Here is a 230,686-nt window from a genome sequence, read left to right as displayed (position 1 = left end):
TAGTTTAGGCTATTAAACAAGGGGGGACGCTTTATTAATAATAACGACACAAAAAATACAAGAAAGCATCAGCGCGAGTGATTTATTGGCCCACCTAGGGGCCTCACGCCTATCACTCACGACAGTGACTACTTAGAGATGGCACATCGCATCTTGCAAAAAGTTGACATCAACTACAGCGCGGACAATAAAAATGCCACCCGACTAAATATGTCATTACAACCCATGCAGATCCAATTGCAATACCCGTAAAGTGGAAATGTGTAAAGGGGCTTTACAACACGCTATTTTTGATTTTCCAAACACCCTTAGCCTATATTATTACATGCTACTTAGAGTCTCTTGGTGTTTACAACAATAAACATATGATAATCATACGCCTCGTGATGGGCATTATAAAAGTTGATTTCATCTATTAAGCATTTTAACGCATCTGAGTTTGCCATCTCTGGGAGTAAAGTATTTATTCGCTGCTGCAATGGCTGGTAATAGTTATTCCATGCAGATCCTCCGAGGCTAAAATCAGCCACTAATTCATAGCCTGCTTCACTCACCTGTAAGCGGCGAGTATCTAATGTTTGCATATCTGGGTAAGCCTGCTCCCAATACGTTGCTACCTCCTCACTAACACTTTGAGTATTAAACACTAAATCACTAAAGACGAGTACACCATTGGCGGTTAAAAGCGCCTTCCAAGATTTTAGCGCCTGCTCGACTCCCATAATATAGGCTGCACCTTCAGACCAGATCAGATCAAATGTTTTGTTATGAAAAGGTAACTGTTCCATACTCCCACAAATGGTGTATACAGTGGCCGTTTTTGACAAAGACATCACTTCATTCGACAAAAACGTCAATGCCGACTTATTTGTGTCAATCGCTGTAATGCTGGCATCCAAATTTTGCGCCAAAATACAGGTCGAAGCGCCCTTACCACAGCCAATATCTAGTACTGTTCTTGGCGTATTCGGCACCTTAGATAAGGCCTTTAAAGTGTCATTATGACTCCCCGGCCCCCAGCGTAATAACTCATCAAATATCAAATTAAAGTCATTCATATATTGATCATGATGGGTCATCGCTTTTGATAACCACTTAATTTGAATCGCTTCTTGTGCATTAAACCCTTGTGCATTTAGCCATTGCATGTAAGCACTTGGTGCATTTTTTATCGCCATTTCATGCCATGGTTTTTCATTACTAACTAAGCTTGCGAGTAAATGACGAGACTGCTGTTTACTTGCAATCTCTTCATCTAATTTCACTAAGCGATTTGCCAATAAATCTCTATCTAATTTACTGTCTAACGTCATCTTGCACTCCATCAAAGAGAGACCGCCTTGATGGAGCTGTTGGATAAGCTTAATACGCTGAACATCAGTTTCACTGTAAATACGGTATCCGTTATCAGCTCGGCGCCCTTCGATCAGGCCTAATTTTTCATAGTACAGTAAGGCAGTGCGTGACATGCTTACCTTAGTCGCGAGCTCAGAAATACGATACACAGTTCACCTCTTATTTTATGATGAAACGCTGCTAACTTTTCACAGTAAATGCTTCATGATAGGTTACTTTCCCTACTGCTAATGAGTGTGAGAATGCCAACACCGTAAAATATTCAGCGGGCACGCCGTCTAACGCCAAACGAGTATCTGATTTAAAACCAAAGCGCGCATAATAACCAGGTTCTCCAAGCACCACACACCCATTTGCTGATAACGCTTTGAGTATATCTAACCCCTCACGGATCAACTCAGAGCCAACCCCCTGCCCTTGAAATTCAGGAAGCACCGATACTGGGCCAAGTCCAAACCAGTTTTCACTGCCATCGGAAATACTGACAGGAGAAATAGCCACATGCCCAATAACATTACCCGCTTGCTCAGCCACCAGCGACACAGTTAACGCCCCCGCTTTACGTAAAGCTTCTACAATAAAATGCTCAGTACCATCACTGTGCGCTGCATTCATAAACGCATACCGTGTAACTGCTTCAATAGATTGTACGTCGGTTGTTTTTTCACGTCGAATAATGCCCATATATAATTCCCCTTATAAACACGTGTTGTTTAGTCAAAATACAGCGCATTTAACATGCCTACTGCAATGAATAAAGCTGACTCTAAACTATAAAGGTCAACAAGTATTACTTATAAGATGCGACACTCCCCGATGGATCTCATGCTGAAAATATCACAGATATGCGCTGCGCTTTTAATTGGCACATATTGACAACTTAGTGGCGCTAATCGCTAAAGCTTGGCACCTTTTACTTCGTTACAATGTACTCACACACTCAAACATAGAGACTTATTATGACTTCATCAAATACTGCACTTATCACAGGGGCATCAAGTGGCATTGGGCTTGAGCTGGCGCATGTTCATGCAAAACAAGGAGGTGACTTAGTCGTGGTTGCGCGTTCAATTGACAAATTAGTGGCGCTTAAAGAAGAGCTTGAAAATACATATGCCATAAACGTATTAGTGGTTGCCGTTGACTTATCACAGCCCGATGCAGCCAAACGCGTCTATGACCAAACTGAGCTGAATAATATTGAGATAGAGGTATTAATCAATAATGCAGGATTTGGTGGCCATGGTGAATTTCATCAACGAGATATCAATGCCGACAAAGCCATGATCCAAGTTAATATCACCACACTCACAGAACTGACCCATTATTACTTAAAAGGGATGGTCGCAAGAAACAGCGGCAAAATTCTCAATGTGTCATCTACCGCTTCATTTATGCCAGGGCCGTTACAATCAGTATATTACGCGACTAAAGCGTACGTTACCTCATTTACCCAAGCCATTGCGCAAGAGCTTGAAGCATACAACGTAACCGCAACGGCGTTATGCCCAGGTGCTGTCGCCACGGACTTTGTTAAAGCTGGTGACTTAGACGGTGTTGGGGTATGGGATAACGCAAAAACGGCGCAATCAGTGGCTCAAGTAGGCTATCGGGCTATGCAAAACGGTGAACTTGTGGCTTTTAATGAGTCTGGGTTAAAATTCTTAGTGAATTGGATCACCCCTTTGCTCCCGAGAAAACTGGTATTAAAATTATCTCGTCAAGCAATGGAAAAAACCGCAGGGTAATATAGCGATGAAATCTACAACGAAATTTTCAATATCGCCAAAATGGCAAATATTCATGACCGATATCGGTATTGACCCACTAGACGTGTTGAAATGCGCCCATTTACCCAGTGATTTGTTTGCACGTAATGATTACACCTTATCGGCTCCTGACTATTTTTCGTTGTGGCGTGGCTTAGAAATAGCTGGCAAAAATAAGCAAGTGCCGCTTCTACTGGCTGAACATATGTCTGCCGAAGCATTCGACCCGCCTATTTTTGCCAGTTTATGTAGTCCTAATTTTTTAGTCGCAATGCAACGCTTAAGTACGTATAAGCCGTTAATTGGCCCAATGCGACTGGATGTACAAACACTACCTGAGCACCTTTTACTCACCGTAGAATGTTACGGTAACACTGAACCACTGCCTAATATGCTGAGTTTATGTGAAGCAATATTTTTTGTGAGGCTTGCCCAAATTGGCACCCGAGAAGCGATCACACCGAGCCATGTAATCCTTCCAGAGCTTCCCAAAGACATCACGCCATATCGCGCATTCTTTCAGTGTGATATCACACAAGGCGCGCAAATGAGCATTCAGTTTAATCTAACAGATGCATTGCGGCCCTTTTTAACCTCCAGCGGCGCCATGTGGGACTTTTTTGAAGACAAACTCAACCGCAAACTGAACGAGTTGAGTGCCACTGCATCTACTTATCAACGCGTTAGAGCCGTGCTGTTAGAGACATTGCCCAGTGGTGAATCTCACATTGAAGCCATTGCTAAACAGCTGGCAATGAGCAAGCGGACTTTGCAGCGTAAACTGGCCAACGAACAACGTTCTTTTCAAGATGTATTGCTGAGTGTCAGAACCGAACTGGCAAAGCATTATCTGGCAAAGTCACAGATCTCTTTAGCGGAAATTTCGTTCTTACTGGGCTTTAAAGAGTCAAGTTCCTTTAACCGCGCCTTTCATGAATGGTGTGGCCTGACACCAGGCCAATTTAGGCAATCTCACACTTCTCTGGCAACACTGTAGCTGTTGTTGTCCTGGCATTATTAACCAAGGCCTTTTATTAACATTGTATGGCCGATGAGCAGCTGCCAAATATCGTCAACTTCACCATGACACTGCAGAACAAAGTGCTAAAAAAGCCAAAGTGATTAAAAAAGCCAAAAATCTACGCACAACTAACTCTGCGGTGCTAATGTAATTATTATTAACATGATAATGTCATGAGGCGTGAGTGCTAGAGAATTTAAACATTACAAAAAAGTTCCCATTTGTCATGATAAGTTTTGCTCTTTTGTCGGCTTTAGTAACGGGTATTATCGCTTATACAAATACCTCAGAAGAGCTAAAAACAGCCGCGCAAGACAAGCTTTTTTCACTCCTCGAGTCACGAAAAGCGACATTGCATTACTATTTTTCTAATGTCACCAATGATGTGGTTTTCCATGCCCAAAGCTCGACTATTCGAAATGCGCTATCAGCGTTTACTGGTGCATGGGCTGAGCTGGGTAGCTCGCCCACAGAGCAATTGCAAAGTATCTACGTAGAAAAGAACCCATACGCTGACGGCCAAAAGCGTGCCTTTTTGTCTACCAATAACCTGACCCGTTATGATCGAGTACATAAACAATATCACCCCGAATTTTTAAATTTAACCACCCTAAACCAGTACCACGATTTATTTCTTTTTGATACGCAGGGTAACCTCGTTTATACCGTCGCCAAAGAGCATGATTTCGCTACCAATGTTTTAACTGGTGAATGGGCCACTACCCATCTAGCCAGTCTTTATACCAACATAATGAGCAGTAACCAGCCAAGTAACGTCCTATTTGAAGATTTTCAATCTTACCTACCCAGTAACGGAGATCCCGCGGGGTTTATTGGTACTCTAGTCACCAACATGCATGATGTGGTCATTGGGGTACTGATTTTACAAATGCCCATAGAACCGCTCAACGCAGTAATGCAAGTAACTGCCGGTATGGGAGAATCTGGTGAAACTTATATCGTGGGCCCAGATAGGCTAATGCGCAGTGATTCACGTTTTTTTGCAGGAGAAAGCATTTTAAAAACGAAAGTCGATACGCCGTCAGTAAACATGGCATTCGATGGGAACTCAGGTGTTCATATAATTACTGACTACAGAGGTATCTCTGTGTATTCGGCCTACGCGCCATTTAACTTTGCACAACTGCGTTGGGTCATCGCAGCTGAAGTCGATGAGCATGAAATAATGCAGCCCATTTATAATATGAACTACTTTTTCTTTATTAGTACCTGCATTGTTATTAGTGTGATCTTACTCTTTGGCTATCTGCTCTCTGCCAACATCGCTCGGCCCATCGTGAATATGACTCATATAATGAATCAGTTGGCTGATAATAACTTAGCAGTAAATATTGGTGTTGCTGAACGCCAAGATGAAGTTGGCTATATGGCCAAAGCGCTTAATATTTTTAAGAAAAACGCCATAGAAAGAGACAAACTCCAACAACAATTGGTGTATCTGGCTAACCACGACCCCTTAACCGGTTTGCCATCGCGTCAACACGGTACTCGCCATTTATCAGAAATGGTTGCTCAATGTGATCTACAGCAGACGAAACTCGCCCTACTCTTTATTGATTTAGATGGTTTTAAAACCGTCAATGACACCTTAGGCCACACTGAGGGAGATGCATTACTAAAAAAAGCAGCGCACAAGCTACAAGAAAGTGTTAGAACCCATGATCTTGTAGCTCGACTGGGCGGAGATGAATTTGTTGTGGTGTTAAGCCCCATTACAACAGACAATGACTATATAGATATCAGTCATCGAATTTTGCAAAAAATAGATTTTAATTACAGTACAGATAACAAAACAGCGCATGTAACCGCGAGTATTGGTATAGCTGTTTATCCGGATGATGCCCATTCAGCACAAGACTTAATTCGGGTGGCTGATTTAGCCATGTATCAAGCGAAAGGTTCGGGGAAAAACAAAGCCAAAAGATCTGCAAACAATCTATGAGCAGGCGTAACGCCATAGACGAACCTGCTTTTATTTATACCACTGTTGCATGGTGTTATCGCGTTCTTTTAAATAAATGTACCATGCAGCCCCAGCGGTAAATAATAAGGTAAATTGGCATAAGCCAGTGGCCCATCGGGTATACGCTCAGCATCAAATACGGCCAGTCCTGTCGCGCCTTCAACAAAATTAATATAGCTGTGTATTAAATACCCCTGACCTTCACGCGTGGCATTGTCTTTGGCAACAAACAATGGCTCTTCCACCATAGTATTAAGGCCAAAGTCAAAACTCTCCAACGTATCTGTTCGCTGACTATACCGCCCTACTGCATTAAACTGTGAGCGAGCACTTTGTTTGCCCGTGGTTACGCCCGTTTGCCACTCGCTTTGCTGCTGGCTAAATCGTGCATCAAACATCGGGAACTCCATATCGCAGTTACTGCGTACTAATCGCGCTTGGCGTTTTGTTAAATCGATGACAATTTGGCTGGCGTTGGCTTTTTTGTTACTTGGCTTTTCACCAAGCAAGTCGGCCATTCCGGTATGATAGACATACGCATCATCATACCAGCAAGTATTCAGCACTAAGTTATTGCCTTGCTGCCAGCTATTGCCAAAATGAAAAATAAAGCCCGGCTCAAAAGGAATGCGATGCGCCGCTGTCAGCGTATTCTTATCAATCACCAATAACTCACCGCCGAGATGTGGCTGCCACTTAAAAGACTCAACATAAACATCCGATAACCGGTCTAAAACCAAAGGTGACAAATAAAACACCAAATATTTATCGGTAATAGCAAAGTCATGAATATAACTACTTTGCGACAATTCAATCAATTTAAACTCTCGTAGCACGCCATTCGCCTGTAAATGGTAGAGCACCATGGTGGGCTTTCCGGCATAAGAAATATTACCAAAATTCCAAATACTGCCATCACGATCATGATGTGGATGAGCAGAAAACGGCACGCCATCAAGGGCATCGTTAAATTTAACTTGCCCGAGTGTATCGAGTGACGCCCGATCAACACGGTACGGTGAGGCCGCTTCCCACATAGCCCAAAGTTCGCCTTGGATTGGTAGCAGAGCCGTATTTGCTTGGCTGACACTTTGTGCACTGGTGGGTAATGCGGCACCGTCAAATCGCGTCCCTGTACCTGAATATACAAACTTATCAGCAGCGCTTTCTTCTATAAATTTATGCGTGCGGACAAATTTGCCCTTGTGAGTCATGCCTTGTTGCGATAACGAGAAGTGGTTAACCATGCCATCGCCATCGAAAAAATGCTGATACCGCTCATTACCACGGGCGCGTTGTGCAGGGCCATTACGATATAAATCATGACCAACTAGCTGCTCTGGCAACTTGCCATGCCATGGTTGAAAATGTGCAGGTATATCCTTGTTTACCCCTTCATAACATCGTAAACGGTTATTGGTATTAAGCGCAGCCTGGAACTTTTTTGCATAAGGGCTCAAAGTGTCCTGAGTATTGTTTGATAGAACCGAAGACGCCAAACTTGACGCGCTAAACCCCATTGCTGACGACGCAACAGTTGAAGCTAGCGTTGATGAGACTGCGGTACTTAAAAATTGACGACGGTTCATGGTTTTCTCCTGTTTGGCAATAAGCAAATAAATTAACGTAGTTCAATATCAGTGCTGATACTTGTGTCGTTAACATTGACTGCTAGTTGCGTAAACTTAGGCGGCCCCATCAAACGCGGGTTATTACTAAATCCATACGGTTCGTTTGGGATCCCCATGAGGTTACGACCTAACTTCCCATCACCATTAAGGTCTTGATATACCATTACAGCGTACTGACCTGGGTCTAAATCGGCCACTGAAAAAGTGACACTCTCACTGTTTGATTTTTGCTCAAGCACTTCAAATGCTTGATATTTTTTCATTCCCTGTGCAGAATTATAGATTGCAACCTTAAGGGTTCCCTGATTTACTCTGACCTTCTGTAAATTTATATTAAGCTGCGCAGCCTGAGCTGAAAGTGCCATACTAGTTAATACAATTGCAGTGGTTGTGAAACGCGTTAAATTTTTCATATTCTTCCTGTTAGTTATTCTTTGCTGTTGATGGAATGTACTTTAACGAATTGATAAACCACGTACCTGTTGCATATGTCATAAACACACCGTGACAAATGTCATGATGTGTTTAATTGCCAAAAGTAAGCATTCATATTTGACCCTTATTTGGCTGATAGAATTTTAGATGATGCAATAATTGGCATTTGACACTGATAGCTTATACTTTGATGATCCCGAGCAGGGTAATAACTATGAAGAGAAAACCAGTGCATATTCGCTCTTTTGCATGGATGAAAAGCCACTATGTAAATATTGTTCTAACAGCGATGCTTAAGTTAACACTGGCCATTGGTGCATTTGGCTACGCCTCTGCCAGCCCCTTGGTACATTACCCCTTTAGCCAACCTGTATTTCAAAACATTGATGACGAAGAACAAATTATCAATGGGGTGATCACCTCAGGGCTTGTCAGTCAAAATGGCGTGCTGTGGCTCACCACTCAAAGTGGCTTAGTTGAATACGACGGCTATCACTTTAGTCGTTATAAACATAACAAAGATGATATTAACAGCCTGCCAGGTATGTACATTTTTAGTATTGCTGAGCAGAAAAGTGGCTTAATTTGGTTGGCAACACGCAGCAATGGACTTGCCAGTTTAAACCCCAAAAATGGAAAAATAACCCGCTTTAATACCACCACCGTACCAGCAAAACTTGTCAGTAATTCACTGCGTAGTGTATTTGTCGATTCGCAGCAATCAATCTGGGTTGGGCACGATAAAGGCGTTAATAAGCTCGATGCCACAGGGCAAACCAGCCAACAATACCCCTTGCCTCAAAACCTAAAAGGGGTTACCTACAGCATTTTTGAGCCCAGCCCTAACGTGATCTGGATTGCCGGTACTTATGGTATTGTTGAAATTAAAAATAACATAGCCCAGCCCATAGATGCCGTTGCTCATTTAAATGTCAGAGATATTATTTCAGATGATCAAGGCAATTTTTGGATAAGCACCCATCGCGGTATGTGGATCTGGGATGGTAAAACACAAGTTACAGCGCCTAAGAACATACCTCCCGCAGCTCAAAAGTCGTATTTTAGAAATGCCGTGCTGGCTGAAGATGGGCATATATGGGCCTCAAACTATGGCAAAGGCATTTGGTTATTTGACGCTAAATCACAGACGTTTTTACGCCAATTTGTACACGATCCTTCTAATATTTCTAGCCTCACATTTAACGACGTAGGTAAAATAATAAAGGGGCCTGACGACTCTTTATGGGTGGGTAGCTGGGGAGGAGGATTGCAACGCTTAGACTTAAATGGCACAGGTCATTTTGCCCATATTCGCCACTCATTGATAACCGATGTAGGACTGAGTAACGGTAATATTCGCGCAGTCGCCACCCTTGATAACGGATACTGGGTATTTGGCAGTAAAAATGGTGGGATTGACGTATTTGACCCAAGTATGGGCAAAATTGCTCATATTTCTCATACAAGCACAGGGGAAGCACTGACCAGTGTAATTTCATTAACACAGGATAGCAGCGGCAGAGTATGGGCAGGTACTCATGCTCAAGGGCTCATGCTGCTTGATATACCCAATAACGTTGCGATACCCAAAAAAATAGAGGGGCTGCAATCGGTGTCACTGTTTCGCTTACTTGCCATGAGCGATGGTCGTATTGCCGTGGGAGCCAACCGAGGCGCATGTGTAATTGACGCCAACCTCACCCGCTGTGATTTTATAAATAAACCCGACAACCAACCCTTACTTGATAGCATTACCAATTTATATGAAGACAAGTTTGGTAATTTATGGGTAGCGTGTCATCTCGGTCTCTTTAGATTCAAACCCAATGCCACATTATTTGAGCAGTTTAGCGCTCACAATAGCAATATTAGTAATAACTACGTATTGGGTATGATCACCAATAAAAAAGAGGGGCTCTATGTGGTCACCTCGACTGGCTTTGATGAAATACTCGACGCCAACGCAGATACCCCGCAGTTTTTAGACAGACAACACGATATGAAATTAGGGGGAGCCAAGCCCGGGGGCAATGCACTCATGGATGAAAGCGGCAGGCTATGGAGTGGCGCAACCATTTTAGAATTTGATAAACAACAATTACACCAATATGGTGCCGATGAAGGGTCAAATATCGGCACTGCTTGGCTTGGCTCATTTGCGCAAAGCAACCACAGCGCCATGCTTTTTGGGGGCACCCGCGGCGTACTTATTGTTGAGCCCAATGACTATATGCCCCCCGATCATAAAAGTGAAATCGTCATTCGTAAATGGCTGCAAGGCGGTAAAACGGTCACCGTTCCCACTAATACAGTGCCGATACTTGAGTCAAATGGCCGTGCTTTTAGCGCGCAAATTGCAGCCATTGACTTAGTGTACTCTAAACACATTACCTATGAATATCGGCTCGACGGATTAGACACTGATTGGCATACACTGGATGAGAATAGCCGTTGGATCAGCTATACAAATTTAACCCCCGGCCGCTACCAGCTAGAGGTGCGCGCCAAGTATAATATTGTCACCGGTCACATTGCACCATTAACACTGCCTATTCGCGTGATGCCTGCTTTTTGGCAAACACAGTGGTTCAAGCTGCTCGTTGCGCTGAGCATCATTTTATTGATCAGTGCACTATTTAAATGGCGTATCGACATAGTAAAGGCCCGAGCCAAATACCTAGAAACATTAGTCGGGCAACGCACCCAAGAATTAGCCGCAATCAATAAAATAGGTCGCCAATTTACCAGTCACCTCACTTTAGATGAGGTCTTTCACGATATATATGAACATATGGCTGGCATTGCCTGTGCCGACACCTTTGGCATAGGCTTAATTGATTCTGACCGCGAACACTTAATATTTGAATTTGCGACAGAGCAAGGCGTACGCTTTGATACCTACAAGCGTTCATTGGATAACCGTGGGCAGCTTGCCGTGCATTGCGCCATAAAAAACCAAAGTATTTTAATTAGTAACTATGATCAGCAATTTGACTTGTATCACCCAAATCCAGACTCTGCCAAGCACACCCTGAGCAATGGTGAAACAGGCGCGCAAGCGGTCTCAATGATTTATGTGCCTATGAGTATACAAAAACAAGTGATTGGCGTTATTGGCATGCAAAGTTTCAGAGAAAACAGTTATTCTAAAAACGACATCACCATACTTGAAACACTCGCCTCGTACGCGGCAATTGCGTTAGCAAACGCCAAATCTCATCAAAACTTAATAGAAGTACACGAACAATTAAAAGTCAGTGTAGATCAACTCAAAGCCACCCAAGAAAAGCTCGTTATGCAAGAGAAAATGGCCAGCCTCGGCCATCTTGTTGCTGGTGTGGCGCATCAGGTAAATACCCCTCTGGGTATTTCAATGACAGCACTTTCAACGCTAGATGAGAGCTTTAAAGCCCTCGAAGATGACTTTAACAATAATCAATTAAAGCGCCAGACATTAGAAGGGTTTATCGACCGTTATCAGCAAGCCCATGCGTTAATGACCCCTAACTTGCATAAAACCGCCGAGTTGATCCAACAATTTAAGCAAGTCGCCGCCAGTAGCAGCGACACACAGGTCTCACATATCGATTTACCTGAACTGTGTAAACAAGTCATTGCGGTGGCCGCAACGCAAGCCACATTGCAAAATGTAACACTGTGTTTAGACACACAAACACCGCTAGTAATATATGCAAATACCAACTCTTTAAATCAAGTCTTGCTGATTTTAATTAATAACGCGCTACAACACGCCTTTAAAGGCCAAACAATCAAAGAAGTGCGCTTAAGCTATTACATTAGCGACCAACGCCTTATTATTCGTTGCCAAGACAATGGCCAAGGTATTTCACCAGAACGTATCGATAAAATATTTGATCCCTTTTTCACCACATCCATAGAGAATGGGGCAATTGGCCTTGGCTTAAGCATTGCCTACAACATTGTGCATCAACACTTTAACGGCACCATAAAATGTTTTAGTGAGCTTAATAGAGGGACCTTAGTCGAAGTCACATTGCCAACCGACACCTTATTGCAAAAGCCAGCATCATGAGCTGGCGCCATCATTTGATAGAAAATAATTCATACAAAATACTGTGACGGCTGCGTACTTATATGCTATTTAAATAAGCGTTAAATGGCGTGTTCACCGTGCTTATAAAAAGCGCGGTCAATGCTCAATAAAACAGCTCATGCAAAGGGTTTGCACAATGAAAAGAATGACACAAAGACGAAGACACATTTGGTTTTTTATGTATTCTCAACAGCACCGTTGCCCTACTCACTCCAAGGTTAATGCCAGCACCGAGACCGAACACGGCACCACAACGCAAAAAGTAGCCAGTGATATAAAAAAGCATCATGCAGATCCCACTAAAGCAGCAGACCGCTCGACCTCAAAGCAAACACGGCACATATCCGCTGCAAAGTACTATTGTGATGAAATAGCGTGATGAAATAGCATGTTCAGAAACAGGGCACTCCAAACAGCGCTCTTTGCTAAAAGTAACCTTATTAAGCGCTCACATGAAAGCGACCACCACCACCACCATATTGATAGCTCTCTAAAGTATTTATCAACGTTTTTGAAAATTGTATTTGCGTGCTCGGCGCGCCATTTTGCATCTGGGTTTGCAAGCGCTCTTTTTGCAGTGCGATCACATCAACCTTGGTGTTCTCTGCCGATTGTAGCTGCGCCAAAGACACCTCCCCACTTGCCTGATTTAAGCCATTTTTTGTTGCCCCATAATTCAGAGACAACGCCGCGTGCTGACCTAAAGACAACGTTCCGTCTTCATATAAAGCGTGTGACGCAGAAGACAGCTCTTTCAGTGTCATATTAGAAAAGTCATACTGTTGCTGGCCCACCTTTTCCGCAGCTTTTGCCTCAAGCGGCGCACTCTTTCCGCTTTTTTGCGTATCAGGTGCTGCAGGTGATTTAACTTGATAGTGAGCATAATCATAAGCTTGGTTAGCGATTTTCATTTTACATATCCTTTGCAAAGCATCTGCATTAAATATAGGCAAAACGCATACCGTAACTCACTAAAACAATGGATTCTGACCTACGTCAGAAAGACGAGTTGTTTGGCACCTTACTCGTTGGCGGGGCTTTATGCCACGCTTATTTCTCAGTAGATTCTGACCTGCGTCAGAAAGACGAGTTGTTTGGAACCTTGCTCGTTGGCGGGGCTTTATGCCGCGCTTATCTCTCAGTAGATTCTGACCTGCGTCAGAAAGACGAACTGTGCTTCATGCCGCGTACATATCCGCCGCAACCACCCTTCGTCTCCCTGAACTCGTTTCAGGGTCCAAAAAGCATCCAATATAGCGTTTTAAATCCGTCCATGGAGCTGAGTTACATCGGTCGTTAACTGCATGGATGCAGGTACTTAGCCCGCAACCACCCTTCGTCTCCCTGAACTCGTTTCAGGGTCCAAAAAGCATCCAATATAGCGTGAATAATCCGCCCATGGAGCTGGATTACATCGGTCGTTGCCTGCATGGATGCAAGTACTTAGGTCCGCCGCAACCACCCTTCGTCTCCCTGAACTCGTTTCAGGGTCCAAAAAGCATCCAATATAGCGTGAATAATCCGCCCATGGAGCTGGATTACATCGGTCGTTGCCTGCATGGATGCAGGTACTTAACTCGTTGGCGGGGCTTTATGCCGCGCGCCACAATGCAACCCCCCTTCGTCTCCCTGAACTCGTTTCAGGGTCCATAAAGCATCCAATATAGCGTGAATAATCCGCCCATGGAGCTGGATTACATCGGTCGTTAACTGCATGGATGCAGGTAATTAGCTCGTTGGCGGGGCTTTATGCCGCGCTTAGTACGCATCGGTCATCCATGACCTCACTTCTTCGCGCTGCGAAACTTCGTTTCGGTCACTCATCACCTAAGCTGCCTGTGCGGCAGTGAACACAAGGTAAGAGTTTATCGAAATTTAAACAATTTTCTAAGCTGCCTGTGCGGCAGTGAACTAGAGCGGATATCGACTGTATAGCAACCCTTATTTCTAAGCTGCCTGTGCGGCAGTGAACCGATTGATAAAGGAATTGTGAGCAATTGACCTTTTCTAAGCTGCCTGTGCGGCAGTGAACGTAAAAATACAAGATACGGTCGCAGAGGCTAATTTCTAAGCTGCCTGTGCGGCAGTGGACCGAACATATATTTAGGCTGGTGTTAAATGGGCTTTCTAAGCTGCCTATGCGGCAGTGAACAAAGGCCGAATGAAGCTAGATTTTTGAAGTTATTTCTAAGCTGCCTGTGCGGCAGTGAACAAATAGTAACCATAACTGCAAGTCCTATTTTATTTCTAAGCTGCCTGTGCGGCAGTGAACGAACTTCTACCATCTCGCCATTGTCCCCAAATTTTCTAAGCTGCCTGTGCGGCAGTGAACTATTAGGTGAAGTGGCCGCAAACGACCCCATTTTTCTAAGCTGCCTGTGCGGCAGTGAACATAATCGAAGAGCTAGCAAAGCTTGCTGATACTTTCTAAGCTGCCTGTGCGGCAGTGAACCTCTGCTTCACCAACCCAATCGTAATCAGAGCTTTCTAAGCTGCCTGTGCGGCAGTGAACTTCTGTGATCTCGTTATCACCCTGCTTAATTGTTTCTAAGCTGCCTGTGCGGCAGTGAACTTTTAGCCGGGTATACCGGCGCATATTTGCGCTTTCTAAGCTGCCTGTGCGGCAGTGAACACAATGTATTATCGACATACGCAAGCCAGAAATTTCTAAGCTGCCTGTGCGGCAGTGAACGAGGGTTGATTGACGGGGCTTGGTGGTGTGTATTTCTAAGCTGCCTGTGCGGCAGTGAACCAATACTCGTATTCACCCTCAAATATTCTGCATTTCTAAGCTGCCTGTGCGGCAGTGAACAATTGAACGTAAAGCGCGTACATTGCTAAGCACTTTCTAAGCTGCCTGTGCGGCAGTGAACAGGGTTAGCATGTAGTTATGTGCGCCTAGAATTTTCTAAGCTGCCTGTGCGGCAGTGAACGCGCCAGCAAGCAGTGATAGCAATTGCGTATTTTTCTAAGCTGCCTGTGCGGCAGTGAACTGGTTGGGCTGGGTAATGTGCTGTCTGGTATGTTTCTAAGCTGCCTGTGCGGCAGTGAACTTGAGTACCACCGCGCAATTTTGTTCAAGCGTTTTCTAAGCTGCCTGTGCGGCAGTGAACCTCTGTTGTTCTGTTACCACAACCGCGCTCGCTTTCTAAGCTGCCTGTGCGGCAGTGAACCATGTAGTTATGTGCGCCTAGAGTGGCTAATTTTTCTAAGCTGCCTGTGCGGCAGTGAACTTTTATGCTGTGCAAGTAAGGCGATGCAGCAATTTCTAAGCTGCCTGTGCGGCAGTGAACCACTTCGCATTGTTTGGAATGTTGCAAGGTCATTTCTAAGCTGCCTGTGCGGCAGTGAACTCAGGTGGTGGTATAAGCCCTGATGCTGCTAATTTCTAAGCTGCCTGTGCGGCAGTGAACGTCGTATATTTTCATAGCCCATAATTGCGACTTTTCTAAGCTGCCTGTGCGGCAGTGAACGTATTTATAAAACCGTAGGTTAGTGAAGTCTTTTTCTAAGCTGCCTGTGCGGCAGTGAACAATAGATTATCATCATAAAAATAAGTTACAACAAGTCGTTACGGCTAAAATACCATTTTAACCATATAAATAACGACCAATTGTAACTTACTGTTTTATAGTTACTTTTTAAAGAGCGAAAAATAAAGGGTTTTTAAAGGGTATTATTACCCTTCAAACCAAGGCACTGCCGATTGCTCCTCTTCAGAACGTCGGCTTAAGCCATGACATGTAAATAAACCTATTTGATTAAGTGGTTGTGTGACAATTTCGCATTCAATAAACAACAAAAACTTTTTTCGATCTTCTGCACTGAGTAATTTATCAGATGAAAGACTACGTAAGTTGATATAAGGTAAAGTTGAACGCTCTTCAAGCTTTGTTATAGATACCATTAAACGTTCTTTAACTTTTGCCAAATCAAAACCATTTTTGGCGGCAATTTTTGCTGCTCGCGAATCTATTTCTTTTATTAGTTTTGCCGGTGACTTAAAGTTCTTACGCTTAAAGTAGGCATACTCTGTCACATCATTAGGTACTTCTTTTATAGCCTTGATATGGACATAATCATCTAAACGATTTAACCACTGTGCTATCTTTAGGCCATCTAATTTCTCATATGTTTGTGCGAACATTCTCAGCTTATTTCCTAATGGAAATACTTTACTATCTTTATCTGATGAGCCTAAATGGCGGTACTTTGGAAATGACAAAGCAATCTCAGAATTTTTATCACTGATTTTATGTTCAACCAACATGATATGTATTTGTTGATAAACCTTGTGCCACAAAAAACCAAGGTTAGTTTCAGCATCTGGCAATAAAGTAATATCGAGGTAATATTTCATCTTTCCTCCTTACTTATCACTTTCACCAAATACACCACCACGCACTAAAATAGCCATAACATAATGCTCTTGCTCGATTGATTGCAACTTTTCACCTCGAGCCCATGCATCAAAGAAAGTATAAAAGTCTTGTTTAGCTGCTGGTGTTCTATAGGCTCTTCCTAAATTCGTTACGGCGCCATAAGGTTCCATAGCAATGGGACCCGCGCTGCTATCTGGATCAGAAAAATCAGGGTACCAAGTATCAATGGTGCGCAACGCATTACCCAGTTTTTGGGAGTGCATTGCTGCAATGCCTTTTACATCATATAACTTCTTGCTTTTCTCACCCTTCCCCTTATCAAGGATTAACTCTTCACTTGGGTACACCTCTTGCGCTCTTCCTATTTGCGCAAAACAATCAATATCAAGCAGTAAAAAGTCTTCTTCACTACCTAGAGCCTTTGCTATATGACTTGCTAGTTCAGCTATTTTTTCATCATTGTGGTCAAAATGTTTGGTGCTAAATTGTTTTGCATCAAATGTCCATTTTTTTTCTACATACTTATTTCTTGCAGATACAACAACTTCAATATTTTCAGCACCAACTCGGTTACGCCATAAGAATCGAGCATTTGCAATATTGGTCGCATATCGATGTGCTAATTCAGTAAATTTATGCTGTTCAATATACCCTAATGCGGCATTGCGATAACTTTGTTTAAACTGTGCATTGTTGCACGCAGCAGGTTCAGTAATACCACCCAAAACTTTTATAGTAAATTTTAAATTAAGTGTATCTTGCTCAGGCAACAAAGCACACGCATCCACCTTCTGCAAGTTAGGTTTTTCAACTTCGGCATTCAGCTTCGCGGGGTCGCCTTTAATAGCTGCTTTTAAACGGTTAGAGATTGTACCTCTTACAGACTTTGGAGTTAAATTCAATGCCTGTACTTCATTACGGTTATTCCACGCAGTGCCATACATATACCCGTCACTGGTAACCAATTTTTTTTCAAACGCTAATACTGATGCTATATTTTCTTTTTTAGCCATGGTGATTATCCTTTCTGTAAATGATTAAAATTCTGATTCGATTGTTGCTTCGCTTAGATCTGGGTCTTCAGCTTCCATAAAGTGTTTTTGCTGACACAAGTAGTAATCATCTTGGGTATGGTAACGCCAGAGCATTTGTTCAACAAAATGTATCCGATGCGGCATTTTAAATTCGCCTAAAGTGACTAGGCTTTCAGCAAAGCGGTGCGGCGTGTCAGGATCCCTCTGGTTTTTAGCCTCTGCTTGCGCACTAATACCATAAAACCCTGTTGCTATAGGTACAATCCAGCCTACAGACTTTTCATCAGCTAATTTTCGGTGTTTTTTCCACGTAACGTTACCATTTCCGTCTACTTCACAGCTATGATGAATCGTTAGGTACTCAGTTAAAGCCGTTAATGCATCCTGCCCACCTCCCATCGCGGCCATCATTAATTCCCTTCGTTCAATTAACACAAAACCTGGCATTAAACTGCGTTGTACGTGTTGTAGTTCCTCATCATTACCTTCGGTAGCATTTAAACAAAATGGCGGCTGAAAGCCCTTTATATCCCCCCCCGCAATTTTCATTTTTGCATGCAGTAAGTGTGTCATCTCGGTTAATAGCTGCTCTCGTTCGTCAACACTTATATCGTCAAACTCAATCAGTAGGCTAACATCCAAATGACAACGCGCTTCTTCAATAAATGCTGAACGTGCTCCAGTCTTATCTAAGGGGTTTGCAGTGCCTATAATCGAGTGGACAAAATCGTTCTCGCCTTTATAAGTTTGCAAATCAATGTCATGACTAACAACGCCAACCGCGTTAAACTTAACAGGAATATTTTTTACATTTAACTTTCGCTGCAGTGCATGCACAGCACCCAACCACGCAGTCATTGCAGGAAAGCCAATCGTAAAAGGGCTCGATAATGCGTTCGCATTATGTATATGCAAATGAGGGATGATCAGCAATTTTTTAACTTCCCCAATCATCGTAAAATCTCCTTATTTTTTAACACTATTTCTTGCATCTTGAGGTATTCACCATCACTGAATTTAATCGCTTTTTTACCCAAAGTACGTTCATAGCCATAAAACAAAAAACTGACAATTGAGTTGCATATTGCTTCCAACCAATTATCGCTCGTCAATCGTTCCGTTACTTTGTCATGGCAAAGCCAAATTCTTTGCGCTGCTGGCAACGTCGAAGTAAGCTTATTAAACTGTTCAATAGAAACACTTCTTATCGTAAACATTTGCTCAATAACATGATCGATTACCTCTTGATACAATTCATCACGTTCTGAGCGGGTGTGCATATTGTTATGATATTCATTTGGTAAAAGGTACAGCTTATGAAGCGCTTGAAACTGCTTTATGCACTGTGAATAACGCACCGTTTGAGAGAAAAAATCGCTCGTCGGAAAATGGAGGTCTCTGCTTTTCAATTTTGGTGGCATACTCATCAATAAATGTGCTTTTCCACCATGCTGGTTATTTAACACACTGATATTTTGGGGCTTAGTTCCTCCATAACCAATAGTTGTCAAGTCGATGATTTCTTGATGTGATTGATGAACTTGATTCGCTTTACGTTGCTCTCTCGCCTGCTTAACCTCATCACCAAAGCGCATGTTATCCAAGCGCTTTCGTAATTCAAAAACAATACCTGAAGCCGTCAATAATGAAAGTTGATGGTAAGGTTGAGTATGCTTACTTTCATCTGTTATTGGAAAGTAAACTTGCTTTATTTTTGAACTAGTTACAACCTCTTCGCTCGGTGCTATCATTGCTAGCAAACCTTCTTTTAATACTTCATAATCTGAAGGTTCATTCATCGCCGTACTTCTAAACAGATTTATTGCTAAATTACTATCTTGCTCTAAGTGTTGAAGTAACGTTTGCCCATTTTCAGTGACAATCGTTAAAAACTTATATACATCTAGAGCTGCTGCATTTCCTAACGCATCCGCCTGCACAGCCACATTACCTGAGCGTAAAAAACCATCGTTACAGCGTTCACTTTTAGCAATAACTGAGCTGACGTAGCCATTTTTATTCTTCCTTGCACTTGGGTGACTAAATGTACAAGGGTGGGTAGAAATCGATATTTGCCCCGCCCTTTTTGCTGCATTGGGTAACCATACCCGTAGACTAAAAATAGTCTCACACTCCATATGCTTATCTTTTATTTCATCATCAGAGAATGACGCCTTTATATTCTTTTTAAGCCAAGCTGCTTTTCTTTCTTCAAAGAAAGTATCTATTGCTTCATCAATCATCGTTCCTTCCTATTTGCTTAAATACAAACAATTGCTTTAACGAAAATAAGTACTTTTTTATACGCTCACCAACGCCCAGTAAGCGCTCCACTTCTTGCAGTTTTGATATACCTACGTCACCATTTTTCTTGTCTCTTAATGTAACTTCCTTAGTTTTAATGGTACTCTTTGTTATCGTTTCAGTTTCTGTCTCGGTAATCACATAACGTTTATCCATACAATGAATTACTCTCAGTGGCTCGATTTTTAACCATCCTAACTAATACGAAACAAAAAATCAACACCATGCAATACAGTACATATTTAATTTAAATTATATGGCGAAATTGTATTGATTGTAATTTAGCTATATCATGCTATCACTGCCACAAAGGCAGCTTAGAAAATGCAGTACAGTACAATATGTTCACTGCCGCACAGGCAGCTTATCAAGCCAAAGCATATTTGCTTTGGCTTTCTCAATTAAACCTTCACTAAACCTAGTTGATCGTTATAAGCGTATTGGTACTTTTCATTAAACTGAAAACTCAACTCTCCATATTTTAATGAGATCAATCGCTGACTCAACGGCGAGTATGAGTCACTTGTTCGCTCAGCAAACTCAATGCAAGTTTGATCAAAATCCCTCACGAGCCACACCCTTGATGTTGCTAACTCGCTGAGTTTCACTCGCTTAATATTGAGTATATTTTCTCTATTAACGGCATATCCTTTATCATCTTTTTCACAAAATCGACTTTCCGATTGGTATTCATCAAAGACTAAGAATATTTTTAACGTAGGTTCACTTTGTCTAAATGGAGCAAGCTGCTGAGGTAGTGCAGTTAAAAACCACTCTTTATTTAACCACCCTTGCAAAGAAGCAGGATTCGTTTGTGCTCCCTTATCTTTATTAGAGGTATAATATGCCAAAGTATGCAGTGTAGATGCATGCTCTAAATCAACCAAATTATTAGCCACTGTCATTCTATATACATACCCTGCATTGATATGACTAGGCTGTTTAATTCTTGGTATGGCATCTAAGCGCTCAGCAGCCTGTGGTACATCAATTAACTGCTCAAGATCATGACTAGTTAGATTACAATAGCTTTCAAAGCCTGGTCTGTGAAACACTCGTGAGCGTTCTTTATGGCTATTTTTAATCGCCTTCCAGTTATATTGTAATAACGCAATATTAGGTTGGGTTACCTCAGTACTTCTATGTCGTCTCACCCGTCCTGATAGTTGAATAATAGAGCGATAAGACGATGGCTCTATAACGGCCCAATCAAAGTCATGATCTCTACCAACTTCTTCAACAGGCGTTGCAACCAATATAAACATGATATGTTCAACTGTTGAATTATCTTGCTTGATATTATTCAAATGATTGCGGATAACGGGGTCTGCCAGTGCTTGTGGCGGAGATTCTTTTCTTTTTAGCACCTTATCTAAATGCTGCTCTTGTATCGACCGCATCAGTAAAACCTGCTGACTATGATACGCCATAACCCGAACTTGGATATTGCTTGGCCAATTATGTTCCAACAAGTATCGAGTCAATTCAGTACATGGCTGAATATTAGCGATACGCACTACACCAAAAGAGACATTCAGCTGTGAAACTGGATCAGTAAAATGATGATTGCTATGTTTGTTAAGCGCACTTTGTGCAATGATATTAAAGTAAGCCGCTTGCTTATGCTCAATGACACTTTCTTGTTGCTGATTCTGATCTCGATATCGCTCTATAATATCGTGACAATAACTAATATCAGCTTTACGTAAAGAAGGCTGTTGAACTAATTTTCTTACCCTATTTTCTATAAATTGAGTGTGTTCTTTGCGGTATTGGCTTATCGCATCTGGCAATTCCTGTGTTTTATTACTGGTTACCTGTGTTGCAAATTCATCTATCCATGCACAACCAATCACCGCATTCGCACTGCGTGTTTTACAATAAACCTGCCAGCCATCTCTATAGGCTTTAAAATAACCTTCCGCTAATGATGGTGGGATCGTTGCAGACGATATCATCACCTTACGGCCCAACATTCCAGCCAAGTGAATTAAGCGGCCAATCGCTATTAAATCAACGCCTGTAAAGTCATCAATTTCGTCTATTACTAAATCTGACGACATTAATCTCAATGATGGTAAAATGTATCGCCCACCCCGTTTTGTTTCCGTTGCCGCTATAATGTGGTCAATTGTGCAAGCCAAAACAGGTGCATATAGAAACTGCTTATCACGAGCACAAGTTAAAACAGTCGCCAGCCCTTTTTCTGGAATATCACATTCAAAGTCAACTTCTTCTGTTAGCAAGCTATCTTGTGAGCTTGATCCCGAACTTTCAAAGACTTGCCCTTCATCACCTATCGACTTGCTGTTATGCAATTCCATAACAGCTTTAGACCCAATTAATACAGCCAGTTCAGTACTATCAAGCCCAACTCTTTGACGATATTCATCGCCTGTTTGCAAAGTTAATGTGCGTAAGCCTAGTGCCAAAATAAAGCGTAAACTCTGCCCATCACGAGAAAGCGCACGCATAACTTTGGCATTTGCAAACGTTTTACCACACCCAGTACTTGCCATATTCACAGTAAAAAAGCCATACTGCTTTTGACTTTCAGCAACCTCTTGGGCACGCCATATTATAATTTTATCAACAGCTTTATCTTGCCATTGAAACGGCTTAGGGCTTCTCTTATATAAGCTTTTTATGTCTTGTGCTAACGGAGGCTCTATCTCGAACGCTGGCAATAAATGAGCTGTATGTAATGCACTGCACATGACTCCGACAAGATGCTCATCGAGCTTCTGTTTTAATTGATTAGTTGTACGGTCTGTATTTGCAAACAGCCCCGTTGTATTTTTCCACTTTTTATCAGCCTGCTGTGATGAATAATAATGGTCACCTAGCATCACGCACAATCGAGTATGGTGAAGGATCAGACGGTAACACCCCGTCTCAATGCATTTAATTCCGTGCTTATGATTTAAAAGCAATCTAGCTGACCACTTTTTAATTTGATGTAACCAGAGCTTGGAGTTACTAATTAATCCATTGGGGAAATCGAAACACTGTACCAAACGCTTTTGATACTCTTCTTCATCAAAGCGATTTTGATAGCCCCAGTGTTGAGTTATCCTATCAAGAGCCTGATCTAAAGACTCAGCCGTTTCAGATAAATAATCTTTACAATTATCTTTACTAGGTAATGGCAGACGGTGATGGGAAACAACTAACCACGCGACCAGTTTTGCAATAGGAGGTAACCCTTCTAACGGCTTTGTTACTGGTTCACATACGCTATTTTTTAACATAGTTTCATCAATAGCTCCCTTGCTGAGCGCTTCTAGCCAATGTGTGTCGTTTTTACTACCATAAGAAAAAACTAATGCCCTTAATAGCAATAAAGATATCCACTCATGACGAATAGGATCACCCTTACATTTATATTTACTGTCGGGCTTTAATTTCTCTTGAAAAAGAGTTGTTGATTTCCCCCAGTCATGCAATAAAGACGTTACCGCAGCTAGCGCCTTTATCAAGGGTAAATAGTGCCAATCATTTTCTAGATCGCTTCTCAGTAAATTGTTACGCGTTGAATTAACAGGCACTAACCCTTCAGCATTAAACTTATTCTTATTCCCCACCACCCACAGCAACTGGTTTCTCGAACGAGACCTTAGCCAATGACAGCTCACCGCAGTGCTACGGCTGGCTGTTTTACGCAGCATTTTTTTAACCGTTAAGAGACCATCTTCTGTGATCAAAGTTTGCCATGTGTTGTCACCAATTCGGTTAGCGAATGCATCAAGTACCCGCCTAGTTTTCTTGAGAGCGTTTTTCTCACATTGAGATACAAATGTGACCATCATAATTGGTTGGCCTCAATGTGCTCTTTGGTGTATGTTTGTAGTGCAACTTGCTTTACCGTATCAAACATAAAATCTAACGATTTATGATCGGTAAAGGCTTGTAATACTTGCTGACGAAATTCTTGCTCTGTGGCGTTTTCTTTGGCACATACAAAAGCCCAAGGTAAAACTACCGCGTCTTTAATTAAATCAGCTACATCGAATACCAAAGCTCCCCTTCGGGTTTTTCCATGCATCACCGCAAAGCCATGCGGTATACCGAGCACCCATAAACAACTTGCTGCTAGGCCGTAAGCCAAATAATTTCCATGATTTAAAAAGTCATTGGCTTTGCTGGTGTTATTTTTGTCGGGTTGATGTTGACGGGTAAACCCCTGTGCATGGGTATTATTCGCTGCGTATTTATAAAGTACTTTAGTTAACTGGGCTTCTGTAAGTAATAAATCAGATTGCTTTTTGGCGGCATCGGTTCGGGTATGAAACGTATCGAGCGCGGTTTGTATTTGCGAGCTGTTAAAGTCGAACCCCTCGCCTTTCAAGTCTCGATCTTTTTGCCATACGGTTTGTAAATACACAATGCGTGCTTGTTGAAACTGCTTTGCAGCCGCCAAACGCTTATCATCATCAAACCAAAACTGCATCCAACCATGTAAGTATTCAGTGGGCCTATATTCACTTTGAGGCGTAAACCATTCAACCTCACAGGCCATATGTAGCGGTGTTCCACCGCCACCACTAAAACCGACTAATACCCCGGCTTGAGCAAGCATACGCATTGCCGCTTGAGTAATGGATGTGCCATTACCAAGCAGTACAACGGTGGTGTTAGCAATGGGAATATTAAAATACTGATTTTCATTCCCTTTACTCGAAAGCGATTCCGTTAAATACAGCACTCGGCCATCTTTTTGCATTACACGGCAATATTCGAGGTAGTACATGTTGGCTCGTTTAGAGTGCAAAATTGTTTTTAAGTCTGATGGGCTAAAATCGTTCATTGCTTTCCCTCTTCCTTAGGTGTTGCAATAATTTACTGATAAAAAGTAACGTCTACAATGCTGCTAATATGACCAGTTAATTTTTTTATAGGTTGCTTAATTCCACAGTAGCTTTTGCTTTCTCAGAGTTCGATAGCAATCTGGCTCTATCACAATTTGCTGTGCTTCTGGGTTTGGATGTTGTACGTCTAGGCGTAAAATACTTATTAAGTAATTAACAAGTGCCGCGTTGGTTTTAAGGTATTTTTTGTGGTTTTGCATATCAAAATCGTGTGCAATAACATGCTGTGCGTATTCGCTTAACCTTGGGTCAGGCATAATAGTTAACGTCACTTCTTGCTGCCAAGCGGTATCATCTTTTTTATATTGCTTCGCTTTGCTTTTAAACTCAGGCTCAGCAGACACTATTCGCGACAGAGAAAAGTCTCTAAACCCCTGCGCTTTCTCACAATATGCCCGTAAATGATAACGTAGCCCTGAGTTGATCAATGTATGTGGGCGAATTACCCGGTCAGTTTCGCCTCCCTCTTTTATTGACTGGTAGCAAATATCGAGCACGCTTTGCCGGCGGCAGGCGTTAAGAATAGGCCTCAAAATAATGGGGTTAAGTTTACGGTGAGGTAAAGCCAGAGCGCTGATCGGTGAAGCACTGAGTTGGTGCACATACTGCTCCCCTATCAAATGCGCATATTCAGAAAAGTCTTGAGAAATATAACTCGGTGTAAAGGGGGTTGCCAATATATACGCTTTTTCTGATTCATCGTACTTTGCGGCAATACCATGGCGTTCAATATAGTCTGTTAAGTACCGCCGAGCACTGGGTCTTGAAAGTTTAAACTTATCTTGAAATACACCGGTTTGAATTTCTGCTTGCCAAAACAACACGGCTTCAATATACCTAAAATACTGCTCTTCCTTAGCTTGCATAAATCACTTTTGGTGAATTTTAAGTTAATTTAATGTATCAAAATATAATCATAAGATCATTGATCCACGACAAAATACCGTATTTTCGTGACCAACCTATGGATTCTGACCTTCGTCAGAAAGACGAGTTATGTGGGCCTCACTCGTTTGCGAGGCTTTATGCCGCGAATAATTAGAGCTAATCGTTGACGACAGTGCGCTAACATAACCACCCTTCGTCTCCCTGAACTTGATTCAGGGTCTATGAGTTAAGCAAAGCAGTTTAGTCTAATACGTTCAAATCATGGATTCTGACCTTCGTCAGAAAGACGAACTGTGTGGGCCTCACTCGTTGGCGAGGCTTTATGCCGCGCATATACACAACGTCCCCCCCTTCGTCTCCCTGAACTTGTTTCAGGATCCAAAAAGTAGTCACTACAGCCAGTGCGGCAGTGAATAGATAAAACTAACTTCAGCGTTTTAAAGCCGTCCATGGAGCTGGATTACATCGGTCGTTGCCTGCATGGATGCAGGTACTTAGGTTTTGTCGGGAACAAAAAACCTGCCATGACCTCACTTCTTCGCGCTGCACCCTCTGCAAAACACGTCGTTTCGGTCACTCATCGCCTAAGCTGCCTGTGCGGCAGTGAACAGGATACAAACTTAGCGGGTTTAGACCTAGGATTTCTAAGCTGCCTGTGCGGCAGTGAACCTACAAAGCACCATTGCAGCACTTGCTGAAATTTTCTAAGCTGCCTGTGCGGCAGTGAACTTGCGCCAGGTATAAATTTTGGTGTGACGAGTTTTCTAAGCTGCCTGTGCGGCAGTGAACAAGCAAAGTAATACGGGGAAAATTGGGATGAATTTCTAAGCTGCCTGTGCGGCAGTGAACGTATGGGTTATCACATGATAGATGATGGTATGTTTCTAAGCTGCCTGTGCGGCAGTGAACTGGGATCTGTACCAGAACGGTCTGGGGTTGATTTTCTAAGCTGCCTGTGCGGCAGTGAACAAAAAATAGCGTTGTTAGTTGCAAACGATACTTTTCTAAGCTGCCTGTGCGGCAGTGAACAATAGACTATCATCATAAAAATAAGTTACAACAAGTCGTTACGGCCAAAATACTATTTTAACCATATAAAAAACGACCAATTGTAACTTGCTGTTTTATAGTGACTTTTTAAAGAGCGAAAAATAAAGGGTTTTTAAAGGGTATTTACCCTTTTAACTCATTGCACCTTACCCAAACACATCAAACTACCTTTGCGACAGTTCATAACATAACCACTCCTTCGTCTCCCTGAACTTGATTCAGGGTCCAAAAAGTAGTCACTACAGCCTTTGCTAAAACTAACCTCAGCGTTTTAAATCCGTCCATGGAGCTGGGTTACATCGGTCATCCATGACCTCACTTCTTCGCGCTGCGAAACTGCGTTTCGGTCACTCATCACCTAAGCTGCCTGTGCGGCAGTGGACTAGTACCAGGCATAAAACGCCCAGCCCCTAGGCACCTAAGCTGCCTGTGCGGCAGTGGACAATGCGATTTTTACACCAAGGTAATGTATATCAATGTGTTACGTTTAAATTAGTTTTTTTACCTTATAAAACGCGCCATTGTTTAACACTTTGATTTAGAGGTATTTTTTAAAGAGCGAAAATTAAAGGTGGTTTTTTAGCCTAACCAAACCCATCATGACATAACGTGCGCTGAAGTGCTATATCGTAATTTACGTACAGTAATCTCACTCTTGTTCACACCGAGTTGCGGCCTCGCATGCGGCGAGTAACTCCGCTTTTAAGCTTTCGTCTGTTAAGGTTTGCGCGAGTGCGACGGCGCCTATCATGGTGGCTGCTTGCGCTAATGCGGCGCTGCGCTCATTTACATGGCTATTTATATACTCTACAAACCCTGCAAACACTTTTTCATACGTTTTACGAATGGCTGGATCTCGGTGGCGAATGTCTGAAATGAGTAAGGCAATTGGGCAAAATTGTGTATCGTCAGCGCCTTTATGCTGATTCAAATAGTTATGCTTTAATAAGTTAAACGAGTTGCTGCACCCTGCTTCAAGTTGTTCTTTTGCTATAAAACCCGCGACGGGGATTGCCTCATGGTACAGCTCTGATTTAGATTTAAAGTGGCTGTAAAATGCACCTCGGGTCATATTCGCTTGCTGCATTACGTCGTCAATACCTACCCCATCAAACCCCCTCGCTACAAATAACTGAGCTGCGGCTTCTAAAATACGTTGTCGAGATTGGTGTTTATGATTTGCATCCCAAGGCATTATTTTCTCTTAAATTAAAATATGTTCTTGAACATATTGTCATGCTTTTTATGATGAGATCAATCATTAAACATACAAAAGGACATACAATGAACACCATCACACTTATCGGCCCTGACTTTTCCACCTTTGTAAAAAGCATTGAACTCGTGTGCAACTATAAAGGTATACCTTACCAATTGAGCCTTGAACATGAAGGGCACCCTTTGACCATCGGTGACGATAGTTTGTTAAAATTACATCCTTATAAAAAGGTGCCAATTTTAATTGACGGTGACTTTATTTTGCCTGAGTCGAATGCCATAGCGCGTTACTTAGAGCATTGTGGTGGAGCCACGGTATTTGATATTGACCCACAAAAACATGCTCACATAGATGCGTGGGCCAGTATGCTGTCTATTTATGCTTTTCGTGCGCTGATCACTGACTATATTATTGAGATTAAAAATCCGAGCGGCCCTAACGGAGAGCTTAATTTTGAAAAACTTAAAACCGCGCAGCCGGCTGTTTTGAACACTTTGCAAACTATCAATACTCAGCTCGCAGAGCGTGACTTTTTAATCACCGAGCAGTTTTCTTTAGCCGATGCTCTCATTTTACCCATGCTTGGTTATCATATGCAGTTACCTGGTGATCTCAACTTACTCGCTGAATTTCCAAACTTAGTAAAGTACTACCAACGCCTCAGCGCGTTGCCATTTTGTAAAGGGGTTTTACACACAAACTAACGCCTGCTGTTACAGGCATAGACTCTGCCGTATTTTTACCGCTTATCAGCAAAGTGGTAAAAATATGTCTGTGCGTAAATCGCATTCATCTACTTCGTGGATCAGGTTTAAGTATTGAAAAAAGCAGGGGTGAGCCGCGGGCTGTTCGTCGCTATCCACCAGCCAATGCTGATAAAGCATATAGATAGTGTGTTCAAGCGTATTGTGACTGCCTTGATGTGTTACCTTGGCACACCGCATGGACGGGATCTCTGCATTACTCACACCAAAGTCATTACTCGGAATGGGCTTTGCAACCGACCCTGCTATTTTAAACCTAAACTCACTGGCTGGCATCGCACTCGGATCTCCATTAGGAAGACCAAATGTAAGGCTAGAGCAAATGGGTGATAACCCGCTTGACTTTCGCCAATTTACAAACTTTCCTGCAGTTTCATATACCCGTTCAGGCGCACCTCGGTGTTCAAGCACTGCAACCTGAGTTTTAGGAAATGTCACAATGTCTACGTTGAGTGTGTTTTCTATTGGCTTATGTGCTGTCTGTTCAAATACACGGTGCCATTGAGGCCATTGTGGTTGCTTTCTAAATTCGGATGGGGTCTGGCTAAATGTGCGCTTAAATGCACGAGAAAATGCTTCTGCACTGTCAAAGCCCGCCTTAAGGGCAATGTCTATAATTTTAATATCGGTTTCAAAGGCCAGTTCAAACGACGCACGCTTCAATCTGGCGAGTAATATATATTTGCTCACAGTAACATTGGTACTAGCCACAAACAGCCGATGAAAATGGTATTTCGATAAAGCGGCGACCTCACTTAAGTGTGTTGCAGTCATCTGTTTATCAAGGTTGTGATCTATATAATCACATACTCGTCTAATACTGCGGTGAAGCGGTAAAACATGGCTCACGGTTAAATTGCTCATTCAAAAAGACTGACTACAGGCAGTATCGCAAACTGTGAATTAAAAAGCTTGATTGAAAGTGCGGTCTCTCATTTATTACTCTAAATTCATAATAAACAGGCTAATATCAGGAAGGTTACTCTCTCGCTCTATTGAAAGTTTTTATAAAAAATGGCTATTGAGAGCGACTCCAATAGCCATTGTGTTTACTTAATTGATCAAACTTGATGTTACTTATTGCCTAAATGGTGCAACATTAGCCGCCACATTTATTAAATTCTTCACTCGCTTTTTCATATACTGTACAAAAGTCATCACTGCCATTTGATGCGGTAATTTTACCACCGTCAAAAATTGCATTGATCACCTTCATTTTAGTTACCGTTAAGCGCTTATTCTTACAAGACTTAACCGCCATTGCGCCGCACTCTGCGGCTGTGCCCGCTTCTTTAAATTTAGAGCAACTTTGTTTACCTTTACACTTTTTATAACTAATTTTTTCTTTCCCGGGGCAAGACGTCCTGGTGTACTGAATTTCACAAGTACCCGCAATAGCAACTTCCATGAAAAAGTAGGCAAAAAATGCAACAAATAAACTAGCAATTTTCAATTTCATATAATGCTCCTCTCAAGCAAATTAGACGATTTAGTAAAGTAACTAATCATTTAGTCACTAGGTTTTAAACTTAGTTAATAACTCTCGCTGGGTTTCGGCCATTTGCGCAAGTTGTTGACTCGCCTGCTGGTTTTCCTTGGCTTGACTGGTAGTCATGTCGGTAATATCACGAATACTATATACACTATCTAGTTGCGTTTGTGCGGCCACTGTTTGCTGTTCAGACGCAGCAGCTATTTGTTGGCTCATATCGCGAATTGTCTTAATGCTTTCAACAATGGAATGCAGCATGTTTTTCACACTGTTAATACCATCAACGCACTCTCTTGACGCTTGTTGAGAGCTGGTCATGCTTTCAACGGCTTGCTGTGCACCATTGATCAGGTTTTCGATGGCTGATTGAATTTCTTGCGTAGACTCTTGCGTACGGCTTGCTAGTGAACGTACTTCATCAGCTACCACAGCAAAGCCTCTGCCCTGTTCTCCTGCTCGTGCTGCTTCAATTGCGGCATTCAAAGCTAATAAATTAGTTTGTTCTGCAATGCCTTTAATTTCAGCAAGTACCGAACTTATACTGACCGTGTCATTATTCAACTGCTGAATAACATTTGCAGACCCTTCAATGGTTTTACCCAACTCAGATATGCTATCCACATTTTTTAGTAAAACCAATTCACCTTGCTCGGCTTCAGTACTGGCTTTCTCCACTTCTTCTAACGTACTGTGAATACTCGATGCCACCGATGCCACTGTTTCGGTCATTTCACTAATTGAGGTGCTCATAGACTGCATTTGTGAACTTTGCTCATTGGCGCTATTGAAGCTTTGATCAGAAATTACACTGGTTTGCTCTGCCGTACTGGCAAGCAATTGGGAATTATCAGATATTTCATTCAAGGTATTACGTAAACTATTCACGAGCTGCTGCATGCTGTCAGCCATATCGCCTAGCTCATCCTCTCGGTCTTTAGCAAACTGTACTGTCATGTCCCCTGTTGCTGCGCTTTGAATTTGCTCGACTGCTTTTGCCAATGGCACCTTAATTGAATTTGTTACAAAATAAGATACGAGTAATGACAAAACAATGATAAGCCCCGCAAGCGTAGAAATAATAAATTGGCTTTGATTCACCGACTCTTCTGCACCAGCTTGCACTGTTTCGGTATAAATAATGATTTTCTCATTTAGTTCATCAATGAGCTTACGGGTATCACCGGCGTATTGCTCGGCCTTTTTAAATTCTTTTTTTACTTTCGCTAACTGCTTTAACACTCTCACCTTTGACGCAATAGCACTGTCACTACCAACCAATGCAGACTTGAAACTGGCTAGATTTTGGCTCATCGCAACCAACTCGTCGCTGTCTTGTAATTCAGCGGCCCCTTTGATTCTGTTGAAAAGCGTTGCAATTTCACTCGCCGAATCATTCAGTTCAGACTGCACACCCAGCACTTCAAACACAATTTTTGAGCGCAGTGCTGAGTTTGCGTTATCAACTGTATCTTCAATAAGGGATACAAACTCAGCTAAATCATTCATAACATCATCTTGCTCTGCCATTCCTTCTAAATCGTAGGCATAGCTCAAGCTCTCGTCACCCATATCACCAAACTCACGGGCTAGTTCGTTAGTTTTTTCAATTTGCTGTAATGTGGCCAAATAGTCTGTGACACTTGGCACAGCGACTTCATACAACGCTGCGTTTGTTTTCTCTACGTCAACAAATAATTCAGACATTTCAGGTAGGTTTTGTAACTGAGTTCCTAACGCCCTCAAACTGCTTTGATTTTCGTTATACCGAGTATCAAAATCAAGTTTGATGGTATTCGCTTGGCTCACGCGCTCAGTACCCAGCAACAATATTAAATTCAATTCAGTGGCAAGCACACTTTCTGATAAAGCCGCGCCCTCAATTAAGGTTGGTACACTTTCAGTCGAGACTTGTTGTATTCCTTTACCAATATTCATAATACCAAAAATAGAAACAACAAAAAGTATTACGGATAATAACAATACGACCGCGAAGCCACCAAAAATTCTCCACGTAACAGTTAGGTTCATATGATAAATCGTAAATGTTGGTAATGATTAACTTATAGCAAAGATGCGATACTTTGCGAATAATGTTTATAAAAACATACCATTTAATGAGTAAATAAACGGAACAGTCGAGAAGTAAAACACATTTAATTAACAATTAAATGGCGTATTTTTAAGGTAGGTGTGCATAACGCAGCGCAGTTACTGCGATATTTTAGATGGCCGCGTTATATTTATTTCTACTGGTACAAAGCTATCAGTACATACACCCTGCTGCTAGGTAACCGCCATAAAACCAGGAATTGCTTCAACCTGAGTTTGCCACTTTTGTATATTAGGAAAATCTTGCCCTATATCAGTGGCAGCTTCTGCCAACTTTATATAACTATACAACGCAACATCTGCAATAGTTGGTTTATTGCTCACCATCCACTTTTGCTTTGCTAAGCTTTGCTCCAAAAAGTGATATAGCTGTATGGTTGTTTCAAGTGCCAAGTCAAAATTGCCCGGCTTGTTAAGCACTTTAATTGCCCTTACGGTAGCAGGTCCGTTCACTAAAGGCCCTGCGGCAATCGACAACAACCGTTGAACCTGTGCTTGCTTTATTGTGCTAGAAGGGTACCAAAAATCTGATTTATCGAATGTTTTAGCTAGGTAGATTAATATAGCGTTAGAATCACAAATAATACGACTGTTATGCTTTAGAACGGGTACTTGCCCAAGCGGGTTTATACTTAAAAATGACGTTGACTTTTGTTGTTGTTTTTTTAGATCGATAATAATAAATTCATATTCTAGCTGTAAAATCGATAAAAATAGCGATACTTTATGTGTATGTCCTGACAGTGGATGTCCGTATAACTTAACTTCTTCCATAATTAAGGCCTAAAAATATAAGTTGTTTACCAAACAACCATTAAACCTTAACTAAACTGAAAAACAAACCTACAAAACTATATATGATGTAAAAATAAGCTCTAAAACTTAGCTATTTATTAACTAATTAATAAATAAAGCTTTTTAGAGGTACTTTATAACGTTGGCTGCACGCAATGGTGTAGTTCAGCCCATGTGTATCGCTCAGAATATAATGTATCTCTGGTGCGAATGCTCATGGTGGGGTTACGCAATTTTAAAATTTTACGCTTATTAAAGTGCCCTTTTTCAATTGCATCTTTCGTGATGGGGTGCCCACTAAACAAAGTGTCAAAACTACCATCAAGCATAGCGGTATGTAGGCCATGTGTTAGTCGCTTTCTTAATCGGTGGTTACTTTTTTTAACAAAGAAATACATAGCAGACGGGTAGCATAAGCCAAATTGATCATCAATGCGTAAATTAGGGTGATCAGTTACCTCAGACCATGGCTCATGTAATGCCCTAGGGAACAAATCAAAACGTTTTTGTGCCGCCATATTGAGTAAGTTTTGCGCACCCGCAGTTTCAGTTTTTAAGTTATTATAAGTATAAATTTTCGAATCAGGCCAATCGTGCCCACTGCCAAAGCGATAATTCAGTAAATCTGACGCATTAGTTTGCGCATTTAATGTCACCTGAAAATCTTTATGAATAATAAATACACGTGCGCCCATCATCCCTTTTAATAATGGAATATAAACAGTACCGAGCTTATGTTCACGGGCAATTGACGTCATGCTCCAGTGCACATCAATCAAATCGGCGCTGGCCAACAACTCCAAAGTACGCGCTTGTGGTGCATCTTCAAACGTTTTTTCAAGCAGTTGATATGCGCCGTATTCGGGCACGCTTTTATCTAATGCCAAACGCAATAAATCGATGTAATAGCGCTGCTTTGGATCACTAAACGTATGAGACACGTTATACCTTACAATATCGGTCGCATGACTTATATTGCAAATAAGCATAAAAGTTAAAGGGAACAGCCAAGCCCGCATAATTATTCAACAGTCCTTTATAAATACCTTAGTAGTGTAGCAAAGTATCTATAGTTGAAACACGATAATATTATTGGCCTTGGTCATTTTTAGATACAAGGGACTTTATTAACTGCTGATGGTATTCAATCGAGCAATTAATATACTTTGCTTTTATGACATACATGTTTTACCTACTTATAAGGCTTCCATTAAAGTGTCAAACTGCGCCTTTATGGCTACTTGGGCCAACTTTACACTCACGGGCACCGCCCCTTGATAAGGGTGAACCGTAAATACCTTCGCGGGAGAAAGCGCTTGGTCGATAAATACAGGTGTTAATTCAGGGTGGTTAGATAAAAGCACATTTGGGATCAAGCCAACACCAAACCCAGCTGCAATTAAAGATACCGTTTGAGCAATAGTATCTGTTGTATGAGTTGCAGCAAAGCTCAATGACTGAGATTCAACCCCACCCCTAAAGAAAGTATGCTTTATGTGAGTTCCTTGCCAATGATTGGCAATATACGCGACTGAGTTTATATCTACAGTACTTCCCACAGCTTGACAAAGCACGTCAGTAAACGAGCCTAATAATCGCTGCTTGTAGCGGCTATCTTTGCTGTCGCCTACACGAACAGCTAAATCAATATCATGATGCATCAAATCTAATTGTTCATCTTGGCAGATTAAAGAAAAGTGCACATCTGGGTAGCGTAAAAAAGCATGCTTTAAAGCCGGAACAACCAACGTATCCATTAAGGCATGCGGCGCCGTTATCGTCAATTTACCTGACGGCTCTGTTTGTTGTGCCATCACTTCATCCCACGCTTGCTCAGAAATTTGATGCATTTGTACGCAGTGGTCGTAAAACCGCTTACCCGATGGCGTCAGAGACTGTCGTCGTGTTGTGCGCTTTAATAATGTGGTGGCTAACTCACTTTCAAGTTGCTTTAAGTGCTGACTTAATACTGATTTTGACAACGCCATCTTTTCAGCCGCTTTGGTGATTGAACCCGCCTCCACGATGCGCATAAATATAGCCATTTGGCGTAGTTTATTCATATTGTTCCATCCAGCTAAACAGTGTTTTCTATTACCTTTGTTTTTCTTGCTAAAGCATAGCGCTAAACTTTATGGCAAGTAAACTATTGAGATATGAACACATGGCACCACAATCAGTATTTGAAGCATGTAAAGCAGGCATTTTACAATGGCAAACGGCTTTTAATAGCCAAGATGCGCAAGGGTGCGCAGCGCAATACCATGAAGACTGTACCATGGTAGCCAAACCGTTTGGTACGTTTACAGGCACAGAGCAAATACAAGCACTGTGGCAACAAATCATCGATCAAGGCTTCAATAATGTGCAATACAGTGATGTGATTTGGCAACCAGAAGGCGATGACGGCTTTTTACTAACGTCAAGCTGGGAAATGAACAAAGCCTTTGGTGTTGTGCACAAAGAGCACTGGCAAGTTCAAGCTGACGGTAAAGCTGTACTCGTTTATGATGAATTTGAAGTGCAAGGGGAGCGTTAAAGCATCATTGGCAAGCAGCGCTTATTAATTGATATGAGTACTGTGCGTAACATGGACCCTGAAATAAATTCAGGGAGACAAAGTAGAGGTCATAGCCAACAGTCTTCACACGCTTTAAAATCACGCCATTCTTAGATAAAACTTTGGCGAAGACGTAAATAAACCTCCGCCGTCTTCCTGACGTAGGTCAGGATCCATTTACTTTAATCAGGCCCCCGCCGTCTTCCTGATGGAGGTCAGGATCCATTGGTTTTAAAGTGCCGTGCTAAACAGGAGTGCATTCACCCACTTGGGCAAAGCTCTCAACATGGACCCTGAAATAAATTCAGGGAGACAAAACATAAGGGACAAAGTAGAGGTCGTCGCTAACGAGAAGTCACATCCCACCTTCGTCTTCCTGACGTAGGTCAGGATCCATTGCTTTTAAAGTACAGTTGCTAAACGAGTCCATGCACTCACTTGGGCACTGCGCGCAACATGGACCCTGAAATAAATTCAGGGAGACAAAGTAGGGGTCATAGCCAATGGCCTTTACAGACTCTTAAGGCTAGGGGAATCATCATCGTCTTCCTGACGTAGGTCAGGATCCATTTACTTTAATCAGGCCCCGCCGTCTTCCTGACGCGGGTCAGGATCCATAAATAAAACCAACATCACTAGCAAACTAAAGCACCTTCTTTTGATACATGTATCGCCTGTTTACTTTGCCAAAATGGTTCACCGCTCCAACGTTGCTCTGCATTGTAACGCTCAACCAATTCGTTCAAGTAGGTATTATAAATCGAGGTCATTTGCTCAGAGTAATCATCCAGCCCTTGGCTTTTCCCTGAAAAGTAGTGTGCTATTGCCTCGCCCGCTTTATCTGCCATATACATAGCGGTTGTCATTCCATGTGATGACAATGGGTCAAATGACATCGCAGCGTCGCCAAGCAGTAGCCAATTGCGGCCTGTTAGCTGGCTACAAATATGGCTGCTTGCATTAACTTTGTGCACAGGAACGTGCATGTTTTTATTAATAAATTGTTTAAAGTAAATCGATTTTTCACTGACTTCGTGCCAATTCTCAAATGAGTTATAACGCTCAAAATCTGGCGAAGTTTGATTGCTAAAAATAGCCAGCATGGTGCTTTTATCGCTTACCTGCGAGACCAATGACCAACAGTGCTGTTGTGCTTCTACCAGCACGGGGTGTGGCAATTGAGCAACCTTTACGCTGGGTACATTCACCACAAAAGCCATTAATTTATCGAAAAAGTGCCTTTGTATATTCAATACTCGAGGCAAGTAACCTTGACGCCCGCTGGCATCTGCAACAAAACGCGCTGACACTTGAACAGCCTCACCCATGTAATTTTTACTGCTAATCTGCCAGTGCGCGCGCTGCTGTTCAAGTCCCGAGACTTTACCAAACATCACCACGGTTTCTGGTAAATCCTCCACTAGCTGAGATATTAAATACGATTTATCGACTTTCCAACCCGGCTTTTGCTGCAATACACGCTCAACATCGGGCTGTTGTAGCGTCGCAGATCCCCATGAAGAATAAGTGCCAGAACATGGAAAGTGCGCGCTATGGTGTAAATACGGATGCAAGCCTAACCGTACTAGCAAAGGGTGGGTTGACGCAGGCAAACTTTCTGCAAAGCTGGTTTTTATTGGCTTATCATCATGGAAAACGGCCACGTGTAACCCCATGCTCGCTAATTTACGCGCCACTAATACACCACTTATCCCCCTGCCAATTACGGCACAATCAAATGTTTTTATCATACAGCCTCTTATCAAACATGGCGCTCTTGCGAGCGCCTACAAAGTTTTAGTTTTTATCTGCTTTGCTGTACGCCACATAAACCACTTCAGGAATACCCGTGCCGGCATCTTGCTCTACCGGTCTGGCCATGACCATGCCCATATTTTTCCATTGCGTAACCATTTGTACCAAGCCATTGGTATAGCCCCCTTCGGCGTGATAACCGACAAAGCCCAAGTCAGCAGTATGAAGCCAATCTAATCGCTGTGCATATTGCTCAAGCCGTAATTGATTAAACGAAGCTTCACTCATGCCTTGTGCAACAGTGTGGTCAAAGCCATTGGGGGTTGCTGTGTCAGAACTTTTACTGTCTTTAAATTTGTTATAACGCGCCAACGGCACAATATGTACGGGTAAGTTTGCCGCCCACCATGCCGGTATTGGAAAGTCCTCTGGCGTATAAACTGCTTGGCAACTTGCTGCGTCTGACTGCCAAGGAATACCCATCCACTTGGTTAAATCCCCTGGGGTATTTTCCCAGAACCAGCTTGCCTCAGTGCCTTCTAACGTCGACTTTTCCACATCTGAGACTTGAATAACATGACCAAAGTCTTGATACATGTTCGATGCGTCAGCAGCTTGTTTTAATCTAAATTCACTTAGCCCAAGTAAACTGATTGCCTCGCTTACCCCTGATTTTCTCTCGTTCGTTTTATAAATATGGTCATGACGCATCGGCCACGTTAGTTCAACGCCTGGGTGGAACCCACCGCCATACAGCGCATCCAATGCAGCACGTGCTGATAGTAAGGCAGGGTGTTCTGACTCGGCAAAGGTGTTGATGTAAAACTGAGCCAGTGAATCGATGGTTTGAGCATGAGCTTGCTCTTCTTCAGTCACCGTAAAGTCGCCTTGTGCCCAGTTAAGCAAGTGTTGATACATAAACGGCGGAATTGCAAACCACTGCATTGGGCTACCTGGGTAGTCTACCCCGTCATTTGGGTAAAACGGCAGTTTTAACTCATGGGTTGCTTTACGACCTTTAATATCTGTGGTGTCTTTACTGGGAATAATTCGACTGGTGTTGATCCATTCACTGTCGGTTTGACCTGGGTCTTGCTTATCTACCGCTTCATCAAACATTGGATTTCTAAATTGCTTAAAAATCTCTTTGCGTAATTCATTTGCTGCACTACTGCTATCAAGCAGTTGTGCAAATTCATTTTGACTACTTAACTCTCCCAAACGTGTATTAACTTGGTTGTCTGAGAAGTCGGCCTGATTAACCCACTGCATCCGATATAAACGATATAAAATAGGAAACACATCACTAAATTGCGTGGTGATTTGGTTTAACTGGGCTTCTTTAATTTGCGCACCGCACACCATGTCGTACAAAGTGACAAGCGGCTCTATTTGTGGGGCAAAATCAGGCGGGGCTGTTGCAATCCAAGCACTGTTATCTGCTTGATCAATATTAACCACATCGCCATTACTCAACGTCAAGATAGCGCTGACTTGACCATCACAAATATCATCATACCAATTAGAATTATCAGCAAAGTCGGTATTAAGCGAAGAAGGCGTCATTGCTTTTGAAATACCATCGCCGGCAAAAAACGACAACACACCCGTGTTTGAGCAACTGATCGAGCCTTGCAACACAGTATGACGTTCTGTCATATCAAATATATTCGTTAAACGATGTGCAGGATCGGCTTCGTTCGCAGGAAATTTACCACTGAGCTTAACGCTGTTTTTATTATTGCTAGATACACTGCCACTGCTGCGAATAACCAATTGTTGTCGTAACTTATTACCCAATACATTTGGGTTGCGTCGTTTCGCGGTTTGCGCTGGAGCCAGCTTTTCTAAGCTGACATTTTTGGCTAAGTTACCGGTTCCTTCAGACACCAAAGATAAATCTAAGGCATTGTTATAGTCGTACCAAAATGCTTTTTTATTCGCGACATTCACCTGCCATGTTAACGCGTCGCCCTCAGCTAAAGTCACTTGTTCAATGGGGTTGCCTTGTGCATCACATTTGTACACATAAAAGCGCTGCGCTTGCTTTTTAACCGCGCCTAAGTATTTTTCTGCAAGTACGGCAATGACAATGTCTTTCGCCAAGTCTGATAATGAAAAATCAGCCACTTGCACCGGCAGTGAAACATCATCAAGCTGACGTTCTAGCTCAATTTTAGTCAACATTTTACTCAGCTCACACTCGCTTAAAAGCGTCGTTAACTGGCTTTGATGATCATCTGATAGCTTAACAGCTGGCGACGCTGACAAATGCGCACTCACACTCCCCTCTAATTCACTAAGACGATCATGCAACTGGGTTGCAAACACTCTATCGACTAGCGCTTTTATGTCGTCTAACGTCACTAAATATTCAACACTGGTATCGTAAAGGTGCTGCCAAGGTATTTCGGGAGTAAAAATAGCCGTTTCAGGCTGAGCAGGGCCATTACCTACCCGCGCAACGCCAAGAGGCGGGTAAATTTTATACGTGTACTGTTCAGACATGGTGTTTCCTTATCTATTAATAGATGACTTGATGCCAATGTATACCCCAAAAATTAATGCCAAGTAGGGCAACTAGGTAACGAGTGTAGTCAAATACGAATAAATATCGATTACACGAGATTACAAAACGCGATATGCCCAGCCCTCATTTAGCCAAAAATTATACTGACGACAGACAAATCTCATTAATAAGAATAATCTCAATCACAGTCCCAATATTGAGACTGACTGGAGATGAAAAAATTAAACAGCAATAATTTCAACAATTTAAAGGTTGGCATATATGCTGCAATCTGAGTGACATAACTCGCAAAACTAAGATGAATATCACATGGATATAAAAGTAAACACGCAACGAGCAAGCAAACTGCCCTACTATGTTATTGCGCTCATTGTGTTACTCGGCGTTGCTGTGGCAATCAAACAAGTATGGCAGTATGGGCGCTCAGAAGTGACACTTTCAGCCTCTGAACTCGTCATGAGTAAAGTGCAAAAGGGCAACTTTACTGTATCAGTGCGTGGGAACGGCATTTTGGCACCAGATAAAGTGGAGTGGCTATCCGCCGGCGGCGATGCAAAAGTAGCCCAGCAATACCTTAAAGCGGGCAATCATGTGAAACAGGGCGAGTTAATTGTTCTACTTAGCAACCCTCGCCTCAAGCAAAGCCTTACAGAAGCGCAATGGGACCTTTCAGCCATTGAAGCACAACTGATGGCCGAAAAGGTCAGCGATAGCTCTCGTATCAAACAACTCAAGTCAACAATATTGCGTGATAAGCTCGCCTTACAAGGTGCTCAAAATGAGTACCAAGCACATCAGGAGTTGATCGCAACGGGTGCTGTCTCTAAGCTCGACTTTCAACGCGCTAAGATCACGTTAGATCAAGCTGAACAAGGTTATTTAGCATCTAAAGAATTACTCTCAGAAACAGAAAAAACCCATCAAGCCAATCAACAAGCTCGCTTTGCAAGGCTCAATCAAATTAAGAACCAAGTCGCCCAAATACAATCACAAGTCGATGACTTACAGATAAAAGCCAGCATGGATAGCATTATTTTAACAGTGCCGATTGAGGTTGGCCAACACGTTGCCACTGGCAGTAACCTTGTTAAATTAGCGGATCACAAAGCATTAATTGGTGAAATACAGGTTCCAGAAATTCAAATCCAACAAGTTAAAATTGGCCAAACAGTGCGCATTAATACGCAAAATAGTCAGTTCATGGGTAGTGTGTCTCGCATTAACCCCGCTGTGACACAAGGTAATGTGCAAGTAGATATAGCGTTTAGCGAACCTCTCCCCGCAGACGCCAGACCTGACTTGAGTGTTGAAGCAGATATTCAAGTCGCCAAACTAGAAAACACCCTGTTTGTCTCTCGACCGCTATTTTCACAAAGCCAAACCGCCACCAGCTTTTATAAATTGGATCCTGACGGTGGACTTGCACACAGAGTCAAGGTAGAAGTAGGGCAGGGTTCTACAAGTCATATACAAATAATCAATGGATTGGAAGAGGGCGACACCATCATTACCTCTGATCCAAGCCGCTTCGATAGCTACCCAACATTTAGCATTAATTAGGAACCCTTATGTCTGATTTAATAATAAAACTCGACAACATGAGTAAAGTATTTTTCGCTGATGATTTAGAAACTCACGCGTTAAACAAAATTTCATTAGAAGTCGCAAAACAAGAATATATAGCGATATCAGGTCCCTCAGGATCAGGAAAATCAACCTTGTTATCGGTGCTCGGTTTGCTTGATACCGCTACAGACGGCCACTATCACTTAGCAGACCACTTGGTAAGTAATATCAATAAAACAGAGCGCGCTCGGATCCGAAATAGAGAAATTGGGTTTATTTTTCAATCATTTAATTTAATTAGTGATTTAACCGTTGAAGAAAACGTAGAGTTACCTTTGACGTATCGTACTGACTTAAGCAAATCGCAATGTAAAGACAAGGTCTCCAATGCCCTAAAAAAAGTCAATATGCTGCACCGTGTGAGCCATTACCCCTCTCAGCTGTCGGGTGGCCAACAGCAGCGTGTGGCCATTGCAAGAGCCATTGCTGGTGACCCAAAGCTGATCCTTGCAGATGAGCCTACCGGTAACCTTGACTCAAAAAATGCCCATGATGTTTTACAGCTGCTTGATGAACTTCATCGCGATGGCGCTACCATTTGTATGGTGACACACGACCCTCGTTCAGCCCAACGTGCTCAGCGTAACATTGAAGTACTTGATGGGCGCATCGTGCTAGATCAGCCAACGACGCTAAATAATGCCGCAGTCAGCGCCTAAGGGGTATAACATGCATATTTACAGTGATATAAAATACACACTACGGGGCTTAGCTAAAAAGCCCGGTTTTAGTGCACTGGCCATACTCGTGATGGCAAGTGGCATTGGTCTCAGTGTTTATTTATTTTCTTTCATGAATGTCATGCTATTTAAACCCATGCCGTTTGAAGGCGGGGAGCGGTTTATACAAGTATTCACTTCACAAAACGGCAGTCGGATCCAAGGGATGTTGAACCTTCATGATTATCACGAAATTAAGCAGAACTTAACAGGGGTTAGTACATTAAGCGCCTATAGAAACCAAACAGTCACCGTATCTCAGCAAGGTGGTACTCGCAGGGTCGAGGCCACCGACAGCCGAGCAAATATTTTCTCTTTCACGCAGACCCAACCGATTATTGGCCGTACCTTTAGCGAAGCTGAAGACAAAGTTGGAGCACCTCGCGTGGTGGTGATAGGCTATGAACTTTGGCAAAATATGTTTGCCGGCCAAGCGAATATTCTAAATCAGTCTCTGCGCATTGATAATGAACCACATCAAATCATCGGTGTTATGCCTGAAGACTATTTTTTCCCGTACAACGCTGATTTATGGCGGCCACTACGCGACAATATAGAACAAGTATCACGCGAAGCAAACGCCCAAGTAAGGGGGTTACTACTGAGAGATGAAGACACATCTATAACAGAGCTTAATCAACAATTAAAACTTATCATGCAGCGACTAGAAGCGCGTTACCCCACTGCTAACAATGGCATCGGGGCTTATGCGCTCACGCCAAATATGATCAGTGCTGATGGTGGTATGGCAGTTGCTTATACCATGCATATTGCGGCAGTTTTAATCTTAATATTGGCCTCGGTGAATGTTGGTAACTTACTCTTGTCACGCGCGGTAGAACGCAGCCATGAAACCGCAATTCGTGTCGCACTGGGCGCACCAAAAGGGCGGTTAATTAGCCAGCTGCTTTGGGAGAGTATTATCATTTGCTCTCTCGGTGGTTTTATCGGTCTATGCATGATTGGCTGGGGCCTTGAAGTAACACAAGTTATTACCAACCAATTTTATACTGATCGCCCGCCATTTTGGTGGCAGTTTGGTATCGATGCTTACACTTTAAAGTTGTTTTTCGCTTTTTTACTTGCCACCATTTTGATCACCGGATTACTCCCTGCCTTAAAAAGCGTTAATGGCGACTTTAATGCCGTACTACGCGATGGCACACGTGGTGCGCTAGGTAAAAATGCCGGTCGACTCAACAAACTACTGGTCATAGGCGAAATATTTTTATCTATCACTATTTTACTCGTCGCTGCCGTGATCATCATTGCAAGTAAAAAGGCAACAGAAGCCAATTATGGTGCCAATATAGACAATGTCATGGTCAGTAGGGTGCAGTTGCCTGATAACCAATATGATACGGCTGAGCGTAAAGTGGCGTTCGTTAACACCCTTAAAGCCAGTTTAGCCAGTGCGCCCCAATTTAAACAATTGATCATCGCATCAGCCTTGCCCGGTATGATAAGTCACAGACCGAGTATCGCCGTTGAAGGCAAAGAATATATCCAACAGGGTAAAGCGAGTTATCCGCGGGTAAACCATATTGCGGTCAGTGCGGGATCTCTTAAACACTTAGAAATAGGGTTAATAGCAGGCAGATATTTTAATCTTGCCGACGACCAGCCGAACACACACACCGTGATTGTCACGCAATCATTTGTAACGCAATTTATGAATACTGAACAACCTATTGGCAAGCGTGTTCGGGTGATCAATGACAGCACCGACACCTTACAATGGGCAACGATTGTTGGAGTGGTTGAACACACCATACAGACACGACCTAACCGCATTGAAGCAAGTATGCCATCGATATTTCAACCCTATAGCCAAACACCAAGAGACTCAATGGTCATAGCAACGCGTATCAATGGCAAAATAACACCAACTGCCAATACATTGCGCCAAGCCGTACAGACCATCGACCCACAACTTGCCATTTATCACGTTGAACTATACAACGCAGCCCTGGCTCGATATATGGCACCACTTGCGTTCGTCAGCAACATACTGGGTTTATTTGGCTTGGCATCGTTTGTCCTCGCTGGATGCGGAATTTATGGCGTAATGAGTAATACCATTGTCCAGCGTTTGCAAGAAATGGGGGTAAAGCGTGCTCTAGGAGCCAATGAGCATCATATTATGCGTGAGTTTATGTACTCAAGTACCAAGCAGCTCTTGTGGGGACTCATACCCGGTCTTGGTATTGGCATTGCGTTAGGGTTTGCAATGTCTACGACATTGAATGTTAGTCTGTTCGAATTATTAAGCATAGCCTGCATACTCACGGTGGGGCTTGCAGGAGTCGTGCTTATCGCCACGTACATACCGACAAAACGCGCGCTGGACATGGAGCCCTCTCATGCACTTCACTATCAGTAATCACAAGTACACAGTATAGAACCAATTGGCCGCTTTTTTGACGTACTAAGTGGCCATTTTTCACAATAGGTTTGATTTATTCGTGTGGTGGATATCAATTTCGCATACAATGATATGATTATGATTTTATTAAAGTTAGGTCAGTTATGAGCGCATCAATTTTAATAGCAGATGACGATGAGGGCATACTTCATGCGCTCAGCCTGATGCTACTTGAAGCAGGTCATGTTGCAACGACGGTGCTTACCCCAGCAGACACACTCATACAACTTAGGCAATGTGAATTTGAACTCGTCATAATCGACCTTAACTTTTCACTTGATACCACTTCAGGGGCTGAAGGTTTATCGTTACTGAAAAGCATTAAACAACTTTATGAACACTTACCTGTACTGGTAATGACTGGCTGGGGTAGCGTTGAGATTGCAGTACAAGCGATGCAAAATGGCGCCAATGATTTTATTAAAAAGCCATGGGAAAATGAACGACTATTAAGCATCATAACGAATCAACTCACCCTAGCAAATACCACATTAAACGCGCGTAAACTCCGCGAATGCAATGCGCTATTGAATCAACAAATAGATGATAATGATTTGATGGTGTCTGATTCACCCGCCATACAACATGTACTCAATACACTCAACCGAGTCGCTCTCAGTGACATAGATGTATTAATCACAGGAGAAAATGGCACTGGTAAAAGTATGTTTGCGCGATATTTACATGCGCAATCAAGCAGAAAAACACTGCCCATGATAAGTGTTAATATGGGCGCAGTTGCCGACAATCTCTTTGAAAGTGAAATGTTCGGCCATGTTAAAGGGGCATTCACCGATGCCAAAAACCATCGGATAGGGCGCTTTGAACTGGCTGAAAAAAGCAGCTTATTTTTAGACGAGGTCGCTAATACACCGCTTTCTCAGCAAGGAAAACTACTGCGTGTATTAGAAGAAAGGCAATTTGAAAAAGTCGGGGCTAGCAAAACCCAACATGCCGATATAAGGCTCATATGCGCTACCAATGCTGATTTGAAACAGGCTGTATCTGATGGGGCCTTTAGGCAAGATTTACTCTATCGCATCAATACCATAGAGGTTTGTATACCCCCTTTACGCGAACGCCAACTCGATATTATTCCACTGGCTAGGAAGTTTTTACACAAAGCCATCGAAAAATATAAAGGGCCTGCGGTTGAACTAGATAACAAGGCCAAACAAGCACTGTTAGAGTATGGTTGGCCAGGTAATGTGCGGGAGCTGAGTCATGTTATGGAGCGAGCACATATTTTAGGTCTGCAGCCGACGGTAACAGTAGCTGATTTGAACTTACCCACACACAGTCGAACTATAACGCCTATACCAAATAGTGACGACACGTTACGTCCACTGGAAGAATTAGAACATGAGATTTTAAAAAGCCGACTCGCTTATTTTGATGGTGATGCGGTTGCCGCGGCCACATCATTGGGGTTAAGCAGAAGCACGTTTTACAGACGGCTCTCTAAAGCAAACAACGATTAAAGGGAGCGCAGCATGCCAAAACAACGCAGCATAGAAAGTAATATTGCACGCCTGTCACTGATTTCAAACCTGATACTCATGGGCTTACTTATTATATCGCTGCTAGTGTCTGATATATCAAAGTGGCTCATATTACTTATCGGTGTATTAAGCAGTTTGCTGGTGCTCTGGACAACGCAGCAAATCAAACAACGCTTAACCTATCAATCGAAAAGCCAAGCAAACTTACTGGAAGCACTCATTTGTGGTGATTATAGCTTGCGTGCTCGGCGCTTTCCCAACGATCATGGTGTATCGCCTCTTACTAATACAATCAATCAACTTGCTGAGCGCCTCAGCAAACAACGTTGGCAATCTGTAGAAAGTCAGCTGTTGGTACAAACCATATTAGAACACATTGATATTGCTATTTTGGCACTGGATAAGCACCATTCTATTACCCTCTATAACCCAGCCGCGGAACATCTATTTGGCCAGAGTATTTCTCATGCACAAGCATCGCTTCCAAAGTCACTGCATATTGCAAAATTACTTAAGTGTGGAGCGCGTGAAGTAATTGAACTTAAAGTCCATGATCAACTTACCAAATTTAGCTTACAGGTCGAGCAGTATAAAGACAGTGGCCAGACCAACAAGCTATTACTTATTAGTAATGTACACACGATACTTCGCACCGAACAACAGCATGCATGGCAACACCTTATCCGTGTAATAAGCCATGAGATCAATAACTCTTTATCTCCCATCAGCTCAATCAGTCAAACGTTATGCAAAGTCATTGGCAAACAGCCACCATACCCACAACAAAACCAGCTTATTAGTAGCCTACAATTAATAGAAAAACGGGCATCTGGGCTAGGTACCTTTATTGAAGGGTATCAACAAATTGCTAAACTACCAGACCCTACTTTAGCGCCTTGTGTTTTGTCATCATTACTGAAAAAGTGTACTACTTTGTTTCCAGATATACGCAGTGATATCTCACCAAGCTGCAATATCACCCTAAACATTGATGTGATTCAGTTTGAACAAGTGCTGATCAATGTATTTAAAAATGCCTGTGAAGCCACACCAACAGAGACACAAACACACATAGATATTCACTGTTATCAGACCCCGAAGAAAATACATATCACCCTTACTGACAATGGGTCAGGAGTCAATAATGCTGAAAACCTATTTGTGCCTTTTTACAGTACAAAAGCACAAGGGTCGGGGATTGGGTTGGTATTGTGCCGACAAATCATTGAAGCCCATCAGGGCCGGCTATCTTTGGAAAATAACCCCTCAAGAACAGGCTGCATTTTAACCATTGAACTACCTTTACAAAGCAGTATGTCGTAACACGGATCATTCATCACCTATTAATCACAGTAAGGGTTCAATAACCATGTAATCAATTTTGCTATATACAGTGGCCTATCAATGCTAAATTAGCGCCTAATCATCTGATGTCTTTGATAAGTTTAGTATGGCACTCACAAAAATTTTAAACCCTTTAGGTATCGTATTCGCTATGGCATTTAACCATCTCGCAGTCGCAAACACATCCGTCACCCAGCAGCTAGGTCAAAAGCTTATGCTCGACTTTCGCTACTACTGTGAAACTGGTAACAGTAAAACCTGTCGCAACCCAATGACCCAATTGCCTCAAGAACTGGCGAACGCGATCACTAAATACCATATTGGCGGCGTTATTTTATTTGCCGAAAATGTACAAGATATCGCTCAAATAGTGACATTAAACACCGCTTTACAAAATGCCGCTACGCAACCTCTGCTTATTGCCATTGATCAAGAAGGAGGGCGGGTTGCTAGAATAAATAGAGAAGTTGCCACGTCATTTACGGGTAACATGAGTATTGGTGCAACTTATCCAAAACAGGGTACTTACTATGCGGCACAAGTCGCTAAAGTGATTGGTAAAGAACTTAATAGCTTGGGAATTAACGTCAACTTTGCACCCACGGTTGATGTAAATATGAATGCCGCCAACCCCGTTATTAACGTGCGCTCTTTTTCGGAAAACCCTGAAGAAGTCGCAAAACTGGGGGCTGCTCAAGTTGTCGCATTTGAAAATGAACAGGTTATTTCTGCACTAAAACACTTTCCTGGGCATGGCGACACCCATGTTGACAGTCATACTGGCTTACCTCGGGTTAACCATAACAAAGACACTATTTGGCAAAATGATTTAGCCCCGTTTAAATACATTATTGATAAACATGCGCCAGGTATGATCATGACGGCACACATTCAATACCCCGCGCTTGATAACTCCGTACTTGAAAACAAACAAGGGGAAAAAATGCTCAAACCCGCGACTATGTCTCGGGCGATCATGCATGACTTGCTCCGCTCAGAACTGAACTACCAAGGCGTTGTTGTCACAGACGCACTTGATATGGCGGGAATAAGCGATTTTTTTGACCCTGAGACAGCCGTCATTGAAACATTTAAAGCTGGCGTTGATATTGCGCTGATGCCGATTGCGATCAGAACACCTGATGATATAAAAAAGCTTGATAAGCTGTTCAATAGACTCGTTAATGCAGTGAACGAAAATACATTAGATAAAAATGAGTTAACAGAGTCAGCACAGCGTATTGCAGCGTTAAAACAGCGCTTTCTAAGCCAGCCTTCAACGCTATCTGTCAATATTGCTCATGCAACGCTTGGTAACCCGAGTCATCGTAAGCTAGAAGCCGATTTAGCCCTTGCCGCCATCACGCAAGTAAAAAATAACCAATTACTCCCCATCAAACCAGCTGATAAGCCTCTGCCACTTAAGCATATTCACCTTATTATGCCTGACACACGTAAATGTGTTGCCTTAGAACAAGCACTGCAAAACTTAAGCAATAATGCCTTTGCAATTACATGTAGCAGTCTGCAGGGGTTTGATAGTTCAGTGAGTAAAAATATCATCAAGCAAGCCGATGTGGTAATTGCCGCACATGCGAGCCCGCAACAAAGTGCCGTAGAGATTGGCGGCATGGATGACATCGCAGACGTGTCAGCACACAGTATAGCTCGCCACGAGCAACCAAAAGCACTTCGCGCGCAGCTTGAGTATGCCAAACAATTACAAAAGCCTGTACTGTTCATTAGCTTACGTGCTCCCTATGAAATCACAGACTATGCACCACTCAGTGACGCAATTTTGGCAAGCTATGCCTATAATATTGATATCGACAATAAAAATCAGGTAGCTGGTCCTGCATTTACCGCGCTTGCTCGGGTCATATTGGGCCTTGACGTTGCGCACGGTAAATTACCTGTCACGGTGCCACTGCCTAAATAACACTTTTGGGGGCCTTAATTATGGATCCATCGGCGTCATTAACCGCACCACATGCGATACGAAAAATGATCCGAGAAGGTGATTATTCTGGCCCCACTATTGGCTTTGTCCCTGGTTTTACGCAGTGCAATCTTATTATTCTACCGAAAGAGTATGCCTATGATTTTTTGCAGTTCTGTCATTTAAACTCAGATGCATGCTCGCTGATGGCCTATAGTTCAGCACCCGGTGCTTATACCCTAGATACCCTAGGTAAAGACATCGACATTCGTACTGACATCCCGCGTTATCGCGTGTTCAAACAAGGTCAATTGATAGAGGATGTCCATGATATTTCGCCTATCTGGCAATCTGATTTGGTCACATTTGCCTTAGCCAGTTACCTGAGCTACGACTATGCACTCGATTGTGTCGGGTTAAAAAGTACGGCGATTAACCCACTACACGGCTTACCTTTATATATCTCATCTTTACCGTGTCAATCAGCAGGTATTTTTTCCGGGTTTAACGTGGTCAGTATGCGTGCCTTTACACCTAATGAAATTGTAAAAGCAGTACAAGTAGGGGCAATAAACCGCTCACCTCATGGCATTCCCGTGCACTTTGGTACGCCTGCCGACATTGGAATTACAGACTTAGCAAAACCTGCATTTGGTGAGCCTATAGAGATCACCGACAACAATATCCCCGTGTTTTGGACATCTAACATGACCGCCCAACTCGCCATTACCAAAATCGCCCCAAAATTGTGTATTATTAACAGCCCTGAACACTTGTTGGTAACCGATCAACAAGATGTGAGCTTAGCAATAAAATAAGGTAAGAGCATGCTGTTAAATTGTGACTTAGGTGAAAGCTTTGGTGCGTGGACTATGGGGCTTGACCATAAAGCGATGGCCGAAATTGATTGTGCCAATATTGCCTGTGGTTTTCACGGAGGAGACCCAGATGTCATCGCAGCAACGCTGCAATTAGCAAAAAAACATAATGTCATGATTGGCGCACATCCTAGTTACCCCGATAAACAAGGCTTTGGACGACGCTCAATGCAAATGCAGCCATTAGAGCTTATCAACTGTTTACATTATCAAATTGCAGCGCTCGAAGGCATGGCAAAAGTACAACAGCTAACACTCAAGTATGTAAAGCCCCATGGCGCGCTTTACAACGATATGATGCGTGATAACGCGATTTTAAAGTTGGTTTTAGAGGCTGTTGCTACTTACCCAAGCAATTTAAAATTAATGATGCTCGCAACCGCGAAACAAAATGAACATCGAAAGCTCGCAGAGGAATATGGTGTTACCTTGTTATTTGAAGCCTTTGCAGACCGTTTGTATACCGATGAAGGACTATTAAGCCCTCGCAGTGAAGCCAATGCAGTTCATGATACTCCTGCACTACTGGCGCAAGTAACGCAACTTATTAATCAGCACAGCGTACAAACTAGCTCAGGCAATGAGCTGTCTTTAATGGCAGATACTTTATGTGTGCACGGTGATAATGAAGCCAGCATCTCGCTAGTCAAAGAGATCCGAGGTTTACTGAATAAAGCCACTTCTTCAAGTTCAATGGCGTAAAGCCCCTTTACACTCTAGTGCGACAATGAAAGTAATAAAAGCCGTAAATGGCAAAAGAGCATCTTTGCAAACGTGGTTTTTACCGTTTGCAAACTCACCCTAATGCCATAAAAAAACCGAACTGTTCAAGCTCGGTTTTTCGTATCTGACTAACTGCAATTATGCACTTACAATCGCATTGTGATAAACGTTTTGTACGTCGTCACAATCTTCAAGCATACCCATGAACTTTTCGAAATTTGCGATATCATCTTCATTCGTTATTTCAACTTGGGTCTGCGGAACAAAAGTGATCTCGTCTACTTCAAAGTTGATTTCAGGGAATGCGTCAGTAAGGGCTGTTTTCGCTTTGAAATATTCTGTATGAGGTGCAAACACTGAGACTTTACCGTCTTCAACTTCTACATCAGTTACATCAACATCTGCCATCATTAGCGCTTCTAAAACCGCTTCATCGTCATCACCAGCAAAACCAAGTATAGAAAAATGGTCAAACATATGTGCGACGCACCCTGGGCTGCCGATCTTTGAATCTGTTTTTGTAAACGGTAAACGCACGTCTTTTATCGTACGGTTAGGGTTGTCAGTTAAACAATCCACAATCACCATACAATTGCCAGGGCCATAACCTTCATAACGGGCTGGTGAATAGTCTTCACCCGCACCACCAGCTGCTTTTTCTAGCGCCTTGTCAATAACATGTGCTGGTACTTGGTCTTTTTTTGCTTTTTCAATTAAACGGCGTAAAGACTGATTTGTATCTGGATCAGAGCCACCATTTTTCGCGACAACGTAAATTTCTTTACCGTATTTTGAGTTTACTTTGGTTTTTGCCGCCGCCGTTTTTGCCATGGCGTTCTTGCGGACTTCAAATGCTCTGCCCATCTTAATTCTCGTTTTATAAATTAAATTGCCGAGATTTTAACAAGACTGAGACAAATGAGCTAGCGTAGATGTAACTTTGTCCTGTGATAAAGTTAACTATGCGCCAAAATAAGTTCTGGTAATTCACGGAAATGTCGCAAAATGTATTGTGCTTCTGCCGCATAACTTGGCACATCATCAGGTGCATAAAAACAAGCTCTCATGCTCGCGTTATGTGCAGCTTGTATGTCATAGAGATAATCACCAACATAAATACAATGTTCGGCATTGAATCCCCATTGGTTGGCGATTTGTAGCAATGCCGTTGGATCCGGCTTTGCCGGGGCATCATCTCGTGTAACTAAATGTGAAATTGATATTTCGCACTGTTTCAACTTAAGTTCCGCCGCTTTTCCATAATTTCGCGTGACAATGGCCATGGGTATTCCCATTTGACTTAATTGTTTTAGGCTGTGCTGAACGCCGGGCAATATTCGTGCATGCTGCGCGTCCATTAATTCATGCTGATGAACAATATGCATGGCTTCTTCGCGCATGTACGGTGATGGTAAATTGTCGATATAAGTCAGCAGATCTTGATCGTGCGAACATCCAATTTGCGCTTTGATGATAGAAAAATCGAGTGCTGAACTAACTAAAGTACCATCGAGGTCGAAGATAACGCCTTTGATCTTTGGCTGTGTTTTTGCCTTAGTGTTACGCTGCATTAGCGGTACTTGTGTCATGGTTTCCTTGCCCGAAAAAGCCTCTGAGGGTATAACCTTAGTTTACGATATCGTGGGTTGCAAAGATCACCTGAGAATGAAATTTTCTCACCGTACATAGGTTTCATGTGACCAAGAAAAAGTCATCTTTTAAGCACTATATTTAGCTTGGAGTTTCACGCTTAATCTAGCAGCAGAAAAATGTCTTCAAAAAATCGATCGGGCCAAGTCTATGGCTTAACGTTCACTGATAACCAATCATCATTACCATCAAAATGTAATGTTCGTGTCACATTTTGTATTTTAAAGTTCACCATATTTATTTGCGTACACCAAACGTCTCGCAGCACAGTATTTTGCATACTTAGCTGAGCAATATTATCAGGCAGTACTGACTGTTGATACACAAAGAAAAATGGCTTTTTTATACGCGCGCCTATGTTACGTAAAGGTAATATCTGGCCATTCGGCTGCTTTAATCGAATATGCGCATGAACATACTTCACAAACTTATGTTGATCTGCTGAGAATATATCGACTTCATCACCAAATAAATGTGCCACCGCGTGCTCTACATCATGCAGATAGTACCGATGTGTCAACTCTAACTCGCCACTGGCCTCATTCACAACTACCGTGCTTAAGGCCGCTTTTAGTTGATGAGCATGACTATTCAGTGGCAACCACAATAAAAACGCCCCAATGAGCACTGTGCAACTTTCACTCTTTATTGTTGGTTTTTTACTTACTGTAGTGTAGAGCCATGGGTATCGCAAAATAGCTTCCTTAAAGAGGCTCATTAGAGCATCGAAGACAAACTTACAAAGAATCGCTAACGCCCACGTGCTAATTACACCTCAATAAGCGGCCGATTTTGCTAATCTAGCAAATAAAATGCTTTGCAAATAGTCTAATTTTATTACAGTTAATGAGATAATGTAACAATAATAGAAACGTACAAAAAAATAAGCTATTCAGCTGTGATTAATTACTTCAGACTAAAGTACAAGTGATAACGATTAAAAACTGGACTTTACTGAGCTAATTCAAGCATTCAAAGGCATGCCATTTTGATATTTCTGAAAGTTATTATGCCCATTTTCAAAATAAATAAAGAAAGGGCAAAAAAAGTATTGATATTTGGACCAATTTGTCTTTAAAATCGCGCTCTTTTTTATTTCAGAGAAAATAAAGCCTATAAAGTTGGCGTTAGTTTTGCTCTGTTAATTATACCCGTTTAGTCATAGACAAGTGGTGAGCAGTATGGATTTTTACATCCTAAAAAAACAAGAAAAATTAGTTGCCATCCCAGCAGATGAGCAAAACTGCAAGCAATATTTAGATGAAGGTTACTTTTATGTAGATAAAATCGCTGCTTGTAATGAAAAGTCTGCCCTAAAAAGGCAACAAGCAAAACAAAATCGATTTTTCAAAACACCTACATTATTGTTTTTGCTTGTTTTGCCAATCATTATTTTTGCTTCGTTACAGATAACACGTTAAACAAATCTGCTTTGCAATGCTATATTAGCGTCTCGATGAGTATAGGGACGCTTGATGAAAGTACTGCACACCTCCGACTGGCACCTTGGCCAACAATTTTATGAACATAGTCGTACACAAGAGCACGATGCCTTTCTAACATGGCTATGTGACACGCTCACTGAGCAAGCAATTGATGTCTTGGTGATTGCTGGGGACATATATCATACCGCTACCCCTCCAGCCAGTGCAGAGCAACAACTATATTCTTTTATTAAGCGTGCCAAAGAGAGTCGTCCGAATTTGCAGGTAGTGATCATTGCCGGCAATCATGACTCTGCAAATCGTATCGAAACAGCCAAACCCTTATTGCATGCGTTTGATACACATGTAGTCGGTAGATATAACAAACATGCACCAGAAGAGGTTGTGTTATCGCTAAAGAGCGAGAAAGGGCCTCTAACGGTTGTTGCCATGCCATTTTTACGCGCCGGCGACTTAATGTTAGATAGCCAGCAGCCTGATGCTTACCAACACGGTGTCAATGCCGCTTACCTCAGTAGTATTTCCCACGCGGTGTCGATAAAGCAAGGCCCTTTGCTTGTTATGGGCCACCTGCACGCCAAAGGTGGGGATATTTCCAGTGATTCCGAGCGCAATATCACTATCGGTGGGTTTGATTCTATTAATGCTTCAATATTCACCGAGCATGCCGATTACGTCGCATTAGGTCATTTGCACAAATCACAGCGCGTCGCAAAAAGCGAATTCATCCGCTATAGCGGCACGCCAATGCCGATGTCATTTTCAGAGCGGCACTATCAACATCAAGTGCTCATTGCGCAATTTGACAGCCAAACCTGTACTTCAGTGACATCATTACTGGTACCGCGCTATCAGGATGTGTGCTTGCTACCCGAAAAGGGCAGTGCCACCCTTGATGAATTATGCGAATTGATCAACCAACTGCCAAGCAAGCTAGAGACCCCGCCTCAATATGTACGCCTAAGGCTCAACGCCACTGAGACAGACAGTCAATTTCGAGCCAAAATAGACGAAGCGTTAGCCGATAAACACGTTCGCTTTTGTGGTATTGAACGTGTACACAGTAATAATGATGACGGTCAGCAAACACGATTTGACGACTTGGGCAGTGTTGAACAGCTCGATCCTGTTCAGTTGTTAGATTTGGCATTTCAACAGCATATGGGGAACACGGAGCGAGCCCCAGAGGCAATAAAGCAATGTTTAGCGCATGTGATGACAACATTGGATGAGGTAGAACAATCATGAAGCTAATTAGCGTGACACTGACCAATCTCGCATCCATCACCCGGGCAACAATTGATTTTGAGCAAACACCACTGCAAGAAAGTGGTTTATTTGCCATTACCGGTGACACTGGCGCAGGCAAAAGCACCTTGCTCGATGCTATTTGCTTAGCGTTATATGCAAAGACCGCTCGCCTTAAAAACGATTTAAAGAATACGGTTGCCTTTAATGGTGACGAAATAAAGCTGAATGACCCTCGTAATTTATTACGCCGAGGATGCGCACAAGGCAGCGCCGAAGTTGTATTTATTGGGCAAGACAATCAACGCTACAAAGCCTGTTGGAAAGTCGCACGAGCACGCAACAAAGTAGATGGCCGGCTTAAAGTAGCCGAACACGAAATATATTCCCTCGAAGATGATACTTTGATGGCTCAAAAGTCTGCGGCCGTAAAGTCTGTTGAGCAACTTATTGGCTTAAACTTCGAGCAATTCACGCGCGCCGTACTACTGGCCCAGCATGAGTTTTCAGCCTTTTTAAAAGCCAGCAGTGATGAAAGGGCGCAACTGTTAGAGTGTTTAACGGGGACTGATAAATTTAGCCGCATCGGACAGACAATATTCGAGCTACATAAAAATAAAAAAGTCGAATTAGAGCAATTGCGTTTGAGCTTAGAAGCCTATTCTTTGCTAAGTGATGAAGAGCTTGATGAAGTTACGATACAAAATAAGCAACATCACGCAGCATTAGAAGAGTATAAACAACAGCAAAAGCACATAGAACAACAAAAAAACTGGCTGCAAACTGGCCAAGCTATACAAAGCAAAGTACATGACCATACCACGCAGTTAAATCATGTTGCAGAGCAGCTTTCAACACAATCAGCAGAATTTGAGTTGGCACAATTGGCAACCGTTGTAGCGCAAATCTCAGATAATAGGGCTCAAGCCAAGCAGCTCATAGTACAACACAAAGAATGTATTTTAGAGCACGCGCAGCTTAATAAGGTGGATCTCACTGAAGAGATCAGAAAAAAAGAAGCCCAGCACCGCGACTTCATTGCTATAGAATCACAGACTAAAGCAACCTTTAAACAACAACAGCCAAATATTATTCAAGTGAGAACACTTGATACAAACCGCACCGCAAACAAAACCCAATTAGACAATGCACAGCACGAGGTTGAGGCAATACAACGTACGCTCGATAAAACAGCATCAGAGCAGCAAGCCCTGCAGAAAAATTTGTCAGACGATAATGCCAAAGCCACACAATTGCGTGACACATTAAATAGCGATCCTCAGGGTATTGCTGCATTACCACATTGGCAACACCTCAGTGCATTGCTATTGAAGTTAGAACAATTAGCGACTCAGCGAACTACGCTCAACAATGAACACCAAGCAGCGACTCAACAAGTCACTCAGCTCGCTGAGCTTTGTGCACCGCTCACACTGCAAGTCGACAAACAACAGCAACACAGTTTACAGATTGAGACACAATTAAGCGCCCTAAAGCAAGAGATTGCTCAGCTTGACTATGAAGCCATTCAACAGCGCCGTTTTGCGTTACAGAGCGGGTTAGCGTGCAAAGAAACACTGCGTAATGTCGATACTGAGTTAACTCAATTACAGGTAGAATTAGATAAAACTCGCCACCAGCAGCACAGTTTAACGCTACAACTAAAAGACACTGAGCAACAAACCGAGTTAGCAAAACAGCGTGTTGCACTCACTCAAGATAATTATAGCCAGATACAACTAAGAGCCAGTGAAAATATTAGTGCCTTACGCAGTTCGCTTCAGCCAGGAAAAGAGTGTGTCGTCTGTGGCGCAACAGAGCATCCCTACGGCGTTGAGCATATCGATGAACATTGGCAAAATTTGCTCGATGATTTTCAAGTGCAAAAAGCGCAAGCAGAGCAAGCATTACAACAAGCTCAAACGCGGTATACTGAGCACCTGAGTACACTCGAAGCCGTTAATGTACAACTACAAGTCACGTTGCAGCAGCAAGCGCAACTAGGGCTAAAATCGCAGCAATTAACCACACAGTTAAATGAATTAGGTGAAGTTGCTACTTTATCTGATGAGCAGTGCCATAACCAAATAACATCATTGCAAGCGCAGCTAACACAATATAGTGCGCTATCAGCCCAACAACAGGATGCGTGGCAACAGTTTCAACAGGCGCAAACCGCATTGCAAGCAGTCCAAACTGAGCTGAAAAATACCGAACAAGCTTTACAACAGCACCAGCACACAACACAGCACTGTGACCACCAGTTAACACAGTTAAACCAAGATATCTGCGACATTGAGCAACAGGCCCAGCAGCTTTTTAATGATGAGGATTGGTGGTCACTTTTTTCAGAACAAAATCACCAAGCGCGGCTATCTCTCACTGCTCGAATTGAACAGCTACAACATGTTGAGCACTCTCTAGACCTCCTAGCCACATCACAACAAAATGCGCGTAATACTTTAGATATAATTTTAGCGCAGCATGCAGAGCAAAAGCAGCAATGTGTAAATGCACAGCATCGCGTTGATACCTTAGCTGCCAGTACACTGCAGCTTGATCAAGCACGCGCATTACTGCTGCCCCTTGAGCAAACCCCTGAACAGTGGCAACAGGCTTTACAATTGGCGGTAGATAATGCGCAGCAACAAGTGGTTGAAGTAAAAAGTGCGCTTGCAACGCTTGCCCATGCTCTGCAAGAAAAAACCTTGAAACAAGCCAATTTGCAACAGCAACTGAGCCAAATCGACCAGCAAACTCAAACCGTGGATCAGCGGTTTGCACAGTGGTTGTCACAGCAACAGCCGGTCTTCCCGCAGTTAGACGCTGAGTTAATCGACTCAATTTTATCCCAAGACCAAACGCACTTTTTGGCATTACATGCAAAGCACAAGCAACTAACAACACAGCATGATCAAATACAAGCGACTTTGGCGCACCTGCAAGCTGAATATACTCAGCATCAAGCACATGCTATGACTGATAAGTCTGTTAATGAGCTTAACGCAAGCCTTGATAGACTAAATCAACAGCAGCAAGCGACTCAAACACTGTGGCTTGAATGCAATACCTTGCTGACCCAGCACGAAAAGAATGTGGCACAATTACAAGAAAAACAAACCCAGCTGTCCGCTCTGCAGGCAGATTACGAACACTGGCATTTACTCGATAAACTACTAGGCGATGCGACTGGCAAAAAGTTGCGTAACATTGCCCAAACACAAACCTTAAAAATACTATTACAATACGCAAATCAGCACCTTCATAGTTTGTCAAAACGTTACAAATTAACGGTGATCGGACACTCACTTGATATTGCCATTATTGATAAAGATATGGCTGACGAGCAGCGTTCTGTGAATACCTTATCTGGCGGAGAGTCATTCTTAGTTTCACTGGCATTGGCATTAGGGCTTGCGTCTTTATCTTCCAATAAAGTACACATTGGCTCGCTCTTCATTGACGAAGGGTTTGGTACTTTAGACCCTGAAACATTGAGTGTGGCGCTAGATGCGCTAGACTCACTGCAAGCGCAAGGGCGCAAAGTAGGGGTTATTTCACACGTAAGTGAAATGACAGAACGCGTAGCGACACAAATACAAGTGAAAAAGCAGCCCGGAGGCTATTCGAGTCTTACGGTGAAAGGATAATATATGCCGCACTTTCAAGGTGATGAAGCAGTAAATTATGATTCAAGGATCACAAAACTAGTGCCCGGATACGAGCTGTTGCACCAGCTAACTGCCGCACAATTGCTCACTTTACTACCCGATGAGTCAACCATTTTAATTGTTGGAGCCGGAACGGGTAGAGATATTATAGAGCTGGCTAATGCCAATGAAAGTTGGCACTTTATCGCGCAAGATGTGTCAGCGGATATGCTCGATATAGCAAAGGCGCAATTTACCGAGCATGGACTGCTATCTCGCGTTACTTTTCACTATGGTGAACTCACCACGTTAGATGCGCCCGTCGATGCAGCCCTGTGTTTATTGGTGATGCACTTTTTACCCGACAACGGCGATAAAAACACATTACTGCAAGCTATTCGGCGCAACATACTTTCATCTGGTGTGGTGTTTATTGCCGACCTTGTTGTGCCTGAAACACAGTTTGAACGAGAAGCGCAGTTGGCGATGTGTCGTACGCTAGGACTTACGGAAATAGGTGAACAACGTATGCGTCATAACTTAAGCCATGAATTTTACCCGCTTAATCGCATCCGTTTAGCTGAATTACTTGAAACCTCAGAACTCTCAGAGCCTCACACTTATTTTAAAGCACTTGGCTTTTCTGGGATTGTTTGCCACGCTTTGTAGCAATACACTGGAGCTGTTTTTCTAATGTTTTTAAGCAAAACGGCTTTACAATGATCCCATCGACTCTGGCGGAAATAAGCTTTAGCAACGTACGGCGATTGTCCTCACACGTCACCACCAAAATTGCCATTTTATGACATGCCAGTTCATGTTTTACTTTATCAATCAACATGGTGCCATCCATTTTTGGCATGTTCAAATCAGTCACTAACAGGTCAAACTTTTGTTTTTTTAAATAAGAGACAGCCTGTATACCATCAGTCGCTTCTGTGATGTCTGTGTATTCCAATTTGCGTAACATATTGATTAAAACATGCCGCATCAGTGGCATATCATCTACAACTAAAACCTTCATCCTTTCCTTTACTCTTCTACCAACCTTGTTAGTGTGAGGTTAGTCAAGGCTATGTAAAATGCCACATAATTTACTAATTTTAATATTACTTAGCTGTCGGTAGTCAAAGTACGGACACACCACTAGGTTTAACGTGTGGTCTACTGCAAACTCATCATCTAGCCATTCAAGAGTGTTAGTAAAAATGTGATCTCTCAATAATTTTTTGGCATACGTTCGCCCTGCAATAATGTGATATTTGTAGAGTTTCTCACCAATATTAGGAGGGCTAAACAACAAAGCCTCCTGACTATGCTGCTGCAATAAGCAATTATCACGATACTCTTGCCAAGTATCATACTTAGTAAAATGATGATCTCTATGACTTAGCTGTGCAATGAACTTCGCATAAACATTGAATACTTTGCGCCACCCATTGCCCGATGCCATATTAATCGCATCAATCTCACCACTGATAAGTGGCTGTATTTTAGTTAAATTACGATATTCAGACATGGGAGGTGGGCGCTCAACATAAACCGCAACTAACCCGCTATTATTCCCAAAACCGTGAGTTAGTATTTTCATGATTTGGCGCGTTGTAAAATACGGTCTAGCGCATTACCAAACGCTTGTTTGTCCGTTGCAGAAAGCTTAGATGGCCCCCCATTCATTTCAACACCGCTGCTGCGCATCGTATCCATAAAATCACGCATATTGAGAATCGATTTAATATTGTGCTCCGTATATTCTTCACCTCGAGGGTTAATCGCATGTACGTTTAGCTCAACCACTTCAGCTGCTAGGGGAATGTCAGAGGTGATCACAATGTCGCCTGCTTGTACCCGCTTTACGATTTCATTGTCGGCAATATCAAACCCTTGATTAACCCGTAGTAAGGTCACAAATTGAGTCGCAGGTACTCGCATTGCGTGATTTGCCACAAGTGTTGTTTGTGTTTGCGTGCGCTGTGCTGCACGAAAAATAATTTCTTTTATTGGCGTAGGACAAGCATCTGCATCAACCCAAATTTGCATAGTAAAACCTCTGGTAGAATTGGTAGGTAAAATAATGATCTTGGTGACCATTGTAATCGTAACGCTCTATAATTTAAATTAATTAAACATTTCGGCTATAGGCATTACACCATGCACAAAATTATGACGCTCATATGTATTTTATTTATCACTGGGTGCACTGGCGTTGCACAAGGCATAAAGCCAGTATCTGAGTTAGATATGGCTCAATACCAAGGGAAGTGGTACGAGATCGCACGGTTAGACCATCGTTTTGAACGGGGAATGAGCAGTGTAACCGCAAACTATACATTGAAACCTGATGGCTATGTAGAAGTCATAAACAAAGGTTATGTCGATGAAGAACAAACCTGGAAACAAGCCATTGGTAAAGCCAAGTTTGTGGGGGATAAAAAAAACGGTCATTTAAAAGTGTCTTTCTTTGGCCCTTTTTATGGGTCATATGTCGTTTTTGAGCTTGATAAAAAGAATTATCAATATGCATATGTTACCAGTTATAACAAAGATTACTTGTGGCTACTATCAAGAACGCCGACCGTATCAAAAGAGCGGCTAACACACTTTATCAACACAACCAAAAGCTATGGGTTTGACACTGAGGCGCTGATATACATGAAACATAATAGGTAATACGACACTGTAAAGCCCCTTTACATTTTATGCATAACACTCAACGATAAATGAGCAGTCTTATAACTGTCTGAAAAAATTCACATTAATGTCAGGTACTTGTAACCGGTCCAAGTAACACTGTTGTCTGTTTTAAAAACAACAATGATAGCAACCTGGAGTAACTGATGAATCGTGTAGCATATTCTCTACTAGCAAGTGCCGTCGCACTTGCTTTAACTGCCTGTAATGGTGACGATGGTGCAACTGGCGCTGCTGGTCCAGCCGGCGAGCAAGGCGATGCCGGTATCAATGGCACCAATGGAAGTGATGGCCAAAATGGCGTTAATGGCCAAAACGGTGTTGATGGTACGACAGGAAAGAGCGGCACAAATGGCGGTTCTGGTTTGATCCGTATAGCCACCGTACCAGCAGGGGCTGAGGTAACGGGGTTACATTTGACACGAGAAGGTGACCTATTTTTCAATATCCAACACCCCAATGATGCAAATACTGAAGTAGATAGTTTTAATCAGAAAACATATCACACCGGGACCGTTGGCGTATTAAGCGGGGTGAACTTCAATGAATTACCGAGAAATATTGTCAGTTCTGCGGTACCACATAGCGATTCAGCCTTAGAACAACAAACCGTGGTATCTGCTGTTGGCCAATATCAAATTCTAGGTCAAACAGGTGATACTTTTGCAGGATTAAATGAGAAAAGCTTGCCTGGAGGCTTAGGTGTCATCTATGGGATCAGTTCAAAACAAGAAATTATAAAAAATAACATGCCTGATTTTAATGGCTTTGTTCCCGCAGGTGAAAATACAGGTTATTTATTTACTAACTGGGAAGACTACCCAGGAGGCATGAGCCGCTTAAAAATGAGTAAAGCAACCAATGGCACTTGGTCTGTGGAAGAAGCCATGATGGTCGATTTTGATTCAGTAAAGGGCACTGCCGCAAATTGCTTTGGGTCTGTATCTCCTTGGGGTACTCCGCTAACATCTGAAGAGTGGATCGTAGACTCTAAAGTCGACACTACAACAAACCCAGCTTGGAATAAGCCTACAGATATTAGCTCTCGTTTAGAGAACTTCAGACAATTCCTTGCACCTGAGTTCCCAAACCCTTATCGCTACGGGTACATTGCTGAGGTGCAAAACCCAGCAACAGATACACCAGATGTTGTTAAACATTTTACTATTGGTCGATATGAGCACGAAAATTCAGTAGTTATGCCTGACCGTCGTACCGTTTATTCGTCGCAAGATGATACTGGTGGCGTATTATTTAAATTCATTGCAGACCAACCTGAAGACTTAAGCTCAGGCACATTATATGGCGCTAAGTTAACTCAAGATGCAGGTCTTAGCGACCCAGCAGTCACTGGATTTGATATCGAATGGGTTGAATTAGCATCAAATACCAACTCGCAAATAGAAACTTGGATAGCACAGTATGATGATGTTACCAGTGCAGATTACGTAGAAGGACAAACAAGCTATTTGTCCGTCGCTGATGTGCAAGCATGGGTTGATGGTAAAGCAACTTATCCAACGGTTGCAGAAGGCGGCGGCCCTATTACAGCTGGTAAGCCAATGGATGACCGTGTTGCATTCTTAGAGTCTCGCCAAGCAGCCCGCTTAAAAGGCGCAACTGCAGAGTGGCGTAAACTTGAAGGGATCAGCATAAACCATGATCGTGTGCTTGAAGCAATTACAGGCCAAGACGTAATCGCTAATGAAATCGTAGAAAAAGCGTATATGTATATTGGCATTGCTGATTTAGATAGCACCATGACAGATGGTGAAGGCGATATGCAACTATCCGCGCGCGTAAAAGACTGTGGCGGTGTTTATCGTGCAAGCATAGACAGTAACTACAATCTTACACGTATTGAACCTGTTGTAATGGGCGGAACATATCGCTCGAGCTTAACCGGTGCGGAACGTTGTGATGTCAATCAGCTCTCTCAACCTGACAACGTTATTGTTATGCGCGATGGACGTATACTTATTGGTGAAGATGGTTTTCAAGAGAATAACACTTTGTGGATGTATGACCCGCAATCAAAGTAATCAATTAACGTTTTAATAGCCTGAGCGGCAATCATCGCATTGCCGCTTTTTTTAGCAACAAAAATAGAAGTCATAAAAATGAAACAGCTTCTCTTAGTATTATTATTATCGGTATCTATCACTTGGTTACTTGGCTGCTCAGAAAAAAACATCATCACCGGTCCTGAACTTAACGCAAACACCAATACTACACCACCCAGTGCCCCGCCATACCAAGTAGGGGATGATATTCCCGCATTGGCTTATATTGAACATAACGAAACCTACAATGCAGAATCGGTGATCCCACCGCAGTGCTATACTAAAACAAACGGTGTAAATAATCCGTGTTATGCATGCCACCAAACTGACCGTACGGATCTAAATAGGCCAAATCAAATGGCTGACGGTAATTTACAGGGTGACTATGAGTTTTCAGATCTGGGAGTAAAAAATCACTGGAAAAACCTGTTTGTTGACCGAACTGACTTAATCAAAGGCATTTCAGATAAAAAAATACTCGATTGGATAAACCAAGATAATTACAGTGAGTTTATCAAAAAACAGCAGGCCAACTCACAATGGCTAGGTGAGATCACCCCCATTAAAAACTTAGCGTACCCAGAAAAAGCATTTAACTCCCAGGGTTTTGCGAAAGATGGTAGCGGCTGGGTGGCATTTAATTATAAGCCATTCCCTAGTACATTTTGGCCTACTAATGGCTCAACGGGAGATGTCATGATCAGGCTGCCAAGTGCATTTAGGGAAGTGAAAGGCGTGTATAACCAAGACGCTTATCTTGCCAACCTCAGCCTGGTTGAGCTTGCTTTGAAAGGATTAGAAACAATCTCGACACCACCAATCAATGAGCAACGAGTAGGAACTGACTTAAACTCAGATGGCAAACTTACGACGATTAACCATATAACTAAGCAGTCCAACTATGTTGGCGATGCAACGGCTGAATTGGCATATCAACTGTACCCAGAAGGCACCGAGTTTTTGCATACCGTTCGCTACATAGGCGTAGACAGTAACGGAGCTATATTTAACGCGCCGCGTATGAAAGAAGTGCGCTATATGAAAAAGCATAACTTCAAGTCTAAGCAAGAACTTGGTACATCATATTATCGAGAAGCGAAAGAAAAATCATTTGAAAACCTCCCGCAAACACTCTATCTCGGAGATCAAGGTATCAATAATAGTTTTGGCTGGACCATCAATGGCTATATAGAAGATGCACAAGGTAAGCTGAGACCACAACATAAACAAGAACTTGCGTTTTGTAACGGCTGTCACAAAACGGTTGGCTCAACATACGACCAAACATTTTCATTTGCTCGTAAAGTTACCGGTAAAAAAGGCTGGGGTTATATCGATTTAAAATCAATGACGGATGTACCAAATAAAGGTGAAACAGACGGGGAATTCTTAACCTATATGACACGTGTTGGCGGGGGGGATGAATTTAGACAAAATCAAGAAATGCTGATGCGCTGGTTCAATGCTGATGGCAAGCTTAATACTGAAAAAGTAAAAGCCACACGTAACCTCTATGAACTTATTACACCGTCTCCTGAACGAGCACTGGCTTTAAACAAGGCTTATCTATCAATTGTCAAAGAGCAAAGTTACTTATTTGGTCGAGATGCCACTTTAGTTAAAGCTCATAATGTATTGGAGCAGGTAAATGATAGCCAACAACCACTTAAGCCAGAACATCGTTATGTTTGGGACATGCAGTTAGCGTGGACTGAATAATAACAAGAGTATAACGAGTAAGTTAGTAAAATGGTGATCTCCGAGAACTCACCATTTTACTAACTGAAGGGGAAACCATACGCCATACAATATAATTTACTATGAGAGATCAGTATTTTACCAAGCAAGGCTACGTAAGATCATATTTTTACTAACTAGGTACAGCGCAGATCAATATTTTACTAACCCTTCTCAAACAGATCAGTTTTTTACTAACTAAATATGGGAATAACCAAGGTTTATTACGCACAAGCGTCGATCATTATCGTTAGAACCTGGCCTGATATCTATCTAGATCATAATTTTACTAACATTGACTACTTCGAACTCGGCTTCAGATCAGTTTCTTACTAACAAAAACCTTGTAATAAACCTGTTAGATCAGATTTTTATTAACTTATGGAAAAAATACTAAGGAGAGATCACGATTTTACTAAGTTATGTTAGTAATATCGTGATCTCTGATGTGATGATAGCGATTTAATTATTAAAACTGAGCTAAAAGGTTAAAAACAAGCCATTATAACAATGCCAAAACAGCTGTTATGACTAGCAGTCCGGGGAGTAAGTAAATAAGTGATCTCAACTTGGCCGGCATATAACTTAGCAGTAGAGCCAAACACATCACTGAGACAGCCATATAGCCACATAATAAAATGCTGCCATAGCCAAATTGATGCCACATGCTCATCAAAGCACTTGCCAACAAGCAAACCCACGAAACGATACGTATATGACGACTTAGCTTTGCGTCTACTCGTACTCCAAACACTGACTTATAATGGCTACTTTTTGCCAAAGCAAACCCTGTGAAACTGGTAAAGCAAAATAAAAAAGCAAGTAACTGTATCATACAGCTTGCCCCTTTAATGCTTTATTAACAGCTGGTTTAGCTGCTTGCTTGCTCGCCAACTTTCGACTCTGAATATAAAATACAGCAGCCGTTAATAAGCACAGTATATCAAACCCAGCTAGCACCCATTGCTCCTTAAATATATAACTAACTAAGTTACCTTCAGTTGTAAGAGCATTACAAATTGGGAGTGCCAACCATAAAACGGCGTTCAATTGAGCTAACTGACGCCATTGGGCAGTGCCCGCTTTATATAAAGCCATGAGCGCTACACCCAGCCATCCTAGAAAGAATAGGTGGATTTCAGCCTCAGCACGGCCTGTATAACTATCCGGTAATAAGCGATTAGCAAAGAAAAATGCCGCTGTCGCGACTGGCAAACCCATAATAGTAGCCAAATTAAGGCCTTCAACCAGTCTGAGTCCAAAGCTTGCCGTTTGATCCGCTTTCATACGTTCACGAATACGCTTCGCCCACATAACAGCGCCACTGCCGATCATGACACATCCGGCAATACCACACACAAAGAATAACCACCTTAGTCCTGGGAGCGATAAGCGCCCAGTGTGTAATGCTATCATACTGTCATATAGCGTTTCACTGGCACTAAAATCTGTATTCTCGGTCATAATGAGCTCACCGTTTACCGTGTTATATACCCACACAGGCATTTCATCTTGTATCTTTGTTCCTGTGTTAGCATAGAACTTTAGACGTGCAGTCTCATCAGATGGGTGGTCCACGATAACCCGCTTAATATCTACATGTGGCCAGTCAGTATAAAATTGATCTACCAGTTGCTTCATAGGTAACATTTCAACCGTTCGGCCAGTGATATCTGCATGTTGTCTTGATGGGCTTAAGTCAGCAAAAAAAGCTTTTTTACCTTCGTCGTATTGCGTCATTGCCGGATACGGAAACAACATAAAAATCAAAGTGACTAACCCGGTATAGGTGATCATTATATGAAAAGGCAATGCGAGTACCGATGACAAGTTATGCGCATCCAACCAGGTTCGTACGCCTTTTCCTTTTCTAAACTGGAACATATCTTTAAAAATACGTTTGTGGATCACGACTCCAGAAATCAGGCCTATCAACATGAATAAACTAGCAAAAGACACTAACCAACGTGCAACAGTACGATCCATATAGTGGAGGTCAAAGTGAAGTCGATAAAAAAATAGCCCGCCATGGCTATCTCGATATTCGCCCAACGTCTCTTCTGTATTTGGATCCATATACTGGTCATGCCATTGACCGCGCTCCCCCTCTTTCCCTTTATCTTTATAGGATACTTCAATTACATGATTACGTTCAGAAGGTAAACCAACCCACCAAGTATCCGCTTCAACGGCATTAGCCTCTAAATGCTGTAACGCAGCACTAATTTGACCTTGCTGCGCTAGCACTCGATTGTCTTGCGGTGCCACATCATGCACAGCTGGTTGTGACCAAAACGTAATTTCATGGCGAAAAAAGCTCAGAGTACCAGCAAAGAAAATAAGAAATAGTAACCAACATACTAAAAGACCTGTCCAAGTATGCAGCCATGTCATTGAACGAAAAAAGCTATCTTTCATAACCAACCTTTAATAAATGCAAGCAATAGAGCCTGACATGTACCTAATAATATTAAGATCCCATACACTTTGCGTAACGCTCGCACACTAAATACCCAAATGAATACACATGCATAAACTAAAATACTTAAACTAACGGCAAGCAATACCGAGTCCGTTTTTGGCAATGGAACCACCGCAGCGAGTAAAGACACTGCAATAGCAGAAAAAACATAACCGCCGACAATGGCAGCAAAAAAACGCGAGCACACCAAAAATGGAGCACTTTTAAACCAAGTACCGATATGAGATATAACCACGATAAAACCCTAGGGGATAAAATACAGAAAAATAAATTATGCTAAATTAGACACAAAAAAGATAGTCATTCTCATTTGTATTTGTATATAAATGAGACAAAAGCCAGTGAATCGCCGATATGTACCTATTAACGCAGTAAATATCGTTCAGATACGATAAAAGGGGTATACTTTGAAAAGTGTGATTTGAATACCGCAGGCTGTTAACGTGAACGTTTTAGATGAAATTAGGCAATGTAGAATATGCCATGACAGTTTACCGTTAGGTGCTAATCCAACCATTCAAGGAAATAACAATGCCCGTATTCTCATTGCTGGCCAAGCACCGAGTAAAAATGTGCACCTCACAAATAAGCCTTTTAATGATGCCAGCGGTGTTCGACTTAGATCATGGCTAAATGTTGATGAAGAAAGTTTTTATAACCCAAATATATTCGCGATTGTGCCTATGGCGTTTTGTTATCCAGGTAAAGGAAAAAGTGGCGATCTAGCGCCACCTTCTATCTGTGCACAAACATGGCGAGAAGAGTTATTGAATTATTTCAATCAAATAGAGTTAACTATTGTTATTGGTCAATATGCGCAACACTATCACTTTACTAATTTTATAAGCGTTACGGAGCAAACCAAGCAGTGGGAAATACTCTTGCCCAAAATGATAGCTTTACCGCATCCGAGTCCTAGAAACCGGCATTGGTTACAGAAGAACACTTGGTTTGAGCGGGACGTTATACCAACTTTGCAAACTACAACACACAAAATTATAACAAAAATTAAATAATTAAGTGAATCTCATTGCGTATTTTGGATTTGTTACGCATAATTCACTCTAACTTAGGAACTAGAACATTAACATTTTCAAGGGACTTGAATATGCTATATAAAATTACAGGCTGGGCAGCCATTGCTCTTAGTTTAGTCGCATTATTTCCTAGCCATCAAACAGGTGCACTATCTGTTATCGGTTTCTACATTTGTTTATTCTCTTTGTTAATCGGTGCGTTCGCAAGCCATTTAGGACACTACTTTTATTATAGAACCGTCTTTTTCGTTGCTCTTATGAATGTTTTCATCATTAATGATGGAACTCATTTTATGCTATTGATAGAGCAAAGTGATTGGGTTTATATTGGTTCTATGTACGGTATCTTTGTGGTCGTTGGCAGTATATGTAGCTTTTTGATCCGACGAGAAGATACTGCACAATTAAATCAAAAGCGATATGAGACATCTCAAAACAAACTAAGCCCATGATAGTTGCTCATACCGCTCACAGCCTTACTCTGAAGCAAAAGCAAGCAGCTCATCACCTGATAAGCGGTTTATGATCCATTCATTTTGTTGTTTTGCACCAATACTATGATAAAAATCAATTGCAGGTTGGTTCCAATCAAGTACCACCCACTCAAACCGCCCACAATCTTTCTCTATCGCTAACCGAGCTAAATATTTCATAATCGCTTTACCAGCACCATGGCCCCTTTTATTTTGAGAAATATAAAGATCTTCTAAGTACAAACCGTACTTCCCAAGCCATGTGGAATAATTAAAAAAGTAAACTGCAAAGCCAATTGCTTCGCCTTGTTCTTCACAAATTAATGCATGAGCGTGAACATCATCGCCAAACAGTTTATTCTCTATGTCGAAAACCGTATTTAAAACCGCATCTGGTTCTTTTTCATAAACAGCTAACTCATTTATAAAGTGCAGAATATCTGCGGCATCAGATTTAACAGCAGCACGTATTTCAATTGTCATTATCGATTTCCCTTAGTGAATTATCTACGCCCAGTGTATGCTAAAAAAACAGATGTATTAAGTGCATATATTGCACTGAGTGAATGAATTTTATGCATAGCATGTTTAATATCGACTTAAACTTACTCAAGCTTTTTACTGTGCTTTATCAAAATGGTTCCGTAAGTGAAACTGCTGATACCCTCAGTATGAGTCAATCGGCTTGCAGCCACGCACTGACCCGATTGAGACAAAAGTTGAACAATGATCTGTTCATTCGTATCGACAATAAAATGGTGCCGACACAATTTTCAGAGAGTTTGGCAGCAAAAATTATGCCTGCTATGGAAATACTACAATTGGGTTTACAACCAATAGAACAGTTCGATCCCAATACAGACACAACCTATATCATTGCCGTAACCGACTATACAGCTTGGTGCCTAAAGCCGCTGATCGAATATATACACCAACATTACCCTAGAATTTCTATACGCTTGATATCACTGGAACAACGCATACCAGAAGAGCAGTTAAAAACAGGTCAAATTGATTTTGCCTGTGGCTTTGCACATCAAGCCGAACACTCTCAAAGTATTTCAGGCCTTACTTGGTTAACGGATAGCTACGTTAGCCTCCTATCTAGCCAGCATCCTTTGGCCGCCAAAAAAACAATATCGATTCAAGATTTTATCGATTACCAACATATATTGATCGCACCTTGGAATGAGGGGAGGGGGGTGGTAGATAAAGCTTTGGTAAAACATAATGTCTTGAGAGATATTGCGCTCACAACACCCTATGGGTTAACCGCACCTTTTATGCTAGTTGACACTCTTTGGATCCTCACATTACCACAAAAGTATGCCCATTACGCTGCAACAAAACTCGCCTTAAAAATACATCAACCACCTATCACGATCCCTAACTACCAGCTTAAGTTGTATTCACACAAAACACGACAGCAAGATCCCAAAGTAATTTGGTTCAGCGATATATTAAAAAAGATATTTAATAATAGTTCTGGTGTATAAGTGAACTAACAGGGTAACTCCATACGTATGTTGGTATATGTAAAAACAACATAAGGAAAAACCATCATGAAGGTTATGGCGTTTATCATCTTACTGGCAAGTCACCTAGGCACAGCGCAAGCAGCCGAACTTGATAGTTTACTCACTAACCCCTTACAAGTTGGCCAAACAAGCCGCATGACTTATCTTTTTTGGGATGTCTATGATGCAACCTTGTATGCTCCTAACGGGAAATACAGCACCAGTAGACCATTTATACTGAAACTGGAGTATTTACGAGATTTAGAGGGAGAAGACATAGCGCAGCGCTCGATTGAAGAGATGCAGAAGCAGGGATATGCAGATAAGCAAAAGTTAGCCCTATGGCTTGATAGCATGAAAACTATATTCCCCAATGTGCGCAATGGGACGCAATTATTAGGCGTAAGAAACGCAGCTGGAGAAAGCGTTTTTTATAGCGAGAATAAATTGCTAGGAAAAATAAAAGACCCAGATTTCACCACACACTTTTTCAATATTTGGTTAAGTGAAAAAACATCTGAACCAGAAATGCGCAAAGAGTTACTCGCCATACAGGATAAATCATGAAAAATACGTTATTTGCACTTGTCATATGTACCACCATAAGCGGGTGTGGCATCACTATAAAAGGGGATGCCTATAAAAACATCACACCGGCATTTGACCCTTATGCGTTCTTTGATGGGAATGTGAAAGCATGGGGGATTGTACAAAATCGCTCAGGTGAACTTGTACAGAGGTTCACAGTAGATATTGATGGTTCTATTGACGCTGGCAACGTACTCACATTAGACGAAACCTTTAGCTATGGTTTAGGCGAAGGCGTCACATCGCGGATATGGACAATAACAGAAACCGACAAAAACCAATATCAAGGCACTGCCTCAGATATACTTAATAAAGCCAAAGGCACAGTGTATGGAAATGCAATGCAATGGAGCTATGATATGCAGTTACCTGTTGACGACACCACGTACAAAGTACACTTCGACGATTGGATGTGGGCATTTGATGAAAATACCATTGTAAACCGCTCTTATATTCGTAAGTTTGGTGTCACAATGGCTGAAGTTACTATATTTATGCAAAAGCAAAATAAACGTTAGCGATCCAAGTAACGGGTGTCAAAGTGAAAAATGAGTATGTAATTCATGCTCACTCTGATCACCCGCGCAGAAATGCGCAGTTCCTGAAATGGTTTTCAACTGTTCTGTGCCGCTGCCAGCAATAACCGACAGTGTTCCTTTAGCTTCACCGTTTTGGAACCTACCTTCATGCAACAGTGACATGTGCCCTTCACAAGTTTGATACTGACCACTAAAAACCTCTATCCCTGTAAAAGTTGCACATCCATTAGGTAAATAGCATAAGCTATAATGTGTTACGGAAGTGCCGTTTAACACGCCAACATAATGCTTTTTAATCACAGCACTTCGAATTGAAGCTTCGGTATCTTTTCCCTTTATGACATCGCTTTCTTGCCAACTCTCTATCGTAAACTTAGACATCGCCTTTCCTTTCTTTGAATCAATATGACAAAATTACCCTACTATTTGCACGGAAAATTGTATAAATGCGACAAATTCATACTCATCTTGCCAACGCTTCTGGTGTATTTCACGCATCAAAAAATGCACAATATTACAACGTCAATATTTACCAACCAGCAGAACACCTCAAAACAATTATAGACTGCTATTGGTTTGCTGATTGGAATATAAAACACGCTGCCACGCATATACAAAGAAACTTACCGAGCCCAAACATGCATTTAGTATTTGACCGTCTCAGCACCTACTACACAGGCGTAATGACTCAAGCATATGAAACACCTTTGGCAGGATCACATGCCATTGTTGGCGTTAAATTTAAAATTGGCGCACTCAATAAGTATTTACCATGCGACCACAACGCGCTGAAAAACCTTCATTTCAATAGTAACGGTGTGCTATTACCTATAAATACAAGAAGTAATTTGGTGCCTCATGATCATGGGGCCTGTATTTACATATTAAATCAGCGCTTTCATGATATTCCACCGGCTAGCTTACAAGTCAAAAAAGTTAATCATGCATGGCAAACACTATTAAATAACCCTGATATTGATACCGTACAAAATTGGGCAAACTTAGCCCAAGTATCTGTCAGGACACTGCAAAGGCTGTGTTTAGAGTATATTGGTTTAACACCAAAATGGTTATTGCGAAAACAAAGGTGTGTATACGCTCTGAAACTACTTGATAACTCAGATAATGATATTTATGACGTGATCTTACACTTAAAATTGAGTGACCAAGCACACCTTATCAGAGAGTTTAAAACCGTGCTGGGACTAACACCCAAACAATATCAAAAATTGTAAAGGGCCTTGACACTTAGTCAAGCAAATGTAGCCTGGTCAGTTGCTTCTCTAATGTATTCATATTAAACGGTTTAATAACAAACCCACTTACCTTTGCAAGCAATGCTTGTTGTACTTTTTCTTTTTCATTCTCGCCTGTTACCATAAGCAGAGGCGTTTTCGCCAGTATGCGATCTTGACGGATTGCTTGGAGCAACTGTAAACCATCGATTTTTGGCATATTTAAATCGGAAATAACTAAATCGTAAGGCCTGCTTTTTAATAGCACCATCGCTTGATAGCCATCAACCGCTTCATCAATATCATCAAACCCAACATGTCGCAGCATATTTATCATCACATGCCTCATAGAGGCCATATCGTCAACAACGAGGATACGCATTGGGTCTCCTTACCTGAATAAATAAAAACTTGCCGCAAGTGCTCGTAAATAGTGAGTGTAGCTTATATCTAGCATCATGAAAGGTGTTAATGTAATTGAAATAAAATATGCGTTATAAAGGTCTTAATAAAGCACAGCAAAGGAGTATTAATTCTCTAGAATGGCAAAGCACATGGAGACTCATAAATATGAATTGTAACGAACATGACTATATTGAAATCGCCTGTTTATATCACTATACCCTAAAGGTGTTGACGGCCAATAGAGTCGAGCACGATGGGATCGCAATTAACACTGTGTATAATGAGCAAAAAAAACACTGTTTATACCTAAAAAGCCACGAGCACCAACAGCTTATTGAACTCAATGAAATTGTTGAGGTCAGTGTACTTACACCAAACCCATACTTTAGTCACTTACGAGTTAAGGGGTAGCTCCATAAATACACTTAATGGATTTTCTCGATACAGACCAAAACGTTCACATCGGGCAAATCCAAGGCTTTCATATAAATTAATTGCTTCTGATTGTTTACTACCCGTTTCTAAGCGCATTAATGGAATTTGCGCTTCACCTGCATAATGTAACAAAGTTTGCATAATGCGCCGTGATAAGCCTTTACCACGATACGTCGGCTTTACGTATAACCGCTTAAGTTCACCGTAAAGTGTATTATCAAATTGTTTAACAATCGCACCACAGGCAACGATACCATCTTCATTCATAAGGCCAATTGCATGCACATTTGGTTGCTTTAACTCTGTAAGCTCTAACGATTGAGCGCTCGCAACAGGGTAAAGAGAATGCATCAATCGATCTATTTCTGAGAATAATTCAATAACATGGCTATCGTCAGGGTTTAAATCAACTAATTGCATATATTCACTCAACTCAGTGTTTCTAGGAACATTCTAAATGTGGAGTCAAACTATACCGACATACACATGAGTAACAAGTAAAATACGTTTAAATTTGTAACCTTTTAATACGGTGACGCAAAGCTTGGTATATTAATCTTTTAAAACATACACTTACCTAAAGAAAGTAATTCTCCAGCGCCTGTTTAAGGTATTTTTGCATAGCATCTCGGTGATACTTACGGACATTATAGCTTTGCTCTAAATGAATAAATCGTTTAGATGAAGCACTAGAGCTTGTAGAACATATATTTGATGAACCATTCGTATAGCGCGCTTGAACATTCCAAGTCCCGCCCAGACTTTTGGTATCATTTCCATAGACACAAGCCGCAATTTTCCCCTCGTCTTCAACAACTCTGCGTAATGAATGCAAAATGCTATGTTCTCCATCTGCAGTGTTATAACGTACACTTTCACTCAAATTAAGCATTAGATCGTTATCCACGTCACACTGCGCTTGAAGTTTGGCGAGCGTTGTTTTGCCGAAGCCATGATATTGAATAAAGACTGATGCATCATCAAAATCACTCATATATTTATGTGCGACATTAAAAAATGATTCTGTTTGATGTGCGACATCACTCGCCTCATAGTGTCCATTGGTGCAAGTGCTGAGCGCATGGCTATTATCTCGACGAGTACCCGCTAACATCAGTAATTTTGTTTGCGTGTATAAGAAAGCATCAATTGCTTGCGTGCCCGTAAACGTATCTCGCTTAGGATGGGGCGCCTGTAATATGGCATTCAATCCAGTGGGATTATACACATAGGTACCACCGCCTTTAAATTCGGCACTGTGAAGTGTTGCACGTTCTTGTAATAAGTAATACGTTGATTGTGTATTGGTATCAAAAAATTGCGCAACATTATAACCAATAGAAGTTGCCAGCTCTTGCGCCAGTGGAAAGTCTTGCGCAATAAATGCGTCAAATACCACTTCAAATTGATGCTGCTCTGCCGAGCTGGGAGCAACCCAAGTATTGTCTGCTTTTTTGCCATAATCAATCGCTTTGAGGTGCTTAGCCAGTTCCCCCGACATAACCGTGGTCGCATAACTGGGAAAACTCAATAAAGTGACTAACAGTAAAGCAAGCGTAACTAATACTGTCGCTGATAATGTACTTCTTCCATAAGGCATAAAAGAACAAGGCGAATACAAACTCATAGCATCTCCGAACGGTTAAATTAGCAATCAAAAAACGACATGTCGCAATTTTCCTGATCCGTGCGGCTTGCAAAACAATCCTTTGTATTAGTTTATTCTTATTTAATATGTCAAAAGTTGTATTATTAGTATCAAAATAAACCCTATTGTTCTACACAAAAACATAAAAATGACTTTTTAGTATTAGTTTTAATTTACCTTTATTGGTTCCAGAAATAGTGATTATTACGTGGTTTCATAAAGTTAGTAACTGAGCTGACCAGTAAAGCTGTTAAACCATTATTTGCCTGTTCTGATAGAAGGGAGGCAAGTATCACTTCACATTATTGGTATTCAACAGATTCAAAAGTAGGGTTCAAGCCGGCTTTAAAAAGAATGCCAGTGTTACTAGACTTGGTCGGCAAAGAAATATCCTGCACGCTGTGGTGACGAAGTTTAAATGTTCGACTATCTTTTTGATTAAACAAATCGTTTATCAACTAGGTAACTTATGATTTTTACATCAAGGACTGACCGTCTAGCTCAAGCATCTATGCAATCCAAACTTAACCTATTTGAACAATACCTTTCGACACTTGAACTATCTAACAGTGGAACAATATTACATGCTAGCCAGCATTTTTTAGCCGAAGTTGGTTATCAGTTGACAGAGTTAGTTGGGCAACCGCTCAATCATATATTTAAGGGCTTAGGTAACGCTGCGCTTGAAACAAATACTGAATATAAAATCGCCACTAAAAACAAACGTACCCTATGGGTTAAAGTCAACGTCGTTGATCAAGCTAAAGGGCTAATAGAAGGCGCAAATACACTCCTAACACTATTTGATGTGAGTGAATATAAAGCAAAAACAATGGATTATGCAGGACAAGTTGAAGCGATTGGTAAATCGCAAGCAATAATTGAATTTGATTTAAATGGGGTTATTCAATCAGCAAATGATAACTTTCTTACCGCCATGGAGTATGAACGTCATGAGGTAATTGGTCAACATCACAGTATGTTCGCCGATGCAGAGTATACAGCCAGCAAAGAATACAAAGACTTTTGGCAAGCGCTAAAAAGCGGAGAGTTTAAGTCTGGTGAATATAAACGGTTAGGAAAAAATGCCAAAGAAGTCTGGATCCAAGCCACTTACAATCCTATTTTTGATACCAATAACCAACCCTTTAAAGTCGTCAAATACGCCTTCGATATTACCCAATCAAAAATACAAGCTGCCGACTATGAAGGCCAACTCGATGCAATAAGTAAATCTTTAGCAGTCATAGAATTTAATCTGGACGGCACCATACTGACTGCGAATGAAAACTTCTTGAAAGTAATGGGTTACACGCTTGATGAAATAAAAGGACAGCATCATAGCTTATTTGCTGAACCTCACTATGCAGCCAGCGCAGAATACCAAACGTTTTGGGCTAAATTAAATACTGGTGAATTCAGCTCTGGTGAATATAAGCGTTTAGCAAAAGGTCAGCGAGAAGTATGGATACACGCGTCATATAATCCAATATTTGATGTTAACGGCAATCCATTCAAAGTGGTTAAATATGCTTCAGACATAACCGAGCAAAAACAGCAATCCACTAACTATGAGGGTCAATTACAAGCCATTAGTAAATCACAAGCTATTATAGAATTTAATATGGACGGCACCATACTGACTGCGAATGAAAACTTCTTGAAAGTAATGGGTTACACGCTTGATGAAATAAAAGGACAGCATCACCAGCTATTCGCCGACGCACATTATGCAAATAGCCATGCATACAAAGAGTTTTGGCAAAAATTACAGCAAGGCAAGTTTCATTCAGGTGAATACCAACGTTTAGGCAAGGGTGATAAAGACGTTTGGATCCAAGCAACTTATAACCCGATACTAGATCCAAGTGGTAAACCCGTTAAAGTTGTGAAATTTGCGACAGACATAACCGAGCAAAAACGACAAAGCGCGAACTTCGAAGGCCAGCTGAGTGCCATTAACAAATCTCAAGCCGTTATTGAGTTCGATATGGACGGCACAATCTTAAAAGCTAATGATAACTTTTTAAACACCATGGGTTATCGTCTCGATGAAATCCAAGGGAAGCATCATAGCTTATTTGCGGAGCCAAACTATGCAGCCAGTAATGAATACAGTATGTTTTGGCAAAAGCTTAAATTAGGTCAATTTGATAGTGGTGAATACAAACGAGTCGGTAAGGGAGGCAAAGAAGTTTGGATCCAAGCAACATATAACCCAATTCTAGACACTAATGGCCAACCTTTTAAAGTCGTCAAATATGCCACCGATATCACCCAACGGAAGTTGGCTATTCGTTGCATCAAGGAAGCGATTATATCACTTTCAGAAGGGCATTTATCTCATAACATTGATGACGATCTCGGCATTGAATTTAATATTTTAAAAGAGGCGATGAACGGACTGACTCGTAGCTTAAATAGTATGGTACACGAAATAACTAACACCTCTAATAATGTTTATCAAGGCTCACAGAGCATAGCAACAGATAGCGAGGAGCTTAGTAAGCGGATAGAGCGCCAAGCGGCGAGCCTTGAAGAAACAGCCTCAACCATGGAGGAACTAACTGCCACAGTAAAACAAAATGCCAAAAGTGCTGAAGACGTATCTGTCCACGCAGATCAAGCTATGAGCAAGGCCGCGCAAGGGCAAGAAACCGTCTCTAATGCCGTGGATGCGATGTCGGATATTGAAGGGTGCAGTAATCGTATTTCAGATATTATTGGCGTTATCAATGAAATCGCTTTTCAAACAAACCTACTTGCTTTAAATGCTTCAGTGGAAGCTGCTAGAGCAGGAGAGGCGGGGAGAGGTTTTGCCGTTGTTGCAAGTGAAGTACGCAACCTTGCGCAGCGCAGCGCATCCGCAGCAAAAGAAATTAAACACTTAATCGAAGACAGTAGTTCTGCAGTTGCAAAAGGCAGTGAGCTCGTTGCGACCTCAGGGAAAAGATTTGCAGAACTCACTCAAGTTGTTCAAGAAGTAAATAGCATGATTATGGATATAACCCGAGCGGGGCAAGAACAATCGGAAGGCGTTGCCGCAGTATCATCTACAGTTGCTCAGTTAGACAATTTAACGCAAAAGAACATGCAACTGGTAGAGCAATCAACTCAAGCAGGTCAATTAATGCGACAACAAGCACAACACTTACTACAACAAGTCTCAACCTTTAAAGTGAGTGACACGCAAGAGTTACTGCTTGCACCAGAGCCACAAAAAATGTTCCAGCTAGTCTCAACTCGATAACTCATCTCCAGCGCTTTTTATTTAAAAAAGCGCTGATTTTATACACGTAATTAGCACCAATAAAAATTAACACTTAGTTTACAACTGCATTTGATCCTGTATGCTGATTTTAAACCTAAATTAGCAACTTTACTCTTTTCTACAAGGATCAGATCATGAAAACGATAAAAGTAATCGCCTTACTGTATGCATTTCTAAACTTTACCTATAGTCAAGCGCAAACAATTGAAACACGTGAAAACCTCTGTGGTAGTTATATCCAAGGTGTAACTGCTAGCCCTGAACATAGTGACGAAAATACGAATGAGCCACTACCAGCTAACAAGCATACTCGCTTTTTAGGGTTCGATATACTGGAAATAAATGATGTACCTTACTTGCAGGTGAGTGCTGCAAGTATGAATTCAGAAATACTTTTTATTGATGTACTAATCTCTGAAGACTACGCAATATGTGGCTCAGGTGAATTTTCAATATATAATCAGCCGAGTGAGCGCACAACACTACAAGTTGTGATCCCAGTAAAAGATATCATCGGACTCGATAATTCTGACCCAACTTTACAAATTGAAGTGTTTTCTCTTAATGCAAATAATGAATTTACATCCAATATGTATAACTACGATCGTCAAGCATTTAAGTCCCTCATCACTCATAGCCTAACGGATACACCGCATACACCCTATGCCTTAGAAGTCATACATCCTTCGGACCAGGTCGGTAATTATCACCATGATCCTCAAAAAAATAATAAAGTGATTTATTGTGCATTAGAGAGATATTATGACTGCGATTACTCCTTGTTAGATTTTTTAGACATAAATAACCAGTATTCTGGCCGTTTTGCATTTCCCATTAAAGGACAGTTTACTGTTGATGCGCATATCGTAAACTTGCTATTTCGGGAAGATCTAGATACTCATAACACTATCATTCCAACTGATTTCGGCGTTTGGTATCCCTATAACTCTTTCTACGAACTGGGTGCTTCACACCAAAGTGCCAAAGCATTTCTTGCGCCATATTTTGCTTTAACTCACTTTTCACACCCACAAACAGGTAAATATCAGACCACGATAAGCTGGGACATTCCGCTACAACATGGCGAGTTTCAGGGAAATAACCATTTTCAAAGAAGCCATGAGATCTATTGGATGATGAACTTTGCTTTTACTACCAACGATATGGGACCAAAAAAACGAGCATTAACACAAGGCATATCTCAACATCAGTACACGCAAGCAAACAAAACAAGCTTTTTATCTTTTACTGGTATCAAATATAATAAAGCCAGCCAACTCGCGCTGCTCCCTCTGATTGTCAATTAACTCATAGCGAATGAAGTTGCACTTACTTGCAACTTCATTCTGTAATTACCTGCAACCGTAATGATGAAACAACTGGGCACTTCGTACTTTAATGTTGTACAAACTAGCTAATCGTATATTATCCGAACACTCAGCGTGATTTTTTGATTGTTTTAGTTTACATTTACGTCATGTGCAAAAAGCACAGCAAAGGTGTTAAAAGGATTATGTTTCAAGGCTTAGAAAAAATGGACGACTGTTGGGTATTGGTTGTCGATGATTCGTCATTAATGAGACAATTGCTGCTCAGTAGTTTAAAACAACTATGTAAGGTCACAGCGGTTGAGTCCGCCGAGCAAGCCATTGATGTTTGTCGAGATGCTCAACCTGATTTAGTATTAATGGACTGGGTGCTAGAGGGGATGTCTGGAATAGAAGCATGCAAAAAAATGCAAAGTATTCCTGAGCTTTCTGAAATCCCCGTTATTTTCGTCACCTCAAACACCAGTGAAGCAAACCAAGAGCTGTGTTGGGAAGCCGGTGCCGTTGACTTTGTACCCAAGCCAATCGTTCCTAAAACGTTGCAAAATAGAGTTAAAACCCACCTCAAATATAAACGCCAAACCGACTTATTAAAACAATACTCTTTTGTTGATGGTCTGACCGGCATCTATAATCGTCGCTTTTTTGACTTAGAAATTGTGCGGTTACTTAAACAAGCAAATCGACTTCAACAGCCTTTTGCCACGATGATGTTAGATATCGACTTTTTCAAAAAATATAACGATGAATATGGTCACTTAAAAGGCGATGATGTACTAAGGCAAGTCGCTATGGCTCTCAAACAACAAGTGAAACGCCCCATTGATACCGTATTTCGTTATGGTGGTGAAGAATTCGTCGTTTTATTGCCTAATACAGCCAAAGAAGGGGCTAAAATCATTGCAGAACAACTTGTTGCAGCAGTGAAGAACCTTTGTATTGAAAACCGCGGCTCTCCCCTTGAAGTCGTCACTGTAAGTGTCGGGCTTGCGTTTCTAGCAGAAGGGGAATACTGCAACACAACCCAGTTGCTCCATCGTGCTGACAGTGCATTATATAATGCAAAAGACACTGGGCGAAATAAATACACGGTGTTTGCTTAAACGCTGATATTTAAACTCCTGTAGTAAAGCTCTTATGTAATCTCAAACAAGCGACGTCATAACAGGCATACTAAGCGTCTTGCTCTGCAGTAGCTTGCTTATAGTCAGGGGCAGCTTTAGTGATCACGGTGACGTGTTTGTATTTACAGCGCAAGGGTTGGGTTGAAACCCGTCTGTTAGTGGCAATAACTTCTTAGCAAACCCACAAAAAATCGTAAAATAAACTCACTCTTTATCGAGTGAGTTTATTTCAGTGACTACATTACTTCGTTACAGGGAAGCCTCTATCACGCATTAATGCACTTACATCAGCATCTCTGCCACGGAATAAGCGATAGGCCTCAGCAGGATCCATCGCATTTCTAACAGAAAATAAGTGTTCAACTAATTTAGCAGCAAGTGCTTTGTCATAAAAACCACCGGGTGCATCAGCAAATGCTTCTGCGGCGTCAGACGTCAGTACTTCCGCCCATAAATAACCATAATATGCCGCGGCATAACCCTCACCGGAAAAGATATGACCAAAGTGCGTGCTACGATGACGCATAACTAACTCCGTCGGCATACCTAATTTAGTTAATTGCTCTTTTTCAAACTTAGCAGGGTCGATTTTTGCAGGGTCGGTAGTGTGGTACAACAAGTCCATCATTGCAGATGCCATGTATTCCGTGGTCGAAAAGCCCTGGTTAAACGTTGAAGACTCTTTGATCTTATCAACCAATGCTTTTGGAATAGCCTCACCCGTTTCATGATGAACTAAGAATTGATTGATCACTTCGTCAGTAGTTAACCAACGCTCTAATAACTGAGACTGAAACTCCGTATAATCACGCACACCTGAGTGTGATTGAGGGTACACCACATCAGCTGATAAAAAGTGTAATGCATGACCAAATTCATGGAAGTAAGTTTCCGCATCCGACCAAGAGATCAACGTCGCTTTACCTTCAGGGCCTTTTACAAAGTTTGAGTTATTGGTGCTTAGTACATTTGTTTCACCATCCATTGTTGTATAGCTTCTAAATGTATTTGCCCATGCACCAGAACGTTTACCTTTTCTTGCAAACGGGTCTAAATACCACAACCCCACGTGTTTACCTGTTACAGAGTCTTTCACTTCCCATACGCGGACATCATCATGATAAACAGGTACTGAACCATCAGTTATCTCTGAAAATTCAAAATTAAATAAACGCTTAGCAACATAGAACATCGCTTCACGTAATTTATCTAGCTGTAGATATTGCTTGATCTCATTAGAGTCTAAGTCGTATTTATCTTTACGAACTTTTTCTGAATAAAAACGATAGTCCCATGGTGCAATAGTAATATTTGCACCTTCTTTATCTGCTATCGCCTGCATATCCGCAACTTCTTCTTCTACACGCGCAATGGCAGCAGGCCATACTTTATCCATCAGTGCCTTTGCGTTCGCGGGAGATTTTGCCATTCGATCTTCAAGACGCCACTGAGCATAGTTTTCATAACCTAAAAGCTGCACGCGTTCATGACGCAGCGTCAAGATCTGTTTAATCGTCGCATTATTGTCATATTGGTCACCGTTACCACCACGGTTATAATAGTTTTTCCAAACCTGCTCACGTAGCGAACGTTCAGTCGAGTAAGTTAAAAATGGATCCATTGACGAACGAGAGTTAGTAATTGCGAATTGGCCCGCTTTACCTCGTTCAGCTGCTGCCGATGCTGCACCCGCTATAAATGATTCAGGTAAACCTGACAATTGTGATTTATCTAAAAATACCACATAGCCTTCTTCATCAGCCAATACATTACTTGAAAATTTAGTGTGTAGTGTCGCTAACTGCTGATTGATTTCTGCATAGCGGGCCTTAGCTTCACCTGTTAACGTAGCCCCATTGCGCGCAAAACTGTTATACGTAAGCCAAGTTACTCGTTGTTGTTCTGGTGTTAGCGTTTTATACTCATCACTTTGATAAACCGCTTTAACACGATCAAATAGTTTACTATTTTGTGTCACCTTAGATGAAAAAACTGAAAGCTTCGGTGCAAGCTCTTTCGCTAATGCTCGAGACTCTTCTGATGATTTATTATTTCGCCAAATACCATAATACGTAAATACACGATCTAAACTTTTACCTGCCCGCTCTAATTCAACAATGGTATTTTCAAATGTCGCAGCCTCTGGGTTGTTGGCTACTTTTTCCACATCAGCCAAGTGTTCAGCGATCCCCGCTTCAAATGCAGGTGTTAAGTCGGCTAAATCCATTTTATCGAACTGCGGCACACCTTGAAATGGGCCTGTAAAAGGTTGCAACAGCACATTGCCTTGCGACGTTTGAACATTAGATGCTTGTACCACATCAGCATTAGAGCTGCAGCCACTTAGCGCAACCACAACGGCAAACCCGAGCGCAGTCATTGTTGTTTTAATCATTATTTTCTCTTTAATTTTTGGAATTATTTATTTATATACAGCCCATTTTAATCGGGACACTAAAACATGCAATTGATTCGCGGCAAAAGCCGGAATATTGCGTTTAATTAAAAAAGCACAGTTGCAATTAAGAAAGGATTGATGCAAGTTAGTAAAAAACCACTCTGGCCAGTGCAATGGAAATTGGTATTTTTATTTATAATAACGTCGAAGTACTGGATTTTTGCGGTCCTTTCGATGTTTTTTGCACAGCAAATCGTTTTACCGACCAACATATAAATGTCAGCCTTGTTGCCCCAACTCATTCCCCTGTAAAAACACGAGGCGGATTGAGTGTAAACCCCAATTACAGTATTCATGGGCACCCTAAGTTTGATTTACTTATAGTGGCTGGCGGGCAATACACCGAGGTGATAAATAACCCTACAGTTCTGCGCTGGCTTGCAGAAACAGCAAGGCATACTCCCAAATGCGCTTCGGTATGTACTGGTGTATTTATTTTTGCCCAAGCAGGTATTATCGACGGTAAACAAGTCACTACTCACTGGGCTAGTATTCAAGACTTACAAGATCAGTTTCCACAATTACATGTCATTAAAGAGCAAAGATTTACAATCGACAATAACTTTATTAGCTCTGCAGGTATAACCTCGGGTATAGATATGAGTTTATCAATTATCCAATCTCAGTTTGGCAAAGCCATCGCGACAAGAGTCGCACAATATATGGACTACAATACGGAGTTTTAAGGGGACGTTTCAATACACAAGACAGCAAACGCGTTAAACCTAACTTGCTTGTACATGCTGCATACTTTTAATGCCTTGATTAACAAAAATAAGTTCTTTTTCCATTTTTTTATAAAGAGGGGTATATCGTGCTGAACCTTGTTGCGCTGCAGCACACTCCTCCAATTCAGTCGCTAATAAATACAGATTATCAGCTCCAATATCACCAGCTTGGCCACGAATAGCATGGGCAACTTGTTTTACTCTATCATGGGCGCATGCTTCAATAGACGCACTTAAATCATTAAACTTACTCGGTGCGTCAGCGACAAATAACTCACAAATCATCGCATATAAGGCTCGGTCTCCTTGCATACGATCTAGCGCATCATCTACGTTAAATGAGCTTTTTTCTTCAAGCACATCTGAAATGGAAACATAGTCTGACTTTGAAGAGTCAAGTTCAGCACCTTGACTGTAGTTTACTAATATCTCAAACAAGCGGTCTGGGTTTACAGGTTTGGTAATATAATCATTCATACCAATTGCAAAACAGCGCTCTCTTTCTCCCGACATGGTCCCTGCCGTCATCGCTATAATCGGAATTTCAGCGTATTGGTCAGTCCCTTTCCCTGAGCGAACAGACTCAGTCGCTTCATAACCGTCCATCAAAGGCATATTACAATCCATTAAAATTGCCATAATATCTAAAGATTGCTCAGCAGCAATATTAAGCTTCTCTAGTAAATCTATCCCCGACTTTGCAGTGAGTACATCTACACCCTGAGCGCTAAGCATTCCCTTCGCAACCTCAAGGTTTATTTGATTGTCATCAACCACCATTACGATACTTCCAGCCAAAGATTTATATAGCTCAGACGCTTGTCCAAACGGTGGACTATATTCTATGAAGTCAAACATAATATGGGTTTGTTCTTGGTTGATAAGGGCAAGTACATCAAGGTAGCGTATTGGTTTAGCAATACTACATAGAATATTCTCAGGCAATTGACAATGTAAAGCATCATAAAAAACGCAGCACCTTAATTTTGCTTCATCATGCTGCAAATGCAGGTTTAAATGGCTGCTCTGAGAATCGATTAACCAATATTTAGCCTCTTCTTTGGTTGTTAGCTCACCTGAAAAGCGTACAATCAATTTTTCAAGAAACTGAAAAAACTCACTCGATGGACTTTCAATATATAGTTTTGAACCCGATAATACAGGCATTACATGAAGCGGCTTAGCACTGCTCACAGGGTAAGGTAACCGTAAGGTAAATTCACTTCCTCGACTTTTAACAGATGAAAATGAAATATCTCCCCCCATAAGTTTACATAGTTGCTTGCAAATAGATAAACCAAGTCCAGTCCCGCCATATTGACTCGTCACAGAGGCTGATTCTTGTGAAAATGCTTGAAATAACTTGTCATAATTATTTTTTGAAATACCCACACCGGTATCACGGACACTGACTTCTAACCAAATGCGATCATTATCTGTCACGGTTTTTGCGACTACATACACACCACCTTTATCAGTGAACTTAATCGCATTACTGAGTAAATTGTATAAAACCTGCTTGAGTCGACTTGAGTCACCAAACAGTCCCAAATAGTCAACTTCCAATGCATCAAGCTGATAATCCAAGTGCTTTTCATGGGCTTTAACGCCTATAGATGAGGTCACATGTTCCAATAACGTGATCGGATCAAACAACTCACAATCTAACTCCAATTTTCCGGCTTCAATTTTTGATAAATCTAGAATATCATTAATTAAACTCGTTAATGTTTGTGCACTGGTTTTCATCATTTCCAAGTAGTTTTGTTGCTGTTTTGTCACAGTCTCTCTACTCACAAGATTCAACGTACCTAATATTCCGTTTAATGGTGTGCGCATCTCATGACTAATACTAGAAATAAAAGAACTCTTAATATTCGACGCTTCCTCTGCTCGCTTTTTAGCACTTTCCAATTCGGCAGTACGTTCGGCAACTTGTTGCTCTAAGTGTGCATTGTTATGTTTGATTTTTTCTTTTGCTGTATTTTGTGCAGTAATATCTGTGACAAATAAAGCAAACCCTTGTGAGCCGGTATCCGTTCCACGTATTGGCGATACGGTTAGCTCCAAAGCAATGGCGCGTTCATCACCTTGCTGCAGACTAATTTCAAGAGGCTTAACGGTCTGGTTTTGACTTACCAACTCTAAAGTGTCCGTAAAATAGTTGTCCGACATATAGTGCTCTAGCGCATGGTAACCCAAACCAATATTACGTTTTAACTCAGGAAAAAAATTTTGAGCAGCACGATTAAAACTTGTTATTTGTAACTTTGTATTAAAACCAATTATCCCACCTGCAGCACCATCAATAATGTCAGCAAACTCAGACTGAGTGGCAATAAGTTTTTGGGAGTTTTTGAAATAAAACCAGATTATTACCAGAACAGTAATAAATATAATGCTAAAAACAAACAGTAAGCCATAAGTACTCACACGCTTCTCGAACAAAATCTCGGTATATTGAGCCACCGGTATTGCTGTCGCTATTTTTATTAACCCATACTGTGCACTTGATGAAGTTCTTAAAAAATCTTCTTTTACAATAAACTGCTGCTGAACATCTTTAGTCAAAGTCATCAAGCTTAACCCTCTTACAAACCAAGGAGCTTGCGAATACAGCGCTTGCCAGGTCATATCGGGGTTGAGATCTTTACTAAAACGCATTGTGGCATTTGAATGGTAAATAAAGTGCCCACTTTGATTCAAAAGCAGCAAATGCAATGCGGGATCTATATCACTATACAAATTCGTTAACAGTACTTCCGCATTAATATTCAACACTAAAACTGAAAATAAAACATTATTGTCATTATATACTGGCAGAGCAAAGCGCAGAGTCGGCTCAATAGGGTATACAATTGCACCTCTTTCTTTATTTAAGTCAATTTGAGATACATATAAACCCCTCTCTGTTAGCTTCAGAGTCTCTAAAAAGTATTCCTTACTTGCTTTGTTTTGTAATTTAGCTGCGGGCTGCACTTTTACAACGCCACCAAAACGATCAACTCGCACTAATTCATCGCCACTGACACCGTCAATAAGTCGAAGCTGGCGGATATCAGTATAAGTATGCATCATTGATTGAAATGTTGTACTCAGTCGCGTTTTCCATAATGCTAGCGAGGAGTCATCAATTGGCTCTATTTTGCTATTAAGTTGCGCACTAGAAACCCCCTGTATCGGCGGTGTTTCTAGTAAAAAATATAGAAAATCACTGTGACTCTTAATATATTCTGATAAATACTGTTTTTTACTCACTAGCAATTCAGATAAAGCGTCATTAACGCTCTCTTGCGCTTCACGTTGAATTTTTTGTTCAAAGAAAAACAGCGATGAGATCAACGCAACCGCAAGTACAACCAAGATAAAAGGAACTGATAACTGTCTAGCAAGCAGCGTTAAGGTCTTATGCATAATGCTCCTTCAATACGCCTGAGCGTCCTTGTTAACATTGAATAAGCCATGCAAACTACGTACTAACATGGTTGTTATTACACTTTAGAAGAAATCGATCAATTTACAACCTAACAAGCTGAACATTTCCAATACAAAGTCATTAACTTTTTAACTTGAACTCATCATGGCCTCTAATCATTGCCCTGTCACGACTTGATAAGGCGATACATCGACTAAAAAGGCATGATTGGTGTGCTGCAAAGTACAAGAACTAATTCAAAGTTGTATAAGGGTTGGGGTAGTCGTTAGGGTAGAGGAAGCGTATGTAACCGACAATTACAAAGAACCTTTTTATATTACTTCAATGTCAAAGTGCATCAGTTAAAGTGAACTGCAAATTAGTTAAGGGGCTGCTCATAAACCCCTTAATCATATTCTTTAACTCGTGATGCTACCATCACCTTGTGAATAAGAAAATAACAAGCTTTTTAGCCCCCCCTCAGGATTTATATCTACGAATGCAGAAGGATTTTTCAAACGCTCAATAAATTGCACATCTGGTGCTTGCGCTTGCATTTCATCAATTAAAAACTTTGACTCCAAGCTGGGGTCATTTACACAGGCGAGTACGTGTGCGTCATCGTTGAGTAATTCAGGTAGCCGGCGTAATATTTTCTTATAATCTTTCGTTAAAGCAAAACTGCCTTTTTGAAAGGTTGGCGGGTCAATAATGACTAAGTCATAGGGTCCAAATTTACGTAACTTACCCCATGATTTAAACAAGTCATGACCCAAAAACTTAACCTTGTTGGTATCATGCTCATTAAGGCGGTGGTTCTCTCTGCCTTTACTTAAAGCCGCTTTTGCCATATCTAAATTAACAACTTGAGATGCGCCACCCGCAATGGCCGCTACCGAAAAGCCACAAGTATACGCAAATAAGTTCAACACATTTTTTTGCTGCGCATGTTCCATAACCCATTTTCGACCATTTTTCATATCGAGAAACAAGCCATTATTTTGCTTTTGGCCTAAATCCAATAGAAACTTTAAGCCATTTTCAGTCACAACTTGAGTATGCGCAAGCGTACCAAATAACACATCCATTGGTGCGCCCGCTCTACTTCGGTGATGCAGTAACACACTATGCACATTATTTTGCCATATTTCTAATTGAAGCCACTGCTCAACGTGTAAAGTTAATGCTGATAGAAAATCTTCGGAATGTTCTTTGAACAAAGAAATTAAAATCTGCCCATTTAACCAATCAATGGTGATCTGCTCCAACCCTTCAAAGCATTGCCCTCGACCATGAAATAAACGAAAAACTTCATCTCCAAAACTATCGATTTGGCGAACATGTTGGTCAAGCGTAACTAAAGCAGAGGGAGTCATATTGTTATACACATCATCTTAAATGCCGACATTGTACTGTGCTGATGAAAAAGTAAAAGCCAGATTGAGCAGAAATCACGGGGAAAAACGCTCATGATTAAAAAAGAGACTATTCGGCTGAATAAGTGTGATTACCAAGGGAAACTGTCGGTCTAATTACCGAGCGACTTTGTCGTAAGTAGCATATCAGCCAGTTGCTAAACTGGCTATTGTTTATGCTGACTTTTGCAGAGCTTGTGATTTTTCAACTCTCAACGCAGTGGTATTCATATTGTTTCTTAACCATACACTGCGTACCCCATTTGGGCTAATATCAATGGCAAGCGCTTCTGTCAGCTTCATGGCGACTTTTTGCTGACCAAGGTGAGGATGTTCGATTGAGAACTGAACAACCGCTTCTTCGATTGCCATATCAACACAGTTTTTATGCCGTATATTCGGCGTTTCTTGCCGTTTTAATGCATCAGCACCTCCTTGTTTAAGCAGCTTTAGGTGACGATAAATAGTGTCTCGGGATATGCCACTTTGGCGTGATGCTTCGCTGACATTCCCAAGCTTCTCAACCAAGGCCATTACCTCTAACTTCTTCTGCACTGCTAAGTCTTCTGCGGCAAGCTTACTCGGCTCATTGACCTCTGAGATCTTGAGCTTGCGTCCAGCGAAGTGAGCAGTAAAGCCTTTCTTGTTGGAATTTCTGATTTCAATTTTTTGGTTGGCAATTGAATGCTTTAGCGGTGAATCGATCAAGTATAACTTGCTACCATAACTAAATGTGTGGTCGTTTCTGATTTTGCGGTGATCTTTAATCACGCAAATATCATCAAGGTTGATGTGTTTTGTTAGTGGTGTGAATTCTGATGCTTGATGTTTTGATTTTACTTGAATTCGAGGTTGCCAGAATTGCGGGATAAATACATGCTTAAGGTAAGCGTTGGCACTTGTTATATCTTTGATATTATTTAGCCTTAGTTCAGGCACCAAACGGTCTTGGAAGGTATCGAAGGCACGTTCAATACGGCCTTTTCCTTGCGGTGAATTAGCGAAGATAATCTCAATACCTAGTTCCTCACAGGCCCGCTGCATTTGTGAGAAATTACAGCGCTTAGGGCCGCCGAAGATACCCGCTCTATCCACGTAAAGTGTTTTAAATAGCCCCTTAGTTTCAATGCAATCTCGCATGACCTTCAAGCAACCAACGGTGGTTTCAGACGGAAAGAACTCTGCATGTACTTCACTAGTGGCATCATCAATCATGGCAATTAAGCAGTGTTTTTTATCACCAAACCAACGATGCGGGCTACCATCCATCTGCATCATTAAGCCTGCTGCTTCCATACGCTCTCTGCGTTTTCGAGCTTTACCGCGCCTACGTTTAGCCCGCTTTACATGGTGTATATCATGCGCCCAACCACGTAGCGTTTCGCGCTTCACAACAATGCGTTCGTTAACCTCTAGCTGTTCGGCAAGATGTAGCAAGTTCAAATCAAAATACTTGCCTTTGATTAAGGCTTGCACCGTTTCTTTAATCGAGGTGGGCGTTTTATTTGATGGCGACCTGCCACGATTAGCATGAATAGCAAACTGAATACCGACTTGTTTATATCGTTTAATATAACGTTCAATGGTTCGCCGAGACTTACTGAGCAGTTTGGCAGCATTAGCAATTGTTATTCGACCTTCAATAACTTTAGCAATAATATCAACGGTGAGTTGAGCTTTAGAATCCATCACAATCATCCTCAACATGCCTCTAGTGCTTAAAAATAAAACACTAACAAACACGTAAAAAAGTGACCGTCAATTTCCCTTGGTAATTAGCGACTACGACAGAATCGCCTGGTAATTAAGATGCGACAAAGTCGCTTGGTGTTAACACCTATTCGGCTGAATAAGTCTTAATTTGAACTGTCAGATTCGATTAACAGGATTCAATCAAATCTGACAGTTGTGTATGTGCCAAAAGCGAACGTTAATGCGTAACTCGTTTCTGCCCCAAAACGTGTTTAGTCGAATGCCTCAAAAAATAGCGGGCATTAGAAAGTTATTTTTAAAACACTGATCTTATGCCCAGTTGCTTTGTGTTTCTTCTATAGTCAATAAAACGACCCATTGGGTCGTTTTTATCCTTTCCATAATATCTACAATGATTAAAAATATATCTTTAGCAACAAGTTAGTTAGTGTGGTAGAACTGGTACAATGATAAAAATGACCCGTGGCTCGGTAGAAAAACGACCCAATGGGTCGATATTAAATTGTTGAACTAAGCCGCTACGCGGAGATCCTATTCTCAGCATTTGAGCCACACTTTCTCTGAGTTATTTCACAACTTAGAGGTCAAAAATGCATACACTCATTGAACAGGTCAAGGCAGAAATAACCTATCGAGGTTATTCACAAAGAACAAGTAAAAGCTATTGCGCGCACTTACTTAAACTCAGAAATTACTTTAATAAATCGTTGGATTTAATTACAGATGAAGAGTTGAATTCATTCTTTCAAGATCCGGCGATCCGCAAGCTTTCTCGGGCAAGCCAAAAGTTACAGATAAACAGTATTTGGTTCTTGTTTAAGCACATTTTACATCGGCCATTGAACTTAGATATTACCTTACCAAAAGCGAAGTCTCGAGCACCCATTTATTTATCTCGTAGCGACATACAACGGCTGATAGCAAGCTGCACAGATATGCGATTAAAGACGCTAATTATCGTGTGTTATGGCTGTGGTTTACGTATTGGTGAGCTATTACGCATTAAAGTTACAGACATAGACGGTAAACGAAAAACCATTTTAATTGAGCAGGGTAAAGGAGATAAATCACGTTACGTTGTTGTGTCAGAGAGTGTATTGAAGCAGTTACGTTGCTACTGGAGAGTGTACCGTCCATCAGGCTGGATGTTCTATTCTCGATGGCTTATGGACAAACCGATGTCGCCATCGAGCTTTAGAAAGTCATTAAGGAAGCAGTCACACAGTATTGGTTTGCAGCAGTAAGAGATTAAGATGACACCCAACCAAAAATTAATACCAAGAAATAAGCCGCGTTCAATCTGAAATATCGTTTGGTTAGCAGCAGTAAGAGATTAAGATGACACCCAACCAAAAATTAATACCAAGAAATAAGCCGCGTTCAATCTGAAATATCGTTTGGTTAGCAGCAGTAAGAGATTAAGATGACACCCAACCAAAAATTAATACCAAGAAATAAGCCGCGTTCAATCTGAAATATCGTTTGGTTAGCAGCAGTAAGAGATTAAGATGACACCCAACCAAAAATTAATACCAAGAAATAAGCCGCGTTCAATCTGAAATATCGTTTGGTTAGCAGCAGTAAGAGATTAAGATGACACCCAACCAAAAATTAATACCAAGAAATAAGCCGCGTTCAATCTGAAATATCGTTTGGTTAGCAGCAGTAAGAGATTAAGATGACACCCAACCAAAAATTAATACCAAGAAATAAGCCGCGTTCAATCTGAAATATCGTTTGGTTAGCAGCAGTAAGAGATTAAGATGACACCCAACCAAAAATTAATACCAAGAAATAAGCCGCGTTCAATCTGAAATATCGTTTGGTTAGTAAAATAAAATCAAGTAAATGCGCTATAAGCTCAAAAATAGAGAAAACTGAGCTCATACGTATCAATAAGGCACAGCTCTCCCGCCAAGCCATGGTGTGTTGTTTTTCTGAAGATTATCTTGATGGTCTAAAAATTAAGCAAGCAATTTTTCGCATTGTCGATAGTTAGCCCGCCGTTTTATTTCTAGGCTCGCACAATAATTATCAAGCTTTTGAGGCCGCCCTACTGCGCCGTGGAATACTTTGGTAAATTGCGTAGTGAGTTTTAACCAGTTTTCTGGGGCTATGTTGAGTCTGTCTAAAATTGGATAATTGATAGGGTTGATAGCGCCACGTTTGTCTGTTCGCATACATCGACCTGTTAACTCGACCAGTTCTAAGTATGACTTTAATTCAAACGGCAAACCTTTGGGCATATGTTTTCTGGGGCTACCTGCAAAACGCGCCAATTGTTTAGGTTGCTTGCCTTCTTTGGCATGTTCACAACGAGTTTTTACACTGGTGTAGTCTGAGGTTTCGGGTGTGTCAGCCATCTTTGCTCTGATTGGATTTAAATCGACATACGCCATACAAGCTGCCAGTGCCGCTTCATCGAGTAAGGCTTGTGATTTAAAGCGCCCTTCCCAAAATCTGCCTGTACAGTTATCTTCTTTATTCGCTTTTCGGGCAATACTTTCATTCAGTACCCGCATAAACCAACTGATACTCGCTAAACGTTCTCTAAATTGTTCAATATCTTTATTTAAAAAGTATTGCTGCGCTGAGTCTAGCCGCTCACCTTGAAGGTACTTGTGAGACAGTATGGTACCTTTAAATAGCTTATGCCATCTGATAATAATCGCTTTATCACTCAGTCTTTTAGCTTTTATATCATCGATATAAAGTACAGTGTGAGTATGGTTACTCATCACTGCATACGCACACACATCTATACAAAACACTTTGGCAAGTTCCAGCAGTTTGTCTTCTATCCACCCTCTTCTGTGTTCATACGATTGCCCTGTTACCTTATCTTCACCACACAAATAAGCACGGCGAACACACCGTGAAATACAATGGTAGTATTTGGTATCAGTTAAACTCACTTGTCTTTTACGTGCTGTAGCCATGAGAGAGCTGCCTATATTTTGAGCTGAATCTAAAAGATAGGCAATGAATGAAAAACAATCAACTTTGGATGGGTGTCAGTTAAAATTTCCTAATTCGGCTGAATAAGTGTGATTAACAAGGGATACTGACGGTCTAATTACCGAGCAACTTTGTCGTAATCACATTATCAATGTTGCCGAGTTTCAGCTAGTTTTGCTAATCGTAACACAGTAGTATTCATATTTTCCCTTAGCCAGATATTGCGAACGAGCTAGCAGCAGAGCTTGCTTAATTAAATCAACGGGTTAACCTGCTTAAGTGTTCGGGCTAGAAAAGTACGTGTGTGGTGAAAATATCATTGATAAATCAGCGAAAATTAGCTCTAATGGCACGATAAAACGTACTGAGTAATGCAGGGATGGCTTAATCACGAAAGACAAGCCGATAAAATAGGCTCGAGACAAGTTACGCCACCAAAAGCAAATTCCCACAGCATAAATAACACCAACTCTGACACACCGAGCAGGTAGCGGCTCAGTCCAACAAGCGATTATGCAGCAAAAACAACGTGCCGCATAAATACTAAATAGTTATGTGCTAAGGCACGAATATACAATCAGGAATTTTTATAATAACCAAGGAGTAGTTAGATGGTTCGATTATTAGCAGCCGCATCAGTTTTAGTATTAGCAGGCTGTGCAAGTCAGCGCCCAGACCTTTCTCAGGAAGAGTGGAAATTAAGGGAGTATAAAAATCATAATAAGCAAGAGGTTATAGCAGCAGCTCGTGAAGTTATTCGTCTCTCAGACCCTAGTGATGTTAATTTTGAAAACACGTCAGATGGGTTTAATGCAACTAGAACATCTATCGGTTTTTATGTTGTTGCAAATGAAATTGATGGATACTCATTTAATTTTGTAGCTCAGGAAAAAAATGGTGTAACGAGATCTCGATTAGAAATCGAAGAAACAGAGATAAACCAAAGCCTTTTAACTTTGGGCTTACCTGTTGGTAAAAATGGTAAACCAGATCATCCATATGTATATGAGCTATTTTATGCTCGTATGGCATATTTACTTGGCGATAAGGCTGAGTGGTACAGATGTGACGATGCTGTAAGTCGAGTTTCTGCTAGATATGGGTTGCCTAATGATGCAAGAAAGCTTGGAATGGCATCAATATGCGGGAAGTTTTCTGACGATAACATCCCTAATTCAACATCTAAAAAAGTAGATCTTTTCTAAGTTTACCAAAGCACATAACAAACTGTTTAATAAGGACAAAATTTGGCCCATTAACAATTTTAACTAACACCAATTCAATTTTAACTGACATATATGGACACTCCCGGTATGTCAAACAAAATAACTCTGGCGGTGTAGAATAAACTACCTCGTTTTTTCATTTCGTCGCTGCCACTGTTTGACGTTTGACCCATTTGCAATAAAGCGTTGCTCTGACATATATCCGGGCTTAACTGTTATTTCAGTGCCCCTAATGAGCTTCGAGCCTATACACCCTAATTTGAATACACCCAAGCGGTTTATATACCGTGCCTTTGCCGGGTTTTGTATAGGCAGGCTAGGCCTTTTTTCATCTAACTGTAGCGAACAATGATAGGCGATTGGCAAGTACTCTCAACACCCACTCGGGTTAAGTCACCCTTGTCTTTTACGAGCTGCTTGCCAATCTAACTTTGTATTTAAACATTACCTTGAACCTGGTTGCATGAACGTATGGGGCGGTAATATTCATTTTTTTGAAGTAATATCCACATTAATCTTGCCAGACGATGCGCCATTGCAACCGCAGCTTTATTCACACCACGCCTTTGCTTGATGGCAGTGACCCATAGGTTCAGGTCATCGTCTTTTTTATGCGCGTGGTTCACAACCGTTCGAGCACCATGAATAAGTTGTTTTCTGAGGTACCCATCTCCACGTTTAGTAATTGTGCCCAAACGATTTGTTTCACCAGACGCATATTGCCTAGGCGTAAGGCCAAGCCAGACGCTAAAGTCTTTCGCACTTTTAAATGCTTGCCCTTTATCGATACTAGCGCTAAACGCGGAGGCAATGATAGGGCCAATCCCGGGAATTGATTGCATAATTTCTGCACTGGTGTTGTGGGTATTAGTTTGTTGGAACAAGGTATCCATGAGTTTAATTTTTTTATCATAGTTTTCTAACTCTTGTTGTACTTCTAACAACATGAGGCGAATAACAGGTTGAACATCTTGTGATAAAAGTTCATGGATATGCTTTTTGAATACAGAGTATGCTTTGGGAATGTGAAACCCAAATTCGAGGAGTAAACTTCGAGTTTGATTTATACAGGCAGTACGAGTACTGAGTAGCCTTTCTCGTATTCTATGTAGACAAAGCACAGCTTGTTGCTGTTCACTTTTAATGGGAACAAAGCGAATGTTAGGCCTTCTACTTGCTTCATATATTGCCAAACAATCATTTTTATCATTTTTGTTACCACGTACAAATGGGGTAACATGTTGTGCAGGAATTAAATTAACTTGATGACCAGAATTTAAGCATGCTCTGCCCCAGTAGTGAGAGGATGAACAAGCTTCCATAACGACTTTACAAGGCGGTAAATTAAGGATTATTTCATGGAGTTTTACTCTAGAAACCCGCTTTGAGAAACAAGGTTTTCCGTGTTCATCAATTCCAAGAAGTTGAAAGACATTTTTTGCTAAATCGATGCTTAATATACTAACGTTATTCATGATGGATGCTCCTACTAACTATCGTTAAAAACACACCTTTAGTTTGGCGCATTGACGCCGATTTGGGAGTGTCCATCTCATCACCCAACGTAAATCTTATATATGTATTCAGTTTTGGGTTCAAAACGGCAATCACAGAGTAAGCAATTACTCTGTGATTCTTTAAAAATTTTGACTGACACCCACCCAAAATTGACGTGCAAAATAGGGTTTTTACGATTTAACGAAATAGTTAATTCAAGTGAAGAGACTATGAAATTAGCACGAACGAGCTATCAGCAGAGCTTGCTGCATTAAATCAACGGGTTAACCTGCTTAAGTGTTCGGGCTAGAAAAGTGCGTGCGCGGTGAAAATATCATTGATAAATCAGCGAAAATTAGCTCTAATGGCACGATAAAACGTACTGAGTAATGCAGGGATGACTTAAGCACGAAAGACAAGCCGATAAAATAGGCTCGAGACAAGTTACGCCACTAAAAGCAAATTCCCATAGCATAAATAACACCAACTCTGACACACCGAGCAGGTAGCGGCTCAGTCCAACAAGCGATTATGCAGCACAAACAACGTGCCGCATAAATACTAAATAGTTAGGTAACTATGACACCATCAACTCTTCGATTTTTTTCAGGGCTGGCATTGTTTTGCTTTTTGTCAGTTGTAATAATAAATATTTGCAGCCACTTTGGCATTGTGATTTTCAAGTCAATCACATTTTTTTTTCAAGCCTTTGTCATATTAATGGCAATCCCATTGGTAAATATGTGTAATAAAACAATGCCTAATGGTAGTAATGGTAATCTGGTTCATATTTTTTCAGCTACAAATGGTAAATATTTATTTGTATTGGCATTAATAACTATCTATGGATTTATAAACTTTTTTTACTTTATTCATAAAACGAAGCCATTTCCGAGAGGGGAAGCTCCTACAGATATAGTTAGCGGTATTTTTTCTTCACTCCAGATGGTTTTTGCGTTCTTAGAATATATTATTGCATCAGCTTTACTAAAAATCACTTATAAACAGAAGGTTACCTGATAAGTACCTAAACAAAAAGGGACGCAAAATAGCAGACGGAGCTCCTTCGTCGCTAATTTTAGCCTGCTATTTTGCGCCGGTTAGGCAAGCGTTATTTAATAAATACTCTAACTCGTTTGTGTCCAAAAATGAGTTAGAGAGACAGTCTGTTTTTCGCTTATAACTGCCTGTCCGGTGAAATATGAACCGATTCATCAATACTGTAAGATAAGATTTGAGCTACTACCACCCAGCCTCTTTTCACGTCTGCACCCTTAACGCTGATAGACAATCTCTCCATCGAGGAGCGTCATTTCAACCTGCGTATTTTTGATTTCCAGTGCGCTGCGTTCGAATAAATTCCTATCTAACACCACCAAATCTGCTAATTTCCCTAGTTCAATACTGCCGACTTGTTGGTCTTGACGCATCGCATAGGCACTGTTGATAGTATATGCTTCAATTGCCTGTGCTAGGGTAATATTCTGCGGCGCACGTGATATTGCATTACTCAAGCCCACGAAAGGATTAAATGTGCTTACATTCCAATCACTGCTGAGTGTCAAGGTTGCACCCGCATTAACCAAATTTTTAATCGGCACTAAATCTTGAGCGCGTTCACTGCCAATCAAAGGAATGGTTTCATGCCAGTGGCCTGGATCTGTAAAATCACCAGCTACTTGCGCATCGGCAATCACATTTAATTTATCAAAGCGCGTATAATCTTCAGGGTCAACGACTTCTAAGTGTGTAATGCGATGGCGCGCAGTGCCATTTGATGCATTTTCAATGGCGTTTAGTGCTTCGTGAATACCGCGGTCACCAATACCATGAATATTAAAGTCAAAACCAGCTGGCTCCAACGCTTTGATGTACTTTTCTAAACGGCTTTGCGTAAAATAGTTCAACCCTTTATTTTGATATAAGCCTAGCCAATTCGTGTGATATGGTTCATTCATAGCGGCGGTCGTATTCACTAAAATGCCATCCATGTAAAACTTCACTTGGTTTACTTTCAGTAAGCTATCAGAGCTACTTTTATATAGTGATTTTATCGTTGAGATTTGACGTTCATCATTCATATCAGGATAAGCCCATAACCCTAGACTCACACGTAATGTTAAGTTATCTTCTTTGGCAACACGCTGCCACGTTTCTAAATGACCTCGCTGCCAATAGGTACGCGCATCGCTAATTGACGTGATCCCCGCTTTATTTAGCTCTGGCATAGTGTATTCAATCAAACCATCATAATCTTGCTGCTTCGCATTTGTGAGCGACTGCATAGCTAATTCCATCACTTGGTTGCCCGCATTATCATACAAAATACCGTCGAGATTACCCGCCTCATCTCTGCCAAAAACCCCACCAACTGGGTCTTGGCTATTGTGGTTAATACTGGCCAGCTGTAATGCTTTATCGTTTACCCACATAGAATGTGATGTTTGCTCCATAATGATCACAGGCCGGTCTTTCACTGCCTCATTAATTACCGCGAGCGGTGAACTTTCCATTTCTAGCAACGTTGCTATTTCATGCCCATAGCCAATAAGCCATTGTGCATTGGGGTTTTGCACCGATGCATTATAAATCGCATCAATATACTCCCCCTCACTCGCAGATGAAGGCACGGTGAACTGCGTTGCTTGTGACGCTGACTCCAAGGGATGCATATGCACATCATGAAAGCCGGGCATCATCATCTTACCTTTAAGGTCAATAACGTGTGTTTTATCCCCTAAATACGCTTTAGCCCCTTCGCTACTACCAACGAAAATGATTTTATTCCCTTTCAATGCCACCGCTTCTGCCCAAGGTTGCGCTGGGTTTACCGTGTATACTTCACCATTGGTGAACACTTTTGTGGCAATAACTTGGCTAGATACTTCACTGCTATTTTTCACGGTGGGTGTGGTCACTGATTTTGAATCGCTACCACAACCAGCAATGGCACATGAAATAGCTAATACGGCTGAACTTAACATCATAGTGGATTTACTCATAGTTGACTCCTAAGGTGTAGCGATACAATATCAAGTCAGTGGTAACCAGAAGGTAACAGTATAGGCTAACTATGATCATATTATTGGTAGAAGATGACACCCTACTAGCAGCTCAAACTATTGACTTTTTAAATGCGGAAAACATTGAAGTAGACTATGCAAGCTCATTAACCCAAGCCAAGGGGATTGCTAATGGATCACATTATGATGCGATAATATTAGATATTAACTTACCTGATGGCACAGGGTTAGAACTTGCCAGTACACTACAAGAATATAGCCAAGCCCCTATACTCTTTTTAACGGCCCGCACCGAGCTTGAAGATAAACTCAAGGCATTTTCACTGGGCGCATTAGACTATATAACCAAACCGTTTGCCTTAGAGGAACTGGCTGTTCGCATAAAATTACTGGCACAAAAACATAATACAAAACCTAATAAAACATTTGAACTTGGCTCGTTATTTGTCGATTTAGATGCAAAATTCGTAAAACGTGCAGACAGAACGCTGATTTTATCACCTCAGCAATGGTGCCTACTCACACTTTTAATCCAACACAGCCCTAACCCCGTAACGAAAGATACGATTATTGCTACTGTGTGGCCAGAACAAGACGTTAATAACAATATGTACAAATCACTTATCACCCGTCTACGTAGTAATATTAGTCACAATAATGATAGTGAGTTATTACATACATTAAAAAAACATGGTCTTGCACTTAAAGAGCAGCCTTATGAATAACAAGCAATCACTCTTTAAATACCTAAGTGTGAGGCTTGGGTTTTGCGCATGCTTGGTCATGTTATTGTGGGGCGGTATCGCAAAAATTGGCTACGATTTTGCGCTGGATGGAACGGCCGCGCATTACCTTTTTTATGATGCCGAGCAAGCATCTGCATCGCTCGTATCACTTCCATATGCTGATGACTTTAAGCTCATAACAACTTCAGTGAATGAGTTACCGAGCTGGACAATATCGTTATGGGAAACAGATCAGCTGCCCATTAATACCGTGTATTTTGGTCATCACGCAACTGACGCAGTTTATGTACTGCCTTACCAAGCTGAGCATTCCAAAGATATTATTTTCGTCATGCATTATTTCTCTGAAGAGGAATCCCCGTCTATTTTACCGTTAGTAATCTTGATGATGGCGACCTTGACGGTATTATTTTTCTATATTATTGGAAAAGCCGCTTATCAAATCCGACAACAAACGCAGCAGCTAAACCAGCTAATAGCAAAGAATAAACCACATATAACGTTTAAGTTTATTGAACTACAAAATGTGGCTGAAGCACTCATCCTCGCTCGAGAATCTGAGCAACACACTCAGCACAAAGAGCGTATTTTTTCAGCCTATTTAAGTCATGAGGTTAGAACGCCATTGACACAAATCACCCACAGCTTATCTCGATTACAACAACTGGATGACTTACCTTTACAATCTCTCGATGTACTTGCACAACTCGAACAAGCTCACTCTACGCTCAGTGAAGTCAGTACCGCAATATTGGCACTATGGCATATCAATATACGAGATCTAACGCCTGTAAATGTCAGTGCAGTTTTGTATAATATGGCAAAAGTATATACCCCCCAAGGGCTGCAAGTGCATGACTCAATAACACATGAGATTTACATTGACGCGCACTTGCCCTTACTTAATTTATTGCTCGCACAAATCTATAGAAATGCATTACAACATGGTAGTGGCGTCCTCAAAGTAAAGGCATCGAGCACTCAACTTCGCTTTAAAAACTCTTATTCAGCAGACTCAAACAGCACAAAAGGTACTGGTTTAGGTTTGTTGCTCTTGAAACAAGTATGCGAAGCCTTACATTGGCAATATACAATCAATAAAGAGGGCACTTCTTACGAGTTGCTCATTACATTCTAGATACGTCAATCCTAACAGAGATAAGCGTCAGGGCTGATAATGAAGTATCTATTTATATTTCAATAGTCACCATCTGCACAATCGAACAGCACACATTATGATGTGACATCTAGCAAATAGGTTTGATTTCAACTTGAGTGAGAACCGAATTAGCTATAAAGCACAAATCATGCGCTTGGTGGTGTAATTGCATCTCTAATTGTTTAGACACAATGGTGTTGTCACCCCAAGCAATACTTGGTGCCAATAGTACATATGTCATCGCTTTTTTCCCGCGTGTGTCTAGAGCTAACGTGCCACACGCGTTATCAACATAAGAGTTAACTACAAGTTTTTGTTGAGCAGCTAAATCAAGAAAAAATAGCATGTGACAACTCGATAGCGCTGCAACAAATGCCTCTTCTGGATCTATATTATCCGCTTGTGAGTAAGGAAGGGGTACAATCGTTGGTGAAGATGACGCCTCTATACAGGTGCCTGTTGAGAATTGCCATTGATGGACTCTGCTATATTGCCTATCAATGAAAGTTTCTGTTGGTTTTTTATTCCACTGAATTAATGCTTTATATTGTGACATACGTTACTCCTTAAATGTGCACCTATCTTGCATTGGCTATCACATAATATAAAGCGATAATACGTCATTTAAAGATGAGCTTAACTCACACCTAAGCTCTCCACATGTAACAAAAGCAACACTAAAGCCTTGTATAAATTAGGCTTAAAAATATAGACTAAGTAATACATGATAAAAACTCACGCAACTATACAATGAGCAATCAATTTTCTTACTCGGCTATCCATACATTTACGGTCGTCACGCAAACATTGAGTTTTAGCCGAGCCGCGGCCACATTGCACATCACACCTAGCGCTGTGAGTCATCAAATGAAATTACTAGAAGCACATATCGGTGTGCCTTTATTCAAAAGGCAAGCAAAAGGGGTAGGGCTTACTGACGCTGGACACGCCTTAATGCACAGTGCAAACAAAGGGATTTCACTTATTCAAGCAGGCGTAGCAAGTAGCATTGCAGCTGCTTCACAACGATCATTACATATTGCAGCTATCCCCTCATTAGCACAAAACTGGCTGATCCCCAGACTATCACATTTTTATAAAGCCCACCCAGATATCAACGTCATAGTGCATGCCCAAGATCAATTAGTCGATTTTTCCACTGCACCTATCGATGCCCATCTACATTTTGGCGACGGATATGCACAACAAGCACATGCACAATTTTTAGCAAATGAATATATTTACCCGGTGTGTCACCCTCAACTCTTGTTGCAAAAAAGCAATGCTGATATTCAACACCTGATTGCGTCACACCCGCTATTACAGTATGACGCAGCTGTCGAAGATGCACCCAGTAATGTCTCTTGGCAAATGTGGTTAAAAAAGCTAAACATAACCACCAACCAACCCATGCAGCACCGTCACTTTAGTCATGTGACTTTGGCATTAGAAGCCGCAAAACACCAACAAGGCCTGGCACTTGCGTGGCATCATATCGTTGATAATGACATCAAACGTGAAACACTTGTGCGGTGTCATACACAATCCTTAAAGCTTGATTACAGCTACTATTTAGTAAGCCCTGAACAACCCGAGCCTCATTCTGATCTAGCTATTTTTGCAACTTGGGTGCGCGAACAATTTCAGCATATAACAGCTAATTATGAGGCAAGCACTTAACAGTGCTGAGCATGCCTCACAAACTCAGAATAAATAGAATCTTTTATCAGTCTGTCTGGCGTAAAGGCATAATAATGTTGATATACGTTGTCTATGGCGCCAATAGACCTCACATCGTAATGCCTTTCAATCTCATCTTTTACTAACAAAGGCGCTGCGAACAACCCAAAGCCTTGCTGGCCTAACGCTTTCATTAAGGCGCTATCATCTACATGCCCAGCAATAGAGATCTCAATTCCTTGCTCTTCTAACCAGTATTTTATTGCACTCGTCATAGGGCTCGATTTTGCTGGCAATATAACAGGCACATCAGCCAGTGATTGCGGATAACTTTCTTTCAATGTATCCAATGACGCTTTATTACCAAAAAAACCCAGCTGACTTTTACCAATTTCGTGGCAAAAAGCCTTAAATGGCAGCGAGCTGTCTAATGGTTTATCAGCTAACACCAAATCTAATTTATGTGTCGCCATTTGAGCTAAAAGCTCCGCTTGTTGTCCATCTACACAATGTAAGTTGGTGATCCGGTCATTCTCAATAAACGGGGAAAGCCACTTTGATACCAATGATTTGGGCAAGGCGTCTGAAATACCGACTCTCAACGTTCTCGATATGTGCTCTAAGTCACCTTGGGTCGTCTCTAGCCACTCTTCGGCAATTGCAAACATATCATCAGCGTACTGCTGCGTTATTTGTCCAAACTCAGTTAACCTAAGGCCACGTCCTTCTCTTAAAAACAACGCTTTACCCAAACGTTGCTCCAAGCTGGTTATTTGCGCACTAACAGTTTGTGGCGTTAAATGCAGCACTTTACTGGCATTAGCAATGCTGCCATGTTTACTCACCTGCCAAAAGTAATACAGGTGGTTATAGTTTATGTTTGTTATCATTCGCTTTTACCGATGATTAAATAAGAAATAATCAGCTTTTATCTTTCCATATACCTTAGTAGATTAAATGCATGCCTGCAATAGAGGCGCGACTAAATACACTTAATTTATATTTGGATATAGCTATGAAGCTAAAACTGACAATCAAAAATAAAGTAATGAATGCCGCGACAAGAATTAAACTGTCAAAGTTGGTATCAACTTACTTAACAAAGTATGAGACGAATATTCGAAAAGTTGACGTACAAGTCAGTGATATCACTCATGCTCAGCATACCGGTTTAAAGCTATGCCATATAAATTTGAGCTTACCTGGTTTGCCAGATGTATCAGTAAAAGCCAAAGGAAAAGATTTGCTTCAAGCGTTAAAGCGCGCATTAAATAACAGCCAACTGGTGCTAGACCAAAAATACAAGTTGTCTTAACTACTAAGGCATATCGCTTAGACAGACGTAATCAATAAAGCATCGCTTTACTCTAGTTCATGAAACCATACTGTTGTAAAAACAAAACAGTTATTCCCAAGCACTTGCAGCGGCATGGATGCCGCTTATTTCAATAAATACACACTAAAGTAAATCACCTTTTTGTCGATATATGATGTGTATTATCATATAAGGAGATTAAGGATGAAAATTCACCAACCTGTAACACCTTTACTAACCCAACCACCTTTGCCTTCACAAACGCAATCACCTCCAACTGCGAAAAATGATTCAACTGAGAATAGTCCCGTTGAAGCCGAGAGTAGCAAAAAAGAAGCTGGTTCATACCAACTTTCAGCGAGCGACAAAAAGCGCTTGAATAACGATGGCGAAGAAGAAAAAGTTGAGTCTAAAAAAGATAGTCTGCCACAGCATATTCAAAAAATGATAGAACAGATAGAAAGAATTAAAGAGCAAATAGAAGAGGAGGAAACACGCCTTTTGGAACTCAAAGCGCGTACTGACATAGATAAACAAGTTAAACAAGATATGGAATTACAGCAAGCCAGCTATATTGGGCAACTGCACACAAACTTGATGAGTATGGTCGAGAATGTGCGAGAAGCCATGAAAGAAGCAGGCATAACAGATCCTGGAGTATTAATCAGTGCACTGGCTTAATAACTAAGTTTTAAAAGCCGACTAGTAAAACTTTCCCCAACGCCATGCCTTCACGTTGGCAACTAAAATCAATGCGGCTGTCAGCTTGAGTTTGATACAAAAGCTCAAGCTTACGAAAAGGCGACGCAACAAATTTAACCGTTTTTATTCGTAAACTCATTTTGGTTTTTTTATCTAAAAATGCAAAAGCTGTCGCACTTAGCGCCTCTTTACTCGCATCGAGTATATCACTACTTACTAAGTTTTGGTGGATAGCTTGCTGTGCCTCTTCCGCAGAAATAACTCGAATTCCACTGGCCATAACGCAAGCTGCATAAACATCCAGTATGCCCACAGCTCTTATTTTTTGGCTTTCTCTATCTTCATAAACAGCCATCAAACAGGGAACTTTTGTTTCATCAAATGTTTGCGCATGAATCGGCTTAATACATAGCGAATCGTCCACCTGTTTATGGATCAACCTTTCAAGCTGGCTGAGTTTAGGTAATGCCAATTCACCATTGACTTCGATATCATCCAGTATGACTTCGTTTTCTTCTGCGCCTTGCACAAGCGGCAGTAATTGTTCATGAAGTTCATCATCAGTGAATGGCTTTGACAATACAAAGCATGCACCCGCCGCCAACGCTTGATCTATTTGTGCCTGCTCGTCCACCGTGGTGATCATCGCCACTGTAATATTAAGCTGACGTTGTTTGATTGCTTGTAATAGCACTAATCCTGACATATCAGGCATATGCCAATCAGTTAACACTATATCAGGCTTCCAAGTACCAATATATTGCAGCGCTGATTTAGCACTATTTGCTTTTTGAATTAATAACTTACGATAGCCGAACTTCTCTAGGGCACGCTTTACTATTTCTAAGGTTGCTTGGCTATCATCAACAATTAATATTTTCACTCGGCACAACTTTTATAAAAACTTGTTTTTTATTATAGGCATATTTTTCATCCATCACTAAACTGAATAGATATGATTGACAAAATTAACAATAAACCATCATTATGCCAAGCTTACAATTACCGATCACTGTATACCAATATTTAGCCATTAACTTCGGCCTGTTAATTCTGGCGATTTGGTTTTATATCTTATTATTAATTCTTCGCGAGTTTAGAAAGTTTGCGTCATCGGTTAGCACTGGCACTCACAACCCCTCATCACAGCAAAATGACGAAACGCTCGCTATGTGCCGAGAGTCAGTTGATAACGCACTTGGCTACATTAATGATCATAGCAATACCATTGCAGAGCTGGCTAAAATACAAATTGCTTTAGAGCAACAGTTATCTGACATTCGTAACTCGACGCAAGATCATATTACAGAACAAGAAGACCAATCTATTAAAGATCTAAACAAAAAACTCTCAAAATCTCACGCACTCATTCGAAAATTAAAAGGGGATTTGGATAAAAGCATGGATAAACTCAAAGTAACGCGAAAGAAATTATATGATCAATATGACACAGTAGAGTCATTACAAAAAGAAAAAGAAAAACTAGAAGAGAGATGCTTAGCACTTGAAAACGAAAATGGCCAAGCTAATTCATCTCCACAACAAATGCAAAAAATGGTACTTACGTTTGAACGTGAAAAAGCCGACATGATGGATACACTTAACAACTATAAACGTCAAATATCTGAGCAAAGCCAAGCTTTAGAACAACTTTCATTACAAGCGAGTAACACGGAAGATGGGCCTGAACTATCTGAGCTACAAGGGGAGTTAGAGCAAACAAAATCAGCCTTAAAGCACCTAACAAAGGAAAAAAAATTCATAGAAAGTCGATATTTGGAAATTGTTAAAACCCAGCAAGATAAATCCTCTTAACCCACCAACAGTTTTAAATTACACAACAGTAAAAACACACAAATAAAACAAATTGTTAACCTTGGTGACTTTTTATATAATAAAGTGTATTTTGTTCCCATGACTTTTAGACTGAATAATAACTAACGAGCCACGTACCTATTTTGAATAAACTAGTGAAAACATAGAAAGGATTCGGGTAAACAACGTATGAGCTATATCGCAGATACCAGTGCGCAAGATACACAAATAGAAAAGCCTCGCTCACTGAATAAAATTATCATTTTTTCATTTTCAATCATTGTAGCAGTCATTGTCAGCTACTTTTTTATATTACCCTCAGTGGTCAATTGGAGCAAAGGGAGCAGTGCAGTTCACAAGGATAAACTTAACATAGCAGCTGTAAAGCAAGGACTGTTTATACGAGATCTCTCTGTTCAAGGCAAGGTCATAGCAGCTCGTCGACCTATATTATATAGCCCAGCACAGGGTACTGTGACGTACTTAGTCGAAGCAGGGGATAGCGTGGTAACACAACAAACTATTGCCATAATCGATAGCCCCGAATTAAAAAGTGAATATAACCAACAAATTGCTAACTTAACTCGATTAAAGAATCAGTTAGAACGTGAAAAAATCCAAGTCAAAAAGTCAAATTTAGAGCAAGAAAACCAAATAGGCCAAGCACAAGTTGCACTCAATGCAGCCCAAAGAGAAATGAGACGCTCTGACGAAGCAATGAAAAATAAAATTATCAGTGACATTGATTACCAAAAAGCCAAAGATGATTTACAAAATGCCAAGCGTGAATACGAACACGCAGTAAAAGAAGTTGCACTAATTAAAGAAAGCCAAAAGTTTGAAATTAAAACCCGTGAATTAGAACTACAATCTCAGCAGGTTAAAGTAACCGAATTGAAGCGACAAGTTGATGGTTTAAAAATTACGTCGCCTGTAACAGGCTTGGTTGGTAATTTAAGTACACAGCAAAAAAACTCGGTTGCGAAAAACCAATCTCTTTTGAGCATTGTTGACTTATCTGAATATGAACTTGAAGTCCAAATCCCAGAAAGTTATGCCGATGATTTAGCTTTGGGAATGGAAGCTGAAATAACACTCAACCAAAGTATATATCAAGGCGAACTAGTTGCGATATCACCCGAAATAGCTCAGGGTCGCGTTCAAGGAAAAATACGCTTTAAAGATAAGAGTTTAACAGGGCTTAGACAAAACCAACGCCTGACAACTCGGGTTATTTTAGAACGTAAAAATAATATTCAGTATTTGCCTCGAGGCCAGTTTTTAAAAACCTATAATGGGCAATTTGCTTATGTCGTCAGCGATAACTCCGCAGTGAAAACCCCAATAAAAATAGGCTCGCGTAGCCTAGGTAAAGTAGAAGTGATATCAGGTTTAAAAACCGGCGATACCGTGGTGATATCTGACTCAGACATTTTTAAAGATGCACCCAGTGTACGCATCCTACAATAAGAGATAATCATAATGTTAAAAATGAAAAATTTGTCAAAAGCGTTTCTTACGGATGCAATTAAAACGCAAGCACTTCATCCCTTTGACCTTACTATTGAGCAAGGCGAGTTCGTCAGCGTTATTGGACCTTCTGGTTCAGGGAAAACCACATTTTTAAATATTGCAGGGTTACTCGAAGAGCACTCGGATGGGTTATATGAATTAGACGGACAAGATGTTGCGCAGTTTACAGATAAGAAAAAATCGGCCTATAGAAATGAGAAAATAGGATTTGTATTTCAGAGCTTTAATCTCATTCCAGAACTCAATCTTTATGACAATGTCGATATGCCATTGCGCTATAGGAAATTTAGCAGCAATGAACGACACAAACGCATTATGCAAGCGCTTGAACAAGTCGGCCTAGCGGGGCGAAAAGACCATTACCCAACCCAGCTTTCTGGTGGTCAACAGCAACGCGTTGCTATCGCCCGAGCCATTGCGGGCACCCCTTCAGTTATTTTAGCCGATGAGCCAACGGGGAACCTCGACTCAAAAATGGCAGAAGGCATTATGTCATTACTCAAAGACATCAATGCCGCAGGCACAAGTATTATCATGGTGACTCACGATAATGAACAAGCCGCCCAGGCACAGCGTATTGTACAAATTAAAGATGGGCACTTATCTGACAGCCCAAATATCCAAAAAGAAATCGCTTAAAGGCTTCAATATGTATTCATACTATTTCAAATTGGCACTACTGAGCTTACGGAAAACGCCCCTGTTAAGTCTATTAATGGTGACAATGATTGCGATTGGAATTGGTGCAACCATGACGACTTACACTGTCAGTTATATGATGTCCAAGGATCCAATCCCTAATAAAAGCGCGCAACTGTTCCAAGTTCAGCTTGATAGTATGGATGAAATTTATGGTGACGGAAAAGATTTGCCTTACACGATCACCTATCAGGACACTCAGGCATTGCTCGAGTCAGATATACCCAAATACCAGGTTGCACTTAGCGCTATTCAGAAAAAAATTAGTCATGAAAATAATGCTCATATCATCCCTAAAAGTTTAAAAGTTCGCACAACCACCAGTGATTTTTTCAGCATGTTTGAAACCCCTTTTTTATATGGTTCTGGCTGGAGTAAACAAGATGGTAAAGATGCAGCACAGGTTGCGGTATTATCCAAAGAAACCAATAACTGGCTGTTCGATGGTGAAAACTCTGTTGGTAAAACATTCCGGTTTGGCGCCGATACTTATCAAGTGATTGGCGTTTTAAACTCATGGGAGCCTCTACCAAGATTCTATGGTCTTCCTCATGAAGCTTACACAAAACCACATGACCTATTTATTCCTTTTAATACACAAATAAAAAATGAGTTTTTTACTGACAAGTTAGTCAGTAGTACCTGTTGGCAAGAGTCTGCTGATGATTCTTTTGCCTCTTTTTTAACATCAGAATGCATGTGGGTTATTTTTTGGGTCGAGCTACCCGACAAGCAAGCCCATGATCAATACCAAGCATTTATTGATAATCATGCCAAAGAGCAACAATCTTTAGGCCGCTTCACAAACCGTATTTACAATAAACTAGTGCCGCTAAAGCAATATTTAATCGATGAAAAAGTTGTCAGTGATGACAGTAAAATGGCAGTGTGGTTGGCTGTACTTTTTCTTATCGTATGCTTACTCAATTGTATGAGCTTAATGATAGCTAAATTTCACGCTAAAGCAGGCGAAGTCGGGCTACGTCGGGCGGTCGGTGCGAGTAAACAAGATATCATCAAACAATTCGCTATTGAGTTATCAGTGGTCGGTGTTGTAGGTGGTTTATTAGGACTATTATTTGCACAGCTTGGTCTTCTAGCAGCTAAACAAACATACAGCTATTTGCATTCAGGCTTAATGCAAATGAATCTCCAATTACTTATTGGCACAGTCTTATTAGCTTTAATATCTAGTTTAGTGTTTGGCTTATACCCCATCATCAGAGCCAGTCAAATGCAGCCATCAAGCCAGCTAAAAAGTTTATAGGACGAAAAGACATGCGCGATCTTATACCCATACTGAAAACATTAAAAAAACAAAAAGTAGCCCCCGCATTGCTTGCATTTCAAATTGCAGTAACATTTATGGTACTCGTCAATGCCATTTACATGATCTCTGAACGTAGTGACTTAATTGCTCGCCCAGTAGGCGCAAATATGGAAAACACACTAATAGTAATTGCTAACTTACCAAATGAACAAGGTGATTTAACAATACAGCTAGAGAATGATTTAACCATATTGAAAAGTATTTATGGTGTTGTAAATGCAGCTCCGATCACCGGGCTGCCACTAGAAGGGTGGGGGCTTTATATGGACTTCAAATTAGATCCAAATGAAGAAGATGTCGCATATGGTGGCTATTTTGGTTCGAACGAAAACCTCATTGACGCTTTTGGTTTAACCCTTGTTGCAGGGGAGAATTTTTTACCCTCAGATATTCAAACAGTGGAAAATGATGGCATATTCAAATCATCTAAAGTGATCATAACCAAGGCATTGGCTGAGAAAATATTCCCAGATAATTGGCGTGAAATGCTTGGGAAAAGCCTGTATTACCACAAAGAACCCCATGAAGTTATTGGTATTGTCGATAAACTACAAAATGCATGGAACTTCTGGAGCGCAGTAGAATATACCGTTATTTCCGCAGTACAAGAAGCCAATGATACCCAGCGTTATGTTGTTCAGGTAGAGCCAAGCCAAATGGCTAGCGTTATAGAGGCAATCCCTGAAAAGCTCTTAACACACCCATATAAGCAAATAGACAGTATTGAAGCGCTTAGTGAAGTGAAAACGCGAAGTTATCAAGAAGATTTAGCGACCAATAAATTACTCACCGTTGTGTGTATCGGCCTAACCATTATTACAATCTTCGGTATACTGGGCCAAGCCAAATTCAATATAAGCCGCCGTACAAAGCAAATAGGGACACGCAGAGCACTTGGCGCAAGCAAACTCCAAGTCATCCGTTACTTTATGCTCGAAAATGCCATTATAACAACAATAGGCGTTTTTATAGGAATACTGGCAGCCATCATACTTAACAACCAGTTTGTCGAATTGCTATCACTGTCGCCTGTACCGGCAAATTTCCTATTTTTAGGTGCGATTGCAATTATTTTGCTCGGGCAAATCGCCGTTGCTTACCCAGTTAGCCAAGCTGCAAAGATCTCTCCCGCTATTACTACTCGCGGAGCGTGAATTATAGAGCCCTGCGCCCACACTCGGGCACAGGGCTAACGCCATTCAAAGTGAATGTGGTAAACTACTCACTCTATATACTTTGAGATCATAAATTTTGCTAAAGATATCAAATGCCGTTGAACTCGCTGCATGGGAAATTGAAATGACCGCCATTAGAGCGCAAGGTGCCGGCGGGCAAAATGTAAACAAAGTATCCAGTGCCATCCACTTAAAATTTGATATTAAGCGCTCGTCTCTCCCTGAATTCTATAAAGCTCGGCTATTAGCTTTAAAGGATAGTCGTCTTACCAAAGACGGTGTAATCGTTATTAAAGCACAAAGCCATAGAACCCAAGAGATGAACAAAGAAGAAGCGTTAACACGGTTAAAGGCGCTCATTTTAGATGCAACTAAAATGGAAAAAACTCGAAGAGCGACTAAGCCAACGAGAAACTCACAAAGGAAAAGAGTAGATAGTAAAGTAAAGCATGGCCAAACTAAAAACTTACGTAAGAAACTAAAATATTAAGCCCGCTTTACTTTTGAGCCTTGTACCAACCTTTATGATATCGCTCTACCCTCTAACGACAGAGGGTTCTTACTACTAGGAAGGTACATCACAAATTGTGCACCACCTAATTCAGAGGTATTAATCTCACACCGTCCATTATGCCAAGTTAATATCTTTTGCACGATTGCTAACCCGAGGCCAAAGCCTCCTGAGGCTTTATTTCTGCTACGATCAACACGTACAAAAGGTGCAAACACCTTGTTCCTATCTTCAGGGTTAATGCCTGCGCCATCATCTTCAACATGAAGCTCAACTTCATCATGATTCACAAGTAATGTGATGTGTACTTTTGACTTTCCATACTTACACGCGTTCTGTAATAAATTTTGTACTACCCGAGCAATATAATGCTGATCAGCATAAAGCTGAATATTTGGGCTCAAAGCTACATGTAAATCTTTTGAGTTAGTTCTTTGCAACTTATCAATTTGGCACTGAACCAATGCCGAAAAATCAAAAAAGTGATACTCCAAAGACTCGGCGGCAATTTCAAGGCGCGCATAGCCCAGCATTTCGTCTATCAATAATTCCATTTCCTGCACATCTTGAGACATCGCTTGCACTTCTTTAGGGTCTTTCGCAGCCAACATCGCCAATGCAAACTTCAGCCTCGCCAGCGGAGTTCTAAGCTCATGAGAAACCGCATTCACAAGCTGCTTTTGGTCGCTCATTAAGCTTGCAACTTTAGTTGCCATAGCATGAAACTGGCTGGTTAAATTCGAAATTGCAGAAAACTTAGAAGGCTGGATCGATATATCAAGTTGCCCTTGTGCCAACTGTGCAGTAACGCGTTTCAATTGCATCAAGTCGAGCCACAAGGGTCTCAGCCACAATACTAAAAGTAAACCAAGGACAGCAAACGAAAGTAATTTAAATAAGTACTTTTTCGCAAGTGCATTGCTTGCAGGTAAAAAGGGACCAAGCTGCGCGAGTTCATCTCCGCCGTTAATCCGAAACGTCAGCAAAGCATTACCTTGCTCAGTGAAGGTCGTGATCACGTCACCTTGTTGTAAAGCCGCCATTTGCTCTGGTAGCCAAGCAACATCGTCTGAGGATAAAGTCTCGACGGTAGCAGGCAATTGGCTTATATCAGATACACTTCCCTGCAATACTTTGGCTACTTGCTGTGCGTGACGCAATTCGTCAGGCGCCTGATGAACCCAACTTTTCCAGATCAGCTCACTACTTTGATTGATCAGTACAATACTAACAAACACCACCAAATATAAGCTGATCAATAATCGGATCATAAATTCAATTTATTCCCAAGCTGACTTTGAACATAAATACCCTTTACCCCACACAGTGATGAGCCTAAAAGGTTGTTCTGGATTATCACCCAGCTTTTTCCGAAGCCTCGATATGCGCACATCGACACTGCGATCCAAGCCATCATACTCACGGCCAACAACATGTTTATAAATATATTCTCTGCTTTGAGTCTCACCTGCATTGCTAGCAAGTGCCCACAGTAGGTCGAACTCATAACTGGTTAACTCAACCTCATCACCTGCTAACTGAACGGTTCTGTCAGCCTTATCAATTCTTAACTGACCTAATTCCAAATTGTCACCGCTTTGCGCAGCACCAAAGTTGCGTCGTAATAATGCATTAACTCGAGCAAGTAATACGTAAGGCTCAACCGGTTTTATGACATAATCATCAGCACCAATCTCTAGCCCTTTAACCTGATCAAAGTCACTGTCTTTGGCCGTTAGAAATAATACAGGCCCATTATAATGGGGTCGAACAGCACGACAAATGCTAAATCCATCTTGATTAGGCAACATAATATCTAACACAACAATATCTGGCTGTTTGCTAACGATAGCTTCTACAGCATCGGCCCCATCATTGACAATTGTGACTGTAAATTCGTTACTTTGCAGAAACTGTGAGGTTAGGGTTGCAAGACGCTCATCGTCTTCTACCAACATAATATGGGCCATTAAAAGAAACTCCAATCTGTTTTTAATTTTCTACGATAACGCTTGCTCACAGCAGCATTAACTTTAACTGTCTGTGTAGCAAGTAACGAGCCTTGCAAATCTAACAAGCTAAAACGCATACTTTGTGCAAGCGTTATCTGTAACTGCTCTTTTACTTTATCTGTTTGCTGCCAACACCGCAGCTTATTTTTTTCTTGATATAAACAAGCGTCTATTTGATTCTGATTTTTCCACTGAATATTTACGGTCATTTGACATGGCTCCCCTAATTGGCGCACAACACAGGTTAAGGGCTTGATTTGCAGGGAAGCTTGTTGAGTTTTATGTGATTGGGCAAATACACTGTGCGGTAATAAAATACTTAGGCTAAAGAGGTAAATGGGATTAAAATGCATACACCCCCCCTACAAATAAATACGTCACATGACTTTTCTCAATCAAGGGGCTGTTTTTAATTCCGGACCCCAAAAACTGACGTTTCATACTCAGTTTTACAACCCAATCATCTGAAAGTTTATAATTAATTGTTGCGCCAACAACAGGCGTTAAAACACTTTCCCCAGAATAGAATAGAGACTCATCAACCCCATCTCGTTCATGTAATCCGTAATAATAATTCACTAAACTACCATCTTTCCAATGTACGCCCGCCATCAAATGTAACTTGATGGGTACATTTTCCAGCGGCTTCATTTGATAATGATAAGCAGCCTTTACATGACTCCCTTGATATGTACCAGAAATATCATGTAACCACTGTAATGATACTTTGCTGTTTTCACTTAAGTACCAGTGCCCTAACAGCCCCGAATCTAATGCCCACCTTCGTTTCGCAATATCATCAATCGATACAACGCGCTCTGGCGTCACAGGAACAGTAACATCGCTTTCGCTAACAATATTGCCCTCTGTTGTACCATACGTTCCAGGAGCAATCAGGTTACGGATATGGAACCGCTCAAAAAAAGCTTGCTCAGTGTTAGGCTCCGTAATAACACTCAAATCAAAATCTGTCGACTCTGCGAATGTATAACCCATCGTGGTATTTTCTAAAAAAAACTTATCGCGGTAATAACTCACATACGGTACCACTAACAAGGGTAAGTTATCTCCGCCAGATAATGGGTTTGTTAATACCCCAGCCCCCACGGCGACTGATACTTGCCACTGACCGACACCAATACAATTGTCATTATTATGTTGGCATAGCGGTTCTTCAGCAATACAAAATAGGGAGAAGAACAATGCTGCCATTGCAAAAAGATATTTCAATTTACAGCTCCTTATAATACAGCAGCTAATTTAACATTGTGTGTGGGATTTACCAGAAAGAGTTACATTAAATAACAATTCGCACGGCAAAGGTAACAGTTATTTTGGGAGCATTTTGTAAAGTATATTTCCAGCTATTCACTCAAGGAACCGTATTATGTATCATAAACATCTACTCGGAATTGCAGCACTCACTATATTAAGTGGGTGTGGTGGAAATAATGAACAGGCAAATACAGCTGACACACAGAAAGCTGCAACATTACCCAACTTTACAGGGATCAGCGTTTCAACAGCGCCATTAGAAAAAGTAACAAACAGTCAATTTACTACCCATTTAAAAAATGGTATTTTTATGCGCTACCATCAGCCTATTGATACCAGATTAGAGCATAACAACCAAAGTGACTCAGTCAATGCATCAACCTCGTTTTCAACCACAAATCAACAAGAGCAAGACGTCCACGAAGCGGATAGAGTCAAATATGACGGTAACTACCTATATATCGCAGCGAATAGCAATAACGATCTAGTACCACAAATAGACAACCCGCAACCGCATTACATTCGTATACTCAAGCGAACAGAGAGTGGTATGCTAGAGTCAGTAAAAGACTTACCAACATCGCATACTGAGTACTCAGAACAAAATTTGTACCTTGAGCAAAATACATTAGTTTCAATCAACTCACAGCCTGGTTGGTTTTCTATTGGTGGTGCTCTAACTATAGAACCGTTAAGAACACAAACCACATCTAATGAGTCGTTCATCGCGCAAGATATCCCCCAGTTTGAAATAAGCTTTGCTGATATAACCACCCCAGAACAAGCAAATATTTCGCAGCAATATACAATTGATGGTGCGTTAATTGATAGCCGCATCATAGATGGCACGCTTTATATCGTCAGTAATTTTAGACCAACTTATTCTAACTTTGATCTGAGTAATTCAGATACCCAGACACAGCTTAAAAACTACCAAGCTTTAGCCGAAACAGATATTAGGCATTTGATCCCCTCAATTACGCGAACAGATACCAACCAAACACAGGCCCTATTTGATACTAATGATTGCTACATCTCACAAAGTGCATCACAGGTGACTGGCTATGATGCAATTATGTCTATTACACGCATTTCATTAAGCAACCCAACACAACACAACACGGTATGTGTGAATACTGAGATAGAAGGTATTTATGCTTCAAAAAATGCGCTCTATACTTACAGCACGCATTACGAAGAAAAAAACATCAATTCGGTCATTCATAAATTTAAATTTGATACGCAAACATTCAACTATGTCGCCAGCGGAACAATTTCAGGGCACTTTGGTCAGAACTTGAAAAACCTCAGGTTTAGTGAATACAATGATCACTTACGTGTTGTTACATCTAGTGGCGACTTCCTTGAAGGATTCCAACATAAACTTCACGTTCTTGCTCAAGAAGGCACTGAACTGACCAGTATTGCTGAGTTGCCTAACCAAACGAATACCACGCCAATCGGTAAAATCAATAGTGTATCAGGGGTTGTTGATGAAGATATTTACGCTGTCCGGTTTTTCAATGACCTCGCCTATGTTGTCACATTTCAACAAACCGACCCGCTTTATGTCATTAACCTGACAACACCAGCTGCCCCTTATATCGCAGGAGCACTGGAAGTGCCAGGTTACTCTGCTTACCTTCATCCAATCAGTGAGAGCTTATTGCTAGGTATTGGCCAAGAAGTTGAGGACATAAATAGCACAGAGCCTGCAAACTTAACACAAGGCGCTAAAGTTAGCTTATTTGATGTTAGCGATATAACCGCGCCCACTCAGCTAAGTAGTAAAGTATTTCCTGATGCCTATACACCTGCTGAGTATAATTATCGCGCTCTGAGTTTTTTGCAAACTCAACCTCAGCTCCACAAATTTAGTATGCCTCTTGAAAAGTGGGAACAAACAGGCATTGATCCGAAAAGTTACCAGTGGACCAAGCGCAACCAACTTGCTTTGTTTGAAATAAATACAGAGACAAAAGCACTCAGTCATATTGGTGATAGTGGTATTAAATATGATGCGCCCAATATATATAATTTACCGCTTATACATGGCAACGATGACCGTGCCGTGTTGCAAGATGATCACATTTATTATGTTCATGGTAATTACACATGGTATAGCCTTTGGCAAACCCCTTCGCAGAACACTGGGCCACTTTAATTAATACTGAGCAGTGAATATTATCGCGGTAACGTAATATTCACTGCCACGCCACCGAGATGGCTATGAAATGCTTCAATAACGCCGCCATGTCGATTAACCAGATCTTCACTAATTGCTAAACCAAGACCTGTTCCTCCTTTGAACAGCGATTTGTTACGCTCACTTTGATACAAACGTGAAAATATCAAGGCTAACTCTTCTTCAGAAACACCAGGCGCACTATCACTCAAAGAAATCATATAGTGCGTTTCAGAGTAGGTGACTTTACATTCAATCACAATCGGTGGGGCGCTATAGCGCAAACTATTAGACAAAACATTATTAAGTACCTGTGTTAACCGCTCCTTATCAGCATCAACCATTAAGCTCGAAGGTAAATCGAGTATATAATCAAATTGACCATCTGCTGTTTGATTCACTCGGTTTTGTGCGTCTAATACCCAACTATTTAACCATATTACAGCATCCATTGGCATAATATTTAAACTTAGCTCTGACAATTCAGTCATCGCGAGCTGATCAATATCCGCTATCATATGATTGATGTCACTTATCCGGCGATGCAGCAGTTCATATGTTTTTTCTGTGTTTTCTATTAAGTTGTATTCTAACCCTTCAATTTGCATCTTTAATACACTCAACGGCGTTCTTATCTCATGTGACACCTCAGCCAGAAGTTGCTTCTTTCGCTGTAACAATGCTTCGGAAAATTCCGCACGATCACGAATTCTCTGTTGCTTTTGTAAAAACTCAAATCGCCACTTTAAAACACTATAAATTGCCGTAATTAGCACAAATAAAGCTAAGGTATAAGCCCACCATGTTTGCCACCAAGGGGGCAAGATAATAAAAGAGAAAGAGGTATAGTCATCGGCTCCGTAAGGTGCGGATGCTCGCACCTGAAATTCATACTCGCCAGCGGCTAATTGTGTATAAGTAATTTCACTTTGATTTGATGGTTCACTCCAATAGTCACTCACACCAACTAAACGAGTTTGGTACATTACCCGCTCAGGATTCCCTGATTCTTGAGCGCTATATTGAAAACGTAGTTGAAAAGTTGTCGCAGGCAATGTCGCCATTTGCTTATAAAGTGAAACGAACTGCGGGTGAGGCGTATTTCCTTGACTAACACTTACATTTAATAAGCTCACGGTAGTGTTTACAGGCAACATCAAGTTATCAGCATTAAAATAGGCGACACCATAACTCGATCCCCAATAAATAGTGTCGTTTATTTTATCAGCGGTATTTAAAGTACTATCAATGGCAATATAGCCATTTTCATGGGTATATTTTACAGGCTCTATGGGATCTGAAGAAGAAAATAACGCTGAAAGTGCCAGTGAATTTATGCCACGTTCAGTGCCTATCCAAAGTTGTTTATCATCGATAAACAACGACAACACAATGTTATTACTGAGGCCATCTTTGACATTAAAGTGTACTGTACTCCATTCGTTTACTCCTTTTTTCATAGCAAACACGCCTTGACGGGTCCCCACTAATACAGTGTTTCCAGATGCTTCAGTAATACTATATGCCCAGTTACTCGGTAGACCTTCATTTTCAGAAATCTTAAATAACATACCATCTTCAATATAATAGAGACCTTGACCATTTGTGACAAACCAAAGCCGCCCAGCACTGTCTTCAAAAATACTGATCACATACGTTTCTTGAGCCAATAGTAGCTTTTCAAACCGCCCCTCACAGGCACGCATAGCACCCGTTTGCGTTGCCAAATACATGCACTCATCTTTGCCTAGCGCAAACTGATGTACGATATTCGCATCAAACCCTTGCTTATAATGTAAATGCTTACTTTCATCATTGCCCAGAATTAGTAAGCCTGCACGGGTTCCAACCCAAACACGCCCATGTCTATCCCGCTCCAAAGCATGGATATACTCATTCGCTAATGTAGTATGCGGTGTATACCATTGGCCATTTTTTAATACTTGGATCCCTGCACCATATTGGCCTAGCCATAATTGTTTATCAAACTCAGCAAGCGCGCTTACTCGCTCGTTTAAAAGCCCATTGCGCTGAGTTATTAATTCAAAGCCCCCCTGCCTAATACGGTTAACACCGCCTCCATAGGTCGCGACCCAAATAATATTGTCATTGCCTAACGTAATATCTCTAATGTGATGATCGCTAAGACCATTGCTTTTATCTAGCACATACGCCGCACCACCAGAAATACCAATAACCCCTTTGCTATCATCTCCAACCCACAGTACATCATTGCCTTGTTCATAAGCGAGAGTCTGAATATTCGGCATTCTAATACCCGATATCGAGATCTCGTTGTAATTATTTAAGTCAAGATTACATACACCACGACCTGTTACTCCAAGCCATAAACGCTCACTGGTAGGCACTAATGCAGCAACAGGGCCTTGACACGCAGACGAGGAAAAATGAATGTGCTGTAAAATCGAATCTTTAAGCGTGTATAGACCAGAGTCAGTGGCCAACCAAATATTGGACTCTCCATTTAGTGCCAGTTGATTCACTTTAAGCGTTATATCGCTTTCTAATTTAGAGAGCACCCCACTGGAGATCACATATAGCCCATTGTCCGTTGCAATGAAAGCACTGTCTTTAACATGTAGTATATCGTTCACTTTAGTATCAAACAGAGTATCACCTCGATACACTTGGTACATTGATTGACCTTTGAGAACGCTTATCCCTTGGTCTGTCGCGAACCAAAAGTGACCATTGTCGCTGCGAGCAATATCCCATACCCGATTATTATTTAAGCCATGTTGACTCGTGAAACAACGCAAATAGTTTCCAGCATATTGGCAAGCACCTTCTCCATTAGTACCTAACCAGAGCATATTGTCGGCATCTTCAAAAACACTATATACCGAGCCTGTCGGCAAGCCTTGACGTATCGAAAAGTGTCGCACATCTGATTGAACATTCAGCTCATATTGCGCCGGTTTAACCGCTTTCCAAGGAGTGTTTACAATACTCCCTGACACAACTAGCTCGGATGCAAAAGACTGCCAGTCCGTTGGCTTTGCCATTATTTGAACACGGCCACTCGAGGTGAAATCTAACGGTTGAAAATCGCCTAAATTCGCGGAAGTTGATTTTTTTAGAGTAGGAGTGCCATTCGGTAGAGTGGTACTCAACAAAGGCTGCCACAGCGCTTTGCCTATATAAACAGGAGAAACTGTATTTGATGTCGAGGGGAGTTGGTGTTGAGATAAACAACTAAATGAGGCAAGGAAACAACAGTAAAACAAACTCAGACAGCGGTGCAAATACATTTCCAAAAAATAATAAGTATCATTGAGGTGTTATAGCGTAATGTCTTCGGTACTTCAAATATTTATGTGAATATATACGAGTGAGTTTACTGTCTTTGCTTGATTAACTCAGCCAATATGGCTTCATAACGCAACATTTTCTCTTCATTAAAGCCAGCAAATTGCGCCACTTTATTACCCTGTTTGTCATAAATAATACTACTTGGCATACCTTTGAGTTTATGAGCCCTACCAATACTCATAGAGGGGTTATAAATAACGGGAAAGTCGGCAGGGTTCGCGTTTAAAAAAGCCAGTGCATCCGTTTTATCCGCATCCATATTTACAGCCACGACTTGCACTTTACCATCAAACTTTTTATCAAGTGTGTTCATCCATATAAACGCATGCTTACAAGGCGCACACCACGATGCCCAGAAGTCGACATAGACAATTTGCCCTCTATGCTGTTGTAGTAGCAACTGTAATTGTACTTCTGGCACTTTAGCATGGGCTGAAACACATAAACTCATTAAGAAAAAAAGACCATACCCTATAACGTTTCGCATATTTCCCTCATATTTAAACTAGTCTGAACGGCAAAAGTATTCTCAATTTTACTCGCTGTTATTTTTTAATGTATCTATATATTGCCGAGTAATATCGTGCTCTTCTTCTGGCAAATACAGTAAGTGCGCGTCAATAAACTGTTCTTGCTTATATAACTTCACCATTATGTCATTCACTTTAGCAATAAACGCACGACTCACCTTAGTGTCGTTACACATCATATGACCTAAAATATACTCAGGTGAATTGGCCATTCTGTAAGACTGATATTCCGCTTTATCAATTTTTACATGTCGATATATTTCAGCAGGGTAGGCTAACAAAAAGTCTACGCGTCTCAAGTTAAACATACGATACACGGTATCATAATGATTGCTGCCTTCTCTGATCACCTTATTTTCACTGCTTACTTGTGCTAATTGCTTATCCAAAAATGGCCCATATGAAAAGGTACCAGCGATAACAATCAACTTCTTTTTATACGTCTCAAAAAGCAAAGATAATGACTTAACGTGTCCAAACTTATCAAGTAATGCTTCATCCAAAGGGTCCGCATGACTATGTATGTATAAACGGCGACTTAAATACAGGTTAATTGGTCGGCTAAATAAAAAGTTAGCTTCGCGTTCAGGTGTTTTTACCTTATTAAACAAACAGGTGGGATGAGGCTGCTGAGACATGATCCGTAAGGCACGTTTATAGCTCGATGGCACAAATTCAATCGGATGCTCGCCAATCGCATTCAACAACATATTATTAGTTGCCCCTGCGATATTGACTGGCGCAACTTTACCCGTAAATACTAATAAATCTTTTTCATCATCAATATAAATACGTAGTGACTGAGCCATAGCCACATTGCAGAGCAAGCAGATCAATAACACAACCATATTATAAGAGCTAACCTTATCAACTAACTTCATAGCGCTCCAAAAATAAACGTAATACGTTCATCTTATACCTCATAAAATGCTCTCAGCTTCCTTTATTGTATACTAAAACATGCAATAAAGTGATTCACGCGCACTTCAACCCCATACAAGCGGTATGTATACAATAAAAAAGCCCGCTCATTACAGCAGGCTTTTATAACGCTAAGCTGGTTGTCTATTTTTCGGAGTGTTTATCAAACCACCATTGAATATAAGCAACTTTATTCATAAGATTTGAAGGTCTAGCAGTGATCCCATGTGAGGCATCTGGAATACGCACCATCGCAGTATCAACGCCTTGTAACTTTAAAGCTTGATAATATTGCTCTGTTTCTGAAATAGGCGTACGATAATCAGCGTCCCCAGTAAGCAACATCGTCGGTGTCGTCACATTACCCACATAGCTGATAGGAGAGCGCTTCATATAATGCTCCATATGCTCCCATGGCTTCCCTGGGAACCAATAGTCAGCAAAAAATGGATAGTAATCCGCGGTTAGCACAAAGCTATACCAATTAATTACAGGCTTTGCCACAACAGCGGCGGCAAAACGATCTGTATGACCAACAATCCATGCAGTCAATACACCCCCACCTGAACCACCTGTCACATACAAGCGTTTCTCATCGATAAAACCTTTTTCCACTAAAGCGTCGACGCCTGTCATTAGGTCATCAAAGTCATTACTTGGGTAATTATGATGGATCGTTTGCGCAAACGCCTTGCCATATGAGTCACTACCTCGTGGGTTCATATATAAAACCACATTACCTTTTGCGGCAAATAGCTGCGCTTCAGCACTAAAATGAGGCCCATAATTAGCGACTGGCCCTCCATGAATCTCTAACACAAGTGGGTACTTCTTAGACTTATCAAACCCTGGCGGATAAACAACCCAACCTTGAATATCTAATTGATCATGCTTTGATTTAACCCATATTTCTTCAACTTTACCCAATGATTTATTACTTAATGCATCATTATTTAAGTCAGTAAGCTTGATCGGCTTGCCCCGTTTCACAAGCGCAATATCAGCTGGTTTTTGAGTGTCAGCGAGCGTAAAAGCAACCTCACCTCGAGGACTAATATCATAACTACCGCCGGAATAAGGTCTGCCAAAAGCGACGCTGCCTACTGCGTCAGTCAAGACTTTACTTTTTCCTTTCAAAGGTTGATGCGCGACGGTTGTTTTTCCCTGCGAGTCATAGCTAAAATAGACACCTCGGCTTTTTTTATCCCACTGGATACTCTCAACACTTCGATCCAAGGAGCCTGTGATCACCTTAGTTTCACCACTTTCGAGGTTGCGAACATAAATATCCGCATTTTCGTAGTTCATGCGTTTATCATCAAAGCCAATGTAAGCCAGCATGCGGCCGTTCGGAGAAATCTTAGGTGACCAATCAGGACCATTTCTATCCGTTACTGCTGCGATACTATGGCTTTTCATATCCAAAGTATAAACTTCTGTATTACTGGGCTTTAACGCATGGTTTTTATGTCTGTTAGCACTGAAATAAAGTACTTTTCCTTCTTTATCAAAACTGACATTACCGCGATGATCAAAATCCCCCGAGGTCAACTGCTGTGCATTACCACCGTTAGCATCAATTTTAAATAAATGAGAAAACCCCGGGTTTAAATAACCTGCACCATCAGAACGATAATACACATCATCTATAAATACTGGTGACTTTGCCCACTCAGCGCCTTTTGGCTTACCAGGTAAACTCACGGGAGCTTTAGGTTTAGCAGGTACAAATTGAGAAAAAACAAGCTGCTTGCCGTCAGGTGTCCATGTAAGACTTGATGGTGACTGAGTTAAGTTACTAATCTTTGCAACAGCTCCTGATGTCAGCCATTTCATGTAGATTTGACTGCTGCCATCACGGGTAGAGATAAACGCCAACCGCTTACCATCAGGTGATATAACCGGGGCATAATCCATGTGCAAACCAGAGGTAACCGGCTCCAGATCATTTGACTCCACATTAACCGACCAAATATTACTGACTTTTCGATCTGTTTTTATATCCATTCTGTTTCTAACAAAGTAAATAACTTTACCGTCTTCACTAAACTCAACTTGATTCGCGTACTCTAAGTCAAACACATCGTTAAGTGTTAACGAAGAGGGCGCAGATAAAGCCGAACTTGCAAACAAGCTAAGCCCTAATGCAACCAAAGATAACTTCATAAAAATTCCTTTAATATAATACAGAGAATGTAAAGCATAAGAGCCTATATAAACCTCCGGGTCAACTGTTTGCGTTTAGTGAGTCGTTATGCATTTTTGACCATAATATAAGAAGTCAGACAGGGAGCGCGACAACACGTGAAAACGTTCCATCTATTAAATAAAATGCGAATGTAATGGGGGTTTACATTCGCATTGATGAGTTACGTTATTTAGCTATTGGCATCGTTGCTTAAACTTCAAACGAAAATCATGTAATAAAGGCTCAGTATAACCATTTGGCTGTTCGGCCCCTTCAAATACCAGTGCAAGCGCGGCTTGAAAAGCTAAATTCGCAGGTAACCCATTCTCACCTCCAATCATTGGCTTGTAATTTGGATCATCTTGATTTTGCCCATCAACTACCTCAGCCATTTTTAAGAATGTACTATGCACTTGCTCTGGTGAACAGATCCCATGCACCAACCAATTGGTAATGTGTTGGCTAGATATTCTTAAAGTTGCTCTGTCCTCCATCAACCCCACATGGTTAATATCAGGTACCTTTGAACAACCAACGCCTTGATCGACCCAACGTACCACATAACCTAATATGCCTTGAGCATTGTTATCAAGTTCGGCTTGAATATCCTCCTTACTCAATTGTAGATCATGTAATAAAGGAGGCGTCAATAAATCAGATAGAGCAGCTTCTTCTCGTCGCTTCACTTGCTGTTGTAAGTCAAACACATTGACCTTGTGGTAATGCATAGCATGTAAAGTCGCAGCGGTAGGGGAGGGCACCCAAGCCGTATTGGCGCCGGACTCAGGGTGCGCTAATTTTTGTTCCATCATCAGCGCCATGTTGTCTGGCATTGGCCACATACCTTTACCTATTTGCGCTTTACCTGAAAAGCCGCAAGCCAAACCTATATCGACATTGCGATTCTCATAAGCCGATATCCATGGCTGTGACTTAATACGTGACTTTGGCAACACAGCACCAGCAAGCATAGACGTATGAATTTCATCGCCGGTACGATCTAAAAACCCAGTATTAATGAACACGACTCTAGATTTCGCTTTCTCAATACAAGCGGCAAGATTGACGGAAGTGCGCCGCTCTTCGTCCATGATCCCCATTTTTATTGTATTATGAGGTAACAATAATAACTCCTCTACCCTTGAAAATAATCGAGCCGTAAACGCAACTTCTTCAGGACCATGCATTTTAGGTTTTACAATATTAATACTGTTGGAAACCGAGTTTTTATACTTACCTAAGTCGTGTAAGTCATGCAAACTACAAAGTGATGTGATCACCGCATCTAAGATCCCCTCAAATATGGCTTGTCCATGACGGTCGACAATTGCAGGGGTTGTCATTAAATGACCTACATTTCGCACAAACATCATGCTTCGACCTTTCAACGTGATCTGCTGGTCTGATACGGCGGTAAAGTGTTTATCCTCGTTTAATCTACGTGTAAAAACGCGCCCTTGCTTTGTTACTTCCTCTGTGAGCGTCCCTTTCATTAAACCAAGCCAATTACTGTATACAGCGACTTTGTCATCAGCATCTACGGCTGCGACCGAATCTTCACAATCCATAATAGTGGTCAGTGCCGATTCCAACACAACATCTTTTATGCCCGCTTTGTCAGATTGACCAATAGGATCATGGCAGTCTATTTGTACTTCAATATGCAAATCATGATGTTTAAACAACAGCGAGGATGGGTTTTGCGCTTGACCTTGGTAACCAATGAACTGCTCAGGTTCGCATAATGTTACATGCTGGCTATCGTTCAATGTCACCATTAATTGACCATTTAGCACTGCATAATTTGTACTCTCAATATGTGAACCATTGATTAAAGGCAAAGCACTATCAAGAAACTGACGCGCAAACGCCATCACTTTAAACCCACGCACGGGGTTATACCCTAAGGTTTTTTCTGCGCCTTCACCCTGTGAGAGAACATCAGTCCCATATAAAGCATCATACAAAGATCCCCATCGTGCATTCGCCGCATTCAACGCAAAGCGCGCATTATTAACCGGTACGACCAATTGAGGGCCAGCCATCAGCGCAATTTCAGGGTCAACATTGTCTGTATCGATACGAAATGCTTTCGGCGGCGTGACCAGATAGCCAATCTCCTGCAAAAATGTCCGATACTCACTACTATTCCATGTCGGATTATCTCGATGATATTCATCAATCTTTTTTTGCAGATCCAGTCGCTTATTCAAAAGATCTCGGTTGATAGGAGACAAATCGTGGATAAGATCCGCGAATCCTTCCCAAAATGACAATTGTTGAATACCGGTACCGGGAAGTACTTGCTGATTCACAAATTTGAAGAGCGCTGTATCTATCGACAAGCCTGATTGTTGGACCATGGTACTCATATTTATATCCTAGTTATCTTGAACGGGTTTAAGTAACCATAACGTAAATTCCCCCCACTAGAACAGCGAATTAACATTCACTAAATATATAGTGACAATAACAACTATAAATTTAAAAAATCACGAGAACAGGCCTAATGTTTAATTAAGCACCGGGGTCAGACCACTGAGTGCACTCTCACATAACGTAACGTATAAATTAACCGTTCGAAGGATAACTCGTCATGAAAAACTACCAAACCAAAATAGATCACTATACAACCCTTTGCCAGAGCAACAACTCAACATGGCAGTCTATCAATCCAGAGTTTGCGAGTAGAATGAGTCTGCAAAACAGGTTTAAGACGGGTCTTGATATAGCGAAATACACAGCAAATATAATGCGTCAAGATATGGCCGCGTATGATGCTGATAAGAGTCAATATACTCAATCACTCGGTTGCTGGCATGGTTTTACAGCACAACAAATGATGATGGCGGTAAAAAGGCATCAAAAAACAACCAAACGCTCCTATGTGTATTTAAGTGGCTGGATGGTCGCTGCACTGCGATCTGAATTTGGCCCACTACCAGATCAAAGTATGCATGAAAAGACATCTGTCGCGTCATTAATCGAAGAGATCTATACTTTTTTAAAACAAGCAGACGCGCGAGAGTTAGACCACTTATATCGCGAGCTAGATGATGCGAAATCCCAAGGCCAAGACACCCAAGAGATTATTGCTCGAATTGATAATTTTGAAACCCACGTGGTGCCTATCATAGCTGATATCGATGCCGGGTTTGGTAATGAAGAAGCAACTTACTTATTAGCTAAAAAAATGATTGAAGCGGGCGCATGTGCCATTCAAATAGAGAATCAAGTGTCGGATGCTAAGCAATGCGGACATCAAGCGGGAAAAGTCACCGTACCGCACGAAGATTTTCTAGCAAAAATAAATGCCGTTCGTTATGCATTTTTAGAGCTCGGTGTAGAAGAAGGAATAATTGTCGCAAGAACTGACTCTCTAGGCGCAAGCTTAACGCAAAAAATTCCGGTCTCAAAAACACCTGGAGATATCGCAAGCCAATATACGGCATTTTTAGAAACGACAGCGATCGATAACATAGATGAACTAAACGATGGAGAAATGGCAATAAAGCTTGATGGGCAGCTCTGTAAGCCGACTCGCTTAGATAATGGCCTTTATCAATTTAAAGAAGGAACCGAAAAGGCACGCGTCATATTAGATTGTGTTACTAGTTTGCAATCTGGTGCGGACTTGCTTTGGATTGAAACTGAAAAGCCGAATGTAAGCCAAATAGCTGAGCTGGTAAATAGCATTAAAGAGCAGGTACCGAATGCTAAACTGGTTTATAACAACTCACCATCATTTAACTGGACACTTAAATTCCGAGAGCAAGTGTATGCACAGTGGCAAGCACAACAAAAAGATTTAAGTCACTACCCAGACCCAAGTAACGATCCTAAAGCATTAATGAGCCCAGAATTAGATAACACAGAACTTGCTCGTGAAGCGGATTTGTTAGTCCAAAACTTTCAAAAAGATGGAGCTCGAGAAGCGGGAATTTTCCATCACTTGATCACATTACCCACCTATCATACAGCAGCACTCAGTACTGACATTCTTTCTGAGGGCTATTTTGGTGAGCTAGGAATGCTCGCATACGTAAGAGATGTGCAACGCCAAGAGATCCGTAGAGAACAAGCATCGGTCAAACATCAAGACCTTGCAGGGTCTAACATAGGGGATACCCACAAAGAGTATTTCTCAGGTGAGAATGCTTTAAAAGCTGGAGGAACAGCTAACACTATGAATCAATTTTAAAAAGCCAGTTTAGTGAAGAGCCTAATAGGCTCTTCCTTCACCTCAATACACGTTGGATCATATTTTTACTATCTTTTAGCAAATTAAGCGCCGCACTAAAAAAGCAACGCTGGGTACTAATTTACAGCCCTAATTTCATCAATAAATAGTCAAAAATGGCTCACAGAGCACATTTTTACTAACTTTGACACCGCTATAAATCAAATTTTTACTAACGCTTCGCACTGATAAAACAAGATTTTACTAACCGACTCCCCAATACCCACAAAATAATTGCACAAAATGCAATATGTAAAGGCCCTTTACAGGCTTCATAATTCAACCACATTAATCATCAAGAATGTGCGCGGTTTTCAATACAAATAAGCATTATGAAACACTATTTAGCTAAAATTACTCTCTCTTTGTCTTTCGTTTTTTCAAGCACCACTCTCGCGCTAGTCACTATGGCTGATGTAGATGAGTTAATTGTTCAAGGTCAATTAGACAAAGCACATATTGCGTTAAAAACCATTGAGCTCAGTAATAAAGCGAATGAAAGTGAAAATGCTATCAAGCTCAAGTTTGCTAAAATTTTAAGAAAACAAAACAGGTACAACGATGCAATCATAAAGCTGAATGAGATCAACTTAACACATAACCAAACAAAGGCCTTTATGTATGATGTGACTAAGGAGCTGGGGATCAATTATAGAAGAAGTCATAAGCTAGATATTGCAGAGAAACATTACTTCAAAGCGTTAAAGCTCGCAAAAGCGATAAACGATAAGACACTCATTGGACAAGCCTATAATAACTTAGGCACGCTCTACGATACGAAAAATAATGTTGCTCTTTCAATGGAGTATCACTTAAAAGCGCAAAGCATGCTAAAAACAACGACGAATTGGGAAATCAAAGCATCAAACTTTTTTAATTTAGGAGACCTTTCATCACGTATCCATAACCTGGAACAAGCCGAATACTTTTTTAATAAAGCACTGCTTAATGATAAAAAAAGTAAAGAAATACGAAATATTGCAGGAACTGCAATTAGACTTGCTGAGATCACCTTCAAGAATAAAAAATATGCTCAAGCCCTCCCTCGATTTATTGAAGCCATAGAAATACTACAGCCACTTAATGCCAACGTCAGTCTATCAAGAGCTTATAACACTCTGCATTTAATCTACCTTAAACTGAACAACCCTCACATGGCGTTAAGTTCAATCCAAAAAAGCTTAAATCATGCATTAAAAACCCAATCACCAATACAAAAAGCATACGCCTACTTATATCTCATAAATCTTCACATAGAATTGAAAAACACCGAATTATTGGCGCTATATATTCCTAAAGCACGCCAACTGATAAACACGATAAGAAATAAAATACTGGAGGAAAAACTATATTTCGCAAACGCGAAATATATGATGCTAAAGGGCCAGTATGAGGCCGCCTACAATGAACTATCTATCGCTTTTGAAATCCATAAGCTGGCAGATCAGGAAGTAAACCAAGGTGCAACAGAACAATACAAACAGCAAGTCAATGCACTTGTTCAATATCAAAAGTTAGCGCAAACAGAAAAAAAGTCTGCGGTCATGAAAGTAGAACTTGAAAAGCAGATATTACAAAAACAGACATGGTTACTGGCATGTATCATGATCTTATTATTTAGTGTGGTCATCGTATATTTATACATCATAAAACATCGTAATGCTCAGTATAAGGCAAGTCTATATCAAACCAACCTGAAACAAAAAGATGAAATGCTAGCTGATATCTCCCATGAACTCAGGACACCTCTAAGTGTATTGCAACTGCATATTGAAGCACTCGAGCATAATTTACTTGATGATAAAGCACTGGCTTATACCAAAATAAATAATAAAATTTCACAACTAAACAATCTCATCTCTGACGTGTATCAATTATCTCAAGTGCAAAACCAATCGATTCATTTAATATGGCAAGAGTCTCAACTGAGTACACTTACCGCGCACTATATATCAGATATCAAAACACTCACAGAACAATCTAATTTGCGGTTTATCGCTGACATCGATATTCCCGCAGCAACAACACTCACGACCGATAGACAAAAGCTAGATCAAATTATTACTAACTTAGCTAAAAATGCCTGCTTATATACAGACAGCCCAGGACATGTCAGATTAAAAGTTAGAGTGAATAACGAATACGTATTCATCCAAGTAGACGATACATCACCTGGTGTATCAGATACCGAACTGGCAAAGCTGTTTGAACGATTATATAGAATTGATAAATCTCGTAGTCGAGCGCTTGGCGGTTCAGGCCTTGGTCTATCTATATGTGAAAGTTTAACCCATGCGCTACAAGGTGAAATAACTTTACATCATGGTAAGGCAGGGGGGGTATGTGCACGGATAAAATTACCTATAACACCAACAAACTAGGCATAAACTGATAGCACTCATCCAACCAGTTTCGGGCTATAAAGCCCGAGAATAAACACTTTACTTCATTTTTCTTCCACATTGTATTGCTGTAATAGATAAATAGAATCTTGGAGGGTAATTATGACACAGCGAACAATTAAGCATGGTGATTGGGTTAAAATTGTAGAATCACGCACAGAGCAAAAAAAGCAATCATTACGTAAAAGTTCACGTAAAAACACACCTAAAAGTAAAAAGCTGAGCATACCATTTATATCAATGCTATTAGGCGCTTTTATCATTCTTGCGAGTGCATGGATGTATTTTTCTGATAGTACAAAATCACAAGGTGCAACGCTGGATTTAAACGCCCAAAATAAAGTATCTCGTTATTTCTCAAAACAATTTATGATGGGTAGCTGGCAATTTAAAAGAGCTAAATTCGATGATGGCGAAGTGAATATTTTTATTAGTATTCCACAAAAGCTATCAATGAGCGAAAAAGAACTTGAAGGTTATATTAAGCACTCTTTGTGCCCACCGATGAACAGTCGGGTATGGCTAGATATCAACCAAAGCGAACTATACATTAACTTATATGTGGACTCACCTAGAAAAGGAAACTTTGCACAGTGTCAAAACCCAAATAGTCACGCCTAACTATTGAGCTTTACCTTCCTCTATGTCTTCACCCCCTTTTGTAAAGGGGGTTGACGATTCTTCAAATCACAAAGCTTATTCAAGCTCTAATTTAGACTTTTCTACGATCTCTTTCGGCATTTCCTTACTCACAGACACACCTAACTCTTTAAATTCTGACGCCTGCTTTATCAAATTAGCCTTCCCATGATAAAGCTGAGAGAAGGCTGTATCGTAACTTTCTTTGGCTTTATCTAGTTGACGACCAACACCTTCCATACTGTGCAAAAAGCTATTAAGTTTGTTGTAAAACTTCTCTGCTCGCAATGCCAACTCTCGACTATGTTTGCTTTGCTCCTCAAAACGCCATAACTGCTTAACAATATTCATACTGGTTAGCAGGGTGGTTGGTGTGGCTACCAACACATTTTGCTCTAAAGCTTGTTGATACATATTAGGCATATGCTTTATTGCTTCCACAAAAGCAGATTCAATCGGAATAAACATAATCACCACATCAGGCGAATTTAAGCCAGGCAGCCTTTCATAGGATTTACTCCCAAGCTCTTTTATTCGCGCAATAACCGCTTGAGAGTGAGCTACCAGCGCTTCGTTTGCTTCAAGCTCAGAGTCTGAGTTTACATATCTAGTGTAGGCGTTGAGAGAAGTTTTAGCATCTATCACAAGGTGTCGCTCTTGAGGAAGGTATACGACCACATCAGGCCTATATTTTCCTTCGTCAGTGGTAAATGAAACTTCTCGCTTATAATCATAGCCGGCTCGAAGGCCAGCGCTATCGAGTACATTCTCAAGCATCAGCTCCCCCCAATTACCTTGTGTTTTCTTCTGCCCTTGCAGAGCGCTGGTTAATTGGTGTGCTTGCTCTGTGATATTTCTATTGTTTTCTTGTAAATGCAGTAATTCTGACTTAAGCGCAGCTCGCTGTTTAAGCTCCTCACTATGAATCGCTTCCATTTTTTCTCGAAAACCTTTTAGCTCACCTTGTACCGGTGTCAGTAACTGATTTATTTTTTCTTGGCTTTGATGATTAAATCGCGTGGTTTTTTCTTCAAATATTTGATTTGCAATGTTTTCAAACTCTTGTTTTAAAATATTTTTAGAGTTTTCTAATTGTGCTAGTTGAGAGTTAAAATTGAGTTCTTTTTGCTCTAGTGTGACTTTCAAATCATTCAACTCAAGTTCGGATAGATGAGCATTGGAACGAACCTCTGACAAGCTTTGTTCACTACGCTGCCACAACTCCTGAAATTGCGTTATTTGAGACTGCTTCTCTGCAAGTCTAGCTTGGTATTGCTGGCAATGACCGTGCAACTGTACCTTTTCAGCCTGCAATTGCTGCAGTTCTGTTTGCAATGACTGTTGCTGAGATTCAAGTTGCTCATTAGTATTTAAACTATGAAGGTGTTGCTGTTCAAGCATCGCAAACTGCGTTTTAAGCTTCTGACGGCTGAGAAAATAAAAAGGAAGAGGGCAGGCAACAGCCGAAAAAAACACTGCGACATGTGACCAAGATAGTTGAGAAAAAAGCGCGTCTAACATAATGTTCTCAGGTAATATTTTTAGTTAATAATACCTGAGAGCAAACTGGTTATCACTTAATTACTGTTATTGATTTGCTGCTCATCATAACGATAACCAGCCCCATAAACCGACCCAACTAACTTAGGTGAAATATTTAAGGATTTAATTTTTTTACGAATGTTTTTGATATGACTATCGATAACCCGATCTGAAATATCAAAGTTATCAGGTTGAATATAATCTAAAATCTGTTGACGTGAGAAAACTCGACTAGGCGCGTTATAGAGTAAAGCAAACACATCAAACTCCACTTTCGTTAACGCCAACAACTGCCCTTTTAACGTCACTGTCAATTGGGCTTCATCAACACTGACAAGCTTTTCAGACTCTGCTTTGGCTAAAGGTGCACAGCGACGTAAAATAGCTTTCATGCGCATCACTAGCTCAGCAGCACTAAATGGTTTGCACACATAGTCATCAGCACCAAACTCTAGCCCCTTAAGCCTATCTGACTCAGCTACTTTTGCTGTCATCATGATAATAGGCACCATTGAAAAGACTCTGATCTGCTTCATACATTCAACGCCATCTTGATTTGGCAGCATGATATCCATCAAAATTGCATCTGGCGTGTGTTCTTCAACCCAAGGAACAACCTCTGCACCGTCAGCTATATGTGACGTTTTAAAGCCCGATGCTTTAAAAAACAACATTACTTGTTCTGCTATGTCGAAGTCATCTTCAACGATAAGGATATGCTGCATAATGTCTCTTTCAGGTTGGTAATTACTTTAATTGGTTTGCTTTCAATTGATTCTTTACGTCATTTTTTAACGAGTCAGACAACGTCTCATCAAATAATAGCATAGTTAGAATGCTATTGAGGTCATCGCTGGTCGCAACTTCTGCAAGTAGATCATAATCACATTGTGAAAGTGGTTCAATAAAGTTCAGATGCGATGGTGTTTCTTCATAACACAACATTTGTATTCGCCTTCTAGATCTAATTAAGTGACACCAGACCGACTAACTTGGTGCGTCGTTGTAATATGTCTATTAAAGCGAAACAATGTGGATAGAATGTGGAATTATTTCTATATAAATAAATTGCCACTGTAAAAACAAAAAAGCCAGCAAACTCTGCTGGCTTCATTACAAATAAGTAATCAAGGGGGAAATCAATGTTAAACTCGTTGCTGCCAACAAGTACAATAATAGACCCGGTGATTTTGAGTTAGTTCAAACAATTTTCAATTATTTTTATGATTGCAGCATAGATAACATTTGTTTTTCATCAAACTTACCTAAATTCAAGCTCTTATCAGCAAATAAAACGTCAACTAATGCTTGTTTTTGTTGCTGCATCCTAAATACTTTTTGCTCGATTGAATTCGCCATTATCAACTTATATACAAACACTGGTTTATCCTGACCTATCCGGTATGCTCGGTCGGTCGCCTGATTTTCAACCGCGGGGTTCCACCAAGGATCAAAGTGGATAACAGTGTCTGCTTGCGTTAGATTAAGCCCTGTCCCACCGGCTTTTAAGCTTATCAAGAACACATCGCAATGTCCGTCAGTAAAGTTACTGATCGCACGTTCTCTATTTCGTGTTTGCCCTGTTAAGGTCGTAAATACAATATCATTGGCTTTTAGTTGTTGTGAGATCAACTCAAGTACAGAAGTGAACTGGCTGAAAATAATCACTTTACGGCCTTGAGACAGCATATTCGGCAAATGCTCAGCTAACCACTGGAATTTAGCACTTTCACACTCCAAACCTTTATCTACCAGGTTAGGGTGGCAGCATATTTGCCGCAACTTTAATAAAGCATCTAAGAAAGCCAGTTTGCTTTTTTGTGCACCTTGCTCTTTAAACAAAGACACTAATTTATCTTCTATCTGAAGCTGAACGCTATGGTATAAACTTGCTTGTTCAGAACTAAACTCAAGCTCTTTTATTAACTCTGTTTTGTCGGGTAATTCTGTAACTACATCAACTTTAGTGCGACGTAAGATAAAAGGGGCAATAAGTGCTTTAAGCTCTGACGCACGCGCGGCATCTTGTTCTTTTTCAATGGGTATTTGAAAGTAGTGTTTAAATTGCTGCTTAGTACCAAGTACATCTGGCATAACAAAATCAAGTAATGACTTTAACTCAAGTAAATTATTTTCAACCGGCGTTCCACTTAAACACAACTTAAATTGTGCACTCAACTGCTTGACACACTTTGAGACCTGCGCCGTTTCATTTTTTATGTATTGAGCTTCATCAAGTACAATAGAATCAAACTCTAGTTCTTTGTAATAGGCCAGATCACGTTTTAATAGCGGGTAAGTGGTCAATATAAAACGTGCGCAGTGCACATGCTCCAACGTCTTTTCTCTGTCTGAACCATGGACCGTTGTTAAAGTTAAGTGCGGAGCGAAACGCTTAAATTCATTTTGCCAATTACCGACCAAACTGGTTGGGCAAACAATCAAACTGGGTTTTGTTACCAAAGTATTATGTTGACCAACAAAGTATGCTATTACCTGTAACGTTTTCCCAAGCCCCATATCATCCGCTAAAATCCCCCCTAACTGATGACGATTCAAAAACTTTAACCAGCTCACGCCTTGTTCTTGATAATCTCTTAAAACAAAATTCTGTTGAGTATTGTGGGTCACGAAAGCGCTGTTCTCAATGGGCGAGTCGAGCTCTTTTAAATAATCTAACAGCCTCACATCATTACTTACTGAATGTATGTTTGGCAACTCGAATACTTTTTTTGCATAAGACAGCGGAAACTTAAATTGTTGACCCGAGGTATAATAACTAAAACGTTTTTTTAAGCTGAGTAACTCGTTAAATGTTTCTGTCGGGACAGCATAAGATTGTTCTGCAATTTTGACGTACTGATGGTGATCAGCCAAATTATTAATATCGAGAGGGTGAGAAGTATCCCAATCAAGCATAACTGGCTTACCATTAAACATCACTTTACCCAAAATATGATGCTGTTTATCTCGTTTTAATGACAGTGTAATTTCCGGTAAGTTGACTACTTGTTCGTGAACAAACTCTTCTACTTCCCAGCCTTGCTTTAACAAATAAGGCTTTACCTCATGATTAAACCAATGAACGCCATTGGCATCATTGACTGGCAACCTAAACAGCCCATCGGTAAAGTCCAACCCTAACCCTAAAAGTACTTGTTCACTGCGCTTAACATGCTTGGCATGCTCTGCGTTGGAAAGTTTACCTGTATTCTCTATTGTAAGTGCTAATACTTGTTCCAAATTGTTATTTATTATGTTGAGCTTAGTATATAGCTTTGACGGCTTAATACGGCTTTCATACCCTTCGGGTGGAAGGATAACATCGTTGGCGAATAAATCACTAAAGCGCGTCATTACTTGATTTAACTGTTCGACAGTAACAGAAGGCATATTTTGCAGGTGAGCTATTTCTTGAGCGTTTAGTTCAGAGTTGATCCGACCTATGGTCAGATCATCTGTATTGAGATACATAGGAGGATCTGTTCTTAACAATAGCCAATTGTCGACATCTGACAAATACCCATTTAATTGCGCATTTTCTTCACTAAAACACCACTCAAAGCGTAAACGTTTTTGGTGTCCTAACTTAAGCGGTTGTCTGTTGTTTTGATAATAAAACCGTTTAGTTTTGACTAATTGCTGAAGTGCTATAAACCCCCAACTACCATATATTTCAAAGTGCCCAGGCATATTTTGAGAGCGTACCCAATTAAATAACCGAAAATCTGTCTCTAACACATTTTTTGGTACAGAGTGACTATTGAGCTGCTGTTCTGATAACGGTCGTCCTAACGGATATACTCCGTCAGGTTTAAATGGTGAAAGCTTAGGGCTTAGCAATAACTCTTTGTCATGCGATTCGAGTACAAATAGTAAAACATTATTAGTATCTTGAAAGCCACTTTGCTGCAATTGCGTTAGCTCGTTGAACCAATCGTTAATTAAATATGCTTCACCAAACCCACCTGAGTGCTCAATTTTTAGTTTCAAAAGTACCGCAGCGATGTGTCTACATTTTACGTTGTTAGAGCAAGTGCATTGGGCTTCAACACGAAATGTGTTATTGACCGTTGTAATTTTGATATGTTGTGAAAAAGTATTACCAAAGTTACCTAATACTTGAGAATCAATTCGCGAAAAATCTTCGCTATGATCCAAATAGCTAATTTGAGAATTACTCAGATACTCTTTCGCTTTGGCAAGTAGTGCACTATTAAAGTACTGCTTTAAAAAGCGCTCAGAGAGGGGGAACTGTGTGGCTTGTTCTTGTTTTATTTCCTCAAACAAAGCAAACAATTGCTCTTTAGATAACTGCGTTGACATCAGCTCAGCATGACAAATGAAATATCTCGTCAGTATATGTAATTATAGGAACGAGCTAAAGGGGAAAGTCATAATAAAGTTGCGAATTATAACTGGTTGGAGTTCAGTTTTTTAAACCAAAGACTGAATTTCAACCAGTTACGTTACATATGATCGTTAATTATAGGCTGCTAACAGTTTCTGAAGTTGTTCTAAACGTTTGTCTGTTAGTACCTTATTGTCAATTTTAATGGTTACATCACCACTTTTAATGTTGCGCTGTAATTTAACGTATTTGTTTTCTAACAAAGCCTCTGAGCGGTTAGCTTTATCACCGAAAGTGGTTAAAAACTGGGTAATAAGTATCGCTCGTTTTTCATCACTTTGTTCATCATTAACGAATAGCTGCTCATTGAAAGTCGCTATTTGTTTATCAAACGCTGTTTGATTTTCTTTAATTGCACTAATTAGCTTTTTTGCAGCCTCTCTGCCCAAATGATTCGGGGTAGGGTATAGACTAAGAACATGCTTTGGAATTATCTCATATGCTTTAATTGCATCTGCGACTGCGGTATGAGAGATACCTTCGATATTTGCAATCTCACGGTAAGATCCTTTTAAGCCTTGTGTAATTAAACTGCGTTTCGTAGCGTTATAGGCTTGCCCTAACTCCCATAAACTGGGCGCAATATATTGATCTGATGAAATTGCTAACGCTTTTGCATCCGCATCATTAAAATCTGCTGATGATAACACCACATAGTCAGCCTCAGCGAGCATACAAGCCTTTCTTCTTCTTGACCCTGACAAGACCCATTGCTGACCTTCTTTTTGCCAACACAAGGCTGGATGGAGGTTTCTTTTGTCATGCTTGATAGCAGGTAAGATATCAGCCACAGATTTTTCGTTTAATAACGTCTGCTCTCGTCTATTTTGGCCATATACTTGTGTGATCTTTTCGATATCCGCTGGTTTAATCACTTGGCATGTTAATGTGATAGTGCGTAATGGATCGCTAGGCGCAGGCATAGTGATCACATCGCCGATTTTAGCTTGATCTAACAGATCATCTAAACTACTTCCCTCAACAGGAGTAGCAAAAGGATCTAACCGCGTATCATTTTTACGTTTTTTAGCCATTTTTTATACGAACCTTTTAAGATTGTGCCAGTGATGATTGAGTCGATACCCAGTTTGATCGGATCAACATTTCTAATTCATCTACAACGTCTTTTATATTTTCTTGTGATTTAACAAGAGACTCTCGACTTGCTAAACTGTCAGACGTTTTTTGATCGAAAATTGTATTGAATGATGATGAACTTGCTGTAATCGCTGAGCTATGATTTATCGGATAACTCATAACCTGTCTGCCAAAAGCACTTCTCACATCTTTTACTATATCCCTTTGGGAATGATTGCCTTTTACATAGTTTGTAACTAAAAATTGCATAAAGTCCCAGCCTTCATGACCCAATGCCGCTACTGTATGATAAATTTCACCGAGTCTTTTTAAGTATTTATTATTTGCGTCAAAATCTACCGCCTCAGGATGTACTGGGATCAGCATTGCAGTGGACGCCATTAATGCATTGTAAAACATAAAATTTAATGATGGTGCTGTATCAATTAAAATTAAGTCAAATTGTGACTCAACGGGTGATATAACTTTTTCCAATAACTTGTGATAGTGTCGAGTCTGATCATACCCAGAACTTTCCTTAAGCTCAGTTGCAGTTTCATGTTCGAAATAAAAATCATCCATCCCAGAAGGTAAAACACGGATATTTGGAATATGTGTTTCCTGAAATGCATTAGATACAACATGATCCCACGTTTCATTGTCATCTAATTCAATACAATCTCTCATAAGATCACCGACGGTTATTGGTTCTGGATCGCTTGATGGGAAAAAGCTCGATGATGACCCTTGAGGGTCTAAATCAATAATGCCAATCCTATAACGCTTAATATTTGTAGTGGCTAATGCCGCAGCAATATTGACTAATGAAGTTGTTTTACCACAACCCCCTTTAAGTGAATTAATAACGATAACTTGGAGTTTATCTGTGGACTGTCTCTGATCTGCTTCTACGCCTAAGATTTCAGCCATGGCGAAGATATTTGATAAAGTATACGCGTAGTGTCCATTTGCTCCTTTTTGTATACTAAGGTGATCGAAGTCGCCTTGATCATGTCGTCTTTTTAATGTTCTGTTATTACAACCAAGTAAATCAGCGGCTGCCTTTTGAGTGTAAGTTCTTAGCTCTTTCTCTTCAGTTTTTAAATGAGCTCTATAGTGCTGGATTCGGCCCTCTAGTGATTGTTCAGCAACTTCTGCTGTTGCTTTTAATAAACGATATGTGGAAAGTGCTTTATTATTAATTGACATACGCGATATCCTTGACTTGATACCTAACATTATAATGTCCATTACTTTAGTAGTAAACACAAAAAATATAAGACATCATATAAAAAATACTACTTATAAGTATAAATAAGAAGATTAGATATGGTTAAGTATAAAGGTAATAAAGGTTAGTGATCTAAAAAATACACTTAAGCCATTGAATATATAGAATAATTTTTGAAATAATAGATCTAATTTATACGAAGTAAAGATCTGATCTTTATGTACTCATAGATCTACTTTTTACTAAGTGATATATTGAAAATGCCACTGTGAACAGGTTATCCACAACGTTGCTCACAAACGCGGGGCGGAAGATCACAATTATACTAAGTAAATTCAGGAGGTTATCAACAATTCCATTTTAATAGTTATGATCTAGTTGATTAAGATCGGATCCATCCTAAGTACAGATCTGATCTATACCAACATTATGATTAGTTATCCACAATCAGAACTAGATCACCCTGTTATAGCTTAAATTAAGGGTTATTTTGACCTAGAAAGGGCTGCAAATTTACTTTGCTTGGTAAAAATATGATCTGAATAATGGCTCAGTTAGTAAAAATTCGATCTCAACAAAAAAAACTTCAACAGATCACTTTTATACTAACTTAAGTCATTAACTTTTGTTCATGAATATGTTGTTATTAGCTGTCATAAATTTTGGAAGTAAAATAATGAGCCGAAAGGTGAACATCTCTGTTGATAATTTGCCCGATTCGCTAAGAGGTCAAATACATGGTGTGGAAAGCGCTATTGATAATGAAAGTCTAGCGTTGTTTACGGATAATAAAGATGTTCGTATTTCATTAGAAAATGCAGCGCATGGACTAAGAGCCTATTCAAATACCTTCAATCACTATGACCTTTGGGGTCGATTCGTTCGTTCTGGGCATAAAAAACTTCCCTTAGAAGAAGCGCCGAAAAAGACTATCATAACTCGTCGTATTTCAGAAAAAGTGGATGGGATTTTGTATGAAGGTGAAATCAAAATAACCCCCGCTGTCGTTAGTAGTAAGAAAGATGGAGAAGACCTTGAGTATTTGGTCTGGCCATCAGATCGGGAAGAAAAAGTAGAGCGAGCGCTTATTCGTTTGGCTTCGAAAGGAAAAATCGTAAAAATAAATTTTAAGTCCGGTATTCAATATGCTGTGATATTTTCAATGAATGAACTAGCCCAAGAGTTGAAAGCAGTTGGACAATCAATGCCTTATCCGCAAATTAAGGAGTCTTTGGAAGCACTCCAAGGTTCAAAGCTTTCATTTAAATATTCTGCGACGGATACGAAAAATACAGACATTGATGACTCGTTCTATGAATCAAATATGAACTTTTTGTCTTCGCTTCACTTTAGTGGCAAAAAAGGACAGGGCGGTAATATTAAATGTGTCGCATGCTTAAATGCATTTGTTCACAACATGATCGATAATTTAGAATATAAAGGCTATTACTTTAATAGTGCACAGGAATTAAAACGTGGTTTGTCCCGATGGATGATGCTACGACTTTATCATTTATGGCGATATGCTGCGCCAGGAAAAACATATCATTTTCGCCTTTTATCCATTATGGAAAAATATGGTTCGATATATTCAACAGATGAAATTGTTGAAAATAAGTTGAAGGCGTTGCGCCGTGATATGACGACTACAATGAAAGATCTGATTGAAAAAGGTGCTATTTCTGATTACAGCATAAGCAATGTAAAAGACGATAACACAGGGAAAATTATTGATTATGTTTATGAAATGCATCCTTCCTCACAGTTTTGCGATGAAATTCTTACACTAAATAAACATAATAAACGGATAGAAATTCAAGGTGGTAAACGAATTGTTGAAGACCTTGAAGTAATCGATGAAGAAATCCTTGAACAAATTGTTAAAAAGTAAGCTAATCGCTTACTTTTTCTAAATATATTCGATCTACTAGGAAGTTGTATTCTTTTTTTCTTGGGTGGTTTTCTACTTTTTCATAGTTTTTTAGTCGACCAAGCTTCGTATTTTTGTCTGGGTTAAAAAGAATAAATGGTAAAGCTGCACTAACATGATATCTATTTTCAGCAGTAAACCTAACATTTACCTCTGGTGATACTCTTGTCGGCCGCCTTATCCTAAGTTTACTTTTATCAGGTAAGTTGGTAACTCGTAACTTTTCATTTTGTACTATTGATGACCAAGATTCTTGATCAATCATACGAGGATTATTGTAATTTGCTGATTTATTAAGCATTTCTAATGCTATTTCTTTACTTAATGTTCTTGTTGCATGTTTTGTCATCCATGTAAACCTAACCGAATAAGGTTCGGCTAATTCACTGTGTATTTTTCGATAAGCAGCCAAGGTTATTAGATTTGGAACTGCACTATGCACCGCTTCAAAACGTGCATCGTTATTCTCAATTGATAGAATAGCTTGCTTAAAATCATTTTTGGCTTTATTCACTTCTTTTAATCTGCGTTGTAATGATAACTGTTCGTCATTTATACAGATTAGCCCAGGGTGACGTTGTATTACTTTTCCGCTTTCTTTTTCATCTAGAAATAGGTCTTTATATGCATAAATGATTTTATCAATCGCATTTCTACCTGTTATTTCTTCTACATTTATATATTCAGGTGCGTGTTCTTCTAATTCTTTTTGAATTATAGGCAACTGATAATAGGTGGCTGATAAAATATTAGAGTCTTTCAATTCATCACAAAATAGAAAAAGCTGTTCTTGTAAATAGTTAAAATGAGCGCGAATGCTAAATTGCGTATCACTTGATGACATGTTTTTTAACTTACGTCGTTGATTAGATATATTATTATAGCACTTAAAAGTATGATGTGTTCTGTATTATTTACTCGCTTTAGTATGATGTGTTCTCCTCGCGATCATATCACTCTGTTGTTTGTTTCGTCTATGGCTGTATTGTTTAATAATATGGGCAAGGTAATTCGAAAAACAATATATTTCGTTAGCATGATAAAATTGGTTTAGAGTTCGGTAATGTCGAGTGTATAGATTTTATCTTTAAGTATGATGTGTTCTTTGTTTTTGCCCAGATTTTACCACTCTTTATTTATCTTCGTCGAGTGTTTCTTTGGTTAAACTTCATAAGTGACTATAGATTAATATTGGAATTGCCTGATTAGTAACTGCAAAAATTACTATATTTTTTGTTAGGATTTTCATTGAGAATTTAAAGAATAGCAAACTGGAAAGTAACGTTTTAAAAAGGCTAGCAAGCTTACTTCTGCGATTTGACGTATGTATTCTTTATTTAACAAGGTACATTGAACAATAGATAGCAATCTTATGCGCTTAAGCAAAACTTGGCTTAATAGATATTTAGCACTTGGCAAATTTCCAAGATACGTCAAATTTTACTGTTTCTGCTGCCATAAAATTATTTTTTAGTTTGTATGATCACGAGTATTGCAACTAAAGTGCCCAATAAGCTCTAATAGGGCTACTCACTTGTCTGCCTTTTGTCATTAACTAATAAAAATATGACCTATAGCTTATTTTATATAAATTGGTGCCATTCGGGCTAAGTCGATTGGGGAGTATTTCAGTAGTTGTAATCAAAATTACTAAGGTAACGCAGTACAAAAATAAAAAATAGATTTGAATCTAAAGCTACTAATATCTTAAAACCAATTTATAACGTCATACACATTACTCGCGCATAACGAAATTTACTTTGTTACTCATGATAGCGTGTATTTCTATTTTTTAACGATAAAATTAAATTATGGCACTCACTGATCAAGTAAAGGCTCGAATTTAACCTAACAGAGTAGTTAAATTTGAACACTTAACAAGTAAGCTTTAAACAAGAGGAAATTATTTAGCAATAAAGCATTTCCAACCTGGATTTCTTAAATCCTACGAGAAATATTTATAAATGGTATTTTTCAAAAAACTAGGAGAGATAGAGAGAGCGGGAATATAACTAATAGTGTTTAGTTTTTCCAATAAAAAAATGGTAATAATTCTTAGATGCTGGGTTTAAACAGTAAACCAAAAATTTTAGATCTATCATTATATGAAATCTAGATGATAGATTTTTAACCAAACAATCGAAAACCCGTATGTAGTTTTTATGGACATAGGTTATGCTTTAAAGCAGTTGATGGCAAGCTAATTTAACATAATTATAATTAGTCAATTTTAGTCATAAATGCGATTTTAATAAGATATAAAAGCAAAACTTATTTCTCGAACTTTCAAATTTTCTTCAGCGAAGCATTAAAGCGAACTATATAAACTCTTCTTACATCGAAGTTGAAGCTCCTTTCCTGAGAAAGGTAGGCCATTGGACGAAAAATTATAAAAAATTTCGTTGTTTTGGTGGCTGAATTTTATAAATAGTCAAATGCTAAGAAATGTAGTGGGTTATAAAGTATGATGTGTTCTAGTTATTTTACCAAACTTAAAGTCCTTTTATCAACTTGTTCTAGAAATGACGCGGATCAGAGCTTTAGAATACTCTATATGTAAGTTTGTAATCACAAACCTGTTATTTGCTATATAAATTAGCGTACATAGATATTACCTTTTCTAGATATTTGATTTATCTAAAAAACTAAGGCTGATAAGGCTAAAACAAACCTAATTTTTAAACCGTAGAACGCTCTTCATCTAAAATACTTAATAGAGCATTTAATACTTTTGCCTGCACTAACACAGTGCGGCAAAAGTAAAACAAGACTACATATAAGAAACATGGACTTGGTGGTAGATTTGAGTTTCAGTTATGTAAATTGCTAAGATCATATTAAACAAATTAATGTATGATGTGTTCTTATGGTTTGCCTTGTTCTTCCACAGAACTTATTACCGGGGAGAAAACGCACTCAGAATATCCCACCAATTACATCACCTCTAATCCTGATGAATACTCAATTACCTTATGGTTTAAATAATGGATTACAAAACGTAAAACGAAATAATTGAATTTCTTTAGTTTGGTGTGTTCAGATCATTAAATGCCTTAACCCATGTCTTGAAATTAAGAAGAAAATTAGGAATTTGTCACAGTACAATCGTGCTTTAGTTCAGCTCGGTAACATCGTTGTTTGGCTAAGTGATAGTGCCGCAAAATACCGAAAAACACGGTCACCGTGGTCGTTCAAATCACTATTCTGATTTAGCAGTTGAAACCTGTTTAACCTTAAAGACTATATTCAATTTACCACTAAGAGCCTTAGAAGGGTTTGTAAATTCCTTGCTAACTAGGATGGATTCCTCGTTACAGTCACCCGGTTATGGCTGTTTGTGCAATATAGAAAGCGCAAGTAAAGGATTTATAGATATCGTAGTCGATAGCACCGGCCTTAAAGTGTACGAAAATGGAGAGTAGCATGCGAGAAAACACCGTGCGACTAAGCGTAAAACTTGGCGAAAATTACACTTAGCCGTTTATGCGACAAGTGACGATATTGTGGGTGCTGAGCTGTCGATGGCATATGTGTAAGGTGGTGAAGCCCTTGATGATTTAATCAGGCCACTGCGCAGGAATAGTGACAGGTGATGGAGCACATGACACACACAGTTGCAATGAAGAGGTCGCAGCAAAAAGCGCGATTATGCGATGCGGGCGCGGTCAAGAGACAATGCCCAATACTGGGGAAAAGAACCGCCCAGTATTTATGATGCACCAAATAGGGTTAACGCAGTGGAAAGTGAAGGCAATAAATAAAATGACTGGGCTAGGTATGCCCAAATATCAGCATCAGAGTTAAAACTGAGAGATTGATTGGTAGTTAGCTATGTGATCAATAAGGCTGATGTTAACTATGATCACCAGACTTTTTAAGTGTAATTATATTGTCGAGAGTTCGTTTTTTACGCTTTCGTAAGTATGATGTGTTCTTATCCAAAATAAATACTAAATTTATCTTGAAGCCGCTACGTCTATACGTTACTTTCGTGGTGAGGTAACACTACATTGAATGAGGAAAATTAATGAAACCTTGGAATCCAGACAGTTGGAGAGAACATCCGATTGTTCAGCAACCAGAATACCCAGATCAAACAGCACTTCTAGATATAGAAGCGCAACTAAATAAAGCGCCACCATTAGTGTTTGCAGAAGAAACAAGAAGTCTATATAAAAACCTAGCAGACGTATGTGAAGGGAAAGCTTTTTTACTGCAAGGTGGTGATTGTGCTGAGTCCTTTTCAGACTTTAACGCAGCAAACATTCGCGATACGTTCAAAACGTTATTGCAAATGGCCGTTGTTTTAACCTACGGCGGTAAATGTCCTGTTGTGAAAATTGGTAGAATGGCGGGCCAGTACGCTAAACCACGTTCTTCAAACTTTGAAACAATAGATGGTGTGTCGTTGCCATCTTACCGTGGCGACATCATTAATAATTTTGAGTTCACTGAAGAGTCTCGAGTACCTGATCCAAACCGGTTAATGACGGCTTACCATCACAGTGCAGCGACATTAAACCTTTTAAGAGCATTTGCCCAAGGTGGTCTAGCAGACTTACATCAAGTAAACCGTTGGAATATGAGCTTTGTCGCGGCGAACCCGCTAAAAGAAAAGTATCAACAAATGGCTGATAAAATTCAAGATGCACTTGAGTTTATGGAAGTCTGTGGTATTGACTCAAGCGTCGCGCCAAGCTTAAAAGAAACGTCGCTCTATACATCTCATGAGGCACTTTTACTTGGGTATGAGCAAGCACTTACTCGCCGTGATCACCTTACTGGTGATTGGTATGATTGTTCAGCACACTTCGTATGGATAGGTGAGCGAACTCGTCAATTAGACCACGCACATATTGAATTTTTCCGTGGCATTAAAAACCCAATAGGGGTTAAAGTTGGTCCAGGTATGACACCTGACGAACTTATAGCGCTAATTGACGCGTTGAACCCAGAGAATATCCCAGGGCGATTAACCCTTATTACCCGAATGGGTGCCGATGTACTACCAGAAAAACTACCAGCTCTCGTTCGTAGAGTTCAAGACGAAGGCCGAAAAGTTGTTTGGACATCAGATCCAATGCACGGTAATACTGAAAAGGCGAGCACAGGCTATAAAACACGTAGTTTCAATAACATCTTACGTGAAATTAGTCAGTTCTTTGCAGTTCATAAAGCAGAAGGGTCTTACCCAGGTGGTGTTCACCTAGAGATGACAGGTCAACATGTGACTGAATGTGTAGGTGGTGCGTATGGATTGTCTGATGAAGACTTAGCACAGCGTTACCGTACACAATGTGATCCCCGTCTTAATGCAGATCAGGTACTAGAACTTGGATTCTTAGTTGCCGATTTACTAAAAGACGCACGTAATAAAGTCTAAATAATTCGACTATAAAGGCTGCATATGCAGCCTTTTATTAATACTTTCTTCTTGTTAGCCCTGTTTCAGAAATGATTTTTGCTGATATCTCTTCAACAGAATGACTCGTTGAATTCAAATACGGTGTTCTGTGTTTTTTAAACAACATCTCAACTTCTCTGACTTCTATTCTACACTGACGAATAGACGCATACTTTGAGTTCGCCATTCTCCCTTCACGAATAGCTGATAATCGTTCTGGATTAATTGTTAATCCAAACAATTTATTCTTATGTGCTAGCAAGCATTTGGGGAAGTTCCCTTTTTCCAAATCATCTTCTGTGATCGGGTAATTAGCGGCTTTGATACCATACTGTAATGCGAGATATAAACTCGTTGGGGTTTTACCTGAGCGACTCACCCCAACTAAAATGATATCAGCTTGCTCATAATCTTTTATATTTGCACCATCATCATTGGCCAACGCGTAATTCACAGCATCAATTCTAAAATCATAACTTGCTTCATGAATTGAATGAGTGCGATGCACTTTTGGAACGGGCTCAACATTTAATTCTTTTTTAACAACCTTACTCGCCAGTGCTAAAAAGTCATAACACACACCTTGTGATGAAAGAATGATGTCGGATAGCTCCGGGTTCACGAATGTAAAAAACACCAATGGCCGTTCACCGGTATTCTTTGCATTTAAATCAATCAGTACTTTGATTTCTTCTGCTTTTCTCACCGTTTCAACGAAAGGAATTGTTTGATGATTGAATTCCACAGGAAACATAGAGAGTGTGGCATGGCCAAACACCTCTGATGTGATAGCCGTTCCATCTGATATATAAAATGCTGTTCTCATTTTAACCTTGTTCTTACAAATTAGCTGAATTTTAGCTTCCGCGGTTTACGTAAGCGTACTTGCCAGTGTAGAATGCCTGTGACCGATATAAAAGGTCAAACAATCTCTCACATTAAATACAATTTGTTTTGGAGACAGTTCCGTGCAAGACTACGTTCTCTGGTATCAAGAGTTAGGTATGCAAGATGTACCTCGAGTTGGTGGTAAAAACGCTTCACTTGGGGAAATGATATCAAACCTTTCTAACGCTGGTGTACAAGTACCTGGTGGATTCGCTACTACCGCCGATGCTTTTAATGAGTTTTTAGAGCAATCTGGACTCAACGAAAAAATTCACACAATTTTAGACACACTAGACGTCGATGACGTTAATACGCTCGCCAAGGTTGGTGCAGAAATAAGACAATGGATCATCGATACTCCATTCCAACCAGAACTAAATAAAGCAATTCACGACGCTTACAATACCCTTCACGGTGATACTAATTCTGATGTTTCTTTCGCTGTTCGCTCTTCAGCAACGGCAGAAGATATGCCAGACGCATCATTTGCCGGTCAGCAAGAAACATTTCTTAACGTACGTGGCATTGACGCTGTAATGGTGGCAATAAAACATGTATTTGCTTCACTATTTAACGACCGCGCAATCTCTTATCGTGTACACCAAGGTTATGACCACCGTGGTGTTGCTTTATCAGCTGGTATTCAGCGTATGGTTCGTTCAGACAAAGCATCTTCTGGTGTTATGTTCAGTATCGATACTGAATCTGGCTTCGAAGATGTCGTCTTTATTACTTCTAGTTATGGACTAGGAGAAATGGTTGTTCAAGGCGCTGTTAACCCAGATGAATTCTATGTTCATAAGCCAACGCTTGCAAAAGGCCTGCCTTCTGTTGTTAGACGCAACATCGGTTCTAAAGCAATTCAAATGGTTTATTCATCTGATGAATCACATGGTAAGCAAGTTGAAATTATTGATATTGCAGCAGAGCAATCAGCGCAATTCTCAATAACAGATGACGAAGTTCAGGAACTTGCAAAACAAGCCGTTATCATTGAAAAACATTACGGTCGTCCAATGGACATCGAATGGGCAAAAGATGGTAACGACGGCAAGCTTTATATTGTACAAGCTCGGCCTGAAACCGTTCGTTCGAATGAAGACTCAAACGTAATGGAACGTTTTCAGCTAAAATCACAGTCCACTGTAATTGCTGAAGGTCGTGCGATTGGCCATAAAATAGGTAAAGGCGTTGTTCGCGTCCTAAACTCTATTGACGAAATGGACAAAGTTCAAGTAGGTGACGTACTTGTTACGGATATGACAGACCCAGATTGGGAACCTATCATGAAACGTGCAGCGGCAATTGTTACAAACCGTGGTGGTCGTACATGCCACGCAGCAATCATTGCCCGTGAGCTTGGTATTCCTGCAGTTGTTGGCTGTGGTAACGCGACTGATTTAATTGAGAATAATCAAGAAGTAACCGTTTCTTGTGCAGAAGGTGATACAGGCTTTATTTACGAAGGGCAACTTGAGTTTGATATTATTTCATCTCGTGTTGACACAATGCCAGATCTACCAATGAAAATAATGATGAATGTGGGCAACCCAGACCGCGCATTCGACTTTGCTAAATTGCCTCATGCGGGTATTGGTCTAGCTCGTGTTGAGTTCATTATTAATAGAATGATTGGTGTTCACCCAAAAGCCCTCATTAATTTTGATGATCAGCCAGCAGAGCTACAAGCTGAAATTAAAGAAATCATTGCAGGTTATGAATCACCAGTAGAGTTCTATATTTCTAAGCTTGTAGAAGGTATTTCTACTTTAGGCTGTGCGTTTGCTCCAGAGCGTGTTATTGTTCGCATGTCTGATTTTAAATCAAACGAATATGCAAACTTAGTGGGTGGGCAACAATACGAGCCAGAAGAAGAAAACCCAATGATTGGTTTTCGAGGTGCAGCACGTTATATTTCTGAAGATTTCAGAGAGTGTTTTGCATTAGAGTGTGAAGCTATCAAACGTGTTCGTAACTCCATGGGCTTAACAAATGTTGAAGTAATGATCCCATTTGTTAGAACATTAGAAGAGGCAGCTCGCGTTATAGAGTTACTTGAAGAGCATGGCCTTAAACGTGGCGAAAATGGTCTAAAAGTTATTATGATGTGCGAACTTCCTTCAAATGCGCTTTTAGCAGAAGAGTTTTTAGAGTATTTTGATGGATTCTCAATCGGCTCAAATGATTTAACTCAGCTTACACTTGGCTTAGATAGAGACTCAGGGCTAATCGCACATTTATTTGATGAGCGTAACCCAGCTATTAAAAAGTTATTGTCTATGGCAATTAAAACAGCAAAAGCAAAAGGCAAATACGTGGGTATTTGTGGTCAAGGTCCTTCGGATCATGAAGATTTTGCAGCGTGGTTAGTAGAGCAGGGTATTGATTCGGTGTCACTCAACCCTGACACTGTATTAGAAACATGGTTATACTTAGCTGACAAGCTAAAAGACTAGCTTCTATACCGATTAAAAAAGCCGGCTTAAACGCCGGCTTTTCTATTTAATGCCATCCAGTTTATGACACGCTTTGGTAAATATATTTTGTAATTTTTTTAAGTATTTTCTGGCAGTTGGATAATACATAGAAAAACAGACCAGTGCCGCCATGGCAAATATTATTGAAGGTCCGGGCACCACAAAAAATATAATCGCAAGTAATACAAACAAAACACCTAACCCAAGTATCATTACTTTCTTCATACTGTATTAATCCTACACAATGACTATAGTTAGAGTATACAAATTAAAGTATGTATAAGTTTGCATAATATGTAACAAAGATTAAATTTCTCAACTTTTTGCCTATCACTCCGTGGTACAATTAGGTCAAAGCAATAAATTATTACCGTCATGATTGCCAATATAAACCAACAAGATTCAGCAAGTACCTTACTAAATGATTACCTTAACCTCATAAAAAGTAAAGGGTTTTCAGGTGAAACTGACTGTAGCTATGCAACAAGACTCGTTACAGCTACTGATAACAGTATTTATCAAAATGTACCTCAAGCCGTTATATATCCTAAAAATAATAAAGATATTCAGACAGCATTACATAGTGCGCAACAAGATCCCTTTTTATCATTAACATTTGGGCCTCGAGGTGGGGGCACAGGAACTAATGGTCAATCACTTACGCCTGGTATCGTGATCGATTTGTCACGACATATGCGTGAAATCATTGAAATAAATGTTGAAGAAAACTGGGTTAAAGTTCAAGCTGGGGTAATAAAAGATCAACTTAATGATTACCTGAGACCGTTCGGCTTTTTCTTTGCGCCAGACTTATCTACCAGTAACCGTGCCACTATCGGTGGAATGGTAAATACTGACGCTTCAGGCCAAGGCTCATTAGTATACGGAAAGACCAGTGATCATGTTTTAGGGTTAAAAACATATTTAGTTGATGGAACAGAGCTAAATACGCGTAAAATTTCTATTGATAAAGCGCAATTATTAGCTCAACAAGAGGGCAATACATCCGCAGTTTATCAGCAAGTGATTGATAGCTGTCATTCAAATAGATCATTAATCTTAGAAAAATTTCCTAGGCTAAATCGTTTCCTCACTGGATACGATCTTGAAAATGTATTTGATGATTCGCTAGAACACTTTGACTTATCAAGAATAATTACAGGTTCAGAAGGGTCCTTGGGTGTTGTTACTGAAGCAAAACTAAATATAACACCAATCGCGCCATACAAAACTTTAATTAATATCAAATACGACAGTTTTGACTCTGCCCTTAGAAACTCACCTTTTCTTGTTTCAGCGAAAGCTACATCTGTGGAAACCGTTGACAGTAAAGTATTGAACTTGGCCAAAGAAGATATTGTTTGGCATTCAGTATCGGACTTAATAACCAGTGTTCCCGGCATCGAAATGCAAGGGCTCAACATGGTTGAGTTTAATGGTGAAACAGAAAATGAAATGGACGATAAAATTTCGTCACTGTGCCGTAAGTTAGACCAACTTATAGAAAACAAGCAAGCAGGGGTGATCGGTTATCAACTTATCAATGATAAAGCCGATATCTTAAAAATATATGCCATGCGTAAAAAGGCGGTTGGCCTTTTAGGTAATACAAAAGGGAAACAAAAGCCGCTCGCATTCGCGGAAGACACCGCTGTCCCACCAGAAAACTTAGCAGATTTTATTGTTGAGTTTAGAGCTTTGCTCGACTCACACGATTTAAACTATGGTATGTTTGGGCATGTTGATGCTGGTGTTTTACATGTTCGCCCAGCATTAGATATGAGTGATCCACTACAAGAAAAATTATTGCGAAAAATTTCGGATCAAGTTGTTGCGTTGACAGCAAAGTACCGAGGTCTAATGTGGGGAGAACATGGTAAAGGTTACCGAAGCGAGTATGGCCCAGAGTTTTTTGGCGAAACGCTTTTTACTGAATTAAGAAAAATAAAAGCTGTATTTGATAAAAATAATAGATTGAATCCAGGTAAGATTTGCACACCAATTGAAAGTACTGACGAGTTAGTAAGTGTTGACTCACAAAAGCGATCTTGGTTCGACAAAACGATTGACATAAAAGTTCGTGACAGTTTTGAGAATGCGATGAATTGTAACGGAAATGGACTTTGTTTTAACTACGATGAATCTTCTCCAATGTGCCCGTCTTATAAAGTGACGAAAGATCGTCGCCACTCACCAAAAGGCCGAGCAAGTTTAATTCGTGAGTGGCTCAGACTACAAGAAAAAGCAGACGTAAATATTCTTGATGTTGAAAAGCAATTGATCAACAAAGAAAATGATATTACATGGTGGGAAAGATTTTTAAACACTCGAGCAAAAAATAAAGGAGAGTATGATTTTTCACATGAAGTTAAAGAGTCAATGGATGAATGTTTAGCGTGTAAAGCATGTACTACCGCTTGCCCGATAAAAGTTGATGTTCCAACTTTTCGTTCTCGATTTTTAAACCTTTATCACAGTAAATATAACCGACCTTTCAAAGACTATTTGGTTGGTAGTATTGAAGTAACCGCACCTTACCTTTCTAAGTGTGCTGGTATTATTAATCCCATAGTCAATACCAAGCCAGTGGCTTATATGATCAAAAAAATATTTGGTTATGTGGATACACCTACTTTAAGTGTGCCATCTGTCGTTAATAGTATTAATCATAAATATCGCTTTGATGAAGATACCTTATCATCATTAACTGAAAAGGAAAAAGAGAACAGCGTTTTCATTGTTCAAGACCCATTTACCAGTTTCTATGAAGCAGAATTAGTAACATCATTTATTGATCTCGTCGTTGCACTCGGTAAAAATCCAATACTTTTACCATTTAAGCCAAATGGCAAAGCGCAACACGTGAAAGGTTTTTTGAAAGAGTTTAAAGGCGCAGCTAAAAACACAAGTCAATTTTTAAATTCGCTTACTAAACATAATATTCCAATGATCGGGCTAGATGCCTCACTTGTTATGGTCTATCGCGATGAATATAAAACGGTATTAGGAGAGCAAAGAGGAGATTTTGAAGTTAGTTTGGCGCACGAGTGGTTGAATAAACAAGACTGGGGAATAATATCATTATCAGAGACTAAGGAAGATAAAGAGTTTACATTACTCTCTCACTGCACAGAGACAACAGCACTATCAAATGCAAGTAAAGTTTGGCAGGATATATTTTCAAAACTTGGGTTATCTCTTACAACTCCGACTACTGGATGCTGTGGTATGGCAGGGACTTACGGTCATGAAGTTCAAAACCAAGAAAATTCAAGGGCACTTTATGAAATGTCATGGAAAGGACAAGTAGAGAAATCAAAAGATGCGATTTTACTTTCCACAGGATTTTCTTGTCGTAGCCAAGTTAAGCGCTACGAAGGCAAAAAGCCTAAACACCCTATTGAATACATAGCACAAAATATAGTGTGAAAACTATAGTGTGAAAACAAGGCCGTACACTTTCAGCCAGCGTACGGCCTTATAACTACCCATATTTTATAAACTTACATTTCATTTCCTATATTTAGAATGCAAAACTGGCACTATCATATAGACAATAGAGGATTAAACCTCAATTTAACATAATAAAACAGCGTGGATATTGAACGATTCTTGGCGTTTCAGCCTATCCTAATTGGTATTGCCGTACGAGATACGCCAAATTTATCAAAAAAGGCAGCAACCTAGGTGAATATCTCTTAAAAAGGGAGGTATGTTCAATGTTCAATGTTCAATGTTCAATGTTCAATGTTCAATGTTCAATGTTCAATGTTCAATGTTCAATGTTCAATGTTCAATAATATCGATTTTTTTAAAAACAAAAAATCAGTATACTTTCGAATAACTCTCAATATAAAAATAATTAAAATAATTAAAATAATTAAAATAATTAAAATAATTAAAATAATTAAAATAATTAAATAAATAATACTTTCCGAGTCATAAAAAAATCTATAACCACATAATTTAAAATTAAGATTTATTTTTTATAATTTAAAATAGCATTATAAACACTATTAAAAAATAGAATTAAAGCTTTCTTTTTGAGCCAGATTTAGCTCTATCCTTTATATTAGTCTGAATATAAATTTGATCTGTGGTCGCGATTTTTGCATGCCCTAGGTCTTCTGATAAATGCTTCAAGGGGCGATGTTGTGCATCATGAGTCGCGCCTGTGTGCCTAAGCCAATGTGCCGTTGCTGCTTTTAATTGCTCAGACTCATCAGAAAAGCCATCTGCAGCTAAAGAGTCAACTGCCAAATCAAAGCTTTGCTGCACAATACGCCTTATCTGACGAACATTCATACCACCTTGACCTCGCAGTTTATGAATTATAGGGTGGGGTTCATCAACTCTAGGCAATGCGGGTAGGGCGCGATACTGTCGATAGCGGCGTAAATATATAATAAAATCTTCACTTAATGTTACATCGCGCAATTTATTCCCTTTACCCATGATCCTTAAATACCAAAATCCGTCAGGATCTTGCCAAAAATGAGACATAACTGGGGACCATTGTGGCCGTTCTGATAACTCAGATATACGTAAATATAATCCTTTTAAACATGCCAAAGTGAATAAATTTCTTTCTAAGCTGGGGTTTTCTTCGCATTTATCTCGAGTAACACCAAAGACATATTCCCACTGTAAATTACTCAATGTATCTGGCAATTTAATTTGAGACTGGACGATTAAATAAGGGCTGTTTTTTTTAACCACAGGTATAAAATTAGTAAATGTTTTTTCTTCAAGAATAGCGAATTTATAAAACACGTTGAGCGCTGTAAACATAGCCGAAAAGGTTTGCTGACTAACGCCATTTTCCTTAAACGCAAATGGACGCCAAAGCTTATTAACAACACGCAAACCTTCATGATCTTTAAAGCGCCATTGAACAGAGTCTGATATCCATCTATTATCGGGCTCTACAACAAATTCAACATAGGCTTCAATATCTTCTCGCTTAAGTTCAAATACAGAGAGTGCGCGCCATTCCCAAGCCCATAAATAAAACCGTTCTAATTCATTTCTAAAACGATTGAACGTCGCTTCTGACTTTCGGCCATAAACATATAAAAATTGATACAAAAATTCAATATCATCCCGTGCATTGGGCACTGAACGTACCACGTGAGATAAAAATGATTCAAGCTCAGGGTATTCGTTGGTTAAAGTGCCATCTTCAATGTGTGCAATTTGATAACGAAGCTGCTTAAGTGTATCTACTAAGGGGGAAAGCATATGGTTTATGTCCGATACTGTCTAGTATTGGACATTATATATAAGCTACTGCTAAATGGACAGCGCTTAACAACACAACATTACCTCCTATAATTTACGTTATGTTAAATGATATAAATTACCACACATTGATGTAAAAGGTCTGACAAACGGACTCTAAATTGAGATTTGGGACTTGCTGGAGATTGAGTTCCTTTGGGACTCGTAATTAGAGATTATTTTTCTGACTAAATAATCTATGAATTGGGACTCCAAATTAGAGTCCCTTTCTGTTCTTTGAATTGCTACTTTATGAAATGGCTTAGACTTCCATGGCATGAGACAGTCAAACTTCTCATTGCTCGCGTCATTGCAACATGCAGCAAGGCTCTTTCTGACATTTCATGCTCTCTTAATTCAACAGGATCATCCGACTTGAAATTTTTGAGTGGAACATTTTGCTGATTACAAGCAACGATAAATACGTTTTGAAACTCCAAACCTTTTACTCGATGCATTGTTGCTAGTCTAACTCCATCCTGCTGTCGATTATCAGTTCCATTAGCCATAACTTCATACGTCGTTATTCCTGCTTTTTTCAACTGTTGACCAAACGAGTCTCTCAAAGACTTTGTTCTAGCAACTATACAAATATCTTTTAGTTTGGCTCCCGCAGCTTCTAATTGTTCAATTCTCTCTACAACTGCATCTGCTTCATCAATGAAACTATCTGCGGTTATAACTTCAGGCTGTTCACCGTGCATCAACGAGACATAACCATTACTTGTATCTGCGCCGTCATCCAAATCATCTACAGGTATATTATTTAATACTGAAACAGCAAGCTTTTTAGTTTCCTCTGTAGTTCGATAATTAACTCTCAGTTTGCGGCTACGCCCTACAATATTAATTCCGCATCGGCCTAAAACAACTTTATTACGATAAATTCTTTGGTGCCCATCACCGACAATAAAAATATCGTTCTTACCTTCTGGAACAATTCTTCGAATCAATTCGTAAGCCTGAGTTCCCATATCTTGGCCTTCATCGATAATAACTGAGTCGTATATAGGTTTAATATTTTTGCTATCTATAATCGAAATACAATCTCTCATTGCATCTGGCATTTCTTTGATTTTGTTATGATTAAGTTGTAACAAATACTCCTCAAATACAGACCACGCTAACAATCGCTCTTTTCTGTTTAGCCTTGTCCCTCGTCCGTTTCGTTTCGCCCTAATATACTCAGCTTTGTCAGTAATACTTTGCTCTTGAATAACTAACTTCCACTCTTCCTCGTAAAAATGATCGGATAGATCTAGCTCTGGAGACTTGTTATCAAGTGCCCTATTCCAACTATTTACTCTCTTTGGATGTGAATCTCCGGGATAAACAATGTCATAGTTATAGTTGTTTCGTTTTAGGAATTTATGAACCCAAGAATCAATATTAATTGTTTCGATTGAGGATAACTCAGCATGACTACAGACTTGCTCTAAATGTGCGGAAATATCTGATGCCAAGTTTTTTGTAAACGTAGTAAAAAGTACTTTCTTATTTGGTACTCCAACAAGATTACTTGCTAACCACTTTGCTCTATGGATTGCTGCAACTGTTTTACCAGTTCCTGCTCCTCCTAATACACGGACAGGACCATTCCAATCCCTTTCAACCAATTTTAGTTGTGATGGATGTAGAAATACACGCCACTTTTCAAGGGGAGCATCTAGCATTTGTTCTAGAGCTTCATCATCAACCACTACGAAACGGCGCTTTGAGCCTTCTCTTATGAGAGCGGCGGCAAAGTCCTCTGTATCGACATCTTCTGTACCAGACGAACGATAATCTTCTAGCACCTCATCATAAGGAATGCCATCGGCAAGGAAATATAGCGCTTCAAATGCATCATTAGGCAATGCTTCTCGATATGCTTCTAATTGTTGAATATTAGATAATTGTGATATTTTTTCTGAAAATTCTTCAGGTAAACCAACATCTATTAATTGTTCGGTAGAATAATCATCAAATAATAATGAACTGTCTTGTTCTATAACTGAAGTTGGATTCTCTACCACTTCATTTACAGACTCATCCACTTCAGTTGCATATAACTGAATAGCGCCGGTTTTTGGATGAATTTTACATTGATGCCTTCTGGCCCATGCATAGGCTTCATCGTGATGATCTACCCACAATAAAATATAAACATTACCTTGCTGAGGCTTTAAAATAATTCCTCTATAGGCTTGATCAATTCTTACAGAGCGCATATCGCTGTTAGCTGCATCGATTATTTTTTCGTAGTTAATTCCACTACTTAATGGATCACTCCTAAACTTACTAACAAATTGATTAACCTTTTTTTGCTGTGCTCTTGGTAATTTCAGTATTGCTGTTAAGAAATCTTGTGATATTGCAACTTGAATATCCATATTATGCTCCCAAAATCATTTTTATTTTTTCTACTAGGCCGATATCAACAGGGTCTTCAAAACACTGCCAACCATCTTTCTCAAATACAGCCATGTCTTCACTTTCATCGTTACAGAATAAGGCTACCTTATTACTAGGCCATGCAAGCTCGCACAACCCAATAACTTCATCACTCGATACAAGTTCAAATCCTACTACAGGTAAATCTATCTCAAGTTCACCAAACAACTCTAGATTTGAATCAATCACTGATTGTTCAATAACATCTTTCCATTGGTCGGATAAGGAAGAAGTGACTTCTTTTCTTGGCAGTTCTATCTGCTCCGTTTCAAGTTCAATCATGCTCATTGACGTAAATGAAACGTCATCCATGAATTGTAATAAATTGAATAACTTCCAGTACCCTATTAATGATTGTTTGAAGTTAACATTTTCAATATCTGTATCATCAAAACAAATATGGACCTTTAACAATTTCGTTAAGAAATTGCAGTCTTCTATACTTTGTCCAAATTTGGCTTGTTGAAACTTCTGTAAAGATAAAGCAGTTGTCAACTCAACGAGCTTTTCTGAACTTTCGAGACAATCCATCAATCCACCAAACCAATAGTTTTCATCATCTAAAAACTCATTTACTCGGAATAAAGGTGCATTCTCTTTAAGTTCAAACTCTAATCGCTGAGCTATTTCAGGGTTTCTTTGGCTCAAACCTTTACTTGGATTTAACCAACAAAACGAATGAACCAATGCTACGTTTTTAAACTGGATGGCATTTTCAATTGGGTTAACTAATAACTCTGACAATAAACTGAAACTATTTCGTTTATTTAATACTGAGTTCCATTGGTTGTAGTTTTTACCTGTCAATTGTTTGGGAGATGAACCAAACATCTCTCTCAACTTACTATTCTGGAATAAATCAAAATATTCTTTTAAATGGCCCGAATCATTTTTCTCCAGATCGTCCCAGTAAAGAGTCCAAACGATAAATTTCCCGCTCTGTCGAATAGCATTTCGTTTGCGAGTATCGTCTCCAACTTTATCAAAATGGAATTCATATCCGTCTAAAAAAACAGCTATAGGTAACACTGTTTGAGTATTTTTAACTGGCCAAAGGACAAAGTCAGGTCGTGAAGGTATATCTACACCTTTATCTTTGTCTAAATCAACTTGAGGTTCAATTTTCCATGCATGAGATATTTCATCTTGACGACCAATCGTTAAAACGTAACCATTTTTGCCATTTACGATAGAGTTACTGACTTTCCATGGTTGTCCGGCTGCTTTTAACGTATCTATAAACCTATGTTCTAGTTCACTATCTAACAACGTATTTGGATTAACAGACTTTAGTGTGTCCACCTCAACAATATTATTTCTGTTTTCAAGTATTTTTTGAAACAGTGATTTAGCGAGATCTCGCGATATTTTGGGCATGCGTTGGCGGTCACGATATGCGTATATGCATTTATAGCAGCCATCTTTGCTAGGATCGTGATTACATGAACAGGAATCTAATTTATTAAACGACTTTTCAACTAAGTTTAATAAATTAGCTGGGGAATCCATAAGTGATTTTAAATAACCAGTTCCGCCCGGTACTGTATCGTAAATTACAAGGTAATATCGTCTGCCTTCGCCCGCGTTAACAGGTTCGCTATATACAGTACTTTTTATATGGTCAATACTACCTTTAAAGTACAACTTAATACCTAGTTGGATTGCAGCTGCAAACGTCGCTTCATTAGCAGAGTTTATTGAATAACTTGATACTGGTAATAGAATTCTTACTGCCTCAGAAGTTAATTCTCTATAGAGATATAAGCAATCTATAAAATTATCGTCATCTAGTGCGGTTTCCGGGTTCTTGTTATAACTACAAGTTAGATCATGTTTAAAGTGCCTTGTCTTATTGGTTTTAACCATTCCGCACTTGTTACATACCTTAAAGCCAGTTCGTTGATCTTCATCACCAGCAATTATTGACTGTTCTGATTGATTGTCAGGGACACCGAAATTAATATCTTTGATTTTTATTTTTTTTACAAAATCAAAGCCAAAAACGACTTCATCACTATCAATCTTATAAGCAGAAAGAACATCCGTATCGTCATAGCTTACTAACATTTGTCTTTTATAAAATTTAGGCTCTCTGTTATCAGAATCATCGCTTATCTTTGCATCTCTTTCGTTCGTTCTTGCATAGACTTGTCGAAGCTTTAACATTTGCGTTAGTTGGCCGTTATCGCTCCAATTAACACTTTCACATTTTGGGCAAGTCTTAAACTGGTCTTTACTAATATTAATATCTTCACTGTAGTTACAGTTGTTGCATACCCGCCATGATTCAACAGTTGACACACTTAAGTCGACTTGTTCAATTTCTACTTTATTGCCACCTGCATAAAAATGATTATCTGGCGCTAGTTCAGATAACGCTGAAGCAGCTGGACGTTCATAATCATAAGTATTTCTTTGAAATTTTGTCCCGTCTTCTTGTGATTCTGCTTGTTCTTTTCTTCTCCACAAAATTGAGCGGATAGTCACCCCCTCTTCAGGGAATGCATAATTGGGTAACAAACCTTCATCCGTGAAGAAATTGAGTGTTTGCTTTCCATTCATTTGTCGGATCAAAGAACGAATGGCTGCTCGCTCATTATTTAGAAGCTCAACTTTCTCTTTGTGATCTGACTCATGTACTTCAAGTTTATCCAGTTTGCGAAGCTCAGTATCAATGGTAGACACTCTCTTCTTTAACCCTTTTCTATCATTAACTAACTGCGTAATGCGGTTAATGATCCTGCCACTTAAAGACATATGGTCATCATCATCGCCTCGTAAAAAGATCGAGAGTGACTTTTGAATATCGCTGTCCATTTCGTCAAACAATGATGAAAACTGCTCTAATAAATAGCCTTGGTGTTTTGTTATGTAATCGAAAAAGATATAGGGAAACTGATGCGTGTGGCCACCTTCAACGGTATTCAACAGATCCCTTACGCTTTTTGGCACATCACTATCAGTTACACCACCTTTTACCCACGAATCAAAACAAAATGCTGTAAGTTGACGTTCTAAAACGGCGTTAGCTTTTAGAAAAACCCCCGGTGGTTGAACAGAACCCGCCATCATATCCATAGGGTCATTGTAATAATAAAGATCGTGCGCATTCCCTTCAGAAAAAGTGACATTAAAAGCATTCCCGTCTCTTCGGCCTGCACGTCCTATTCTCTGCAAATAATTAGACTGAGCTGGAGGAACTGAACAAAGTGCAACACTCGAAAGATCTCCAATATCTATCCCCATTTCTAGAGTTGGTGTAGCGGATAATAAATTGATATCCCATTTCTCTTTACCCTTTATAAATGAATTTTCTACACTTTCCCTGACATCTCTATCCAACAAACCTGTATGTTCAAAACCATTTACTCTTACTAAATCAAAATTATCCCAAGATAGCTTTTTTTCTTGGTGAATTGATGTCTTAAATTTACCATTACAGGTAGGAACCAAGCATGGTGAATTAAGCCAGTAACTCTCTATATTCTTATCTATATTAAGAGGAGAGCCACAGTCGCAACATTCGACCTTTACAAGCTCATTAGATACCAACAACGCCTCTGTATTAACCCCAAATACTGGTTCTCCTTTTACTTCTCTTTCTACCAATATTCCCGAAGTTCGAAACTGACCTAAAATACGAGTAAAAATTAATTCAGATTGAGAAGTAGCAAAGACTAAGTCTTCATTCAGTAAATTCTTTAACAAACTAATTAAATAAGGAGAGTTTCCGGCGTCTTTTTTAGACACATAATCAAACTGGTTAGATACTTTTTTTATACTTAAAAATCTAGGTTTACGTGACCGTCTGCCCCAGTTAGGCATGTAATATTGAGTCTGACCAACTTTATTGTGTACGTAAGTATCACCTGCGTTAGCAACATAATTACTTAAGCTGTCGTGATAAATACCACCATTATTTATCAATAGATGTAAAAACGTTACTACAAAGTGCTCAACTTGAGTCACGCTCAAATCACTTAATTCCGCCACCTCTTCAACCAAGATTAAATGTATTTTATTGGTCACTTCATCCAATAGCTCTCGATCGAAGCTTATTGCTGCAAATTTAGATTTTGTTAGAGATCGTCCTAAGAAACTTTTAATACCAAATTCACTAACGACTTCCCACTCAAGTCGTGATTGAATATTTTTCGGTAAGTTTGTTGGTGATGGTAGCTTCCCTTTTTCTTGAAGCTCTTTAAAATGCGATTGCCACTCCATATCCGGAGCTATGAAAGTGCCAACAAACGATTCATCATTGTCAAAATAATCTCGCGCAAAATTTGCAACACCAGAGCATAGCTCAGACAAATTCTTTGGTTTTATCGTTTCAATAACTTTGGCTATTAAACTACGTATGAGCAATGGATACGTTCTAGCAGTGAAAAACCCTGCACGATGTGCTGCATCTTGAACAGAATCACTAAAAGTAATAAGTTGCTTGTCTTGGTTATAATGGGACCCAAATAATTGATGTGTCATCACACTAATCAAACTGGCTGCCCGGCTACCTAGAACACTAACTCCCGTCTCACTTTTGCAAAAAGGACAGTCGTGGCTTGCTTTTAAAACCGATCCTCCATCGGTTAAGTTACGCCTTTTAGTATCGTCAGGAATATAAACCAGCAATAATTCGTCTTGTCCGCAACTAGCGCATTCCTTAGTAGAGCTATCGAAATTATTTAATTTGAGACAATGTGAACAGAGTTTCTGAAATCGGCCCAGCTTGGCCAACTTATCATCGAAGCTCTGTACAGGGAAAATTAACTTAGCTTCTGGTCTATTATCAAAATAAAGCTGATAAAACTGAGCTAAGTCATCATTTATATGGGTGTCGGTATTACCTAGTACTCCGCCCCAGCCTGTGTTGTGGCAATCTCTACAATGTAAAACCGGCAAATACTTGGTATCAGCAATGGTTTGAGTTAGATCGTCACTAAAGGTTAATTGTGGTAGCGCATTAACACTAGCCACCATTCTTCTTAACTCTCGGAGCCAGAGCTGATGCCTCACTTGAAGTAAAGGCAAAGATGGTTTTATTTTTCCAGCTGCCAACCTCTTGCTTATGGCATCTGCGTTTTCTTCTACTTCTTCTTTAGCTACCGAAATAAGTACACAAAAGCTTTCTATCAACTTTGTTCTTTCATTTTCAGCTATGCCTGCCGAGCCAAACAAGTCTTGGCTCAAAGACTCTATCGATGTTATTTCTCCATTTAGTTTATCGAGTAATCGGTGGAAAAAACGGTGAGACTTTATCTTTTCACCTAGACTGATTCTTTGCTGAATTCCTTCATTAGTGTTGGCAGGTTCCGTGATTAGAAATGCATCTGTTTTAAACCAAGCTTGTATAACTTTATTAACGTACTCTTCTGGCGTATCTATGTCTTCAAAGTTTGGTAATTCAAAGCTCTCTGGTGAAGAAAAGTACTCTAATGGCGACTCTTCTAAGAATTCTTTAGCCGACAATCTATCTTCATTAACTACTGAAGCAATATCAAACTGAGCATCAAAGATATCTTCTGCATACCTAGTTAATTCCTCATAGTTATCGCCAATCGTTGCCGATGTACCTACGCAGGTTAAGTGCTGTTTTGGAATTTCCAGACGGTGTTTCAATCTTCTGATTAAGCATGATAAATCGGTGCCTTGTGCACCATCAAAAGTGTGTAATTCGTCGACGATTAAAAACTGTAAGCTCTCTGGCGTATTGTGTTTCCAGATCACCTGATCTTTAGGACGTAATAACAAAAAGTCCAACATTTTATAGTTGGTCATAAGCACGTCGGGTGGATTGTCACGCAACGTATCCTTACAAGTGATGACTTTATCTGACCCCATCACCTTGCTCTTTTCGCTATCTTCCTGACCGACAAAAAGCCCAACTGTAACTTTGTTTTTTAGACCTTCGTTGGAATATATTGTCTCTGCAAAACGTTTTGCTTGGTCCGTCGCTAACGCATTCATCGGGTAAATAATAATTGCTTTAATGCCTTTCTCTTTTGAAGAGGCGCAATAATTTAAAACTGGGTTCATAAAACATTCAGTTTTACCTGAACCCGTCCCTGTTGCTACCAGAGTAGATAAAGGTTTTGCCGCAGTTAATCGTTCATAAGCCTTGGCTTGGTGTTGATACGGTATAAAAGGCAAATAGAGATTTGGAAAAAAATCACGACTCAAGCTACTTTGTCTAAATGGCAAATTTAGTGAAATATAAGGCCCTTTAGAGAGATTTTCCTTAGTGCTAAGAAAATCCTCCATGGCGCTTGAATAAACACCATTTACATCAGTTCGAGAAAATAAATGAGAACTCATTTCAAACGAATGCAACAAAAATGAACGAATTGCTTGTTCTGTTTGTTGACTAATAATACTAGGTAACATCTATTTTTTCCTTAACCCTTATTAACCAGTTCATATATGGCACTGGTGTCCTTTTCTACATCTTCTATGCTAAACAAATTCCAGCCATCTATATCGTTTTCAGGTTCATCAAAATAGATACCGATTTTAAGTTCTGGCCAAGCAAATTCCAATTCTGCTATTACTTCAAAATTTTCATTTGAAATTTCATATCCAACGGTTGGTAATACAATACCTTCACTTTGAAAGCTAATATAAATATTTTTCGATGTCTCATCAATGAAGAGGTCATCAATGTCAATTTCTTTAGGTTCTGGAGTTTTAAGAAGTTCTGCGACTTTCGACCAATTTGAGTCAAAATAGTATCTATCTATTAGTTTGGCAGGATTCACAAATTTATGAATTGTTGGGGTCGTCAATAAGTTTTCAACTACTATCAGCCAATAGTTATCACCTTCCGTTAAACACTTTTCCATTTGCGATTTTGACATTGCAATACCGGTGCGATTCCACGCGCCTCTTTGCCCTTTCACTTCAACAAATATAATTTCGCCTGACTCGGGATCTACTGCCTGAATATCAAAGCCTTTATTAACACCACCTAATAACTCAACATCAACATAACTTTGTTCTTCAAGCCATTTCTTAACGTAAGACTCAGCCTTACTGCCAAAAAGTTGGTCATCCCTTTGCTCTCGCTCACTTCGTTCATGTGTTTTATCACTTTCTACGTAGCTGAATAAACGATAGCCGGGCGATTGTCGGTTAGCTCGTTCACTATTGTTTTGTTGAGTACTCTCTTTGTCAGGAGAGAAATATTCACCATTAGACTTTGGCGCTTTTGAAGAACCGTTATTTTTCTTTAACGATAATGAGCTTTTGATAGAAGTATTGCTAACACCACTTTTTGAAGAAGAACCACTCGAACCTTCATGCAAATTTTCTTTGTTATTATATTCTTCTGTTACATTTTCTGGGCGTTGAGCATTAGAGCTTTCAAAAGAGTTACTTGCTTCATGTTTTTGGCCGGTGCTCCCATTAGAGCGAAAATAGTCATCTCCGCTTGAAACAGGCTCTCTGTATAAGTCATTTTCAGCTTCTTCTTTTTCTTGAATTGCAGAAGATGTTTTATCATGCGATTCAACTGCACTAGGCTCACTGTAATCTTCTGTAGTACTTAATTGTTCATAAACAGCTGATGCAGCCTCTTCATCACCTTCTTTATCAAGAGGTGATTCGTCAATGATATCTTCAGAATGTGCATCACTTTGGGTTATTTCATTGTCATTACCTTGGTCATTTTGAAGCTCCGATGTGTCAGAGTCTTCTGAGTCATGATGCAGCTCGCCTTCAATTGCTTGCTCAACGTCATAGCCTTCATTAAACAACCGCTCAATAATTTCTGTCTTACTATCATCAAGCTCAAGATTTTCTTTTTGAACGATTTTTCCTAAACGAGATTCAGAATGAATGTCGATAAAAACACGAATAGATTTTTCAAAAGTGTTAGCTCGTTTACCAAAGAAGTATCGCGCTATGCTTTGGGCAAGTTCATCTTTGATATCTTCAATGTCATTATCATTAACTAAGATCAATGCAGGCTCAGCGGGATCATAAACGCCGAGTTCAGTTTTGACTTCAACATGGCTTGTATCTCCAAGTGAATACCTAACTGTTAACTGCTCACAGCCATATTCTTTCGATTGATAAAAATTAGCAAGCTGCTGAATAATTTCATCATCCAGACTCAGGTTATCTGCTATAAACAAGCAAATAGCCTTTTTTGCAAAACCAGTTATTTGTACCTTCGTTTCTTTGTTTAATCCCGATACACCACTAACCGTTACGGTAATATTCTCAGAAGCCTTTTTAACTCCCAAGCCCTCAAAGAAAGTAAAAAACTCAGTAGCACTTGACCAAGTGAAATTTACACTTCTATGATCTTCAAATAACCTTTTTATCTTGCCATCGTCCGCAACATAAAGTTGCTTATCATGCGAAAGCCAAGTGCCTATGTCTGTATACACTTTCGCACTCTTTGCAAAGTTACTCCACTGGACATCTTGTACAAACTCTTCTGAGCGAATGTTTGTATTAATATGTCTAACAACTCTGTTTAATCGATCTTTTTCTTCTTTTGAAAGTGGTTTGTTACTTTTTGCAAGCACTTGATATGCAGAATAATAAGACTCAATACCATGTCTTTCCTTCACACCTAAGGTATCTATTGTATAAAACCTTAGCTTTTCAGGTAAGTAGCTCGATAACCCTACAAAACTAGCTCCAAGAGAAGATATGTTTTCCCACACAGAATTTTCAGGAGCAACCCATTCGTCTCTAGGCTCGTTTAAGTAAATTAATTTCTCTAAAGATAACCTTTTTTGAATACGAGCAGCTTCTCCCGGATCTTTCCAATTAGACAGCGCATCGTAAGCTAAAATTAAAAAGTCTACGTCTACTTTATCTTTGCTCTTCTGTGCTTTTATCTGATCCATGAATCCTTTAGGTGTAGGCTCGGTTATTAAGCCAAGTTTTTTAGCGAATACTTTAGATACGTTGTCTTTCAAGTAGTTTAATGAGCTACCAAAATAACCTCTTTCCGATTCAGAGAAACAATGTAGTGTAGGAGAGGGTTTAACAAAGCCTTGACTAGTGCTCAGTAACCATGGCTCTTCCAAGAGAAAATAACTCAGACAGAAATTGCTTTTATATTCTGATTTAATAATTTCATCGTCAGAATATACCCTATAAAGCCATTCATAGGCTCGTTTACGATTATCCTCATCTGTCCAAAATTCAGTATCCAAAAATGCTCTGGGAGTTGCTTTAAACTTTGGGCTTTCGTTTACCGATATAACGAATGGTGTTACATGATCACTGATTTCTAATGCGCTAAAAAAGTCTGAAGCTAAGTCTTCGTCTACCCAATTAACATAGTCTTCGCATAAAACAATTATGTGTTTTAACTCATCAGCGTTCGTATAAATCTTTTGCCATAAAGGATGTTCATTTTCAGATAAGGGAACAACATACCGAGTATGTTCCAACGGAGTAACCCACTTACCATCAGCAGATTTAAATGGTAAAACGCTTTTTAAAGCTCTTAACGTTTCAACAGGCAAATCATCAATATTTTCAACTAAATACTTACTAAGAGCTTCCAGCGACTCCTCTGTACAACTATTTTTATTGTGCTTTAAAAAACCTACAACTGAACTTTCTAAATAGCTCACCGCATGGACCTCATCCACATTAAACATCAATTTTACTGATGTTTTAATATGTGGTGGCATTATATTGAAAAAGGTTTTATCAATATAATTCGGTTGAGTGTTTTCACCTTCACCATTAACTAAAACTGGTACTTCATGTTTGTCTTCACTAGGTAGAAATAAATTTTTATACTTTGAGTTTTGCAGTCCAGATTCACATTTAAATAAATGACACGAACGCAACTGACTCAAATAGCTATCATATTTCTTTGCGCTGCCCCATTGCCCCTTTTGTTGCGTAACTTCAACAATGGCGGGCATTAAGTCGTCATTAGATAAATCATCGTCTGATTTAATAAGCCCTAAGAAGCTAACAAAATCTTTCTGACCAAAGCTTTTTAAGCCTATGGCTGAGCTTACTCTAGAAATTAGCGATGAATCGTCCCAGAATAAATCAAACGGAAAACGCTCAATAACACTTAATGGCCAAGAGTGCAAAAAGCCATAAGTATTGCCAAGAGATAGTACTTTTGACGGAAGTTCATACTGACCAGATAACGTCGGTATGCACTTTGATACTTTTAACGCTTCCTCGACCCTTTCTCGAACGTTATTCCAATATATAACTCTATTACTGCCAAAAACTGGCACCCAAGCCCATCGGCTTATATCCCCTTTTTGCGAAAGTATTTTCGAGATAGTTTTAGCAGCAAAGTTCGCTACTTCGCCACGCATCCAGTTATTCCATGTTAAGTCCTGTCGTATAGATTCTCGACTGGCGCTTAAAATAAAATCTGCGTTAACTAAAAATGGAAGCCCTGTCTCACTTTCAGTAGGTAAGTAACAATATAGCGGGCTTTCTTCTAGTTCGAAATTAACGGGGAAAGCGATAGAAATATCTCGCTTAGTAACGTTTTCCCTAAGCTCATTTACGGCATCTGCTGGAACACTGATTGTTTGGCTTTTTAATAGATATTTAACGCTAGTGTTTTGGCTAGAAGATTGAGTGTTTAGCTCAACGTAATCACCGTCTTTGGTTAAATGATAATCAGCGTAGTAGTTAGGTGTTTTGATAGAAAGTTTTTTTAATTTTCTTAAAAACAAAACCAATTCGGGTGAAAGCTTTGATAGCTCATGTTGAACTTTATCAAACATCCTAGATTCACTGCCTTGCTTATTCTGCAACGGCAGTAACAAGGTGGTTCCATTGCCATTATAAAATTTAGAAAGATCATCTTCTAACCAATATGGCACTATATAACCAAGCCCTGTTTTTGGGTCATCTTTCAAAAATTTAATTTGAAATCCGTTAGACAAAATATGAGGCGCTGGAGAGACAACAAACACGGATTTAAACCCGATCCCTTTTTCACCAATATATCCAGCGTCCTTTTGATTCGCTTTAGTTGATTTTCCGATGGATGAAATGGCTTTAATGTTGTTTATATCAAAGCCGTTTTCATTATTTTTAATCACCAAACAGCCAGTACAACCCGGCGTATTAGTGGGATCGTATTCAAGTAATTCAAAACTCAATTCAGGAGTTGCAATTTTTCCATAGTGATTGTCTTCAGCATTCTGAATAAGTTCAAAAATGAAATGTATATCTTTAGAGTAAAGTTGCTCTGATAAAATCTTTAACGCATTGTCATAATCTGACTTAGCATCTTCAGGTAAATTACATTCTCCAGTTTCAGTATCAAAATGATACTTTTGTCGTTTGAATTCATCAATTTGGCTTTTTGCCGTTTTTACTGCTTGGTCCATCTACAACTCTACTCCTTATTAGTACCAAAACGGCGTTCGAATTCTGCCCATACGGTTTTGTAGTCTTCTTCTCGGTCACAGCGGTCAAATGGTGCATGATATTCGATAGTGCGCTCGACTGGACCATCAGGCACAGTATCGTCCATATAGATTTTGGTGACGATGCCTGATTTAAGGTCTTTAATATCTTCCCAGCCTATTTGACCGTTTTCTTCATTCCATGGGGTTTCTTCAGTGCCTGCTTTTAGTTTTGTGATTTGTTCACAACCTTCAACAAAGACTCCGTTTTTCACACTTATTTTGAAATCGTTTTTCTTATTATATTTACGGTCTAAACCAACTCCCAATAACCCCTTACTAGAAGTGAAAGTAATTCGCCCTTTTTGATCAAACCATGTATCAGCTTCGTATTGTCGTAAAACAGGAAATTGAATTTTATAAATTGATATTAATTCATCTCTGCTAAGGTTTAGAGCCATTGCAACCAGCACATCTATTTCAACTAACAATTGCCTTCGAGTTAAATCTGATAGTTCAATCAATTTACGTCCACATAATTCTAACTCCGAAACCATGCAAAACTTTTTCTTAGAAGTTAATAAAGGATCTGTTTCATCTGTATCTGGAATCAGCTTCCATAAACTAATAAGCTCTGCACTTCTAGCCCCTAATTGTAAGGCTCTGCGATAGATAGAAAGTTTATATAGGCTATTTAATTCTATTAAAGGCAAAGAGCTTAAGTGCTTAACGTTGACATGTCCTGTACCTGAACTCTTGATCAAATAATCATGTGTAAGTGAGCTACATAGAGAATAAAAGAGTAACGAATATTCATCATTTGGGAGTTTAGTAGATAGACAAGTATTTATATGACTTACTTTAGGTGGAACAATTACTGCCGACAAAGTTCTTTCGGACCAACTACCAACCATTTCTCGATTAACAACTCTAATTGAGTTTATTTGTGCATATTCGTTCGAAGACTTTAAAAATTTCTTACCATCTGACGTAAGCTTGTAATTTGAACGAGGTAAATATTCGCTTTCAACGAATGAACCATCGATTACGTCAAAAGCATTTTGTGAATTACATATTCGTCTTGGAGTCTTGTATAAACTATTACCAACAAAAAAGTGTGGTCCTGATAGAACCATATCTTCGGTAGTCGTTGGAAAATGAGTCTCTCTTCGTAGTAGTCCATTTTTTTGAGATGTTGTTTCATTAAACATCTCACTAAACCAAAGTCCTTCGATATCTCCTAGCTTGCTTTTAGCCTTACTGAGCTTTTGTGATACGACTAAAGATTGTTGAGAATGAATTACTGGGAGCTTAATCTGATCAAAAGACTCCTCCTCACTCAAAGACTTCAATTCTTTAAGCGTCTCATCAGTAATTTCAAGTAACCTATACTTATTTCCTTTTGAATTCCATTTTCCATCCTCTGTTTTTATTCCATCAGGAAGTTCATCTGATAAATCATCGAAACTTTCATCAATAACCTTAGGATGAAATACATTAGCAATATTTGAAAACTTAATAGGAAGCTCTTCGCTCCGATAAATATTAATACTAAAGGTCCTAGTATGGTCAATTTCTTTAAAAAGCATTAAATGATTTTGAAACTGAAAATGTGCACTAAGCTTGCGATAAATTTTGGCTCTAAATCGCCCACCATTCGAATCATCATATACCCCCTCAGGATGCAACAATGAAGCGATCCCTTGTTTTGCCGTAATATCCCATGAAAGAGGTATAAAACATTTATATAAATTATTTGGAATCCCTTTTAAATCAGCATAATTATGGCTTGCCCCTAAAAAGTTTTGTACTGATTGAGAACTTTCATATTCTTCAAAATACTGTTTTACTATCAGTGGGGATTGACCAAGTATCGCTGTTCTAATTTCGTTAGATTCAGATGCTGAAGTTTTCTTAAATAAATATTTAGGATAAAAATCTGCTAATACATCTCCTTCTTCCCATGTAATCTTTAACCATGGCGGGTTCCCCAAAATCAAATCAAAACCAGTGTTTATTTCAAAAATATCAGTAAACTCGAGTTCCCAATGAAAATACTTGTATCTTGCAGCCAAAGTATCGGCGATTTTTACCCTAGGCATGACATCAAAAATGACTTTCTTATTAAGTGTACCTTTGGAGGTTATTAGCGATTGATAATGGGCTGACTGTTCAGCCACTATGGGTTCTGCAAATAAATCATCCATAAAGCCCGCATCAACAGCTTCATCCATTACTGTTTCTTCTAATTCTTGTGGTGTTGTTTGTATATATCCGTCTAGCAAAGTTTCAATATCGGCTAAATACTCCCAACGTTCTGGTAACTCCTCTGCCAAATCAATTGGCCAAAACCATAAGGCACACCAGTAGTCCATGACCATTTTTAATCGCTGATAACTGCTCGCGCCATCGGTCATGGCTTTTTCTAGCATTTTATCTTTGGTGGCCATATTGGTGATAGACATGGCATCGGCTTTATTTGGCCAAAGTGGTAAGTCATCAGTAGTTAATTGGCGCTGTGTGGCTCTGCTTTTGGTATGCTCGGCCCACAAATCATCAATTTTATTGCTTATACGTTGTAGGGCTGATTTATCTTCGTCACTCCAAGGTTTGTTGAAGTCTTTGCGCCACTCGTTGATGGTTTTGATTTCATCCGGTTTTAATCCTTTTATCACCTTGTCGGTATAGTTAGCCATACCGAGATCACCCAACAAGAAATGATATACTTGATGATCTTCCCGTTTGTTACCGGGTTCAATTCTTATTGGCGCTTGGTTTAACCAACTTGGATTTTTTTGGGATTTATAGGTTAGCTGGTGCGCTGGGAACACTTGCTTTCGAGCACCAATTAATGAGTTACCATTAAATAACTGATATCCAAACCATGGAACAAAGGCTTCCGAGCTTATCGCATTAAGCCATAAAGACACTTCTGCGAGTTCTACAGCAACTGGGTTTAGATCGACACCGAATACGTTATTATCGGCGATATACATTTTCACCCGTTGTAATTCACGGGTGTATTCGTCTTGCGGGATACGTTTGTTTTCGGCTTGCTGTTTAAAATATAAATAGTGCTCTGAAAGCTGATTGATTGCTTCATTTAAGAAGGCCGCACTGCCCATTGCCGGTTCACAAACCGTCAACTTGATAATGGCATCTGCTTTTTCTTGTGAGGTTTTAAGCGGCTCTATTTTTTCTTTGAACAACTCTTTAAGTGCATATTTCACCAACGATTTAGTGAGCACTTCTGGCGTATAATATGAGGCCGACTTTTCACGGTCACGCCCCGCCATTCTGTATATAAAGCTGCCTTTATCAAACTTTTTATACCTTGTTTTTTTCTCACCACCTTCATATACGGTATGCGTGACTTTTTCATCTTCGTCGTACTCATTAAACTGCTCGGCGGTAACAAAATAGCCTGTTTCTAGCTCGCTGTATTTGTCACCTTTTTTCTTTACTTCGTACAAAGTTTCTTGGGCGAAAAAGCCTCTATATGACAATAATGCTTCGTATACGGCACCGAGTTGGTTGATGCCTAATTGGGAATATGAAATGCGACCACGACGTGATTTACCCGACTTTTGTTTACTTAACGACATTAAGTTCAGAATACACTGCATGGTTTGGTTATTGAACACCACTTTATTTAACGTAGGAGTACGTTTTGGATCGAATAGGTGGCTGTCTAACTGAGTTACTGTGAAAGTATCTAACTTTTCAGTGGTTAGGTCGGCTTCTGACTTGTAACCTTTATGAATGAGCTTAAACAGTAAATTTAGACTGTCGTGAATATAACGACCTTGTTTATCAGCCTCACTGTAAAGCGGCACAAGCTCTAAGTCTCTTAGCGTTTCTAGACTATAGCCCTTCAAGTATGTCATAGAATCAAGCGGAGCATATTCAAGCTCTGGCCTTGCTTCTATATAAAACAAGAACAAAAGGCGGTACATATAACGCAAGCACTCTCGGCTGAGATCTTCTGGCTGAATGGCATTACTACCCGTGTAGTTAGCTTTGCCATGCTTTATTAAATATTGGGTTGCTTCGTTCCCTAATAATTCGATTGATTCGCGTAAGGCATATTTAAGATCTTCAGACACTGCAAAAGCATGTTTGTGGCTATTTTCATCTAGGTTGTCGAGCAATGGCTGGCCAGATTCAGGCATCACGGAATCTTTATGAAGTAACGCAGCACAAGCTTTTAAGGTATCAGTTTCTTTTCTTCCCAGAATTTCTTCAAAGTCAAAGCGCAATAAACGGTTTTGTGCCCATTTGGTACGGTCTATTAATAGCGCTTGACGGTTACCTAGCAACAATACCCATCTTGGCGGGTTATCTTCAGTTAGAATGTGCTTTGAAATAACGTCTTGCCAGCTGAGATTTAATAAAGCGCTTTTGTGCTTTTTTAATAGCTCAGGCTCTTGGGTAACCGACTTATCTAACTGTTGTTGAAGAAGGTTAAGTGCTAATGGATCTTGATTGTCATCATCAAACTTATCATGAGCTTCAACAACCCATAAGAATGGCGTGTCGTTTTGTTGATAATTAGCCAATAGTGGCAGTTTTAACCCTGAATCAAGCTCTACAAAGCTTTGCTTTAATTGGTAACCTAACGGCGATAGTATATTGGTCCAGCGTCTTCTTTGCTGCTGAAGCCTTTTCTCTAGTTCTTTTTCACGGCTATGTTCGTTGAGTTGTTTAAAATAACTGCCCGCATAGGATGACAATTTTGAATAAGGTGAGCGAAAGCCTTGTTCGACTTCCCGACCTAATGCTCGTTCTTTTTTTTCAAATTCGCGAGCTTCGGTTTCTTTATTCGCCCATTGCTCCATTACACCACGAATATCAGACTCAAAAACAGACGTTAAATAATGATGTGAGTAAAAGTCGTTTTCGTTGTAAATACCTAATAAATTTGCCATGACTTATTACTCCTCACTGCCTGTGAATACGGCGATTAACTGAATATAAGGTGTGTCTTCTGTTGTCATGGTGTCTTCAATCCATTGAATATAATCATCAAATAATTGCTCAATACGCTTTTGTTCTTTTTGCTTTTTATCTTCAACAATTTGTTGAATTCCGCCCGTTTGCTCAAAACTGAATGCTAATTGCTTTACGCGCTTATCTCGAAGGGCTTCAAGTGCATCTATTTGTTTTTGTAGCTTATGATCAATTTTTGACTCTTTCTCTTTACGTATCGTTTGGAAATATTCAGATGCCTTAGCAATAGCTGTTTTCAGCAAAGCTTGCTGCATTTCGGTATTGTCGGTTTTAGCAGGATTAGATAACTTGTCTTTCTTAAGGTTTAATTGCTCAGCGAATTGCTCGAAGCTTTCAAAACTATCAAACTGATCGTTGGTAAAATTAACCACCACCCAGTCATTAATGATTGGATGGCTCTTTCTATTCGGATAAATAGCATTGAGAATAAATGCTGTATTATTACTGGCCATTTTATGCGGTACACGAATGAGTGGTGCGTGATGACGCCCAAAGGCGGAAAGGACCTTATCGTTTAACCATTCCATTACCGGATGAAGTTGCCACAAGTAGTTTTTCCTAGGCCATGCATGTTGCTGACCACGCGATTCGGCTATTTCAATCGCCATTTGCTCGATGTCGTTGGTCAAGACAAATTGATCGTCTTGTGGATACACTTCCGGCGGTAGTTGTTTTAACCTTTGCTCAAGCTCTTTATTCACGGTTAGTGACAATGTTGACGAGTTGGTTTTATGAAACTCTAGTCGCTGGCCTTTACGCTTTATATACTCCAGACTTTGCTCTGCAAAGCTAATGTCCGACTCATAAAGTGAAGGAAGCTCTCTAGTTTCAATTGTGGTGTCAGACACATGTATTTCTGCTGGTAAAAATGCATCCATCGGGCCTTGTGACTTCTCTTCTGGCTCATCAAAATCACCAAAAATATCAGACAAAATATCTGCACCTGAGGTGAAACTTTCAGCAATCACCTCTGCCACGGCCTCTTCTTCTGACTCCTGATCATATTTGCCGGTAAATTCAGACGGATCGCCAATATTTTTTTGTGCTTGCTCATCCTTTTCAATGAGTACTTCACTGGTACGACTGTCACCACGTACATCATCATTTGAACTAGTTGTCACTAGATAACGAATGAGAGGTTGTTTTGTTTGACCATAACGGTCAATACGACCATTACGTTGCTGGAATACCATTAACGACCATGGAATATCGAAATGGATCATTTTATGGCTGAGGTAATGTAAGTTGATACCTTCGGAAGCCACATCAGAGCAAACTAACAACCTTAGTTTCGATTGTTCTTTGCCAAAGTCTTCAACTGTTTGCATTAACTCTGTGTCTGACATTTCTTGGCCTTTTAAAAAGCCAATTTGCTCTTCTTTTAGCCCTAAATCTTTTTGGAGGTTGTCATACAGAAAATTAAGCGTCGGTATACTTTCTGTAAAAATAACTATGCGATCATCTTTTTTGTTTGGCTTCCAGCCAAAGCCATCTTTCTTATCGGAGATTAGCTTTAATAAACGTTGGTACTTACTGAAATTCTCCGGTGTTACACGTTCTAATGCATAAGCAAATGATTTTAGGGAATCAAGATCATCAGCAAAGTCTAGGTCGTTTTTTGCTTCTAAGCGCTTTATTCGATTATTCACTGTTGATAAACACGCCATAGGACTAGAGAAAAGTGTTTTTTCTAACGTGACCCTTAACAACTGACTGGCCTGTTTACCTTTATCGAGTGTACTCAGTTTTAAAGCCGTTAATTCTCTATAAACGTCTTCTTCAACGGCGCTAGCTTGGGATTTGACTGTTTGAATATCGCGTTCGGGAAAGTCTTTTGCTATTTGATCTTTTACATCTTTCTTGAAACGACGAACCACTAATCCTTTATCACTGAAATCGTCGTGCTCGTATTCCTTTTCATTAGAAATAGCGGTGGCATCCAGCATATTCATTAGACTGGCAAAACTTTCTGGTTTTCCGTCATGTGGTGTTGCGGATAACATAATTAAAGAGTCTGATCGCTGAGATAGTAATGATGCCAAACGACTACGCTGCGAGTTTGAACCGCGTCTTGCGACATTGTGAGCTTCATCGATAACAATAATGTCCCAATAAGCTTGTTCTAAATAATGACGATATTCGACATCTTGCTTTAGAGTGTCTATCGATATGATGGACTTGTCGTAGAAATGAAACGGATTATGATTTGTTGGGATACGATTACGCACTTTCTGTAGACCAGCAGAGTCAAGGCGTGTTAACGGTATTGAAAATCGGCTCCACATCTCTTTCTGGAACTGAGTCAACATCGATTTAACCGCGAGCACTAGTATACGCTTTCCTTTACCTCGTCGGATAAGTTCTGACATCAATATGCCTGCTTCAAGCGTTTTACCTAGGCCAACAGCATCTGCAATTAATATACGTTGTCTAGGCTGCTTAAGTGCAGTTATTGTGGGGTCAAGCTGGAATGGCAAAGTATCCATAGCCGCTTTGTGGCCAAAGTATATATGCTCGTCTGTTGGTACTTTTTGGCGGAGCATTGCTTCCATATAGAGCATACTGTCTTTGTAATTGGGAGATTTATCTTCAACTAATTTGGTTGTCGCCGGATCTAATATTTCAATCGAAGAATTGGAGAACTCTTTATTATTCTCGATAGATGTTAAAAAGCGCCCTTCTTTACCGCGAACAAGTTCAGAGATCCCCTCACATTCAATAAGGTAACCACCGTCAACTGTAGGATCTGATTTTCGTACTACCCATTCAGCATCGCGAACTACAATTCTCATACCGGGTGTGTAGTTTGTTGGTTTTGTATTTTTTGTTTGTATATTCATTTATTATCTCAAACTACTTGCTAGTTGATCTATCTGACTCAGCGCGTGACGCATGCTGTATACTTTCCATCCGAGCTTAGTTGCTTCTATTGCTTCTGGTTTATCAATGGCAATCCCGACCTTTTTTAGTGGCCATGCCAATTCCATTTCGGCAACAACTTCTTTCTTTTCATTTTGAATTTCTTCGCCAACTTCAGGTAAAGAAACATGATATTTTTCTAATAAATCAATAACACCGTGTATGCCCGGATCGGCTAAGTCGTATACGTCTTGCCAATTTTCTTTAACATTTAATCCTTGAGCATTACGTAAGTGCGAAATTAACTTGGTTTCTTCATGTTTAATAAACATGTGTTGGTGATCAGGCTGTTTACGATGACAATCACAACATAGAGGGGTTAAGTTGCTATCACTATTATCAGACTTAACGCCATTGATATGGTGGACATGCAATAAACGCTTATGTTGGGCTAAATCCAATCCACATTGCTGACATTGATAATTAAACTTTTCACGAATTCTCTTGGAAACCGTTTCCCAGTCTTTTGTGTAGTGACTTGTTTGATTACTAGCTACGCCAGTAGGCATAAACTTAAAAAATGAACTGTATGTGTCGAAGAAGTCTGCCAACTTAAAGTTTTGAACAAAATCTCGCCTTGGCGCACCTCTTTTTAAAGACGCAAATTTTTGGAAGTTAGTCGCTTCTAGACAGTATTGACATACGCTTAAATCGGTTTCGCCTTCCACTAATTCATTCGTTCTATTATCAGTTCCAGATACAGGAAACATTCCATCTAACTTATTTGTAACAACATAACGGTCAAATCGACCTTTTTGTCTCATTCGCTCGAGCATTTCACAGTCTGCAACATGAAACCTGTTGCCTTTGCTACCATCTTCTAGAACTGTATATATCTTGTTGTTGTAACTATGATCTTTGATATATAGAAGAACCTGTCTGCCTTGGTAACTAGCAAGACCAGTGTCAAATTCAATATCCTCAAAGTTAACTTCGAAGCCTTCATTAAGCTTCCTGTCAATCGGCTCAATCGGAATGACTTTACTTTCCAAATCAAACTCAATAAGTTCAGCACCCATTTGGCTTACGGCTTGATCTAGCGATGAAAAATCGACGGTTAGTTTGAATGCCATTTATAGGCCTTCAACAATTTTACGAATTTGTATATCCGCGTTAGTTATTACTCTGAATGAAACTCGACGTGACTTTTCTTTATTCTCTGAACCATCTTGGTTGAGCTTCAACCGTGAGGAGGCTAGCCCAACCGCTGCAAAAGATGACTTTACCCATGCACGCTGTTCGTCTGACAAATTGGACAGAAAATATGCGTAATTCAAAACAGAGCGAGTTCTATTTTGAGAAAGCGTCATATTAAAAAAATAAGCGTCATTAGGGTGCGTATCATTACCCCATTCGGAAGAAGTATGGCCCTCAATTCTTACTTCATCGATGCTATCTCTGTATTCGTCTAGGACTTTAAGGTATCGAGGAATAAATGTTTCTAATATTTCCTTAAACTCTGCTTTTAATGTACTTTCACCGGTATCGAAAAGGACATCTGGAGAGTCAAACTGAAATGATAACGTCTCTTTATCAATTGATGCTACCCACCTTGAGAGATCTTTTTCAAACTCTTGATTAAGAGCATCATATATCGCTACCTGATTTTGCTGGTAAGCTACAGCGACATCCTTTATTTTGTCTCTTTCTATCGAAACGTGTCGCATAAACGCTATTGCAATGAATAAGAAAACCATCATTAGTCCCGCCATTAGATCTGAAACGGTTAACCAATGTTCTCCATCTTCTATATTTCGAGATGTCCCAAAAATCGAGTTCATATCTGCCATGATTTAGCTAGCCTTCCTTACCACAGCGTTCATTTGCTCAGTTAAACGCGAGTAGTCTTTAACGAATTGGTTTGCAATTTGGCCTAGCTTAGTGCCCATTACACTCATGACTTTATTCAATTCTTGCTGCATAGCTTGGTCAAGCATATCGAGTTGACCTTCCACCTTATCACCAGTTTTACTGACCTGTTCGCGTAAGCTTGCATCAATATTAGAAAACACTTTCGTCATATGCTGAGTTTGAGATTCAAATACATCTTCGAGAGAGCTTTCCAAGCGCTTCTGCATTGATTCAATACTTTGAGTGACATTATCTCTTACGGATGTGGTATCTGTTACAAGAGCCTTATTAGCGTCAGTCAATGTGCTTGCCAATGCTTTTGAGTCATCAACCAATGCGTGGATCATTTGACGTACGTGATCGTTTAAGTCTTCAACGGTGTCTTTTAAGTGATTTTTGATAACTTCAGTTTGACTTGTTACGTGATCGGCTGTTGTTTGAAGACCTGCATTGGTTTGGTGTACTTTGTCAGTAAATTCATTAGCTCCTTCTGATATTACTTTTTCAACCTTCGACGCGCTATCTGCTAGCTTTTCACCTATAGTCTCTACTCCGTCTTTGGTGTTATTAACAAACTTTTCAAGTAACTCATTTGACGAAGTTATATGCGTTTGAATGTATTTATCAGACTCTGTAAGTAACTCTTTATAATGAGAACTTGCAGATTCTACAGAATCAGCAATAGTTTTAACGGTTTCGTCAATTTGTTTTCTAATTTCAGGGACGGCCTCAACGGCTCTATCGCGAATATCCTTAAATGCTTCAAGGTGTCGCTCTAATTCATTTAATTGATGTTGATTAACGTCCATAATTTCTTTTAAGTTATTCATCGTTTCAGGTATAGCTTTCGATTCTGTACTTATTTTTGATACAGACTCTTCTGTGGCAGAAATAGATGCAACACCAAGTTTATATTGCTCGGTCATTTCTGAAATTTGAACTTTGTAATTTTCTTGCCAAGTTACTAACTCTTTCACAGCCTCATTAAGCTGTTTGAAGTTCTCACCAAATTGTTCCGTTAGGTTATTATTAAAATCGGTAATTACCTGTTTTAATGCTTCAATGACGGTTTCAGTAGCAGACTTAGAAAGCATATCTGCAAAGTCTTGCATTTTTATCCAAAGCTTATCTGAGAATTTGGTGAAGGCTTCTTTTTGATTCGTTAATTGCTCATTTATTGTTTTTAATGTTTCAGCTGTTTCTTGGCTGGATTTAATCGTTAGCTTTTGATTGTCATTGATATCACCTCTAAGAAGTTTCAACTGACTTAGAATTGAGCCATCACTATCGCCACCGATGGCAGTTACTAATGTATCGATTGATTGTCTTTGGTTGTTAATGGCGCTTAATATATCTTCTGGTGTTGCCCCAGTAATAGATTCAGCACTATCAGGTTTTGAAATAACTCCAGAGGTTTGTAACACCTTAAATATTATTGAAAGTAATATACCGACTAAGCTTGTTAAAAACGCTGTTTTTAAACCGTTAAGTAACCCCTCAATACTTCCATCAATATTCGTTGCATCGAATGCCATGAGGCCTATTACTATGCCAGCAAAAGTACCAAAGATTCCTAATGACGTTAATAAAGCAGGCGTATAGGACACAAATTCATTTGATTTACCGGCTTTGGAATTTCGCACTGCAATAAAAAATGCAATAACAATAAACGAGCAAACTATTATTGTGAGTGAACTTGCATAACGTAATGCTTCATCGTTTTGTAAATTTATAATATCCATTTTAAGTCCTTCTTTACTTCCTAAGGTAAAAAGTCGCTCCCTTAGTTTGTTGTTATTTAGTTCAATTTGTATCCCGGCGCGATTGTCAGGTTTTCAGCACCGTATAAAGTTTGATTTTTATCTAAGTAGAGTTGATACTCTGCGCCAATTAATGAAGCATCTTTTGTACAGTCCACATTCCATCGCCTTAATAAATAACCAGTAAGAGCGGCTCTTGCTTTAATTGTCATACTGCCGTCAACCATTCCGTAGTCTAAAGCAATCGCTGTGGGGTACTCAATGTTTCGAGGATGAGGAACCAGTTCTAGTGAAATGAACGTATTCCACTCTTTATCGTGTTCTTTGCTTTCGTGCTCTTTTGATAAACCAGACATCACTGTTGCTTTTGTAATTCGAGTTAATACAAAGTCGCGAAATTCTTTTGATTTTCTGCAATAAGCACGAACATGCCAACGAAGGCCGTTATCAACTATTGAGTGCGGCACGATGTCTCTTGATGCAGAGCCACTACTTAATGAGGTATAGATAATGTTTACCGCTTTGTTTTGAAAAATGGCTTGGCTTATCCGGGCGACAATCATCAAATCAGGGACATTTAAAGCGCTTGGTGCTTCAACAGGAAATTTTGTATCACTAATAGCATCAAAACCATCTGAAATTTCATTAGCTAATTTAACAAGGGTTTTACGAGCATCATGATTGAAGAGTGGTTTAAAGTTAGACTCTACGATGTACTGTTTTTCTGTTGTGTTATACGACAGGTTTTTAGGTGCAAACTCTTTATAAAGAGCTAAATCTCTGGAAGCAGCGGCAGTACCGCATTCGAAGCGTTGTATAATTTCGTTACGCGTTACCGAGCTTGTGAACATTAATTTAAAATCAATGAAAGCGAGACGTTGTTTTTGTGCGTAATTGACGTTTTCGAGGTCCATCTAACTTATTATTCTTATTAAGTAATAAAGTTAGTGTGTATCATTTTGATAATATCGTCAATGTCCAGATAAAAGAAAAGGAACAATTAAGTCCTTTCCGATTATCTTTTGACTAAGAGAGATATTTCATAATTAAAATATCTCGTGGATTCATCAATGTTTGCCTCATTTTAAGCCAATCTTGCCCATTTAACGTGACGTACTCTACCTCATCACAACTCACATATTGAGAGCCAGATTTTGTAATAAATTGAGTATTATGATCCGACGAAATTTGTATCGGTGACGAAATCACAACATCATCATGTGAAAACCTTAGTGTTTCATCGAGTTCAACAAAGCCGTGTAGCACTTGAGCAATTTCTATTAACTCTCCATCCACTTTATCAACCACTGAAACAACGGTTACTTCCCGTAAATATGTTTTTAAGGAATCTATCTGAAAATCACTATATTCAGAATTAGTTTGGTTACTGTCTATTTGCTGCATTTTACTCACCTCTTTTATTTAAACATCTAAATCTATAGAAGAGGCTTCTAAACTTGTCATTATACAAATATGTATAAAAACAACAGCTTAGGTGTCAAGGTATTGATATTCAATGACAATTATTTTCAAATTTTTTTCATTAATTTATTGAATAACTGGTTTGAGTTTTCTTGGATTAAGCTTAGCTCGTCTATTAACTCATTAATTAAAGTGGGATCTACGAACTGTTTACTTCTACTAATGTAACTCGCTACGTTTAAAGAGAAGTTTGATTCATTGGTGGCCTCATCAACCCGGCTTAACTCTTCAACCTGCCCATTAGTCACCACTTGGCAAATGTCAGTAATGTTTTTCCGCTCAGCTAGAATAGTTGCAATCTCATCTTCACGAACTAATTTGTTGCGCTTGATATCACGATCAAAATACGTAGATGCATCAATGAACACAATGTCATCGGTTTGTTTATTTTTACGAAGAATTACTGCAAACAAATCAACTGTTCTTGCACTTATTAAGCTCGTTGGTAGCTGAATAACTGCATCAACATAATTGTTTTGTACTAGATAGTGTCGAGACTTAGCCTCTTCTATTCGCTGTAACGCACCTCGTCCGACAAATGCTATTGCAATTCCCGTTTCGTTAATTGACCAGATGAGGTGTTGAATCAATGCATGGTCATTGTATTGAGTGGAAATTATATTCAGATCTATCCTTTTTGGGTCATAGTGACCACTTAATGAGCCGCCTTCTTTAGACTTTTTGACTTTTGGACTTGCTGATTTTCTAACGGCTGTTGGCTCATACAGCGCAAACGCTAAGTCAAAAGTTGAAGCTTTTACAAATGGAGTACTATTGAGTGAATAACTCTGGCTTACTACACAATCGTCATTCCCGGCTAGCACAAACTTGTGTACAAGATAGTAAGGGTTTTGAAGCAAGCTCTCGGTGGTAAAATGCCAGTGTGGGTTTAATTGCGCGAGGTAATTGCTGACCTCACCAGTTGATGCCATTGCATCATAGACTTTCAATTTTTCATTGCTTTTAACGATACTTGCTATCAATCGAGAAAAGTCATCTGGCCTGAGCTGAAAATCAAAACCTTTCGCATCACTTTGGATCAATTCAAAAACTTTTGGCTCTTGTAATAATTTGAGAGTTTGCTCATATATTACAATTGAGTCGATACGCGTCAATTCACTTAAATCAAATGCTTCTCGTATCTCATTGAATCTATTCAAGAGCTTATTGAACTTTTCATCACTCAAATTTGTTAATGCTTGTTTTACAACTAACTCTTCTGAGTCAGTGAAATCAAATTTTTCCACGTCAATCGATTTAATATCGTCAGAAACCAGAAGTGATTCTAAGAAATTTTGATATTTCCCATCCTCTATATTGGCGAGCAAATCGATAGTTAGAAGCGCAAGAAAAGAAAGTCTTTCATCTAAATTAGCTGGCAACAAATCGCTGCCTTTATAAGCTTCTACATATTTTATTGTTAGTTCATTGGTTATCATTGCTTCACCATCTCACTTATTAACCCGGCTACTTGGTTTTTTCTTGCTTCTATTAATTGATGATATTTTTCTAATTCAGCATTGACGTTTAATACGTACTCGATGAAATCACTACCACTTTCGTCAGTCAAATCTGGGAGCGGCATCTTCTCTAAGATCCCTTTACCAATAGTACTTTGATAGTTACCACCTGAATTTGCTTCTATCCAATCCTTTGAAAAATTGGTTTCTAAATAAGATTTTAAAAATAAGCTAGTTACCGTTGAAAATTCCGACTTCGGTTTAACAATTAGAAAATGTTGAGTACATATTAGTTTATCAGGCACATCATTAAGCAATACAAGATGCTTTTCTCGTCCTTTAGTGACCATGATTAGATCACCGTTGTTTAAACATTCAACTTTCCTTGAAGTATTTATTTCAGTTTCTGTTAACTTGTCAAAATCTAAGGTTGCTTCGCCTTTATCAAAAACAATATCTCCTATTTGGATCACCTTAAAGCCCATGTCGGCAGCCTTTTTAATGGCTCCACGAAAAGACCTCCCAGTAGAAATATCCGCGTATTTTGAAAGCTGTTCAATTCTCATTTTTTTACCGACCCTAAATTACATACTGAGAAATGTAGCAAAACAGCTTGACAAATTCAAAACATTTGATCAAAACTATTAATACACCCTGAGGAATGTAGCATATAATTAAGGAGGTGCAACATGGTGTTTCCAAAACAAATTCGATTTTACGGAAAGAAAAAAGCGACTTACTTTAACTCTATCCAAATGAGAAAAACGTTCAGACCTGAAAGCAGCTTCGAGACTAGTTTCATGCTGCAACAAGAGTTTGATGATGATGTGTTTGCATGGGCTGGTCAGGCTCAAAGCTTTGTTTTTAATATCAAAGGAAAAAATACTCGCTATACCCCGGATGTTGTTAGAAAACGAAGAACGCCTGAAGGTGACGTGATCGAATTCATTGAGTTAAAACCCAATATCTTTGCCAATAACGAATCGGTCTATACCAAACACCAACTATTGAGTGAACAATTTCTAGATCTGTATAACCGTCCTCTTTCAGTTCATACTGAAGATGATTTTTATAAACCTATCAAAGCTGAGAACCTTGCGCGTTTCTACCAATACAGAGCTTATGACTTTTCACGCTATGATTTAGATTTAGCTTTTACACATTTAACAGATGTTAAATGCGTTGGTGACTTGTATGAGATGTGTTCACGTTTTAATGCATCACCAGCTTTCGCTCCGGCACTAATCGCTCAAAAAAAAGTTCATATTGACTTCGAAAAACCATTTTCTTTGGATCTGCCATTGGAGGTGAAGTATGGCTAGAGGTATCACACTTAGTTCTCTTCAAGATAAAAAATTGGAATACATGGGAAAAAAAGCTGTTGTCAGAGCTGTAAATGAAGCTACTCAAGAATTATTCATTGAGCGCGAAGGTCATCACATGTTCATGCGACCTTTTGTAGATTTATTGGAAGAGATCAAGAAAGGGAAAATCACAATTATTCAGGAGCTTGCTAAGGCTCCGTCTATGCAAGGAGCAACTAGTGAACAACTGCTAGAAATCAATCGTAGAGAAAAGTATTTCTATGCCATGTTGGCTAAGAAATATCCGACCAAAGATGTAGAAAGATTAGTTGAAGATATCCAACGAGAAGCTAACGATACCATAGGTTACGCCCGTTCAACCTTGTGTAAGGATTTTAAAAAATTTAAAAGGGATGGTTATAGCGCAGCTCCACAGGTTTTAAATAACAAACGAAATCGTGACGCTGGATTGACGCAAGATGTGGATGATTTGGTGTGGGAATATTTATACAAACACCACTTAAAAGAAAATGGTAAGTCAGTTGCAGCTACACAACGTTTATTAGCTATGAACTATGAAGAACTGGGCTATGAGGGTAATGCTCCATGCGCTAAAACTCTTATGCGCAGAGCACGGTCATTAGGTCCCTATGAGTATGATCGCCTTCGCTATGGCGAATCATACGCAAAAAACAAATATAAACAAAAATTAGAGAAGTACGACATCACGATTCCACTAGATCGCGTAGAACTCGATATGGCTCACTTTAACGTTGGCATTGTTAAGTTTGTTAACGGTAAAAAGTACTATCGAGGAACTGTTTCGATGGCGCTTGTATTTGATGTTGGTACGGCCAGTTTATTAGGTTATGCCATTCAAGTAGGCAAGAATAAAGAAGCCTCTAGCTACGTTGTTGCCTCAATTCATCATGCTATTAATAGAAAACCAGACCCTACTTATATTCAACACGGGTGTATGCGTTTAGCGGTCATGGATGCTGGTACAGCCTACCGCTCAGCAATGACCAAAAGTTTATTACAAAAGATTCAAGGAGTATTTGAAACAACCGAAGTAAGAAAGCCATGCTCAAAAGGGTTTGTCGAGAATTTTGTGAATCGCTTGAGGTTAGAATTTTTCCAAGGATTAGAAGGATATTGTGGCCCTTTCGATCCAAGCCGATATTCCGAAGCAAATATCAAGAAAGACGCAAAATACACGTTTGAACAATTCCATCAAAAATTTACCAACTATGTTCGTGATTACCATAACTCGCAATTAAAAAGGTTGCACGGAATAACGCCTAACCAAGCATGGATAAAAGGAACCGAAGTTTACCCTGTATTAGAGCCTTCTGACATTCCTGAGCTACGCAAATATAAGGGGTTGGAAGTGGATGTTACTTACCACATCAAATACGGCACTACCTATGATTATCAGTATTTCAATTCACCAGAGTTGAAAGCGATGTATGAAGCGTATTGCGTTGCAACTAGAAAAGACTACATGCCACTAACATTACTGGTCGATTTAAATGATGCTTCATCTGTAAGCGTTGTAGTACCAAGCGTGGTTAGTCCAAATCCTGATGAAATCGTTTTACTTAGTATTCCCAATACAAATCGATCTGCTTTTGGTAAGTCATTTAATGAATTGAGCATTATTGAAGGCCGTTGCGAAGTGCTAGACGGGGCTACAACATTTCTTGAAGACCATAACTTATCTGGGTATCGAAGTACGCCAAAGCATGGCGATATCATTGATATCACTCATAGCCAAGATTCTGATTTGTCAGAAGACGAAGTTAACACTGAAATTGATGAAATCATTAACTCTGCTGGCGTTGATTTTAAAGCCGAAGAGCAGCTAGATGATGAAGAACTAAAGTCGAGTGATGAACATACTAACGAGCATTTTAACGATGCTGAAAACAAAAACCTAGGAGTATCTGTAGATGATTAAAAAACAAAAATTTAAGTTAAAAGAAGCGGCTTTAGAATTCAAAAAAATGCGATTTGATATGATTTTGCATAAAAACGCGGAACAAAAAGTTATCGACCTCATTAAGATCAGTAATGATGAAGCTAAAGTTCGAGCTTTGTACGGTAGTTCTCATACTGGCAAATCAAACTTTCTTAAAAATTTCATTAAAAAGCACGCAGACATAATTGATCAGCATAGCGGAATAAGAGATATTGTTCTTGTACGACTATCCTCTGGTGTCACGCCAAAAGATTTTTGTGAAGCAATTTTACTGCAACTTGGAATAAAACCAAAAGCAGGAACGAAACAGTCGCAGCTTGAGAATCAAGTTATTGAAGTATTGAAAAATATTGGTATTGAATTACTTATTATTGACGAAACTCAACATGCACTGCCAAATAAAACAAACTCGAAAACTACTCAAAAATTGGCAGATACCATCAAAAATATCGTGGATGAGAGCCATGTTCCAATTTTGTTATGTGGGATCTCTTCTATATCAAAATTAATTGAAAACAACTTTTCCAGAGCTTCAGAAATACAGCTAGAAGAAGAACAACTATTTAACAGAACATTGCCCCCGATTGAATTCAACACAATTGAATTGTCCGATAAAGATACAATGGCTGCTGTAATGCAAGGTTACACAATGATATTCGATAAGTTACACCGCCAATATGGTATATCGATCATCAAAATGACCTCAGCAAAATTTCAAGCCGCGATGTGGGCAACTAGCGAAGGTGTTATTGGCAGAATGGCGTTAGTTTTACAATGGGCCATTGAACTAGCCGATGAGGGGCAACAAATTGATTTTTCAGTGCTTGGTAAAGCCCATGATGCGATAGCTACTGGGGGATGGGATAAAAGCGGCATAAACCCATTTACATGTAGTGAAGTTGATTTAAATAAACGAATTACCACGATTAATAAGTTTTCTAAACGCGCTCGTCTAAATGCCTTAAACAAAGCTAAATCTAAAATGAAGGAGACTGCGTAATGCTGCCACTTAGAATAGATTTTAGTCTGACAATACACCCTGCATATTATCTTCTTAAGGTGGCTAGTATGCATGGATACGCTGATTTAAAGGATATGATAAATGCGCATGGATTTAGATTTCCTTCTAAATTGGATGGCAACCTTGAAAGTTATAACCAAATTATTAAGGCAACTACTGGTATTGAAAGCGATTTAAAAGAATTACAAGGTTTTGAGTATGATAAAAGTCGTTACTTAACATCCTTAATTTATAAAGGTGTGAACATTTGCCCGACCTGCCTTGATGAAGGACATGTAGATTTTGACACTCGTTATCTAACAACTACATATTGTGATGTCCACCAGTGTAAAACAGTGCAAACCTGCAACCATTGCAGTGAAGAGCTTCAATGGGACAATGAGCTACTGAAGGGATTGTGCAGTCATTGCGGCAATAAACTTCAAACGCAATATTCTGAAACTCCAGCGTACATAACGTTTATGGAAAATCTCGATAAAGAGATGATTCCACTCCTTTTAGATGACCTTTCACTTGCTGTTGGTTTCGTTCTAAGACCCTTTGATATCGTCCCAGAACGCGTTAACCGAAATAGCCTAAAGAAGTGGGAGCATATTTTGGAGGTAGCTTTATCTTTACTCACTAATGCTAGAAAAATTGAGAACTGGCTAGCAAATATACGAGCAAATACCCGATTTACTGATTATCGTTCAATCTATGCAGGACCAAGGTTTATGATCAGAAATGCAAAGATGGAATGGCCCATCTTTAAACAAGTGCTGGCGGAAACTAACATAAACGAATGCATTTCTGTAGCAGAGGAATTATCTTCTATCAGCCCTAAGGACTTCGGCATAAAGCCTAGTTGGAAAACTAAGGGATTAAACGAGACTGAACAAGATGAACTTGCACAAAGCAAAACCCCTGTTGATACGTTAGCTGATGTTTTGTCTTGTAACGTAAATGAGGCTAATTTGATTATTAAAAATGGGTTTCTGAAAACTCTACGTTCAGCAAAAACAGGTGTAACAGCTCAAGTTGACATAAGAGAGTTAAACGCAATTGTTTTAAAGGTTGATTTTCAAGAAAATGAAACCTTTGCTAATAACCTCTTAAGTAACGATTTTTTGAAGTTGTTTTACTGTGATTTGGCAGACGTATTCGAGATGGTACGCAATACACCTAAAATATTTACTCAGTCGAAATCTACAGATGGTTTTTTCAAAAGGCTCAAAGTTAACGATACAAGACAGTTTTTAAAAACAATCCTTTCTATATATGAAGGAAGACTTGACGAAAAGGTAACTGAAGCAGAAGCTGTCACTTTGTTTGGTTTTACTCAAAAAGACCTCAAGGCACTTTGGCAGCAAGAGTTGGCCTATTCCCTACCTTGGCAACAAGGAGCAACTTATTTTAGAATCCGCGATATAGAAAATATTGAAAACAAGGTATTCAATCTAAAGCGATACTGCTTAGTTAGAAATATTGACTTTGGTAACCTTAAAGCCGAAATGTCAAAAAGTAATATTGATCCAATTGTTGGTGATTCTTTCTATCAATGTAAGACTCAAGCGATTACCTATATAAAGGAAGGGAAAAGTATCCAGCCAATTAGAACCTTTAAAACTAAAAGGTTGAACAACTGGCCATTTCAACAAATCCAGCCAGCCTAAAACTCTCTATTTAAGTGGGCTAAAAATAATAATAATCGCCCCGACTCCAAACCAGTATCACAATTTATTCCTTTTTATGTTGCAATTCTAATATTCTTGCCGTAGATTATTATTAGATAAATTAAATAAAAACAGTGGGTTGAGAAATAAATCTCACTTTATGAGTCGCAAGACCCCAAGAGATTCAGCTTAAGAGTCCCAAATGGGATTTTAGGATCTCGCCTTAACTGTCCCAGCTCTTTAATCTCAAGGCTGTCTGATCTCAAGTTATGAGTCTTTTGTCAGTCGTTCATTTCTAGATGTAAGTAGAATTTCAATACAATTTAGGTAACGGATGGCGAGATGCAACCCAAGGATATGTTGACCTACTCATCACTAAGCCAGATCAATACACATTAAGTGTCAGAGTTCGTGAACTTGGGAGCACTTGGTCCACTCCCGCTTCATTTGAATTGAACATAAAAGGTATGTGGTACCAGAGCAATCTATTTTATTACTTCGTACTCACATTGGCTGTTTCAGTAGCTCTTTACTTACCAACCCTATATTTAAAAGCTAATTTTACCGTGCATGAAAAACAAGCGTCAGCTTGTCATTTAACTTGAAAGTAGTCCCAGATAAGAGTTCTAAGATCGAGAAAGTGAGTGTGTGAATTTAAGCATAGGTGAGTCACTCTATGCTTAATTGATCTAAAGTAGTATTATCTATTGACTATGATCAGGCTCATAGGCGTTGTGTTGATTCTGCTAATTTAACGACATTTATTAACTCATGCTTTCTAGGTAATTCTTTATCAGTGTAACCATTTTTACCATAGAATCTGATTGTAACGGATTCGTAGTTGGCCTGAGCTATCTTTTTAGCTGCTTCAATACCTATTACACCTGATATAACTTCGACTTTTTGATGTTCTTTAGCTATATCATTATAGCTACCAACCACCCTATCTACTTGCCCAGAAACTTTAGCTACCATTTCTTTACCAATATAGATTTCAGCCGAATCAACAAAAGACCAGCTACCATATAAAGCCTTGAAATAAAGATCGATTGATATTTGGTTATTTACACTTACCCAAGTATATTGAATTGTTCTAGTTTCACTGCCCCCCATAGCTAAAAGGACATTCATATCATTCGCAGATGCTTGTACGCGATCTTTTAATTTATCGTAAGAGCATGATATTGGCTTACAGTTTTGGGTTAAAGCAGCTTCAGGGATCCCACTACCCTGGCTCATTTTTGCATAATCATGGCCTTGTTTCCTAAATAATTGAACTTCTTTGGTTTGGTGTGATCAGATCATAAAATGCCTTAACCCATGCCTTGAAATGAAGAAGAAAATTAGGAATTGGTCACAGTACAATCGTGCTTTAGTTCAACGCGGTAACATCAACATTTGGCTAAGTGATAGTGCCATCTCAAAGTGGCAGAATACTGAAAAGCACGGTGGCCGTGGTCGTTCAAATTACTATTCTGATTTAGCAATTGAAACGTGTTTAACCTTAAGGGCCGTATTCCATTTGCCACTCAGGGCCTTAGAAGGGTTTGTAAATTCCTTACTTACTACGATGGATACCTCGCTGCAATCACCGGGTTATAGCTGTTTATGCAAACGCAGTAAAACACTTGATGTGCAATATAGAAAAAGCGCAGGCAAAGGCTTTATAGATATTGTGGTCGATAGCACGGGCCTTAAAGTGTATGGAAATGGTGAATGGCATACAAGAAAACATCGTGCGACTAAGCGCCGAACTTGGCGAAAATTGCACTTGGCCGTTGATGCGACAAGTCACGATATTGTGGGTGCTGAGCTGTCGATGGTAAATGTGTCAGATGGTGAAGCCCTTGCCGATTTAATCAGGCCACTGCGTAGGAATATAGACAGAGTCACAGGTGATGGAGCATATGACACACGCAGTTGCTATGAGGAGGTCGCAGCAAAAGGTGCGATTATGCGGGTACCGCCAAGAGAGAATGCCCAATACTGGGAAGAAGGACACCCCAGAAACAATGCCATATTTATGATGCACCAAATAGGGTTAACGCAGTGGAAAATGAATTCAGGGTACCATCTTCGTTCACTTGCCGAGACGGCGATGTATCGTTTTAAACAATTAATGGGTGATAAGCTGAAAAGTCGTCAATTCAATAGTCAGCATACTGAAACGATGATTAAAGTGAAGGCAATAAATAAAATGAATGGGCTAGGTATGCCCAAATATCAGCAACAAAGTTAAAACTGAGAAATTGATTGGTAGTTAGCTATTTGATCAACAAGGCCCATAATCATTTGCAACACAACCCATTAGTGAACCCATTAATACAACTGTTAAAATATTATTCTTCATACTCGCTCCTATCTCCATGTTTGAATTTTTCGATTATCGCATAACTATTTAGTATATATGCGACATCAAGCCAATTTAATCGGCGTGTTTATTACTTCCAAGCTATCCTTGCATTGCTTAGAGTTTTTAACCGTCTTATTAGACCTAACTTTACTAATGTATGTAAAGTAATTTCTACATACATTAGCCCTTCACGCGGCCTTGTTTCCTAAATTTTACTATTGTGGGGCCTTGTTTCCTAAATAATTGAACTTCTTTGGTTTGGTGTGATCAGATCATAAAATGCCTTAACCCATGCCTTGAAATGAAGAAGAAAATTAGGAATTGGTCACAGTACAATCGTGCTTTAGTTCAACGCGGTAACATCAATATTTGGCTAAGTGAGAGTGCCATCTCTAAGTGGCAAAATACCGAAAAACACGGTGGCCGTGGTCGTTCAAATTACTATTCTGATTTAGCAATTGAAACCTGTTTAACCTTAAGAGCTGTATTTCACTTGCCGTTAAGAGCTTTATAGGGGTTTGTAAATTCCTTGCTCACTATGATGGATGCCTCATTGCAATCACCGGGTTATAGCTGTTTATGCAAACGCAGTAAAACACTTGATGTGCAATATAGAAAGAGCGCTGGCAAAGGCTTTATAGATATCGTAGTCGATAGCACAGGCCTTAAAGTGTACGGAAATGGTGAATGGCATACGAGAAAACATCGAGCGACTAAGCGTCGAACTTGGCGAAAACTGCACTTGGCCGTAGATGCGACAAGTCACGATATTGTGGGTGCTGAGCTGTCGATGGTCAATGTGTCAGATGGAGAAGCCCTTGCCGATTTAATCAGGCCACTGCGTAGGAATATAGACAGAGTCACAGGTGATGGAGCATATGACACACGCAGTTGCTATGAGGAGGTCGCAGCAAAAAAAGCGATTATGCGGGTACCGCCAAGAGACAATGCCCAATACTGGGAAAAAGGACACCCCAGAAATAATGCCGTATTTATGATGCACCAAATAGGGTTAACGCAGTGGAAAGTGAATTCAGGGTACCACCTTCGTTCACTTGCCGAGACGGCGATGTATCGTTTTAAACAATTAATGGGTGATAAGCTAAAAAGTCGTCAATTTAATAGTCAGCATACTGAAACGATGATTAAAGTGAAGGCAATAAATAAAATGACTGGGCTAGGTATGCCCAAATATCAGCAACAGAGTTAAAGCTGAGAAATTGATTGGTAGTTAGCTATTTGATCAACAAGGCCCCTTCACGCGCGCGTAAGCTCGGTTTCTAATTTATTAGCCACTCCATTTAAATAGAGAAACCCTATGAACGACGTGAATTATATTGTTACCCCAGTTGTTGAACACTTAGAAAACGTAAAGCTGAAATAGCGCTATTATCTCCTTAAGAGTTAGAACAGGCACTAAACACCACTACTGGTTTTTTAAGCCTGAAAGTGTTCAGCCCCCTCATACGAGAGCAGCATGAGTAACGCAGAAGCGATATTGGTACTAACACTAATGGTGAGCACATTACTGTGCTTGCCCTATTTAATGTCTAGAGTTGTTGTGGTTCAATAATTCCGGACACTATTTTAGGTGGTATCATTACCACTCAATCAGAGGTGTCCGATGGCAAAAAAACGCAGAACATTTAGTAAAGAACTCAAGCTTGAAGCTGCACAAACCAAATTGTGATTCAGGATGCTCAAGATGATGCAACAGCCACGCGCACTGGTGAAAACATTGGTCGTCAAATTACTGCATTGATTGTAAATGATATTCAAGAAAATGGTGTTATTATCAAGTCAATTAGGAATGCAGCTTAGGTTAGTATCATAAGGATAGTTATGTTTTCAGGTGCAATGGTTGTACTTTTATTCATGTTTCTCATTTGTGTATTTTACTCAAAGGCAATTGGTAAAAAAATTACAAGTGAGCGTTTTATACAAATCGTGAGTTACTTTCCAATTATTGTCTTCATTTATATTTCATTTTTTTATTTGAGAGTATTTGGAATAGACCTACGTAACCCCAATTTAACTGATTGGGTAAATGTTGCAACATACTTTAACAACGCATTCAGCCCCTTTTTATTGCTAGTTACAATGGTATTACTTTACAAAACATGGGATACGAGTAAAACCGAACTTGAAGAAACAAAAAAAGAATTAAAAATACAAAACACCATATCGAGATACCCTCATCACATCGATATTGTCAGGCATCGATTGAAAACTCTTGAACAGAACCTCAAAATGAACTGCTCTACTCAGCTGGTTGATGATGCATTCGTATACTTTATGTGTCTTATACAAGAGAACAGAGATGCCTTAGATAAATTAAGCAGATTTCAAGTTGATTGGACCTTAGGAAGCGCTCCTCGGCCTGTTCACCCTGACACCCCTATTGAAAAGTACCCAGAAACATTCAAAAAATCATTTAAGTATCAAATAGAATTTGCAATGATGAATTGCTATCAGGATAAAGAAGCCATATTAGAAAAGTTCAGCAATGATGGTGATTTACAATCATGCATTGAGGCAATTGTCAGCTTATTAATAAATCAGCTACTCTTTAAAACTGACCCTCATCTTTACGATGAAGTTCACGCACTTGAGCAGTATAAAATGCTAATTACTGACATCGTAAACGAACAAGATGCAGAACTTCAAAAATTACTCAAGAAAGAGGTAGATTACTATTTCAAACCAAAACTCATCAATGCTTTAGATACTCACTTACGAACACTACAAGAAAATAACGAGCTGCTAGCTATTTATAGGAACTTACATCGCACCGAGTAAATCAAGAATTCACGAAGTACAAAATTGGGGGCGTCACTAGCTAAAAAATCAATGGGCGACTGGCATTCTGATGGAAGCAATTAAACCTAATTTTTCGGTTCGATGCCACCGCTTAACTGTAAAGCGGTGAGCTGCGCAAAGTTGAATTTAAGTTAAACAACGGTGAGTGGTAAATATTGTTGGCGCCTGGCTTTCAATTACAAAACTTAAAATCAATCGCGTATAACACTGTATTAAGAATTGAAAACTAAGGCTGCTATAGTGAAGAACTCAGCGATGCAGTGCGAGCCTGTAATTTAAATTGTGTATCTGCTTATAATTAAGCCAGTAATGGCTGAGGATAAGCAATATGGATAAGAAAGCTCTAGAAGCCTTCGCTCGCGAAGCAGCTAAGTCGATTAAGACTCCTTCTGATCTTGATGACTTTAGGAAAATGTTAACCAAGGTGACGGTTGAGACAGCCTTAAATGCTGAACTTAATGAGCACCTCAGTTACGAAAAAAACTCACCAACTAACGATAGTAACAGTCGAAATGGCTACTCATCTAAACGCCTAATTACAGACGATGGTGAGATCCAGTTAGAAGTCCCTCGTGACCGTGACGCGTCCTTTGAACCCAAGCTTGTTCGTAAACATCAAACCCGATTTCAATCGATGGACGACAAGATCTTAAGCCTATATGCCAAAGGAATGACCACCCGTGAAATCGTCGCAACATTCAAAGAAATGTACGATGCGGATATCTCCGCCAGTCTAATATCTAAAGTTACAGATGCTGTTTTAGAACAAGTGGTTGAGTGGCAATCTCGCCCGCTTGATACGGTCTATCCCATCGTTTATCTCGATTGCATCGTCGTGAAAGTACGCCAGAATAAACAGGTTATCAACAAAGCCATTTATCTCGCACTTGGCGTAAATATGGAAGGTCAGAAAGAACTTCTTGGGATGTGGATGTCCGAAACCGAAGGAGCGAAGTTCTGGCTTAGCGTGCTCACCGAACTTCAAAATCGAGGCGTGAATGATATCCTCATCGCGTGTGTAGATGGCCTGAAGGGCTTTCCTGATGCCATCAACGCTGTTTATCCAAAAACTCAAATTCAGCTCTGTATCGTACACATGGTGCGAAACTCAATGAAATACGTCCCATGGAAAGACTACAAGGCAATTACCGCTGACTTAAAAGAAATCTATCAAGCAACAACGGAAGATGAAGCCCTGTTGGCGTTAGAGCACTTTGGTGATAAATGGGATGAAAAGTACCCTCAAATCAGCCGCTCCTGGACGGCTCATTGGGATAATCTCAATACTCTATTTAGCTACCCTCAAGATATTCGTAAAGCTATCTACACGACAAATGCTATTGAATCTCTGAACAGTGTGATCAGAAAAGCGACCAAGAAACGTAAACTGTTCCCGACAGATGAATCCGCTAGCAAGGTGGTGTACTTAGCGATAATGGATGCTTCCAAGAGGTGGACAATGCCTATTCATAACTGGAAGCAAGCTCTAAACCGTTTTATGATTATGTTTGAAGACCGACTAACTGAATACTTGTAACTAAGAGCAGTTACACAGAATTATTTACAGGGTCTGCAGTGCTTAAGGTGGTCTTAATAACATAAAGCTCTATCAAACTACCCCCTTTTAGAACCAACTCATTGGATATTAATTATAAATTTGATGGCAGCAATTGTGGCTTATCGGCTTTAATGGCCCATAAACTCTGTTCGTTCGTCTTTGCACTCATATGATCCCATTTCAAACTCCCGACAGATCCAAGGCCGATTATCGTAGATTGTACACATAAACGTCTCTCTATCGAGCGCAGAGCACCAACCATCAGCCAAGCGTTTCATCGTTTCTCCGCCCCACTTGTCTACACTTAAATGCTGCGATGGTACTCCAGTATCAGTGATCACCATCACTTCTAAACGACAACAACATGCTTTACAAGTTGCACACGTGACTTCTGGTTCCGAGATATTTTTTATTGATATAGACATGGTTATCTGAATAGGCTTAGAAGTGGTTATTGTACGTTAGTTTAAGCGCTAAATACATTTAACACAGGCTTAATTATTGTGCTTTATGCAAATAGAGCCTATGGCTTTAGCCTTAGAGTCAACCAAAAGTAAGCTTAAGAATAACGCCGTTATAACGCGAGCCTTATTGCTCCATTATCGACCTACTCTTTTGACCATAGGGTGGTCGTCATTTAGCTGTAGTAAATCCCATAAATTACCATATAAATCTTCAAATACAGCTACAGTGCCATAATCCTGCACAGCTGGTGATCGGGTAAACTTAATACCTATCGACACCATTCGATTATAGTCTCGCCAAAAGTCGTCCGTATTTAAGAATAGAAACACCCTGCCACCAGCTTGATCGCCAACAAAGCTTTTTTGCCTTGGTTTTGATGCTTTAGCCAATAACAGCGCTGTGCCTGTTGAATTTGGTGGGGCAACCACCACCCAGCGTTTGTTTTGTTCGACTTGATAGGTATCTTCAACTAACTCGAATTGCAATTTATTGACGTAAAAATCAATGGCGTCGTCATAATCATCTACAACAAGTGCGATATGCATAATATTTTGTTTCACTAAATAATCCTATTTATTCAAAAAATAGTCAGCGAGCCGCTTACTTCAGCTAGCCTGAACCTGATCACTTTACCTATACCGCTTTTGTTTTAACAGTCATAAACTCGCGTTGTGTTACTCACTAGATGTAACTAGACCATATTTGGGCGTATACCACGTGAACGAAAAAACCACTGCTTTGCAACAGTGGTTCCTACTTAACTTTGTCGACACAAATCGCTTTTATACAATAAAAACAATATAGGGTGTTAACTTATTCTTTATCGCTTAAACATGTGCTATTTGGTAATGCTGACGATTGCCTCCAAGCCCCCCACTCATCTGAGCTGTAAGCTTTACTTGGTGACAACCCACCAACCACATACCATGCATTTGTGTATTCAAAACAATCAATGCCATCAATTACAATATTGCCTGCGTCGTTATATAGTTTACTAGAGTCCCAGTAGCCATCTTTAACAGGGAGCGGTGGCGTATGTGGGCCACTCTCAAATGTACATTCGCCAGATTCATTAATCTTAGACGTTATTTGCGCGCTTAGAGAGATATAAGTGTCATCTATTGTTGCTTTTAATAGTTGTAATGCGGTATTTGCCTGTTGGGTGCAATCAGCTACATTATCGCTGGTTTTTAACTGTATAAAAGCGCCATTTATATCAATAGCCACCCTGTTTTTAGCTAACACAAATTCATTTATATCGGCTTGACCTGCTTCATTGCTAGTTACTACTAGGCTAGTTCCTGAATACTCATTGTAAAAATAAACCTGTTTTTTACCGAGCTCATCATAAGGTCCACCTTCACCTAGCTCATAGATAGGTAAATTTACAATGATTTGCTCTAGCACTTTACCAAAGTCAGAACGGTATGAAATGACGCCACTGCTGCTGAGTGTATTGAAGGTCAATTGCGCTGCAGATTTAGCTTTTTCAGTAACAGCCGGTGAGTAGAACCCATAAGCTTCTAGAACATCTAAATAATTGCTAATATCAGACCAGCTAAGATCAGAATCATAGCTGGTTGCAGCGTGTTTAGCAGCCAGCGTCAATGTATTTGTTACATCTGGGATCTGTCTAATATACCGTGCGCCAAAATCATTCTGCTTTTGAAAGCAGGTCCAATCGTCTTCTAAATCTTCTTCTATTGCCACACAATGGTCAAATATCGCTTGTGTTCGTAACACTTGATCTTTCGCTGCATAAGGTCCGCGGTTGTACATAAATGACATTAACATGGATAACGCATCAGCATCATTCGAGCGTTGAATAAATAAGTGCATTGAATCTTGTGAAGAGTCGGAGCCTTGACTCCATGGTAATGAGCCACTGACTATCGCTAAAGCAGAACCGTTATAAAACCCGCTGCTAATAGATGAACCCAAGATATTACGTGCAGGCCCAGAATGCGAACTTAACACCGTCTGCGGCTCTAAGTCTTTATAAGGTAATGGAAATCCACCGCCCACAACCCCCTGAAGCTCTGCCCATGCACTTCCTGGGTACTCGATTTGTAAAACGCCATCATCTTCATCAACCCCAGCAGGTAAGTCTTTGCCTAGTGAGCTTTCTTGAAGACCTTTAGACACAAAATAACTGGGGTTCATTTGTCTTTCGAAATAATCACCAAATCGCTCGCCAGTTGCAAAAGGTTTAGTTAGATCAAAGGTACCGCTCTCCCCTTTTCTCAGTCCATATTGCATTTGTACACGACTAGACGCACTCGCATGAGCAAATGCAATAGCCCAAAGTTTATGCTCTATCATTGTTGCCGATGACGGCTTCCCTTTAACAGACAAATTGATTTCTGATCCGAATTCATTCTTTCAATCAATATTATAAAACTGTCCAGGTTTATTGCAGCCTGCTCTATCGATGTCATACCCTCCATCAGCAGTTTCAATAATCTCGCAATGATAATTGACCGTTACCTTATCCGCTAATGAAATGATGTAATCTGGGTTAGTGCCTCGCTGAGGTAATAATTGCTGATACTGTTCTAGACTAATTGTTTTAATCGCCAATGCATTTGTACTGAGCCCCAATAACGCATAGGCAGCAAAGTGCTTCTTATTAAAGATATCCATTTAGTTCTCACCATGTTTGTTGTTTTAAAGAACCCAATTAAGATAGCGCTGTCATTAGCGACAAACACCACCAACTCGAAATTGAATACAATATACTTTAGTTTGTATTTTAAAACTAACAACCTTCATATTTACCGTGTACGTAAAAAGTCAGAAAAGGTAGGTAGTGAAAAGACTTAAATTATTTCAATAAACAAATCAAATTAACACCAAGTTGGCTCTTATATCTTTTACTCCAAAGCTACCAGTTATGCTTATATATTAGGGCTAGCACCGCTGCAGGTTTTGCCTAAAAATTGTATTACAATCAGGTTTATTGAAGAAATTTTTTATCTGCATTCAGAGACTTCCAATGAAAAACCTCGTAATTCCTTGTTATTACGTAATAGTTTACTAAAGTTTAAGTGTTTAAATCAGGTGTTGGTACTCTATGCAGGCGGACGTTCCTTTTAACAAATACTTCTACTATATAGGCTCTGTTTGCTTTGCTTTTTATGCTGCTTTTCATACAGTCAGAGGAAACCCTTTAATTGCAATAATGTCATCGATTAATTTACTCGCGATATGCTATATTCTTTTTAAGTATAAAAAGAACCAATTAGAAATAAGCCATAACAACATTATAATTTCATTGCTTTCATTATCAGTTCTCATCGCGTGCTATGAGTTGGGCCGCTCAGGCATCATTTATATCTTCCCCCTAGTAGCTGGGTATATTTATTATTACAGCTCACGGACTGCGGTACTTTCGAGTATTACATTATGTGTCCTTGCATTATTCATGTCGTTGAATCACCTGCATTACGAAACAATAATAAGAACCACAGTACCCATCGCCATTACTGTCGTAATTAGCTTTTTATATACTAAAAAGGTTGAACATCACCAAACACAACTACGCCATATAGCCCGCAGTGACCACTTAACAGGCCTATATAACAGACGAAAACTGATTTCATGGCTCAAAAACAAAGAACACACTGTTAGCAATACCACCGGTCACCTACTGTTTTTATGTCTAGGCGTGGACAACTTTAAACACATTAATGATCAATATGGGCACGAATTTGGTGATAATTTATTAAGAAAAATTGCGGTTACGGTAGAGCAACAGCTAGCAGCCATGAACATTACAAATAGAGACACGGTAATATCACGGGTCGCTGGGGATGAGTTTGTTGTGGGTGTATATGGAAGTTTGCCTTACTCTCTGGTTAAGTCAATCAGTACTGAACTGCTAAAAAGCGTCAATAAAATAGAGTGCGTAAACGGGATTTCCCTGAGCGTTGATGCATGTGTTGGTTTAACCGCACGCTCGCGTCCATTCTGTTATGAACAAGTTATTAAAGAGGCGCATATCGCGATGTATGAAGCCAAAAAAGTGTCTAAAAATCAGATGCGCTTTTACTCATCGAAACTCGCAAAAAAAGTAAAAGAAAAACTCAACATAGTAGAGCTATTAAAAAGTGCACTCGTCAATGACGAGTTCTACTTGGTATTTATGCCTGTTTACGGCCCTACAGGTCATCGGATAACCGGCGCAGAAGCACTGATCAGAACTCATAACGATGCGTTATCAACCTATACTCCTGATGTTTATATCCCCGTAGCGGAAGAGCATGGGTTAATACATCAACTAGACGAAATGGTGATAAGAAAAGCATTCAAAACACTCAAACATAGCTCGTTAAACCAATTAGACACATTTTCATTAGCGATTAATATTTCATCACAGCAACTTAAGAATAAACACTTCCCTAAAATGGCTAACACCATGGCGCTTGAAGAGGAAATAGATCCTAATCAAATAGAGTTTGAGTTAACCGAAACAGCCCTTGTTGATTTTGACCAAACATCGATTGATATCATAAAACAAACAAAAACATATGGGTTTCGAGTGGCACTCGACGATTTTGGGACAGGTTACACCGCTTTTAGTCAATTACAGAACTTCCCGGTGGATACGTTAAAAATAGATCGTTCATTCACCTCTAACATTGATGGTAAAAACATTGATCAAGGTAAGATGGTTGATGTCATCCTTTCTTTGGCTCACCTATACAACCTAAACGTTGTTGCTGAAGGTGTAGAAAATTCAGAACAGTTAGACTATTTAAAACATCGCCATTGTGACTCTTATCAGGGCTATTATTTGTCAAAACCGATATCATGGCACGAAATGCTAGCACTAATTAATCATGAATCTACGTAAATAGACGTTACCTAGGTAATTAATGAATATAAAGTTTTTTTCGGATCTATCCTTATGTTGTAAAGAACAGCCTATTTTGATTAATAGGTATCCTAAGTATGCCGCATTCATTTTCTTCACAACAGCCCTGCTGATCAGTTACTTCCCATTTAAATATGCCTTTGCATCGCAATGGGGGTTATCTATTTCAGTATTACTCATAATTACAGTATTGGCACTTAATGCCGTTAAGCTAATGACTTCCCCTCTAACGATACTCAACAGCATTTTTATTGCTGTGATCGTTGGTGGTATGTTGACTTATCTTTCATTTAGTTCGCCATTAGCCGCAGGGATCTGGACATCTGCTTTTCTCGTCTCACTTTATTTGTTGTTCCCGTTTAAAATTGCCTGCTTAGTAGCTCTTTTTTATTAGTTTATCTTGTCTTACTCGACGGCCGTTCAGCTTACATTTGACATTGCTTTACGAACCATGCATTGTACTCATGCTGACCACCATCATCGTTAAAATCTATAACGATGCTATAAATACCGCTGAAGGTTTAGCAACCACCGATGTGTTAACCGGTGCACTCAATAGGAGAACAATGCTCGAAGTACTTAATAAAGAACATGAGCGAGTAATCCGTTACAAACAACAATGTAGCGTGGTCATGATTGACCTGGATAACTTTAAAACAATTAACGATACCTATGGGCATGCTTCAGGGGATGAGCTACTTGTCCAATTTGTAAATTTAATCCAAGATTCTATTAGAAAAAACGATTCTTTATTTAGGCTTGGAGGAGACGAGTTTATGCTTGTACTTCCTTGTTTGAACATTGCAGATGCTTATGCCTTTGTCGCTCGGTTACAAAAATTGGTTCCTCAGGTAGTAAATTACAAATCTGTTGAGCTTGGAATGAGTTTTGGTGTGTGTGAAATGCAAGAAGATGAAACCCTCAATGAGCTCATTCATAATGCCGATACGGCACTTTATCAAAACAAACTCGCCCGCAAAGCGCGTACTCAACTATAATTATGTATGCATTAATAAAATAAAAGCAATTGATTCGATAGGAGTATGCAACATGCGTAACATGAGGTTAATTGATACCTTAACGGTCCGTTTTTGAAAATCTCACATCTTTTTTGTATCGTAGCTTTGTTTGCATCGTTATGTGTCTACGCAAAGGCTAACGACGTTGAGCGTATATTAGATGAAGCTGAAGATTACCTAATTGTTAAACCATCTCGCTCACTCACGTTACTAAACAACATATCAGATTTATCATCAAACACTGATAACATCATAATGAGATGGCATATTTTAGCCCTTCGTGCATCTGTTTCTACAAACCAATTAGGCAATATGGAACACTCAATTAAGCAATTACTTATCTATAAACACTCCCGTTACTTTAAAGATAATCTCGTTACGATTTATAGCGCAATTGGAATATGGCTAAGACGCTCAGGGTACCCACATTACGCAAATATCAGCCTACATTGTGCTCTCACTTTTGCAAAGAACCCAAGGCATCGCTTAGCATTACTCAATAGTAAAGCCCTTGTGGCACGCGATTTAAAACAATACAAACATGCCCAATCTCTTTATGCTCAAGCAACACTTATAGCCAGTAAGCATAATAATAGAATTAAGCTTGCCACGATTGATAACAATTTAGGGGCGATTGCATTAGACAAAAAGCAATACAACTTAGCTGAAAAGTACTTTAAAAGTGCCCTAACTGGGCATCAAAATGAGGATAACCGTTCTGGGCACATCACCGCGGGATTAAACTTACTTTTCCTTTATTCATTACAAAATAAAACTTTTGACTACCACCGATTATATGATCCTATCTCATCCTTAACCAATGCATTTCCTAGTAGCGCAAAACGCGCATTATTGTTTTGGATACATACAACATACAATGCTAAGGGGGGCATTGTTACTGATAATCGCCTTCATAAGCGGTTAAAAAATGAGTTTGATCAGTTGGAAAGTCGCCGCGTTAAACAGCTCGTAAAAGTGTATCTAGCAGACCAACTCAATGTTGCTGTGAGTCTTCCTACAAAGTCGAAACCGCGAACAATCAACCTAAATAACATTAAAAGTATGCCCTTTTGTAATTGGAAAAACGCAAAACCTTAATAAATTAAGCGTTAAGGGCATACTTTTGATTACATGATTAGTTTGATGAGTTGTTTACTTTACTCAGATTGATTAAGTCAATAATTCCGATAACACAATATTATTGTTATTATCTCGGCTTCCTCTGATGATTTCATCGTTGTTAAACGTCACACCAGATTTAAGCAAGCGGTCATACAAAACTACATTTACGGTTGCGGCTAAGTTCATACAACCTTGTGTTGGCACATAGATCACGTCCTGACACATTTTTAACGACTCTTTCGTTAACGACCCATCTTCAGGACCAAACATATAGAATGCACTTTTAGGGTGAACGTATTCAGTCAATGGTTTTGCACCCTCAATCAATTCAATTGCGACGGGCGTCGCCCCTAATGGGATCATAGACTCTAAAGTGTCTGCACCAATCAGTGGAATATTCTGATAAACCTTTTTAGTGTCAGTAGCAAATTTACGCGCATTATCAAAGCGTTTTCCGGTGTAAAAGACAGAGTTAACTCCGTAGCAACCCGCAGCTCTCATTACCGCCCCAACATTACTTGGACTTTTCGGGTTAGTTAACCCTATACATGCAAACCCATTATCGAACATATATGCCTCTATTGCTTTGGTTTCTAGGCCAATTCTATCATTCAACCTAATGCAAGTATTTCACCCACATTAAAATATGCGCAAATTTACACTAATTTCCCCAATAGGTCGATAAGTATAGCCTTATCAATAAAGGCCCTGTCTGTGCTATGATCTTCTTATCAAAGATATAAAATGTACATATTAAAGATGAATTTAGACTTATTTTGGCAAATCATTACCACTGATGTTGAAATTGAAGATAAAAATAACCACCTAAAGTCACTATTAGAGAGCCTCTCTAACGACGATATTAAAGCGTTTGATACGCACTACAACGTACAACTCAGGCGCTTATGGCACTGGGATATTTGGGGCGCAGCATATGTAACATGTGGCTGTAATACAGAGTATGACTTTTTAGACTTTTGCAACTGGCTCCTAACTCAAGGCCCAGACGTGGTCGAGCGTATTATCACTAACCCCGATTCACTTAGTTCATTAGCAAAAATGCCATTAAAAGATGCGTTACCCTATCCATACTGCGATGAGTTAGATTTAGTGGCAGGCTTATTATACGAAGAAAAAACCAACGAAGAGCTGCCTTACCACAACGTAGTTAACTTTGCGCCACAAGGTAAAAAGTTTAAAAGCAAACCTAAGTTACTACAAAAAGAGTATCCAAACCTTTTTGATAAGCATTGGAAAAAATAACTAGTCACTCGATTAAAGCCGCTCGCTCTGCATGCACATAGCTTGTAGAGCGTTCGAGACTTACTCTTTTATTGGCAATTTACTCTAAGTTTTTGCATTCTTTGCTTATCGTCGAAAACGGAACGAATAAGCCGAGCTGTAGGCTTCTCAATCCATCTAAAAGATAAATAAGCAACACAGACGCTTGAACTCAAGAATAAAATCAACTTAAGTACAATTGGCATGTCAAATGTACTAATAAACTGAATTATTGGCATATGCAGTAGATATAAAGAGTATGAAATCCTCCCTAGAAAATCACCTACACGATTAGCCAATAGCCTATTATCATCAGGAACTAAGTAGATAACGCTAATAAACACTGCCGCCATAACTAATAACACTTCATAACTTAACCACATTCGCATTTTTGCGTCTGAAGTAATAGGGCTAAAGTGGGGGTACATTAAAGGGATAAGCAAAAGTGGAGCAATGAATATGTTTTTTCGCAAATACGGTGGCACATTTGCCGACTTATAATGCATCCCAATCAAAACACCCACTAAAAAATAAGGCAAACTTCTCACAATATGGAAAAAGTTGTAGGGAATACCGTCAAAATCACCATGTATACGCGGAAAGTTAGAGAAAAACAGCACTATCAGTACTACCGTTACAATCACATAAATATAACCAGACCGCCAGCTCGCAATTTTCCATAGTCCAATAAAAATAACATAAAACTGTATTTCGGGTGCGATGGTCCATAAAACACTTTCACCATAAATAAACAATAAATGTGCAATTAAACTTTGCACCTCTGTTATTTCATATAGTCCCGTATGTCCAAAATAATACATCGAATAGGAGCAGGCAACTACTAACACATAGAGCGGCACAACCCTAGCCGTTCGTGAAATGACATAACGTTTTATATTCTCTTTATTTGCCTTTTTGTCAAAATAAAGGTGAGACATCAAGAAGCCACTTAGTAAAAAAAACAACATCACGCCATATTGTCCAGCTCGCCCCCCTAATGCGCCATCAAGCCACCCGGTTACATCGCTAAAGTGAGTAATAAGTACAATACTCGCGGCTATTGCCCGCAACGTATTAAGCTTACGAATATCCATAAAACAACCCATTCTTATCTGATTCATTCCAAATTCATGCCGAAATTATCTCCATACCAGATAGCAGTGCACATAAATTTGGGGCTCGTTATGGTAACAGCTTAAGTGTAAGGCTGGTATATTTTACCCTATATAAATCATAAGCATATAGTTGAAGGTAGCTACAACAGGGGAGTTAACTTATAACCTCAGTCGTGAATAAAGCTAAATCGTTTTAATTAGCAGGGTATCGTTTAGGAGATAGGTTATCTAGCTAGATATGATGTTACTTTTAGCGATATCACAACACTAATAAATTTTTTACTTATAAGCCGAGTCGTCAAGCACTTTATAGTTATGATTAAAGCACCTAAAGTTAACTACAAAGCGGTCAAAAGAGGAAAGTACTTTTATAATAAAGCTGGAGATACTTAGTCTTAAATGAAGGCTCTAAAAACTTGCCAACCCTTCTTGCCAAGAGCCTTTAATTCATAAGGAGAGTTAATTCACTCTCCATAAGCGATGTATTTAACTACGTGTTATCGCTAATAATGCGTTACCACTCTCTCCATCGTGACATCTTCTATCGCCACTGTCACGATTCTCAATAACTAAAGTATACTTGGTCTGATTTTGTTCACTCTCACGAATAGCATTAAGCACAGGACCAAGCAAATAGCTTTGCTCCGGATAAATAATGACAGGTTCGTTCTGAAAATTACTTAAACTTCTATTGTACTTTACTTCGAATGCATTATTTCCAACTGAGTAAACCGACTGAACATAACCAGTACACGTGAAGATAACCGCATGTGATTGCGCTGCAAAAATCAACGCACTTGCCGCAACAGCTCTAATATATCCTTTCATTTGTTTTCCTTAATGTATATTAATCCAGTACCGTATTTAGTACTGAATTAATATAAATACAGAGTATTAAGGTTTTATAAATAATACGTGACAGATTAATTATCTAATTAGCTAAAATTATTTTTAGCATGCGACGTAATGGCTCAGCGGCACCCCATAATAGTTGGTCGCCCACCGTAAACGCACTGATGTATTCTGGGCCCATCGTTAGCTTTCGTATACGGCCTACGGGTATATCGAGCGTGCCCGTAACATTTACTGGCGTTAACTCCTCCGCAGTTTGTTGACGATCATTTGGTATCACTTTAACCCAGTCATTATGAGAGGCTAATATACGCTCAATTTCATCTACAGGTAAATTAGCTTTGAGTTTTATGGTCATTGCTTGTGAATGACAACGCATTGCACCAATACGCACACATAAGCCATCGATAGGAATAGGAGACTTAGATGAGCCAAGAATTTTATTTGCCTCAACTTGAGCTTTCCACTCCTCTTTCGATTGGCCACTTGGCATGGGTACGTCAATCCAAGGGATCAAGCTACCAGCTAACGGCACCCCAAACTGATCTTTAGGCAAATCATCCGCTTTAATCTTATTGGCAACAATTTTATCTATCTCTAAAATAGCCGAAGATGGATTAGCTAACTGTTGTGCAACCGAGCTATGGATTTCACCCATTTGTGTGATCAGTTCACGCATATTGCGTGCCCCAGCGCCAGATGCAGCCTGATATGTCATAGGGCTAACCCATTCAATAAGGTCTTGCTCGAACAGTCCACCGAGCGCTATCAGCATCAGAGACACAGTACAGTTACCGCCTACAAATGTCTTAACACCTTGCTCTAGGCCTTGTTGAATAACATCCTTATTAACCGGATCTAGTGCGATAATACTGTCGTCAGCCATTCTAAGCGCTGATGCTGCGTCTACCCAATAACCTTGCCAGCCTGTTTCACGCAATGTTGGATAGACCGATTTAGTATAGTCTCCACCTTGGCATGAAATAATAATGTCCATCTGTGATAAAGCACTCACATCAGTCGCATTTAGCAATGGTTTTGGTTCACAAGCAAAATCTGGCCCTAACTGACCTGCTTGAGAGGTAGTGAAAAAATGTGCATCTATATTATTAAAATCACCCTCAGCTTGCATTCTGTCCATTAATACAGAACCAACCATGCCACGCCAACCAACGAGTCCCACTTTATTCATATTCTTTACCTTTATGTAATTAATTTAGAGTCATTGCGTGAGTCTAGACGTCTAAAAGTATCAAATTACGAAGAGGACTTCTAGCGTTTCTTTAATGCATAAAAGTTATTTCATATAAGAACGCAAGCAACGCAATCATGGAGCTGTTTGACTAATTAGAAGGTAAAGGTAAAAAAGCGTAATGATGAAGCTTACACATTGAATTTATTAATTATAAATAACATCAAACAAGGCACAAGTAGCACTAAATAAAAAACCCCGCAAAGCGGGGTTTGGATACAACATGTAAAGGTTGTCCCAATCAAGCGCCAGTAGCGCAAAAAAAGAACTCGGGTCTCATTACTTGGTAGAAGTTATTATTATATCCAAGCGATTTGTACATCTTAAGTTAACAAGATGACAATGACATTAAGCATATGAACTTAATGTTTATTTTTAATGTGACGTACTATACAAAAGAAGGTTGTACTAGTCCATTTAAAATATGAATTTAATTTAAAAATATAGGGATTTTTGATTAGGGTCAAAAAAGCCGAGTATGAGACTCGGCTTTTTAACCTTTCTACCGTTAAGATTTAAAACTCGTAACTGTAGCTTACACTCAAGGCTGTACCTGACTCTTTATTTCGCACAGCATAACCAGATTGTGTTACTTCTTGATTTTCACCTAGTAAGTTCTTAACTTTAAACTTCACTTTAGAGTTAAAATCAGGATACCAAGTATAAACCATATCAAGAGAATGGAACGGCTCCTCAAACGCATCTTCGCGACCACCAATACCTGACGCCAAAATTCGCTCACCAAACACATTGTAAACTAGAGAACCACTATGTTGGCCATCGGCCGAGTCATAGTTCAATTGTAAATTAACAACATATTTTGAGTGACCCGTCATTCGTTTGGTTGTGTTGCTTAGGTTACCTGCAAACGCAGGGTCAATTGAGACTTCGGAGTCACTTAATGTAATGTTACCAGCCGTAAATAAGCCACTGGTGACATACGATAAATCATGCATCCACTCGGCTTCAATACCGTAAACTTCACCCTCATCACCATTCACAAATGTCGCAGTATAATCCTCGTCACCCACTTTTAAAATTGTTTCAATAGGCGCTGTTATATCTTTGTAGAATGCTGCAACAGAGAAATTGTCCCCGTTATCCATATAATACTCAAAGCGCGCATCATAGTTCTTCAAATCACTGCTTTTTAAGCCAGCAACACCGAACGTTTTAATATCTGTTAGCGGGTCAAAATACGCAACAGCAACTAATTCCCTCAAATCTGGACGAACTACGGTTTCCCCATAACCAAATCGAATTTGATAGTTATCATCGGCCAAATACGTTAACGATAGCGCACTGAAGAAATCATCGTCATTAACTGTGCCCGCTTCTATTTTATCAGCGTCGTAAAATATACCCTGAGTTATTCGGTCAAAAATCAGACTTGAGGTACCAATAGACACTTGTTTAAAGTCTTCATAACGAATACCGCCACTCACACGCCAGATATTGTCAAAGAATACATCAAATTCTAAATAGCCAGCATCTATTTTTTGCGCCGCAATGTAATCATCAGCACTTGGTGCTGTTGGTTCGTTAAAGCTCAATAAAAAGTCATTGTTACCAACAAATTCGTCGTTAAGGTAATCGGTTAAGCCAAGCAATCCATCCTCAGAGTTTATCGGAATTGATATACCAGTCTCATTATTCACGACAAAACTTGAGGTGTTATAAACCCGAGCCCTGTCTGTAAAGTCATATCCTGCTTTTAACGTAACTTCTGTTTTACTAAACGTCAGTGGTAGCGTTACATTACCACTGTAAGACTTCACATAGTCTTCCATATCCGTAAAATTGTAAGTAACACGATTATCATCACCAGTTACAATCGAGCCTTCGTATTGGCCCGCTTCGTTATAACTGTCAATGAACTTGTAATCAACATTTGTCGGAATATCTGTCTCAGCTGTGGACTCAGTGTACTGCCAGTCAAAGCCAATACCACCAAGATCTAAAAATGTATGTTGACCAATTACTTGATCAATATCGAGTGTTCGCTCTTCATAATTAAACTTGTGTTGCCTTTGTGCCTCGCCTGTGCCAAAAACGGTTCTAACAGTACTGCCGTTAGGGCTTTCAAGCACGGCAAGCTCAAGTTCATCTTCATTATCTTCGAGGTAAATCTTCGAATAGGTAATGCTGTGCTGATCTAATTTATAGCCGATATTAAACACGCCATTAATGCGCTCATTTTCTGTCGTCACTTTGGAGTTTTTAACGCTAACATAACAAGAGTTAGAGGCATTTTCGGCACTATTTAATGACGAACTACAGCCATCTTGTAAAGAGTCGTCGACTACCGCAGTTCTGCGGTCACTGTAGTTCCAATCCTTATCATAGGACGCGGCTAACATCGCGCCGATTGTGCCACCAAAATACGGTTCTTCAAAGCTGTCACCAATATTTGCTTTTATATCGTAGTTAGGCGACAAGGACTCTTCTTTTACTGTAATGTCTCGTGGCAACGACAGTAACAAGGCTTTATTTACTTGAGTAGCTTGATCAGCACGCGTTTGCGTATCTGTTCCAGTTAACATATCTTTATCTACGATCGCGCCTAAGCTAAAATCGCCACGATATCGAACAACCCCCTGCTGCAATGATTCAGGAATACCGCCCTCACCCCTGTCATAGGTAAAGCCGTCAGTTGCATTAGAGTTTTGACCTACACCAATTTCAATACCTGCTGTAAATTCAGTAGGAACAGATTTAGTTCTTATATCTATGTTACCGCCACCAAATGCTGCAGGCATAGATGGAGAATATGCCTTTTGTACCGCTAAACTTTCGATGATACTGGAAGGGAAAATATCGAGTGGTACAACATTACGGGTCAAATCAGGGCTCGGAACCGATGCACCATTAAGTCTTGCACTTGAGTATCGTTCACCCAAACCACGTACATACACGAACTTGCCGTCTACGAGCGTCAAACCTGTTACACGACGAAGTGCTGATGCAACATCGCTGTCGCCAGTTCGAGATAACTGCTCTGCGCCCATAATGTCGGCAACGAACGCTTGATTTTTACGCTCTTCAATTACCGCCGCCGCACTGCCTTGCAAGCGATTACCAACAGCGACAACCTCTTCAATAGTTTGATCTTCTACTGCGAAAGTTGGCACTGACACACCGACCATAAGCGTAGTACTTACAGCAAGCGCTATTTTTTTTAGTTTAATGTGTTTATTCATTTTCATTCCTGCCAAAAATCATAAAAAAGGCGCAACGACTGCGCCTACTTTTTTGATAACAACCTAATTTTTACAATTAGTCGTTGTTAGCAGCCGTTACTGCTTTTTGAACCCACTTATACCAATCGCTTGATGTATCAGCGCTAGATACTGCACCGATATAGTTAACAGGCGTAAAGAAGCTATCATTTAACGTACTCAAGTCGTTCGCTTGCACTGTAATTGCAGTAGATGCAGCGTTTGTAGAAAAACCATCTGCTGCTAACACATCTTGTACGCCATCAAGTACTAAGCTAGACCCTGCATTTTTGAACCACTCTTCTTTCACTTCACCATTTGGTAGTGGGTCAGAGCCAGACTTAAAGTTACTTACACAAGCCATAACCGAGTTATGAAAGTTCAAAGTATCAGCTTCGGCGTTAGCAGCTGCATCTGAGTCTTTAAACTCTATACAATCAGTACCATTAGCGCCTTCAGATTTAACAAACAAAGCATTGTAATATTGGCTCTTAATCGCATCATCAAATTTAGCAGCTTGCGAAGGATCATTGTCTCGGATTGACTTACCGTCTGTGGTTACAACCGTTACATTGGCAATGTTTGGGTTAGAAGCTGGTACTTCACTGTAGTCATCGCCGCCATTCTTCTCACCATCAGTCTCAAAACCATTGTTACCCATAAAGCCTTCCGTACCTGCTGGGATTAGCGCTGGATTGCCGTCTTCATCTTGGTATGTTACGTCTTTCTTAGTTTTGATTGTGCCGTGCTGGACATAAATAAACTGGGCTTTACCTTGCCAACCTGCATCAATGTCAATCGCATCATCTTGTGTGTCAGTAACAACAATATTTTTGATTGTTGATGCGCCACCAAAAAACTCTATACCATCATCAAAACCCTGATGAACGTGAATATATTCGAAGCTTGAACCAGAACCAACAGCATTAAGTGTTAATGAGTTTAAGTCATCTCCCGGGCCACCATCACGAGGACCTGAACCTGCATACCAAATGTTAGCGTATTTAATATGGCCACTACCATCTGTATTGTCAGAACCACCGAAATGGCTAGAGATACCCTCGGCATCTGCATTACACGTATTTTCAGCGCGCTGTGCATTCGTACATTGGTTTGTTAAGCCTTTACCATTAATAATAATACCGCCCCAATCTGCAAACTGTGGTCCAATGTTCGCCAAATCAAATGCTTCAATGGTATTTGCTGACGTAAATGAGATAGGCTTTTCCATTGTACCAATCGCATCAATCTTCGCACCACGTGCAATACGAATAATCGCTTCGCCTGATGTAAACGCAAGGGTTGCACCTGCTTCAACTTTTAATGTAGGACCAGTATCTGGAACCGTACAGCCTGTTGTTGTGTTACAGTTTTTACCAATTTGTAATGCACCTTTAAATACGTGCGCGCCGTCATTTTCTAGGTCTGCAAAAGTAACGTCAGATTCAATCTCTAAGTTTTTGCCGGCAAAGTCTGTTCCATACACACAATGCGGTGCTTGGAAAGTACCTTGTACTTCAGTGCCAGAGACTGTGCGAGATGTACACGGATTAGTAGGTGTAACAGGGTCAGTAGGATCTGGAGTTGTTGGAGTGTCGCCTGTGTTCGTGTTGTTTGTTGTATTGTTTGAGTTATTAACACTTGTGTCATTCACTGTCGGTGTTACTTCAATATCACCACCACAACCAGTAAGTGCCATTGCTGCCACAATTGCTGATACTTTAAAAACGTTTTGTAATTCCATTGCTAACTCCAATATTAGAAATATAAATTTATTATTTGTGTGTTTAAATCTGATGCGGCTAAGTTAGATTAAATAAATGACAATCAGGTTACAAAAATAAAGTGTCATTAAAAGTTAATAAACATTAATTTAAAGTTATATATCAATTAAATAGTGAAAACGAAAAAAGCCACGCGAAGGTGGCTTTGGTGTTGCGATTATAAATTTACAGTAAAGCTTGCTTTAATGTATCAGCATGCAGCTTTTCTTTTTTGACATACTTGATCCATTGTTTTGCGAGTCTCGATGACTTTTTATGCTTTTCTGCTTGCTCGAAAGCCAGTATAGATGCATCAAAATTAGTCAGATTATACTGGGCCATTCCCAAAGCGACATAAGCATTTGCCTCAAATGTTAGATCTCCTTTGTCTAAAGCACTTCGCGCTGCATCGGCGGCTTCATCGTATTGCTCTAGGTTTATGTACACTTCGGCTAAACGCTGATCAAAGTTTCCATGCTCTGATTGGTCGCTGGCTTTTTCAAAATACGGTATTGCACGTTCTTCCTCTCGAGCTTGCACGAATGCCTCTGCAATAAACGAGTTATTTTTAGCATTATTTTCGACAACTTGAGACTTTTGACCTCGTTGTAACACCTTTGCAGCTTTGTACGTCAACCCATTGAACATATAAACTTGTGCCAACTGCATATGTTCTGATCGAGACCTCACAAACCCTTGCTGATCGGCTGCTTCAAATATCGCTAATTGTTTCTGCTCTTCTCCTGTTTCCCCATACATACCTGCAAGTTGGATCCAGTAATTTGGTTTATTGTATAAATTAACCATTTTTTCAAGTACTAATACTACTTCAGCAGGTTGATTTAATGAGTAATGTAGAGCTCTTTGTAAAACCAGCCAGTTCTCTTTTGGTATATCGCCCTTGGATTCAGAAATTGAAATCACAGAGTTAATATACCCTAATGCTTTCTTATACTCTTTTAACTGATAATGAACTTGCCCTCTGAGAGTATAATATGACTCAGGGATTGGCTTATTATTTATTTTATCCCATGAGTCTAAATACTGACTGACTTTATTGTAGTCAGCGTTAGCCATCGCTAATTGTGCAAGACTAAAGGTAGTCGATAAGCGAAGTGATTCTGGGATCCCCTCTTCCGCTACCACCAATTCAAATGATTCAATCGCTTCAGCTAAGTTATTTTCGTTATAATAAATAAATCCATAAAAATTATACATCATGGCTATTTCATACGAGTTCATACTAGAAGCTCTGTCTTTTATACTATCTAGTGCTTCAAGCCCAGCTTGTACATCTCCATCATCAGCTAACTTTTGAGCACGAGCGAGCTGACTATATACCTTTTCTCTTAGCGCTGGGACACGCTTCGTTTTGGTTTCTGCATAAGCCACACCAATATCACTAATCGGTGTGATGGATAGCATAGTGGGTCCAATAACACCTGACATAACTAGGGCACTGAACAGCGCTAATTTTTTAAAATTCTTCATAATCGCATCCTCACTTCAAACACATTAACCACTGATTTGGAATGATATTTTATTCTGTACACCCGCCACTTCCACAGCCTCACCATTGACGACCCGCGGTTTGTACTTAAACTTCAAAGCAGCGTCTAGGGCAGCTCGGTCAAAAATAGACTCCGGCTCTGCATTAATAACTTTAGGCGCTCGAACAGTGCCGTTTTTAGTCACTATAAACTCTACAATCACATATCCTTCAATACCCCGAGATAAAGCACGACGAGGATAAACAGGTGCAACTTTAACAATCGGTAAATATTCGCCATCGCTCGATTCTAGTGCAAGCCCCCCAGCCAGATTTACATCAGCCTCTACATTTGCACTGAAATCAAAGTCTGCACCCGCAGCATCGAGATTAGTACTTTGCATTTGCGGCGCGTCCATCGGTGGTGGCGGCTCTTTTGGTGTAGGTGGTTTTTGTGGCTTTCGCTCTTTCTTTTGTACCGTCTCTTCTTTTTTCAAACGAACAAAATCAAGTACATTTCCTTTGACAGGTTCAGTCATTGCCCCTTCCCCGCCTTGGATAAGCGCTTGCATACCCAAGAACAAAAAGAAAGTAACAACACCTGCAACGACAAGTGCTATTAAATAACGCATGGCTTATGATTCCTGTGCTGCAATTGACACATCGAAGGCACCCGCTGCACGAGATGCATCCATCACTTTTATCAGCATTTCAGTTGTCGCTTTTTTATCAGCCTGAATTACAACACTGCCTTGTGGGTTTTCTGCCTTTAAACGTTCAATGTTGGCTTGTACAGCGCGCACATCAATTTGACGCTTGTTGATCCAAATTTCACCTTTATCAGAAATCGCTACCAATATATTTGCTCGCTGCTTTTTTACCGCCGTTGCCGCTTCAGGGCGATTCACGTCTATTCCTGCTTCTTTGACAAATGATGCTGTCACAATGAAGAAAATAAGCATGATAAACACCACGTCTAACATGGGTGTCATATTTATTTCTTCAGCTTCTTCTTCTTGAAATACTTTTGCTAATGGGGCTCTCATAACTTTCTCCTTTACTTGACCAATTAATGGTCAAGTAACATTTTATCTTCTAGTAACTCAACTTCGCGCTTCGCTTTGCGCTGAAGATAAGTTGATGCGAATACACCTGATAATGCGCCGACCATACCGGCCATCGTTGGGATTGTGGCTTTTGAAACGCCTGAAGCCATTGAACGCGCACTACCACTTCCCGTGATTGCCATCACATCAAATACTTCAATCATCCCGGTCACCGTACCTAACAATCCAAGCAAGGGGCACAATGCAACCATTACATTAATGTAGGGTAAGTTTGCATTAAGCCTAATACCTACCCGTGAAATTTGTGCTTGGCGGATCTGCTCAGCATTCCAACTATTGCGTTCTTGTCGGTTTACCCATCCTGCTAAGACATCTTTTTTGTATGTCCTATACCGCCCGAACAAGAACATGAATCGCTCTAAAATCAACAGCCACATAGCGAAGATAATTAGACCGATGATCAGGAGAACCTGACCACCTGTATCTAAGAACTCTCTGAGCGTATTGATTGCTTCAATCAATAGCACCACGATTACGCTCCTTTTTCGCTACGCTCTGCAATGATCCCAGCGCTTTGTTCTTGAAGGATTAATAATAGGTTTCTTGAACGCGTATTGAGTAAGGTATATAAGAATACTGTTGGAATGGCTACAACCAAGCCTAATACCGTTGTAACAAGTGCCTGTGAAATACCACCAGCCATTAACTTCGGATCACCCGTACCAAATAAGGTAATAGCTTGGAATGTATTGATCATACCTGTCACTGTACCCAATAGGCCGAGTAACGGCGCAACGACGGAGATTATTTTAATTAGCGTTAAGTTACGCGTAATTTTTGGCATTTCACGTAATATCGCTTCGCTCAACTTAAGCTCTAAAGTGTCGTACGCGACGTTTGGATATTGCTCTTTAACTTTCATTACGCGCCCTAGTGGATTGTCTTCACGAGCCACATCATCTTTAAGCTGGCGGCGTATTTTTGCGCCCATGATCATTAATGAAAAGAATCGCTCTAACGCAATAAGTAGTGCTAATACACCTACGCCGAGAATAACGTACCCTACCGCACCACCTTGATGTACTTGTTCTTCAGTATTTGGCGCTTGAACAAGTAACCCTAAAATTGAGCCACCGGTTGGGTCAAGTGCAAACGCAGCTGTACCCGCCGTTGTTGCTTGTAAATGTGCTGCAGTTTCAGTGAATCGTGATGAAGGCTGCCGAGTTAACTCAGACGTTGTATTAGTCACTGGGTTATACGTTAAATATTTACCATCAGCGATTAAGTTAAAGGCACCAACTCTTACAACCTCTTTAGTTACTTTACTGCCACCAGCAACGATAACTTCGCTGTTATAACGTGACACTTTACCCTGCTCGGTCATTTCACGTTGTAACTCGTACCACACCTTTTCAATGTCTTCTATAGACGCTAAACGAGATGATGAGCCCATCTTCTTCGCCATTTCATCCATAAATGCGCTTCTGCCTGGGATTTGTGCAGAAACAACTGACGTTTGGAATTTATTACTAGAGTCGCCCGCCACTTGTTGCAATACGCCGAACAGCTCTTTTAATGAACCCATACGCTTAGATAACGTATCAGTTAAGTTTTGTAACTGAATTTCATTGCCTTCAAAAGAGGTTTCTAGTCGCTCTGAACGACTCAGCTCGCCATTGCGTTTATTTGTCAGCGCATTTAACATCGCGACTTGCTGATCTTGTTTATTACGAAAATCAGCTTCACGTGCTTTGTTTTGTTCAGTTTGAACCGCTTGACCTTGCTCGAGTGTTTTTAGCAACGCATCTAGATTAATGGCTTCTTCTGCAAATGCAGTCGTTGATAGTGTCAATGTGGCTGCCAAGATTGCTTTTTGGCTAAATTGCTTTAAAAATTTCATCTTGGACCTCTTATTTAGATGCGTGGACAGGGAGAGTAAGCATATCTGGGGCAAGTTGTTTACGAGCTATTCTTAACCCCTTGTTGATCTGGCTGATCGCCGTGTCATCAACCGCAACAAACTTTTGTGCTTGTTGGTTCCAACTGCCTGCATGACTGCCATCTTTTGTCACATAAAGCAGCTCTAACCGACCAATTCGCAAAAAGTCGACTTCACGCTCTTGTCCATCTACATCTAATAAGCTGGTATAAGCTTCAATGGTGCGTCCGTAATCCACTTCTACTTGGTACGCTTCAACGACACGGCGGAACTTTTCACTTGAGGTAACGTCGGCACGTTCCATCATATTTTTCAAAGTACTTACGCGATCTGCGCGCTCTTTTGCTAAAAATGGCACATCAAGCGCCACAAATTGCTCAAGGCCAGTGATCATACGTAACATTAGTGGTGTAATTTGACGCTCAATAACAGACACCTGATCCATAGAAGCATTAATTGCTGCCATCTCTTCAAGTTGGTTGTTAATTTGTTTATCTAGTTGTGCGTTGTAAACCGCTAAGCCATCAATTTCTTTGTTTAACGTCTTGAACGTTTGTAGACGTGATTGCATTGAGTCTGAAATTGAATTAATTTTTGTTTGAGTCTTTTGAGCTGATTCGTTAATCGCATTGCTCTTATCTATGACTTGGTTTAAGTCGTTCGCTTGGACGCTTGCTGTCGTTGCAAGTACACTTGCAAGTAGCAGGGGTTTAACGCACTTCATCGCATACACCTTAGGTTTATCTTTATTAAGTTGCGAGCAGTCTAAAGTTCTTTAATGACAAACGTGTTGCGATAAAAATACAAAAACATGACAGTTGTCACATTAGGGAAATCAACCATCTTGGGAACGGGTTTATTGAATATTTTTGCACAATATACCGTTGGTTTAGGTATAAAAAAGCCAGCTAATATTGGCTGGCTTTTTTCGCATTATATTTTCACTAGGCTAAATTCATACTTTGAACTTGAGCACCATTTTTTCTAATTCATCAAACTGAGCCTGTAATTGGCGACATTCAGACAGTGTTCCATTTAAGTTCTCTGCACCTTGAATACTTAAATCGCTTATATGATGAATATCACTATCTAAAGACTGTATCACTGAGTTCTGCTCTGCAGTGGCACTTGCAACTGCGTGGTTTACTCCATCAATTGACTCAATAGCATTACTCACTTCAGTCATTTTGTGGCCCGCTTCAGTAGCTTGACTCGCGCTTTTAGCAGAATCCTCTAGACTTAAATTCATCACAGCAACCGCTGATGCTGAGCCCTGCTGCAGCTCTCCAATGGTATTCTCAATCTCTTGGGTTGATTCTTGTGTTCGCTGAGCTAGCTGGCGGACTTCATCGGCAACAACCGCAAACCCTCTGCCCGCTTCACCTGCTCGTGCCGCCTCAATAGCCGCATTCAATGCCAACAAATTGGTTTGCTCACTGACACTTTTGATCACTTCTAGCACCTGACCAATACTTGCTGAGTGTTTATCTAAACTATCAACGGTCGATTGCGCTTTGGACATCTTGTCACTTAATGAGGCTATTTCCGTGATATTTGCATTGAGTGCAGTTTGGCTATCGGCGCTCAACTGATTCGCTTCACTGGCAAGTTCTGACGCATGCGTCGCATTATTAGAAATCTCAACAGCGCTTGACGAAAGCTCATTGATTGCTGTTGCCACGTTGTCGGTGCGTTTTGACTGATCGCCATACATATCCAGCGTAGACTGTGTCTGCTTTACTAAATGCTCTACTGAATGCTCAAGCGCAACGGTCGTATCGCGCACTTGAACGATTGAATCATGGATTTTCGCAATAAACAGATTAAAGTAACTGGACAATTCACCAAACTCATCGTCATTCTCAACCTCTAAACGGCGAGTTAAGTCTCCTTCTCCCTGCGCGATGTCTTTTATTGCTTCATTTAAGTTAACAACTGGACGCATAAGGTACTTAAGCAATATTTGTAGCATTACCACAATAACGACAACACCCAAAATCATATAAATGGCGGCCATGTTTCTAAAAGATGAAACTGAAGAGTAAGCTATCTCCTTATTAATCACGACACCCAAATACCAGTCAACATTCTTGATCCCTCTGATCTCTATAAAAGACACCAGCTTTTCTTGATTGTCTATTTCAAGCTCCACAAACTCTTCACTTAGTGCGATTTTACGGCCAAACAAATCAGCCATAGGTTTGTCATTAAAGTCGTGATCTGGGTGAGATAAAATACGCCCGTTTTCATCGAGTAAAAACGCATAGCCAAATCCTAAAAAATCAATTTCACTGATGATCCCCGTGATGGTCTTCATGTCGATATCACCACCTGCAACACCAGAAAAAGCGCCTCCGTCGAACATAGGCACTACGGCAGAAATAGTTAGCTCATTGGTGGTTACATCAATATATGGATTGGTGAATGCTGTACTGCGCTTTGATTGCGCCAATTTATACCATGGTCTTGTTGTTGCGTCATAATCTGATGGAAGCTGAATACTGGGATCGTCCAGCACAAATTTACCACTAGGCATACCCACGTATACATTCTTAAAATCGCCTGCAATGTCTGCGGTTTTTAACCTGCGTAAAATTTGTTGCTCTGAGTCTGACTTAAGATGACCAGAAGCAACCGATTCGACCACTTGTAAACGATCGTTTAACCAGTTCGCTATATTTTGAGACACTGACTGAGAAATTTCTTGGAGTACAGCGGTGAGCTGTATCTGTGTTTGGTTGCGCATTGAAATAAAGTTATTTATGGTAAACAACCCTAATACCATGACTAAAACCAACGATGCGGCGATTGTTACTTTACTGGTAAATTTAAACGTTTTGAACATCCTGAGCCTATTCTTATATATTTAATGCAGAGGCTAACTACCATGTTGTCAAAATGATAATTCGCTTTATCCATACTTAACAAAATTGCGTAAGTATGTCTCTTCTTTATCGGACGATCTGTTAGATAGTTTAATAAAATACTAATTTAGTATTGCATAAAATGCTTAATTTGGACCAACAAAAAAGGTGAGCAAGCTCACCTTTGGTACAACAACACAACATTCTTGCTTACAAGGGATAAGCAGCTTTCATAGTCTATAAAGATTCTTGGTATTTATTCCAAGACTCTGTGAGCGAAATACCCGACTCTTTGGCAAACAATGCCCAGCTCCATTTGATATCATCATTTGGATCTAATTGAGCGTTCAGCTCTACCAATAAGTTGGGTTTAAGCGTTTGCTCTAGCCAATGTAAGTAAAAAGCCGTGGTTTTATAACCACTATCATATGCTCCACCTACTTTACGATGAGAAAAATCAACATACCCTGCTTTCATTCTGACGACATCAGCGATCCCCTCAATCACTGGACCTATTTCTTTATAGTTATGGTCATCAAGCTGATAAGCATGGGCTATTTCATGATACAGCACACCAATCAACTCATCATACACGGCCTGTTCACTATGTGTTGTAGCAAACTTTTCAAAGTACTGTGCACTAAGATGGATAATTGCGCCATTAAAGTCACCTTCTTTGTACGCAACCCCTTTCATATCTTCAAAAACAATTTTGAGCGTAGGTAACTGCGGAGCTTTGCCGACATCACGATACAGCAGACGTGCAACGTTATAACTAATCTGCTGAATTAGCCCATTATCGAGGGTATTCCAATGTGTATTCGCCACAGACGATGTACGAGATAACGTTACTTTAGGAAGCCTGAAACTCTGCCAACCAATATCTCCAATATAACTCACCGGTTTTAAAGAGAGATCTAGCTGTGCAGGCTCCTCCGCAAATACATGTGTACTTGCTAACGCAACACAGCCAATAACAAAGTTATTTAACCCATACTTCATTACTTATACTCCGACAACGCAGGTGGACGTGCGCCAATTCGCTGGCCCCACGCTTTATTTGGTTTGCTCCCCATTACATAGCGTAACTCTCCACCAGCAACAATATCATCATGCGTTAGGTAGTTTCTATTAAATGCTTTACCATTTAGTGTCACTGATTGAATGTATTTATTTTCAGCATTTAAGCCTTTTGCATAAGTAGTAAAGGTTTTATTTCCCGCCAACTTCAACGTTACCTTTTCCACTTGCGGCGCACCAATTGCGTAACTTAAATCGCCAGGTGCAACAGGGTAAAAGCCCATAGCGGAGAAAATATACCAAGCAGACATTTGTCCAACATCATCATTACCCGCTAAACCATCTGGTTTATCAGAGCTCAGTGTATCCATAATTTGGCGAATACGTTCTTGTGTACGCCAAGGCTTACCGGCATAGTTATACAAATAAGCAATATGATGGCTTGGTTCGTTACCATGGGCATAGTTACCTATTAACCCAGCGATGTCTTCGTGCTCTTTGATCATGTCATCGGATAAGTGAGTGTCAAATAATGCATCTAAACGCTGCTCGAACTTGTCATCGCCGCCCATTAAGTCGATAAGACCTGCTACATCTTGTGGCACGTAAAAGCTATACTGCTTGGAATTCCCTTCAGTAAATGGTCCCATATACTTTGCTTCAAATGGATTAAAGTCAGGATCCCATTTGCCGTTGCTATCGCGACCACGCATGTAACCTGTTTCTTTGTTAAATACATTCTTATAACTCATCGCTCTCGCATAATACTCTTTCGATAGGCTAGTTTTCCCCATCGATTCAAATAAACGTGCAATCGCATAATCGTTATACGCATACTCAAGCGTAATCGATACTGACTCTGGCAATACATCCATTGGCACATAGCCAAACTTTTTATATTCAGGAATAGCATCATATACTGGATTATTTGCCGTACTAAGGATTGCTTCAACCGCTAAATCAGTATCAAAGTCTCTGATCCCTTTTAAATAGGCGTCAGCGATAACCGATACAGCATGGTAGCCAATCATTGTCCAAGTTTCGTGAGCATGAAATGACCAGATTGGTAACATCTTTTCATAACTTTGCTGATAATGAACCAACATTGACTGGATCATGCCTGATACTCGCTCAGGCGCGATATACGTCAGTAACGGGTGCAAAGCACGATACGTGTCCCACAAAGAGAATAACGTGTAATGCTCAAAGCCTTTACCTTCATGAATTTCACCGTCAACACCACGATACTGTCCATTCACATCTTGATAAATACTCGGGGCTTGTAAAGTGTGATAAAGCGCCGTGTAAAATTGCCGTTTTTGTGCCACGGTTCCTGTTACATCAACTTTATCTAGGTGTTTAGCCCACTGTACTTTGGCAGCCTGACGCGTTTTATCAAAGTCCCAACCTGGTACTTCAGAATCTAAATTTTCCAGCGCGTTTGAACGACTTACAGCAGATAAACCCACTTTAATATAAAGAGGTTCACCTTTTACATCATCGAAAGATGCAACAAATTTTACCGCTTTACCCGCAGCTTGCTTGACCGCTTTGTTTTCTATCGTTGAGTGTTTTTCTTTACCTAAACACCCCATACAACGATAACGGTTGTCATCTTCATTGATAAATTGGTATTCGCTTATTGGTTTTGAGAACTTGATCGCGAAGTACATTTGACGGTTACGTGCCCAACCGTTTGTAGCACGGTAAGCGACTAATGTGTGATCATCAACCTTACGTAAATCACTCCAAATAACTTTGTTTTTAAAATTATAAATTGCAGCGGTAAGGTCAAACATAACATGGCCTTTATCGGCGCTATTGAATGTATATTTATGCATGCCAACACGTGTGGTTGCTGTTACTTCAGCGGTAATATCATAATCTTGCAGTTCAACACCGTAATACCCAGGTTCAGACCATTCTTTATCATGGCTAAAACGAGAGCGATAGCCTTGTTCTGGGTTTTCGGCAGTACCTGCCGATGTTTTAATGTCACCCGTCATTGGCATCACTAGCAGATCACCTAAATCAGAGTGGCCTGTGCCAGAAAAGTGCGTATGAGAAAAACCCGTAATTGTATGGTCATCGTAATGATAGCCAGCACAACGTTTATAGATTTCAGCTTGCTGTGACTCACCACGCATCGGGTTGTCAGTATCAGGGCTTAATTGCACCATACCAAAAGGCACAACTGCACCTGGAAATGTATGGCCATCGCCTCCAGTACCAATAAATGTGTCTACCCATTGAGTATTACTGGTCTCTTTTGAGTTTGCTAGCGCACTTGTTGCAGTAACTGCCAAAGCGAAAGCCCATAATGAGCGTTGCATCTGCCTCTCCTATTTATTATTAAACTTGTTTGGATCGTTCCAAGATAGTTAATACTACACCCATAATGAATACGTATTCAACAGTATTGCGATAGAATTTTGTTAACAGATATAAAAAAGGCAAGCCTCAGCTTGCCTTTACTCACTTAATTACGTATTCACCCAACTTGACGCGCCCAGCGCTCTGCAAGTTTTTCTACATTAATAGCGTACCAAGCAATATAAACATAACATATCGCTGGAACAATAAAGCTTAATTGAATGTTGATTGAATCGGCAAACACACCTTGCAGTAATGGTACTATTGCACCACCTACTATGGCTAAGCACAACCAACCTGAGCCTTTACTGGTTAAAGAACCTAGACCTTCAATTGCCATTGAAAAGATGGTTGGAAACATGATTGAGTTAAATAGCCCAATCGCCAATACAGACCACATCGCAATACTGCCTTCGGTGAGAATCGTTAAGGCTAACAAAGCAACTATACACAGCGTATTAAACAACAGTGCTTTAGACGGTGCAACTTTTTGTAATACTGCTGACCCAACAAAACGGCCTATCATCGCACCACCCCAATAGTAGCTAATATACTTTGCAGCTTCATGCTCAGCAAGCCCAGCTATATGGCCTTCTGCAAAGTAGTTCACTAAAAAGCTACCAATAGCCACTTCAGCGCCCACATAACAAAATATAGCCAAAACCCCCATCACTAGGTGTGGTGCTTCAAGCAAATTATGGTCCTTTGCTTTACAGTCTTGCTCTTCTGTATGTGCTTTAATTTCAGGCAACTTTAAAAACGCAAATACAACAGCGATCGTCAGTAATGCCGCTGCAAGCATCAAATAAGGTACTTTTACTGCATCGGAGCCCGCTTCTGCCGCAAGCGCACCCGCCCCACCAAACAACAAAAAACCACCAACAGCCGGACCAATGGTTGTTCCTAAAGAGTTCAGCGCTTGCGCAAGATTAAGTCTACTTGATGCTGTTTTCTCCGGACCAAGCGCTGCAACATATGGGTTAGCTGATACTTGTAATACAGTGATACCGGCAGCTAACACAAATAATGCCGTTAAAAACAGCCAATATTCATGCACCACAACAGCAGGATAAAATAATAAACAACCGATTGACGCAACCACTAAGCCACTTAATACGCCATTTTTATAACCAAATCGTTTTACCAGTATGCCCGCGGGTAACGACACTATAAAATACGCACTGAAGAAACAAAACTGGATCATCATCGCTTCAGTGTAACTTAAGTCAAACACGTCTTTTAAACGAGGGATCAGCACATCATTTAAAACAGTAATAAACCCCCAAAGAAAAAACAGGGTGGTCATAGCTGTTAGTGGCAACGCATAGTTTTGATTATTAGTGCCGCCATTTGCTACAAAGCTTTGATTGGTATTAATTTCACTCACAAGAGATACTCCATTAAAAGGGATAGCCAGATTCTACACATTGTTACAAGAAAATCACAAATGTTTTATTGGATCGTTCCATATAATTTCAAATGATGCTAAAGTTAGTTATCAAAATAACAATGGAGCGTCGGATGCCGCAAGACTTTAGAAGTGCTGATTTTTTACGTAAGCACATTAATACTACTATGAATTTCTATCATCCTAATTGTATTGATCCACAAGGTGGCTTTTATCAGTTCTTTAAAGACAACGGTGATATTTACGACAAAAGCACACGGCATTTGGTATCCAGTACACGATTTGTATTTAACTACGCAATGGCTTATTTAGCTGAGCCTAGCAAATCACGTCGTGAACTTATTGTGCATGGCTTAGATTACTTAGAAAACGTCCATAAACAAAGTAATGGCGGTTATGCGTGGCTCATTGAAAACGGTATTGCATCAGATACAACAAATCATTGTTATGGACTTGCGTTTGTGTTACTTGCTAATGCCGTTGCGCTAAAAGCGGGAGTTGAAAGCGCTAACAATACAATAGAAAATGTTTGGCAGTTACTTGAAGATAAATACTATTTAACAGAACACAAATTATACCTCGATGAATATGATAGCCAATTCCAATCTCCTGATGACTATCGAGGACAAAACGCCAACATGCATATGTGTGAAGCCCTGTTAATGTGCTTTGAAGCGACTAAGAATGATAAGTTTTTAGCTCGCGCCTATGATTTAGCACACACTATGACAGTGAAAAAAGCAGCGTTAGCAAACGGGCTCGTATGGGAACACTATAATACTGAGTGGCACATTGACTGGGAATATAACAAAGATGATCCTAAGCAACTATTTAGACCATGGGGGTTTCAACCGGGTCATCAAACTGAATGGACTAAGCTTTTACTGATCTTGAACCGTCATAAAAGCGAGCCTTGGATGATAGACACGGCTAAAGCACTGTTTGATTCTGCGCTTGATCATGCTTGGGATAATGAGCATGGGGGGATCTGCTATGGCTTTGCGCCCGACTTTAGTATTTGCGACGGCGATAAATATTTCTGGGTTCAAGCGGAAAGCTTTTCAGCAGCAGCATTACTGGCAATAGCAACGGGTGACGATAAATACTGGCAATGGTACGACAAAATTTGGCAATACAGTTGGACGCATATGATCGACCATAATTATGGCGCATGGTATCGTATTCTCACACAAGATAATCGTGCATATAGTGATGAAAAAAGTCCAGCAGGAAAAACTGACTATCACACTATGGGGGCCTGTTATGAGGTCTTACGTGCCTATGAATTAGAAGAGCTAAAATAATGAGTGTTGTCTGTTTTGGAGAAGCATTAATCGACTTTTTATCCGACGGTAAAACCCCTGAGTCGTTTACTAAATTTGCTGGTGGCGCACCGGCTAATGTGGCCGTAGCTGTGGCAAAACAAGGTGTTAGTGCAAGTTTTTGTGGCATGGTAGGTCAGGACATGTTTGGTGAGTTTTTGCAACAAGAGCTAAAAGAGCATAACGTTAATACTCAATATTGTTTATTTACCGATAAAGCCAAAACCGCTTTGGCATTTGTATCGTTAGATAAAAATGGTGAACGCAGTTTCAGTTTTTACCGTCCACCTGCAGCTGATCTCCTCTTTAGAGTGGATGACTTCGATACCGAAATGTTCCATAACCATACACTTATCCATGTTTGCAGTAATAGCCTTACCGAATCAAATATATATAAGTCAACGATTTATGCTCTGACTCAAGCTAAAAAGCATGGCTTACTTACAAGTTTTGACATGAACTTAAGGCTCAACCTCTGGTCGTCATTAAATCATACGATAGAGCGGCTTTGGCATGTTATTTCGTTAAGTGATGTTGTAAAGCTGGCGAGCGAAGAGCTCACTTTTCTAAATCAATACAGTCACCCAGAACAGCATGAGGACGTCACTATTGCCGCAATACTCAAAGCAAATGTGAAATGTCTCATTATTACTGATGGCGCAAATGACATACGTTACTTTACTAATAGTAGCAGTGGTCTTATATCTCCACCAACCGTACGTGCAGTTGATACAACAGCCGCTGGCGATGCATTTGTCGGTGGTTTAATCGCGCAGCTGGTAGGCAATAATAATAAATCAAAGCTATCAGATAGTGCATTCATAAAAGAAGCGATACTTTATGCGAGTAAATGTGGTGCTTTCGCTGTTCAAAAAAAGGGGGCATTCTCGTCACTGCCAGCAGCATCAGATATAGCAACAATTGAGTGATACACAACCTAGAAGGTGATGAACTAACTGACAAACAGGTTAGTTCCTCCTACTAAGAGCTCATATTAAAACTAAGAGCAGTATATCTCCTCGCTAGCAGATACAATATGATATATCCTTTACGCTCAATTATGTGATAAAGAGTTGTAAATTTGGCAAGAATTGTATTCTGTTTTTTGTTTTGGATAAATGCTAGTTTAGCCACCGAGCAGAGCCCGTTACACAGTCAACTGGCACACGCCCACTCACTGCACAATAATCTAGAACGAATTCGTTTAATTCAGTCAATTGAAGCGCAAATAAATCAGTCGAATGATTTAGAACTTCAGGTCGACTTTGTGGTCCTATTGGCGAAATCGTTAGACAATACAGGTCAGGCGGATGAAGCCCAGCGTATACTTAAAAAGACGTTACCAACGACAAAGAATGTCCCCCTGCTTCACACTAAAATTAAACACCGGCTAGGCAAAGTCCTTTACAATAATCACCATTACGATGCCAGCGACATGTATCTGAGTAATGCATTAGACACATATAGAAAGTTGGGTCACTTTGAATTGCAGACTAGAGTACTCTCAGATCTCGCTAATTTATACCATAATACTGGCCGATATTATGAAGGTATAAACCTGATCACCCATCACTTTGATGAATACGAGGCACAGCTTACTCCCCTGTTACTCGCTAGCCTGTATCATAGTATCGCAAGACTACTAGAACAAGTCGATCAGATTAAGCTCGCGCTAATGTATAAGTTAAAAAAGTTTGAAATTGAAACTAAACTAAAGATAAGCGAAAGTAAAAAGGCAGGTACATTATACGCGATAGCTGTATCTTACTCAGATATAGGCAACTATGAAAAGTCGGTCGAATATTTCAAATTAGCCTATGAAATAGATAAGAGATCTGCTGACTTATCCCATATCGGGCATAGTCTTGCACAGCTAAGTTATAATACGTATAAATTAGGTCAATTTGACACTGCTAAAACCTATGCGCTGCAAGCAATTGACGCATTTACCGCGACAAAAAGTCAACGCAATGTCGCTTGGGCACAGCACAATTTATCACTGACTTTAACTGCACAAAAGAAGTTTGAAGAAGCGCTGATATTGCAAGAACAAGTCGTAAATGTTGCAAATAAAGCGAAAGGTGATTTTCATTTAAAGAGTAAAAGTTTATTACACCTTAGCCGCATTCACTTTCTACTCGGTAATACACAACAGGCAAAACAACTTATAAAGAAAACATTAGAACAAGCTAAAGTTCATGACTTTTGGCTCACGCAAATAGCCGCTACCCAAATGTTGGCTGAGTTATATGAAAAAGAAAATAATTATGTGCACGCATATGACTGGCAAAAACAGCTTACGAAATTAGAAAAACAATATGCACAAACTAACTTAGATAAAGAACTCGCGTACGTGCAAAACTCCCTAGAGTCTTTGAACAAAGATATTCTAATAAAGAATAGTCAATTAGAACACTCAAAAATACAAACCAAACTATCTAAATCACAAAATAGCGCATTGATAATACTAC

General features: G+C 40.0%; 171 protein-coding genes, 1 pseudogene and 2 CRISPR repeat arrays (1 of these 174 only partly in view). Of the genes and pseudogenes, 74 read left to right on the top strand and 98 right to left on the bottom strand.

The window, feature by feature from the left end; translation table 11 throughout:
• Positions 1–332 precede the first annotated feature (332 nt).
• Together PCIT_RS21690 and PCIT_RS21685 are read right to left on the bottom strand one after the other, a co-directional pair.
• Positions 333–1,505, bottom strand: a complete 1,173-nt coding sequence (locus PCIT_RS21690; RefSeq protein ID WP_010364284.1) for a MerR family transcriptional regulator — start codon at positions 1,503–1,505, stop codon at positions 333–335.
• Positions 1,506–1,536: 31 nt separating this feature from the next.
• On the bottom strand, positions 1,537–2,040 hold the full coding sequence (locus tag PCIT_RS21685; protein ID WP_010364285.1) for a GNAT family N-acetyltransferase: 504 nt from the start codon (positions 2,038–2,040) through the stop codon (positions 1,537–1,539).
• Positions 2,041–2,315: 275 nt separating this feature from the next.
• On the opposite strand from PCIT_RS21685, the gene PCIT_RS21680 reads away from it, so the two are divergent.
• The 3 genes from PCIT_RS21680 (at position 2,316) to PCIT_RS21670 (ending at position 6,109) form a co-directional block, all read left to right on the top strand.
• A complete protein-coding gene (locus PCIT_RS21680) occupies positions 2,316–3,104 on the top strand; it encodes an SDR family NAD(P)-dependent oxidoreductase (protein ID WP_010364288.1) in 789 nt (262 codons plus the stop codon).
• A gap of 7 nt (positions 3,105–3,111) precedes the next feature.
• On the top strand, positions 3,112–4,122 hold the full coding sequence (locus PCIT_RS21675) for an AraC family transcriptional regulator (RefSeq protein WP_040696141.1): 1,011 nt from the start codon (positions 3,112–3,114) through the stop codon (positions 4,120–4,122).
• A gap of 208 nt (positions 4,123–4,330) precedes the next feature.
• Positions 4,331–6,109: a putative bifunctional diguanylate cyclase/phosphodiesterase gene (locus tag PCIT_RS21670; RefSeq protein ID WP_010364292.1), complete on the top strand. Its 1,779-nt coding sequence runs from the start codon at positions 4,331–4,333 to the stop codon at positions 6,107–6,109.
• 68 nt (positions 6,110–6,177) lie between these two features.
• Here PCIT_RS21670 and PCIT_RS21665 read toward each other — a convergent pair whose 3' ends face one another.
• Positions 6,178–7,719: a carotenoid oxygenase family protein gene (locus PCIT_RS21665; protein WP_010364294.1), complete on the bottom strand. Its 1,542-nt coding sequence runs from the start codon at positions 7,717–7,719 to the stop codon at positions 6,178–6,180.
• Positions 7,720–7,751: 32 nt separating this feature from the next.
• The gene (locus PCIT_RS21660; RefSeq protein ID WP_010364296.1) at positions 7,752–8,174 is read right to left on the bottom strand and encodes a DUF2141 domain-containing protein; all 423 of its coding nucleotides are present in this window, start codon (positions 8,172–8,174) and stop codon (positions 7,752–7,754) included.
• A 236-nt stretch (positions 8,175–8,410) separates the two neighbouring features.
• On the opposite strand from PCIT_RS21660, the gene PCIT_RS21655 reads away from it, so the two are divergent.
• Entirely contained in the window at positions 8,411–12,250 is a 3,840-nt protein-coding gene (locus PCIT_RS21655) for an ATP-binding protein (protein ID WP_010364298.1), read from the top strand.
• Between the two features lie 157 nt (positions 12,251–12,407).
• The gene (locus tag PCIT_RS21650) at positions 12,408–12,650 is read left to right on the top strand and encodes a hypothetical protein (protein WP_010364300.1); all 243 of its coding nucleotides are present in this window, start codon (positions 12,408–12,410) and stop codon (positions 12,648–12,650) included.
• A 61-nt stretch (positions 12,651–12,711) separates the two neighbouring features.
• Here PCIT_RS21650 and PCIT_RS21645 read toward each other — a convergent pair whose 3' ends face one another.
• The 10 genes from PCIT_RS21645 to PCIT_RS21600 all read right to left on the bottom strand — a co-directional run bounded on the left by PCIT_RS21645 (position 12,712) and on the right by PCIT_RS21600 (position 27,992).
• Positions 12,712–13,182 (bottom strand): hypothetical protein, encoded by a 471-nt coding sequence (locus tag PCIT_RS21645; RefSeq protein WP_010364302.1) that lies wholly within the window; start codon positions 13,180–13,182, stop codon positions 12,712–12,714.
• A 913-nt stretch (positions 13,183–14,095) separates the two neighbouring features.
• Positions 14,096–15,804: direct repeats of the CRISPR family, unit length 28 nt; unit sequence TTTCTAAGCTGCCTGTGCGGCAGTGAAC.
• 146 nt (positions 15,805–15,950) lie between these two features.
• Positions 15,951–16,631 (bottom strand): type I-F CRISPR-associated endoribonuclease Cas6/Csy4, encoded by a 681-nt coding sequence (cas6f, locus tag PCIT_RS21640; protein WP_010364306.1) that lies wholly within the window; start codon positions 16,629–16,631, stop codon positions 15,951–15,953.
• A gap of 9 nt (positions 16,632–16,640) precedes the next feature.
• Positions 16,641–17,666, bottom strand: a complete 1,026-nt coding sequence (gene csy3 / locus PCIT_RS21635) for a type I-F CRISPR-associated protein Csy3 (protein ID WP_010364308.1) — start codon at positions 17,664–17,666, stop codon at positions 16,641–16,643.
• A gap of 24 nt (positions 17,667–17,690) precedes the next feature.
• Entirely contained in the window at positions 17,691–18,641 is a 951-nt protein-coding gene (gene csy2, locus PCIT_RS21630; protein ID WP_010364311.1) for a type I-F CRISPR-associated protein Csy2, read from the bottom strand.
• Complete coding sequence (gene csy1 / locus PCIT_RS21625; protein ID WP_010364313.1) at positions 18,638–19,930, bottom strand: type I-F CRISPR-associated protein Csy1; 1,293 nt, start codon at positions 19,928–19,930, stop codon at positions 18,638–18,640. The genes csy2 and csy1 overlap by 4 nt, the downstream gene beginning before the upstream one ends.
• Positions 19,923–20,147 carry a hypothetical protein gene (locus PCIT_RS21620; protein ID WP_010364315.1) on the bottom strand — a complete coding sequence of 75 codons (225 nt, stop codon included), beginning with the start codon at positions 20,145–20,147 and terminating at the stop codon, positions 19,923–19,925. The genes csy1 and PCIT_RS21620 overlap by 8 nt, the downstream gene beginning before the upstream one ends.
• A gap of 245 nt (positions 20,148–20,392) precedes the next feature.
• Complete coding sequence (cas3f, locus tag PCIT_RS21615; protein ID WP_010364317.1) at positions 20,393–23,800, bottom strand: type I-F CRISPR-associated helicase Cas3f; 3,408 nt, start codon at positions 23,798–23,800, stop codon at positions 20,393–20,395.
• On the bottom strand, positions 23,797–24,798 hold the full coding sequence (cas1f, locus tag PCIT_RS21610) for a type I-F CRISPR-associated endonuclease Cas1f (RefSeq protein ID WP_010364318.1): 1,002 nt from the start codon (positions 24,796–24,798) through the stop codon (positions 23,797–23,799). Before cas1f ends, cas3f begins: the two co-directional genes overlap by 4 nt.
• Before the next feature lie 96 nt (positions 24,799–24,894).
• Complete coding sequence (locus tag PCIT_RS21605) at positions 24,895–25,725, bottom strand: helix-turn-helix transcriptional regulator (protein ID WP_010364320.1); 831 nt, start codon at positions 25,723–25,725, stop codon at positions 24,895–24,897.
• Positions 25,726–26,328: 603 nt separating this feature from the next.
• A CRISPR array of direct repeats spans positions 26,329–26,776; the repeat unit is 28 nt; unit sequence TTTCTAAGCTGCCTGTGCGGCAGTGAAC.
• Between the two features lie 670 nt (positions 26,777–27,446).
• A complete protein-coding gene (locus tag PCIT_RS21600; RefSeq protein ID WP_010364322.1) occupies positions 27,447–27,992 on the bottom strand; it encodes a TetR/AcrR family transcriptional regulator in 546 nt (181 codons plus the stop codon).
• An 89-nt stretch (positions 27,993–28,081) separates the two neighbouring features.
• Between PCIT_RS21600 and PCIT_RS21595 the strand changes: the two genes are divergently transcribed.
• The gene (locus PCIT_RS21595) at positions 28,082–28,720 is read left to right on the top strand and encodes a glutathione S-transferase family protein (protein ID WP_010364325.1); all 639 of its coding nucleotides are present in this window, start codon (positions 28,082–28,084) and stop codon (positions 28,718–28,720) included.
• A gap of 45 nt (positions 28,721–28,765) precedes the next feature.
• Here PCIT_RS21595 and PCIT_RS21590 read toward each other — a convergent pair whose 3' ends face one another.
• From PCIT_RS21590 to PCIT_RS21565, 6 genes are all read right to left on the bottom strand, one after another.
• Positions 28,766–29,644 (bottom strand): AraC family transcriptional regulator, encoded by an 879-nt coding sequence (locus PCIT_RS21590; protein WP_052023339.1) that lies wholly within the window; start codon positions 29,642–29,644, stop codon positions 28,766–28,768.
• A 235-nt stretch (positions 29,645–29,879) separates the two neighbouring features.
• Positions 29,880–30,239: a hypothetical protein gene (locus tag PCIT_RS21585; RefSeq protein WP_010364329.1), complete on the bottom strand. Its 360-nt coding sequence runs from the start codon at positions 30,237–30,239 to the stop codon at positions 29,880–29,882.
• Positions 30,240–30,296: 57 nt separating this feature from the next.
• Positions 30,297–32,300 carry a methyl-accepting chemotaxis protein gene (locus PCIT_RS21580; protein WP_010364331.1) on the bottom strand — a complete coding sequence of 668 codons (2,004 nt, stop codon included), beginning with the start codon at positions 32,298–32,300 and terminating at the stop codon, positions 30,297–30,299.
• A gap of 255 nt (positions 32,301–32,555) precedes the next feature.
• On the bottom strand, positions 32,556–33,155 hold the full coding sequence (locus tag PCIT_RS21575) for a glutathione S-transferase family protein (RefSeq protein WP_010364333.1): 600 nt from the start codon (positions 33,153–33,155) through the stop codon (positions 32,556–32,558).
• A 155-nt stretch (positions 33,156–33,310) separates the two neighbouring features.
• Positions 33,311–34,117 (bottom strand): hypothetical protein, encoded by an 807-nt coding sequence (locus PCIT_RS21570; protein WP_238348046.1) that lies wholly within the window; start codon positions 34,115–34,117, stop codon positions 33,311–33,313.
• 255 nt (positions 34,118–34,372) lie between these two features.
• Positions 34,373–35,239: a LysR family transcriptional regulator gene (locus PCIT_RS21565; protein WP_010364338.1), complete on the bottom strand. Its 867-nt coding sequence runs from the start codon at positions 35,237–35,239 to the stop codon at positions 34,373–34,375.
• 101 nt (positions 35,240–35,340) lie between these two features.
• Between PCIT_RS21565 and PCIT_RS21560 the strand changes: the two genes are divergently transcribed.
• A complete protein-coding gene (locus tag PCIT_RS21560) occupies positions 35,341–35,715 on the top strand; it encodes a YybH family protein (RefSeq protein ID WP_040698330.1) in 375 nt (124 codons plus the stop codon).
• Between the two features lie 656 nt (positions 35,716–36,371).
• Here the strand turns inward: PCIT_RS21560 and PCIT_RS21555 are convergent.
• Positions 36,372–37,487 carry an FAD-dependent monooxygenase gene (locus PCIT_RS21555; RefSeq protein WP_010364342.1) on the bottom strand — a complete coding sequence of 372 codons (1,116 nt, stop codon included), beginning with the start codon at positions 37,485–37,487 and terminating at the stop codon, positions 36,372–36,374.
• Between the two features lie 46 nt (positions 37,488–37,533).
• Positions 37,534–39,999, bottom strand: a complete 2,466-nt coding sequence (locus PCIT_RS21550; RefSeq protein WP_010364343.1) for a LodA/GoxA family CTQ-dependent oxidase — start codon at positions 39,997–39,999, stop codon at positions 37,534–37,536.
• A gap of 331 nt (positions 40,000–40,330) precedes the next feature.
• On the opposite strand from PCIT_RS21550, the gene PCIT_RS21545 reads away from it, so the two are divergent.
• The 8 genes from PCIT_RS21545 (at position 40,331) to PCIT_RS21510 (ending at position 51,156) form a co-directional block, all read left to right on the top strand.
• Complete coding sequence (locus PCIT_RS21545) at positions 40,331–41,581, top strand: efflux RND transporter periplasmic adaptor subunit (protein WP_010364344.1); 1,251 nt, start codon at positions 40,331–40,333, stop codon at positions 41,579–41,581.
• A gap of 8 nt (positions 41,582–41,589) precedes the next feature.
• The gene (locus PCIT_RS21540; protein WP_010364345.1) at positions 41,590–42,306 is read left to right on the top strand and encodes an ABC transporter ATP-binding protein; all 717 of its coding nucleotides are present in this window, start codon (positions 41,590–41,592) and stop codon (positions 42,304–42,306) included.
• Positions 42,307–42,316: 10 nt separating this feature from the next.
• Positions 42,317–44,749, top strand: a complete 2,433-nt coding sequence (locus PCIT_RS21535; protein ID WP_010364346.1) for an ABC transporter permease — start codon at positions 42,317–42,319, stop codon at positions 44,747–44,749.
• Positions 44,750–44,895: 146 nt separating this feature from the next.
• The gene (locus PCIT_RS21530) at positions 44,896–46,272 is read left to right on the top strand and encodes a sigma-54-dependent transcriptional regulator (protein WP_010364347.1); all 1,377 of its coding nucleotides are present in this window, start codon (positions 44,896–44,898) and stop codon (positions 46,270–46,272) included.
• 12 nt (positions 46,273–46,284) lie between these two features.
• A complete protein-coding gene (locus tag PCIT_RS21525) occupies positions 46,285–47,616 on the top strand; it encodes a sensor histidine kinase (RefSeq protein ID WP_010364348.1) in 1,332 nt (443 codons plus the stop codon).
• A 172-nt stretch (positions 47,617–47,788) separates the two neighbouring features.
• The gene (locus PCIT_RS21520) at positions 47,789–49,576 is read left to right on the top strand and encodes a glycoside hydrolase family 3 protein (protein WP_040698329.1); all 1,788 of its coding nucleotides are present in this window, start codon (positions 47,789–47,791) and stop codon (positions 49,574–49,576) included.
• 20 nt (positions 49,577–49,596) lie between these two features.
• Entirely contained in the window at positions 49,597–50,394 is a 798-nt protein-coding gene (locus PCIT_RS21515; protein WP_010364350.1) for a D-glutamate cyclase family protein, read from the top strand.
• Positions 50,395–50,403: 9 nt separating this feature from the next.
• Positions 50,404–51,156, top strand: coding sequence for a 5-oxoprolinase subunit PxpA (locus tag PCIT_RS21510; RefSeq protein ID WP_010364352.1), 753 nt, complete (start codon positions 50,404–50,406; stop codon positions 51,154–51,156).
• Between the two features lie 159 nt (positions 51,157–51,315).
• Here the strand turns inward: PCIT_RS21510 and PCIT_RS21505 are convergent, their stop codons facing one another.
• From PCIT_RS21505 to PCIT_RS21495, 3 genes are all read right to left on the bottom strand, one after another.
• Entirely contained in the window at positions 51,316–52,041 is a 726-nt protein-coding gene (locus tag PCIT_RS21505; RefSeq protein WP_010364354.1) for a YebC/PmpR family DNA-binding transcriptional regulator, read from the bottom strand.
• 92 nt (positions 52,042–52,133) lie between these two features.
• Positions 52,134–52,766: an HAD family hydrolase gene (locus PCIT_RS21500; protein WP_010364356.1), complete on the bottom strand. Its 633-nt coding sequence runs from the start codon at positions 52,764–52,766 to the stop codon at positions 52,134–52,136.
• Between the two features lie 209 nt (positions 52,767–52,975).
• Entirely contained in the window at positions 52,976–53,521 is a 546-nt protein-coding gene (locus PCIT_RS21495; protein WP_010364358.1) for a DUF6702 family protein, read from the bottom strand.
• A gap of 487 nt (positions 53,522–54,008) precedes the next feature.
• Between PCIT_RS21495 and PCIT_RS21490 the strand changes: the two genes are divergently transcribed.
• From PCIT_RS21490 to PCIT_RS21475, 4 genes are read left to right on the top strand one after another with little or no spacing between them, the layout of a single operon-like run.
• Positions 54,009–54,248, top strand: coding sequence for a hypothetical protein (locus tag PCIT_RS21490; RefSeq protein ID WP_010364360.1), 240 nt, complete (start codon positions 54,009–54,011; stop codon positions 54,246–54,248).
• A gap of 54 nt (positions 54,249–54,302) precedes the next feature.
• On the top strand, positions 54,303–55,520 hold the full coding sequence (locus PCIT_RS21485) for an exonuclease SbcCD subunit D C-terminal domain-containing protein (protein ID WP_010364361.1): 1,218 nt from the start codon (positions 54,303–54,305) through the stop codon (positions 55,518–55,520).
• On the top strand, positions 55,517–59,170 hold the full coding sequence (locus tag PCIT_RS21480) for an AAA family ATPase (protein ID WP_010364363.1): 3,654 nt from the start codon (positions 55,517–55,519) through the stop codon (positions 59,168–59,170). Before PCIT_RS21485 ends, PCIT_RS21480 begins: the two co-directional genes overlap by 4 nt.
• A 3-nt stretch (positions 59,171–59,173) precedes the next feature.
• Positions 59,174–59,839 carry a class I SAM-dependent methyltransferase gene (locus PCIT_RS21475; protein WP_010364365.1) on the top strand — a complete coding sequence of 222 codons (666 nt, stop codon included), beginning with the start codon at positions 59,174–59,176 and terminating at the stop codon, positions 59,837–59,839.
• Here the strand turns inward: PCIT_RS21475 and PCIT_RS21470 are convergent.
• The 3 genes from PCIT_RS21470 to PCIT_RS21460 are packed head-to-tail and all read right to left on the bottom strand — an operon-like array spanning position 59,796 to position 61,210.
• Positions 59,796–60,194 carry a response regulator gene (locus PCIT_RS21470; protein ID WP_010364367.1) on the bottom strand — a complete coding sequence of 133 codons (399 nt, stop codon included), beginning with the start codon at positions 60,192–60,194 and terminating at the stop codon, positions 59,796–59,798. The two genes, PCIT_RS21475 and PCIT_RS21470, sit on opposite strands and share 44 nt — an antisense overlap.
• 39 nt (positions 60,195–60,233) lie before the next feature.
• Positions 60,234–60,761: a DUF6942 family protein gene (locus PCIT_RS21465; protein WP_010364368.1), complete on the bottom strand. Its 528-nt coding sequence runs from the start codon at positions 60,759–60,761 to the stop codon at positions 60,234–60,236.
• A complete protein-coding gene (locus PCIT_RS21460) occupies positions 60,758–61,210 on the bottom strand; it encodes a YaiI/YqxD family protein (protein WP_010364370.1) in 453 nt (150 codons plus the stop codon). The genes PCIT_RS21465 and PCIT_RS21460 overlap by 4 nt, the downstream gene beginning before the upstream one ends.
• A 111-nt stretch (positions 61,211–61,321) precedes the next feature.
• Between PCIT_RS21460 and PCIT_RS21455 the strand changes: the two genes are divergently transcribed.
• The 3 genes from PCIT_RS21455 to PCIT_RS21445 all read left to right on the top strand — a co-directional run bounded on the left by PCIT_RS21455 (position 61,322) and on the right by PCIT_RS21445 (position 65,643).
• Complete coding sequence (locus PCIT_RS21455) at positions 61,322–61,840, top strand: lipocalin family protein (protein WP_010364372.1); 519 nt, start codon at positions 61,322–61,324, stop codon at positions 61,838–61,840.
• A 167-nt stretch (positions 61,841–62,007) separates the two neighbouring features.
• Positions 62,008–63,903 carry an alkaline phosphatase PhoX gene (locus PCIT_RS21450; RefSeq protein WP_010364373.1) on the top strand — a complete coding sequence of 632 codons (1,896 nt, stop codon included), beginning with the start codon at positions 62,008–62,010 and terminating at the stop codon, positions 63,901–63,903.
• A 78-nt stretch (positions 63,904–63,981) separates the two neighbouring features.
• Positions 63,982–65,643, top strand: a complete 1,662-nt coding sequence (locus tag PCIT_RS21445; protein ID WP_010364375.1) for a hypothetical protein — start codon at positions 63,982–63,984, stop codon at positions 65,641–65,643.
• Between the two features lie 520 nt (positions 65,644–66,163).
• Here the strand turns inward: PCIT_RS21445 and PCIT_RS21440 are convergent.
• The 3 genes from PCIT_RS21440 to PCIT_RS21430 are packed head-to-tail and all read right to left on the bottom strand — an operon-like array spanning position 66,164 to position 68,378.
• Positions 66,164–66,496 carry a DUF3325 domain-containing protein gene (locus PCIT_RS21440; RefSeq protein ID WP_010364378.1) on the bottom strand — a complete coding sequence of 111 codons (333 nt, stop codon included), beginning with the start codon at positions 66,494–66,496 and terminating at the stop codon, positions 66,164–66,166.
• Positions 66,493–68,079 carry a PepSY-associated TM helix domain-containing protein gene (locus tag PCIT_RS21435; protein WP_010364380.1) on the bottom strand — a complete coding sequence of 529 codons (1,587 nt, stop codon included), beginning with the start codon at positions 68,077–68,079 and terminating at the stop codon, positions 66,493–66,495. Before PCIT_RS21435 ends, PCIT_RS21440 begins: the two co-directional genes overlap by 4 nt.
• On the bottom strand, positions 68,076–68,378 hold the full coding sequence (locus PCIT_RS21430) for a hypothetical protein (RefSeq protein WP_010364382.1): 303 nt from the start codon (positions 68,376–68,378) through the stop codon (positions 68,076–68,078). Before PCIT_RS21430 ends, PCIT_RS21435 begins: the two co-directional genes overlap by 4 nt.
• A 208-nt stretch (positions 68,379–68,586) precedes the next feature.
• Here PCIT_RS21430 and PCIT_RS21425 point away from each other — a divergent pair, with 208 nt between their 5' ends.
• Together PCIT_RS21425 and PCIT_RS21420 are read left to right on the top strand one after the other, a co-directional pair.
• Positions 68,587–69,159, top strand: coding sequence for a uracil-DNA glycosylase family protein (locus PCIT_RS21425; protein WP_010364385.1), 573 nt, complete (start codon positions 68,587–68,589; stop codon positions 69,157–69,159).
• 92 nt (positions 69,160–69,251) lie between these two features.
• Positions 69,252–69,632, top strand: a complete 381-nt coding sequence (locus PCIT_RS21420; RefSeq protein WP_010364387.1) for a hypothetical protein — start codon at positions 69,252–69,254, stop codon at positions 69,630–69,632.
• A gap of 24 nt (positions 69,633–69,656) precedes the next feature.
• On the opposite strand, the gene PCIT_RS21415 is transcribed toward PCIT_RS21420, so the two are convergent.
• Complete coding sequence (locus tag PCIT_RS21415; RefSeq protein WP_010364389.1) at positions 69,657–70,136, bottom strand: GNAT family N-acetyltransferase; 480 nt, start codon at positions 70,134–70,136, stop codon at positions 69,657–69,659.
• Between the two features lie 92 nt (positions 70,137–70,228).
• On the opposite strand from PCIT_RS21415, the gene PCIT_RS21410 reads away from it, so the two are divergent.
• The 3 genes from PCIT_RS21410 (at position 70,229) to PCIT_RS21400 (ending at position 72,276) form a co-directional block, all read left to right on the top strand.
• Positions 70,229–71,149 carry a LysR family transcriptional regulator gene (locus tag PCIT_RS21410; protein WP_010364391.1) on the top strand — a complete coding sequence of 307 codons (921 nt, stop codon included), beginning with the start codon at positions 70,229–70,231 and terminating at the stop codon, positions 71,147–71,149.
• Between the two features lie 66 nt (positions 71,150–71,215).
• Complete coding sequence (locus PCIT_RS21405; protein ID WP_010364394.1) at positions 71,216–71,737, top strand: chalcone isomerase family protein; 522 nt, start codon at positions 71,216–71,218, stop codon at positions 71,735–71,737.
• Positions 71,734–72,276, top strand: a complete 543-nt coding sequence (locus PCIT_RS21400) for a DUF3833 domain-containing protein (protein ID WP_010364396.1) — start codon at positions 71,734–71,736, stop codon at positions 72,274–72,276. The genes PCIT_RS21405 and PCIT_RS21400 overlap by 4 nt, the downstream gene beginning before the upstream one ends.
• A gap of 18 nt (positions 72,277–72,294) precedes the next feature.
• On the opposite strand, the gene PCIT_RS21395 is transcribed toward PCIT_RS21400, so the two are convergent.
• Entirely contained in the window at positions 72,295–72,678 is a 384-nt protein-coding gene (locus PCIT_RS21395) for a DUF3224 domain-containing protein (protein WP_010364398.1), read from the bottom strand.
• 65 nt (positions 72,679–72,743) lie between these two features.
• Here PCIT_RS21395 and PCIT_RS21390 point away from each other — a divergent pair, with 65 nt between their 5' ends.
• Positions 72,744–73,532 (top strand): helix-turn-helix domain-containing protein, encoded by a 789-nt coding sequence (locus tag PCIT_RS21390; protein ID WP_010364400.1) that lies wholly within the window; start codon positions 72,744–72,746, stop codon positions 73,530–73,532.
• A 13-nt stretch (positions 73,533–73,545) separates the two neighbouring features.
• On the opposite strand, the gene PCIT_RS21385 is transcribed toward PCIT_RS21390, so the two are convergent.
• Positions 73,546–73,914 carry a response regulator gene (locus PCIT_RS21385; RefSeq protein WP_010364402.1) on the bottom strand — a complete coding sequence of 123 codons (369 nt, stop codon included), beginning with the start codon at positions 73,912–73,914 and terminating at the stop codon, positions 73,546–73,548.
• Positions 73,915–74,102: 188 nt separating this feature from the next.
• On the opposite strand from PCIT_RS21385, the gene PCIT_RS21380 reads away from it, so the two are divergent.
• The gene (locus PCIT_RS21380; RefSeq protein WP_040698318.1) at positions 74,103–74,348 is read left to right on the top strand and encodes a Rho-binding antiterminator; all 246 of its coding nucleotides are present in this window, start codon (positions 74,103–74,105) and stop codon (positions 74,346–74,348) included.
• Here the strand turns inward: PCIT_RS21380 and PCIT_RS21375 are convergent.
• Positions 74,331–74,792, bottom strand: coding sequence for a GNAT family N-acetyltransferase (locus PCIT_RS21375; RefSeq protein WP_010364407.1), 462 nt, complete (start codon positions 74,790–74,792; stop codon positions 74,331–74,333). The genes PCIT_RS21380 and PCIT_RS21375 overlap by 18 nt on opposite strands.
• A gap of 157 nt (positions 74,793–74,949) precedes the next feature.
• A complete protein-coding gene (locus PCIT_RS21370) occupies positions 74,950–75,999 on the bottom strand; it encodes a hypothetical protein (protein WP_010364409.1) in 1,050 nt (349 codons plus the stop codon).
• A 490-nt stretch (positions 76,000–76,489) separates the two neighbouring features.
• Between PCIT_RS21370 and PCIT_RS21365 the strand changes: the two genes are divergently transcribed.
• From PCIT_RS21365 to PCIT_RS21355, 3 genes are all read left to right on the top strand, one after another.
• Positions 76,490–79,270, top strand: a complete 2,781-nt coding sequence (locus PCIT_RS21365) for a methyl-accepting chemotaxis protein (RefSeq protein WP_021032360.1) — start codon at positions 76,490–76,492, stop codon at positions 79,268–79,270.
• A 155-nt stretch (positions 79,271–79,425) separates the two neighbouring features.
• Positions 79,426–80,598, top strand: a complete 1,173-nt coding sequence (locus PCIT_RS21360) for a hypothetical protein (RefSeq protein WP_010364413.1) — start codon at positions 79,426–79,428, stop codon at positions 80,596–80,598.
• Between the two features lie 206 nt (positions 80,599–80,804).
• Positions 80,805–81,722, top strand: coding sequence for a GGDEF domain-containing response regulator (locus PCIT_RS21355; RefSeq protein WP_010364415.1), 918 nt, complete (start codon positions 80,805–80,807; stop codon positions 81,720–81,722).
• Positions 81,723–81,984: 262 nt separating this feature from the next.
• Here the strand turns inward: PCIT_RS21355 and PCIT_RS21350 are convergent, their stop codons facing one another.
• Positions 81,985–84,138 carry a M3 family metallopeptidase gene (locus PCIT_RS21350; protein WP_010364417.1) on the bottom strand — a complete coding sequence of 718 codons (2,154 nt, stop codon included), beginning with the start codon at positions 84,136–84,138 and terminating at the stop codon, positions 81,985–81,987.
• A gap of 176 nt (positions 84,139–84,314) precedes the next feature.
• Here PCIT_RS21350 and PCIT_RS21345 point away from each other — a divergent pair, with 176 nt between their 5' ends.
• Entirely contained in the window at positions 84,315–84,887 is a 573-nt protein-coding gene (locus PCIT_RS21345; RefSeq protein ID WP_010364419.1) for a DJ-1/PfpI family protein, read from the top strand.
• Positions 84,888–84,926: 39 nt separating this feature from the next.
• On the opposite strand, the gene PCIT_RS21340 is transcribed toward PCIT_RS21345, so the two are convergent.
• From PCIT_RS21340 to PCIT_RS21330, 3 genes are all read right to left on the bottom strand, one after another.
• Positions 84,927–88,343: an ATP-binding protein gene (locus tag PCIT_RS21340; protein ID WP_010364421.1), complete on the bottom strand. Its 3,417-nt coding sequence runs from the start codon at positions 88,341–88,343 to the stop codon at positions 84,927–84,929.
• A 420-nt stretch (positions 88,344–88,763) separates the two neighbouring features.
• A complete protein-coding gene (locus PCIT_RS21335) occupies positions 88,764–89,720 on the bottom strand; it encodes a class I SAM-dependent methyltransferase (protein ID WP_010364423.1) in 957 nt (318 codons plus the stop codon).
• Between the two features lie 213 nt (positions 89,721–89,933).
• Positions 89,934–91,457, bottom strand: coding sequence for an ISNCY family transposase (locus PCIT_RS21330; protein WP_021032359.1), 1,524 nt, complete (start codon positions 91,455–91,457; stop codon positions 89,934–89,936).
• Between the two features lie 605 nt (positions 91,458–92,062).
• On the opposite strand from PCIT_RS21330, the gene PCIT_RS21325 reads away from it, so the two are divergent.
• Positions 92,063–92,716, top strand: coding sequence for a tyrosine-type recombinase/integrase (locus PCIT_RS21325; RefSeq protein ID WP_192992836.1), 654 nt, complete (start codon positions 92,063–92,065; stop codon positions 92,714–92,716).
• Between the two features lie 720 nt (positions 92,717–93,436).
• Here the strand turns inward: PCIT_RS21325 and PCIT_RS21320 are convergent.
• Positions 93,437–94,411 (bottom strand): transposase, encoded by a 975-nt coding sequence (locus PCIT_RS21320; protein ID WP_010368179.1) that lies wholly within the window; start codon positions 94,409–94,411, stop codon positions 93,437–93,439.
• Positions 94,412–95,041: 630 nt separating this feature from the next.
• Here PCIT_RS21320 and PCIT_RS21315 point away from each other — a divergent pair.
• Positions 95,042–95,635, top strand: coding sequence for a hypothetical protein (locus PCIT_RS21315; protein ID WP_010368180.1), 594 nt, complete (start codon positions 95,042–95,044; stop codon positions 95,633–95,635).
• A gap of 458 nt (positions 95,636–96,093) precedes the next feature.
• Here PCIT_RS21315 and PCIT_RS21310 read toward each other — a convergent pair whose 3' ends face one another.
• The gene (locus PCIT_RS21310) at positions 96,094–97,131 is read right to left on the bottom strand and encodes an IS110 family RNA-guided transposase (protein ID WP_192992835.1); all 1,038 of its coding nucleotides are present in this window, start codon (positions 97,129–97,131) and stop codon (positions 96,094–96,096) included.
• A gap of 601 nt (positions 97,132–97,732) precedes the next feature.
• Between PCIT_RS21310 and PCIT_RS21305 the strand changes: the two genes are divergently transcribed.
• Entirely contained in the window at positions 97,733–98,173 is a 441-nt protein-coding gene (locus tag PCIT_RS21305) for a hypothetical protein (RefSeq protein ID WP_010365274.1), read from the top strand.
• A gap of 254 nt (positions 98,174–98,427) precedes the next feature.
• On the opposite strand, the gene PCIT_RS21300 is transcribed toward PCIT_RS21305, so the two are convergent.
• Complete coding sequence (locus tag PCIT_RS21300; RefSeq protein ID WP_010365275.1) at positions 98,428–100,155, bottom strand: amidohydrolase; 1,728 nt, start codon at positions 100,153–100,155, stop codon at positions 98,428–98,430.
• A 71-nt stretch (positions 100,156–100,226) separates the two neighbouring features.
• On the opposite strand from PCIT_RS21300, the gene PCIT_RS21295 reads away from it, so the two are divergent.
• Entirely contained in the window at positions 100,227–100,901 is a 675-nt protein-coding gene (locus PCIT_RS21295) for a response regulator transcription factor (RefSeq protein ID WP_010365277.1), read from the top strand.
• The gene (locus PCIT_RS21290) at positions 100,894–102,060 is read left to right on the top strand and encodes an ATP-binding protein (RefSeq protein ID WP_010365278.1); all 1,167 of its coding nucleotides are present in this window, start codon (positions 100,894–100,896) and stop codon (positions 102,058–102,060) included. The genes PCIT_RS21295 and PCIT_RS21290 overlap by 8 nt, the downstream gene beginning before the upstream one ends.
• A 109-nt stretch (positions 102,061–102,169) precedes the next feature.
• Here PCIT_RS21290 and PCIT_RS21285 read toward each other — a convergent pair whose 3' ends face one another.
• Entirely contained in the window at positions 102,170–102,637 is a 468-nt protein-coding gene (locus tag PCIT_RS21285; RefSeq protein ID WP_010365279.1) for an OsmC family protein, read from the bottom strand.
• Positions 102,638–102,831: 194 nt separating this feature from the next.
• On the opposite strand from PCIT_RS21285, the gene PCIT_RS21280 reads away from it, so the two are divergent.
• The gene (locus tag PCIT_RS21280; protein ID WP_010365280.1) at positions 102,832–103,761 is read left to right on the top strand and encodes a LysR substrate-binding domain-containing protein; all 930 of its coding nucleotides are present in this window, start codon (positions 102,832–102,834) and stop codon (positions 103,759–103,761) included.
• Here the strand turns inward: PCIT_RS21280 and nhaR are convergent.
• Complete coding sequence (gene nhaR / locus PCIT_RS21275) at positions 103,758–104,651, bottom strand: transcriptional activator NhaR (RefSeq protein ID WP_010365281.1); 894 nt, start codon at positions 104,649–104,651, stop codon at positions 103,758–103,760. The two genes, PCIT_RS21280 and nhaR, sit on opposite strands and share 4 nt — an antisense overlap.
• A gap of 125 nt (positions 104,652–104,776) precedes the next feature.
• Between nhaR and PCIT_RS21270 the strand changes: the two genes are divergently transcribed.
• On the top strand, positions 104,777–105,076 hold the full coding sequence (locus tag PCIT_RS21270) for a hypothetical protein (RefSeq protein ID WP_040698245.1): 300 nt from the start codon (positions 104,777–104,779) through the stop codon (positions 105,074–105,076).
• Between the two features lie 204 nt (positions 105,077–105,280).
• A complete protein-coding gene (locus PCIT_RS21265; RefSeq protein WP_010365283.1) occupies positions 105,281–105,757 on the top strand; it encodes a hypothetical protein in 477 nt (158 codons plus the stop codon).
• Between the two features lie 10 nt (positions 105,758–105,767).
• Here PCIT_RS21265 and PCIT_RS21260 read toward each other — a convergent pair whose 3' ends face one another.
• Positions 105,768–106,661, bottom strand: coding sequence for a response regulator (locus PCIT_RS21260; protein ID WP_010365284.1), 894 nt, complete (start codon positions 106,659–106,661; stop codon positions 105,768–105,770).
• Positions 106,662–106,765: 104 nt separating this feature from the next.
• Between PCIT_RS21260 and PCIT_RS21255 the strand changes: the two genes are divergently transcribed.
• The 6 genes from PCIT_RS21255 to arfB all read left to right on the top strand — a co-directional run bounded on the left by PCIT_RS21255 (position 106,766) and on the right by arfB (position 112,820).
• Positions 106,766–107,593 carry a hypothetical protein gene (locus PCIT_RS21255; RefSeq protein ID WP_010365285.1) on the top strand — a complete coding sequence of 276 codons (828 nt, stop codon included), beginning with the start codon at positions 106,766–106,768 and terminating at the stop codon, positions 107,591–107,593.
• 189 nt (positions 107,594–107,782) lie between these two features.
• On the top strand, positions 107,783–109,063 hold the full coding sequence (locus tag PCIT_RS21250; protein WP_010365286.1) for an efflux RND transporter periplasmic adaptor subunit: 1,281 nt from the start codon (positions 107,783–107,785) through the stop codon (positions 109,061–109,063).
• Between the two features lie 12 nt (positions 109,064–109,075).
• On the top strand, positions 109,076–109,765 hold the full coding sequence (locus PCIT_RS21245; protein WP_010365287.1) for an ABC transporter ATP-binding protein: 690 nt from the start codon (positions 109,076–109,078) through the stop codon (positions 109,763–109,765).
• A gap of 10 nt (positions 109,766–109,775) precedes the next feature.
• Entirely contained in the window at positions 109,776–111,092 is a 1,317-nt protein-coding gene (locus tag PCIT_RS21240) for an ABC transporter permease (RefSeq protein WP_010365288.1), read from the top strand.
• Between the two features lie 11 nt (positions 111,093–111,103).
• Positions 111,104–112,309, top strand: a complete 1,206-nt coding sequence (locus PCIT_RS21235; protein WP_010365289.1) for an ABC transporter permease — start codon at positions 111,104–111,106, stop codon at positions 112,307–112,309.
• 97 nt (positions 112,310–112,406) lie between these two features.
• Positions 112,407–112,820: an alternative ribosome rescue aminoacyl-tRNA hydrolase ArfB gene (gene arfB / locus PCIT_RS21230; protein WP_010365290.1), complete on the top strand. Its 414-nt coding sequence runs from the start codon at positions 112,407–112,409 to the stop codon at positions 112,818–112,820.
• A gap of 32 nt (positions 112,821–112,852) precedes the next feature.
• Here the strand turns inward: arfB and PCIT_RS21225 are convergent, their stop codons facing one another.
• The 4 genes from PCIT_RS21225 to PCIT_RS21210 are packed head-to-tail and all read right to left on the bottom strand — an operon-like array spanning position 112,853 to position 116,083.
• Complete coding sequence (locus PCIT_RS21225; protein ID WP_010365291.1) at positions 112,853–114,112, bottom strand: ATP-binding protein; 1,260 nt, start codon at positions 114,110–114,112, stop codon at positions 112,853–112,855.
• Between the two features lie 9 nt (positions 114,113–114,121).
• Positions 114,122–114,811 (bottom strand): response regulator, encoded by a 690-nt coding sequence (locus PCIT_RS21220; protein ID WP_010365294.1) that lies wholly within the window; start codon positions 114,809–114,811, stop codon positions 114,122–114,124.
• Positions 114,811–115,206: a DUF3019 domain-containing protein gene (locus PCIT_RS21215; RefSeq protein WP_010365296.1), complete on the bottom strand. Its 396-nt coding sequence runs from the start codon at positions 115,204–115,206 to the stop codon at positions 114,811–114,813. Before PCIT_RS21215 ends, PCIT_RS21220 begins: the two co-directional genes overlap by 1 nt.
• Positions 115,196–116,083 carry a MipA/OmpV family protein gene (locus tag PCIT_RS21210; protein WP_010365298.1) on the bottom strand — a complete coding sequence of 296 codons (888 nt, stop codon included), beginning with the start codon at positions 116,081–116,083 and terminating at the stop codon, positions 115,196–115,198. The genes PCIT_RS21215 and PCIT_RS21210 overlap by 11 nt, the downstream gene beginning before the upstream one ends.
• Positions 116,084–116,240: 157 nt before the next feature.
• Between PCIT_RS21210 and PCIT_RS21205 the strand changes: the two genes are divergently transcribed.
• On the top strand, positions 116,241–118,292 hold the full coding sequence (locus PCIT_RS21205) for a beta-propeller domain-containing protein (protein ID WP_010365300.1): 2,052 nt from the start codon (positions 116,241–116,243) through the stop codon (positions 118,290–118,292).
• Between the two features lie 20 nt (positions 118,293–118,312).
• Here PCIT_RS21205 and PCIT_RS21200 read toward each other — a convergent pair whose 3' ends face one another.
• The 5 genes from PCIT_RS21200 to PCIT_RS21180 form a co-directional block, all read right to left on the bottom strand.
• On the bottom strand, positions 118,313–121,447 hold the full coding sequence (locus PCIT_RS21200) for a ligand-binding sensor domain-containing protein (RefSeq protein WP_162144430.1): 3,135 nt from the start codon (positions 121,445–121,447) through the stop codon (positions 118,313–118,315).
• Positions 121,448–121,671: 224 nt separating this feature from the next.
• Positions 121,672–122,133, bottom strand: coding sequence for a TlpA family protein disulfide reductase (locus tag PCIT_RS21195; protein WP_010365303.1), 462 nt, complete (start codon positions 122,131–122,133; stop codon positions 121,672–121,674).
• Positions 122,134–122,181: 48 nt separating this feature from the next.
• The gene (locus PCIT_RS21190) at positions 122,182–123,057 is read right to left on the bottom strand and encodes a hypothetical protein (protein WP_010365304.1); all 876 of its coding nucleotides are present in this window, start codon (positions 123,055–123,057) and stop codon (positions 122,182–122,184) included.
• Positions 123,058–123,241: 184 nt separating this feature from the next.
• The gene (locus PCIT_RS21185; protein ID WP_010365305.1) at positions 123,242–125,263 is read right to left on the bottom strand and encodes a S9 family peptidase; all 2,022 of its coding nucleotides are present in this window, start codon (positions 125,261–125,263) and stop codon (positions 123,242–123,244) included.
• Between the two features lie 216 nt (positions 125,264–125,479).
• Positions 125,480–127,657, bottom strand: a complete 2,178-nt coding sequence (locus PCIT_RS21180; RefSeq protein WP_010365306.1) for a malate synthase G — start codon at positions 127,655–127,657, stop codon at positions 125,480–125,482.
• A 224-nt stretch (positions 127,658–127,881) separates the two neighbouring features.
• Here PCIT_RS21180 and PCIT_RS21175 point away from each other — a divergent pair, with 224 nt between their 5' ends.
• The 3 genes from PCIT_RS21175 (at position 127,882) to PCIT_RS21165 (ending at position 132,548) form a co-directional block, all read left to right on the top strand.
• The gene (locus PCIT_RS21175) at positions 127,882–129,486 is read left to right on the top strand and encodes an isocitrate lyase (RefSeq protein ID WP_010365308.1); all 1,605 of its coding nucleotides are present in this window, start codon (positions 127,882–127,884) and stop codon (positions 129,484–129,486) included.
• A gap of 371 nt (positions 129,487–129,857) precedes the next feature.
• A complete protein-coding gene (locus tag PCIT_RS21170) occupies positions 129,858–131,906 on the top strand; it encodes an ATP-binding protein (protein WP_021032354.1) in 2,049 nt (682 codons plus the stop codon).
• A 123-nt stretch (positions 131,907–132,029) separates the two neighbouring features.
• Positions 132,030–132,548 (top strand): hypothetical protein, encoded by a 519-nt coding sequence (locus tag PCIT_RS21165; protein WP_010365312.1) that lies wholly within the window; start codon positions 132,030–132,032, stop codon positions 132,546–132,548.
• 75 nt (positions 132,549–132,623) lie between these two features.
• Here PCIT_RS21165 and PCIT_RS21160 read toward each other — a convergent pair whose 3' ends face one another.
• The 6 genes from PCIT_RS21160 to PCIT_RS21135 all read right to left on the bottom strand — a co-directional run bounded on the left by PCIT_RS21160 (position 132,624) and on the right by PCIT_RS21135 (position 140,805).
• On the bottom strand, positions 132,624–134,087 hold the full coding sequence (locus PCIT_RS21160) for a DNA recombination protein RmuC (RefSeq protein ID WP_010365314.1): 1,464 nt from the start codon (positions 134,085–134,087) through the stop codon (positions 132,624–132,626).
• A gap of 56 nt (positions 134,088–134,143) precedes the next feature.
• A complete protein-coding gene (locus PCIT_RS21155) occupies positions 134,144–134,833 on the bottom strand; it encodes a response regulator (protein ID WP_010365316.1) in 690 nt (229 codons plus the stop codon).
• A gap of 22 nt (positions 134,834–134,855) precedes the next feature.
• On the bottom strand, positions 134,856–135,053 hold the full coding sequence (locus PCIT_RS21150) for a hypothetical protein (RefSeq protein WP_010365318.1): 198 nt from the start codon (positions 135,051–135,053) through the stop codon (positions 134,856–134,858).
• A 276-nt stretch (positions 135,054–135,329) separates the two neighbouring features.
• Positions 135,330–138,434 (bottom strand): DEAD/DEAH box helicase, encoded by a 3,105-nt coding sequence (locus tag PCIT_RS21145; RefSeq protein ID WP_010365319.1) that lies wholly within the window; start codon positions 138,432–138,434, stop codon positions 135,330–135,332.
• A gap of 156 nt (positions 138,435–138,590) precedes the next feature.
• Entirely contained in the window at positions 138,591–139,553 is a 963-nt protein-coding gene (locus PCIT_RS21140; RefSeq protein WP_010365320.1) for a ParB N-terminal domain-containing protein, read from the bottom strand.
• Positions 139,554–139,569: 16 nt separating this feature from the next.
• Positions 139,570–140,805 (bottom strand): AAA family ATPase, encoded by a 1,236-nt coding sequence (locus PCIT_RS21135; protein WP_010365321.1) that lies wholly within the window; start codon positions 140,803–140,805, stop codon positions 139,570–139,572.
• A 698-nt stretch (positions 140,806–141,503) separates the two neighbouring features.
• Here PCIT_RS21135 and PCIT_RS21130 point away from each other — a divergent pair.
• Positions 141,504–142,718, top strand: a complete 1,215-nt coding sequence (locus tag PCIT_RS21130; RefSeq protein ID WP_010365322.1) for a hypothetical protein — start codon at positions 141,504–141,506, stop codon at positions 142,716–142,718.
• 1 nt (position 142,719) lies between these two features.
• On the opposite strand, the gene PCIT_RS21125 is transcribed toward PCIT_RS21130, so the two are convergent.
• A complete protein-coding gene (locus PCIT_RS21125) occupies positions 142,720–143,601 on the bottom strand; it encodes a DNA replication terminus site-binding protein (protein ID WP_010365323.1) in 882 nt (293 codons plus the stop codon).
• A 2,308-nt stretch (positions 143,602–145,909) separates the two neighbouring features.
• Here PCIT_RS21125 and PCIT_RS23185 point away from each other — a divergent pair.
• The 3 genes from PCIT_RS23185 (at position 145,910) to PCIT_RS21115 (ending at position 148,140) form a co-directional block, all read left to right on the top strand.
• Complete coding sequence (locus PCIT_RS23185) at positions 145,910–146,179, top strand: transposase (RefSeq protein ID WP_162144429.1); 270 nt, start codon at positions 145,910–145,912, stop codon at positions 146,177–146,179.
• 160 nt (positions 146,180–146,339) lie between these two features.
• Entirely contained in the window at positions 146,340–146,561 is a 222-nt protein-coding gene (locus PCIT_RS23180) for a hypothetical protein (RefSeq protein WP_010365324.1), read from the top strand.
• 223 nt (positions 146,562–146,784) lie between these two features.
• The gene (locus PCIT_RS21115) at positions 146,785–148,140 is read left to right on the top strand and encodes a class II 3-deoxy-7-phosphoheptulonate synthase (protein ID WP_010365325.1); all 1,356 of its coding nucleotides are present in this window, start codon (positions 146,785–146,787) and stop codon (positions 148,138–148,140) included.
• A gap of 37 nt (positions 148,141–148,177) precedes the next feature.
• On the opposite strand, the gene ppsR is transcribed toward PCIT_RS21115, so the two are convergent.
• On the bottom strand, positions 148,178–148,987 hold the full coding sequence (gene ppsR / locus PCIT_RS21110) for a posphoenolpyruvate synthetase regulatory kinase/phosphorylase PpsR (RefSeq protein WP_010365328.1): 810 nt from the start codon (positions 148,985–148,987) through the stop codon (positions 148,178–148,180).
• Between the two features lie 142 nt (positions 148,988–149,129).
• Between ppsR and ppsA the strand changes: the two genes are divergently transcribed.
• A complete protein-coding gene (gene ppsA, locus PCIT_RS21105; protein ID WP_010365330.1) occupies positions 149,130–151,505 on the top strand; it encodes a phosphoenolpyruvate synthase in 2,376 nt (791 codons plus the stop codon).
• Between the two features lie 42 nt (positions 151,506–151,547).
• Here the strand turns inward: ppsA and PCIT_RS21100 are convergent, their stop codons facing one another.
• Positions 151,548–151,751, bottom strand: coding sequence for a PGPGW domain-containing protein (locus tag PCIT_RS21100; RefSeq protein ID WP_010365332.1), 204 nt, complete (start codon positions 151,749–151,751; stop codon positions 151,548–151,550).
• Positions 151,752–151,901: 150 nt separating this feature from the next.
• On the opposite strand from PCIT_RS21100, the gene ydiJ reads away from it, so the two are divergent.
• Positions 151,902–154,955, top strand: a complete 3,054-nt coding sequence (gene ydiJ / locus PCIT_RS21095; RefSeq protein WP_010365334.1) for a D-2-hydroxyglutarate dehydrogenase YdiJ — start codon at positions 151,902–151,904, stop codon at positions 154,953–154,955.
• A gap of 600 nt (positions 154,956–155,555) precedes the next feature.
• On the opposite strand, the gene PCIT_RS21090 is transcribed toward ydiJ, so the two are convergent.
• The 13 genes from PCIT_RS21090 to PCIT_RS21030 all read right to left on the bottom strand — a co-directional run bounded on the left by PCIT_RS21090 (position 155,556) and on the right by PCIT_RS21030 (position 185,647).
• On the bottom strand, positions 155,556–156,767 hold the full coding sequence (locus tag PCIT_RS21090; RefSeq protein WP_010365336.1) for a tyrosine-type recombinase/integrase: 1,212 nt from the start codon (positions 156,765–156,767) through the stop codon (positions 155,556–155,558).
• Between the two features lie 284 nt (positions 156,768–157,051).
• A complete protein-coding gene (locus PCIT_RS21085) occupies positions 157,052–159,178 on the bottom strand; it encodes a 3'-5' exonuclease (protein WP_010365339.1) in 2,127 nt (708 codons plus the stop codon).
• 1 nt (position 159,179) lies between these two features.
• Positions 159,180–165,623 carry a DEAD/DEAH box helicase gene (locus PCIT_RS21080; protein ID WP_010365341.1) on the bottom strand — a complete coding sequence of 2,148 codons (6,444 nt, stop codon included), beginning with the start codon at positions 165,621–165,623 and terminating at the stop codon, positions 159,180–159,182.
• Between the two features lie 11 nt (positions 165,624–165,634).
• Entirely contained in the window at positions 165,635–170,581 is a 4,947-nt protein-coding gene (locus PCIT_RS21075; protein ID WP_010365343.1) for a sacsin N-terminal ATP-binding-like domain-containing protein, read from the bottom strand.
• An 8-nt stretch (positions 170,582–170,589) separates the two neighbouring features.
• Positions 170,590–175,527 carry an Eco57I restriction-modification methylase domain-containing protein gene (locus tag PCIT_RS21070; protein ID WP_010365346.1) on the bottom strand — a complete coding sequence of 1,646 codons (4,938 nt, stop codon included), beginning with the start codon at positions 175,525–175,527 and terminating at the stop codon, positions 170,590–170,592.
• 6 nt (positions 175,528–175,533) lie between these two features.
• On the bottom strand, positions 175,534–178,449 hold the full coding sequence (locus PCIT_RS21065; RefSeq protein WP_010365348.1) for a DEAD/DEAH box helicase: 2,916 nt from the start codon (positions 178,447–178,449) through the stop codon (positions 175,534–175,536).
• A gap of 3 nt (positions 178,450–178,452) precedes the next feature.
• On the bottom strand, positions 178,453–179,601 hold the full coding sequence (locus PCIT_RS21060; protein WP_010365350.1) for an HNH endonuclease: 1,149 nt from the start codon (positions 179,599–179,601) through the stop codon (positions 178,453–178,455).
• Positions 179,602–180,309 carry an OmpA/MotB family protein gene (locus tag PCIT_RS21055; protein WP_010365352.1) on the bottom strand — a complete coding sequence of 236 codons (708 nt, stop codon included), beginning with the start codon at positions 180,307–180,309 and terminating at the stop codon, positions 179,602–179,604.
• 12 nt (positions 180,310–180,321) lie between these two features.
• Entirely contained in the window at positions 180,322–182,121 is a 1,800-nt protein-coding gene (locus PCIT_RS21050) for a DUF4199 domain-containing protein (protein ID WP_010365353.1), read from the bottom strand.
• A gap of 56 nt (positions 182,122–182,177) precedes the next feature.
• Positions 182,178–183,053, bottom strand: coding sequence for a WYL domain-containing protein (locus PCIT_RS21045; protein ID WP_010365356.1), 876 nt, complete (start codon positions 183,051–183,053; stop codon positions 182,178–182,180).
• Between the two features lie 112 nt (positions 183,054–183,165).
• Complete coding sequence (locus PCIT_RS21040; protein ID WP_010365358.1) at positions 183,166–183,543, bottom strand: hypothetical protein; 378 nt, start codon at positions 183,541–183,543, stop codon at positions 183,166–183,168.
• Positions 183,544–183,668: 125 nt separating this feature from the next.
• Positions 183,669–185,060, bottom strand: coding sequence for an N-6 DNA methylase (locus tag PCIT_RS21035; RefSeq protein ID WP_010365359.1), 1,392 nt, complete (start codon positions 185,058–185,060; stop codon positions 183,669–183,671).
• Positions 185,057–185,647, bottom strand: coding sequence for a restriction endonuclease subunit S (locus tag PCIT_RS21030; RefSeq protein WP_010365361.1), 591 nt, complete (start codon positions 185,645–185,647; stop codon positions 185,057–185,059). The genes PCIT_RS21035 and PCIT_RS21030 overlap by 4 nt, the downstream gene beginning before the upstream one ends.
• A 123-nt stretch (positions 185,648–185,770) precedes the next feature.
• Here PCIT_RS21030 and PCIT_RS21025 point away from each other — a divergent pair, with 123 nt between their 5' ends.
• The 4 genes from PCIT_RS21025 to PCIT_RS21010 are packed head-to-tail and all read left to right on the top strand — an operon-like array spanning position 185,771 to position 191,039.
• Positions 185,771–186,403: a hypothetical protein gene (locus tag PCIT_RS21025; RefSeq protein ID WP_008465531.1), complete on the top strand. Its 633-nt coding sequence runs from the start codon at positions 185,771–185,773 to the stop codon at positions 186,401–186,403.
• Entirely contained in the window at positions 186,396–188,345 is a 1,950-nt protein-coding gene (locus PCIT_RS21020) for a hypothetical protein (RefSeq protein WP_010365369.1), read from the top strand. Before PCIT_RS21025 ends, PCIT_RS21020 begins: the two co-directional genes overlap by 8 nt.
• On the top strand, positions 188,338–189,366 hold the full coding sequence (locus PCIT_RS21015; RefSeq protein WP_010365372.1) for a TniB family NTP-binding protein: 1,029 nt from the start codon (positions 188,338–188,340) through the stop codon (positions 189,364–189,366). The genes PCIT_RS21020 and PCIT_RS21015 overlap by 8 nt, the downstream gene beginning before the upstream one ends.
• Positions 189,366–191,039: a hypothetical protein gene (locus PCIT_RS21010; protein ID WP_010365374.1), complete on the top strand. Its 1,674-nt coding sequence runs from the start codon at positions 189,366–189,368 to the stop codon at positions 191,037–191,039. The genes PCIT_RS21015 and PCIT_RS21010 overlap by 1 nt, the downstream gene beginning before the upstream one ends.
• A 723-nt stretch (positions 191,040–191,762) precedes the next feature.
• Here the strand turns inward: PCIT_RS21010 and PCIT_RS21005 are convergent.
• Entirely contained in the window at positions 191,763–192,278 is a 516-nt protein-coding gene (locus PCIT_RS21005; RefSeq protein ID WP_010365375.1) for a hypothetical protein, read from the bottom strand.
• A 91-nt stretch (positions 192,279–192,369) separates the two neighbouring features.
• Between PCIT_RS21005 and PCIT_RS21000 the strand changes: the two genes are divergently transcribed.
• From PCIT_RS21000 to PCIT_RS20985, 5 genes and pseudogenes are all read left to right on the top strand, one after another.
• Positions 192,370–193,278, top strand: coding sequence for an IS5 family transposase (locus tag PCIT_RS21000; protein ID WP_192992834.1), 909 nt, complete (start codon positions 192,370–192,372; stop codon positions 193,276–193,278).
• A gap of 415 nt (positions 193,279–193,693) precedes the next feature.
• Positions 193,694–194,602, top strand: a pseudogene (locus PCIT_RS20995) (IS5 family transposase).
• Between the two features lie 476 nt (positions 194,603–195,078).
• On the top strand, positions 195,079–195,213 hold the full coding sequence (locus PCIT_RS23295) for a hypothetical protein (protein WP_273542025.1): 135 nt from the start codon (positions 195,079–195,081) through the stop codon (positions 195,211–195,213).
• Positions 195,214–195,234: 21 nt separating this feature from the next.
• The gene (locus PCIT_RS20990; protein ID WP_010368197.1) at positions 195,235–196,191 is read left to right on the top strand and encodes a hypothetical protein; all 957 of its coding nucleotides are present in this window, start codon (positions 195,235–195,237) and stop codon (positions 196,189–196,191) included.
• A gap of 349 nt (positions 196,192–196,540) precedes the next feature.
• Positions 196,541–197,749: an IS256 family transposase gene (locus tag PCIT_RS20985; RefSeq protein WP_192992833.1), complete on the top strand. Its 1,209-nt coding sequence runs from the start codon at positions 196,541–196,543 to the stop codon at positions 197,747–197,749.
• 149 nt (positions 197,750–197,898) lie between these two features.
• Here the strand turns inward: PCIT_RS20985 and PCIT_RS20980 are convergent, their stop codons facing one another.
• From PCIT_RS20980 to PCIT_RS20965, 4 genes are all read right to left on the bottom strand, one after another.
• Positions 197,899–198,195 (bottom strand): YkgJ family cysteine cluster protein, encoded by a 297-nt coding sequence (locus PCIT_RS20980; protein ID WP_084622633.1) that lies wholly within the window; start codon positions 198,193–198,195, stop codon positions 197,899–197,901.
• Positions 198,196–198,369: 174 nt separating this feature from the next.
• The gene (locus PCIT_RS20975; RefSeq protein ID WP_010361976.1) at positions 198,370–198,795 is read right to left on the bottom strand and encodes a VOC family protein; all 426 of its coding nucleotides are present in this window, start codon (positions 198,793–198,795) and stop codon (positions 198,370–198,372) included.
• Positions 198,796–199,048: 253 nt separating this feature from the next.
• Positions 199,049–200,557 (bottom strand): hypothetical protein, encoded by a 1,509-nt coding sequence (locus tag PCIT_RS20970; protein WP_010361975.1) that lies wholly within the window; start codon positions 200,555–200,557, stop codon positions 199,049–199,051.
• 60 nt (positions 200,558–200,617) lie between these two features.
• Positions 200,618–200,878 (bottom strand): hypothetical protein, encoded by a 261-nt coding sequence (locus tag PCIT_RS20965; protein WP_010361974.1) that lies wholly within the window; start codon positions 200,876–200,878, stop codon positions 200,618–200,620.
• 781 nt (positions 200,879–201,659) lie between these two features.
• Here PCIT_RS20965 and PCIT_RS20960 point away from each other — a divergent pair.
• The 4 genes from PCIT_RS20960 (at position 201,660) to PCIT_RS20945 (ending at position 205,228) form a co-directional block, all read left to right on the top strand.
• Positions 201,660–203,090 carry a putative bifunctional diguanylate cyclase/phosphodiesterase gene (locus tag PCIT_RS20960; protein WP_162144406.1) on the top strand — a complete coding sequence of 477 codons (1,431 nt, stop codon included), beginning with the start codon at positions 201,660–201,662 and terminating at the stop codon, positions 203,088–203,090.
• Between the two features lie 22 nt (positions 203,091–203,112).
• Positions 203,113–203,505 (top strand): hypothetical protein, encoded by a 393-nt coding sequence (locus tag PCIT_RS20955; protein WP_010361972.1) that lies wholly within the window; start codon positions 203,113–203,115, stop codon positions 203,503–203,505.
• Positions 203,506–203,575: 70 nt separating this feature from the next.
• Complete coding sequence (locus PCIT_RS20950; protein WP_010361971.1) at positions 203,576–204,109, top strand: GGDEF domain-containing protein; 534 nt, start codon at positions 203,576–203,578, stop codon at positions 204,107–204,109.
• A gap of 93 nt (positions 204,110–204,202) precedes the next feature.
• A complete protein-coding gene (locus PCIT_RS20945) occupies positions 204,203–205,228 on the top strand; it encodes a tetratricopeptide repeat protein (protein ID WP_010361970.1) in 1,026 nt (341 codons plus the stop codon).
• A 72-nt stretch (positions 205,229–205,300) separates the two neighbouring features.
• On the opposite strand, the gene PCIT_RS20940 is transcribed toward PCIT_RS20945, so the two are convergent.
• Positions 205,301–205,822, bottom strand: coding sequence for an RNA methyltransferase (locus tag PCIT_RS20940; RefSeq protein WP_021032221.1), 522 nt, complete (start codon positions 205,820–205,822; stop codon positions 205,301–205,303).
• Between the two features lie 174 nt (positions 205,823–205,996).
• Here PCIT_RS20940 and PCIT_RS20935 point away from each other — a divergent pair, with 174 nt between their 5' ends.
• Positions 205,997–206,515 carry a DUF4240 domain-containing protein gene (locus PCIT_RS20935; protein WP_010361968.1) on the top strand — a complete coding sequence of 173 codons (519 nt, stop codon included), beginning with the start codon at positions 205,997–205,999 and terminating at the stop codon, positions 206,513–206,515.
• A gap of 68 nt (positions 206,516–206,583) precedes the next feature.
• On the opposite strand, the gene PCIT_RS20930 is transcribed toward PCIT_RS20935, so the two are convergent.
• The 15 genes from PCIT_RS20930 to PCIT_RS20860 all read right to left on the bottom strand — a co-directional run bounded on the left by PCIT_RS20930 (position 206,584) and on the right by PCIT_RS20860 (position 226,872).
• Positions 206,584–207,627, bottom strand: coding sequence for an acyltransferase family protein (locus PCIT_RS20930; RefSeq protein WP_010361967.1), 1,044 nt, complete (start codon positions 207,625–207,627; stop codon positions 206,584–206,586).
• Between the two features lie 507 nt (positions 207,628–208,134).
• Positions 208,135–208,476, bottom strand: a complete 342-nt coding sequence (locus tag PCIT_RS20925; RefSeq protein WP_010361966.1) for a hypothetical protein — start codon at positions 208,474–208,476, stop codon at positions 208,135–208,137.
• Positions 208,477–208,579: 103 nt separating this feature from the next.
• On the bottom strand, positions 208,580–209,692 hold the full coding sequence (gene asd, locus PCIT_RS20920; RefSeq protein WP_010361965.1) for an aspartate-semialdehyde dehydrogenase: 1,113 nt from the start codon (positions 209,690–209,692) through the stop codon (positions 208,580–208,582).
• Between the two features lie 575 nt (positions 209,693–210,267).
• Positions 210,268–212,952, bottom strand: coding sequence for a TonB-dependent receptor domain-containing protein (locus PCIT_RS20915; RefSeq protein WP_010361964.1), 2,685 nt, complete (start codon positions 212,950–212,952; stop codon positions 210,268–210,270).
• 76 nt (positions 212,953–213,028) lie between these two features.
• Complete coding sequence (locus PCIT_RS20910) at positions 213,029–214,714, bottom strand: hypothetical protein (RefSeq protein ID WP_010361963.1); 1,686 nt, start codon at positions 214,712–214,714, stop codon at positions 213,029–213,031.
• Positions 214,715–214,919: 205 nt separating this feature from the next.
• Positions 214,920–216,224 carry a tetratricopeptide repeat protein gene (locus PCIT_RS20905; RefSeq protein ID WP_010361961.1) on the bottom strand — a complete coding sequence of 435 codons (1,305 nt, stop codon included), beginning with the start codon at positions 216,222–216,224 and terminating at the stop codon, positions 214,920–214,922.
• A 24-nt stretch (positions 216,225–216,248) separates the two neighbouring features.
• Positions 216,249–216,854: an energy transducer TonB gene (locus PCIT_RS20900; RefSeq protein ID WP_010361959.1), complete on the bottom strand. Its 606-nt coding sequence runs from the start codon at positions 216,852–216,854 to the stop codon at positions 216,249–216,251.
• A 3-nt stretch (positions 216,855–216,857) separates the two neighbouring features.
• Positions 216,858–217,268 carry an ExbD/TolR family protein gene (locus PCIT_RS20895; RefSeq protein ID WP_010361958.1) on the bottom strand — a complete coding sequence of 137 codons (411 nt, stop codon included), beginning with the start codon at positions 217,266–217,268 and terminating at the stop codon, positions 216,858–216,860.
• Positions 217,269–217,291: 23 nt separating this feature from the next.
• On the bottom strand, positions 217,292–217,819 hold the full coding sequence (locus tag PCIT_RS20890) for a MotA/TolQ/ExbB proton channel family protein (protein ID WP_010361957.1): 528 nt from the start codon (positions 217,817–217,819) through the stop codon (positions 217,292–217,294).
• A gap of 2 nt (positions 217,820–217,821) precedes the next feature.
• Positions 217,822–219,189: a MotA/TolQ/ExbB proton channel family protein gene (locus PCIT_RS20885; RefSeq protein ID WP_010361956.1), complete on the bottom strand. Its 1,368-nt coding sequence runs from the start codon at positions 219,187–219,189 to the stop codon at positions 217,822–217,824.
• A gap of 10 nt (positions 219,190–219,199) precedes the next feature.
• Entirely contained in the window at positions 219,200–219,952 is a 753-nt protein-coding gene (locus tag PCIT_RS20880; protein ID WP_010361955.1) for a DUF3450 domain-containing protein, read from the bottom strand.
• A 231-nt stretch (positions 219,953–220,183) separates the two neighbouring features.
• Positions 220,184–222,073 (bottom strand): methyl-accepting chemotaxis protein, encoded by a 1,890-nt coding sequence (locus PCIT_RS20875; protein WP_010361954.1) that lies wholly within the window; start codon positions 222,071–222,073, stop codon positions 220,184–220,186.
• A gap of 256 nt (positions 222,074–222,329) precedes the next feature.
• On the bottom strand, positions 222,330–223,094 hold the full coding sequence (locus tag PCIT_RS20870) for a basic secretory protein-like protein (protein ID WP_010361953.1): 765 nt from the start codon (positions 223,092–223,094) through the stop codon (positions 222,330–222,332).
• Positions 223,094–225,445: a GH92 family glycosyl hydrolase gene (locus PCIT_RS20865; RefSeq protein ID WP_010361952.1), complete on the bottom strand. Its 2,352-nt coding sequence runs from the start codon at positions 225,443–225,445 to the stop codon at positions 223,094–223,096. Before PCIT_RS20865 ends, PCIT_RS20870 begins: the two co-directional genes overlap by 1 nt.
• A 158-nt stretch (positions 225,446–225,603) precedes the next feature.
• Entirely contained in the window at positions 225,604–226,872 is a 1,269-nt protein-coding gene (locus PCIT_RS20860) for a sugar MFS transporter (protein WP_010361951.1), read from the bottom strand.
• Between the two features lie 134 nt (positions 226,873–227,006).
• Here PCIT_RS20860 and PCIT_RS20855 point away from each other — a divergent pair, with 134 nt between their 5' ends.
• The 3 genes from PCIT_RS20855 to PCIT_RS20845 all read left to right on the top strand — a co-directional run.
• Complete coding sequence (locus PCIT_RS20855; protein WP_010361950.1) at positions 227,007–228,197, top strand: AGE family epimerase/isomerase; 1,191 nt, start codon at positions 227,007–227,009, stop codon at positions 228,195–228,197.
• A complete protein-coding gene (locus tag PCIT_RS20850; protein ID WP_010361949.1) occupies positions 228,197–229,144 on the top strand; it encodes a carbohydrate kinase family protein in 948 nt (315 codons plus the stop codon). Before PCIT_RS20855 ends, PCIT_RS20850 begins: the two co-directional genes overlap by 1 nt.
• 152 nt (positions 229,145–229,296) lie before the next feature.
• Positions 229,297–230,686 carry the 5' portion of a tetratricopeptide repeat-containing sensor histidine kinase gene (locus PCIT_RS20845; protein ID WP_010361948.1) on the top strand. It continues 782 nt past the right edge of the window, so 1,390 of the gene's 2,172 nt are visible here — the first part of the coding sequence; it begins with the start codon at positions 229,297–229,299; its stop codon lies beyond the right edge, outside the window.

It is taken from the genome of Pseudoalteromonas citrea (assembly GCF_000238375.3).
Lineage (GTDB): Bacteria > Pseudomonadota > Gammaproteobacteria > Enterobacterales > Alteromonadaceae > Pseudoalteromonas > Pseudoalteromonas citrea.
The sequence above is the reverse complement of the archived record's forward strand: the minus strand, read 5'-3'. Positions and strand labels throughout refer to the sequence as shown.

Excerpts from the sequence above, each read along its gene's own strand:
- PCIT_RS21595 (WP_010364325.1), top strand. The coding sequence starts at position 28,082 with ATGAACACCATCACACTTATCGGCCCTGACTTTTCCACCTTTGTAAAA.
- PCIT_RS20965 (WP_010361974.1), bottom strand. The coding sequence starts at position 200,878 with ATGGATATCTTTAATAAGAAGCACTTTGCTGCCTATGCGTTATTGGGG.
- PCIT_RS20905 (WP_010361961.1), bottom strand. The coding sequence starts at position 216,224 with ATGAAGAATTTTAAAAAATTAGCGCTGTTCAGTGCCCTAGTTATGTCA.
- cas6f (WP_010364306.1), bottom strand. The coding sequence starts at position 16,631 with ATGAAATATTACCTCGATATTACTTTATTGCCAGATGCTGAAACTAAC.
- PCIT_RS21280 (WP_010365280.1), top strand. The coding sequence starts at position 102,832 with ATGAGCAATCAATTTTCTTACTCGGCTATCCATACATTTACGGTCGTC.
- PCIT_RS20925 (WP_010361966.1), bottom strand. The coding sequence starts at position 208,476 with ATGAAAGGATATATTAGAGCTGTTGCGGCAAGTGCGTTGATTTTTGCA.
- PCIT_RS21655 (WP_010364298.1), top strand. The coding sequence starts at position 8,411 with ATGAAGAGAAAACCAGTGCATATTCGCTCTTTTGCATGGATGAAAAGC.
- PCIT_RS21450 (WP_010364373.1), top strand. The coding sequence starts at position 62,008 with ATGAATCGTGTAGCATATTCTCTACTAGCAAGTGCCGTCGCACTTGCT.
- PCIT_RS21225 (WP_010365291.1), bottom strand. The coding sequence starts at position 114,112 with ATGATCCGATTATTGATCAGCTTATATTTGGTGGTGTTTGTTAGTATT.
- PCIT_RS21325 (WP_192992836.1), top strand. The coding sequence starts at position 92,063 with ATGCATACACTCATTGAACAGGTCAAGGCAGAAATAACCTATCGAGGT.
- PCIT_RS21345 (WP_010364419.1), top strand. The coding sequence starts at position 84,315 with ATGGAAATTGGTATTTTTATTTATAATAACGTCGAAGTACTGGATTTT.
- PCIT_RS21130 (WP_010365322.1), top strand. The coding sequence starts at position 141,504 with ATGAGCCGAAAGGTGAACATCTCTGTTGATAATTTGCCCGATTCGCTA.
- PCIT_RS21405 (WP_010364394.1), top strand. The coding sequence starts at position 71,216 with ATGAAGGTTATGGCGTTTATCATCTTACTGGCAAGTCACCTAGGCACA.
- PCIT_RS21380 (WP_040698318.1), top strand. The coding sequence starts at position 74,103 with ATGAATTGTAACGAACATGACTATATTGAAATCGCCTGTTTATATCAC.
- ppsR (WP_010365328.1), bottom strand. The coding sequence starts at position 148,987 with ATGAGAACAGCATTTTATATATCAGATGGAACGGCTATCACATCAGAG.
- PCIT_RS20855 (WP_010361950.1), top strand. The coding sequence starts at position 227,007 with ATGCCGCAAGACTTTAGAAGTGCTGATTTTTTACGTAAGCACATTAAT.
- PCIT_RS20985 (WP_192992833.1), top strand. The coding sequence starts at position 196,541 with ATGGATAAGAAAGCTCTAGAAGCCTTCGCTCGCGAAGCAGCTAAGTCG.
- PCIT_RS21340 (WP_010364421.1), bottom strand. The coding sequence starts at position 88,343 with ATGCATAAGACCTTAACGCTGCTTGCTAGACAGTTATCAGTTCCTTTT.
- PCIT_RS21680 (WP_010364288.1), top strand. The coding sequence starts at position 2,316 with ATGACTTCATCAAATACTGCACTTATCACAGGGGCATCAAGTGGCATT.
- PCIT_RS21535 (WP_010364346.1), top strand. The coding sequence starts at position 42,317 with ATGCATATTTACAGTGATATAAAATACACACTACGGGGCTTAGCTAAA.
- PCIT_RS21395 (WP_010364398.1), bottom strand. The coding sequence starts at position 72,678 with ATGTCTAAGTTTACGATAGAGAGTTGGCAAGAAAGCGATGTCATAAAG.
- PCIT_RS21050 (WP_010365353.1), bottom strand. The coding sequence starts at position 182,121 with ATGGATATTATAAATTTACAAAACGATGAAGCATTACGTTATGCAAGT.
- PCIT_RS21135 (WP_010365321.1), bottom strand. The coding sequence starts at position 140,805 with ATGTCAATTAATAATAAAGCACTTTCCACATATCGTTTATTAAAAGCA.
- PCIT_RS21685 (WP_010364285.1), bottom strand. The coding sequence starts at position 2,040 with ATGGGCATTATTCGACGTGAAAAAACAACCGACGTACAATCTATTGAA.
- PCIT_RS21490 (WP_010364360.1), top strand. The coding sequence starts at position 54,009 with ATGGATTTTTACATCCTAAAAAAACAAGAAAAATTAGTTGCCATCCCA.
- PCIT_RS20900 (WP_010361959.1), bottom strand. The coding sequence starts at position 216,854 with ATGCGTTATTTAATAGCACTTGTCGTTGCAGGTGTTGTTACTTTCTTT.
- PCIT_RS21180 (WP_010365306.1), bottom strand. The coding sequence starts at position 127,657 with ATGAGTACCATGGTCCAACAATCAGGCTTGTCGATAGATACAGCGCTC.
- PCIT_RS21575 (WP_010364333.1), bottom strand. The coding sequence starts at position 33,155 with ATGGAAGAAGTTAAGTTATACGGACATCCACTGTCAGGACATACACAT.
- PCIT_RS21295 (WP_010365277.1), top strand. The coding sequence starts at position 100,227 with ATGATCATATTATTGGTAGAAGATGACACCCTACTAGCAGCTCAAACT.
- PCIT_RS20865 (WP_010361952.1), bottom strand. The coding sequence starts at position 225,445 with ATGCAACGCTCATTATGGGCTTTCGCTTTGGCAGTTACTGCAACAAGT.
- PCIT_RS20950 (WP_010361971.1), top strand. The coding sequence starts at position 203,576 with ATGCTGACCACCATCATCGTTAAAATCTATAACGATGCTATAAATACC.
- PCIT_RS21585 (WP_010364329.1), bottom strand. The coding sequence starts at position 30,239 with ATGAAATTGAAAATTGCTAGTTTATTTGTTGCATTTTTTGCCTACTTT.
- PCIT_RS21185 (WP_010365305.1), bottom strand. The coding sequence starts at position 125,263 with ATGAAGTTATCTTTGGTTGCATTAGGGCTTAGCTTGTTTGCAAGTTCG.
- PCIT_RS21560 (WP_040698330.1), top strand. The coding sequence starts at position 35,341 with ATGGCACCACAATCAGTATTTGAAGCATGTAAAGCAGGCATTTTACAA.
- PCIT_RS21455 (WP_010364372.1), top strand. The coding sequence starts at position 61,322 with ATGCACAAAATTATGACGCTCATATGTATTTTATTTATCACTGGGTGC.
- PCIT_RS21035 (WP_010365359.1), bottom strand. The coding sequence starts at position 185,060 with ATGATAACCAATGAACTAACAATAAAATATGTAGAAGCTTATAAAGGC.
- PCIT_RS20880 (WP_010361955.1), bottom strand. The coding sequence starts at position 219,952 with ATGAAGTGCGTTAAACCCCTGCTACTTGCAAGTGTACTTGCAACGACA.
- PCIT_RS21125 (WP_010365323.1), bottom strand. The coding sequence starts at position 143,601 with ATGTCATCAAGTGATACGCAATTTAGCATTCGCGCTCATTTTAACTAT.
- PCIT_RS21000 (WP_192992834.1), top strand. The coding sequence starts at position 192,370 with ATGAAGAAGAAAATTAGGAATTGGTCACAGTACAATCGTGCTTTAGTT.
- PCIT_RS21480 (WP_010364363.1), top strand. The coding sequence starts at position 55,517 with ATGAAGCTAATTAGCGTGACACTGACCAATCTCGCATCCATCACCCGG.
- PCIT_RS21500 (WP_010364356.1), bottom strand. The coding sequence starts at position 52,766 with ATGACACAAGTACCGCTAATGCAGCGTAACACTAAGGCAAAAACACAG.
- PCIT_RS21550 (WP_010364343.1), bottom strand. The coding sequence starts at position 39,999 with ATGTCTGAACAGTACACGTATAAAATTTACCCGCCTCTTGGCGTTGCG.
- PCIT_RS21315 (WP_010368180.1), top strand. The coding sequence starts at position 95,042 with ATGGTTCGATTATTAGCAGCCGCATCAGTTTTAGTATTAGCAGGCTGT.
- PCIT_RS21085 (WP_010365339.1), bottom strand. The coding sequence starts at position 159,178 with ATGGATATTCAAGTTGCAATATCACAAGATTTCTTAACAGCAATACTG.
- PCIT_RS21285 (WP_010365279.1), bottom strand. The coding sequence starts at position 102,637 with ATGTCACAATATAAAGCATTAATTCAGTGGAATAAAAAACCAACAGAA.
- PCIT_RS21265 (WP_010365283.1), top strand. The coding sequence starts at position 105,281 with ATGAAAATTCACCAACCTGTAACACCTTTACTAACCCAACCACCTTTG.
- ydiJ (WP_010365334.1), top strand. The coding sequence starts at position 151,902 with ATGATTGCCAATATAAACCAACAAGATTCAGCAAGTACCTTACTAAAT.
- PCIT_RS21510 (WP_010364352.1), top strand. The coding sequence starts at position 50,404 with ATGCTGTTAAATTGTGACTTAGGTGAAAGCTTTGGTGCGTGGACTATG.
- PCIT_RS21080 (WP_010365341.1), bottom strand. The coding sequence starts at position 165,623 with ATGTTACCTAGTATTATTAGTCAACAAACAGAACAAGCAATTCGTTCA.
- PCIT_RS20955 (WP_010361972.1), top strand. The coding sequence starts at position 203,113 with ATGAATATAAAGTTTTTTTCGGATCTATCCTTATGTTGTAAAGAACAG.
- PCIT_RS21540 (WP_010364345.1), top strand. The coding sequence starts at position 41,590 with ATGTCTGATTTAATAATAAAACTCGACAACATGAGTAAAGTATTTTTC.
- PCIT_RS21580 (WP_010364331.1), bottom strand. The coding sequence starts at position 32,300 with ATGAACCTAACTGTTACGTGGAGAATTTTTGGTGGCTTCGCGGTCGTA.
- PCIT_RS21145 (WP_010365319.1), bottom strand. The coding sequence starts at position 138,434 with ATGTCAACGCAGTTATCTAAAGAGCAATTGTTTGCTTTGTTTGAGGAA.
- PCIT_RS21305 (WP_010365274.1), top strand. The coding sequence starts at position 97,733 with ATGACACCATCAACTCTTCGATTTTTTTCAGGGCTGGCATTGTTTTGC.
- PCIT_RS20940 (WP_021032221.1), bottom strand. The coding sequence starts at position 205,822 with ATGTTCGATAATGGGTTTGCATGTATAGGGTTAACTAACCCGAAAAGT.
- PCIT_RS20910 (WP_010361963.1), bottom strand. The coding sequence starts at position 214,714 with ATGGAATTACAAAACGTTTTTAAAGTATCAGCAATTGTGGCAGCAATG.
- PCIT_RS21075 (WP_010365343.1), bottom strand. The coding sequence starts at position 170,581 with ATGGACCAAGCAGTAAAAACGGCAAAAAGCCAAATTGATGAATTCAAA.
- PCIT_RS21205 (WP_010365300.1), top strand. The coding sequence starts at position 116,241 with ATGTATCATAAACATCTACTCGGAATTGCAGCACTCACTATATTAAGT.
- PCIT_RS21525 (WP_010364348.1), top strand. The coding sequence starts at position 46,285 with ATGCCAAAACAACGCAGCATAGAAAGTAATATTGCACGCCTGTCACTG.
- PCIT_RS21005 (WP_010365375.1), bottom strand. The coding sequence starts at position 192,278 with ATGAGCCAGGGTAGTGGGATCCCTGAAGCTGCTTTAACCCAAAACTGT.
- PCIT_RS21470 (WP_010364367.1), bottom strand. The coding sequence starts at position 60,194 with ATGAAGGTTTTAGTTGTAGATGATATGCCACTGATGCGGCATGTTTTA.
- PCIT_RS21160 (WP_010365314.1), bottom strand. The coding sequence starts at position 134,087 with ATGTTAGACGCGCTTTTTTCTCAACTATCTTGGTCACATGTCGCAGTG.
- PCIT_RS21020 (WP_010365369.1), top strand. The coding sequence starts at position 186,396 with ATGGCTAGAGGTATCACACTTAGTTCTCTTCAAGATAAAAAATTGGAA.
- PCIT_RS21065 (WP_010365348.1), bottom strand. The coding sequence starts at position 178,449 with ATGAATATACAAACAAAAAATACAAAACCAACAAACTACACACCCGGT.
- PCIT_RS21620 (WP_010364315.1), bottom strand. The coding sequence starts at position 20,147 with ATGGATAAACGTTATGTGATTACCGAGACAGAAACTGAAACGATAACA.
- PCIT_RS21165 (WP_010365312.1), top strand. The coding sequence starts at position 132,030 with ATGACACAGCGAACAATTAAGCATGGTGATTGGGTTAAAATTGTAGAA.
- PCIT_RS20850 (WP_010361949.1), top strand. The coding sequence starts at position 228,197 with ATGAGTGTTGTCTGTTTTGGAGAAGCATTAATCGACTTTTTATCCGAC.
- PCIT_RS21410 (WP_010364391.1), top strand. The coding sequence starts at position 70,229 with ATGCATAGCATGTTTAATATCGACTTAAACTTACTCAAGCTTTTTACT.
- PCIT_RS21335 (WP_010364423.1), bottom strand. The coding sequence starts at position 89,720 with ATGACTCCCTCTGCTTTAGTTACGCTTGACCAACATGTTCGCCAAATC.
- PCIT_RS21375 (WP_010364407.1), bottom strand. The coding sequence starts at position 74,792 with ATGCAATTAGTTGATTTAAACCCTGACGATAGCCATGTTATTGAATTA.
- PCIT_RS21350 (WP_010364417.1), bottom strand. The coding sequence starts at position 84,138 with ATGATTAAAACAACAATGACTGCGCTCGGGTTTGCCGTTGTGGTTGCG.
- PCIT_RS21290 (WP_010365278.1), top strand. The coding sequence starts at position 100,894 with ATGAATAACAAGCAATCACTCTTTAAATACCTAAGTGTGAGGCTTGGG.
- PCIT_RS20980 (WP_084622633.1), bottom strand. The coding sequence starts at position 198,195 with ATGTCTATATCAATAAAAAATATCTCGGAACCAGAAGTCACGTGTGCA.
- PCIT_RS21605 (WP_010364320.1), bottom strand. The coding sequence starts at position 25,725 with ATGCAAGCTAAGGAAGAGCAGTATTTTAGGTATATTGAAGCCGTGTTG.
- PCIT_RS20915 (WP_010361964.1), bottom strand. The coding sequence starts at position 212,952 with ATGAATAAACACATTAAACTAAAAAAAATAGCGCTTGCTGTAAGTACT.
- PCIT_RS21665 (WP_010364294.1), bottom strand. The coding sequence starts at position 7,719 with ATGAACCGTCGTCAATTTTTAAGTACCGCAGTCTCATCAACGCTAGCT.
- PCIT_RS21485 (WP_010364361.1), top strand. The coding sequence starts at position 54,303 with ATGAAAGTACTGCACACCTCCGACTGGCACCTTGGCCAACAATTTTAT.
- PCIT_RS21415 (WP_010364389.1), bottom strand. The coding sequence starts at position 70,136 with ATGACAATTGAAATACGTGCTGCTGTTAAATCTGATGCCGCAGATATT.
- PCIT_RS20970 (WP_010361975.1), bottom strand. The coding sequence starts at position 200,557 with ATGATAGAGCATAAACTTTGGGCTATTGCATTTGCTCATGCGAGTGCG.
- PCIT_RS21440 (WP_010364378.1), bottom strand. The coding sequence starts at position 66,496 with ATGATACAGTTACTTGCTTTTTTATTTTGCTTTACCAGTTTCACAGGG.
- PCIT_RS21420 (WP_010364387.1), top strand. The coding sequence starts at position 69,252 with ATGCTATATAAAATTACAGGCTGGGCAGCCATTGCTCTTAGTTTAGTC.
- PCIT_RS21400 (WP_010364396.1), top strand. The coding sequence starts at position 71,734 with ATGAAAAATACGTTATTTGCACTTGTCATATGTACCACCATAAGCGGG.
- PCIT_RS21385 (WP_010364402.1), bottom strand. The coding sequence starts at position 73,914 with ATGCGTATCCTCGTTGTTGACGATATGGCCTCTATGAGGCATGTGATG.
- PCIT_RS21025 (WP_008465531.1), top strand. The coding sequence starts at position 185,771 with ATGGTGTTTCCAAAACAAATTCGATTTTACGGAAAGAAAAAAGCGACT.
- PCIT_RS21220 (WP_010365294.1), bottom strand. The coding sequence starts at position 114,811 with ATGGCCCATATTATGTTGGTAGAAGACGATGAGCGTCTTGCAACCCTA.
- PCIT_RS21320 (WP_010368179.1), bottom strand. The coding sequence starts at position 94,411 with ATGGCTACAGCACGTAAAAGACAAGTGAGTTTAACTGATACCAAATAC.
- PCIT_RS21010 (WP_010365374.1), top strand. The coding sequence starts at position 189,366 with ATGCTGCCACTTAGAATAGATTTTAGTCTGACAATACACCCTGCATAT.
- PCIT_RS21590 (WP_052023339.1), bottom strand. The coding sequence starts at position 29,644 with ATGAGCAATTTAACCGTGAGCCATGTTTTACCGCTTCACCGCAGTATT.
- PCIT_RS21115 (WP_010365325.1), top strand. The coding sequence starts at position 146,785 with ATGAAACCTTGGAATCCAGACAGTTGGAGAGAACATCCGATTGTTCAG.
- cas1f (WP_010364318.1), bottom strand. The coding sequence starts at position 24,798 with ATGAACGATTTTAGCCCATCAGACTTAAAAACAATTTTGCACTCTAAA.
- PCIT_RS21545 (WP_010364344.1), top strand. The coding sequence starts at position 40,331 with ATGGATATAAAAGTAAACACGCAACGAGCAAGCAAACTGCCCTACTAT.
- PCIT_RS21250 (WP_010365286.1), top strand. The coding sequence starts at position 107,783 with ATGAGCTATATCGCAGATACCAGTGCGCAAGATACACAAATAGAAAAG.
- PCIT_RS21370 (WP_010364409.1), bottom strand. The coding sequence starts at position 75,999 with ATGAGTTTGTATTCGCCTTGTTCTTTTATGCCTTATGGAAGAAGTACA.
- PCIT_RS21195 (WP_010365303.1), bottom strand. The coding sequence starts at position 122,133 with ATGCGAAACGTTATAGGGTATGGTCTTTTTTTCTTAATGAGTTTATGT.
- PCIT_RS21530 (WP_010364347.1), top strand. The coding sequence starts at position 44,896 with ATGAGCGCATCAATTTTAATAGCAGATGACGATGAGGGCATACTTCAT.
- PCIT_RS20875 (WP_010361954.1), bottom strand. The coding sequence starts at position 222,073 with ATGTTCAAAACGTTTAAATTTACCAGTAAAGTAACAATCGCCGCATCG.
- PCIT_RS21300 (WP_010365275.1), bottom strand. The coding sequence starts at position 100,155 with ATGAGTAAATCCACTATGATGTTAAGTTCAGCCGTATTAGCTATTTCA.
- PCIT_RS21360 (WP_010364413.1), top strand. The coding sequence starts at position 79,426 with ATGAAAACGATAAAAGTAATCGCCTTACTGTATGCATTTCTAAACTTT.
- csy2 (WP_010364311.1), bottom strand. The coding sequence starts at position 18,641 with ATGATTGGGGAAGTTAAAAAATTGCTGATCATCCCTCATTTGCATATA.
- PCIT_RS21155 (WP_010365316.1), bottom strand. The coding sequence starts at position 134,833 with ATGCAGCATATCCTTATCGTTGAAGATGACTTCGACATAGCAGAACAA.
- nhaR (WP_010365281.1), bottom strand. The coding sequence starts at position 104,651 with ATGATAACAAACATAAACTATAACCACCTGTATTACTTTTGGCAGGTG.
- PCIT_RS21190 (WP_010365304.1), bottom strand. The coding sequence starts at position 123,057 with ATGAAGTTAGTTGATAAGGTTAGCTCTTATAATATGGTTGTGTTATTG.
- PCIT_RS21240 (WP_010365288.1), top strand. The coding sequence starts at position 109,776 with ATGTATTCATACTATTTCAAATTGGCACTACTGAGCTTACGGAAAACG.
- PCIT_RS20960 (WP_162144406.1), top strand. The coding sequence starts at position 201,660 with ATGTCGTTGAATCACCTGCATTACGAAACAATAATAAGAACCACAGTA.
- csy1 (WP_010364313.1), bottom strand. The coding sequence starts at position 19,930 with ATGATTGATGAAGCAATAGATACTTTCTTTGAAGAAAGAAAAGCAGCT.
- PCIT_RS20930 (WP_010361967.1), bottom strand. The coding sequence starts at position 207,627 with ATGGATATTCGTAAGCTTAATACGTTGCGGGCAATAGCCGCGAGTATT.
- PCIT_RS21060 (WP_010365350.1), bottom strand. The coding sequence starts at position 179,601 with ATGGCATTCAAACTAACCGTCGATTTTTCATCGCTAGATCAAGCCGTA.
- PCIT_RS21675 (WP_040696141.1), top strand. The coding sequence starts at position 3,112 with ATGAAATCTACAACGAAATTTTCAATATCGCCAAAATGGCAAATATTC.
- PCIT_RS20895 (WP_010361958.1), bottom strand. The coding sequence starts at position 217,268 with ATGAGAGCCCCATTAGCAAAAGTATTTCAAGAAGAAGAAGCTGAAGAA.
- PCIT_RS21310 (WP_192992835.1), bottom strand. The coding sequence starts at position 97,131 with ATGAATAACGTTAGTATATTAAGCATCGATTTAGCAAAAAATGTCTTT.
- PCIT_RS21140 (WP_010365320.1), bottom strand. The coding sequence starts at position 139,553 with ATGGCTAAAAAACGTAAAAATGATACGCGGTTAGATCCTTTTGCTACT.
- PCIT_RS21445 (WP_010364375.1), top strand. The coding sequence starts at position 63,982 with ATGAAACAGCTTCTCTTAGTATTATTATTATCGGTATCTATCACTTGG.
- PCIT_RS21565 (WP_010364338.1), bottom strand. The coding sequence starts at position 35,239 with ATGAATAAACTACGCCAAATGGCTATATTTATGCGCATCGTGGAGGCG.
- PCIT_RS21555 (WP_010364342.1), bottom strand. The coding sequence starts at position 37,487 with ATGATAAAAACATTTGATTGTGCCGTAATTGGCAGGGGGATAAGTGGT.
- PCIT_RS20885 (WP_010361956.1), bottom strand. The coding sequence starts at position 219,189 with ATGAAATTTTTAAAGCAATTTAGCCAAAAAGCAATCTTGGCAGCCACA.
- PCIT_RS21660 (WP_010364296.1), bottom strand. The coding sequence starts at position 8,174 with ATGAAAAATTTAACGCGTTTCACAACCACTGCAATTGTATTAACTAGT.
- PCIT_RS21270 (WP_040698245.1), top strand. The coding sequence starts at position 104,777 with ATGAAGCTAAAACTGACAATCAAAAATAAAGTAATGAATGCCGCGACA.
- PCIT_RS21170 (WP_021032354.1), top strand. The coding sequence starts at position 129,858 with ATGAAACACTATTTAGCTAAAATTACTCTCTCTTTGTCTTTCGTTTTT.
- PCIT_RS21650 (WP_010364300.1), top strand. The coding sequence starts at position 12,408 with ATGAAAAGAATGACACAAAGACGAAGACACATTTGGTTTTTTATGTAT.
- PCIT_RS21090 (WP_010365336.1), bottom strand. The coding sequence starts at position 156,767 with ATGCTTTCCCCCTTAGTAGATACACTTAAGCAGCTTCGTTATCAAATT.
- PCIT_RS21460 (WP_010364370.1), bottom strand. The coding sequence starts at position 61,210 with ATGCAAATTTGGGTTGATGCAGATGCTTGTCCTACGCCAATAAAAGAA.
- PCIT_RS21235 (WP_010365289.1), top strand. The coding sequence starts at position 111,104 with ATGCGCGATCTTATACCCATACTGAAAACATTAAAAAAACAAAAAGTA.
- PCIT_RS21355 (WP_010364415.1), top strand. The coding sequence starts at position 80,805 with ATGTTTCAAGGCTTAGAAAAAATGGACGACTGTTGGGTATTGGTTGTC.
- PCIT_RS21015 (WP_010365372.1), top strand. The coding sequence starts at position 188,338 with ATGATTAAAAAACAAAAATTTAAGTTAAAAGAAGCGGCTTTAGAATTC.
- PCIT_RS21055 (WP_010365352.1), bottom strand. The coding sequence starts at position 180,309 with ATGAACTCGATTTTTGGGACATCTCGAAATATAGAAGATGGAGAACAT.
- PCIT_RS21045 (WP_010365356.1), bottom strand. The coding sequence starts at position 183,053 with ATGGACCTCGAAAACGTCAATTACGCACAAAAACAACGTCTCGCTTTC.
- PCIT_RS21215 (WP_010365296.1), bottom strand. The coding sequence starts at position 115,206 with ATGCATTTTAATCCCATTTACCTCTTTAGCCTAAGTATTTTATTACCG.
- PCIT_RS21100 (WP_010365332.1), bottom strand. The coding sequence starts at position 151,751 with ATGAAGAAAGTAATGATACTTGGGTTAGGTGTTTTGTTTGTATTACTT.
- PCIT_RS21150 (WP_010365318.1), bottom strand. The coding sequence starts at position 135,053 with ATGTTGTGTTATGAAGAAACACCATCGCATCTGAACTTTATTGAACCA.
- PCIT_RS21520 (WP_040698329.1), top strand. The coding sequence starts at position 47,789 with ATGGCATTTAACCATCTCGCAGTCGCAAACACATCCGTCACCCAGCAG.
- PCIT_RS21465 (WP_010364368.1), bottom strand. The coding sequence starts at position 60,761 with ATGAAAATACTAACTCACGGTTTTGGGAATAATAGCGGGTTAGTTGCG.
- PCIT_RS21330 (WP_021032359.1), bottom strand. The coding sequence starts at position 91,457 with ATGATTGTGATGGATTCTAAAGCTCAACTCACCGTTGATATTATTGCT.
- PCIT_RS20990 (WP_010368197.1), top strand. The coding sequence starts at position 195,235 with ATGTTTTCAGGTGCAATGGTTGTACTTTTATTCATGTTTCTCATTTGT.
- PCIT_RS21505 (WP_010364354.1), bottom strand. The coding sequence starts at position 52,041 with ATGGGCAGAGCATTTGAAGTCCGCAAGAACGCCATGGCAAAAACGGCG.
- PCIT_RS21365 (WP_021032360.1), top strand. The coding sequence starts at position 76,490 with ATGATTTTTACATCAAGGACTGACCGTCTAGCTCAAGCATCTATGCAA.
- PCIT_RS20935 (WP_010361968.1), top strand. The coding sequence starts at position 205,997 with ATGTACATATTAAAGATGAATTTAGACTTATTTTGGCAAATCATTACC.
- cas3f (WP_010364317.1), bottom strand. The coding sequence starts at position 23,800 with ATGATGGTCACATTTGTATCTCAATGTGAGAAAAACGCTCTCAAGAAA.
- PCIT_RS21515 (WP_010364350.1), top strand. The coding sequence starts at position 49,597 with ATGGATCCATCGGCGTCATTAACCGCACCACATGCGATACGAAAAATG.
- PCIT_RS21475 (WP_010364365.1), top strand. The coding sequence starts at position 59,174 with ATGCCGCACTTTCAAGGTGATGAAGCAGTAAATTATGATTCAAGGATC.
- PCIT_RS21030 (WP_010365361.1), bottom strand. The coding sequence starts at position 185,647 with ATGAGAATTGAACAGCTTTCAAAATACGCGGATATTTCTACTGGGAGG.
- PCIT_RS21390 (WP_010364400.1), top strand. The coding sequence starts at position 72,744 with ATGCGACAAATTCATACTCATCTTGCCAACGCTTCTGGTGTATTTCAC.
- PCIT_RS21070 (WP_010365346.1), bottom strand. The coding sequence starts at position 175,527 with ATGGCAAATTTATTAGGTATTTACAACGAAAACGACTTTTACTCACAT.
- PCIT_RS20870 (WP_010361953.1), bottom strand. The coding sequence starts at position 223,094 with ATGAAGTATGGGTTAAATAACTTTGTTATTGGCTGTGTTGCGTTAGCA.
- PCIT_RS21435 (WP_010364380.1), bottom strand. The coding sequence starts at position 68,079 with ATGAAAGATAGCTTTTTTCGTTCAATGACATGGCTGCATACTTGGACA.
- PCIT_RS21040 (WP_010365358.1), bottom strand. The coding sequence starts at position 183,543 with ATGCAGCAAATAGACAGTAACCAAACTAATTCTGAATATAGTGATTTT.
- asd (WP_010361965.1), bottom strand. The coding sequence starts at position 209,692 with ATGAATAAAGTGGGACTCGTTGGTTGGCGTGGCATGGTTGGTTCTGTA.
- PCIT_RS21600 (WP_010364322.1), bottom strand. The coding sequence starts at position 27,992 with ATGCCTTGGGATGCAAATCATAAACACCAATCTCGACAACGTATTTTA.
- csy3 (WP_010364308.1), bottom strand. The coding sequence starts at position 17,666 with ATGGCTAAAAAAGAAAATATAGCATCAGTATTAGCGTTTGAAAAAAAA.
- PCIT_RS21645 (WP_010364302.1), bottom strand. The coding sequence starts at position 13,182 with ATGAAAATCGCTAACCAAGCTTATGATTATGCTCACTATCAAGTTAAA.
- PCIT_RS21175 (WP_010365308.1), top strand. The coding sequence starts at position 127,882 with ATGAAAAACTACCAAACCAAAATAGATCACTATACAACCCTTTGCCAG.
- PCIT_RS21245 (WP_010365287.1), top strand. The coding sequence starts at position 109,076 with ATGTTAAAAATGAAAAATTTGTCAAAAGCGTTTCTTACGGATGCAATT.
- PCIT_RS21255 (WP_010365285.1), top strand. The coding sequence starts at position 106,766 with ATGCCAAGCTTACAATTACCGATCACTGTATACCAATATTTAGCCATT.